Origin of the sequence: Chitinimonas koreensis, assembly GCF_014353015.1 — a bacterium.
Lineage (GTDB): Bacteria > Pseudomonadota > Gammaproteobacteria > Burkholderiales > Chitinimonadaceae > Chitinimonas > Chitinimonas koreensis.
The window spans coordinates 1096240-1325689 of sequence record NZ_CP060704.1; the positions used below are offsets into that span (position 1 = coordinate 1096240).

The 229450-nt window shown below is 69.4% G+C and carries 186 protein-coding genes, 9 tRNA genes and 14 pseudogenes (2 of these 209 running past the window's edge); 123 read left to right on the plus strand and 86 right to left on the minus strand.

Annotated features, from left to right (window positions below; genetic code table 11):
• Window positions 1-1108, plus strand: the 3' portion of a protein-coding gene (locus H9L41_RS04650; protein ID WP_051318858.1) for a tetratricopeptide repeat-containing diguanylate cyclase. It extends 563 nt beyond the left edge of the window; the window shows 1108 of its 1671 coding nt (coding positions 564-1671); the start codon falls outside the window, past its left edge; it ends in the stop codon at window positions 1106-1108.
• Between the two features lie 653 nt (window positions 1109-1761).
• On the opposite strand, the gene H9L41_RS04655 is transcribed toward H9L41_RS04650, so the two are convergent.
• Both H9L41_RS04655 and H9L41_RS04660 read right to left on the minus strand, forming a co-directional pair.
• On the minus strand, window positions 1762-2556 hold the full coding sequence (locus tag H9L41_RS04655) for a type 1 glutamine amidotransferase domain-containing protein (RefSeq protein WP_187523687.1): 795 nt from the start codon (window positions 2554-2556) through the stop codon (window positions 1762-1764).
• Window positions 2557-2584: 28 nt separating this feature from the next.
• Window positions 2585-4087: a bifunctional ADP-dependent NAD(P)H-hydrate dehydratase/NAD(P)H-hydrate epimerase gene (locus H9L41_RS04660; RefSeq protein WP_051318859.1), complete on the minus strand. Its 1503-nt coding sequence runs from the start codon at window positions 4085-4087 to the stop codon at window positions 2585-2587.
• 238 nt (window positions 4088-4325) lie between these two features.
• Here H9L41_RS04660 and H9L41_RS04665 point away from each other — a divergent pair, with 238 nt between their 5' ends.
• The 3 genes from H9L41_RS04665 (at window position 4326) to H9L41_RS04675 (ending at window position 5356) form a co-directional block, all read left to right on the plus strand.
• A complete protein-coding gene (locus tag H9L41_RS04665) occupies window positions 4326-4805 on the plus strand; it encodes an NAD(P)H-dependent oxidoreductase (RefSeq protein WP_157461908.1) in 480 nt (159 codons plus the stop codon).
• Entirely contained in the window at window positions 4792-5061 is a 270-nt protein-coding gene (locus tag H9L41_RS04670; RefSeq protein ID WP_028445521.1) for a GIY-YIG nuclease family protein, read from the plus strand. Before H9L41_RS04665 ends, H9L41_RS04670 begins: the two co-directional genes overlap by 14 nt.
• Window positions 5062-5158: 97 nt before the next feature.
• Entirely contained in the window at window positions 5159-5356 is a 198-nt protein-coding gene (locus tag H9L41_RS04675; RefSeq protein ID WP_028445522.1) for a hypothetical protein, read from the plus strand.
• A 322-nt stretch (window positions 5357-5678) separates the two neighbouring features.
• Here the strand turns inward: H9L41_RS04675 and H9L41_RS04680 are convergent, their stop codons facing one another.
• Window positions 5679-6662, minus strand: a complete 984-nt coding sequence (locus H9L41_RS04680; protein WP_028445523.1) for a Gfo/Idh/MocA family protein — start codon at window positions 6660-6662, stop codon at window positions 5679-5681.
• A gap of 510 nt (window positions 6663-7172) precedes the next feature.
• Between H9L41_RS04680 and H9L41_RS04685 the strand changes: the two genes are divergently transcribed.
• The 10 genes from H9L41_RS04685 to H9L41_RS04730 all read left to right on the plus strand — a co-directional run bounded on the left by H9L41_RS04685 (window position 7173) and on the right by H9L41_RS04730 (window position 13575).
• Window positions 7173-8054: a DUF1444 domain-containing protein gene (locus H9L41_RS04685; protein WP_051318860.1), complete on the plus strand. Its 882-nt coding sequence runs from the start codon at window positions 7173-7175 to the stop codon at window positions 8052-8054.
• A gap of 214 nt (window positions 8055-8268) precedes the next feature.
• The gene (locus H9L41_RS04690) at window positions 8269-8757 is read left to right on the plus strand and encodes a ribosomal maturation YjgA family protein (protein WP_245589180.1); all 489 of its coding nucleotides are present in this window, start codon (window positions 8269-8271) and stop codon (window positions 8755-8757) included.
• A 70-nt stretch (window positions 8758-8827) separates the two neighbouring features.
• Complete coding sequence (locus tag H9L41_RS04695) at window positions 8828-9235, plus strand: VOC family protein (RefSeq protein ID WP_034606470.1); 408 nt, start codon at window positions 8828-8830, stop codon at window positions 9233-9235.
• Between the two features lie 77 nt (window positions 9236-9312).
• Window positions 9313-9717 carry a GFA family protein gene (locus tag H9L41_RS04700; protein ID WP_028445525.1) on the plus strand — a complete coding sequence of 135 codons (405 nt, stop codon included), beginning with the start codon at window positions 9313-9315 and terminating at the stop codon, window positions 9715-9717.
• Window positions 9718-9829: 112 nt separating this feature from the next.
• Window positions 9830-10129: a YkgJ family cysteine cluster protein gene (locus H9L41_RS04705; protein WP_187523688.1), complete on the plus strand. Its 300-nt coding sequence runs from the start codon at window positions 9830-9832 to the stop codon at window positions 10127-10129.
• Between the two features lie 134 nt (window positions 10130-10263).
• Window positions 10264-10776, plus strand: coding sequence for a hypothetical protein (locus H9L41_RS04710; protein WP_157461909.1), 513 nt, complete (start codon window positions 10264-10266; stop codon window positions 10774-10776).
• Window positions 10777-10885: 109 nt separating this feature from the next.
• A complete protein-coding gene (locus H9L41_RS04715; RefSeq protein WP_028445527.1) occupies window positions 10886-11440 on the plus strand; it encodes a GNAT family N-acetyltransferase in 555 nt (184 codons plus the stop codon).
• A 148-nt stretch (window positions 11441-11588) separates the two neighbouring features.
• Window positions 11589-12347, plus strand: coding sequence for a hypothetical protein (locus H9L41_RS04720; protein WP_157461910.1), 759 nt, complete (start codon window positions 11589-11591; stop codon window positions 12345-12347).
• Window positions 12348-12761: 414 nt separating this feature from the next.
• Window positions 12762-13058 (plus strand): hypothetical protein, encoded by a 297-nt coding sequence (locus tag H9L41_RS04725; protein WP_028445528.1) that lies wholly within the window; start codon window positions 12762-12764, stop codon window positions 13056-13058.
• 40 nt (window positions 13059-13098) lie between these two features.
• Window positions 13099-13575, plus strand: coding sequence for a hypothetical protein (locus H9L41_RS04730; protein WP_028445529.1), 477 nt, complete (start codon window positions 13099-13101; stop codon window positions 13573-13575).
• On the opposite strand, the pseudogene selD reads toward H9L41_RS04730, so the two are convergent.
• A pseudogene (selD, locus tag H9L41_RS04735) lies at window positions 13572-14614 on the minus strand (selenide, water dikinase SelD). The gene H9L41_RS04730 and the pseudogene selD overlap by 4 nt on opposite strands.
• A gap of 48 nt (window positions 14615-14662) precedes the next feature.
• Here selD and mnmH point away from each other — a divergent pair.
• The 3 genes from mnmH (at window position 14663) to H9L41_RS04750 (ending at window position 17051) form a co-directional block, all read left to right on the plus strand.
• Window positions 14663-15742, plus strand: coding sequence for a tRNA 2-selenouridine(34) synthase MnmH (mnmH, locus tag H9L41_RS04740; protein WP_028445531.1), 1080 nt, complete (start codon window positions 14663-14665; stop codon window positions 15740-15742).
• A 197-nt stretch (window positions 15743-15939) separates the two neighbouring features.
• Complete coding sequence (locus H9L41_RS04745) at window positions 15940-16377, plus strand: GNAT family N-acetyltransferase (RefSeq protein WP_051318861.1); 438 nt, start codon at window positions 15940-15942, stop codon at window positions 16375-16377.
• Window positions 16378-16622: 245 nt separating this feature from the next.
• Window positions 16623-17051, plus strand: a complete 429-nt coding sequence (locus H9L41_RS04750; RefSeq protein WP_028445532.1) for a hypothetical protein — start codon at window positions 16623-16625, stop codon at window positions 17049-17051.
• A gap of 10 nt (window positions 17052-17061) precedes the next feature.
• Here the strand turns inward: H9L41_RS04750 and H9L41_RS04755 are convergent, their stop codons facing one another.
• On the minus strand, window positions 17062-17775 hold the full coding sequence (locus H9L41_RS04755; protein WP_308419593.1) for a glutathione S-transferase family protein: 714 nt from the start codon (window positions 17773-17775) through the stop codon (window positions 17062-17064).
• A 115-nt stretch (window positions 17776-17890) separates the two neighbouring features.
• Here H9L41_RS04755 and H9L41_RS04760 point away from each other — a divergent pair, with 115 nt between their 5' ends.
• Window positions 17891-18067, plus strand: a complete 177-nt coding sequence (locus H9L41_RS04760; RefSeq protein ID WP_157461911.1) for a hypothetical protein — start codon at window positions 17891-17893, stop codon at window positions 18065-18067.
• Here H9L41_RS04760 and H9L41_RS04765 read toward each other — a convergent pair.
• Window positions 18054-18341 (minus strand): hypothetical protein, encoded by a 288-nt coding sequence (locus tag H9L41_RS04765; protein ID WP_157461912.1) that lies wholly within the window; start codon window positions 18339-18341, stop codon window positions 18054-18056. The two genes, H9L41_RS04760 and H9L41_RS04765, sit on opposite strands and share 14 nt — an antisense overlap.
• Window positions 18342-18720: 379 nt before the next feature.
• Here H9L41_RS04765 and H9L41_RS04770 point away from each other — a divergent pair, with 379 nt between their 5' ends.
• The 9 genes from H9L41_RS04770 (at window position 18721) to sctC (ending at window position 25234) form a co-directional block, all read left to right on the plus strand.
• Window positions 18721-18927, plus strand: a complete 207-nt coding sequence (locus H9L41_RS04770; protein WP_028445534.1) for a hypothetical protein — start codon at window positions 18721-18723, stop codon at window positions 18925-18927.
• 189 nt (window positions 18928-19116) lie between these two features.
• Entirely contained in the window at window positions 19117-19929 is an 813-nt protein-coding gene (locus H9L41_RS04775; RefSeq protein ID WP_028445535.1) for a hypothetical protein, read from the plus strand.
• Window positions 19930-20033: 104 nt separating this feature from the next.
• Entirely contained in the window at window positions 20034-20402 is a 369-nt protein-coding gene (locus H9L41_RS04780) for an EscF/YscF/HrpA family type III secretion system needle major subunit (RefSeq protein WP_028445536.1), read from the plus strand.
• On the plus strand, window positions 20399-21277 hold the full coding sequence (gene sctJ, locus H9L41_RS04785) for a type III secretion system inner membrane ring lipoprotein SctJ (RefSeq protein ID WP_084300044.1): 879 nt from the start codon (window positions 20399-20401) through the stop codon (window positions 21275-21277). The genes H9L41_RS04780 and sctJ overlap by 4 nt, the downstream gene beginning before the upstream one ends.
• Window positions 21274-22008, plus strand: coding sequence for a hypothetical protein (locus tag H9L41_RS04790; protein ID WP_028445537.1), 735 nt, complete (start codon window positions 21274-21276; stop codon window positions 22006-22008). The genes sctJ and H9L41_RS04790 overlap by 4 nt, the downstream gene beginning before the upstream one ends.
• A gap of 64 nt (window positions 22009-22072) precedes the next feature.
• Complete coding sequence (locus H9L41_RS04795; RefSeq protein WP_028445538.1) at window positions 22073-22744, plus strand: FliH/SctL family protein; 672 nt, start codon at window positions 22073-22075, stop codon at window positions 22742-22744.
• Between the two features lie 221 nt (window positions 22745-22965).
• A complete protein-coding gene (locus tag H9L41_RS04800; RefSeq protein ID WP_028445539.1) occupies window positions 22966-23187 on the plus strand; it encodes a hypothetical protein in 222 nt (73 codons plus the stop codon).
• A gap of 7 nt (window positions 23188-23194) precedes the next feature.
• Entirely contained in the window at window positions 23195-23599 is a 405-nt protein-coding gene (locus tag H9L41_RS04805; protein ID WP_028445540.1) for a CesT family type III secretion system chaperone, read from the plus strand.
• A gap of 9 nt (window positions 23600-23608) precedes the next feature.
• Window positions 23609-25234, plus strand: a complete 1626-nt coding sequence (gene sctC, locus H9L41_RS04810) for a type III secretion system outer membrane ring subunit SctC (RefSeq protein ID WP_187523690.1) — start codon at window positions 23609-23611, stop codon at window positions 25232-25234.
• Window positions 25235-25449: 215 nt separating this feature from the next.
• Here the strand turns inward: sctC and H9L41_RS04815 are convergent, their stop codons facing one another.
• On the minus strand, window positions 25450-26043 hold the full coding sequence (locus tag H9L41_RS04815) for an RNA polymerase sigma factor (RefSeq protein WP_187523691.1): 594 nt from the start codon (window positions 26041-26043) through the stop codon (window positions 25450-25452).
• Between the two features lie 396 nt (window positions 26044-26439).
• On the opposite strand from H9L41_RS04815, the gene H9L41_RS04820 reads away from it, so the two are divergent.
• From H9L41_RS04820 to H9L41_RS04870, 11 genes are all read left to right on the plus strand, one after another.
• Entirely contained in the window at window positions 26440-27582 is a 1143-nt protein-coding gene (locus H9L41_RS04820; RefSeq protein ID WP_028445542.1) for a hypothetical protein, read from the plus strand.
• A gap of 13 nt (window positions 27583-27595) precedes the next feature.
• Window positions 27596-27937, plus strand: a complete 342-nt coding sequence (locus H9L41_RS04825) for a hypothetical protein (RefSeq protein WP_028445543.1) — start codon at window positions 27596-27598, stop codon at window positions 27935-27937.
• 404 nt (window positions 27938-28341) lie between these two features.
• Window positions 28342-30390, plus strand: a complete 2049-nt coding sequence (gene sctV / locus H9L41_RS04830; RefSeq protein WP_028445544.1) for a type III secretion system export apparatus subunit SctV — start codon at window positions 28342-28344, stop codon at window positions 30388-30390.
• A 167-nt stretch (window positions 30391-30557) separates the two neighbouring features.
• Entirely contained in the window at window positions 30558-31793 is a 1236-nt protein-coding gene (locus H9L41_RS04835) for an RCC1 domain-containing protein (RefSeq protein ID WP_051318863.1), read from the plus strand.
• A 64-nt stretch (window positions 31794-31857) separates the two neighbouring features.
• Window positions 31858-32385 carry an RCC1 domain-containing protein gene (locus tag H9L41_RS04840; RefSeq protein WP_187523692.1) on the plus strand — a complete coding sequence of 176 codons (528 nt, stop codon included), beginning with the start codon at window positions 31858-31860 and terminating at the stop codon, window positions 32383-32385.
• On the plus strand, window positions 32352-33095 hold the full coding sequence (locus tag H9L41_RS04845; RefSeq protein WP_373282111.1) for an RCC1 domain-containing protein: 744 nt from the start codon (window positions 32352-32354) through the stop codon (window positions 33093-33095). Before H9L41_RS04840 ends, H9L41_RS04845 begins: the two co-directional genes overlap by 34 nt.
• A 163-nt stretch (window positions 33096-33258) precedes the next feature.
• Window positions 33259-33999, plus strand: coding sequence for a substrate-binding periplasmic protein (locus H9L41_RS04850; RefSeq protein WP_028445545.1), 741 nt, complete (start codon window positions 33259-33261; stop codon window positions 33997-33999).
• Between the two features lie 403 nt (window positions 34000-34402).
• A complete protein-coding gene (locus tag H9L41_RS04855; protein WP_028445546.1) occupies window positions 34403-34774 on the plus strand; it encodes a hypothetical protein in 372 nt (123 codons plus the stop codon).
• A gap of 223 nt (window positions 34775-34997) precedes the next feature.
• Window positions 34998-35450 carry a CesT family type III secretion system chaperone gene (locus H9L41_RS04860; protein WP_028445547.1) on the plus strand — a complete coding sequence of 151 codons (453 nt, stop codon included), beginning with the start codon at window positions 34998-35000 and terminating at the stop codon, window positions 35448-35450.
• 9 nt (window positions 35451-35459) lie between these two features.
• Window positions 35460-37190, plus strand: coding sequence for a hypothetical protein (locus H9L41_RS04865; RefSeq protein ID WP_028445548.1), 1731 nt, complete (start codon window positions 35460-35462; stop codon window positions 37188-37190).
• A gap of 191 nt (window positions 37191-37381) precedes the next feature.
• Entirely contained in the window at window positions 37382-44440 is a 7059-nt protein-coding gene (locus H9L41_RS04870; RefSeq protein WP_187523694.1) for an Ig-like domain-containing protein, read from the plus strand.
• Between the two features lie 1191 nt (window positions 44441-45631).
• Here H9L41_RS04870 and H9L41_RS04875 read toward each other — a convergent pair.
• Window positions 45632-46234 (minus strand): annotated as a pseudogene (locus H9L41_RS04875) (IS3 family transposase); the annotation flags it as partial.
• A gap of 142 nt (window positions 46235-46376) precedes the next feature.
• Between H9L41_RS04875 and H9L41_RS04880 the strand changes: the two are divergent.
• Window positions 46377-46829, plus strand: a complete 453-nt coding sequence (locus tag H9L41_RS04880; RefSeq protein WP_028448022.1) for a CesT family type III secretion system chaperone — start codon at window positions 46377-46379, stop codon at window positions 46827-46829.
• A gap of 88 nt (window positions 46830-46917) precedes the next feature.
• Here H9L41_RS04880 and H9L41_RS04885 read toward each other — a convergent pair whose 3' ends face one another.
• Both H9L41_RS04885 and H9L41_RS04890 read right to left on the minus strand, forming a co-directional pair.
• The gene (locus tag H9L41_RS04885) at window positions 46918-47559 is read right to left on the minus strand and encodes a hypothetical protein (protein ID WP_187523695.1); all 642 of its coding nucleotides are present in this window, start codon (window positions 47557-47559) and stop codon (window positions 46918-46920) included.
• A 33-nt stretch (window positions 47560-47592) separates the two neighbouring features.
• A complete protein-coding gene (locus H9L41_RS04890; protein ID WP_187523696.1) occupies window positions 47593-47970 on the minus strand; it encodes a hypothetical protein in 378 nt (125 codons plus the stop codon).
• Between the two features lie 212 nt (window positions 47971-48182).
• On the opposite strand from H9L41_RS04890, the gene H9L41_RS04895 reads away from it, so the two are divergent.
• The 9 genes from H9L41_RS04895 to sctU are packed head-to-tail and all read left to right on the plus strand — an operon-like array spanning window position 48183 to window position 55466.
• Window positions 48183-49142, plus strand: coding sequence for an FHA domain-containing protein (locus H9L41_RS04895; RefSeq protein ID WP_028448020.1), 960 nt, complete (start codon window positions 48183-48185; stop codon window positions 49140-49142).
• Window positions 49139-50515 carry a FliI/YscN family ATPase gene (locus tag H9L41_RS04900; RefSeq protein ID WP_281172526.1) on the plus strand — a complete coding sequence of 459 codons (1377 nt, stop codon included), beginning with the start codon at window positions 49139-49141 and terminating at the stop codon, window positions 50513-50515. The genes H9L41_RS04895 and H9L41_RS04900 overlap by 4 nt, the downstream gene beginning before the upstream one ends.
• The gene (locus H9L41_RS04905; protein ID WP_028448019.1) at window positions 50512-51000 is read left to right on the plus strand and encodes a hypothetical protein; all 489 of its coding nucleotides are present in this window, start codon (window positions 50512-50514) and stop codon (window positions 50998-51000) included. Before H9L41_RS04900 ends, H9L41_RS04905 begins: the two co-directional genes overlap by 4 nt.
• The gene (locus tag H9L41_RS04910) at window positions 50997-51476 is read left to right on the plus strand and encodes a type III secretion system HrpP C-terminal domain-containing protein (protein ID WP_034608113.1); all 480 of its coding nucleotides are present in this window, start codon (window positions 50997-50999) and stop codon (window positions 51474-51476) included. Before H9L41_RS04905 ends, H9L41_RS04910 begins: the two co-directional genes overlap by 4 nt.
• Window positions 51473-52555, plus strand: coding sequence for a type III secretion system cytoplasmic ring protein SctQ (gene sctQ, locus H9L41_RS04915; RefSeq protein WP_034608112.1), 1083 nt, complete (start codon window positions 51473-51475; stop codon window positions 52553-52555). Before H9L41_RS04910 ends, sctQ begins: the two co-directional genes overlap by 4 nt.
• Window positions 52552-53202, plus strand: a complete 651-nt coding sequence (gene sctR, locus H9L41_RS04920; RefSeq protein WP_028448018.1) for a type III secretion system export apparatus subunit SctR — start codon at window positions 52552-52554, stop codon at window positions 53200-53202. The genes sctQ and sctR overlap by 4 nt, the downstream gene beginning before the upstream one ends.
• A 19-nt stretch (window positions 53203-53221) precedes the next feature.
• Window positions 53222-53482: a type III secretion system export apparatus subunit SctS gene (sctS, locus tag H9L41_RS04925; RefSeq protein WP_028448017.1), complete on the plus strand. Its 261-nt coding sequence runs from the start codon at window positions 53222-53224 to the stop codon at window positions 53480-53482.
• The gene (gene sctT, locus H9L41_RS04930; RefSeq protein WP_051319408.1) at window positions 53479-54267 is read left to right on the plus strand and encodes a type III secretion system export apparatus subunit SctT; all 789 of its coding nucleotides are present in this window, start codon (window positions 53479-53481) and stop codon (window positions 54265-54267) included. The genes sctS and sctT overlap by 4 nt, the downstream gene beginning before the upstream one ends.
• Entirely contained in the window at window positions 54264-55466 is a 1203-nt protein-coding gene (sctU, locus tag H9L41_RS04935) for a type III secretion system export apparatus subunit SctU (RefSeq protein WP_169730238.1), read from the plus strand. Before sctT ends, sctU begins: the two co-directional genes overlap by 4 nt.
• Window positions 55467-55721: 255 nt before the next feature.
• Here sctU and H9L41_RS04940 read toward each other — a convergent pair whose 3' ends face one another.
• A complete protein-coding gene (locus tag H9L41_RS04940; RefSeq protein ID WP_157462139.1) occupies window positions 55722-56687 on the minus strand; it encodes a sigma 54-interacting transcriptional regulator in 966 nt (321 codons plus the stop codon).
• Window positions 56688-57182: 495 nt separating this feature from the next.
• Between H9L41_RS04940 and H9L41_RS04945 the strand changes: the two genes are divergently transcribed.
• Window positions 57183-57653 (plus strand): type III secretion system chaperone, encoded by a 471-nt coding sequence (locus H9L41_RS04945; RefSeq protein WP_028448015.1) that lies wholly within the window; start codon window positions 57183-57185, stop codon window positions 57651-57653.
• 17 nt (window positions 57654-57670) lie between these two features.
• On the opposite strand, the gene H9L41_RS24365 is transcribed toward H9L41_RS04945, so the two are convergent.
• The 3 genes from H9L41_RS24365 to H9L41_RS04955 form a co-directional block, all read right to left on the minus strand.
• A complete protein-coding gene (locus tag H9L41_RS24365) occupies window positions 57671-58102 on the minus strand; it encodes an alpha/beta hydrolase (RefSeq protein WP_265583934.1) in 432 nt (143 codons plus the stop codon).
• Entirely contained in the window at window positions 58051-59418 is a 1368-nt protein-coding gene (locus tag H9L41_RS04950; RefSeq protein ID WP_265583935.1) for an alpha/beta fold hydrolase, read from the minus strand. Before H9L41_RS04950 ends, H9L41_RS24365 begins: the two co-directional genes overlap by 52 nt.
• 214 nt (window positions 59419-59632) lie before the next feature.
• Window positions 59633-61393 (minus strand): GMC oxidoreductase, encoded by a 1761-nt coding sequence (locus H9L41_RS04955; protein WP_028448013.1) that lies wholly within the window; start codon window positions 61391-61393, stop codon window positions 59633-59635.
• A 130-nt stretch (window positions 61394-61523) separates the two neighbouring features.
• On the opposite strand from H9L41_RS04955, the gene H9L41_RS04960 reads away from it, so the two are divergent.
• Together H9L41_RS04960 and rsgA are read left to right on the plus strand one after the other, a co-directional pair.
• Window positions 61524-64922 (plus strand): hybrid sensor histidine kinase/response regulator family protein, encoded by a 3399-nt coding sequence (locus H9L41_RS04960; RefSeq protein ID WP_051319406.1) that lies wholly within the window; start codon window positions 61524-61526, stop codon window positions 64920-64922.
• Between the two features lie 363 nt (window positions 64923-65285).
• Window positions 65286-66356 (plus strand): ribosome small subunit-dependent GTPase A, encoded by a 1071-nt coding sequence (gene rsgA, locus H9L41_RS04965; protein ID WP_028448012.1) that lies wholly within the window; start codon window positions 65286-65288, stop codon window positions 66354-66356.
• Between the two features lie 80 nt (window positions 66357-66436).
• Here the strand turns inward: rsgA and H9L41_RS04970 are convergent, their stop codons facing one another.
• Window positions 66437-68410, minus strand: a complete 1974-nt coding sequence (locus tag H9L41_RS04970; protein WP_084300597.1) for a beta strand repeat-containing protein — start codon at window positions 68408-68410, stop codon at window positions 66437-66439.
• Between H9L41_RS04970 and H9L41_RS04975 the strand changes: the two genes are divergently transcribed.
• The gene (locus H9L41_RS04975) at window positions 68392-68742 is read left to right on the plus strand and encodes a hypothetical protein (RefSeq protein WP_157462138.1); all 351 of its coding nucleotides are present in this window, start codon (window positions 68392-68394) and stop codon (window positions 68740-68742) included. The two genes, H9L41_RS04970 and H9L41_RS04975, sit on opposite strands and share 19 nt — an antisense overlap.
• 144 nt (window positions 68743-68886) lie before the next feature.
• Here the strand turns inward: H9L41_RS04975 and H9L41_RS04980 are convergent, their stop codons facing one another.
• Window positions 68887-71376: an esterase-like activity of phytase family protein gene (locus H9L41_RS04980; RefSeq protein WP_084300596.1), complete on the minus strand. Its 2490-nt coding sequence runs from the start codon at window positions 71374-71376 to the stop codon at window positions 68887-68889.
• A gap of 185 nt (window positions 71377-71561) precedes the next feature.
• Here H9L41_RS04980 and H9L41_RS04985 point away from each other — a divergent pair, with 185 nt between their 5' ends.
• Together H9L41_RS04985 and H9L41_RS04990 are read left to right on the plus strand one after the other, a co-directional pair.
• Complete coding sequence (locus H9L41_RS04985) at window positions 71562-73022, plus strand: pyridoxal phosphate-dependent decarboxylase family protein (protein WP_028448010.1); 1461 nt, start codon at window positions 71562-71564, stop codon at window positions 73020-73022.
• Window positions 73023-73110: 88 nt separating this feature from the next.
• The gene (locus tag H9L41_RS04990) at window positions 73111-74028 is read left to right on the plus strand and encodes a transporter substrate-binding domain-containing protein (RefSeq protein ID WP_051319405.1); all 918 of its coding nucleotides are present in this window, start codon (window positions 73111-73113) and stop codon (window positions 74026-74028) included.
• A 33-nt stretch (window positions 74029-74061) separates the two neighbouring features.
• Here the strand turns inward: H9L41_RS04990 and H9L41_RS04995 are convergent, their stop codons facing one another.
• Both H9L41_RS04995 and H9L41_RS05000 read right to left on the minus strand, forming a co-directional pair.
• Complete coding sequence (locus tag H9L41_RS04995) at window positions 74062-74712, minus strand: 2-dehydro-3-deoxy-6-phosphogalactonate aldolase (RefSeq protein ID WP_051319404.1); 651 nt, start codon at window positions 74710-74712, stop codon at window positions 74062-74064.
• Window positions 74696-75580 carry a 2-dehydro-3-deoxygalactonokinase gene (locus H9L41_RS05000; protein ID WP_028448008.1) on the minus strand — a complete coding sequence of 295 codons (885 nt, stop codon included), beginning with the start codon at window positions 75578-75580 and terminating at the stop codon, window positions 74696-74698. Before H9L41_RS05000 ends, H9L41_RS04995 begins: the two co-directional genes overlap by 17 nt.
• A 342-nt stretch (window positions 75581-75922) precedes the next feature.
• On the opposite strand from H9L41_RS05000, the gene araD reads away from it, so the two are divergent.
• The 6 genes from araD (at window position 75923) to H9L41_RS05030 (ending at window position 84262) form a co-directional block, all read left to right on the plus strand.
• Window positions 75923-77650 carry an L-arabinonate dehydratase gene (gene araD, locus H9L41_RS05005; protein ID WP_028448007.1) on the plus strand — a complete coding sequence of 576 codons (1728 nt, stop codon included), beginning with the start codon at window positions 75923-75925 and terminating at the stop codon, window positions 77648-77650.
• A gap of 117 nt (window positions 77651-77767) precedes the next feature.
• A complete protein-coding gene (locus H9L41_RS05010; protein ID WP_051319403.1) occupies window positions 77768-78538 on the plus strand; it encodes an SDR family NAD(P)-dependent oxidoreductase in 771 nt (256 codons plus the stop codon).
• Window positions 78535-79374, plus strand: coding sequence for an SMP-30/gluconolactonase/LRE family protein (locus H9L41_RS05015; RefSeq protein WP_051319402.1), 840 nt, complete (start codon window positions 78535-78537; stop codon window positions 79372-79374). The genes H9L41_RS05010 and H9L41_RS05015 overlap by 4 nt, the downstream gene beginning before the upstream one ends.
• Window positions 79375-79673: 299 nt before the next feature.
• A complete protein-coding gene (locus H9L41_RS05020; protein ID WP_028448005.1) occupies window positions 79674-81659 on the plus strand; it encodes a methyl-accepting chemotaxis protein in 1986 nt (661 codons plus the stop codon).
• 21 nt (window positions 81660-81680) lie between these two features.
• Complete coding sequence (locus H9L41_RS05025; protein WP_051319401.1) at window positions 81681-83507, plus strand: methyl-accepting chemotaxis protein; 1827 nt, start codon at window positions 81681-81683, stop codon at window positions 83505-83507.
• Between the two features lie 425 nt (window positions 83508-83932).
• On the plus strand, window positions 83933-84262 hold the full coding sequence (locus tag H9L41_RS05030; RefSeq protein ID WP_028448004.1) for a cupin domain-containing protein: 330 nt from the start codon (window positions 83933-83935) through the stop codon (window positions 84260-84262).
• A gap of 126 nt (window positions 84263-84388) precedes the next feature.
• On the opposite strand, the pseudogene H9L41_RS26025 reads toward H9L41_RS05030, so the two are convergent.
• The 9 genes and pseudogenes from H9L41_RS26025 to H9L41_RS05075 all read right to left on the minus strand — a co-directional run.
• Window positions 84389-84580 (minus strand): annotated as a pseudogene (locus H9L41_RS26025) (hypothetical protein); the annotation flags it as partial.
• Window positions 84531-85271 carry a 2-dehydro-3-deoxy-D-gluconate 5-dehydrogenase KduD gene (kduD, locus tag H9L41_RS05040; protein WP_187523869.1) on the minus strand — a complete coding sequence of 247 codons (741 nt, stop codon included), beginning with the start codon at window positions 85269-85271 and terminating at the stop codon, window positions 84531-84533. The pseudogene H9L41_RS26025 and the gene kduD, both read right to left, overlap by 50 nt.
• Before the next feature lie 150 nt (window positions 85272-85421).
• Complete coding sequence (gene iolB, locus H9L41_RS05045; protein ID WP_028448002.1) at window positions 85422-86225, minus strand: 5-deoxy-glucuronate isomerase; 804 nt, start codon at window positions 86223-86225, stop codon at window positions 85422-85424.
• A gap of 15 nt (window positions 86226-86240) precedes the next feature.
• Entirely contained in the window at window positions 86241-87419 is a 1179-nt protein-coding gene (locus H9L41_RS05050) for a type 2 periplasmic-binding domain-containing protein (protein ID WP_187523697.1), read from the minus strand.
• On the minus strand, window positions 87335-87946 hold the full coding sequence (locus H9L41_RS05055) for a type 2 periplasmic-binding domain-containing protein (protein WP_187523698.1): 612 nt from the start codon (window positions 87944-87946) through the stop codon (window positions 87335-87337). Before H9L41_RS05055 ends, H9L41_RS05050 begins: the two co-directional genes overlap by 85 nt.
• Window positions 87947-87975: 29 nt before the next feature.
• Window positions 87976-88914 (minus strand): carbohydrate ABC transporter permease, encoded by a 939-nt coding sequence (locus H9L41_RS05060; protein WP_211236938.1) that lies wholly within the window; start codon window positions 88912-88914, stop codon window positions 87976-87978.
• Between the two features lie 126 nt (window positions 88915-89040).
• A complete protein-coding gene (locus H9L41_RS05065; RefSeq protein ID WP_028448000.1) occupies window positions 89041-89976 on the minus strand; it encodes an ABC transporter permease in 936 nt (311 codons plus the stop codon).
• A 5-nt stretch (window positions 89977-89981) separates the two neighbouring features.
• A complete protein-coding gene (locus tag H9L41_RS05070) occupies window positions 89982-91049 on the minus strand; it encodes a LacI family DNA-binding transcriptional regulator (RefSeq protein ID WP_051319399.1) in 1068 nt (355 codons plus the stop codon).
• Window positions 91050-91103: 54 nt separating this feature from the next.
• Window positions 91104-92201: an ABC transporter ATP-binding protein gene (locus H9L41_RS05075; RefSeq protein ID WP_028447999.1), complete on the minus strand. Its 1098-nt coding sequence runs from the start codon at window positions 92199-92201 to the stop codon at window positions 91104-91106.
• 301 nt (window positions 92202-92502) lie between these two features.
• On the opposite strand from H9L41_RS05075, the gene H9L41_RS05080 reads away from it, so the two are divergent.
• Complete coding sequence (locus H9L41_RS05080) at window positions 92503-92979, plus strand: FKBP-type peptidyl-prolyl cis-trans isomerase (RefSeq protein ID WP_028447998.1); 477 nt, start codon at window positions 92503-92505, stop codon at window positions 92977-92979.
• Between the two features lie 94 nt (window positions 92980-93073).
• Here H9L41_RS05080 and H9L41_RS05085 read toward each other — a convergent pair whose 3' ends face one another.
• Window positions 93074-94357: an O-acetylhomoserine aminocarboxypropyltransferase/cysteine synthase family protein gene (locus H9L41_RS05085; RefSeq protein WP_028447997.1), complete on the minus strand. Its 1284-nt coding sequence runs from the start codon at window positions 94355-94357 to the stop codon at window positions 93074-93076.
• Between the two features lie 274 nt (window positions 94358-94631).
• Window positions 94632-95555, minus strand: coding sequence for a LysR family transcriptional regulator BsrA (gene bsrA / locus H9L41_RS05090; RefSeq protein ID WP_028447996.1), 924 nt, complete (start codon window positions 95553-95555; stop codon window positions 94632-94634).
• A gap of 84 nt (window positions 95556-95639) precedes the next feature.
• Here bsrA and H9L41_RS05095 point away from each other — a divergent pair, with 84 nt between their 5' ends.
• Window positions 95640-96821 carry a sterol desaturase/SRPBCC family protein gene (locus tag H9L41_RS05095; protein ID WP_051319398.1) on the plus strand — a complete coding sequence of 394 codons (1182 nt, stop codon included), beginning with the start codon at window positions 95640-95642 and terminating at the stop codon, window positions 96819-96821.
• Between the two features lie 64 nt (window positions 96822-96885).
• Here the strand turns inward: H9L41_RS05095 and H9L41_RS05100 are convergent.
• Window positions 96886-96975 (minus strand) — tRNA-Ser (locus H9L41_RS05100).
• A gap of 170 nt (window positions 96976-97145) precedes the next feature.
• On the opposite strand from H9L41_RS05100, the gene H9L41_RS05105 reads away from it, so the two are divergent.
• The 6 genes from H9L41_RS05105 (at window position 97146) to H9L41_RS05130 (ending at window position 104972) form a co-directional block, all read left to right on the plus strand.
• Window positions 97146-97832: a Bax inhibitor-1/YccA family protein gene (locus tag H9L41_RS05105; RefSeq protein ID WP_028447994.1), complete on the plus strand. Its 687-nt coding sequence runs from the start codon at window positions 97146-97148 to the stop codon at window positions 97830-97832.
• Window positions 97833-97941: 109 nt separating this feature from the next.
• Window positions 97942-99420, plus strand: coding sequence for a polyphosphate:AMP phosphotransferase (gene pap / locus H9L41_RS05110; protein ID WP_028447993.1), 1479 nt, complete (start codon window positions 97942-97944; stop codon window positions 99418-99420).
• A gap of 293 nt (window positions 99421-99713) precedes the next feature.
• Window positions 99714-100304, plus strand: coding sequence for a malonic semialdehyde reductase (locus tag H9L41_RS05115; protein ID WP_028447992.1), 591 nt, complete (start codon window positions 99714-99716; stop codon window positions 100302-100304).
• Window positions 100305-100307: 3 nt separating this feature from the next.
• The gene (locus H9L41_RS05120) at window positions 100308-101408 is read left to right on the plus strand and encodes a hypothetical protein (protein ID WP_028447991.1); all 1101 of its coding nucleotides are present in this window, start codon (window positions 100308-100310) and stop codon (window positions 101406-101408) included.
• Between the two features lie 393 nt (window positions 101409-101801).
• Window positions 101802-103355 carry a ShlB/FhaC/HecB family hemolysin secretion/activation protein gene (locus H9L41_RS05125; protein WP_034608109.1) on the plus strand — a complete coding sequence of 518 codons (1554 nt, stop codon included), beginning with the start codon at window positions 101802-101804 and terminating at the stop codon, window positions 103353-103355.
• A gap of 81 nt (window positions 103356-103436) precedes the next feature.
• Window positions 103437-104972 (plus strand): two-partner secretion domain-containing protein, encoded by a 1536-nt coding sequence (locus H9L41_RS05130; RefSeq protein ID WP_187523699.1) that lies wholly within the window; start codon window positions 103437-103439, stop codon window positions 104970-104972.
• On the opposite strand, the gene H9L41_RS05135 is transcribed toward H9L41_RS05130, so the two are convergent.
• A complete protein-coding gene (locus H9L41_RS05135; RefSeq protein ID WP_187523700.1) occupies window positions 104959-105207 on the minus strand; it encodes a hypothetical protein in 249 nt (82 codons plus the stop codon). The genes H9L41_RS05130 and H9L41_RS05135 overlap by 14 nt on opposite strands.
• Here H9L41_RS05135 and H9L41_RS05140 point away from each other — a divergent pair.
• The 3 genes from H9L41_RS05140 to H9L41_RS05150 are packed head-to-tail and all read left to right on the plus strand — an operon-like array spanning window position 105188 to window position 124921.
• On the plus strand, window positions 105188-106555 hold the full coding sequence (locus H9L41_RS05140; RefSeq protein WP_187523701.1) for a hypothetical protein: 1368 nt from the start codon (window positions 105188-105190) through the stop codon (window positions 106553-106555). The genes H9L41_RS05135 and H9L41_RS05140 overlap by 20 nt on opposite strands.
• Window positions 106489-124185, plus strand: coding sequence for a hypothetical protein (locus H9L41_RS05145; protein ID WP_187523702.1), 17697 nt, complete (start codon window positions 106489-106491; stop codon window positions 124183-124185). The genes H9L41_RS05140 and H9L41_RS05145 overlap by 67 nt, the downstream gene beginning before the upstream one ends.
• Complete coding sequence (locus H9L41_RS05150) at window positions 124154-124921, plus strand: FecR family protein (RefSeq protein WP_028447989.1); 768 nt, start codon at window positions 124154-124156, stop codon at window positions 124919-124921. Before H9L41_RS05145 ends, H9L41_RS05150 begins: the two co-directional genes overlap by 32 nt.
• A gap of 188 nt (window positions 124922-125109) precedes the next feature.
• On the opposite strand, the gene H9L41_RS05155 is transcribed toward H9L41_RS05150, so the two are convergent.
• On the minus strand, window positions 125110-125883 hold the full coding sequence (locus H9L41_RS05155) for a class II glutamine amidotransferase (RefSeq protein ID WP_028447988.1): 774 nt from the start codon (window positions 125881-125883) through the stop codon (window positions 125110-125112).
• Between the two features lie 162 nt (window positions 125884-126045).
• Here H9L41_RS05155 and fliD point away from each other — a divergent pair, with 162 nt between their 5' ends.
• Window positions 126046-127464: a flagellar filament capping protein FliD gene (gene fliD / locus H9L41_RS05160; RefSeq protein ID WP_157462136.1), complete on the plus strand. Its 1419-nt coding sequence runs from the start codon at window positions 126046-126048 to the stop codon at window positions 127462-127464.
• An 88-nt stretch (window positions 127465-127552) separates the two neighbouring features.
• Here fliD and fabI read toward each other — a convergent pair whose 3' ends face one another.
• On the minus strand, window positions 127553-128335 hold the full coding sequence (gene fabI / locus H9L41_RS05165; protein ID WP_028447986.1) for an enoyl-ACP reductase FabI: 783 nt from the start codon (window positions 128333-128335) through the stop codon (window positions 127553-127555).
• Window positions 128336-128537: 202 nt separating this feature from the next.
• Here fabI and H9L41_RS05170 point away from each other — a divergent pair, with 202 nt between their 5' ends.
• Entirely contained in the window at window positions 128538-129332 is a 795-nt protein-coding gene (locus H9L41_RS05170; RefSeq protein ID WP_028447985.1) for an oxygen-binding di-iron domain-containing protein, read from the plus strand.
• Between the two features lie 237 nt (window positions 129333-129569).
• Here the strand turns inward: H9L41_RS05170 and H9L41_RS05175 are convergent, their stop codons facing one another.
• The 3 genes from H9L41_RS05175 to H9L41_RS05185 form a co-directional block, all read right to left on the minus strand.
• Window positions 129570-131354 carry an acyl-CoA dehydrogenase gene (locus H9L41_RS05175; RefSeq protein WP_028447984.1) on the minus strand — a complete coding sequence of 595 codons (1785 nt, stop codon included), beginning with the start codon at window positions 131352-131354 and terminating at the stop codon, window positions 129570-129572.
• Between the two features lie 97 nt (window positions 131355-131451).
• Window positions 131452-132387: an electron transfer flavoprotein subunit alpha/FixB family protein gene (locus H9L41_RS05180; RefSeq protein WP_028447983.1), complete on the minus strand. Its 936-nt coding sequence runs from the start codon at window positions 132385-132387 to the stop codon at window positions 131452-131454.
• A 2-nt stretch (window positions 132388-132389) separates the two neighbouring features.
• Entirely contained in the window at window positions 132390-133139 is a 750-nt protein-coding gene (locus tag H9L41_RS05185) for an electron transfer flavoprotein subunit beta/FixA family protein (protein ID WP_028447982.1), read from the minus strand.
• Between the two features lie 359 nt (window positions 133140-133498).
• Here H9L41_RS05185 and purU point away from each other — a divergent pair, with 359 nt between their 5' ends.
• From purU to gspK, 10 genes are all read left to right on the plus strand, one after another.
• Window positions 133499-134353, plus strand: coding sequence for a formyltetrahydrofolate deformylase (gene purU / locus H9L41_RS05190; protein ID WP_028447981.1), 855 nt, complete (start codon window positions 133499-133501; stop codon window positions 134351-134353).
• 596 nt (window positions 134354-134949) lie between these two features.
• Complete coding sequence (locus H9L41_RS05195; RefSeq protein ID WP_028447980.1) at window positions 134950-135330, plus strand: hypothetical protein; 381 nt, start codon at window positions 134950-134952, stop codon at window positions 135328-135330.
• A 52-nt stretch (window positions 135331-135382) separates the two neighbouring features.
• The gene (locus H9L41_RS05200) at window positions 135383-135964 is read left to right on the plus strand and encodes a hypothetical protein (protein WP_028447979.1); all 582 of its coding nucleotides are present in this window, start codon (window positions 135383-135385) and stop codon (window positions 135962-135964) included.
• Between the two features lie 3 nt (window positions 135965-135967).
• On the plus strand, window positions 135968-137179 hold the full coding sequence (gene gspF / locus H9L41_RS05205; RefSeq protein ID WP_028447978.1) for a type II secretion system inner membrane protein GspF: 1212 nt from the start codon (window positions 135968-135970) through the stop codon (window positions 137177-137179).
• Between the two features lie 29 nt (window positions 137180-137208).
• A complete protein-coding gene (locus H9L41_RS05210; protein ID WP_034608104.1) occupies window positions 137209-137541 on the plus strand; it encodes a nucleotide pyrophosphohydrolase in 333 nt (110 codons plus the stop codon).
• 33 nt (window positions 137542-137574) lie between these two features.
• Window positions 137575-137997, plus strand: a complete 423-nt coding sequence (gspG, locus tag H9L41_RS05215) for a type II secretion system major pseudopilin GspG (protein WP_028447976.1) — start codon at window positions 137575-137577, stop codon at window positions 137995-137997.
• A gap of 481 nt (window positions 137998-138478) precedes the next feature.
• Entirely contained in the window at window positions 138479-139003 is a 525-nt protein-coding gene (locus H9L41_RS05220) for a GspH/FimT family pseudopilin (RefSeq protein WP_051319395.1), read from the plus strand.
• Window positions 139000-139371: a type II secretion system minor pseudopilin GspI gene (gene gspI, locus H9L41_RS05225; protein ID WP_028447975.1), complete on the plus strand. Its 372-nt coding sequence runs from the start codon at window positions 139000-139002 to the stop codon at window positions 139369-139371. Before H9L41_RS05220 ends, gspI begins: the two co-directional genes overlap by 4 nt.
• Before the next feature lie 31 nt (window positions 139372-139402).
• Entirely contained in the window at window positions 139403-140005 is a 603-nt protein-coding gene (gspJ, locus tag H9L41_RS05230; protein ID WP_028447974.1) for a type II secretion system minor pseudopilin GspJ, read from the plus strand.
• Complete coding sequence (gspK, locus tag H9L41_RS05235) at window positions 140002-140952, plus strand: type II secretion system minor pseudopilin GspK (RefSeq protein ID WP_051319394.1); 951 nt, start codon at window positions 140002-140004, stop codon at window positions 140950-140952. The genes gspJ and gspK overlap by 4 nt, the downstream gene beginning before the upstream one ends.
• A gap of 108 nt (window positions 140953-141060) precedes the next feature.
• On the opposite strand, the pseudogene H9L41_RS05240 reads toward gspK, so the two are convergent.
• The 5 genes and pseudogenes from H9L41_RS05240 to dapC all read right to left on the minus strand — a co-directional run bounded on the left by H9L41_RS05240 (window position 141061) and on the right by dapC (window position 146658).
• Window positions 141061-142430 (minus strand): annotated as a pseudogene (locus H9L41_RS05240) (phosphomannomutase/phosphoglucomutase).
• 63 nt (window positions 142431-142493) lie between these two features.
• Complete coding sequence (locus H9L41_RS05245) at window positions 142494-143678, minus strand: GGDEF domain-containing response regulator (protein WP_187523703.1); 1185 nt, start codon at window positions 143676-143678, stop codon at window positions 142494-142496.
• Entirely contained in the window at window positions 143678-144097 is a 420-nt protein-coding gene (locus H9L41_RS05250) for a hypothetical protein (RefSeq protein ID WP_187523704.1), read from the minus strand. Before H9L41_RS05250 ends, H9L41_RS05245 begins: the two co-directional genes overlap by 1 nt.
• A gap of 486 nt (window positions 144098-144583) precedes the next feature.
• The gene (gene dapD / locus H9L41_RS05255; RefSeq protein ID WP_028447971.1) at window positions 144584-145408 is read right to left on the minus strand and encodes a 2,3,4,5-tetrahydropyridine-2,6-dicarboxylate N-succinyltransferase; all 825 of its coding nucleotides are present in this window, start codon (window positions 145406-145408) and stop codon (window positions 144584-144586) included.
• A 44-nt stretch (window positions 145409-145452) separates the two neighbouring features.
• A complete protein-coding gene (gene dapC / locus H9L41_RS05260; protein WP_028447970.1) occupies window positions 145453-146658 on the minus strand; it encodes a succinyldiaminopimelate transaminase in 1206 nt (401 codons plus the stop codon).
• Window positions 146659-147003: 345 nt separating this feature from the next.
• Between dapC and H9L41_RS05265 the strand changes: the two genes are divergently transcribed.
• The 14 genes and pseudogenes from H9L41_RS05265 (at window position 147004) to H9L41_RS05330 (ending at window position 160116) form a co-directional block, all read left to right on the plus strand.
• Entirely contained in the window at window positions 147004-147357 is a 354-nt protein-coding gene (locus tag H9L41_RS05265) for a hypothetical protein (RefSeq protein ID WP_034608100.1), read from the plus strand.
• 98 nt (window positions 147358-147455) lie between these two features.
• Window positions 147456-147650, plus strand: coding sequence for a YjfB family protein (locus H9L41_RS05270; protein ID WP_028447969.1), 195 nt, complete (start codon window positions 147456-147458; stop codon window positions 147648-147650).
• A 150-nt stretch (window positions 147651-147800) separates the two neighbouring features.
• Window positions 147801-150947, plus strand: coding sequence for a DNA repair helicase YoaA (yoaA, locus tag H9L41_RS05275; protein ID WP_187523705.1), 3147 nt, complete (start codon window positions 147801-147803; stop codon window positions 150945-150947).
• Window positions 150947-151572 (plus strand): annotated as a pseudogene (tmk, locus tag H9L41_RS05280) (dTMP kinase). Before yoaA ends, tmk begins: the two are co-directional and overlap by 1 nt.
• Before the next feature lie 2 nt (window positions 151573-151574).
• On the plus strand, window positions 151575-152585 hold the full coding sequence (holB, locus tag H9L41_RS05285) for a DNA polymerase III subunit delta' (protein ID WP_028447966.1): 1011 nt from the start codon (window positions 151575-151577) through the stop codon (window positions 152583-152585).
• A 9-nt stretch (window positions 152586-152594) separates the two neighbouring features.
• Window positions 152595-152972 (plus strand): PilZ domain-containing protein, encoded by a 378-nt coding sequence (locus tag H9L41_RS05290; protein WP_028447965.1) that lies wholly within the window; start codon window positions 152595-152597, stop codon window positions 152970-152972.
• 350 nt (window positions 152973-153322) lie between these two features.
• Complete coding sequence (locus tag H9L41_RS05295; RefSeq protein ID WP_028447964.1) at window positions 153323-154096, plus strand: TatD family hydrolase; 774 nt, start codon at window positions 153323-153325, stop codon at window positions 154094-154096.
• 125 nt (window positions 154097-154221) lie between these two features.
• Window positions 154222-154865, plus strand: a pseudogene (locus H9L41_RS05300) (MBL fold metallo-hydrolase).
• A 281-nt stretch (window positions 154866-155146) separates the two neighbouring features.
• The gene (locus tag H9L41_RS05305) at window positions 155147-156466 is read left to right on the plus strand and encodes an NAD(P)/FAD-dependent oxidoreductase (protein ID WP_028447962.1); all 1320 of its coding nucleotides are present in this window, start codon (window positions 155147-155149) and stop codon (window positions 156464-156466) included.
• 230 nt (window positions 156467-156696) lie between these two features.
• Window positions 156697-157068 carry a 30S ribosomal protein S6 gene (rpsF, locus tag H9L41_RS05310; RefSeq protein WP_028447961.1) on the plus strand — a complete coding sequence of 124 codons (372 nt, stop codon included), beginning with the start codon at window positions 156697-156699 and terminating at the stop codon, window positions 157066-157068.
• A 15-nt stretch (window positions 157069-157083) separates the two neighbouring features.
• Window positions 157084-157386, plus strand: a complete 303-nt coding sequence (gene priB, locus H9L41_RS05315) for a primosomal replication protein N (RefSeq protein WP_028447960.1) — start codon at window positions 157084-157086, stop codon at window positions 157384-157386.
• Between the two features lie 47 nt (window positions 157387-157433).
• Entirely contained in the window at window positions 157434-157661 is a 228-nt protein-coding gene (gene rpsR / locus H9L41_RS05320) for a 30S ribosomal protein S18 (RefSeq protein WP_028447959.1), read from the plus strand.
• 15 nt (window positions 157662-157676) lie between these two features.
• Window positions 157677-158126 carry a 50S ribosomal protein L9 gene (gene rplI, locus H9L41_RS05325; RefSeq protein WP_028447958.1) on the plus strand — a complete coding sequence of 150 codons (450 nt, stop codon included), beginning with the start codon at window positions 157677-157679 and terminating at the stop codon, window positions 158124-158126.
• Window positions 158127-158289: 163 nt separating this feature from the next.
• Window positions 158290-160116 carry a GGDEF domain-containing protein gene (locus H9L41_RS05330; RefSeq protein ID WP_028447957.1) on the plus strand — a complete coding sequence of 609 codons (1827 nt, stop codon included), beginning with the start codon at window positions 158290-158292 and terminating at the stop codon, window positions 160114-160116.
• A gap of 217 nt (window positions 160117-160333) precedes the next feature.
• Here the strand turns inward: H9L41_RS05330 and H9L41_RS05335 are convergent, their stop codons facing one another.
• From H9L41_RS05335 to recQ, 6 genes are all read right to left on the minus strand, one after another.
• Entirely contained in the window at window positions 160334-160801 is a 468-nt protein-coding gene (locus tag H9L41_RS05335; protein ID WP_028447956.1) for a tRNA (cytidine(34)-2'-O)-methyltransferase, read from the minus strand.
• Between the two features lie 76 nt (window positions 160802-160877).
• Window positions 160878-161381: a cupin domain-containing protein gene (locus H9L41_RS05340; protein WP_028447955.1), complete on the minus strand. Its 504-nt coding sequence runs from the start codon at window positions 161379-161381 to the stop codon at window positions 160878-160880.
• Window positions 161378-161737 (minus strand): hypothetical protein, encoded by a 360-nt coding sequence (locus tag H9L41_RS24370; protein WP_265583938.1) that lies wholly within the window; start codon window positions 161735-161737, stop codon window positions 161378-161380. The genes H9L41_RS05340 and H9L41_RS24370 overlap by 4 nt, the downstream gene beginning before the upstream one ends.
• Window positions 161650-162726, minus strand: coding sequence for a GAF domain-containing protein (locus tag H9L41_RS05345; RefSeq protein ID WP_265583939.1), 1077 nt, complete (start codon window positions 162724-162726; stop codon window positions 161650-161652). Before H9L41_RS05345 ends, H9L41_RS24370 begins: the two co-directional genes overlap by 88 nt.
• On the minus strand, window positions 162723-163214 hold the full coding sequence (locus H9L41_RS05350; protein WP_034608098.1) for a hypothetical protein: 492 nt from the start codon (window positions 163212-163214) through the stop codon (window positions 162723-162725). Before H9L41_RS05350 ends, H9L41_RS05345 begins: the two co-directional genes overlap by 4 nt.
• A 245-nt stretch (window positions 163215-163459) precedes the next feature.
• Window positions 163460-165277: a DNA helicase RecQ gene (recQ, locus tag H9L41_RS05355; RefSeq protein WP_028447953.1), complete on the minus strand. Its 1818-nt coding sequence runs from the start codon at window positions 165275-165277 to the stop codon at window positions 163460-163462.
• A 445-nt stretch (window positions 165278-165722) separates the two neighbouring features.
• Between recQ and H9L41_RS05360 the strand changes: the two genes are divergently transcribed.
• Window positions 165723-169229: a transglycosylase domain-containing protein gene (locus H9L41_RS05360; protein WP_265583940.1), complete on the plus strand. Its 3507-nt coding sequence runs from the start codon at window positions 165723-165725 to the stop codon at window positions 169227-169229.
• Window positions 169230-169448: 219 nt separating this feature from the next.
• Window positions 169449-170027, plus strand: a complete 579-nt coding sequence (locus H9L41_RS05365; protein WP_245589266.1) for an NYN domain-containing protein — start codon at window positions 169449-169451, stop codon at window positions 170025-170027.
• 82 nt (window positions 170028-170109) lie between these two features.
• Here H9L41_RS05365 and H9L41_RS05370 read toward each other — a convergent pair whose 3' ends face one another.
• Complete coding sequence (locus tag H9L41_RS05370; protein ID WP_157462135.1) at window positions 170110-170379, minus strand: hypothetical protein; 270 nt, start codon at window positions 170377-170379, stop codon at window positions 170110-170112.
• A gap of 136 nt (window positions 170380-170515) precedes the next feature.
• On the opposite strand from H9L41_RS05370, the gene H9L41_RS05375 reads away from it, so the two are divergent.
• Both H9L41_RS05375 and H9L41_RS05380 read left to right on the plus strand, forming a co-directional pair.
• Complete coding sequence (locus tag H9L41_RS05375; protein ID WP_028447952.1) at window positions 170516-170785, plus strand: helix-turn-helix domain-containing protein; 270 nt, start codon at window positions 170516-170518, stop codon at window positions 170783-170785.
• A gap of 196 nt (window positions 170786-170981) precedes the next feature.
• Window positions 170982-171332: a GFA family protein gene (locus H9L41_RS05380; protein WP_028447951.1), complete on the plus strand. Its 351-nt coding sequence runs from the start codon at window positions 170982-170984 to the stop codon at window positions 171330-171332.
• A 21-nt stretch (window positions 171333-171353) separates the two neighbouring features.
• On the opposite strand, the gene H9L41_RS05385 is transcribed toward H9L41_RS05380, so the two are convergent.
• Together H9L41_RS05385 and H9L41_RS05390 are read right to left on the minus strand one after the other, a co-directional pair.
• Window positions 171354-171740, minus strand: a complete 387-nt coding sequence (locus H9L41_RS05385) for a type II toxin-antitoxin system VapC family toxin (protein WP_028447950.1) — start codon at window positions 171738-171740, stop codon at window positions 171354-171356.
• The gene (locus H9L41_RS05390; protein WP_028447949.1) at window positions 171737-171982 is read right to left on the minus strand and encodes a type II toxin-antitoxin system Phd/YefM family antitoxin; all 246 of its coding nucleotides are present in this window, start codon (window positions 171980-171982) and stop codon (window positions 171737-171739) included. Before H9L41_RS05390 ends, H9L41_RS05385 begins: the two co-directional genes overlap by 4 nt.
• Window positions 171983-172094: 112 nt before the next feature.
• Here H9L41_RS05390 and H9L41_RS05395 point away from each other — a divergent pair, with 112 nt between their 5' ends.
• Window positions 172095-172430 carry a hypothetical protein gene (locus H9L41_RS05395; RefSeq protein WP_028447948.1) on the plus strand — a complete coding sequence of 112 codons (336 nt, stop codon included), beginning with the start codon at window positions 172095-172097 and terminating at the stop codon, window positions 172428-172430.
• A 282-nt stretch (window positions 172431-172712) separates the two neighbouring features.
• Here H9L41_RS05395 and purL read toward each other — a convergent pair whose 3' ends face one another.
• Window positions 172713-176666 (minus strand): phosphoribosylformylglycinamidine synthase, encoded by a 3954-nt coding sequence (gene purL, locus H9L41_RS05400; RefSeq protein ID WP_028447947.1) that lies wholly within the window; start codon window positions 176664-176666, stop codon window positions 172713-172715.
• A 224-nt stretch (window positions 176667-176890) separates the two neighbouring features.
• A complete protein-coding gene (locus tag H9L41_RS05405; RefSeq protein ID WP_028447946.1) occupies window positions 176891-178474 on the minus strand; it encodes a methyl-accepting chemotaxis protein in 1584 nt (527 codons plus the stop codon).
• A 189-nt stretch (window positions 178475-178663) separates the two neighbouring features.
• Between H9L41_RS05405 and H9L41_RS05410 the strand changes: the two genes are divergently transcribed.
• Window positions 178664-179887 (plus strand): MFS transporter, encoded by a 1224-nt coding sequence (locus H9L41_RS05410; protein WP_051319390.1) that lies wholly within the window; start codon window positions 178664-178666, stop codon window positions 179885-179887.
• Between the two features lie 264 nt (window positions 179888-180151).
• Here the strand turns inward: H9L41_RS05410 and H9L41_RS05415 are convergent, their stop codons facing one another.
• Entirely contained in the window at window positions 180152-182401 is a 2250-nt protein-coding gene (locus H9L41_RS05415) for a RelA/SpoT family protein (protein WP_187523706.1), read from the minus strand.
• Window positions 182402-182973: 572 nt separating this feature from the next.
• On the opposite strand from H9L41_RS05415, the pseudogene H9L41_RS25520 reads away from it, so the two are divergent.
• The 4 genes and pseudogenes from H9L41_RS25520 to H9L41_RS05430 all read left to right on the plus strand — a co-directional run.
• Window positions 182974-183195, plus strand: a pseudogene (locus H9L41_RS25520) (TonB-dependent receptor plug domain-containing protein); the annotation flags it as partial.
• Window positions 183196-183275: 80 nt separating this feature from the next.
• Window positions 183276-185156 (plus strand): catecholate siderophore receptor Fiu, encoded by a 1881-nt coding sequence (locus tag H9L41_RS05420; RefSeq protein ID WP_308419594.1) that lies wholly within the window; start codon window positions 183276-183278, stop codon window positions 185154-185156.
• A 77-nt stretch (window positions 185157-185233) separates the two neighbouring features.
• On the plus strand, window positions 185234-185914 hold the full coding sequence (locus H9L41_RS05425) for a Fe2+-dependent dioxygenase (RefSeq protein WP_028447942.1): 681 nt from the start codon (window positions 185234-185236) through the stop codon (window positions 185912-185914).
• Between the two features lie 297 nt (window positions 185915-186211).
• On the plus strand, window positions 186212-188008 hold the full coding sequence (locus H9L41_RS05430; RefSeq protein ID WP_187523707.1) for a sulfite reductase subunit alpha: 1797 nt from the start codon (window positions 186212-186214) through the stop codon (window positions 188006-188008).
• A 340-nt stretch (window positions 188009-188348) separates the two neighbouring features.
• On the opposite strand, the gene H9L41_RS05435 is transcribed toward H9L41_RS05430, so the two are convergent.
• Entirely contained in the window at window positions 188349-188792 is a 444-nt protein-coding gene (locus tag H9L41_RS05435) for a hypothetical protein (protein WP_187523931.1), read from the minus strand.
• A gap of 35 nt (window positions 188793-188827) precedes the next feature.
• On the minus strand, window positions 188828-189049 hold the full coding sequence (locus H9L41_RS24375) for a hypothetical protein (RefSeq protein ID WP_265584086.1): 222 nt from the start codon (window positions 189047-189049) through the stop codon (window positions 188828-188830).
• A gap of 39 nt (window positions 189050-189088) precedes the next feature.
• Between H9L41_RS24375 and H9L41_RS26410 the strand changes: the two are divergent.
• Window positions 189089-190728, plus strand: a pseudogene (locus tag H9L41_RS26410) (GGDEF domain-containing protein).
• 283 nt (window positions 190729-191011) lie between these two features.
• On the opposite strand, the gene H9L41_RS05450 reads toward H9L41_RS26410, so the two are convergent.
• Together H9L41_RS05450 and H9L41_RS05455 are read right to left on the minus strand one after the other, a co-directional pair.
• Window positions 191012-191569, minus strand: coding sequence for a PepSY-associated TM helix domain-containing protein (locus H9L41_RS05450; RefSeq protein WP_187523708.1), 558 nt, complete (start codon window positions 191567-191569; stop codon window positions 191012-191014).
• 223 nt (window positions 191570-191792) lie between these two features.
• Window positions 191793-193376 (minus strand): DUF2271 domain-containing protein, encoded by a 1584-nt coding sequence (locus tag H9L41_RS05455; RefSeq protein WP_028447940.1) that lies wholly within the window; start codon window positions 193374-193376, stop codon window positions 191793-191795.
• Window positions 193377-193511: 135 nt separating this feature from the next.
• Between H9L41_RS05455 and H9L41_RS05460 the strand changes: the two genes are divergently transcribed.
• Window positions 193512-194432 (plus strand): DUF4198 domain-containing protein, encoded by a 921-nt coding sequence (locus H9L41_RS05460; protein WP_084300586.1) that lies wholly within the window; start codon window positions 193512-193514, stop codon window positions 194430-194432.
• Window positions 194433-194531: 99 nt separating this feature from the next.
• Here the strand turns inward: H9L41_RS05460 and H9L41_RS05465 are convergent, their stop codons facing one another.
• Both H9L41_RS05465 and H9L41_RS05470 read right to left on the minus strand, forming a co-directional pair.
• Window positions 194532-195179, minus strand: coding sequence for an NAD(P)-dependent oxidoreductase (locus tag H9L41_RS05465; protein WP_028447939.1), 648 nt, complete (start codon window positions 195177-195179; stop codon window positions 194532-194534).
• Between the two features lie 32 nt (window positions 195180-195211).
• Window positions 195212-195829: a DsbA family protein gene (locus tag H9L41_RS05470; RefSeq protein WP_028447938.1), complete on the minus strand. Its 618-nt coding sequence runs from the start codon at window positions 195827-195829 to the stop codon at window positions 195212-195214.
• Window positions 195830-195941: 112 nt separating this feature from the next.
• On the opposite strand from H9L41_RS05470, the gene H9L41_RS05475 reads away from it, so the two are divergent.
• On the plus strand, window positions 195942-196835 hold the full coding sequence (locus H9L41_RS05475; protein ID WP_034608095.1) for a LysR family transcriptional regulator: 894 nt from the start codon (window positions 195942-195944) through the stop codon (window positions 196833-196835).
• A 645-nt stretch (window positions 196836-197480) separates the two neighbouring features.
• On the plus strand, window positions 197481-198209 hold the full coding sequence (locus tag H9L41_RS05480; protein ID WP_051319386.1) for a hemerythrin domain-containing protein: 729 nt from the start codon (window positions 197481-197483) through the stop codon (window positions 198207-198209).
• 295 nt (window positions 198210-198504) lie between these two features.
• Here the strand turns inward: H9L41_RS05480 and gltX are convergent.
• The 4 genes and pseudogenes from gltX to gspL form a co-directional block, all read right to left on the minus strand.
• Window positions 198505-199901, minus strand: a pseudogene (gene gltX / locus H9L41_RS05485) (glutamate--tRNA ligase).
• Between the two features lie 86 nt (window positions 199902-199987).
• Complete coding sequence (gene gspN, locus H9L41_RS05490) at window positions 199988-200725, minus strand: type II secretion system protein N (RefSeq protein WP_028447935.1); 738 nt, start codon at window positions 200723-200725, stop codon at window positions 199988-199990.
• 307 nt (window positions 200726-201032) lie between these two features.
• A pseudogene (locus H9L41_RS26470) lies at window positions 201033-201125 on the minus strand (hypothetical protein); the annotation flags it as partial.
• A gap of 58 nt (window positions 201126-201183) precedes the next feature.
• On the minus strand, window positions 201184-202344 hold the full coding sequence (gspL, locus tag H9L41_RS05500; RefSeq protein ID WP_028447934.1) for a type II secretion system protein GspL: 1161 nt from the start codon (window positions 202342-202344) through the stop codon (window positions 201184-201186).
• A gap of 232 nt (window positions 202345-202576) precedes the next feature.
• Here gspL and H9L41_RS05505 point away from each other — a divergent pair.
• From H9L41_RS05505 to H9L41_RS05545, 9 genes and pseudogenes are all read left to right on the plus strand, one after another.
• A tRNA-Leu gene (locus H9L41_RS05505) sits at window positions 202577-202660 on the plus strand.
• Window positions 202661-202729: 69 nt separating this feature from the next.
• A pseudogene (tig, locus tag H9L41_RS05510) lies at window positions 202730-204032 on the plus strand (trigger factor).
• 177 nt (window positions 204033-204209) lie between these two features.
• The gene (clpP, locus tag H9L41_RS05515) at window positions 204210-204788 is read left to right on the plus strand and encodes an ATP-dependent Clp endopeptidase proteolytic subunit ClpP (RefSeq protein ID WP_245589268.1); all 579 of its coding nucleotides are present in this window, start codon (window positions 204210-204212) and stop codon (window positions 204786-204788) included.
• A gap of 96 nt (window positions 204789-204884) precedes the next feature.
• Window positions 204885-206152 (plus strand): annotated as a pseudogene (gene clpX / locus H9L41_RS05520) (ATP-dependent Clp protease ATP-binding subunit ClpX).
• A 183-nt stretch (window positions 206153-206335) separates the two neighbouring features.
• A complete protein-coding gene (lon, locus tag H9L41_RS05525; protein WP_028447930.1) occupies window positions 206336-208759 on the plus strand; it encodes an endopeptidase La in 2424 nt (807 codons plus the stop codon).
• A 141-nt stretch (window positions 208760-208900) separates the two neighbouring features.
• The gene (locus H9L41_RS05530; protein WP_028447929.1) at window positions 208901-209173 is read left to right on the plus strand and encodes an HU family DNA-binding protein; all 273 of its coding nucleotides are present in this window, start codon (window positions 208901-208903) and stop codon (window positions 209171-209173) included.
• Window positions 209174-209230: 57 nt separating this feature from the next.
• Window positions 209231-209306, plus strand: a tRNA-Val gene (locus H9L41_RS05535).
• Between the two features lie 52 nt (window positions 209307-209358).
• Window positions 209359-209435: transfer RNA gene (locus H9L41_RS05540), tRNA-Asp, on the plus strand.
• A gap of 82 nt (window positions 209436-209517) precedes the next feature.
• The gene (locus tag H9L41_RS05545; protein WP_028447928.1) at window positions 209518-211314 is read left to right on the plus strand and encodes a peptidylprolyl isomerase; all 1797 of its coding nucleotides are present in this window, start codon (window positions 209518-209520) and stop codon (window positions 211312-211314) included.
• Between the two features lie 145 nt (window positions 211315-211459).
• Here the strand turns inward: H9L41_RS05545 and H9L41_RS05550 are convergent, their stop codons facing one another.
• Together H9L41_RS05550 and H9L41_RS25525 are read right to left on the minus strand one after the other, a co-directional pair.
• Window positions 211460-212113 carry a CheR family methyltransferase gene (locus tag H9L41_RS05550; RefSeq protein ID WP_308419595.1) on the minus strand — a complete coding sequence of 218 codons (654 nt, stop codon included), beginning with the start codon at window positions 212111-212113 and terminating at the stop codon, window positions 211460-211462.
• Window positions 211999-212334, minus strand: a complete 336-nt coding sequence (locus H9L41_RS25525; protein ID WP_308419596.1) for a hypothetical protein — start codon at window positions 212332-212334, stop codon at window positions 211999-212001. The genes H9L41_RS05550 and H9L41_RS25525 overlap by 115 nt, the downstream gene beginning before the upstream one ends.
• A 91-nt stretch (window positions 212335-212425) precedes the next feature.
• Between H9L41_RS25525 and H9L41_RS26045 the strand changes: the two genes are divergently transcribed.
• Entirely contained in the window at window positions 212426-212596 is a 171-nt protein-coding gene (locus H9L41_RS26045; RefSeq protein WP_373282112.1) for a hypothetical protein, read from the plus strand.
• 424 nt (window positions 212597-213020) lie between these two features.
• On the opposite strand, the gene H9L41_RS05560 is transcribed toward H9L41_RS26045, so the two are convergent.
• The 8 genes from H9L41_RS05560 to H9L41_RS05595 all read right to left on the minus strand — a co-directional run bounded on the left by H9L41_RS05560 (window position 213021) and on the right by H9L41_RS05595 (window position 218859).
• A tRNA-Leu gene (locus H9L41_RS05560) sits at window positions 213021-213105 on the minus strand.
• Between the two features lie 188 nt (window positions 213106-213293).
• A complete protein-coding gene (locus H9L41_RS05565; protein WP_028447926.1) occupies window positions 213294-213494 on the minus strand; it encodes a hypothetical protein in 201 nt (66 codons plus the stop codon).
• A 283-nt stretch (window positions 213495-213777) separates the two neighbouring features.
• Complete coding sequence (rtcA, locus tag H9L41_RS05570; protein WP_028447925.1) at window positions 213778-214800, minus strand: RNA 3'-terminal phosphate cyclase; 1023 nt, start codon at window positions 214798-214800, stop codon at window positions 213778-213780.
• 73 nt (window positions 214801-214873) lie between these two features.
• Complete coding sequence (locus H9L41_RS05575; protein WP_028447924.1) at window positions 214874-215668, minus strand: nucleotidyltransferase domain-containing protein; 795 nt, start codon at window positions 215666-215668, stop codon at window positions 214874-214876.
• A 119-nt stretch (window positions 215669-215787) separates the two neighbouring features.
• Entirely contained in the window at window positions 215788-217002 is a 1215-nt protein-coding gene (locus tag H9L41_RS05580; protein ID WP_028447923.1) for an RtcB family protein, read from the minus strand.
• The gene (locus H9L41_RS05585; RefSeq protein WP_034608142.1) at window positions 216999-217358 is read right to left on the minus strand and encodes a zinc-ribbon domain-containing protein; all 360 of its coding nucleotides are present in this window, start codon (window positions 217356-217358) and stop codon (window positions 216999-217001) included. Before H9L41_RS05585 ends, H9L41_RS05580 begins: the two co-directional genes overlap by 4 nt.
• A 44-nt stretch (window positions 217359-217402) precedes the next feature.
• Complete coding sequence (locus H9L41_RS05590; RefSeq protein ID WP_028447922.1) at window positions 217403-218539, minus strand: slipin family protein; 1137 nt, start codon at window positions 218537-218539, stop codon at window positions 217403-217405.
• A 249-nt stretch (window positions 218540-218788) separates the two neighbouring features.
• Window positions 218789-218859 (minus strand) — tRNA-OTHER (locus H9L41_RS05595).
• A 328-nt stretch (window positions 218860-219187) separates the two neighbouring features.
• Between H9L41_RS05595 and rtcR the strand changes: the two are divergent.
• Window positions 219188-220701, plus strand: a pseudogene (rtcR, locus tag H9L41_RS26050) (RNA repair transcriptional activator RtcR); the annotation flags it as partial.
• Between the two features lie 99 nt (window positions 220702-220800).
• Here rtcR and H9L41_RS05605 read toward each other — a convergent pair.
• A complete protein-coding gene (locus H9L41_RS05605; protein ID WP_028447920.1) occupies window positions 220801-221190 on the minus strand; it encodes a GFA family protein in 390 nt (129 codons plus the stop codon).
• A gap of 123 nt (window positions 221191-221313) precedes the next feature.
• Here H9L41_RS05605 and H9L41_RS05610 point away from each other — a divergent pair, with 123 nt between their 5' ends.
• The gene (locus H9L41_RS05610) at window positions 221314-221892 is read left to right on the plus strand and encodes a putative glycolipid-binding domain-containing protein (RefSeq protein ID WP_084300583.1); all 579 of its coding nucleotides are present in this window, start codon (window positions 221314-221316) and stop codon (window positions 221890-221892) included.
• Window positions 221893-222049: 157 nt separating this feature from the next.
• Here H9L41_RS05610 and H9L41_RS25530 read toward each other — a convergent pair whose 3' ends face one another.
• The 12 genes and pseudogenes from H9L41_RS25530 to moaA form a co-directional block, all read right to left on the minus strand.
• Window positions 222050-222214, minus strand: coding sequence for a hypothetical protein (locus H9L41_RS25530; RefSeq protein ID WP_308419597.1), 165 nt, complete (start codon window positions 222212-222214; stop codon window positions 222050-222052).
• Complete coding sequence (locus H9L41_RS05615; protein WP_308419598.1) at window positions 222211-223041, minus strand: alcohol dehydrogenase catalytic domain-containing protein; 831 nt, start codon at window positions 223039-223041, stop codon at window positions 222211-222213. The genes H9L41_RS25530 and H9L41_RS05615 overlap by 4 nt, the downstream gene beginning before the upstream one ends.
• 70 nt (window positions 223042-223111) lie before the next feature.
• Window positions 223112-223354, minus strand: a complete 243-nt coding sequence (locus H9L41_RS05620) for a DUF6868 family protein (RefSeq protein ID WP_028447917.1) — start codon at window positions 223352-223354, stop codon at window positions 223112-223114.
• Window positions 223355-223364: 10 nt separating this feature from the next.
• Entirely contained in the window at window positions 223365-224192 is an 828-nt protein-coding gene (locus tag H9L41_RS05625; protein ID WP_028447916.1) for a universal stress protein, read from the minus strand.
• A 145-nt stretch (window positions 224193-224337) separates the two neighbouring features.
• A complete protein-coding gene (locus H9L41_RS05630) occupies window positions 224338-225144 on the minus strand; it encodes a helix-turn-helix domain-containing protein (protein WP_084300582.1) in 807 nt (268 codons plus the stop codon).
• Window positions 225145-225207: 63 nt separating this feature from the next.
• Entirely contained in the window at window positions 225208-225603 is a 396-nt protein-coding gene (locus tag H9L41_RS05635) for a response regulator (protein WP_034608086.1), read from the minus strand.
• Window positions 225604-225733: 130 nt separating this feature from the next.
• Window positions 225734-226384, minus strand: coding sequence for a response regulator (locus H9L41_RS05640; protein ID WP_028447915.1), 651 nt, complete (start codon window positions 226382-226384; stop codon window positions 225734-225736).
• A gap of 76 nt (window positions 226385-226460) precedes the next feature.
• A pseudogene (locus tag H9L41_RS26055) lies at window positions 226461-227696 on the minus strand (sensor histidine kinase); the annotation flags it as partial.
• 396 nt (window positions 227697-228092) lie between these two features.
• Window positions 228093-228166, minus strand: a tRNA-Cys gene (locus H9L41_RS05650).
• 66 nt (window positions 228167-228232) lie between these two features.
• Window positions 228233-228308 (minus strand) — tRNA-Gly (locus H9L41_RS05655).
• Window positions 228309-228334: 26 nt separating this feature from the next.
• Window positions 228335-228410 (minus strand) — tRNA-Gly (locus tag H9L41_RS05660).
• Window positions 228411-228570: 160 nt separating this feature from the next.
• Window positions 228571-229450 carry the 3' portion of a GTP 3',8-cyclase MoaA gene (gene moaA, locus H9L41_RS05665; protein ID WP_028447913.1) on the minus strand. The gene runs 119 nt beyond the window's last position, so 880 of the gene's 999 nt are visible here — the last part of the coding sequence; the start codon falls outside the window, past its right edge — the gene reads right to left on this strand; the stop codon is at window positions 228571-228573.

A 229450-nucleotide genomic window follows, 5' to 3' on the forward strand; every position in this document is an offset into this window, starting at 1 on the left:
GCTCGACTACGAGCAGGCGCTGCGCTGCTACGCACGCGCCGAGGCGCTGATCCGCCAGAGCGGCGACTGGCCGCTGCTGCTGGCGGTGCTGCGCAGCAACCGCGCCACCCCGCTGCGGGCGCTGGGCCGCGACGACGAGGCGCTGCGCGGCCTGCTCGAATCGCTGCCGGTGCTGATGCTGGCCGGCCAGCGTTCGAGCGAGATCGACACCCGGCTCAAGCTCGGCCGGCTGTATGCCGAGTCCGGCGACGTCGCGGGCGGCGAGCTGCTGCTGCGGCGCGCGCTGGAGCTGGCCGACGAGAGCGGCTTCACGCCGCTGCGGATGGAGATCCACGAAGAACTGGCGCGTTGCGGCAAGCAGCGCGGCGACTACGCCGGCGCGCTCGAGCACACCGAGGCGGCGATCGCGCTGCGCGGCGACATGTCGATCAAGGAGGCGGCCGACCGGCTCGAGCGTGCCTCCACGCTGCGCGAGCTGGAGCGTGCGCTGCAGGCGGTCGACGACGAGCGCAGCCGCCGCATCGAGGCCGAGGCGTCGAACTCGCAGCTCAAGCTCTTGGCCGATGCGCTGGCCGAGTCGTCGCGGCAGCAGAACCGGCTGGTCGAGGCGCTGCGGCGCGAGAGCCAGACCGATGCGCTGACCGGCGTGGCCAACCGCCGCCAGCTCGAGGCGAGGCTGACCGAGGAACATGCGCGCGCGCGCCGCTACGGCCGGCCGCTGTCGCTGCTGTTCATCGACATCGACCATTTCAAGCGTATCAACGACCGCCATTCGCACCTGGTCGGCGACTCCGTACTGCGTGCGCTGGCCGCGCTGGCGGTCGACGTGCTGCGCCAGAACGACCTGATCGGCCGCTATGGCGGCGAGGAATTCGTGGTGCTGCTGCCCGAGACCGCGGCGGCCGGCGCCCGGCTGGTCGGCGACAAGCTGCGGCTGACGGTATCCGGCTACCACTGGGACGCGATCGCGCCGGGGTTGGCAGTGACCATCAGCATCGGCGTGGCCGAGCTGGCGCCGGACGAGGCGATGGAGCCGTGGCTGGGGCGCGGCGATGCGGCCTTGTACCGGGCCAAGCAGGGCGGGCGGAATCGGGTGGAGCTGGCCTGAGGGCTGGTGCTTGCTTCTTGCCGAAAAGCCGACCTCCGGGTCGGCTTTCGTTTTATTCGGAACGCGATTGGATTGCGATTGGGCCGCGGTGGCAGTTCGGGTTGCTGCCATGTCGGGTAATGATCAGACGGTCGAGCCTGACGCGATCCTGCCCCCTCCCCCCGGGAGAGGGCAGGGTGAGGGAGCGACGGTGGGGTACGCACTGCCCGCAGTGATTCGGCTGAACCGTTGCTCCCTCACCCCAACCCCTCTCCCGGAGGGAGAGGGGCTTAACACCGTCAGCTTCGTCACGGGCTGGACTGCAAGCTCAGGCTTACCGGGCTTTCCGATGAACTGACGGAGGGGCGTTGCGCGACCTTACCCTCTCCCTCTGGGAGAGGGCAGGGTGAGGGAGCGACGGTGGAGTAGGCACTGCCCGCAGTGATTCGGCTGAACCGTCGCTTCCTCACCCCCACCCCTCTCCCGGAGGGAGAGGGCTTAACACCGTCAGCTTCGTCACGGGCTGGACTGCAAGCTCAGGCTTACCGGGCTTTCTGATGAACTGACGGAGGGGCGTTGCGCGACCTTACCCTCTCCCTCCGGGAGAGGGCAGGGTGAGGGAGCGACGGTGGAGTACGCACTGCCCGCAGTGATTCGGCTGAACCGTCGCACCCTCACCCAACCCCTCTCCCGGAGGGAGAGGCGCTGAATCCGCCCGGCTCAACCCGCCAGCATCCCCGCGAACTCCTCCGCCAGTCGATGCACATCCCCGGCCAGCGCGCCGACACATAGTTGCCGTCGCGCACCACGAAGCCCAGCTCGAGCCGTTCCGGGCTGTCGCGCCGCAGCGCCGTCGGGCCGCTGACGAAGTCCTCGGGCCGCGCCAGCACCGCCGTCACCTCGTCCTGCACCGTCTGCGGATAGGTGCGGTAGTAATCGCCGAGCCAGGCCCGCGTCAGCCACCAGGCCGCCAGCTCCTGCTGCGCCAACAGGCCGGTGGTGCGGCGGCCGTACAGCACCGAACGCCCGTCGGCGCCGCGTGCGCGCGACACCACCAGCACGCCGTGGCAGACCGCGCCGACCGGCCTGCCGCGGGCGAAGCTGTCGGCTACCGCCGCCTGCAGCAGCGGCGATTCGAGGTAGGGCCGCATGCCCGGCGCGTGGCCGCCGGGCAGCAGCAGGCCGTCGTAGTCGAGCGCGGCGATGTCGGCCCAGGCGATCGGCTGCCTGAAGGCGGCGCTCTCCACCATCGCCGCATGGGCGCGGCGGGCGTTGGCGTCGGCGCGCAGGATGGGCTTCAGCGGGCCGAGGCGATTGCCGTCGAGCATGCGCGGATCGGCCTGGGCCGGGCGGCCGTCGGGCGTGGCGAACAGTACGCGGTGGCCGCGCGCGGCGAGCGTCTGCCAGGGGACCGCGGTCTCGGTCGGGTCGAAGTCGGTGCTCGGCAGCGGGATCAGTACGGTGGCCATCGGATGTCCTCGGAATGAAGCATGCGTGTCAGATGAGTGCGTCGTCGAGCCGGCCGGCCGCCCAGGCGCCGAGCACCCGGCCGGCTTCCTCGGCCACCTCGCCGGCCAGCGTGGCCAGCCGGCCGTCGCGCGCCACCAGGCGGTCGCTGGCCAGGCCGTGCACGCGCACCGCGGCGGCCGCCGCCTGCCAGCCGTCCAGCCCTTGCGCCAGCAAGGCGCCGACGATGCCGCCGAGCACGTCGCCCTGGCCGGCATTGGCCAGCGCCGCGCCGCCGCTGCGGTTGACCGCGCTGCGGCCGGTCGGCGGCCGATCGGTCCCGTCGCCGCCCGCCTCGGCCAGCAGCGTACCGGCGCCCTTGAGCACCACCGTCGCGCCGGTGGTCTCGGCCAGCCGCGCGGCCGCGCCATAGCGGTCGGCCTGCACGGTGGCGGTATTGCAGCACAGCAGCCGTGCCGCCTCGGTGGGGTGCGGTGTCAGTACGGTGGCGGCGTGTCGGCCTTGCAGCGCGCCGAACAGCGCCGGCTCCAGTGCCAAGAGGTTGAGCGCGTCGGCGTCGAGCAGCAGCGGCTTGTCCTGCGCCAGCGTCGCCACCAGCAGGTCCCGCGCGGCCGCTTCGCGGCCCAGGCCGGGGCCGACCACCAGCACGTCGGCGGCGTCGAGCAGCGCCGCGTCGGCCGTGCGCAGCATCAGCTCGGGCCGGCCGAAATCGACCCTTGGCGCGGCCGGGTCGAGCAGGCCGGCGTAGACCTTGCCCGCACCGGCGTGCAGCGCGGCGCGGCCGGCCAGCAACGCCGCGCCGGCCATGCCGGCGGCGCCGCCGAGCACCGCCACGCTGCCGAAGCGGCCCTTGTGCGAATCGCGCGGACGCTCCAGCCGCATGGCCCGCATCAGCTCGGCGGTGTCGCCCACCTCGCCCGGCGGCCGCAGCGCATCGGGCAGGTCGAGCGTGGCCAGATGGATCTCGCCGCAGGCATCGACCGCCGCGCCGGTGACCAGGCCGCGCGCGGTGCCGATGAAGTTCAGCGTCCAGTCGGCGCGGATCGGCTCGCCCAGCGCCGTGCCGCGGTCGGCCGCGATGCCGCTCGGCACGTCGAGCGCCAGGATCGGCGCCCCCTGGGCATTGGCCGCATGGATCAACGCTTGCCAGTGATCGGGCAGCGGCCGGTTCAGCCCCAGGCCGAACAGGCCGTCGACCAGCAGCGCGGCCGGCGCGTCGGGCAGCGTGGCGCGTTCCACGCCGCCGGCCGCGCGCCAGTTGCGGTAGGCTTGCGCCGCATCGGCCGGCAGGCCGTCGGGCCCGGCCGGCATCACCAGCTCGACCGGGTGGCCGTAGCGGCGCAGCGCGGTGGCGGCCACCAGCGCGTCGCCGCCGTTGTTGCCGGGGCCGGCCAGCACGGTGACCGGCGCGGCGGGATCGATGCGGGCGGCGGCGAAATCGGCGGCGGCCTGGCCGGCGCGCTGCATCAGCGGCAGGCCCAGCGCCAGCGCGCGCTGCTCGATGCCGCGCAGTTGGGCGAGGGTGTAGAACATGGCACTGTCCTGGCTATTCGACGATTCAGGCTAAAGATACGGTCAAGATATCTCGCAATCGAGCGAAGCGAGGCTCCCTCTGGACCACCCCACGAAGTCTGCGACTTCGCGGGGCCCCGGTGGCGGCGAGGGCGGGGGAGTAGGAATGAAACTAGGGAAGCCGCTGGTCAAGTATTCACTGTCCGCAAGCACCCGGCTTTGCCGGTGCCTGTGCTGCGAGTGGAGTCCTGGCGAAAGTATGACCATTCAATCTAGGCGACAATTATCGATCATCCACGCGGGACGCACTGCCGGTGGCCGCAGCCTGGCGCTGGCCGAGGCCGCGCTGGCCGGGGCGCGGAGCTGCGCCGACGAAGTGGAGACGCGGCTGCTGGCCGCGCTCGACGCCGACCTGGCCGACCTCTTGGCCGCGCAGGCCGTGCTGTTCGTCACCCCCGAGAAGTTCGGCTACATGGCCGGCACGCTCAAGGATTTCTTCGACCGCACCTTCTACCCGGCGCAGGGCAAGGTGGAGGGGCTGCCCTACGCGATCATGGTCTCGGCCGGCAACGACGGCCGCGGCGCGGTGACCGCGATCGAGCGCATCGCGCGCGGCTATCCGCTCAAGCCGGTGGCCGAGCCGCTGATCGTGCGCGGCGAGCCGAGCGAGGCCGATCTCGCCGCGGCGCGCGAACTGGGCGAAGCGCTCGCCGCCGGAGTCGCGTATGGCGTGTTCTGAAGCGGCCGGCTGGCACGTCTACCTGCTGCGCTGCGGCGACGGCAGCCTGTATTGCGGCGTGACCAACGACCTCGACGCCCGCCTCGCCGCCCACAACGCCGGCCGCGGCGCGCGCTACACCCGCTCGCGCCTGCCGGTGGCGCTGGCCTGGTCCGAGCCCTGCGCGGACCGCTCGGCGGCGCAGAAGCGCGAGGCGGCGATCAAGAAGCTCGACCGGCCGGCCAAGCTGCGGCTGCTGGGCGCGTCCGCGACCTGACCGTTTTCCGGTTCCGACAGAAGCGCGCCCCGACCGCGACCAAGGCGGGTCGCGGCGTCCTGGCCGCGGCGGGTCCGATTCGAGAAAGGAAGAGGGTATGGCAGTCGGAAACTGCAGCACCTGCTCGGGCAGCAGCACGCTCGACAGCATCAAGGCCTATCAGCGCGAACTGCAGGCCGAGCCGGCACGACGGCGCAGCGAACCATCCGAAGCGTCGTCGGCCCGGCCGGCCGAGGGCGTCAATCGGCCGCTGGTGGGCGCGGCAAGCGGCAGCCGCATCAACATCGCGGTCTGATCCGCGGCGGACAGGCGCTCATCCGCCTGTTCGTCGCGATTCGCCCGGATCGCATCGAGCGCTGCGGCAGCCTTGCATGGCGAGTGATGAACCGCTGCATTCGCGGCTGAAGCCGCTCCTGCGGGCGCGACTCAACTAGGTCGGGCTTCAGGCCCGACAGCGATCTGAATTCGCGGCGCTGCCGGGCATGAAGCCCGACCCGGTCGTGGCCGAACACTGTAGGAGCGGCTTCAGCCGCGAATGGTGGAGCGATGAACCGGCGCCTTCGCGGCTGAAGCCGCTCCTGCACGCCGCGTTCCGACTTCAACGCCGACCTGACGCCTTACTCCCCCGGATACCGCACCCCGATCATCGCCCGGATCGCATCGAGCGCCGCCATCGACGCCAGCGTATCGGCCAGCGGCATGCGCGGGCTTTCGGCCAGGCCGGCGCGCAGGCAGCGGTTCACCTCCTCGACCTCGTAGCGGTAGCCGTTGCCCTGGTAGGGCAGGTCGACGGTATGCGGCGGCTGGCCGTGGCGCGCCAGCGTGAGCCGCGCGCAGTTGTAGAACGGCGAATGCAGCCGGATCGAGCCGGCCTCGCCGAACAGCGTCGCCTCCATCGGCGTGGACGCGCGCAGGCTGCAGAAGCCGCTGGCGATGCCGCCGCCGGCATGGCGCAGGGTGAAGCCGGTCTGCTCGTCGACGCCGGTCTGGCCCAGCTCGGCGAAGGCGCTGAGCTCGGCGATCGGGCCGAGGAAGAGCTGGGCCAGCGCCAGCGGGTAGATGCCGACGTCGAGCAGCGCGCCGCCGCCCAGGGCCGGGTCGAACGCCCGGTGGGCCGGATCGAACGGCTGGTGGAAGCCGAAATCGGCCTGCAGCCCATGCAGCCGGCCGATCTCGCCGCGCGCGACCATGGCCTGCGCCTCGGCCACGGCCGGGTTGAAGCGCATCCACATCGCCTCCATCACGAACACCCGCTTCTCGCGCGCCAGCGCCACCGCCTCGGCGGCCTCGCGCAGGTTGAGGGTGAACGGCTTCTCGCACAGCACCGGCTTGCCGGCGGCCAGGCACATCATCAGCGCGGCGTGGTGCTGGGCATGCGGGGTGGCGATGTAGACCGCGTCGACGCGCGGATCGGTGAGCAGGGCGGCATAGCTGCCGTAGTGGGTGGCCGCGCCGAACTCGCGGGCGAAGGCCACGGCGCTGTCGGCCGAGCGCGAGGCGACGGCGTAGAGCTGGGCGTCGTCGAGCTCGCCGAGCGCGCGGGCGAGCTGGCGGGCGATGCCGCCGGTGCCGAGGATGCCCCAGCGGATGGGTGTGGTCATGGACGGGCTCCGGTTCCGATTGGTGGGGGAGGGCGCCGCGTGGCGTTGGCGCGATGCTACCGGGTGGCGGGGCGGGTGGGGAGGTGTCGGTTCGGACACGAGGCGGACCGTATCGTATCCCGCCGATGATAAATTCCCGTCCCGGCGCCGTTTCCTGCGGCGCGTTGTCCGGCGAGCCTGCCGGCCCATATCCATATCGATCGATGAAAAAACCGATGAAACGTAGTGGGTAACGGTTATTACTTTGGCTACCGGCCGGAGACCGAATACCTGCAGCATCAGTCGGCCTTGGGCCTTTCCGGTCAGGTGCCGGCTTTCACGCATCTGCAGGGCTTGTTCGATAATGGCCTTTGCGTGCCCTGATCGGATGTTCCCAAGATTGCCTTGAGCTGGATGTCCGACGGTGTGCTGGTGCGCCCCAGGGCCTTCCGGCGTTGATGCAGAAGGACGGAATGGCATCCATACCCGTGCCTGTATTGATTGACTTTCGATTTGAAATGGATTGATCCGATGAAGCTGGCTCATGCCGCAGCGCTCTTTTTTGCCTCGATCATCACCGGAGCCGCCGGGAATCAGGGTAGCTCCTCGACGCCGCCGCTGGATGAGGAGGGTTTTGCGAAGGCCGCGGCGGCCCGCATACGGCAGGAGGTTCCTGCTTACGACATCAAGCCGACGACCCGCTTGACGCTGGAAGGCACGCGTAGCGACGGCGAATCGACCGGTCAGCTCAATCTCGACCGCATCTATGCCTTCTGCCTGCGGAATCCCGGCAATTGCAGCGCTGCGCTCGACGAGTACGCCAGGGGGATGGGACAGACAATCAAGGAGCGCGACCAGCCGATCGAGCAATCGATGGTGAGGATCGTTGTCCGGCCCGCGGAGTATTTCGACCGCATCAGGCAGCAGGCGGGCTCTGGCCCTAAACCGATCTCCATCTACGGCCGCCCGCTCGGTGCCGGGCTGGTCCTCGTACCGGTCCTGGACTACTCGCGCGCGGTCCGCTTTCTCGGAGAACAGGATTTGGCGAAGCTCAAGCTCACCGAGGGCGAAGCGTTCGGGCTGGGCGAGCGCAATCTTCGGGCGAGCCTCAAACCTCTCGCGGACGTGGCCCCGGTTCCCGGGCCGAACGAGTTCGGCACCATCATGGGTGAGGACTATGCTTCCAGCCGCATCGCGCTCCACGACGACTGGAAGGCGCTCGCCGACCAGTTGGGTGGGAATCTGATCGTCATGCTTCCGGCACCCGATATCCTGCTTTACGGCAATGGCTCGACGCGTGAGGGCGTCGAAGCGTTACGGGCCTACGGCAACGAGATGGCGCAGCGATCGCCCCGTCCCCTCTCCCTGACCGTGCTGCGCTGGACATCTGGCGGCTGGGACGCGCTCAAGTGAACATGCTCCATTGCCGGGAAGTCGAGAACGGTATCTGCGCTGTTGCTCCGGCGGCATCTTGGCCGCGACGCATGCTGCATGCGCCTGGAGCCGACCGTTCGCTCCTCCATACGCTGGACATGCTCCTGCCGATATTGGCGATCCCATGGTTTGTCGGCTGGCTTGCCGCTTGGTTGTGGCCATTCCCCGGTGTACGGGCATCACGCATGACCCCATGGTCGATCAGGCAATCGGAGGGCAGCACTCCTTCGTCTACAGCTCATTCCCAACGCCAGGGTTCACCGAAGCGATGAAGCGGCGAAACCTCGGCATCCACGCCTGCGCATGTCTTGCCGTCATTGCCCTTGGGCTGGCCTCCCGCCGATTCCCCGGGCTGTTTCCCGCTGCACTCGGCAAATACCCGGGCGACGCGCTCTGGGCATTGATGATGTTCTTCTGCTGGGGAATCCTGCTCCCGCGCGCCTCGACGGCCAAAGTGGCGTGCGCAGCGCTGGCCACCGCCTATGCCGTCGAGATCAGCCAGCTGTATCAGGCCCCGTGGATCAACGCCGTCCGAAGCACGACGCTCGGCCACCTGGTACTCGGCTCTGCGTTCCACTGGCTGGATCTGCTGGCATACGCGATCGGCGTATCGGCGGGGGCGTTCGTCGAGCGCCTTTTCGGCCTCGATCCGTCGCCCGGTTCCAATCGGCGAGCCTGGTAGCCGCCGCCACATCATGTGGCCGTGCATATCCCGCATTGGCCCAACGCCGTCATCGAACGGGTCGATCCGCATGAGCAACGAGTCCTACTTCATCCTCTACGTCGCCGATCAAGACCGCAGTACCACCTTCTACCGAGCCGCCTTGGGCTTCGCGCCCCGCCTCCACGTGCCGGGCATGTCCGAATTCGCGCTCCCCGGCGGCGGCGTGCTGGGCCTGATGCCGCAGCAGGGCATTCGCAGGCTGCTCGGCCCGGCGCTGCCCGATCCGGCCCTGGCCGATGGCGTGCCGCGTTGCGAGCTTTACCTCATGGTCGATGAGCCGGCTGCCTGGCACGCCAGGGCGCTGCGGGCCGGTGCGCGGGAATTGAGCCCGCTCTCGCCGCGCAACTGGGGGCACCACGCCGCCTACTCGCTCGATCCGGATGGGCATGTATTGGCTTTTGCTTCGGCCGGCGGCGATTTGCATACTGCGAGCTGACTTTTCGGCCGATCGGCTGCGATCACCGATTTCGATCAACAGCAGGCATCTCAGCCACGGATGCCTGAGGCGCCATCATGCAGATCCACGGCCGCTGCCACTGCGGCAGCATTCGTTACCAGGCAGACGTCGACCCCGAGCGCACGACGATCTGCCACTGCACCGACTGCCAGAAACTCACCGGCAGCGCCTACCGGGTTTCGGTACCGGCCGAAGGCGGCTCGTTCCAGCTGCTGGCCGGCACGCCGACCATTTATGTGAAGCTCGGCGACAGCGGCGCCCGGCGGGCGCAGGCGTTTTGTCCGAATTGCGGCTCGCCGCTCTATACCTACGACGCCGACCAGGAACCCAAGGCCTATGGCCTGCGGGTCGGCTGCATCGAGGAGCGGGTCGCGCTGGTGCCGCGGAAGCAGAAGTGGTGCCGCTCGGCGCTGGGTTGGACCGACAGCCTGGCTGGCATGGAACGGCGAGACGCGGAATGATGCTCGGCCGTGCCGCCCGGCTGCGGCGATAAGCGGCCGGGACGGGCTGCGGACATCCCCGAAACGGAAACGCCGCCCGGCCGGCTTTCCATTCCTTTCCCAAGCAATGGCCATGGATTTCGATTGCCAAACTTGCGGGGCCTGCTGCTCCGCCTTCAGGGTCAGCTTCTATTGGAGCGAGACCGACTTCCATCCCGACGGCACGGTGCCGCAGGAACTCGTGTCTGCCGTCTCGCCCTGGCATGTCGCGATGAAAGGCACGCTGGCGCAGCCGGTGCGCTGCATCGCCCTGGAGGGGGAGGTCGGGCGATCGGTCAGCTGTTCGATCTATGAGAAGCGATCGAGCACCTGCCGCGGGTGCGAGGCGGGATCGGAGAATTGCCTGCGGGCGAGGCAGATGTTCGGTTTGTGATTGCTTGTAGGCTGGGCCGAGCGAGGCGAAGTCCAACGAACGTGCAGTAGATGTTGGGTTTCATCTCATCCGGCCCGGTTTGCGGAATGACAATTATGTGTATTGTTCACCAGCATTGAACTCGAAAGTCTAATATGAATTTACGTGTGCTCATTCACTTGGAATCACCCTATGCGCAGTATATTCCGGTGAATGAATCACCAGAGCATGTTCTTTTGGCGGGGCTTGGTAGTCAGACAGATTACTGGGCGAGCCTCGCGATCAACTGGCTTGAGCAAGGCGCACCTATGTCATACGCCGTCGCGAAGGAATTGAAGGCTCTATCCGCTAGAACTGCCTACGCTCAGAGCCTTAGGCATCGTGCATTTGCTCTTGCCAGAAGGTTCGAGCTCTCGGAGCCGATTCAGGAGCTCAATGTTGTCCGCATTGTTCAGTTGCTTGATTCCAACCGTTCTTATGAGGGGACAGCCGGAATATGTAGGGCGCCTCATGCTGGGGATACGGGCGCTGTAGTCCATGTATATCCGCAGAGCGATGATTCGAGCATCTTTGCAGTCGAGATGGCTGATGAGCATGGCTATACAATTTGGCTTGCCGATTTTGTACGCGAGGAATTGTGCATCGAAAGCAAGCACATATCTTCTTGATTAACTGGAGGCTGAGAAGAACGAAGCCAAGCGTTGTGCTTTAGTTCATTCAGATCAAGTTATAAGCTGGCGACTGTATTCAACTCAACTTGGATAATGCCGACGAGTCATGTTGACACACCCGATTGCAACGATCGAACCGCTTGCCGCGGCCGAGTTCGCCCATTTTCTTGATTACCTCGACGACCATCTGCAAGACAACGGCGCGGACGGCGTCGGCTACTTCCAACCCCAGCCGCGTGGCGCGACGCGGTTTCCGCCGGAACGGGCGGCCGCGTTCCAGGCCGGCCTCGATATTCCGGTCGGCGAGCCCGGCTGGCGGCGCGCATGGGTCGCGCGGAACGCCGAGCGGTGGATCGTCGGGCATGTCGACCTACGCGGGCACCCGGAACGGTTTACCGAGCATCGCTGCCTGCTCGGCATGGGCGTGGCGCGCAATTATCGGAAGGCGGGGCTTGGCTTTGCGCTGCTTGCGTGCGCCGAGCAATGGGCATTGGTCACCGCTGGGCTTGAGTGGATCGATCTGCAGGTGATGAGCGAGAACCTGCCGGCGATACGGCTGTATGGCCGGGCGGGGTTCATGAAGATCGGGGAGATTCCGGAGATGTTTCGGATCGATGGACGGGAGTATTCCTATACTTTCATGAGCAAAAGGCTTGCATAGCAATATTTCTGTAGGTTGGGCTGAGTAAAGCGAAGCCCAACGGGTGTGCGGTAAATGTTGGGCTTCATTTCATCCCGCCTAACTTGCGTGCGAGGTTGGATGTAGATTAATTTGGTGCTAATTGACAAGGGGCGTTGGGGAGGCGGAAATGCATATTGGAAATATTGACAGATTGATAAATATTATCAATTGGGTGAGCTTGTTTCTTGTGGGTTTGTACTTTTTTAGTATGTTTATTTATCCGTGGTTTCATGGGGGGGAGCGTGTTCATGCAGTATGGTTTGATTGGCAATCTCTCAATGTGGGAATCCTCGCATATGCGTCAAGTTTGATTATTTTTGGAATTTCTAGGTATCATGCTAATCAGCAGCGTCGTAGGGAGTTTATCGCTGCGCGCTCATTTTTACCTGCTGCACTAAGTGAGTTGGCTGATTATCTTGAGCAATGTGCAAGCGTACTGGTAAATGCATACGAGGTTGCAACGAATCGAGAGTTAGGGAGTGAAGGCGTTTGGGGTGGTATGTCCGCCCCTGATATAGGTGGGCAATACCGTGAGATTTTTAGTCGCTGCATTTCTCATGCGGACAGTGAGCCGGCGGAGTATTTGTCAAATATACTCGTTCGATTGCAAGTTCATCAGTCGCGTATTGCGAAGCTAGTAAGGGATATTCAGCCTGGAGGGTATACGGTTGTTACGAGTCGACTGATAATGTCTTATATATTTGGTCTTGGGGAGTTGCGGGCGTTGGTGAATGGGACGTTTGAGTATGCTAGGGGTGGAGAGAGATTTCCTGTGCGCTCCTTGGGTTGGGAGGATTATTTAAAGGCTTATTTAAGTTTAGGTGTGCATTTTGAGACCATTGATGGCCTGGAAGAGTTTACAAAGCATAGGAGCGGTGGAGTTTGATTGGTTATTCGGGCCCGGTGGCAAGGTGATCTGCCGATGACATTTATTTATTACGCTTGCGTCATTCCGTACCTCTCCTTATCCTTAACACGTCGCGGTCAATCCCGCGACCAGGCTTGGCAGCCTGGAATCTCACGGCAAACAAGCCGCTTCTGCGGCTGTTTTTGTTTGCCACGACTTGGTGCGTCCTCGATGGGCGGACCGAGTGGGAGGGCTTCGGCCCTGCCGGTTCGTGAGTCCGGTCTGCCAACCTGCTCGGTTCCGTCCACCCTCTTGGCAGGGGGTGACGGGTTGAAACCGTTACTCACGAGGAGGTCATCATGGCAGTCCACTACCAAGGCACGCCTGCACCACCCGTCCCATCGCTTCACCTCTCCCCGCACCACCCGCCGCACCCGCACCCGGAGGCCCGCCATGCCTAGCCTCCCGCTTGCCACCCGCGCCTTGCTCGCCGCCGGCATCCTGCAACCGCAGCTCGCCCGGCTCGGCGATCTCACCCACGTGCTGCGGCTCTACGCCGGCCTGCTCGACGACTGCCAGCAGCGCAGCCAGGCCAGTCCGCGCCGCGCCATCGCCCTGATCGTGCTCGTCCACGCCCAGCTGGAAGCCGTACACGAGGCGCTGCGGGAGCTGCATCACCCCTTGCTCGACCTCGAGCCGCCGCGTTGCGCGTTCTGCGGCGGCGCGGCCGGGCTGCGGCCGCATTCCTAGCCGTTCAGCCCGCCGTTCGGGTTTCGAAGGAGACAACGCGATGCGCACACCGACCCGGCAGCCGGGCCGGCGCGTGGCCGGGGAAGAGGCCTTGCGCGGGCCGGCGCCGCCGGTGGGCTGGCGCGCGCCGGAAGGCGGCCCGCCGACCCTGGACTACGCACGGCAGCCCGCCGGCACCTACGCGACGGAGGCCGCCATGCCCGCCAGCAAGCCCGCCCAGCCGCGGCAATACCCGCCGTCGCCGCACGAGCAGGCGTTCCGCCAGCCGGCCATCCTGCCGGCCGACGAAGCCACCACCTGCTACCAGGCCGCCCGCGGCCTGGTCGGCGTGCTGGCGCTGCTGGCCGCCGACGACGCCGAGCGCGAGGCGGTCGAGTGCCACGAGGAGGGCGGCCAGCCGCTGGCGCCGGATCTGCGCGCCGACCTGCTCTCGGCGGCGATGGCCTTGTCGCAGCAGCTGGCCGCGGCGTTCGACCTGGCCAAGGTGCGCGACCGCTCGGGCCGGCCCGAGCGCTAGGCCCGCACCGCCACTTCCGCCGCCCCCGCCTCCATCCGCCCGATCACCGCCGCCGCCTCGAAGCCCTGGGCGCGGAACAGCGCCAGCACTTCGTCCACCCGGTCCGGCGCCACCGCGGCCAAGAGGCCGCCGCTGGTCTGCGCGTCGGCCAGCAGCTGGCGCTGCCACGGCGCCACCGCTTCGTCGAAACGCACCGCGGCGCCGAAGCTGGCCAGGTTGCGGCCGATGGCGCCGGGGCCGATGCCCTGGCGGGCGAATTCGATCGCGGCCGGCAGCAGCGGCAGCCGGCCGGCCTCGACCACCGCGCCCAGCCCGGCGCCGCGGCACAGTTCCAGCAGGTGGCCGAGCAGGCCGAAGCCGGTCACGTCGGTCAGCGCGTGCACGCCGTCCAGCTCGGCCAGCGCGGTGCCGACGCTGTTGAGGCGGGTGGTGGCGTCGATCAGCTGGCGGTAGCCGTCGGCATCGAGCAGGCCCCTCTTCAGGGCGCTGGCGAGCACGCCGACGCCGAGCGGCTTGCCGAGCACCAGCACGTCGCCGGCCCGCGCGCCGCTGTTGCGCTTGATCCGGTCGGGGTGGACCAGGCCCAGCGCGACCAGGCCGTAGATCGGCTCGGGCGCGTCGATCGAGTGGCCGCCGGCCAGCGGCACGCCGGCCGCGGCGCAGACGCTGGCGCCGCCGGCCAGGATCCGCTGCACGGCCGCCAGCGGCAGCTTGTCGATGGGCATGCCGACGATGGCCAGCGCCAGGATCGGCCGGCCGCCCATGGCATAGACGTCGGACAGCGCATTGGTCGCGGCGATGCGGCCGAAGTCGAACGGGTCGTCGACGATGGGCATGAAGAAGTCGGTGGTGGCCACCAGCGCCTGCTGTTCGTTCAGGCGATAGACCGCGGCGTCGTCGGCGGTCTCGGTGCCGACCAGCAGGTCGGGGAAGCCCTGCATCGGCGGCAGGGCTTTCAGCATCTCGGCCAAGAGGGCCGGGCGATCTTGCAGCCGCAGCCGCCGCCGTGGGAGAGCTGGGTCAGGCGAACGCTGTCCATGGTTGTCCTCGTCTCTACAATGGCGGCATTGTCCCGTCGCCTTTCGCCATGAACAACCAATCCGCCACGCTGGCCGAGCTGGACCGCTTCGATACCCTGGTCGACGTGCGCACGCCGCTCGAATTCGCCGACGACCACCTGCCGGGCGCGATCAACGTGCCGGTGCTCAGCGACGAGGAGCGGGTGGCCGTCGGCACGCTGTACAAGCAGGCGCCGTTCGAGGCCACGCGCTACGGCGCCGCGCTGGTCGCCCGCAATATCGCCCATCACCTCGACACCACCTTCGCCGACCGCCCGCCGCGCTGGAAGCCGCTGATCTACTGCTGGCGCGGCGGCAAGCGCTCGGGCTCGATGACGGCCTGGTTCAACCTGATCGGCTGGAAGGCGCGCCAGCTCGAAGGCGGCTACAAGGCCTATCGCCACGAGGTGCTGGCGCGGCTCGACCGCCTGCCGGGGCGGTTCGACTACCGCGTGCTGGCCGGCCTGACCGGCAGCGGCAAGACGCGCCTGTTGCGCGCGCTGGCCGGCCGCGGCGCCCAGGTGCTGGACCTGGAGCGGCTGGCCTGCCACCGCGGCTCGCTGCTCGGCGCGCTGCCGGGCGAGGCGCAGCCGAGCCAGAAAAGCTTCGAGAGCCGGCTGGCCCAGGCGCTGGCCGGGCTCGATCCGGCGCGGCCGGTGTTCGTCGAGGCCGAGAGCCGCCGCATCGGCAGCCTGCGCCTGCCGCAGGCCTTGATGCAGGCCCTGGCCGGCGCCGCCTGCATCCGCGTCGAGGCGCGGCCGGAGGACCGGGTGGCCTTCCTGTGCCAGGACTACGCCGCGCTGTTCGCCGATCCGGCCGCGTTCAAGCAGCAACTGGCGCGACTGGCGGAGCTGCACGGCCGCCGCACGGTGGCGCACTGGCATGCACTGGTGGATGCGGGGGCGATGGCCGAGCTGTTCGCCGAGCTGATCGAGCGGCACTACGACCCGGCCTATCTGCGCAGCAGCCATGGGCTGTATGCGCGGCTGCCGCAGGCGCTGCCGTTCGCGTTCCGGCCCGACGCGGCGGACCTGGGCCCGGAGGCCGACCGCCTGCTCGCCGGGCTGTCGATGGCGCCGGCCTTGGCCGTGCCGGGCGAGATGGCCTGAAGCGGGCAGGGCCGCGGCCGGCTGGGTTCGATGCCGCCTGAGCAGTGGCGCGCTGCCATGCGGCGCCGTTCCTGCCGGTATCGCCGTGCGGATTGATCGGCTGGATTTCCGGCCTAGGCTGTAAGGGCTTCGACGGGACGCGACTGGCGGCCGCGCCGAGGCGCAGGTCTGCGTACTCTTCTCTTCCTGGAATCGGTATGTCCCAAGCGCTGCAACCCGCCATCACCGTTCACGACGACGTGCCGCCAGCCGAAGGCGACCTGGTCGACGCCGGCCTCGGTGCCGCCAACCAGGCGGCTGCGCCCCTGCACGAGGTGCGGCCCCTGTCCTGCTTCGCGCGCCTGCCTTCGGGCGAGGTGGTGGGCGGGGCGGTCGGGCGCAGCTGGGGCGCGTGCTGCGAACTGCTGCAGCTTTGGGTCGATCCGGCCTGGCGGCGGCGCGGGATCGGGGCGGAACTGGTGCGGGCGTTCGAGGCGAGGGCGGCGGCCCGCGGCTGCCGGACTTTCTACCTGGAGACCTTCAGCTTCCAGGCGCCGCGGCTGTACCGGTCGCTCGGCTATGCGGTGCGGCTGGAGATCGGCGGATTCGCGCCGGGGGTGACGAAGTACTACATGGTGCGGGAGTTGATTCCCTGAACGACGATGCTGGGCGCGATAGCCCCTCTCCTGCGGGCGGGAGAGGCTCCCGTTTCTGCCATGCAGGCATGGGAAGGGGCGCCCGGCGTAGGGTGAGGGCGGGTTCATCAAACCACAGCCCTCATCCGGCCCTCCGGGCCACCTTCTCCCGCGCGCGGGAGAAGGGGTTCGCCTCCTCCACGTCGGGGAGAAGTTGTTAAGGCAAATTCCACTATTCAGGCGTCAGGCATCCAACGGAGAACCCCATGCCCAAACTGCTGCGCAACATCCTGGCCGTCGTCGCCGGCCTCGTCATCGGCGGCTTCGTCAACGGAATGCTGGTCACGATCAGCCCGGCCATCATCCCGCCGCCCGCCGGCGTGGACGTGAACGACGCCGCAAGCCTGGCCCGGGCGATGCCGCTGTTCGAGCCGCGCCATTTCCTCATGCCCTTCCTGGCGCACGCGCTCGGTACGCTGGCCGGCGCGCTGGCGGCTTACCTGATCGCGGCGAGCCACAAGGCGCGGCTGGCCTGGGCGATCGGCGTCGTCTTCCTGTGCGGCGGCGTGGCGGCCTGCTTCATGATCCCGGCGCCGGCCTGGTTCATGGCACTCGACCTGATCGCGGCCTATCTGCCGATGGCCTGGCTCGGCAGCCGGATCGGCGCGCGCCTCCAACCCGGCCGGCCGGGCTGAGCGCGCCGTCTCAATCGCGGTCCGGCGCGCCGAGCGGGAACAGCGGCCGGAACGGCCGCGCTTCCTCCACCGCGCGGGCGAACGAGGGTCGGGCCAGCAGGCGGGCGCGGTAGGCGCGCAGCACCGGGTAGGCGTCCGAGATCCGGTGCGTCCAGTCGGCGTAGAACAGCGAGGGCGCGGCCGCGCAGTCGGCCAGGGTGAAGTCGTCGCCGGCGGCCCAGGTCCGGCCGGCGAGTTCGCCTTCGAGCCAGCCATAGGCGCGTTCGAGCTTTTCCTCGGCCATCGCCTGCCCGTCGCGGCGCTTCACCGGGTCGCCGGTCAGCGCGCCGTCGACCGCGAGCTGCATGGCGTTCATCACGTGCAGGTCGAAGAAGCGGTCGAGGAAGCGCACGTCCAGCGCGGCCATCGGCTCATCGGGCAGCAGCCGCACCGGCCCCGGATGGGCGAGCTGCAGGTACTCGACGATGATGCTGGTCTCGACCAGTTGGCGTTCGCCATCGAGCAGCAGCGGGAACTTGCGCAGCGGCCAGCGGCGCAGCCATTCGCCGGTGTGCTGCGGCGTGTCGGGGCCGATGCAGCGGAATTCGAACGGCGTGGCGTTCTCGTACAGCGCGATGAGGACCTTCTGGGTGTAGGAGGAGAACGGGTGGCCGTAGAGCGCGGGGGCATGGCGGGGAGCTCCGGATTGGCGTTCGGCGATTGTACTTCGCGAGACATCGGCCACGTGGCGGCCGGGTCCGCCGACCTGCTCATGGAACCCGGGTGCCTCTCCTGTCACCCACCCCTGGCACGGCCGCATCCGCGTTCGCCGTGAATCGTTCCATGACCAGGAGAACACCATGATTCCAGCACTGCTAGCCGGCGCCGGCGTCGCCTTCGCCGAGAAGGTGGCCCAGGACGTCGTCGAAAAGGGCAGCGAGAAGATCGCCGATGCCCTGATCGACACCGCAACCCAGGCCATCCGCGACAACCCGGTCGCGAAACTGGCCAATCCGGGCGGTTTCAAGATCCTCTGACCGCAGGGGCAGGGCGGCCGGGGCGATGACAGTCCGGTTGCCCTGCATTGCCGCCCGCTACACCGATTCCTTTTCCGATATCCGCCGCCGCCGATTGTTTATCCGATTGGATTCGATCGATGCAATGAACCGGTGGCTGGATATTCGTCCTTCTCCTTGTCTGCATCGGTTCGTCGATGTTTTCCCGGCCGGATATTTCCAGCGCATGCGATGGAAAATCCGGCCGTTTTTCTTTGGGATTTATCCCTTTAATTCCGTAGCCGCTGAATCGCACGCGATCCTTCTCCCGCGCGCGGGAGAAGGTGGCCCGAAGGGCCGGATGAGGGCTGGTTCGCCAAACCACAGCCCTCACCCTACGCCGGGCGCCCCTCCCCGTTTCTGCACAGCAGAAACGGGTGCCTCTCCCGTGCACGGGAGAGGGGCTTATTCGCGGTGCGTGCATTTAAGGGTGTGCCCCTTTATGTCTGGTCTCCGAGTAATCGCATTCTTCGCGCCGCGATTCGACGCGCATGGGCATTGCGATGGTCGAAACCGCCCCTCGAAAAAAGAATCGACAAAAAAGTTGGAACCCTCGCCGCACCGCTGTCACTCAACGCTCGGATGCACGATGCATCTGACCTTCAAACCTCAATCTGAATGAATGGAGAATCAACATGGCAAGCGGCAACGGTTCGATCTCGAGCAGCGGTATCGACAACTTCAAGAGCCAGATGGACGCGATCAATCGCGACGTCCAGAAGAACACCATCGAAACGATGAAGGCCAATGCCGAAACCCAGAAGGACAAGCAATGGGCCGAAGTGGCGGTGAACCAGCAGAACGCCGCCACCGACGTCGCGACCAAATTGCAGATCAAGTGATCGGTCGGCATTCCTGATCGCAATGGGCAGGGGATGTCGGCGGCCAGGAATCGATTCGGTCCGATCAATCGAATCCAATCGATCCGATTCAATTCGGTCGATTCGAGCGATGCGATTCGATCGAATTCGGTTCCGGCCGCGGGATATCCGCCTGCCGATCCTTCGCAAATTCGGAAAGGATAGACGCGCATGAGCGGCATTCTGAACGGCGGCATCGGCAATCGGCTCGATGGCGCGCTGGCCGTCGAGTACGGCCCCAAGATGGGCAATCACCAATTCAAGAGCGCCCACCTCACCGACAACGCCAAGCAGGACCTCAAGCAGGTCGCGGCGTTCATGGACAAGCACCCGGACGTGTTCGGCAAGCCCGATTCCGGCTCCTGGGCCAAGGAGCTCGACGAGGACAATTTCCTCGACGACAAGGAAACCCACGCCTTCGAGAAGGGCATCTCGATGTTCAAGGACGCCCAGCCCAGCGGCGGCGGCTACGGCATCGGCGACGACGAGGGCGGCGGCGACGACTTCTCTTCGTCCGGCTCGGGCCGCGGCCGCAAGAGCGAATCGCTGACCGGCGACCCGTTCATCGACGAGCTGATCAAGCGCCTGATGGGCAACGACAACGAGAAATCGCACACCTCGCCGTCCAAGGCGCTGGCGGCGGCCGACCGGCTGGACGGCTCGATCACGCCCAAGGACGGCGACGAGAGCGGCGACAAGGGCGGCTACTTCTCGCCCGAATCGGCCAAGGAACTGAAGTCGGTGGCGCGCTACATGGACGCCAACCCGGACAAGTTCGGCGTGCCCGATTCCGGCTCGTGGACCAAGGAGCTGGGCGAGGACAACTTCCTCAACAAGGAAGAGTTCAACAAGTTCAAGACCGCGATCGCCGACGTCAAGGACGGCATCTACGACAACGCCTTCGGCTACGGCGACGGGACGTTCGGCTCGAACGACGACGCCCAGGCCGCCGGCCGCAGCGTGGTGCACCAGTTGTTCGGCTGATCCCGGCCATCGTCCGGCGGGCGGCTGGCCGCCGCCCCGCTGGCTTTTTCCGTAGTGCGTTCTCGCTTGCGGCCCGTGTGCCGGCGGCGAGAGGGAGGTTTCCCATGGGCCTGACCATTTCCACCGTGCCCGGCGTCGGCGAGGCGAGCGCGCCGACCGATGCCTTCGCCCGTCCGCCGGCCCCCGCGCCCGAGGACGTGGCGCTGTTCCAGTCGCTGCGCGCGCCGGCCGACGGCCAGGCCGATACGCTGGGCGCGCGCCTGTTGGGCGGCATCAAGCAGGCGTCCGAGCACCTGCAGCAGCGTTCCAACGAGTTCGAGCGCTCGGTGCGCAGCGCGCAGCGCTCGCTCGATCCGGTCGAGATGCTCAAGACCGCCCACCTGCTCGCCAACTACAACCAGGAGACGATGGTCACCGCCAAGGTGGTGAACAAGGCCACCCAGTCCCTGGACCAGCTCAGCAAGCTGCAATGACGGCCGCCGCCCGTCCGTCCTCGCGCTGGCTGGCGCTCGCGCTGGTGCTCGCCCTGGCCGGCTGCGGCGGCCGGGTCGACCTGCAGAGCGGCCTGTCGGACGAGGAGGCCAACGACATCATCGCGGTGCTGCGCGACGGCGGCATCGACGCCGGCAAGCGCACGCTGAAGGAAGGCTATGCCGTGGCGGTCGAGGAGGCCGAGCTCGGCCGCGCGGTCAACCTCCTGCACGCGCACGGCCTGCCGCGGCGGCGCTACGAGCGCATGGGCGACATCTTCAAGAAGGAAGGGATGATCTCGACCCCGCTCGAGGAGCGCGCGCGCTACCTGTACGCGCTGTCGCAGGAACTCGAACATACCCTGGGCCAGATCGACGGCGTGGTGGTGGCGCGCGTGCACGTGGTGCTGCCCGACCGGGTGGCGCCGGGCGAGCCGCTGCTGCCGTCCTCGGCCGCGGTGTTCATCAAGCACCAGGCCACGCTCGACCCGGACCTGGTGCAGCCGCGCGTGCGCCACCTGGTCACCGCCAGCATCCCGGGCCTGGCGCAGGCCGGCCGCGACAAGGTGTCGGTGGTGTTCATGCCGGTGGCCGAGGTGGCCTCGCCGGTGCGCTGGCGCACGGTCGGGCCGTTCCAGGTGACCGAATCCTCGGCCGCGGCGCTGCAGGCCACGCTGATCGGCGGCGGCCTGCTGGGCCTCGTCGCGGTCGCGCTGGCGCTCGGCTGGCGCCGGCTCGGCCTGGGCCGCTGGCTGCGCGGGCGCAGCGCGGCGGATTCGGGCGAGCGGCCGGCCGATGCGGCCGCCGCGGCGGCTGCGGGCGTCGCCACGCCGGGCGGCGTCGCTCCGGTGGCCGAAGCCCGGGCCGGCTCGTCATGAACGCGGCCGACGACGAGGCCTGGCTGGCGTTCTGGTACGCGCCCTGGCAGTCGGCCGAGCCGGGCTGGCTGGTCGACGACTGGGGCCGGGCCTTCCTGGCCGGCCTGGCGCAGGACGCGCTGGCGCCGCGGCTGGCCTACCCGGCCTGGTGCGCGCGCCACGGCTGGCCGCGGCCGCTGCCGGCCGAGGCCGATCCGCTCTGGCGCGGCTACTGCCTGGCGGCCGAGGCGACGCTGACGGCGGCATTGCGGCTGATCGGCGCGGCGGCGCTGGCCGGCGGGCAGGCGTCGCTGCGCGGCGCCGGCCTGCCGCCGGAATGGACGCCGGCCGAGCGCGAGGCCTGGCGCTGGGGCCGGCGCTACCGGCTGGCGCGGCCGCTCGATTGCGATCCGGCCGGCTGGCCGGCGATCCCGGCGCTGCTCGGCCTGGGCCTGCTGCGCCAGGCCATGGGCGGCGAGGCCGGGCCGCACTGGCCGCGGCTGGCGCTACGGATCGCGCCGCGCCAGGTGCAGGCCCTGCCGGCCGGTTCGCCGGCGCCGCGGCTCGACCAGGCCGGCCTGCGCCGGCTGTGCCGCGCGGCGCTGGCGCAGGCGCGGGCCGAGGCGACCGATGCGGGCATGTCCGATGGGGATGCGGCCGTCACCGAAGCGGCCGGCCATCTTCCAGCCGAACCGGTCGCCGCGAGCGAGCCGGCCGCTCACGTCCAGTCCGAACCCGCGGTCACGGCATGAGCCGCCGCGCCTTCCCCATCGAATTCGACCGGCGGCCGTCCGCGCAGCCGGCAGGAGCACGGCCATGAGCCTCGTCCGCACCCGCTATCGCACCGATCCGCTCGACCGCCCCTGGCAGGCCGAGGCGGTGGTTGGTCACGAATGGCTGGCCAGCCTGCGCAGCGCCGAGGACCTGGTGGCCGCCGGCCAGGCCGCGGCCGACCGGCTGATCGCCGCGGCCCGCGCCGAGGCCGAGGCGCTGCAGGCGCAGGCGCGCAGTGATGCCGCCGAGCGGCTGGCCGCGCTCGAGCGCGAGACCGAGGCGGCCGTCTGGGCCCGCGCCGCCGCGCTGTTCGATGCGCTGCAGGCCGCCCGCGCGGCCACCCTGCAGGCGCTGGAAGGCGAGCTGGTGGCGCTCGGCCAGTCGCTGCTGCAGGCGCTGGCCGGCCAGGTGGCCGAGGCCGACCGCGTGCTGCCGGTGGTGCGCGCGCTGCTGCTGGCCTTCCACGACGAGCGCGACGCGACGCTGTTCCTGCAGCCGGACGACCTGGCGCGCGTCGACGCGGCCGGCGCGGGCATCGGCGCCCAGCCGCCGTGGACGCTGGCGGCCGACCCGGCGCTGGCGCGCGGCCATTGCCGGCTGGAAAGCCCGATGGGGCTGGCCCGGGTGTCGTTCGACGGCCGGGTGGCGGCGCTGGCGGCGGCGCTGGCGCAGGCCGGCTCCGTGCCCGCACCGCCGGGGCGCGAAAGCCCGTAGCAGCGGCTTCAGCCGCGAAAGCGCCGGTTCCGTGCCCGCCCTTCGCGGCTGAAGCCGCGCCTGCGGCGCCGGCTAAGTAGGTCGGGCCGTACGCCCGACAGCGATCCCGATTCATGCCACTGCCGAGCCCAAGTCCGCCGGCGCGATGGAACCGCCGCACCGCCGCCGTCACTCAGCCTGTGCGCCGCAACGCCGGCGCCATCCACCCCGAGGAGCACCCGATGAGCCAGATCGATCCCGCCAGCCAGAGCCTGCAGAACCAGCTCGGCCACCTCAACCAGCAGCTCGCCGAGCAGTTCGCCACCATGGACCCGCTCGACGGCGAGGACCAGGACCAGATGCTGCTGCTGATGCGCCAGGTCGGCGCCACCGTGTGGGCGCACGGCACCCTGTTCAAGACCCGCAACGACATGGTCCAGGCCATCCTGAGCGAGATCCGCTGAGGCCGCCATGATCCAGGACGCCGACGAATTCGAGGCCGCGCTCGACGCGCTGCGCCGCGGCGCGCTGGAGCGCGTCGACTGCACGGTGGACGGCTACGCCATCGCGCTGCTGCGCGACGACGACACGCTGTTCCTGCGCGGCCAGCTGCCGGGCTTCTCGGCCACCGCGCCGGCCGTGCTGCGGCAGGCCTTGCAGCTCGGCCTCGCCAGCGCCTTCCACTACGACGCCGGCCTGGCCTGCGCCAATTTCGACAAGTCGCTGTGGCTCACCCGCAGCCTGCCGGCCGAAGCCGGGCTCGATGCGCTGTCGGCCGAGGTCGAGCTGCTGCTCGAACAGCTCGACGTCTGGCGCGACAGCCTCGGCGTGACCGCCACCATCCCCGTCGCGCAGGCGTTCGAGCGCTATTTCTGAGGTCCGACCATGCCCTTCCCCCGCTCGTTTCCGCGCCTGATCGCCGTGCTGCCGGCCGCCGTCGCGCTGGCGTTGGCGCCACCGGCCGAAGCCGCTGTGCCCGATACGCTGAAGGACGGCAGCTATGCCTACCAGGCCGCCAATGCGCCGCTGGCGCGCGTGCTCGGCGATTTCGCCGACAACTACGGCCTGACGCTGTCGCTGTCGCCGCGGCTCGGCAATCTCACCGTCAAGGGCCGCCAGCACGCCGCCAGCGGGGTCGATTTCCTCGACCGGCTGGCGCTGCAGTACAAGCTGCAATGGTTCATCTATGGCGGCCGGCTGTACGTCAGCCCGCTCGACGATTTCGCCAGCGAGCGGGTCGAAGTCAGCGCCGAGGCCGCGCTGGCGCTCAAGCAGGCGCTGGCCGGCATGGGCGTGCTGGAAAGTAAGTTCGGCTGGGGCGAATTGCCCGACGACGGTGCCGTGCTGATCTCGGGGCCGAAGGAATACGTCAAGGTGATCCGCCAGCTGGTGACCGGCAGCGAGAAGCCCGGCACCGGCGACGCGCTGGTGTTCCGGCTCAAGTACGCCTCGGTCGAGGACCGCGAGATCAGCTACCGCGACCGCCGCATCGTCACGCCCGGCGTCGCCACCCTGCTGCGCACCATCGTCGGCGAGCGCGGCGAGACCGCCGACAAGGCCGGCAGCCCGCCGACCGGGCTGGCCTTCGGCCAGGCCGACATGGCCCAGGGCGCCCAGCAGGCGCGCCAGCGGCTCGGCTCCGCGCCGCGCGCCAGCCGCATCGCCGCCGACGTGCGGCTCAACGCGGTGGTGATCCGCGATTCGCCCGGCCGGCGCGAGTTCTACCGCCGGCTGATCGAAGAGCTCGACGCGCCGCAGCGGCTGGTCGAGATCGAGGCGATGATCGTCGACATCGATCGCGACAAGCTGACCGACATCGGCGCCGAGTTCACCCTCGCCGGCCGCCACGGCCGCTACGAGCTCGGCGACGCCGGCCGGGCGGACACCGTGCTGGGCAGCACGACGCTGCTGCTCAACAACTTCGACCGCTTCTACGTGCGCCTGCGCGCGCTGGAGGAGAACGGCGAGGCCAAGGTGTTGGCGCGGCCGGCCATCATGACCATGGACAACATGAGCGCGGTGCTGGACCTGAGCAAGACCACCTACCTCAAGGTGGTCGGCGAGCGGGTGGCCGACGCCAAGGAGATCACCGCCGGCACCATGCTGCGGGTGACGCCGCGGCTGATCGGCGAGGGCGAGGATGTGCAGGTGCAACTGGTGATCGACATCGAGGACGGCGACATCCAGGACCCGGACGCCAAGCGCGACGTGCCGACGGTGCAGCGCAGCACGGTGAGCACCCAGGCGATCGTCGACGACAACCAGTCGCTGGTGATCGGCGGCTACAACGTCGAGCGCTTCAACCGCAACAACCGCAAGGTGCCGATCCTCGGCGACATCCCCTCTTGGGCCGGCTGTTCCAGAGCGACCAGTCGGGCAACACCCGGCGCGAGCGGCTGTTCATCATCACTCCGCGCACCATCGACGCGACCCAGCCGGGCGCGCTGGCGGCGCGGGCGATGGAGGTGGCGATTCCGCTGGGGAAAGGGAAGGGGAAGAAGTGAGGTGTAGCCTGTGAGGTGTCAGGCGTGAGGGGTGAGGGGTAACCCCATCCCCCACCCAACCTCCCCTTGAAGGGGGAGGAGCAGGGCGTGTCAGGTTCGGTCGCCCGTGATCGTCAGACGTGTCGCAATGCAGCTCCCTCCCCTTCAAGGGGAGGGCCGGGTGGGGATGGGGTCAACACCTCGCCCCTTACCCCAAACACCTCACGCAGCGCTCTGCGCTGCTCAATTCAATACCGCCTCCCGCAACTGCGCCCGCGCCCGCGACAGCCGCGAGCGCACCGTCCCGACCGGCACCTGCAGCAGGTTCGCCGCATCTTCGTAAGACAGATCCTCTTCCAGCACCAGTTCCAGCGTGCTGCGCATATCGCTCGGCAGCGCCGCCAGCGCATGCTCGGCGCGGCGCATCAGCTGCTGGTGCGCCACCTCGTCGGCCGGGTCGCTGCTGTTGCCCACGTGCTCGTCCAGCGCCGTTTCGTCCTCGAACTTGAAGCGCCGTTCCGGCGCCCGCGACAGATGGTGGCGGATCAGGTTCATGGCGATGCCGAACAGCCAGCTCTCCGGCTTGGAGCCGCCGCGGAAGGTGTCCGAGCAGCGCAGCGCCTCGACGTAGGCGGCCTGCATCAGATCCTCGGCCTCGGCCGGGTTGCCCAGGTGCTTGCGGATGAAATGGAACAGCTTGCGGCCATGGCTGCGGGCCAGCGCCTCGACGTCGATGGTGATGGCGTGGGCGGGATCTCGTACTGGGTGGTCATGCGGGCATTCCTCGGGATGGATGACAGGGTTCGCCGCGATGCGACGACCCGCTTCCTTCTGCACGAGCAATGCCTGCTGCCGATTTTGCTTAACTGTATGAATTTGAACGGTTAAAAATAGAACGGCCGTGCGCTTATTTCAGGATTTGTAAATTCCGTGTAAGCGGATTTTAGGATTTTGTTAGGGAATCGGGAGCGTTTTGGCGCATGGCCGGTGTCCGGTCCGGCGGGCTTCGGTGCGTTCACGGCGGAATCCGTACCCGCGGTGCCGGCCATAGGCCGGATTTCGACTCGACCGCATCGCGGAGCGGGATCGTCGCCCGGCCGACGCCCGGCCCGTGACCGTCGCAGCGGACGCCGCGACGAACCGCCCCCCGCGGCGGTTTCGAGCGACGGCGATGGAACTGCGGCGGCCCGGCGGTCACTCAAGCGCCGACATCCACTCCCGAGGCCCACCGCGATGCAATCCACGATCGCCGCCATTCCGCCCAATGCGGCCGCCGCCGCGCTCAACGCCGCGCTGGCGCCGGACCGCGCCGCCGCCTCGCGCGAGAACGGCCCCAGGCCGCTCGACGCCAACACCGGCATGGACCCGCTCGGCGCCGGCGCCGAGGAATCGTCGCGCGCGCTGGAAGAGACCGCCGGCCGCCACAAGGTCCACCTCGAGCGGCGACGCTTCGGCAACAGGCGCGACGCCGAGCCGGTCAAGCGGATCGAGGAATTGCGCGAGATCCAGGCGATGGCCGAGACCGAGGAAGTGCAGATGCGGCTGGCCGACCTGGCGCGCCAGGCGCGCGACCGCGCCGGCCAGGGCGACCTCGGCGCCGACTGGCTGCGCCAGGCCGAGCCGGATCCGGTGGCGCGCGCGGCGGTGCTGGAGATCGCCCAGGCCGGCGCCGAGGCGGCCGGCGAAGGCGAGGCCGCGGCGCGGCTGGAGCAACTGACCGCCGAGCTGTGGCAGGGCGAGGGCGACGCGATCCAGGCCGGCCTGCTCAAGGCCTCGTCGGCGCAGCACAGCGCCAACCAGCGGCTCTACTACGACGACGTGCTCGGCAATACGCGCCAGCCCGAGGAGTTGTTCGACAAGCTGCGCGGCCACTTCGGCGACGGCGGCTTCCGCCGCGGCCTGGCCAGCCTGCGCCGCACCATGGCGGGCGAGCTGGCCGGCACCAATCCGGCGGTGAGCGGCGAGCGCCAGGGCCAGCTGATGATCGACCTGCAGCAGATCGCCACCATCCGCTCGCTGGTGGCGCAGGCCGACGATCTGCGCGGCCAGTTGCGCGAACGCGGCATCGAGACCGGGCCGGACGCGCTCAAGGTGGCCGAGTCGGTGTTCGGCCTGACCAGCGGGCCGCTGTTCGCCAAGACGCTGTTCAAGACGGTGGACGGCCTGCCGCGCGACGGCGCCAAGCAGCCGATCCCGCTCTACGCCGCCTTCCGCCGCTTCCTGTCGCAGACGCCGCTGGCGATCTGGGCCCAGGGCGGCGACGCCAAGCAGAAGGCGCTCGAGCATCTCGACATGCGGCTGGCGGCGCTGGCGCGCGCCGAGGCGGCCCAACTGGCCCAGGCCGCGCAACTGGCGCGCGCCGGCCAGCCGGCCTGAGCGGGAGACGGCCATGTCCACGCTCGACCTCAATGCGCTCGAACGCCTGGTCGACGCCGCGGCCCGGCTGCGCGGCGCCTACCTGCAGGTGGACGGCGTGCGCTCGCTCAAGCTCGCTCCGCACGGCGACGGCTGGCTGTTCGCGCTCGAAGTGGCCAACGGCGCCGCCAATGCCGGCCAGGTGGCCGAGCTGCTGACCCGCCGCTGGCTGATGCCGCGCGAATACGACGCGCTGCTGCTCGGCGCTAGCCCCAATGACGCGCTGATGCTGGTGCAGCGCATGCCGCGCGGCCCGCTCGACGCGGCCGGGCTGGCCGATGCGTATGGGGCGATGACGCGATTGCTGGGCGGTTGAGTGTTTGCCGGCCTGCGGGATTGGGCCTGCGCCCGCTGCATGGGAACGCACATGTCCGGTGGGAGGTGAAGGCAGCTTTCCAATTCGCCAGCCCTCATCCGGCCCTGCGGGCCGCCTTCTTCCAAGGCCGGGCAACTTGGACTCCGCCCGCGCGGCGGGAGAAGGGAAGGGCGGTGGCATCTCGGCGGAATGTTGCCGTCGTCACTGCCGTGGTTTAGCCCCTCTCCCGCGTGCGGGAGAGGGGTTGGGGTGAGGGGGTTCTAGGAAGAGCCGCTCTCATCCGGCCCTGCGGGCCGCCGTCTCCTGCATACGGGAGACGCTAGCTCGACCCGCGGTCATGCCGCCTGGACGGGCATTTCGCTCCAACTTATCAACCCATTGCCTGACCCATCGCAGGAGCCCTCATGAAACCCCTGCTCGACCGATTGACCGCGCTGGCCCGGCTGGCCGCCGAGCGCGCCGAAGTGGCCGCCGTGATCGTGGTGATCGGCATCGTCTTCATGCTGATCCTGCCCCTGCCGATCTGGCTGGTCGACGTGCTGATCGCGCTCAACATCTGCGTCTCCTCGGTGCTGGTGGTGCTGGCGCTCTACCTGCCGAGCCCGCTGGCCTTCTCCACCTTCCCGGCGGTGCTCCTGGTCACCACGCTGTTCCGGCTGGCGCTCGAGGTCTCCACCACCCGGCTGATCCTGCTCGAGGCCGACGCCGGCCACATCGTCGAGGCCTTCGGCCAGTTCGTGGTCGGCGGCAACCTGGTGGTCGGCATGGTGATCTTCCTGATCCTCACCGTGGTGCAATTCCTGGTCATCACCAAGGGCTCGGAGCGCGTCGCCGAGGTGTCGGCGCGCTTCACGCTCGACGCCATGCCGGGCAAGCAGATGTCGATCGACAGCGACCTGCGCGCCGGCCTGATCGAAGCGGCCGAGGCGCGGCGCCGGCGCGACGACCTGGGCAAGGAAAGCCAGCTGTTCGGCGCGATGGACGGCGCCATGAAGTTCGTCAAGGGCGACGCCATCGCCGGCCTGATCGTGGTGGCGGTCAACCTGGTCGGCGGCATCGCCATCGGCGTGCTGCAGCGCGGCCTGCCGGCCGGCGAGGCGATGAAGGTCTACTCGGTGCTGACCATCGGCGACGGCCTGATCGCCCAGATCCCGGCGCTGCTGATCTCGCTGTGCGCCGGCCTGATGATCACCCGCGTGTCGCAGGGCGGGCAGAAGAAGGACAACGTCGGGCAGGAGATCACCGGCCAGGTGCTGGGCGAGCCCCGCGCGCTGGTGATCGCCAGCGGCGTGATGGTGGTGTTCGCCCTGGTGCCCGGCATGCCGACCGTGGTGTTTCTGGTGCTGGCGCTGGTCACCGGCTCGCTCGGCTACTTCATGCTGAAGGCGCCCAAGGGCCCGGTCGAGGTAGTCGCGGCCGGGCCGGGCGGCGCCGTGACGGTCGACGCGCAGATCTTCAAGGCCGCCGTGCCGTTCCAGTTCGCGCTGGCGCCGGCCGATTTCGGCGATCCGCGCCTGGGCGTCCTGGTCGACGGCGCGCGCCGCCGCCGCAACCGGCTGGTCGAGTACTTCGGCATGATCGTGCCGGCCATTGACTTCATCGCCGACCCGTCCATGGCGTCCGGGCGCTACAGCTTCGCGGTCTACGAGGTGCCGATCCTGGCCGGGCCGCTGCGCTGGCAGCAGGTCAGGGCGCAGGCCTCGCTCGAACAGCTGACGGCGCTCGGCCTCGACGGCGAGGAGGACGCGCTGGCGCGGCCCGGCTGCTGGGTGGCGGCGGACGCCGCGGCGCGACTGGACGAGGCCGGCGTCGTTCACCAGCCGTTCCACGAGGTGCTGGCCGCCGCGCTCGAGGACATCCTGCGCCGCAACGCCAGCAAGTTCATCGGCCTGCACGAGGCCCAACTGGTGCTGAACTGGACCGAGAGCAAGATGCCGCTCTTGGCCAAGGAGATCGAGCGGGTGCTGCCGACCGCGCGCATCGCCGAGGTGCTGCAGCGGCTGGTGGCCGAGCAGGTGCCGATCCGCAACCTGCGCCAGATCGTCGAGACGCTGTTCGACTGGGGCCAGCGCGAGCGCGATCCGGGCATGCTGGCCGATTTCGTCCGCATCGCGCTCAAGCGCCAGCTGTGCCACGAATTCGCGCCAGGCAACGTGCTGCGCGCGCTGATGCTGTCGCCGGGCACCGAGGAGATGCTGCGCAACGCCGTGCGGCAGACCGCCCACGGCAGCTTCCTGGCGCTGACCGGCGAGCAGAGCCGCACGCTGCTGGACCGCCTGCGCAGCCAGATGGGCGAGCCGGCCGAGGGCGAGGGGCCGCCGGTGCTGCTGGTGGCGCAGGACCTGCGCCGCTGCGTGCGCAAGCTGGTGGAGGACGAATTGTTCGGGCTGCCGGTGCTGTCGTATGCCGAGCTGGTGTCGGAGATCCAGATCCAGCCGCTGGGGCGGGTGTAGCGCACCGGGCAGCGCCCGGCTGCGATATACGGTACGCCGGCCATGCCAGGCCGGCCGCCTCCGGCATTTATGCCTTTGGTATGGATTGAGTTCGCCTGCTCATGCAGGATTCATCGCCCGCTTCGGCGGGGTAGCGAATAACGGATGAATCCCTTGGAGTGAGCGAAATGAAGATACGTGGGCATATCGGATCGGTCTGCGCGCTATGGCTGGGCGCGCTGCCCGCCGCGGCGGCGCCGACCCTGGCGGTCGGGCTCGACCATGCGCTGGCGATCAAGCACGACGGCGCGGTCGCCGGCTGGGGCATCAACAACTACGGTGCGCTCGGCACCGGCTATCTCAACGATGCCTGGGTGCCGATGCTGGCCTGGCTGGAGCATGACGCCGCCATGGTCTCGGCCGGCAGCGGCTTCTCGCTGGCGCTGCGGCGCGACGGCACGGTGTGGGCCTGGGGCCGCAACGCGCGCGGCCAGCTCGGGCTCGGCCACACCAACCCTAGCTATCGGCCCACCGAGATCGGCAAGCTCGCCGGCGTGACCGCGATCGCCGCCGGCGGCAACCATGCCTTGGCGCTGAAGGCCGACGGCACGGTCTGGGCCTGGGGCAGCAACGGCAACGGCGAGCTCGGCAACGCCAGCGGGCGCGATGCCTGGCTGCCGCTGCAGGTCGCCGGCCTGGCCGGCGTGGCGGCGGTCGCCGCGGCCGACGGCTACAGCCTGGCGCTCAAGGGCGACGGCAGCTTGTGGGCCTGGGGCCTCAACAGCAGCGGCCAGCTCGGCCAGGGCGACAGCAGCGATCGCGCGCGGCCGGTGCAGGTGACCGGCCTGCCCGCGCTGGCGGCGGTCGCGGCCGGCAGCCGTCATGTCGCGGCCCTGAGCCGTGACGGCAGGGTCTACAGCTGGGGCTGGAACGGCGACTGCCAGCTCGGCAACAGCACCGGTCCGGCCGGCAACTGCGTGGCGTCGAGCCGGCCCGGCCTGGTGGCCAGCCTGGCCGGCGCGAAGGCGGTGGCGGTCGGCGATACCCATACGGTGGCCTTGAAGTCGGACGGTTCGGTCTGGAGCTGGGGCAGCAATGCCTACGGCCAGCTCGGCAACGGCAGCGCCACCGGCGCCGGCCAGCGCAGCCTGCAACCGGTGCCGGCCGACCGCATCCGCGGCGCCGAGGAGATCGCCGCCGGCGCCGCCGTCACGCTGGTCCGCCTGTCGGGCGGCGCGGTGCGCGGCATGGGCCGCAATCTCTACGGCCAGCTCGGCAACGGCGAAACCGGCCTCGGTCCCAACCCGGTCAACCTGTTCTCGGCCTTGCCGGCGCCGGTCGCGGGCGTCGGCGGCGACGGCGCGCTGACCCTGGGCGTGGTCTACAGCCCGCAGTGCCAGGACCCCGCCGCCGCGCGGCGTTGAGCCCGGCCCTTAGCCGCGGCCCGCATCGCGGGCCTGCGCATACCGATAGCAGGAGCGAATACAGATGAAGATCCAGATGAATCATGGCCTGGCCCGCGCCGTGCTCGGCGCGCTCGCGCTGGCCGCACTGCCGGCTGCCGCCGCCGCCACCCTCGCGCTCGGCGGCATCCATTCGATGGCGCTGCGTCCCGACGGCGCGGTACTGGTCTGGGGCGGCAATGTCGGCGAGTTCGGCAACGGCTACGACAACGACGCCTACGCCCCCATCCGCTCGCGCATGTCGCGCGACGCCATCGCGGTGGCGGCCGGCAGCGCCCATTCGCTGGCGCTGCGCCGCGACGGCACGGTCTGGGCCTGGGGCAACAACGACAACGGCCAGCTCGGCGTCGGCGACCGCCAGGTCAGGAAGAGCCCGGTGGCCGTCGCCGACCTGGCCGGCGTCGTCGCCATCGCCGGCGGTGGCGGCCACTCGCTGGCGCTGAAGGCCGACGGCACGGTCTGGGCCTGGGCAACAACGGCGCCGGCCAGCTCGGCAACGGCACGACCACGCCCGCCCTGCTGCCGCAGCCGGTGCCCGGCCTCGCCGGCGTGACGGCGATCGCGGCCAGCGCCAGCCAGAGCCTGGCCCTGCGCGCCGACGGCAGCGTGTGGGCCTGGGGCCAGAACAATGCGGGCCAGCTCGGCATCGGCAGCTACACCGATGCCTGGCTGCCGACCCGCGCGGTCGACCTGCCGGCGGTGACGGCCATCGCCGCCGGCCTGCTGCACACGCTGGCGCTGGGCCGCGACGGCAAGGTGTACGCCTGGGGCGACAACGCCTACTGCCAGCTCGGCGTTGCCGACCAATTCGGTATCTGCCACGCCCAGCCGCGGCCGGTACTGGTGCCCGCCATCTCGGGCATCAAGGCGATCGCGGCCGGCAGCGGCCACAGCGCGGTGCTGAAGATGGACGGCACGGCCTGGAGCTGGGGCCACAACCAGTTCGGCCAGCTGGGCAACGACGGGCCGGTCGGGGTGGGGCAGGTCAGCGCGGTTCCGGTCAAGGCGCAGGGCCTCGCCGGCGGGGTCGAGATCGTGGCGCGCGGGGCCACCACGCTGGTGCGCACCGTCGACGGCGCGCTGTACGGCATCGGCTTCAACGGCCAGGGCCAGGTCGGCAACGGCCTGGGCGCGTTCGACGGCAATACCTACCAGATGGCGCGGGTGCCGCAGCGCACGCTGGGCGCCGGCGGCGAAGGCTGGCTCTACCTGGGTTCGGGCGGCGTGCTGGAGCGCTGCAGCCCGCAGACCAGCCTGCGCTGAGGGCGATGCCGCGCGGCGGGCCGGTCCCGTCGCGCGGTTGATACGGTAGGCGGTCCCTCCTTGGCTGGCGCGAGCAATCGCTTGGTCCGTCGGCTAGTCTGGTGGGAAACCGGCGGCCCACCCATTGCCGGCGGGCCGCGTCCGCATCGAGGAGAAGGACCGCATGCGCCGAACATCCCTTGCCGCAGCCGTTGCGCTGGCCCTGCTGGCGAACGCCCGGGCGGAGACCCTCGAGCTGGCCACCGGCGACGGCTACGCGCCGTTCGCCGACAGCCGGCTGCCCGGCGGCGGCCTGGCGACCGAGCTGGTCCGCCGCGCCTTCGCCGAATCGAAGGTGGTGGCGCAGTTCGACTGGGTGCCCTGGGCGCGCGGCTTCGCCGCCACCAAGGCGGGCCGCTACGCCGGTACCTTTCCCTATATCCGCTCGGCCGAGCGCGAGCGCGATTTCCTCTATTCGGCGCCGATCTACGAGATCCACCAGCGCGCCTTCGCCCGCACCGAAAGCGCGCTCGACTTCTCCAACCTGGCCAGCCTGGTCGGCAGCACGATCTGCGTCCCGCTCGGCTGGGAGCCGCCGGCGGCCTTGCTGACGATGATCCGCGACGGCCAGATCCTCAAGAGCGAGCCCAAGGACATCTCGACCTGCGCCCAGATGGTCGCGTCCCGCCGGGCCGACTACTTCGTGACCGGGCAGCACCAGGGCCGGGCCGCGATCGACGGCGCCGGCCTGCCGGCCGGCACGCTCAAGCCGTCGGACGCCGTGCTGGGCAGCAAGACGCTGCACCTGATCGTCGGCCGCAACACGCCGGACGGCAGCCGGGTGATCGCCACCTTCGACAAGGGCCTGGAGGCACTGAAGAAGCGCGGCGATTACGACCGGATCGTGGCCGACTACGCGCGCTGAGGGGCTTGCTCCGACAGGCAAGGGTGGGCGGGATTACGCCGGACGGCTTGCTTGGTGGTTTATGCAAATGGAATTAAGTGAATATCTCCATGATATGGAGAAGAAGCCTCTATGCGTGACCTACACAATCGTACCGGATGGGTTGGGTATCATTGACGCCATTGGTTTTAAAACAAGCGGTAATGAAAATACAGGTCAATGATGTGATCGGCATGATAGTTATGTTATTGAATATAATCGGATGAATTTGTGGTTTACATTGGTTGACGATGTCATTATTTGATGGAATCATGCCGCCGCTTTCAAAAATACACGTGGCGCCATTCGAGGAGGAAAATCGATGGCCGCTCGGTAGAGTATTCGAAAGTTAAATCCTTTTTAATTAGTCGATTGAGTCCAAATCATGAAGAAATTCAGCATCCTTTCCGCACTCCTGCTGGTCGGCCTCGGTGTCCAGGCGATGGCCGGCGAATTCTGCTCGCTGACCGCCAGCACTCCGGTGGTCGACGCCGGCAAGACCGTGACCCTGAGCTGGGTGTACGAGCTGCCGGTCACCGGCCCGGCGCCGCTCTACGAAGTCCGCCTGGTGGGCTTCAACACGCCGGCCGGCAGCGGCGCCCAGCACGCGGTCAACGAGAACGTGACCAGCGTCGGCTACGCCGCCAGCTACACCAACCTGCCGGGTCTGGCCGGTTCCTACTACCGCCAGCTGGTCGTCAGCCGCGGCGGCAAGGAAACCTGCCGCTCCAACCCGGTGATGGTGACCTTCCGCTAAACCGTTTCCGACCGGCCGCGTGATCGCGCGGCCGGGTCGTCATCGCGCCGCATGCTGGCGACACGCTCGATCGGAGCTGTGCCGCTGCATGCGGCGCGATGCATTGGTGTGCCGCTGCGGCATTGCGATGCAGCGATCGCGCAGTGCGTGAACTCCCGCCATGCCGCCGTCACTCAACGCCCGGACCGGCCGCCGCCCGCGCGCCGTACGAGGAGACGAGACGATGAGCGACCCCCGCTATACCCGCGTGATCGAGGATTTCTGCCGGCTGGTCGGCTTCGACGACGTGGCCGGCCTGATCCACCGCGGCCAGCTGCTGCTCGACCAGGTGGTGTTCACGCTGCGTCCCGGCGGCCCCGACGCGCCCGAGGCGGTGCTGGTCTACTGCGATTTCGGCGAGCCGCCGCCGGCGCGCGCGGCCGAGGCCTACCTGGCGCTGCTGGGCAGCAACCTGTTCCTGTTCGCCGGCGGCGAGGCGAGCTTCTGCGCGCTGCCGAGCAATGGCCGGGTGACGCTGGCCAGCCGCATCCCGCTGGCCGAGTTCCGCGCCGAGGCGCTGCTGCAGATGCTGAAGGGCCAGGCCGAGACCGCGCGCGTCTGGCGCGAGCACCACTTCCTGGCCGAACCGGCGGCCGGTAGCGCCCAGCCGTTGGAAACCATGCTGCGCTACGCCTGAGCGGCGGCCATGGTGCAGCCGCTTCCCCCATCCGGCCAGGCCGGGCCGGCGACCCATGCCGGGCCGATCGGCGGCGCGCATCCGCCGGCGCAGCAGGCCGGCCCGGCCGCGCCGCCGGTGCAGGTACAGGCCGCACCGGCCGGCAGCGGCGCCGATCCGGCGCTCGAAGCGGGCCAGGCGGCCCACCTGCCGGCGGCGCGCGCGGCGGTGACCGGCGGCCAACTGGCCAAGGCCTGCGCCTGGACCGCGATCAAGACCTTCATCAACGTCGGCGCCGGCGTGGCCGGCAATGCGCTGACCACCACCGCGGCCAGCCTGGCCATGATCGGCAATGCGGCCGGCGCCGGCCGCATCGTCGGGCCCGACGAGCTGGCCCACGCCAGCTATATGGGCGCCGCCGCCGGCGCGCTGGCGCGCGATTTCACCACCCAGCTGCTGGCCGCCATCGGCGGGCCGCGCATCGATACCGGCGAGCACGCCGACGGCTCGCCGCGCACGGTGCAACATCGCTTCGGCCTGGCGACCGCGCAGCAGGGCGGCGCCCGCAACCTGCTGCGCGGCCTGCACGAGTACGGCGTCAACGGCGGCATCTACACCGGCATGGCCAGCAGCTACGTCAACAGCGCGCTGTCCGGTCTCACCAGCGCGGCGCTGCAACTGTCGGCCGGCGCCTCGCAGGAGGCGGTCGCCCGCAACGGCCTGCTGATCGCCGCCGCCGGCTACGGCATCCAGGCGCCGCTGGAGACGGTGGAGACCCTGGTCAACGAACACATGAAGCGATTGGAGGACGGCGCCACCTACAAGTCGGACTGGAAGTCGCCGAGTCATTTCAACGGTTCCGCCTTCCTCGGCTCCTTCCTGATCCGCGCCGGCAACAACCTGTGGTCGACCGCGGCCACCGCCGGCATCCGCGGCGGGCTGGCCGACCCGAACGCCGACTACGCGGGCGCGCTGACCGGCTTCCACAAGGCCGGCGCCTGGGCGATCCAGCCGGCGGTGGCCAAGCTGCTCGAAGGCGGCATCCAGTCCGGCATCGACAAGCTGCGGCCGGGCCGGGCGGCCGAGCTGGCTCGCGAACAGGCCGCTGCCGCCGCGCGGGAAACGCCAGCGCTGGCTGGATTGCGCGACGGCCTGGCGATGCAGGAACAGGCGGTCGGCCAGGCCCAGTTGCGTGCCTCGGCGCTGCTGAACAGCCTCAACCAGCTACGCAGCGGCTACGCCCAGCTCGACCGGCAGATCGGCCAGGCCCAGGCCGGCTTCGCGCGATTGCAGACGCAGGCCGGCCAGCGACCGCCGGCCGAGCTGGCCGACGCGGCCGCGGCATTGCTGGAAGGGTTGCGCACGCTCGAACCGCACTGGGTCGCGCTGGAACGCGAGACCGGCCGGGCCATCGGCCACGCCGGGCCCGCTCCGGCGCCACCGGGCGATTTCGCCGCGGCCCGGGCGCAGTTGCAGCAGCGCCCGGGCGAATTGCAGGCCCGGCTGGAGACGGCCGCGCCGGAGGAGGCGGAGGCGCTGGAAGCGGAACAGGCCGAGCTGACCGCCGCCATGGCCGGGCTGCCGGTGCTGGAAGGCCAGGCGGACGAGCAGGCCGGCCGCTTCGCCCGCCAGGACGAGCTGGCCAACGATCGGCTGGCCGGCTTGGCGGCGCTGCCCGAGCAGGCGACGGCGCAGCGGCAGGCCGTGGCGGAACTGCGCACGGCGCTGGCTCGGTTCGAGGTCGAGCAGCGGATGGGGTGAGGCAGGGAACTGAGCGTCTTGCTTGTGACCGTTTCGCAGCCTTGCGTGGTGAAGAAACCACGCATTCTGGAAAGCATGCATGTTTCACCCTGTGAGGCTATATTTGCGGCCTGCCACAGCCGGTGTGGCCGAATAAGACTTTAAAATCAGGGATGTATATGCTTAAGTCATACGCTGGTAGCTATGCGCGCATGGTCGTTGCATGGGTGGGTGGGGTGCTGCTGCTGGGGACCGCGTTACCTGCTCAGGCGGGTTGCGACAGCGAGTCCGGGCAATGCGCTGCGCCGTCGGTTTCGATCACTGCGCCGGCCAATGGCAGCAGCATCGCATCCGGTACCGCGGTGGTAGTTTCGGTCACTGCCCGCAACGAAGTGATCTGGGCCGCCATGAGCAAGGTCGAGCTCTACCGGAACAACGTTCTGGTGGCGACCATCAATGGAGCCGGACCTTCCTACACCTTCGATCAAGGTGCACTGGCTGCCGGTACCTACCAGTTCATGGCGAGGGCATACGATCGGCACTACACCACTTCGCCGCTTGGCAGCGAAAAGTCCCCCTACGGTGAATCGACGCCGATCGCGATCACCGTGGTCAAGCCCAATGTGCCGCCATCGGCTCAATTGACCGCTCCGGCCAATGGCGCCAGCGTCAAGTCCCCCTACAACGGCACGGTCGCCGTCGCGGTCACCGGTTCGGCCAGCGACAGCGACGGCAGCATCGCCCGCATCGAAGTGCTGGTCGACGGCAGCGTCGCCGCCAACATCGCTGCCGCCAGCGTCAATACCAGCGTGGCGCTCGCACCCGGTACCCGCCGCATCCGTCTCCGTGGCTACGACAACAGCGGCGCCTCGGCCGACAGTGCCGAAGCGACCGTCAACGTGGCAGGCATCGGCCCGGTCACCGGCAACGTCGAAGGCATCACCAACGATGTGTCGGGCAATCCGCAACTGGTCGGCTGGGCCTGCGACAAGGCTGCCGCTCAATCGATCGCAGTGCATCTCTATGCCGGCGGTGCGGCTGGTGCCGGCGGCACCATGATCGCCAGCGCTACCGCCAGTCTCGCCAGCGAAGCCGCGGTCTCGACGGCCTGTGCCACCAGCGGTGTGGCCCATCGCTGGACCATTCCGCTCGCCGCCTATCGCGATGCGCATGCCGGCAAGTCGCTCTACGTCCACGGCATCTCGACCATCGGCGGCAGCAACCTCGCGCTGCCCCAGTCGGGCAGCTTCACCATGCCGGCACCGCCGCCCGGCCCGGTCTTGGGTACCGTCGAAGGCATCGTCTACGACGCGGCCGGCAATCCCTCGCTCAAGGGCTGGGCCTGCGACAAGCGGGTCAACCAGTCGATCACCGTCCAGCTCTATGCCAACGGCGCGGCCGGGACCGGCACGCTGCTGACCAGTGCGACGGCCAATCTGGCCAGCGAAGCCGCCATATCGACCAGTTGTGCCACCAGTGGTGTCGCCCATCGCTGGTCGATCCCGTTGGCCGCTTATCGGACGACTTACGCCGGTAAGGCGCTGTACGTGCATGGCGTGTCGCAATCGGGCGGCACCAATGTCGCGCTCGGCCAGTCGGGCAGTTTCAGCGTGCCGGCCGCCGATGCGCTGTTGCCGGTCTCGATCCAGCCGCCGCATCTGGCCAACGCCGACGCCGGTACGCTGCCCGGCGAGGTGACGATCGGCAAGGGAACGGCGGCTTATGCAATGCCGCTGGCGGTTCCACCCGGGACTGCGGGCATGATGCCCGAACTCGGCCTGAACTACGGCAGCCAGAGCGGCAATGGCCCGGTCGGGCTCGGCTGGGAGTTGACCGGCCTGTCGCGGATCCATCGCTGTGGGCGGACCATCGCGCAGGGCGAAACGATGGAAGGCGTGCGTTTCAACGCCAACGACCGGCTGTGCCTGGATGGTCAGCGGCTGATCCTGCAGAGCGGAACCGACTACTGGGCGGCCAATGCCGTATACCGCAGCGAACTGGACGGCTTCGGCCGCATCAGCCGCAACGGAACCGGTTTCAAGGTCGAGCAGCGCAACGGCCGCATCGGCTATTACGGCGACACCGCCAGCAGCCTGGCGGAAGCGCAGGGCCGTACGGACGGCCAGGCGCATAGCTGGGCCATCAGCCGCCTGGAGGATCGCAGCGGCAACCGCATCGATTTCGAATACCAGGAAGATGCCACCACCGGCGAACACTTGCCGCTGCGCATCCGCTGGGGTGGCCACGCGAGCGGCCTGGCGCATTACGCCCGGGTCGACTTCGCCTATGAAGCCCGACCGGACGCCGACGTGGCCTTCCTGGTCGGCAGCCATATCGACCGCCGCCTGCGGATCAAGACCCTCAGCACCTATACCGACACCGCGGCCGACGGCAGCGGCGGCACGCTGGTCCGCAGCTATCGCCTGAGTTATCAGCAGAGCCCGACCAGTGGCCGCAGCATGCTGCGCAGCGTGCAGGCCTGCGACGGTACGGGGGCGTGTTTGCCGGCCACCACCTTCGACTGGGGCGAGCCCGATCCGGCTGCCGTGCGCAAGTTCAACAGCATCGGCACCTGGCAAGGGCCGTCGCCTGAGAAGTGGCTGCAGAAGTACATGCTCGATGCCTTCCTCATGGCCGACTTCAACGGAGATGGGCGCAGCGACCTGCTGGAGCGCTATCAGCTCAACGGCGTCATGCCCAAGCTGTATCTATCCAATGGCAGTGGCTTTACCGTCAGTACCCAGTTCCAGGGTGAAACCGGCTTGTTCCGGGTCGCTGAGCTCGGCGATTTCGACGGCGACGGCCAGATGGATGTGCTTGGTGCCGATGGCGAAGACAAGCAATCGGGCTTGCCCGACACGGAGAAATACCGCAACTGGCGCCTGTGCTACAGCCGCCTGCGCGAAGGCCGCAATTTCGAATGCCAGGCGTTGATGCTGCCTGCGGGGCAGCCCACCTCGCTGCGCATGATGCGCGACTTCGACGGTGATGGCCGCACCGATATGTACTGGTCCGGCGGCGGCGTAGTGGACAGCGAGTTCTACCAGTCGGGCACGCAACGCGTCTGCCTGGCGCGCGGCATCGCCAACTTCAATTGCATCGATGTCACTGGTACCAACAAGGTCGTGCCGTTCGGCAACCGGGTGCCGCCATACGACACCCTGCAATTCAGTGCGGAAAACGTCGACCTCGATGCCGATGGCCGCAGCGACGCCATGCTGCTCGAGCAGCCCTATGTGCAAAATGTGGAAGGCATGTCGCTGTGGGGCAATATCCAGGCGGGCGTCAAGAGCCGCTTCTATCCTGATCCGACCCTGCCTGTGACCGAGGTTAGCGGGACGCGGACCAGCCTGCTGTTCAAGTACGACAACGACCGTGGCTGGGTGGTGACCGGCTTCAGTCCCTTCGACTACGGTAGCCTGTCCGGCGACCTGAACGGCGACGGCTACAGCGACGTACTGGTCGGTTTCGGTCCAGTCGGCGTGGCCGGCGACAGTGCCGGGCAGGGGCGCTCGACCGCGCGGCTCTGTTACGGTGCCGCGGGCGGCTGCGGCCGGCGGTTGCCGGTGTCGGGTTATACCTTGCCTGCTTTCACCAACGCTTACGTAGTCGCACCGGGCAACTTGCCGGTCGATAACCCGGTCATGACGGTTGGCGACTTCGACCGCGACGGCAAGCCCGACTTCTTCACCACCCTGACTGGCCAGACGGGACTGTCGGTAGTGGATGCGCAGCGCTATCAGCTGTGCCGGTTGATCTCCGACGGCGACTACAGCCTGGGCCAGAACATGCGCTGCGAGCGCTGGGACATGCCGGACCTGCCGCTGCCCAAGCGTAATTTCCAGAACACGCCCAGCAACAACTGGCCGCGTACCTTCTTTGGCGATTTCGACGGCGACGGCAACCAGGACATCGTGATCTACCGCCTGAACGGGCAATGGGAGATCTATACCGCGCAGCCGCTGGCCAAGTCGGGCCAGGCGCTGGACAAGTTGGTCCGCGTCACCGACGGCCTCGGCCGGATCAGCGAGATCGACTACAGCGCCGGCAACGATCCGGCTGTCTACAGCCGCGTCGCGCTGGACCGCAATGGGACGGCCATTGCCCATGCCTATCCCAAGCAGGGCCAGACCAACGTCGGGCAACTGGTCAAGGCGCTGCGTGTGAGCAATGGCCAGGGCGACTGGCTGGAGACGCGCTACAAGTACGCCGGTGCGGCCATCGACCTGCAGGGCCGCGGCCACCTGGGCTTTGCCCGTATCGACGCAACCCGCATCGATCCGGATACCGGTGCCGTCATCACGACGGCCACTACCTGGAGCAGCCAGGATTGGCCGTACATCGGCATGACGACGGCCAGTCGGACCACTGCGGCCAATGGCGTGAAGCTCAGCGACGCGGCCAATGCGCTGGACAAGCAGAACCCGGCCACCGGCACCGTCTTCCCCTTCGTCAAGCAAAGCACGGTCGTCCGTCTGGATCTCGACGGCAGCGGGCTGGACACCACCACCACGATCAACACCTATGGCGACGGCTGGGGCAACCTGACCCAGCAGGATGTGACGGTAAGCGGCGGCGTCACCGGCGGCAGCAAGACCTACACGGCCAAGACGGTCACCACCTACCTCAATGACGCCACGACCTGGCTGATCGGCCGGCCCGACCGCATGACGGCCAGCAAGACGCGCGATGGCTTGACTGTGCCGCGTGTGGTTGATTACGACTACGACACCCAAGGTTTGCTGAAGACAGAAACGCGTGAACCTGACAAACCGGCGCTTCGGCTGGTGACCAGCTATGACCGTACCGGTAACGTCTTCGGCTTGGTCAGGCAGAAAACGTTGTCTTGGCTCGACCCATCGGCCAACAATGCTGTCCGGACCCGCGTGATCGAGGACGTGGCCTACGACGCCAAGGGCCGCTTCCCGACCACGGTGAAGAACGCGATCGGTCAGGCCGAGACACGCGGCTACGACCCGAAGACCGGCGTGCAGACCAGCCTGACCGGCCCCAATGGCCTGACCACGACCTGGACGGTGAACGGCTTCGGCCGAAAGACCAAGGAAACCCGCGCCGACGGCACCGAAACCCGTTACTACCTCGAGCAGTGCGATGTCAATTGCCCGGTCAACGCCACCCACGTCGAGATCGCCGACCACTTCAAGGGCGCGGACCGCATCGCCGTGCCGAGCCTGGCTTACCGCGACAGCGCCGGCCACGTATTGCGCACGCAGACCTACGGCTACGACGGCCGTGCCATCGTCACCGACCAACGCTACGACAGCCGCGGCCGACCGTGGGAAGCCGACCAGCCGCGCTACAGCGCCGATGCCGCAATCCTGGCCAGCCGCCAGGCCTACGATGCGCTCGACCGGGTGACGGCGGTCACGACCCGTGACGAAGCCGGTACCGAACGCAGTGCCACCACGCAGTACAAGGGCCTGGTCACGATCCAGACCAATGCCAAGAGCCAGAGCAAGACCGACGAGCGCGACGCGCTGGGCCTGCTGGTGCGGAGCACCGACGCCAAGGCCGGCGTGACGCTGTTCGGCCGCGACGCCTGGGGCAACCTGAGCCAGACCACCGATCCGAACGGCAACGTGATCAAGGTCACCTACGATGCGCTGGGCCGCAAGACCGACTTGCAGGACCCTGACCTGGGCCTGATCCACTACGACGTCGACCCACTGGGCCAGGTGTGGCAGCAAATCAGCCCGAAGCAGCGCGCGGCGAGCCAAGTCACCAAGTTCAGCTATGACGATCTGGGCCGGATGACGGCCCGCTACGAGCCGGACCTGGAAAGCCACTGGGTCTACGACCACGCCACCACGCCGGCCAGCTGCGCGAGCACCAAGAGCTGCGGCCAATTGGTGGAAAGCTATACCGGCACCCCCACGGCCAAGGACTATCGCCAGACCCAGAGCTACGACAGCCTGGCCCGGCCGCTGATGGCGACCCGCTATCTCGACGTCAACTATATCGACGTGCTGGCCTACGACGGCTGGGGCCGTCTCGCCAAGCGCAGCCTGCAGCGCGGCAGTGCCTCGGCCAAGGTGTACGACAACCGCTACAACGCGACGGGCTACCTGGCCCGGATCGAGCGGGCCGGCCTTGTGCTGTGGCAGGCCAACGCACAGGACGCGGCGAACCGGGTGCTGCAAGCCAGCCTGGGCAACGGGTTGAGCACCAATACGGTCTACAACCCCAATACCGGCCGCCTGACCAGCGACACGCTCAAGACCGCGGCGGGCGCCGCCCGGCTGCAGGAGGGCTACCAGTACGATGCACTGGGCAACGTAACCCAGCGCAGCCAGTACTGGGACGGCAGCACCGGCTTCATCGAGAGTTTCGACTACGACGAACTGAACCGGCTCAAGCAGAGCCAGGTGACGGGCAAGACACTACAGGCCTTCACTTACGACGCAATCGGCAACTTGCTGAGCAAGACTGGTGTGGGTACGGGTAACTACGTCTACCCGGCGCAAGGTGCGACGGCGATCCGGCCGCACGCCGTGCAGAGCATTCCCGGTATCGGCGCCTTCACCTACGACGACAACGGCAACCAGATCAGCGGCGCGAGCCGTACATTGACCTGGACCAGCTTCGACATGCCCAAGCGGATTACCGAGGGCAGCGTGTGGAGCGAGTTCACCTATGGTCCGGACCATCAACGGACCAAGCAGCTGAAGCAGGACGGCAGCACGGTCTATTACGCGGGCGGCCAGGAAGCGGAAAACAAGGCCGGCATCTGGACGATCAAGACCTACTGGCCTAATGGGCTGGGTGTCGAGATCGATGTGGTGAATGGCAGCACGACGACGACCACGTTGAACTGGACGCATGCCGACCGACTGGGCAGCGTGATTGGGATCACCGACCAGGCGGGAGCATTGAAGGAAAAGCTGGCGTATGACGCCTGGGGCAAGCGGCGGAGCCTGGACGGTGCGACTACGCCGGATACGCTGGACGGCGTGACCGACAACAAGGGCTTCACCGGCCACGAGATGCTGGACGGGCTGGACTTGGTGCATATGAACGGCCGGGTGTACGACCCCTTGGTTGCACGCTTCCTAAGTGCGGATGCGATCATCCAGGAGCCGGAACATAGCCAGAGCTACAACCGGTATACCTATGTGTGGAACAATCCGACGAATTTAACGGATCCGACGGGGTTTGAATCGAAGTGCCCGGAAAGCGGGGGCTCACTTCGATGGGTTGTGGTGAGTGGAAGGAAGTTGGTAGCCAGTACACCAAGGGTGAACAGGCGCTGAAGCAACGTTCGGGGCAGGCGAATGGCCAAGGGCCGAGCCCGCAAGTGCAGGAGCCGACCTCGGGGTCAAAGGAGACTGGAGGGAAGACTCTTGCGAGTACGGTAAAGAATGTTGTTAAAGCAATAACGAGCTTCTTTACTGGTCCTGACTACAGTCAGTTGTCCAATGCGGAGTTGTTCAAGCTAGGGCCGGGAAATATTGCGGCAAACCATGAGTTGATGGGGCGCTGTGCAAAGGCTGGAACTTGTATTTCTATGGGGCAGGTTCTGGCTGATGGGGCGGAGGGTATTGCGTCAACTCTGATTCCCGCTGAAGGCGCTGGGTTAAGGATATTAAATACGGCAGCTAAAGAGCTGGCGGTGGCAAGAGGGGGGATTTTGTCTATCGCGGCTTAGCTAAAGGTGAAGATGCTGTAGATGGGCTCGTGGCTCGAGCTCCTGGCGCTGGCAATAGCGAAATTTCTCATGTTGCCGGCAAGCGTGAGACACAATGGATTTCCACAACTAAGAGCCGTGATACTGCAATTGAAAAATACGGTGAAAATGGTGTTGTACGCATTGATCTGAGAAAGGTTGATTCACACGTTTCCGATGTGTCGAAAGGTTTCCCGCAAGGGGTAGAATGTCGAATTGGGCCATTCGGGACCAGGAGGTTCTGATTAAAGATTCGATTCCCGCTAATGCTATTGAACGAATCAAGTAGGCAAGGAGATTGACAATGGAATTTGTTGGTCAGCTAGATGCTGAGTGGGATGATGGCGGATTTTTGGGGCAACTCCGAAGGGAGTATTCTCTAAAGATGGTGCTGTGAAATTTCTCCAGCTGCTGAAGTCTATTGAAATCCCGGATGAGGCCATGGTTCCAAAGCGTGCTTTGTCACTGCTATGGTATTTGCCAAGCTTTCTCTTGTGGCAACGGGAGCGAGTTATTGAGTTAAGTGGGGATGCTGTAGCTTTTGATCGATTCGTGATAGAGGTCCATAATATTTTAGAAGATGTCCTTGGTGTTCCCTAGAGATACTTCACCTTTGTCCGAGTGAGCTTTTGATTTTTTGGAGTGATGCTTTTTGAAAAGCATCGCTTCAAGAATGGTAAGTAGCGTTGCTTGCCAAACCAGTGTCTACAAGGCAGGTCGTTGATTGTCTAATACTAGCCCGTCAGTGACCGCCTCCCGCTTAACCGAGCGGTCGAAACTAGAAATTCCCAGCTTCAAGGTGGGCGAGTCGGAACTCGCTCGGGGTCAGGTCTCCCAGCGAGCTGTGCGGCCTGAATTCGTTGTAATCCTGTCGCCATCGTTCGATTTTGTCACGTGCATCATCCTGCGACAGAAACCAGTGCACGTTCAGGCATTCGTCTCGCAGACTGCCGTTGAATGACTCGATGAACGCGTTGTCCGTGGGTTTGCCTGGGCGCGAGAAGTCCAGCGTCACCCCATGCTCATACGCCCATTGATCCAGCGCCACAGAAATGAACTCGCTGCCGTTATCCACCCGGATCCGTCGCGGCGTCCCGCGCAGGGCTTGTACATGCTGCATCGTCGCCACCACATCGGCCGCTTTCAGCGCGAAGTCCACCGTGATCGCCAGGCTCTCCCGGCTAAAATTATCGACCACAGTTAACGCCCGGATCTTCTGGCCGTTGAACAGCTGATCGGCGACGAAATCCATGCTCCAGCAGTCGTTCAAACTGGAGATCATCGGCCGTTCCTGCCGATGCGCCGCGGCCACATGACGTCTTGGCCGTTTGCGCCGAAGATTCAGACCTTCCTCGCAGTAAATCCGGTAGGTCTTCTTGTGAGCGCCGCCATCCGATCGAGTTGCTACTTGTTGGGTTGAAAGACGATCGGCTCCTAGCTGCCGGCGCGCGATGAACTCTCCCCTTCGTGCTGTCACTCAACTCCCGAACCCGCCACCCAGGCCGGACCGAGGAGACAAGACGATGAGTGACACCCGCTACGCCGGCGTGATCGAAGCCTTCTGCAAGCTGATCGGCTTCGACGACGCCACCGCCCTGATCCAGCGCGGCCAGCTCGTGCTCGACGAGGTGGTCTTCACCCTGAACTGCGATCCGCTGGTCGCGCCCGAAACCGTCACCGTCTACTGCGACTTCGGCGAGCCCGAGCCCTGGCTCGCGGCGCAGGCCTACCGCGCGGTGCTGGGCAGCAACCTGTTCCTCTACGGCAGCGGCGAGTCGATCTTCTGCGCGCTGCCCAGCAACGGCCACGTCACGCTGGCCAGCCGCATTCCGCTGGCCGAGCTGCAGGCCGAGCCCCTGCTGGTGATGCTGCAGGAGCAGGCCGCGGCGGCCAGGAACTGGCGCAAGCACTACTTCCTGACCGAGGCGGGCCTGCAGGGCGGCTTCGCCGATCTCGCCACCCCCGGCTTCGCCTGAGTCCGGAGGCTGCCATGCACACCAATCAGGCCCTTGTCTCGCCCGGCGCGAGCGCCGCCCAGTTCCACGCGGTGCAGTCGCCGTCCGATCACCCCTCCACCGCCACGGTGCCGCCGCGCGCCAGCACGCCGCCGGCCGGCCACGGCGTCGAGATCGACCTCGAACGCGGCGCCCCGGATGCCCGGCCCGCCGTCACCACCGCCCAGCTGGTCAAGGCCTGCGCCTGGACCGCCGCCAAGACCATCCTCAACAACCTGGCCTCCGGCGCCGGCAGCGCCGCCACCACCGCGCTCTTCAACCACCTGCACATCGCCGCCCACGGCCGCATGCCCAACGCCGACGAGTCGCTGAAGTTCGCCCCGCTGGTCGGCTTCGCCAGCGCGCTGTGCCGCGACCTGATGAGCCAGACGCTCAGCGCGATCGGCGGCCCGCGCATCGATACCTCGCAGGACGCCGAAGGCCACGCGCGCACCGCCTTCGACCGGCTCGGCATCACCGCCGCCGGCCAGGGCCACTTCGGCGAGGCCGCCGGCCAGTACGCCGTCAACGGCGGCATCCTGACCGGCGGCGCGAGCAACCTGCTGCAGGGCGGCGCCAATACCGCGATCACCAACCGGTTCAAGCTGCCGACGGGCAGCGCGCCGCACGACACGATGGCGCGCAATGCCGCCCTCACGCTGGGCACCTCGCTGTCCGGCGGCCTGATCGAGAGCTTCGAGAACGCCGCCAACGACGTGATGAAGTCCTACGAGCCCGGCGCGACCTACAAGAGCGACTGGAAATCGCCGGCCAACTTCAACGGCGTCGCCTTCCTCGCCGCGCTGGTGGTGCGCACCTCCGCCAATATCGCCAACGGCATGATCAACAACCGCATCGGCGCCCAGCTGACCGACCAGCAGAGCCAGGTCGACCCGGCCACCGGCTGGGCCCAGGGCGCGGTGGTCAGCGCCACCTGGACGCTGCGGCCGGCCGCGGTGGCGGGCCTGGAGCACGCGCTCAACCAGCTCAAGGCGCGCGACGAGGCCGGCGAGCCGGCCGGCGGCGAGGGGACCGGCAGCGGCGCACCGTCGATCGTGTCGGGCGGCATCGACGACGGCATCGAACTCGACGTGATCTCCGACCACGGCACGCCGTTCCACACCCCGCTGTCCTCGCCGGCGCCGTCGCGCAGCTCGTCCAGCCTCAGCGTGGCCAGCGGCGAGACCGAATACTACGACGCGCTCGACGGCCTGCCCGAAGGCGCGGCCGAGGCGCCCCACACCCCGCCGTCCCGGCCGCCACCGGCCAGCACGCGCCGGCCACCACCTGATCCCGCGGCCGGCCCCGCCGCCGCTCTGACACGAGAACCCGACCATGCTCGAACTCCGCATCCTCAACGGCCTGCACCGCGGCGCGGCGCTGGCGCTCGACGACGAGGCGCTGCGCATCGGCGCCGACAGCCAGGCCGACGTCATGCTGCTCGACCCCGACATCGCCGATCTGCACGCGGTGGTGACGCGCGGCGAGGCCGGCTGGACGCTGAAGAAGCTCGACGGCGAGGTGCTCGGCCTCGACGGCATGCCGCTGCGCGCGCCGGTGGCGCTGCAGGCCGGCGACCGCTTCCTGCTCGACGGCGTCTGGCTCGGCTTCGACCCGGTCGGCTCGCCCTGGCCGCGCGGCCTGCCGAGCCTGCCGCTGTATGCCTTCCAGCCGGCCGCAGCGGCGCCCGGGCCGGCGCCGGCCGCGCCGCGCCGCAAGGGCCTGGCCACGCGCTGGGTGGCCGGCCTGGGCCTGGTCGGCGTCACGCTCGGCGCCTGGGGCACGGCGGCCAGCTGGGCGCTGCGCCAGCCCGATCCGGTGCGGCCGGCCGCGGCGCGGGCTGCCACCGTGGCCAAGGTCGACGTGAGCGCGCGGCCCGCTGCAGCGGCCGGCCCGGCGGCCGAAGCGCCGTCGCCGGCGAAGCTGGCCGAGCTGTTCCGCGCCGAGCTGAAGGCGCGCGAGCTGATGCAGCGCGTCGATTTCGCCGAGGGGCCGGACGGCTGGACCCTGCGCGGCGACCTCGACGCCGACGAGCAGAGCCGGCTCGAGCGGCTGCTGGTCAAGTTCGAGCAGACCCACAAGCCCGGCTTCGACATCCGCGCCACGGTGATGCCGGCGATCAACCTGCTGCCGTTCCGCATCGTCCAGGTCAGCGGCGGCCGCAACGCCAACATCGTCACCGCCGGCGGCGACCGGCTGTTCCTCGGCGATACGCTGGGCGGCTACAAGCTGGTGGCGGTCAGCGGCAACCGGCTGACCTTCGACGGTCCGCGCAAGCTGGACGTGGTCTGGTGAACGCGCCGGCGACCCACCTGCCGCCGCCGGCCGATGCGGCGCCGCTGCTGGCGCGGCTGGCCGCCCAGCGCGCCGCGGCCGCCGCGCTGCCGCCGCCCGAGTGGCGCGGCCGCGTCAGCCAGGTGCTCGGCACGCTGATCGAGGGCCGGGTACCCGGCGCGCGCATCGGCGAGCTGTGCGAGCTGATCGCGCCGGACGAGGCGGAGGCGCCGATGCTGGCCGAGATCGTCGGCTTCAGCGAGCGCTCGGTGCTGCTGTCGGCGCTGTCGGCGCTCGACGGCGTGTCGCCGCGCACCGAGATCCGCCCGCTGGGCCGCGCCCACGCCATCGCGGTCGGGCCGCACCTGTTCGGCCGGGTGCTCGACGGCTTCGGCCGGCCGCTCGATCTCAAGCCCCTGCCCGATTGCGATGCCCCGGCCGCGGCGGTGATCCGCGACGCGCCGGCGCCGACCGACCGGCCGCGCATCACCGAGCCGATGCCGACCGGCGTGCGCGCCATCGACGGCCTGATCACCCTGGGCCGCGGCCAGCGCGTCGGGGTGTTCGCCGGCCCCGGTTGCGGCAAGACCACGCTGCTGGCCGCCATCGCCCGCGGCGCCGACGCCGACGCCGTGGTGTTCGGCCTGATCGGCGAGCGCGGCCGCGAGCTGCGCGAGTTCCTCGAAAAGGAGCTCGACCCGGGCCTGGTGGCCAAGTCGGTGCTGGTCTGCGCGACCTCGGACCGCACCTCGATGGAACGCGCGCGCGCCGCCTTCACCGCCACCGCCATCGCCGAGGGGCTGCGCGACCGCGGCATGCGGGTGCTGCTGCTGGTCGATTCGCTGACCCGCTTCGCCCGGGCCCAGCGCGAGATCGGCCTGGCCGCCGGCGAGCCGCCGACCCGCGGCGGCTTCCCGCCCTCGGTCTACACCCTGCTGCCGCGGCTGATCGAGCGCGCCGGCAATGCCGGGGCCGGCTCGATCACCGCGCTCTACACCGTGCTGGCCGAGGCCGACGGGCCGTCCGACCCGATCGGCGACGAGGCCAAGTCGCTGCTCGACGGCCATATCGTGCTGTCGCGCCGGCTGGCCGAGCAGGGCCACTACCCGGCCATCGACGTGCTGGCCAGCCTGAGCCGGATCATGGACAGCGTGGCCACCCCGCCGCACACCGCGGCCGCGCGGCGCTGCCGCGAGCTGATGGCGCGCCACAAGGAGCTCGAGCTCCTGATCCGGCTCGGCGAATACCGGCCCGGCAACGATGCCCAGGCCGACCTGGCGGTGAAGCTGCAACCCGGCCTTTTGGCGCTGCTGCGGCAGGACACCCACCACGCCGACGCCTTCGAGGCCACCGTGGCCCAGCTGTGCAAGCTGGCCGAGCAGGCCCATGGATGAAGCCCGTCTCGGCGGCGGCCGCCCGCGTCGCGATGGAGGAGGACGAGCTGGCGCCCGACCCGCTGGCGCGCCAGCTGCGCTCGCTGCAGCAGATCCGCCGCCGCCGCTTGCAGCAGGTCGAGGCCGAACTGCTGCGCGCCAAGCAGGCGCTGCGCGAGCACGGCGCCGATTACCACGCCGCGCGCAGCCGCTGCATCGGCACCCGGATGCTCAATTCGCTGCGCATGGGCCGCATGAACGGGTTGATGAACCGGCGTCTCTTGCAGGTGCGCGAGCTGCAGGCCTGGCGCGACTGGGAGGACAGCATGCAGCAGGGCATGGCCAGCGCGCGCCAGCGCCGCGACGAGGCGGCGCAGCGCTGGCTGGCGGCACGCGCGGCGCTGGACGCGGCCGACCGCGACCGGCGGCAGGCCTTTCTCGGCATGGAAAAGCTGAACTTGCTCGAACAGGAAATCGCCCGGATGGGCGGGGGAGGGAGTGAATGAATCCATCGCGATGCAAGGCGGAGGCGGCGCCGGCCCGGCCGGCGGCCGAACGCCGGCCGACGGCGGCCCAGCCGGCGCCGGCCGAGGTGCTGCAGTTCCAGCACTGGCTGCTGGCGCGGCCCGATACCGCGCGCGGCGGCGAGGACGGCAGCGGCGGCGGCTCCGGCGGCCGCGCGCCGATCGCCGGGCTGTGGGCGCGCAACGATGCGGCCGAACTTGCGCCGGACACGCTGGATCAGCTCGGCGAGGTACTGGCCGACCGGCTCGACCTCGACGGCGCCGAAGCCTTCCAGCTGCAGCTGCCGCGGCTCGGCACGATCGACGTGAGGGCCTGCGAGGCGGCCGGCGGGCTCGAGCTGCAACTGGCCGCCGTCGAACCGGCGACCCGGCAGTGGCTGGCCGGTCGCCGCCAGCAGCTGGCGCGCCGGGTCGGCGAGCGGCTGGGCCGCGGCGTGCGGCTGGAGGTGCAGCCATGAACGCCTCGGTCCGCCTGCGCCGCCTGTCGGGCGCCGAGGCCGCCTTCGCCGCCTGGTTCGGCCGCGGCCGCCTGCTGTCGCTGCAGCATCCGCTCGAGCGGTTGGCGCTGCGGCCGGCGCAGTGGGATCCGGCCGCGCCGGCGCCGGCGGTCTCGCTGCAGCTGCAGACCGGCGCCGGCCCGATTGCGCTGGCCCGTGGCGAGGATTGCCTGCGCCTGTTGGCCGGCATCGACGTCGGCCAGCCGGGCGAGGCGCCGGCCGGCGCGCTCGACTGGCTGCTGGCGCTGGCCGCCGCGCGGTTGCCCGAGCCGCTGCGCGACGGCCTCGGCGTGCGCGGCGCGGCCTGGAGTACGGCACTGCCGGCCGACCCGGTCTGGCTGTCGCTGTCGCTCTACGCGGTCGACGGCGGCCGCCACGATTTCGCGCTGGCGGCGGCGGCGGCCACCTGGCAGGCGCTGCTGGCGCGGCCGGGCTGGCAGCCGCTCGGGCCCGGCCCGGCGCTGGCCGGCGGCGCGCTGCCGCTGCTGTTCCGCTGCACCGTCGGCGCGGCGCGCCTGCCGTTGGCGCGCTGCCGCCAGCTGCGCCGTGGCGACGCGGTGCTGCTGCGGCCGGCGCATTTCGACCTGGACGGCGAAGGATGGATCAAGGCCGGCGGGCGGACCCTGCGGGTGCGCGCGCTGACGACGGGCGCGGTGGCCGCGCTCGAATTCCTGGGATGGGAGGATGCGATGGACGAAGCGGTGATCGAGGCAGTGGATGCGGCCGGCGAGATGGAAGCGGCGCTGCCGCGCGGCGCTGCGGCGGAAGCTGCGGCGGGCGGCTTCGGCCAGGTGCCGCTGCTGCTCGAATTCGACCTCGGCCGGCTCACGCTGACGCTGGCCGAGCTCGACGCGCTGGCGCCGGGCGCGGTGCTGCGGCTCGACGCGGCGGCCAGCCCGCCGTGGGTGAGCATCCGCGCCAACGGCCAGCCGGTCGGCCGCGGCGAGCTGATCGAGGTCGACGGCCGGCTGGCGGTGCAGATCGACACGCTGGCGAACCTGATCGATACGCTGCCGCTGGGCGCGGGCGAGCCGGCATGAGCGCGGCCGGCTTCGATCCCTTCTCGCTGGCGCTGGTACTTGCGCTGCTGGCCGTGCTGCCGCTGCTGCTGATGGTCACCACCTGCTTTCTCAAGGTGGCGGTGGTGCTGATGCTGGTGCGCAATGCGATGGGCGTGCAGCAGGCGCCGCCGAGCATGGCGATCTACGCGATGGCGATGGTGCTGACGCTGTTCGTGATGTCGCCGACGCTGCAGCAGATGGGCGACCGCTTCCGCGGCGAGGAGGCCGGCGCGGTCGCCGGCAGCGTGCTCGACCGGGTCGAGCGCGCCGCCACGCCCTTGCGCGGCTTCATGCTCAAGCACACCAAGCCCGAGCAGTCCGAGCAGTTCCTCGCCACCGCCCGCAAGCTGTGGGGAGCGGAAGCCGGCGCCAAGGCGACGCGCGAGGACCTGCTGATCCTGATCCCGGCCTTCGTGGTGTCCGAATTGCAGACCGGCTTCGAGATCGGCTTCCTGCTCTACATCCCCTTCGTGGTGATCGACCTGGTGGTCTCCAACATCCTGCTGGCGCTGGGCATGCAGATGGTGTCGCCGAGCACGGTGTCGCTGCCGCTCAAGATCCTGCTGTTCGTGATGGTCGACGGCTGGGGCAAGTTGCTGCACGGCCTGGCGCTGTCCTACTTGTGAAGAAAGGGGCTTATCCGAGATGGAAACCCTCGCGTATTTCCAGAAAGGCCTGATGCTGGTGGTGGCGCTGTCGGCGCCGGCGCTGATCGTGGCCACGGTGGTCGGCGTGCTGGTCTCGCTGGTGCAGGCGCTGACCCAGGTCCAGGACCAGACGCTGTCGTTCTCGATCAAGCTGGTCGCGGTCGGCATCAGCCTGGCCGCCACCGGCCGCTGGATCGGCGTCGAGCTGCTGCGGCTGGCGAGCCGGCTCTTGGAGATGATCCCGGACATCGGCCGATGAACGCGCAGGCGATCGAGGCGCTGTACCAGGCGCTGTCGGCGCTGGCGCTGGCCATGCCGCGCCTGCTGGTCTGCCTGATGCTGGTGCCGGCCTTCTTCCCGGCGGTGATCCGCGGCAACCTGCGCAACGCCATCGCGCTGGCGCTGGCGCTGCCGGTGGCCTACCGGCTGCACGGCCAGTGGCCGGCAGGCTCGCTCGGCTACGCGGTGATGGCCGCGCTGGTGCTGAAGGAGACCGCGCTGGGCCTCTTGGTCGGCTTCCTGATGGCGCTGCCGTTCTGGCTGTTCCAGGCGCTCGGCACCTTCCTCGACAACCAGCGCGGCGCCAACGCGATGCAGATCAACAACCCCTCGGTCGGCAGCGACGCCTCGGCGCTCGGCGGGCTCACCGTGCAGGCGGTCACCATCCTGGCGATCCAGACCGGCGCGATGTCGGCCATGCTGGCCTTCGTCTACCAGAGCTACCTGGCCTGGCCGCCGCTCGACGGTCTGCCGCCGCTGACCGCCGACGGCCTGCAACTGTGGATCGACGCCTTCGCCGCGATGATCAAGGCGGCGATCCTGTACTGCGCGCCGCCGATGATCGTGCTGCTGCTGGTCGATTTCGCCTTCGCCATGGTCGGCATGGTGGCGCCGCAGTTGCAGGTCTCCTCGGCCGCCGCGCCGATCAAGAGCCTGGCCGGGCTGTTCGTGCTGGCGATCTACGCCGCCACGCTGTGGGAATTCGCCGGCCGCGAGTTCGCCGGGCTCGGCGATTTCGCCGCCCGGCTGTGGGGGGCGCGGTGAGCGAGAAGACCGAACAGCCTACCCACAAGAAGCTCGAGGATGCGCGCAACAAGGGCCAGGTGGCGCAGAGCAAGGACGTGGTGCGGCTCTTGGCCTGCGCGGCGCTGTTCGAGCTGGCGTTCGGCCTGGCCGAGCTGTGGCGCGGCCGGCTGGCCGGCGCGATCGAGCTGTCGCTGATGCGCATCGGCGGCGACTTCGACGCCGCGCTGGTCGAGATCGTCGGCACCGCGCTGATCGATGCGGTGCTGCTGCTGTTGCCGGTGGCGGCGCTGGCGATCGTGGCGGTGCTGATCGGCACCTGGATGCAGATCGGCCTGCTGTTCGCGCCCGAGGCGCTGACGCCGAAGTTCGACAAGTTCAATCCGGCCGGCAACCTGCAGCAGATGTTCTCCGGCCGCAGCCTGTCGCAGTTCCTGTTCAACCTGGCCAAGTCGGCGCTGGTGGCCTGGCTGGCCTGGCGCATCGCGCTGCGCGAGCTGCCGCGGCTGATGCTGCTGTCGACCGGCACGCTGGCCGACGTCTGGTACGGCACGCTGGTGCTGCTGCAGGCGGTCGAGCGCGCCTGCATCGGGGCGTTCCTGGCGCTGGCCGCGGTCGACTTCGGCCTGCAGAAGTATTTCCACATCCGCTCGCTGCGGATGAGCATGGAAGACATCAAGCAGGAGTACAAGGAATCGGAAGGCGACCCGCACGTGAAGGGCCACCGCCGCCAGCTGGCGCACGAACTGGCCAGCAGCGGGCCGGCGGCCAATACCAAGAAGGCCAACGCGGTGGTGGTCAACCCGACCCATTTCGCGGTGGCGCTGCACTACCTGCCCGAGCAGACGCCGCTGCCGCTGGTGCTGGCGCGCGGCCACGACGCCACGGCGCAGGCGATGATCGAGGTCGCCCGCGCCGAGGGCATCCCGGTGATCCGCTACGTGCCGCTGGCGCGCGCGCTGTACGCCAGCGGCCGCGAAGGGCGCTACGTGCCGTCGGCTCAGCTGGCGGCGGTGGCGCTGCTGTACCGCGCGATCGACGAGCTGCTGCGCGGCGATGCGCCGGCCGACGAGATCCCGGAGATCGATGCGGAGGTGGCGGAGGCTTATCTGGCGGAGCTGGAGCAGGGGAGGGCGGCGGAGAGGTTGCCGGATGAGGCGCTGGAAGATGGCGACGAGCGTTCTGCCGACAGCGATGGTCAAGTGCAGGAGGGGAAATAGATGAGGAGAGCAAGCATCGCTTCGCTCGACGGTCGCTCCCTCACCCGAAGCCGGGCGCTCCCCAGCCAGAGAGGCTATCGCTTTCGCTCATTCGCCAGTGAACATCAGGCCGGTTTGACTGCAGGTATGACCGGGATGCGCCGTGGAACCCTCTCCCCCGGGAGAGGGCAGGGTGAGGGAGCGACGGTCGAGTCGCCTCTGCCGGTCGAGCAGCCCCGGCAGTCAGCCTGTTCCTTCAGCTCGTCCGCCTGCGCGCTAGTTCGCCCACTCGATCCCCAAGGTCCTCAACCGGTAATACAGGGTATGCACCGGCACCTTGAGCTCCTGGCTGGCGCGCTGCACCGAGCCGGCGTGGCGCTCGAGCGCCGAGCGGATCAGCACCCGCTCGATGCAGCGCAGCCGCTCGCGCAGCGTCTGCTCGCAGTCGAGCGGCGAGGCCGCGTGCACCACCGGCAGCCCCAGCACGCAGCGGTCGGCGGCGGCCCGCAGCTCGCGCACGTTGCCGCTCCACGGATGCGTGAGCAGCAGCGTATCGAGCGCCGGATCGTAGCGCGGCACCTTGCGGCCGATGCGCTGCGCCGCCTCGCCGACGAAGCGGCGGAACAGCGGCAGGATGTCGGCCACCCGCTCGCGCAGCGGCGGGATGCGCAGCGAGACCACGTTGAGGCGGTGATACAGATCGGCGCGGAAACGGTCCTGCGCGATCAGCCGCTCGAACGGCAGCTTGGTCGAGGCGATCACCCGCAGGTCGAAGCGGACGAACTTCTGCGAGCCCACCCGCTCGCAGCCGCGTTCCTGCAATACCCGCAGCAGCTTGGCCTGCAGGTTCATCGGCATGCTGTCGATCTCGTCGAGATACAGCGTGCCGCGGTGCGCCGCCTCGATCCGGCCCGGCCGCGAACGGATCGCGCCGGTGTAGGCGCCGGCCTCGGCGCCGAACAGCTCGCTTTCGGCCAGCGTCTCGGGGATCGCCGCGCAGTTGAGGGCGATGAACTGCCCCGGCCGTCCCGACATTTCATGCATTTCCTTGGCCAGCGTGTCCTTGCCCACGCCGGTCTCGCCCTCGATGAGGACGTCGACCGGCAGGGGCGCCAGCTCGCGGGCGGTCTGGTACAGCAGGTGCATCGCGCCGACGGTGTCGACGTGCTCGAGCCCGGCTGCCGCCGCCTCTATTCGGTCGCCTGTCTCCCATTGCAACATGGGGTGTGCAGATCGTCCCATTGCTTCTTCCTCCGGGTGTGCTCAGTTCCAATTGCGATGAATCGCTACCGGCCGTCGGATGGCCGGCTGCGTCCGCCTTGCACTTCCTTTCCTGGGTCCGTTCGACATCGGACCTGTTCTGCTTCCCTGGGCCGCCAACTCGTCGACCGGCTGTCGCGCCGATCTGTACAATCAATCACTTATGCTTTTGTCAAATTCCGAGGCCACTATCTGTTATCGGATTGCATAACCCAATAGGGGATTAACCTAAGGAACCGGTCGGTGCGGCCGGAATGGCGTCCAGACTGCATTGGCGGCCCTTGCGGGTGTGCTTCTCGACATCTTCCCACAGCGCTTTCGCCGCTTGCGCAGCCTATCTTCCGAGCGTGTCATTTTTGCGAAAATGCTATTTGCATTAAATGGATAGCCGCGCTGGCGGCGATGGAACTCCGCCTGCACGGCGTCCACTCAGGCAGGGCGATCGGTTCGCAGCCATCCCTTGAAGAGGAACGCGAGATGAAGAGCATCAGGACGGAAAGCATCATCCAGACGCTGGGGCAGCGCCTGGGCCTGGCCCTCAGCTTCAGGCAGGGGGTGCTGATCCTGCTCGACGAGCAGGAGCGGCAGTGGTGGATCGAGGACGACGAGGCGAGCGGGCGGCTGCTGATCCATACCGCCATCGAGCGCCACGACGAGGACGACGAGGCGGCCGGCGATCCGGCGGCCGGCGAGCGGCTCGCCCACTGGCTGGCGCTCAACGCGCGGCCGGCGCTGCTGCAGGGCGCCTGGATCGGGCTCGACCGCGCCACCGCCACGCTGCGGCTGTATGCCGCGCTGGCCGAGCCGTACGTCGACGCCGCCCGGCTCGACGCGCGGCTGCGCGAACTCGGCCGGCTGCGGCGCGAGCTGCCGTTGCCGCCGCCGCGCACGCGCTTCAGGCCGCAGCTGGTGTTCCCCGAACTGCTGCCGGAATTCCGGCCGGCCTGACGCCGCGCCGGCCGGCTTCAGCCGGGACCGCTGTGGGCGCGCAGGAATTCGAACAGCCGCGGGAAGATGTCCGTCGCCACGTTCTGGCCCATGAAGATGTCCTGGTGGCCGTAGCGCGGGAACACGTGCAGCTGGTGGCGGCCCGGCACCAGCCGCTCGAGCCGCGCATGGCACTGGATGATCGAATCGGCGAACACCCGGTTCTCCTGGCCCTGCACCAGCAGCATCGGCGTCGCGATGCCGGCCGCGCGCTCGAAATAGTTGTCCGGCAGCGCGGCGTAGCGCGGGTCGCCCGGCTGCCATTTCACCGCCTCGTGCTTGCTGTTCACCATCTTCAGCACGTGGCGGTAGTAGTGGGCGCTGATGCCGCCGAACAGGTCGCCGAGCCGGTCGTGCGTCACCCGGGCCATGTTCTCGTGCAGGAACAGCGCCGGCTTGCCGGCCCCCACATGAAGCTGAGCATGTGGCAGGCCGACGAATCGCACTCGTGATGGTAGAGGTCGACCCCCATCGCCAGCAGCTTGCCCGGCGACCAGGCCTGCTGGTGGCGCCAGCGCGGATTGACGTACTCGGCGCCCAGCAGCCAGTCGCAGAACAGCGGCCCGAGCGCGAGCTTGACCCGCGACCAGCCCGGCACGTGTGCGCTCAGCGCGATGCTGTTGAGGATCACGCTGCGGACCGAGCCGACCAGGCCGGCCGCCAGGCTCATGGCGAAGGTCAGCGCGCCGACGCAGTGGGCGATCACGTGGATGCGGCGGTTCGGCCCGACCAGCCGGCGCAGCGTGGCGATGGCGGCCGGATGGTCGTACAGCGCCAGGTCGTCGAGGTTGGCGCGGCTGCGCGACAGGTTGTAGGGAAAGCGGTTGCTGCCGCGGTGGTCGAGCGTGAACACGTCGCCCCAGCCGGCGTCGAGCAGTTCCTGAACCAGGTTGCGGTGCTCGGGCATGATGAACATGTCGGACGAGGTGGTGAGCCCATGCACGATCAGCACCACGTCGTCGCAGTCGGCGCGGCGGAAGCGGGTGAGATCGAGGCCCAGGCCGTCGCCGGTGCTGAACGGATGGTGGCTGATGTCGGCGCCGCGCACGCCCTCGGTGGTGAAGCGGGCGTAGACGCGCGGCGCCTCGCGCGGGCCTGGCGGCAGCGAGGGGCCGTAGACCTCCCACAGCGATCCGGCGAAGAAGCGGCCGAAGGCCGCCAGCCCGGCCGGGCTCGGCCGGCCGGCCGCATCGGTGGCGCGCAGGCTCTGCAGCACCTTCATGAAGTCGACCACGCCGAGGCTGAGGATGCCGGTGGCCAGCAGCTCGGCCTGCGCCTCGTCCTCGCGCGCCAGGTGGCCGGCGTAGAGATTGGTGTACAGCGTGGTGGTGTCGCGCCACAGGTCGAAGCCGAAATGGTGCTGCACCTCCTTCTGGCCGGCGAAGGTGAAGGCGTGGCCGTCGTCGTTGCGGCACAGCACGCGGTAGACCATCACCTTGCGCTCGCGGTCGGCGGTGTCCGGCATCAGCTGGAACAGGCCCGATTCGATCGCGGCGCGGCCGCCGACCAGCGGACCCTCGACATGGCCGACCAGCCGGCCGGCGCGCTCGGGCGAGGCGAGGAAGGCGGCGACGTCGTCGACCTCGACCTCGACGTGCAGCGACAGCGCGAGTCCCGCCGCGCGGCCGGCCTCGAAGCCATCCTCGAAGGTATTGCCGCCGAGGCTGGCGTAGCCGCTCATCACCTCGGCGAAGCGGATGCCGACTCCCTCTAGATCCTGGTTCATTTCACTCTCCGGATTCATCTGTAGTTATGGGCATGACGGCGGCCGCGGCCCGGCTGCGTCGGATGGCAGCAGGGGACCGCCGGGCCCGGCCAACTGCCGGCCGGGCGCATCGGGTCGTCGTCGGAGCGGCTCGGGCCGCGTCTTGTAGGGATTCCGCCGTGGGCCCGCGTCTATGCGCGATGCCGCCTGCGTTGCGAAGCGTGCCGGCCGTGCTTCAGGCCAGCGTGTCGTCGGGCGCCAGCCCGGTCAGGTCGTGCGCGATCCACTCGGCCAGCGCGGTGATGGTGGCGGCCGGGTTGGCGCCGAGCGCGGTCGGCATCAGGCTGCCGTCGGCGACGTAGAGCCCGCGGTAGCCGAACACCTGGCCGCGCTCGCCGGCCCGTGCGCTGACCACGCCGTGCTCGGGCGTATCGGCCAGCGCGCAGCCGCCGAGCGGGTGCACCGTCACGTTGCGGCCGGCCAGCCAGGTCGGCAGCGGCAGGAAGATACGTGCGCCGATGAACTTCGCGAAGCGCCGGTTCAGCGCGAGGATCGCCCGGTACAGCGGCAGGCTGGTCGATTGCGGCCAGTCGAGGTCGAGCCAGCCGGCCGGGTTGAGGCTGAATCGGCCGTCGCCGCGGTCGCGTCCCATGCACAGCAGTACCGCGCTGCGCTGGGTCAGGTCGTTGCCGAGCAGTTCGTTCAGTGCGCCGCCGAGGCGCTGGCTGGCCTGGCCGGCGGCGCGGCCGGTCAGGTAGCGGAAGGCCGAGCGCAGGAACTGCTTGAAGCTGTCCCACGGCTCGATCGCCGGCCGTGCCGCTGCCATGGCCCAGGCCGCGTGGGTCGGGATGCTGGCGTCCTCGAGGATGAAGGCGCGCTCGGGGTCGATGCGCTCGAACAGGTGGTGATCGGTGTACTGGGTGATCACCGGGCCCCGGGTGCTGTCCATCTGCGTCTCGCCGTCGAGCGCGAAGGCCAGGAAGTCGCCGTTGCCGGAAAAACGCCGGCCCAGCGCCGGGCTCAGCGCCGGCAGGCTGCGGTGGACGTCGCGGCAGCGCAGCAGCAGCTCGTTGCTGCCCAGCGTGCCGGCCGACACCACCACCCGCCGGGCGGTGACCGACTGCACGCGGCCGGCGGCCAGGTCGTCGAATTCGACGCGGTAGCCGTGGCTGCCGTCGCCGGCCGGATCGTCGCGGCCGTCGGCGTCGAGCGGCACGATGCGGCCGGCGCGGCACAGCGTGCGCAGCACCAGGCCGTGCTTCTCGCGGGCGACGTGGATGTAGTTGAGGTCGGTGGTGTTCTTGGCGCGCACGTTGCAGCCGAGGTCGCACTCGCCGCAATAGGTGCACGACGTCTGCCGGGCGCCGTAGCGGTTGGTCTCCTGAACGCCCATCTCGGTCGGCGCGGCGGCGCCGTTGTAGCTGTAGCCCTGGCCGAAGAACACCGCGATCTCGGCCGGCCGGCTGACCAGGCCCTGCTCGGCGGCGAAGCGGGCGAACTCGCCGGTGCGGCGGAGGTGGCGGCGGTCCTGTTCGCCGCCGGCCGGCGGCAGCGCGCGCGCGCCGAGCACCGACTGCGCGATGTCGTAATAGGGCGCCAGCGCGGCGCGGTCGAGCCCGGCCGGCCAGCCGGCGGCGAATACCTCGGGCGCCGGCCGCAGGAAGACGTTGGCGTAGATCAGCGAGCCGCCGCCGAGGCCGGCCGCGGTGACCGTGTCCATCCGGCCGAAGCGGCGCACGTCGAACAGGCCGATCAGCCGGCTGCCGGCCAGCCGGCGCCGGTGTACCTGGCGCGGCCGCGCGATCTCATCCTCGGGCGCCCAGAAGTTGTCGGCCAGGTCGGCCGTACTGCGGGCGAAGCCGCCGAGCGGATAGTCGCGGCCGCGCTCGAGCAGCAGGCCGCGGCCGGGCCAGCGCCGGGCCAGCCGGGCGCTCATCGCACCGCCGCCGAAACCGCTCCCGATGATGACGAATTCATAATCAGGTTCTATGGCCATGACGATCTCATAAGTGGGCTTTCAATAAGGGATAATAGAAAAGAAAAGTGATATTCATCTGCTAGGATGAGACGTTCCGATGCGCGGCCTTGTCCGCTTGCCGCCGTCCATGCGTCCTTTCCTCCGATCCATGCCCGTCCGTATCCACGTCCTGTCCACCTGCCTGTGCGCCTTGCTGCTGGCCGCACTGGCGCTGCTGGCGCCGACGGCCGCTGCGGCCGGACCGCTGCGGCTGGACGACGCGCGCAGTGTCCAGTTGACGCCGCACTTCGAGGTGCTCGAGGACCCGACCGGCCAGCTGACGCTGACCCAGCTGCGCCAGCCGGCCTATGCCGCGGCGTTCGGGCCCTCGCCGGCCGCCGGCGATTCGCTGAACTTCGGCCTCACCCGTTCGGCCTGGTGGCTGCGCCTCACCGTGCGCAATCCGACGCCGGCCCCGCTGCGGCGCATGCTCGAGATCGCCTATGCCCATCACGACCGGATCGAATTCTATCGGCCGGCGCCGGACGGCTACACGCTCGAGGTCAGCGGCCGCGAGCTGCCGTATTCGGCGCGCGGCTACGACAACCGCTTCTTCGTCTTCCCGCTGACGGTGCAGGCCGAGGCGACCGAGACCTACTACCTGCGGATCAATTCCGACGCCTCGCTCGACGTGCCGGCGCGGCTGTGGACGCCTGACGCGTTCGAGCGCCACGTGCGCGACGATTACCTGGGCCAGGCCTGGTACTTCGGCCTGGCGGCCGGGATGATCCTGTTCAATCTCTTGCTGTTCTTCGCCCTGCGCGATCTCAACTATCTGTTCTACGTCGGCTTCTCGCTCGGCGCCGCGCTGTCGATCGCCAGCTACAACGGCATCGCCTACGAGTTCCTGTGGCCCGGGTCGCCCTACTGGTCGAAGATCGGCACGATGATCCTGTTCTCGCTGACCAGCACGGCGCTGATCGGCTTCATGCGCAGGGTGCTGGAGACGCCGCGCGAGCTGCCGCGGCTCGACCGGCTGCTGCTGGTCTTCGTCGGCCTGCACGTGCTGGTGATCGCCGGCTTCTTCGCCTCGTTCCGCCACACCATCATGCCGGCCATCGCGCTCGATTGCCTCACCATGCTGCTGGCGCTGGTGGTCAGCTTCACCTCGCTGCGCAACCGCCAGCGCAGCGCGCCGTACTTCGCGCTGGCCTTCACCGCGCTCCTGGTCGCGGCCGGCATGACCGGGCTGCGCAGCTTCGGCCTGATGCCGACCAACTTCTTCACCGTCAACGGCATGCAGATCGGCTCCTCGCTCGAAATGCTGCTGCTGTCGCTGGCGCTGGCGGCGCGCTTCAACGCGATCCGCGCCGAGAAGGAGCGCGCCCAGCAGGAGCTGGTGGAGACGCTGCAGTCGTCCGAACGGGTGCTGGAGGAGCGGGTGCGCCAGCGCACCCACGAACTGAGCGAGGCCAACGACCGCCTGCTCGAGCAGGAAGGCGCGCTGCGCCAGGCCATGCAGGTGGCCGAGAACGCCTCGCGCATGAAGTCCGAATTCCTGGCCAACATGAGCCACGAGATCCGCACGCCGATGAACGCCATCATCGGCCTGGCCTACCTGGCGCTGAAGACCGAGCTCAGCGCCAAGCAGCGCGACTACGTGAACAAGATCCACCGTGCCGGCGAATCGCTGCTGACGGTGATCAACGACGTGCTCGACTTCACCAAGATCGAGGCCGGCCGGCTCGACATGGAGCGGGTCGAGTTCTCGCTCGACGAGGTGCTCGGCAACGTCGCCACCGTGACCGGCCAGCGCGCCCAGGAAAAACAGCTCGAATACCTGTTCCAGGTGCCGCCCGAGGTGCCGCGCCACCTGGTCGGCGACCCGCTGCGGCTGGGCCAGGTGCTGATCAACCTGACCAACAACGCGATCAAGTTCACCGAACGCGGCGACATCCTGCTCAGTTGCCGCCTGCTCGGCGATGTGGCCGGCAGCGGCGTGCGGCTCGAATTCGCGGTGCGCGACAGCGGCATCGGCATGACGCAGGAGCAGACCGGGCGATTGTTCCAGGCATTCAGCCAGGCCGACGGCTCGACCACCCGCAAGTACGGCGGCACCGGCCTGGGCCTCGCCATTTCGCGCCGGCTGGTCGCCATGATGGGCGGCGAGATCGCGGTCGAAAGCGAGCCGGGCCGCGGCTCGACCTTCCGCTTCACCGCGCTGTTCGACCGGCCGGCCCAGCCGCGCTACCTGCAGCGCGCCGGCACCACCCAGCTCGGCGGCCTGCGCGCGCTGGTGGCCGACGACAACCCGGTCGCCTGCGACATCCTGTCCGACGCGCTGCACAGCCTCGGTCTCGAGGTCGACGTGGTGGTCAACGGCGCCGAGGCGCTGCTGGCGGTGCACGACAACGACCGCTCCAGGCCCTACGACCTGGTGTTCTGCGACTGGAAGATGCCCGGCATGGACGGCATCGGCGTGATCGCCGCGTTGCAGCGCGCCAAGCTGCGGCAGCGGCCCAAGTTCGTGCTGGTCACCGCCTTCGGCCGCGAAGAGGCGCGCCAGCACGCCGAGGCGGTGATCATCGACGCGCTGCTGGTCAAGCCGATCAACCAGTCGAGCCTGGTCGACGCGCTGTTGCCGCTGTTCGGCGGCGCGGCCGAGGCGCCGCAGGCCGACGTGCCGGCCGAACTGGCCCAGCGCTGGCACGGCCACCGCATCCTGCTGGCCGAGGACAACGAGATCAACCAGCAGATCGCGGTCGAGCTGCTCGAGAGCGCCGGCTTCGACGTCGAGGTGGCGCACAACGGCCAGCAGGCGGTCGACATGCTGCAGGCGCGCGCCGCCGACTACTACCAGCTGGTGCTGATGGACGTGCAGATGCCCGAGATGGACGGCCACGAAGCCACGCTGAAGATCCGCGCCGACGCGCGCTACAACCTGCTGCCGATCCTGGCGATGACCGCCCACGCGATGGTCGAGGAACGCGAGCGCTGCCTGCGTGAAGGCATGCAGGACACCATCCTCAAGCCGGTCGACCCCGACCGCATGTTCACCACGCTGGCGCAATGGCTGCGGCCCGGCGCGGTGAGCGGCGCGCCCGCGCCGGCGATCGCCGCGGCGGCGCTGATCGAGTCGGCGGCGGCGCGGCCGCCCCAGGCCGAGGCCGCCGGCGACGGCGCCGAGCTGGTGGCGGTCGAACCGCAGCTGGTCCGCCTCGACGGCTTCGACACCGAGACCACGCTGGTGCGCATGGGCGGCCGGGTCGAGTTCTACCACCGCATGCTGGCCAAGGTGCCCAAGGCGCTCGGCGGCTCCCATGCCCAGATCAGCGCGGCGCTGGCGCAGCAGCAGCGCGACACCGCCGAGCGGCTGGCGCACACGGTGTTCGGCGTCGCCGCCAACGTCGGCGCGACCGAGCTGGCCGAGGTCTCGCGCCGGCTCGAGGACGCGATCCGCAACGGCGTCGAGGACGCCGCGCTGCTCGGCGCCTTCGAGGCCAGTCTGGCCGGAGTGCTCGAACGGATCGCGCAGCATTTCCCGGCCGAGGACGGCCGGCCGTCGTAGCGCCTCCGCGGCGGCCTGTTGCGCGATCCGCAACCGCGGTGCCGCCGCGCTTGACCGGCGCCGGCCGCGGCGTGCAGACTGCGCTTCCCTTTCAACCGCCACAGGAGAGCCCCCATGCGTAGAACTGATCTTGCCCTCCTGTCGGCCGCCGCCTGACCGGGCTCTTCTCCGCCCGCGCTCGTTCCACCGGTCCCGTCCCCGTTCCGACGCGACCTTTCCCTTCCGGGATTCCATCGTCCAGGTGTGCCGAATCGCCCGCATCCGCGCGGCCGACTTCCGCTCCGTTCCGCGCCGCGCGCATTTGCCGCGGCTCTGCCTGCCGCTGCTTGCTGCGGGCGAACCGACCCTGGAATCACCGACACCATGTTCGATTTCGACTATGAAGCGCTGCGCGCCATCGGCTTGACGCAGTACCTGATCAACCAACTCCACGCCTTGGCCGAACCGCCGCGCCCGGGCAGCGCGCTGATGCGCATCGTCGAGGTGCAGCGCGACCACCTCACCGTCCACGACGGCCATGGCGAGCGCCAGGCCCGCGCGCTGCCGCGGCTGACCGCGATGCTGCAGGCCCATGCCGATGCGCTCGCGGTCGGCGACTGGGTGGTGGCGGAGACTCATGCCGGCGAGGAATGCTGGATCGCCACCCGGCTGGAACCGCTGACCCAGCTGGCCCGCCGCGCCAACGACGGCCGGCGCCAGATGCTGGCCAGCAACGTCGACACCGCCCTGCTGCTGATGGGACTGGACCTCGACTACAACCCGCGCCGGCTGGAACGCTACCTGGCGCTGACCCAGGCGGCCGGCCTCGAAGCGGTCGCGGTGCTGACCAAGGCCGACGTCGGCGACGCGGTCGAGCAGCGCATGGCGGAGCTGCACGCCCGCCTGCCGCGCCGCATCCCGGTGCTGGCGCTGAACGGCCAGGACGCCTCGGCCCGCGAGGCGCTGGCGCCATGGCTCGGCGCCGGCCAGACGCTGGTGCTGCTGGGCTCCAGCGGCGCCGGCAAGTCCACCCTGAGCAACACGCTGCTGATGGCTGAAGCCCAGCTCACCGGCGGCGTGCGCCGCGGCGACGGCCGCGGCCGCCATACCACCACGGCGCGTTCGTTGCACTGCCTGCCCGGCGGCGCCTGCATCATCGACACGCCGGGCCTGCGCACCTGGCGGCCCGACGCCGACGAGACCGAGGTGGCGGCGAGCTTCGACGATATCGCGGCGCTGGCCGGGCGCTGCCGCTTCCGCGACTGCCGCCACCGCGACGAGCCAGGCTGTGCGGTGCGCGAGACGGTGCCGGCCGACCGGCTGCTCAACTACCACAAGCTCCTGCGCGAGGCGCGCCGCGGCCAGCAGACGGCGCTGGAACGCAAGGCGGAGACGGCCAAGTGGAAGGCGATCGGCAAGGCGGGGCGGGCGCGGGGAGAGGAGAAGCGGCGCTGATCAGTACGATCCAATGAAAACACCCCTCGGGATAACCCGAGGGGTGTTTCGTTTACTGCAGCAATGCTGGGAGTGCCTGCTTATTTCTGGTACGGCGAATTGGAAATATGGCAGGTATTACCGTCGCTACTGGCATCGGATTCCGATGCGGCCAGGCGGAAGGTCACCGATTGCTTGCTTTCGGTACCTTGCACCAGGGTCGAAGCCGTCATTTCGATCACGGTCCAGATCGAGTTGGACTTCAGGTAGGTCAGGTTGAAGGCGGCCGTGCCGTCGTCGGTTGTGGTGACCGAAGTCGGCACCGTACCGGCGTTGGCATTGGTCGGCGTCAACTGGCCATCCTTGGTGCCGATCTGGAGGCCACTGAGCGCGCCGGCCAGATCGTTGCGCACTTGATAGCGGTTGCCGTCTTCGTTGGCGTCGAGGTTGCCGTTACCGTTGCCGGCGCCGCCCAGCGCCACCGTGGCATCTTCCGCCACGAAGGTTTCAAATGGCGAGCAGCCGGTGCCGGTGGAGAAGTAAACCGGACGCACCTTCAGGTTGACCACTGCGCCCTTGACGGCATTGCCGGCCGAATCGGCGACTTGTACCGACATCGGCAGGATGTAGGCGGTATTGGTCAGATCGGCGGAGATCACCGACGACTGGCCGATGGTCACCGAGTTGGCGACGCCACTGATGACTACGTTGCTGACGGTAGAGATGGTCGTGCCGACGATAGTAGCCTTGACGCGAATCGCAGAACCGCCTTGGCCGGACGGTTTGGTGCCCGAAGTGAATGTCGCGACTGCGTCACCGACTCCGCTGCCATCCGAGCCGGCCACTGCGTTGGTGAAGGCCACTGCCGGCGATACGAACTCGCCGCCGCCGACCGTATTTTCAAGCTGGAATTGGACCGGCACGTTGGCTACCGGTTGACCAGCCGCCGTGGTCACGGTCGCACGCAGCGACAGCGAGTTCTTGGTGCTGCCGGTGCTGATCGGGATGGTGCTGGGATTTCCCTGCAGCGAGATATTGGCGGCACTGGAAACCGGCGGGGACACGGCGATCGTCACCGAACCGGTAATCGAAGCATCGTTCGGGTTCGTGACCTGGACGATGGCCATGCCTGCCACGGACGAGTTGAACTTGACCGTCGCAGTGTTACCCACGACTGCGGCATTGATGAAGGAGCCGGTGGCGGCCGAATTGGTGTCGGTCAGCGTTCCCAGCGTTGTGGCGACGCGGACAGTGCTTAGGCCGGGTGCGTTGATGACGATCGACAGATCACTGCCGGTGGTCAGGTTGCTGACTGCAGCTGCGGGGCTGGTGATGCCGAACGCACCGGTCGATCCGCCGGTCACCGTAAAGTTGACGCTGGCCTGGGCGCCGAGCGCGGAGGCCGTTACGGTGGAAACGCCAGTCGCACTGCCGGTGACCGTGACCTGTTCGCCGGTCTGCAGGCTGGAAGCCGACAGCGAGACGGTGCCGGTGCCGGCCGCGGTCAGCTGGATCGGCGTACTCGAGATCGGGTTGTTGCCGGCGTCGACCAGAGTGGCAGTCAGCGGGGTCGAGCCGCTGGGTGCCGTCAGAGCGGTGGAGCCCGCAGTCAGCGTGAGTTGCGTACCGGACACCGTGATCGGCAATTGCGCCGACACACCGTTAGCTGCCGATACTGTGATGGTGTCGGTACGGTTGCTGCGGTCGGAACCCGCGCTATAGGTGGCGACGATCTTGCCGCTGGCATCCGATACCGCGCCGGTGCCCGAGGGAACGACCAGTTGGCCGGACGTCGTCTTGAAGGTCAGCGATGCGCCGGAGATCGCAGTGTTGTTTGCATCCAGCACGGTGGCCGTGATGGTGGCGGAATCCGAGTTGTCGGTTTTGACCGATTTTTGCGACGCACTGAGGAAAACCTTGCCGATGACGGGCGCAGGCGTGGGCGTCGGCGTGGGATTGGTCGTTCCACCGCTATCGCCGCCAGGGCCGCCGCAGGCGACCAGCGTGGAAGTCGCGGCAACCACTGCGAAGCGCCAGACGCTCCCCAGCAAGCCCGATGCAAGTGATATACGCATCACAGTTATTCCTTTTCTCGAGATTTCTAATCATAAGCGGCAAGCAAATAAACGCCACATCGATCCGCAGTGGCGCCATTCAAATGGCATTTAACGTCAAACCGCCAGCGAATGCAACGCTTGACGCGCGCACCGCAGAAGTCCGTAGCGCATGGGGTGGCTTGATTTTCCAGCGTTTTCAATACACTGCATCATTGCTCGCGATGCCTGGTCTGAAGCCGGTGCTTTTGATAATTGCAGAGCTGCCGGGGCCGATGATCTGCTGCCAAACAACAGCGGATGCCATATTGGATCTTGGGCACTATTCTTTACCATATCTTGGTAATGGATGAGATCGACAAAAAGACCGCGCCGGGCGGCCTTTTTGTCGGGATGAGCGGTTGCAATGGAGTCACGCCAGGTGGCACGGTCATTGGCCGATCTGACTCGACGCGCCGATATCCGCTCGATAAGCAGCTCCGGGCAAAGAAGCGCAATCAGCGATCTAGCCGCAACGCCCGCGGCAGCCGAATCGTCACGAACTCGCTGTCGTCCGGCCGCTTGCTGCCGACATGCCGGCCGACCGAAAACGGATAGTTGTTGTCGTCGATCACCAGCAAGGTCTGCGCGTCGAGCACCACCACGTCCTCGATGGTGTTGAACGGCATGGCGAAGGTGCGGCCCAGGCCGACGTCGCCGTTGCCGCCCTGGCCCGACAGGCCGAACGGGTCGCGGATCGCCATCAGGTCGACCAGCTCGGTCTTGCCGACATAGCCGCCGGCCTGGCCCAGCTCGACCTTGAACAGCTTCTTGAAGCCCTTCGGATCGCCCTGGCTGTTGTCGCGCTCGATCACGATGCCCTCGCTCGCGTTGTAGAGCACGAAGTCGCCGATATTGCTGCCGCGCGCGTCGAGCCGGTACTTGAACGACTTGCCGGTGTAGCGCCGGCTGGCCAGGTCGAATTCGTGGATCAGCAGCGTCTTGTCGTCGTGGCCGGCCAGCGTGCCCTCGAGCAGCGGGTAGAGCTTCCTGCCGTCGCTCGACAGCGCCATGCCCTCGAAGCCGCCCGAGCGCTTGGCGCGGAACGGGGTCGTGGCGACGGTGCTGCGGTAGGGCCAGTAGAGGCCGTTGAGCCAGGCGGTGTTGCGGCCGGCCTCGTCCTGCAGGTTGGTGCCGTCGTCGCTGCCGGCGCCGGCGAAGATCGGGAAGTCGCCGAACAGGTAGACGGTGCGGATCGCCGGGAATTTCTCCTGCACGCGGAACAGCGTGCGGAAATCGAAGCTCTGGATGTCGGCGCGCGCCTGCATGCCGTTGGCGACGATCACGCCGGCCAGCGCGTCGGCGATCTGCTCGAAGCCGGCGGTGCGCTCGCGGTAGACCTTGCCGTGGCCGTCGGCATCGCTGCGCGGGTTGAGCTTGGTCTCGATATTGAAGCGCACGCGCCTGGCGTTCCTGGCCCGCAGCGCCGCGGCCGGGTGGCTGCGGCCGGCGCCGTTCTCGTAGTAGTCGACGTAGGCGGCGACCAGGTCGAACAGGTCCTGGGCGGTCGGCAGCACATAGGGGCTGACGTAGCCCTTGCTGGCCGCCAGCGCGGCCGATACCGGCGACAGCGCCGCGTCGTTGCGCTGGCTCGGGCCGCGGAACAGCTTGTCGCAGATATAGCCGGCCTGGATCTGGGCGCGCGTCAGGTCCTTGATCAGCACTTCCTGGGCAGGCTGGTCGTAGGGCTGGCCGTCGGTGCGGCGGCATTTCTGCGTCTCGACGTAGGGGTCGTGCTTGATGATGGAGACGCCGTCGCGGCTCAGGCCGGTGTCGGTCTCGATGGTCGTCATCAGGTTGTCGAGCGCGGCCTCGAAGGCCGGCAGGGTGTTCTCAGGCCGCAGGTCGCGGCTGCCGCGGTGGCCCTGGGCGTCGAATTTGCGGATGTCGATCAGGCCGTCGGCGTCGAGATAGTCGCCGGGCCGGCCGTCGCCGTTGGCGTCGAATTCGCGCACCGCTTCGAGCAGCAGGTCGGAGCGGTCCGAGATCAGCCCGTTCACGCCGGCCTTCATCAGCTCGAGCATCTTGGCCTTGTCGTTGACGGTCCAGGCCACTACCGGGAAGCCGGCGCTCTTGAGCGAGGCGAGGTCGAACACGTCGGAGGCGGCCGGCACCAGGCCGGCCGGCGTGTTGGCGCCGCGCGCGTAATGGGCGTCTGGGCTCGATTTCACGCCGCCCGTGTCGTACTTGAGCATCACCGAGTAAGGCGAGAACACCGGCGTGCGGCCGCCGTGGGCCTGCGCATGGGCGCGCGCGGCATTCATGATGCGCAGCGCGCTGGCTTCCTCGTTGTACGGGTTCTGCGGCGAGCGGATCTCGCGGCCGGGGTTCTCGAAATCGGGCAATGCGATCGGCGCTTCGAGCAGCACGCCTTGCGCATCGGCATGCAGCAGGAAGGGGCCGAACTCGTCGCCGAACCACAGGCTGCCGTCGGGCGCCCGCTGCATCGATTCGATGTCGAAGTCGGCGCCGGTCAGCACGCGGCCGGCGCTGAACTGGTTGACGATGGCGAACGGGATCTTGCGGTCCGGGTCGCGCAGCTCGAAGAAGCCCTCGACCGCCACGCTGCCGTCGCCGCCGCCGTTGGTGACCGGCCGGCTGCGCACGGTGTAGACGCGCAGGTTGAAGTCGGCCGAGTTCTCGATGGCGCCGTAGCCGTTGTCGGCCATCGCCAGGTAGCTGCCGTCGGCGTTGCGCAGCGCGGCCGAGAAGCCCTGCACCGGCTGGCCGGCGAACGGGGGGGCCTGGCCGTTGAGGTCGCCCGCGAGGTATTGGCCGGACGTCGGGCCGGCGGCCAGCGTGTTGGCCGGCAGCACCGCGCGACCGGCCAGGATCGGGCCGTCGCCGAGCGATTCGCCGTCGGCGTTGCAGGCGGTCAGCGCCAGCGCGTGCAGCACGACCAGGGGCAGCAGGGCCAGCCGGGCCGAGGTCTTGGCTGGATGGGACATGGGGAGGCTCCGTGGGGTTCGAAAACCGCCGATGCTAGCCTCCTGTCATTTCAATAAATCGATCGAGCTATTTCATTGTCATGGATGGCGCATGACAGCCGCTGCGGCCGCGCCGCTACGGTAGACTCACGGCCGGCCGCCGCCGCGGCCTTCCTTCTTTATCTTCACTTCACGACGTTCCCGCCATGAGCACGCCCGCCCGTTTCCAGCCCGAAGCCGACAGCCTCGATCCGACCGATTGGCAGGCCTTCCGCGAACTGGGCCACCGCATGGTGGACGACATGGCCGACTTCATGGCCGGCCTGCGCGAGCGGCCGGTATGGCAGCCGATGCCGGCCGAATTGCGAGCCGAGCTGCGCCAGCCGCTGCCGCAGGCGCCGGCCGAGCTGGCCGAGGTCTATGCCGATTTCCAGCGCCTGGTGCAGCCTTACGTGGTCGGCAACGTCCATCCGCGCTTCCTCGGCTGGGTGCAGGGCGCCGGCAACCCGGTCGGGGTGCTGGCCGAGCTGCTGGCCGCGACGATGAACGCCAATCTCGGCGGCCGCGACCATGCGCCGATCGAGGTCGAGCGCCAGGTGATCCGCTGGGCGGCCGAGATGCTCGGCTTTCCGCTCGATGCCAGCGGCGTGCTGGTGACCGGCACCTCGCTGGCCAACCTGATCGCGGTGCTGGTGGCGCGCACCCGCGCGCTCGGCCGCGCGGTGCGGCAGGACGGCCTGGCCGGCCGGCCGCTGGTGGCCTACACCTCGACCGAGGCGCACAACTGCGTGTCGCGCGCGATGGACATGGCCGGTTTCGGCACCGCCGCGCTGCGGCTGATCCCCTGCGACGACGACCACCGCATGCGGCTCGATGCGCTGGCCGAGGCGCTGGCGGCCGACCGCGCCGCCGGGCTGCAGCCCTTCCTGCTGGTCGGCAGCGCCGGTACGGTCGACACCGGTGCGATCGATCCGCTGGCCGGGCTGGCCCGCGTGGCGCGCGAGCAGGGGCTGTGGTTCCACGTCGACGCCGCCTTCGGCGCGCTGGCCATGCTGTCGCCCGAGCAGCGGCCGCTCTTGGCCGGGCTCGATGAGGCCGATTCGGTCGCCTTCGATTTCCACAAATGGGCCCAGGTGCCCTACGACGCCGGCTGCATCGTGGTGCGCGACGCCGCGGCGCACGCCGCCGCCTTCGCCACCGTGCCGGCCTACCTGCGGCGCGAGGCGCGCGGCCTGGCCGCCGGCCAGCCCTGGCCGACCGATTTCGGGCCGGACCTGTCGCGCGGCTTCAGGGCGCTCAAGGTATGGATGACGATCCGGACCTATGGCGCCGACAAGCTCGGCGAGGTGATCGCCCGCAACTGCGCGCTGGCGCGCCGGCTGGCGGCGCGCGTCGATGCCGAGCCGGAGCTGCGCCGCGTCGCGCCGGTCGCGCTCAACGTGGTGTGTTTCCGCTTCGAAGCGGCGGGCGGCGACCTCGACCGGTTCAACGCCGACCTCGTCGCCGACCTGCAGGAGTCCGGCATCGCGGTGCCGTCGACCACCACCATCCGCGGCCAGTTGGCGGTGCGCGTCGCGCTGGTCAACCACCGTACGCGGGCGGAAGACCTCGACCTGCTGGTCGACGCGCTGCTGGCGGCCGGCCGTCGCCGCGCCGGTGCGGCATGACCGGGACGGCCTGTCGCAGGACGGTCGCCCCGGCGGCGGCGGCCGGGCTATGCTGGAGCACGCCCATCCCGTCCGTCCGTGCCCGACCATGCGTCGCTTGATCCTCCGCCTGCTGCTCCTCGTCGCGAGTGCTGCCGGTCTCGCCGGTGCCGAGCCGATGCGCTACGTGCTGCCGGCGCCCGAGGGCGCGGCCGACAAGCGCTACGAGTACTACCAGTCGCTGCTGGCGGCCGCGCTGGAGGCGACCCGCGACAAGTGGGGCGACTACGTGCTGGAGCGGCACGACCTGCCGATGAACGCGGCGCGCGCCACGGCCGAGATGCTGGCCGGCCACGCGCCGACCGTGCTGGTGCGTACCACCAGCGTCGAGCTGGAGAAGACCTTGCGGCCGATCCGCATCCCGCTCGACAAGGGGCTGACCGGCTACCGGCTGTTCCTGATCATGCAGCCGACCCAGGCCCGTCTCGACGGCGTGCACGACCTGGCGGCGCTGCGGCGTTTCAGCATCGGCCAGGAAGTGCGCTGGACCGACGTCGGCATCCTGCGCGCGGCCGGCTTCGAGGTGGTGACCGGCGACGGCTACGCCGGCCTGTTCGGCATGCTGCGCGCCGGCCGCTTCGCGCTGTTCTCGCGCGGCGCCAACGAGATCGCGGCCGAGCTGGCCAGCCATGCGCCGCAGCTGCCGGGCCTGGCGATCGAGCGCCAGCTGCTGCTCTACTACCCCTTGCCGCGCTATTTCTTCGTCGCGCCCGACGAGGCCGGTCGCCGGCTCGGCGAGCGCATCGAGGACGGCCTGCGCCAGTTGATCCGCTCGGGCGAGTTCGACCGCCGCTACCGCGTCTACAAGCGCGACGTGCTCGGCGGCGTCAAGCTGAACGGCCGCCGGCTGTTCCGCATCCCCAATCCCACGCTGCCGGCCGAGACGCCGCTCGACGACCCGGCGCTGTGGGACGACCTGCGCGACGAGATCGGCGGCAACGCCCGCCTCGGCCAAGACGCGCGCTGAGCGCCGCCGCGGCCGCCGATCCGTCCTCCCGCCTCAATCCCGCTTCGCCGCGGCCCAGGCCGCGACGTAGGCGCGCGCCCGTGCGGCCACCGCCGCGGCTGGGTCGCCCGGCTGGTACAGCGCGCCGCCGAGGCCGAAGCCGCTGGCGCCGGCCGCACGGTAGGCCGCCATATTGGCCGGCACGATGCCGCCGACCGGGTAGACCGGCACCGACATCGGCAGCACCGCGCGCCAGGCCTTCAGCACCGCGGGCGCGATCGCCTCGGCCGGGAAGGCCTTGAGCGCGTGGGCACCGGCCTGCAGCGCGGCGAAGGCCTCGGACGGCGTCGCCACGCCGGGCAGCGACCACAGCTGCCGCCCACGCGCGGCGGCGATCACGGCCGGATCGCAGTTGGGCGAGATGACCAGCCGGCCTCCGGCGCCGGCCACCGCCTCGACCTGCTCGGGCTGCAGCACCGTGCCGGCGCCGATCCAGGCGTCGCCGGGCAGGGCGGCGACCAGTGCGGCGACGGCCTCCAGCGCGCCGGGGCGGTTGAGCGGCACTTCGAGCAGGCGGAAGCCCGCCTCGTACAGCGCCAGGCCGATCGCGGCGGCGTCGGGCGGCGGCAGGCCGCGCAGGATGGCGACCAGCGGCGGATGGGCGGCGGCCGGGTCGAACGGCGAGGAATCAGCGGGCGTGGTCATGGGCGAGGGCGGCGAGCGCGTGGCGATAGCAGGAGTCGGGATCGAGCACGACGGTCTCGATGCCGAGCGCGTCGGCGGCGCGGCGGTGGCGCGCGGCCAGCGCCGGCGAACCGACCAGGTGGAGCGGGCCGGCCCCGAGCGCGCCGAGCCGGCGGGCGGCGGCCCATTCGGCGCCGATCAAGAGGCCCGACAGCCGCGAGGCGCCTTCGGCCGCGGGCCAGACGTCGAGCAGCAGGCCGGCGCGGATCGAGAACAGCGCCGACAGGATGGGTTCTTCCATACCCTGCAGCAGGCCGGCATCGAAAGCCGCATCGTGGTCGTCCGGGCCCTGGGCGCAGGCGGCCAGGGCGCCGTGGGCGCGCAACTGGGCGTACAGCTCGCCGGTCATGAAGCTGCGGAAGCGCAGCACGCGGCCGCCTTCGAGCTGCACCCACTTGCTGTGGGTGCCGGGCAGCAGGTACCAGCCGTCGCGCCGGGCCTGCCGCCAGGCGCCGAGCAGCTGGGTCTCCTCGCCGCGCATCACGTCGGCCGGGCCCTGCGGCGGCCGCTGGCAGATGCCGGGCACGATGCGCTGGCCGTCGCCGAGCGGCAGCGCCGCGGCGGCCAGCGCGTCGAGCGCGGCCGGCGCCGGCAGGTAGGGCGCCTCGCGCCAGCCGCTGCGGCTGCCGATCATGCCCGACAGCCAGACCTCGGCCGGGCCGGCCGCCAGCCAGTCGCCGATCCAGCCGTGCAGCGAGGCGGCGAAATCCTGCTGCGCCGCCGTCAGCACGCCCTGGCCGTCCTCGCGCTTCTCGAGCAGCGTGCCGTCGCGCGCCACCCGGTAGGCGCGGCGGTTGCTGCTGCCCCAATCGATCCCGATCACCTGCATCGCATTCTCCCGCTTTCTCGAATTACGCCAGGCCGAGGAATAGGATCTTCCGGCTTGCCCTTTGGCTTCGAATTGAATTATGTTACCGGTATCAGATCGTGGCAAGCCCGCTAGCCGGCAGGCTGCCGCGCAGCGAAATCCGCTGGACGGCGGCACTGCGGACCTGCCGGAGCACCGGCCTGGCGGGCCTGACCCGCGGGCCGGCCCAGCGGGCCGAACCCTCTTCACTCCTCTCTTCATCCGGAGCGTTCGCGGCGGCCCCCGCGGCCTGCCGCCTTTTCATGCCCCGCCCCTCGCAGCCGGCCGCTGCGGCGGGCCCAACCCGACCGAGGTCCGTACCGCATGTCATCCGACTCCAAGAAGCGCCGCTCGCAGCACTGGTTCGGCGGCACCGACAAGGACGCCTTCATCCACCGCTCGTGGATGAAGAACCAGGGCTTCGCGCCCGACAGCTTCGACGGCCGGCCGGTGATCGGCATCTGCAATACCTGGTCCGAGCTGACGCCGTGCAACGCCCATTTCCGCCAACTGGCCGACAAGGTGAAGGCCGGCGTGCTGCAGGCCGGCGGCCTGCCGCTCGAGTTCCCGGCCATGAGCCTCGGCGAGACCAATCTGCGGCCGACCGCGATGCTGTTCCGCAACCTCGCCGCGATGGAGGTCGAGGAGTCGATCCGCGCCAATCCGCTCGACGGCGTGGTGCTGCTGGTCGGCTGCGACAAGACCACGCCCTCGCTGCTGATGGGCGCCGCCAGCGTCGACCTGCCGACCATCGTGCTGTCGGGCGGGCCGATGCTGAACGGCCGCTACCGCGGCGAGACCATCGGCTCGGGCACCCACGTGTGGAAGTTCAGCGAGGCGGTGCGCGCCGGCCAGATGACCGAGCACCAGTTCATGCAGGCCGAGAGCTGCATGTCGCGCAGCGCCGGCCACTGCATGACCATGGGCACCGCCTCGACCATGGCCTGCATGGTCGAGGCGCTCGGCGTCTCGCTGCCCGGCAACGCGGCGATCCCGGCGGTCGACAGCCGCCGCCACGCGCTGGCCCAGTTGACCGGCCGCCGCATCGTCGAGATGGTCGAAAGCGACCTCAGGCTGTCGCAGATCCTGACCCGGCCGGCGTTCGAGAACGCGATCCGTGCCAACGGCGCGATCGGCGGCTCGACCAATGCGGTGGTGCACCTGCTGGCGCTGGCCGGCCGCGTCGGCGTCGAGCTGAGCCTGGCCGACTGGGACCGGCTCGGCCGCGAGGTGCCGACGCTGGTCGACCTGCTGCCGTCGGGGCGTTTCCTGATGGAAGAGTTCTACTACGCCGGCGGCCTGCCGGTGGTGCTGCGGCGGCTGGCCGAGGCCGGCCTGCTGCACCGCGAGGCGCTGACGGTGAACGGCGCGACCCAGGGCGACAACGTGATGGAAGCCGAGTGCTTCGACGACCAGGTGATCCGGCCGCTCGACGATGCGCTGGTGGCCAGCGGCGGCATCGCCGTGCTGCACGGCAACCTGGCGCCGGACGGCGCCATCCTCAAGCCCTCGGCCGCCAGTCCCGACCTGATGCAGCACACCGGCCGCGCGGTGGTGTTCGACAGCATCGAGGACTACAAGGCGCGCATCGACGACCCGCTGCTCGACATCGACGCGAGCTGCGTGATGGTGCTGCAGAACTGCGGCCCCAAGGGTTATCCGGGCATGGCCGAGGTCGGCAACATGGGCCTGCCGCCCAAGTTGCTGGCCCAGGGCGTGACCGACATGGTGCGCATCTCCGACGCGCGCATGAGCGGCACCGCCTACGGCACGGTGATCCTGCACGCCGCGCCCGAGGCCGCCGCCGGCGGGCCGCTGGCGCTGGTGCGCGACGGCGACCTGGTCAGCGTCGACGTGGCCGGCCGCCGGCTGCACCTGCACGTCGACGACGCCGAGCTGGCGCGCCGCCGCGCCGAGTGGCAGGCGCCGACCCCGCCGGCCTCGGGTTACGCCAGACTGTATTTCGACCACGTGCAGCAGGCCGACAAGGGCGCCGACCTCGATTTCCTGGTCGGTTGCCGCGGCAGCGCGGTGCCGCGCGAGTCGCATTGACGTTCTTGCATTGATGTCCTCGTAGGAGCGGCTTCAGCCGCGAATGGCGGGAAGCCACCGGCGCTTTCGCGGCTGAAGCCGCTCCTGCAGGGCTTTTAACCTGACCTGGAAGTTTCCATGAACCCAGACGCCTACGCCCGTTACCCCAGCCTGCGCGACCAGGTGGTGCTGGTCACCGGCGGCAGCTCCGGCATCGGCGCCGACATCGTCGCCGCCTTCGCCCGCCAGGGCGCCCGCGTGGCCTTCGTCGGCCGCAGCGCGGCCTCGGCCGCCAAGGTGGTCGCCAGCGTGCCCGGCACCGCCGTGCCGCCGCACTTCATCGCGGCCGATCTGGCCGACGTCGAGGCGCTGCGCGCCGCGGTGGCCGAGACGGTCGCCCGCTTCGGCGAGATCGGCGTGCTGGTCAACAACGCCGCCAACGACGACCGCCACGATTTCCTCGACGTCACGCCCGAGTATTTCGACCAGCGCGTCGCGATCAACCTCAAGGCGCATTTCTTCGCCGCCCAGGCCGTCATCCCGTCGATGCGCCGGCGCGGCGGCGGCGCCATCGTCAATCTCGGCTCGACCAGCTGGAAGAACAAGGTCGCCGGCTACGCCGCCTACGCCACCTGCAAGTCCGCCACCACCGGCCTGACCCGCAGCCTGGCGCGCGAGTTCGGCGGCGACGGCATCCGCGTCAACACGCTGACGCCGGGCTGGATCATGACCGAGCGGCAACTGGACAACTGGGTCGACGCCGCCGGCGAGCGGGCGATGGACGAGAACCATTGCCTGCCCGGCCGCATCCACGGCGCCGACGTCGCCAACCTGGCGCTGTTCCTGGCGGCGGCCGACAGCCGCATGATCACCGCCCAGGAATTCGTCATCGATGCGGGGTGGACATGAGTACCGTACGTTGCCTGTGGGAGGCCCGGGCGCTGCTCGGCGAGGGGCCGGCCTGGATCGAAGCGCGCCAGCGGCTCTATTTCGTCGACATCAAGGCGCCGGCCGTGCATGCGCTCGACCTCGCCGATGGCACGCGCCACAGCTGGCCGATGCCGGCCGAGATCGGCTGGCTGATCCCGCACCCGGACGGCGGATGCTTCGTCGCCGGCCTGTGCGACGGCTTCGCGCTGCTGTGGCTGGAGCCCGAGGTGCGGATCGAATACCTGGCGCGGCCGCATGCCGATCGGCCCGAGCTGCGGCTCAACGACGCCAAGCTCGACCGCTGGGGCCATATCTGGGCTGGCTCGATGAACGACCCCGATCCAAGCCGGCCCGACGGCCGGCTGTACCGGCTCGATCCGGATGGGCAGTGGATGGTGGCGGACGACGGCTACCACGTCTGCAACGGCCCGACCTTCAGCCCCGACGGCCGGACCCTGTATCACAACGACAGCTGGCTGGGCCGCGTCTACGCCTACGACCTCGACCCTTCCGGCACGCTGGGCAACAGGCGGCTGTGGCGCCAGTTCGGCGAGGGCGAAGGCCTGCCCGACGGCATGACCACCGACCGCGACGGCTGCCTGTGGATCGCCCAGTGGGGCGCCGGCCGGGTCGGCCGCTTCAGCCCGGCCGGCGAGCTGCTGCGCAGCATCGAGCTGCCGGCCTCGCAGATCACCAGCTGCGTGCTCGACGCGGACGAGAAGCGGCTGTTCGTCACCAGTGCGCGCAAATGGCTGAGCGACGCGCAGCTGGCGGCCGAGCCGCTGGCCGGCGCGGTGTTCGAGGTCACGCTGTAGCGGCGCGGCGGCGGCGCGCTTTCCCGCCCGCCGCGGCCCGCCGGATCGGATCCGGCGGGCCGCTCGTCGTTGGCCGTGGCCGGGCCGCGGCGTCCCGATGCTCGGCAGGCTGGCCGTGTCCCGGCGATGACAGCTGGGCGACGCCGGCTGGACGGCCTATATATTTCTAAGCAGCTCCGCCGACCCCGTCGAATGCCCGGATCGAAGAAGGCCGCAATCGTCCCTGGGAGCGATTGCCGAGGGTGACCGGTATCCAAATCGGAACGCCGCGGCGTTCGCGTTCGACTGGAGGAATCCCGATGTCCCTTCTCGCTTCCATCAGCGTGCGGACCAAGCTTGCCCTCGTGGTGGCCGTCCCGCTCGCAGCCCTGCTCGTCGCCGCCGGTTCCATCGTCTGGAAGAACGCCGCCGGCGCCGCCGCGATGGGCGCCACCGTGACGCTGACCCGACTGCTGGGCCATGCCGGCAACCTCGCCCACGCGCTGCAGGGCGAGCGCGGCAATACCGCCGGCTTCCTGGCCGCCGGCGGCGCCGACGGCACGGCGCTGGCCGCCGCGCGCGGCAAGACCGACGCGGCGCGCACCACGCTGCAGCAGTTCGTCGCCGGCGCCGCGCTGCCGGAGCGGGTAGGCGAGGCGCTGGCGGCCTCCGAGCAGGCGCTCGGCGGACTCGCCGCGCTGCGCGGCGAGGTCGACGGCAGGTCGATCGAGCCGGCCAAGGCCTTCGACCGCTACAGCGGCTGGGTCGGCGAGGCGTCGGGCCTGGCCCAGACGGTGGCGCGCGAGACCGCCGACGCCGGCCTGATGCGGCGCGGCATGTCGCTGGTGGCGCTGCTGTGCGTGATGGAACAGTCGGCGCGCGAGCGCGGCCTGCTCAATGGAGTGTTCACCGCCAACCAGTTCGCGCCGGCCGCCCAGGCCCGGCTGACCGCCGCCGTGGCGCGGCAGGAGAGCTGCGAGCAGCAGTTCCTGGCGCTGGCCGAGGCGGCGGTGATCGACGCCTACCGCCAGCGCGGCCAGGAGCCGGCCTTCGCCGAGACGCGCCGGTTGCGCCAGCTGGCGCAGGACAAGGCGGCCGATGGCCAGTTCGGGGTCGATCCCAAACAGTGGTTCGCCACCGCCTCGCAGCGGCTCGACGGCCTCCTGGCGGTGCGCGACGCGCTGCTGGCCGACATCCGCAGCGAGGCCGAGAGCGAGCTGGCCACCGCGCGTACCGTGCTGTGGACCAGCCTGACGGTGGCGCTGGCGGTGCTGGCCTTCACCGTGTTCCTGGCCTGGCGCATCGCTCAGGCGATCGCCGGGCCGGTGGCCCAGGTCGAATCGCTGATGAGCCGGCTGCGCGACTCGCTCGACCTGACCCTGCACGCCCAGGTGCAGGGCAACGACGAGATCGCCCGCATCGCCGGGGCCTTCAATGCGCTGGTCGACACTTTCCAGCGCACTGTGCGCGAGGTCGACCAGTGCGCCGACGCGGTGGCGCGGGCCTCGGGCTCGCTGGCCGACACCACCGACCAGGTCTCGACCGCCACTCACAGCCAGGCCGAATCGGTCAACGGCATCGCCGCCTCGGTCGAGCAGGTCACCGTCAGCATCGCCACCATGGCGGCCTCGAGCCAGGAGAGCGAGGTCAAGGCCCACGACGCGCAGGAATGCTCGGTGCGCGGCCGCGAGGTGGCCGCCGCCGCGGCCGACCAGATGCGCCGCGTCGACAGCGCGGTCAGCGACGCGGCCGGCACCATCGTCCAGCTGTCGCAGCGCTCGAGCCAGATCGACGGCATCGTCGGCACCATCCGCGACATCGCCGACCAGACCAACCTGCTGGCGCTCAACGCCGCCATCGAGGCGGCGCGGGCCGGCGAGCAGGGCCGCGGCTTCGCGGTGGTGGCCGACGAGGTGCGCAAGCTGGCCGAGCGCGCCGCCAACGCGACGCGCGACATCAGCCAGCTGGTGGCGGCGATCCGTTCCGATACCGACTCGGCCGCGCGTGCCATGCGCGAATCGAGCGAGCGCATGGAGCAGGGCGTCGGCCTGGTCGGCGAGGTGTCGGCCGCGCTGGGCCAGATCCACGGCGGCACCGTCGGCACGCTCGACGCCGCGCGCGAGATCGCGGTCGCCATGGGCGAGCAGAAGGTCGCCAGCGAGACGGTGGCGCAGGCGATCGAGCGCATCGCCCAGATGACCGAGGAGAACAGCCGCGCGGTGCAGCAGGCCGCCGAGCTGGCGCACAACCTGAGCCAGCTGTCGGGCCTAATGGCCGGCATCGTCGGCCGCTTCCGGCTCGCCTGACGGCCGGTACGGAGAACCCCGATGGCCAGAATCAGTTTCCGGACCCGGCTGGCGCTGCTGGCCGGCGTGCCGATGGCGGGCTTCGTCGCGATGGCCGCCGCGGTGGTATACGACGCCGCCGGCACCGTCGCGGCGATGCGCGAAACCCGCGACCAGGTGGTGCTGATCCGCCTGAGCAGCCTGGCCGCCCACGCGCTGCAGACCGAGCGCGGCCGCACCGCCGGCAAGCTGGCCGGCGCCGGCGACGCCGGCGGCCTGCTGGCGCAGGCGCGCGGCGCCTCCGACCAGGCGCTGGCCGCGCTGCAGCGCCAGGGCGGCGCGGCGGTGCCGGAGCAACTGGACCAGGCGGTGGCGCGGCTGCGCCAGGCGGCCGACGGCGGCGCGGTCGCGGCCGGCACGGCGGTGGCCAATTTCGACGGCTACAGCGAACAGATCGCCGGCCTGCTCGGCCTGGCTGGCGAGGCGGCCCGGCGCACGCGCGAGCCCGAACTGCTGCGCGACGAGATGGCCCTGCTGGCGCTGCTCTGCCTCAAGGAGGAATCGGCGCGCGAGCGCGGCATGCTCAACGGCGTGCTCAGCGCCGGCCAGTTCGCTGCCGGCGGCCGCGACCGCGTGCTGGCGGCGGCGGCGCGGCAGGATGGCTGCGAGCGCGAATTCCTGCTGTTCGCCGCGCCCGATCTGGCGGCCGACTACCGCCAGCGGCGCGAGGATCGCTCGTTCCGCGAGACTCGCCGGTTGCGCGACCAGGCGCTGGCCGAACCGGCCGGCATCGATCCGGGCCACTGGTTCGGCATCGCCAGCGCGCGCATCGATAGCCTGCATGCGCTGCACGACCGCCTGCTCGGCCGCATCGACCAGCTCGCCGAAAGCAAGCTGGCGACCGCCAGCGCTGCGCTGGCCGGCACCGCGGGCTGCGCCGTGCTGGTTGGCCTGCTGACCGTGCTGCTGCTGTGGTGGATCAGCAGCCGGCTGCTGCGCAGCCTCGGTGGCGAGCCCGACGAGGTGGAGGCGATCGCCCGGCGGGTGGCCGAGGGCGATCTGGACCAGCCGATCGCGCTGCGGCCGGGCGACCGCAGCAGCGTGCTGGCCGCCATGCGCCACATGGTCGAGAGCCTGGCGCGCACCGCCGCCGAGCTGCAGGCCGAGGCGGCGCTGCTGCACGACGCCGCCCGGCAGGTCTGCACCGCATCGGAGGCGGTGGCGCAGGCCACCAGCGAGCAGGCGGCCGGCATCGAGGAGACCGCCGCCACCATGCAGCAGATCGCCGCGGCGGTCAGCGCCAACAGCGAGCACGCGCGCCGGACCGCCGACATCGCCGCGCGGTCGAGCCAGGAGGCGGGCGAGGGCGACTACGCGGTGCGCGCCACGGTGAATGCCATGCGCACGGTGGCCGACCGCATCGGCTACGTCGACGAGATCGCCTACCAGACCAATCTGCTGGCGCTCAACGCCGCCATCGAGGCGGCGCGCGCCGGCCAGCACGGCAAGGGCTTCGCGGTGGTGGCCGGCGAGGTGCGCAAGCTGGCCGAGCGCTCGGGCCAGGCGGCGCGCGAGGTCGGCACCATGGCGACCGACAGCGTGCAGGCCGCCGAGCGCGCCGGCCAGGTGCTGAACCAGTTGCTGCCGTCGATCCACCATACCGCCGAGCTGGTCGATGCGATCTCGCGCAATTCGGCCGAACAGGCCGGCAGCGCGCTACAGATCAACAGCACCATGAGCTACCTGTCGCAGGCGGTGCAGCAGAACGCCGTCACCGCCGAAGAGCTGTCGGCCACCGCCGAGGAGGTGCGCGACCTGGCCGAGGCTTTGCTGCGGCAGTCGGGATTCTTCAAGCTCAGCGCGGCCTAGGGTGTGAGGTGTGAGGTGTGAGGTGTGAGGTGTGAGGTGTGAGGTGTGAGGTGTGAGGTGTGAGGTGTGAGGTGTGAGGTGTGAGGCGGCAGGCGGCAGGCGGCAGGCGGCAGGTGATTTCATCATGCGTCGCGCCCGACCGAGCTGCCTGCTCCCTCTCCCTCCGGGAGAGGGCGGGGGTGAGGGAGCGACCGTAAAGCATTCGCTGACCGGCATTTCATCCTGAACCGCCACTCCCTCACCCTGTCCTCTCCGGGCGGGAGAGGGTAAGCGCAGCGATCGTCATGGCCCGGTGTTGCAGTTCCTTCCCCGCATCCGGGGGGCTAGGGGGCCACCTTTCACCTTTCTCTTCTCACATTTCGCTGTCCTTCCCGCATCTCTCCTGTCAGGTTTCCCCAATCCCTTCCCCCGCCACAGCCTTCGACATGGACAACCTGTTCACCGACCTGCCCGCCGCCGTCCCCGACGAAATCTTCACCACGCTGATGTCGCAAGGCGGCGTGCGCATCGAGCGCATCGTGTCGGACGGACAGGCGACGCCCGCCGGCCGGTGGTACGACCAGGACGACTGGGAATGGGTGCTGCTGCTCGAAGGCGAGGCCGGCCTGCGCTTCGAGGACGAGGCGGCCGACCGCGCGCTGCGCCGCGGCGACTACCTGCCGATCGCGCCGCACCGGCGCCACCGGGTGACCTTCACCGCGCCGCGCACCGTCTGGCTGGCGGTGTGGTGGCCGGCGGAGCCGCTGCCGTCCTGAGTCCGCGCCCGATGGCGGGTCCGACGCGAGGAGGCATGGCCCGGCAGTCCGATCCCATCCCGCCGCCGGTTCAACCCGGCCGCCGCCGGAGGTGCAGCGCTCGAACAGCCTGGCGGGGAATTGCCCGGTCAGCGTTTCCGGCACGCGATAGAGCCCGAGCATGTCGCGGTGCGCCGTCTCGCGCCGGCGTTCGGGCGGCAGCGCGGCCGAGCCGGTCGGCATCGAAGTTGGCCGAGGCTGTTCCCGGCGGCGCCGCCGATCGGCCGCTTCAGCGCGCCATCCAGCCGCCGTCCACCGCCAGCACCTGGCCGTGGACATAGTCGGCCGCGCGCGAAGACAGGAACACCGCGGCGCCGGCCAGGTCGTCCGGCTCGCCCCAGCGGCCGGCCGGGATGCGTTCGAGGATCTGCCGGTTGCGCGTCTCGTCGGCGCGCAGCGCGGCGGTGTTGGCGGTGGCGATGTAGCCGGGCGCGATGGCGTTGACGTTGACGCCGCGCGCGGCCCACTCGTTGGCCAGCGCGCGGGTCAGGCCGAGCACCGCGTGCTTGCTGGCGGCGTAGGCCGGCACCCGGATGCCGCCCTGGAAGCTCAGCAGCGAGGCGATGTTGACGATCTTGCCGCCGCCATGCGCCAGCATGTGGCTGCCGGCCGCCTGCGACAGCCGCCAGACCGCGTCGAGATTGAGATCGAGCACCGCGCGCCAGTCTTCCTCGGCGTATTCGACCGCATCGGCGCGGCGGATGATGCCGGCGTTGTTGACCACGATGTCGAGCCGGCCGAGCGCGGCCACCGTCTCGGCCACCGCGCGCTGGGCCGCCTCGGGCCGGCCGAGGTCGGCGCGGACTTCATGCAGCCTGCGGCCGGCGGCCTCGACGTGACGGCGCGTCGCATCGGCCGGCTGGCTGTTGATGGTGACGGCCACGTCGGCGCCGGCGCGCGCCAGCGCCGCGGCGATGGCCTGGCCGATGCCGCTGGCGCCGCCGGTGACCAGGGCGGCCTGGCCTTGCAGGGAGAAGAGGTCGGGGGCATGCGTGCGTTTCTTTCGATGTCATGCGTCTTACGGCAGCGACGCGCCGTGTAGGAGCGGCTTCAGCCGCGAACGGTCGTGCCGCACCAGCCCGTTCGCGGCTGAAGCCGCTCCTGCCGGGCTCGCTCCGGGTCAAACAATTCCCACCAGCTTCTGCGTCCACGCCAGCGCCGGATCGAGCTTCACGCCCTGGCGTCGGCCGTCGCCGGCCAGGAACCACAGGTAGTAGCTCTGGCTGCCCGGCGCGCCGGCATAGGTGTGATAGCCGTAGGGGATCGACAATAGGGTGTCGTCGCGGGCGATGTGGGTGTCGTCGAAATCGCGCTCGGGGCTGTAGTGGCGGATGAAGCCGAAGCCTTCTGGCGTCGAGGTGCGGAAGTAGTACATCTCCTCGTGGAATGCCTCGCCGCCGTCCTCCGACTCGTGCTTGTGCGGCGGATAGGTGCTCCAGTTGCCCGACGGCGTCAGCGTCTCGCCGACGATCAGGCCGGCGGCCGGGCGGCCGTCGGGCTGGGTCAGGATCTCGCGGAAGTGGCGCGTGTAGTTGAGCGTGCCCCAGCTGCCGGTGCGGACCTGGTCGGGCCGGATCTCGTAGGGCTCGGCGTCGAGCGTCGACGGCGCCGACGGCAGCGCGGCCTCGAGCGCGGTCAGCGCCTCGATGCGGTACTGGCTGCCGCGCGGCAGGTAGACGCTGTGCGGATTGCCGGCGAACACATTGGGCCGGCCGCCGACGCTGGCGAACACCTGGCCGTTGACGGTCACCTTGGCGCGGCCGCTCAGCATCACCAGCAGGATCTCGCGGCCGGCCGGCACCGCGTCCTCGTGGGACTGGCCGGCGGCCAGCGCGAGCTTGGCGAAGTCGAGCAGCCGGCAACTGGCGTCCTCGATGCCGCTGAGGCCGGGCTGCTTGGCGATGGTATGGAAATGCTTGGGCATGGGGGCTCCTCTGGATCACTGGCCCGCGGCGGCGGGTACGGTGGGTGCGGCGGTTGCGACGGGAATCGGTTTGCCGGACGGCAGGCCGGGCAGCGTGGCCTGGATCGGCTTGCGCCGGTACTGGTCGTAGGCGGCCTGCATGTAGCCGATCGCCTCCTGCATGCCGGCGCGGTCGAGCTTGGCGCGGTAGTCGTCGAAGCGGTCGAGCGGCTCGCGGCCGAGGATGAACTTGGTGGTCATCTCGGCGACGTAGGTCTCGATGTCGCTCATCAGGCTGGCGAACTTGCGCGCGTTGCGGCCGCCGGCCTGGAGCGGCGGCAGCAGCAGGTCGGTGTCGCCGTCGGCCCAGGCGGCCAGCGCCTGGCGCTGTTCGGGCAGCGCGTAGAACTGCTCGAGGTAGCGCGGGTCCTGCACCAGCGGGCCGTACTGCGGCCGGGCGTGGCGCAGGATCGCGTCGCTGACCGACAGCGTCGGATGGCGGCGCACCGCGTCGGTGTAGTGCGGTTCGCCGCCGACCAGCGTGTAGCTCACGCCCTGCTTGCCGAAGTTCAGCGTCAGGCTGCCCTCGGCCGAATAGCCGTAATCGAGGAACTTGACGGTCTCGACCACGTTGCGGTCGGCGCGGCTGATGGCGGCGCCGTAGTTGCGGAATATCTGCGCCGCCGGCGGATAGGTGATGTGCCGCCGGCCGTCGGCGGCGCGCGGGTAGGGCACGCCGGCCAGCCTGAAGCCGGGCGTGCCGGCACGGGCCAGCAGGGTGTAGCGGCCCAGCCCGCTGCCGTTGAAGAAGGCATAGGCGCCGATGCGGCCGGCGCTCATCTTGGTGTCGAACGGCTTCTGCTCCTGCGACACGTAGTCCGGGTCGATCAGCCCTTCGCGGTACCAGCGGTGCAGCGTGGCCAGGAAATCCTTGTAGGCCGGCTCGGCCGGGCTGTAGCGGATGCGGCCGCCCGACCGGTAGAACTCGGGCGCGAGGCCGAAGGCGCCGAGGAAGGGCCAGAGCCCCGGCGGCAGGCCGGGCGCGTTGCGGACGCCGGGCACGGTGAAGGTCGAATAGGGAATCTCGTCGGCGCGGCCGTTGCCGTTCGGGTCGCGCGTCTTGAACGCGCTCAGCACCGCGTGCCATTCGGCCAGCGTGGTCGGCTGGCGCAGGCCGAGCTTGTCGAGCCAGTCCTGCCGGATCTGCGGCCCCACACGTTGCGCACGCGCGGGTCGATGTAGAGCATAGGGAAGCAGTAGATCGTGCCGTCGTCGGTGCTGATCTGGCGGCGGATGTCCGGGTTGGCGTCGAGCAGCGCCGACAGGTTGGGCGCATGGTGCGCGATCAGCGCGTTCAGCGGCACGATCATGCCGTCCTTGAGCGCCTTGGCCGGCCCGCCCGGGTAGTCGGCCCAGTCGGCCTCGACCACGTCCGGGTATTTGCCCGACACCACCAGCAGCTTGAAGCGCTCCTTCTCGCCGCCGATCGGCGGATGCTGGAAGGCGACGCGGATGCCGGTGCGCTCGGCCAGCTCGCGGTAGGCGGTCTGCTCGGACAGGTCGTGCAGCGAGGTGGCGGCGCTGGGATGCAGGTTGGCGTACCAGCTCAGCGTGAGCGGCTGGCGCACGATGGGCAGCGCGATCGGCTCGGGCGCGGCCTGGGCGGGCAGCCACAGCGCCAGCATGGCGGCCAGTGCGGTTACCGGTAGCAGACGGGGCGGTCGATGGAAGTGGGCGGGCATGGCTTCGGTCTCGAGACGCGGCGGGCGCGCTATTCCTTGACCCCGCCCAGCATCACGCCCTTGACGAAGAAGCGCTGCAGGAAGGGGTAGATGGCGAGGATGGGCAGGGTGGCGACCACCACGGTGGCGTACTTGATGGTGTTGCCGATCGCCTCGCGGCCGGCAGCGGCGCCGGTCATCATCGAATCGGTGCTGTTGGTGACCAGGATCTCGCGCAGCACCAGCTGGATCGGGAACAGGTCGCGGTCGGTGAAGTAGATCATCGAGTAGAAGTAGCCGTTCCAGTGCGCCACCGCGTAAAAGAGGCCGACCACCGCCAGCGTGGGCAGGCAGAGCGGGATGTAGACCTGGAACAGGATGGTGAAGTCGTTGGCGCCGTCGATGCGGGCGGCGTCCTCGAAATCCTTGGGCACCGCGATGAAGGCCGCGCGCAGGATGATCAGGTTCCAGGCGCTGACGGCGAACGGCAGCACGATGGCCCAGCGGCTGTCCAAGAGACCCAGGTCGCGCACCAGCAGGTAGTTGGGGATCAGCCCGCCGCTGAAGAACATGGTGAACACGATGAACAGCATGGCCGGGGTCTCGAAGGCCAGCCGGCGGCGCGAAAGCGCATAGGCGCCGAAGCAGGTCAGCAGCAGGTTGAGCGAGGTGCCGCCGAGCACGATGACCAGGGTGTTGAAGTAGCCGCTGCGCACCATCGGGTTGTCCCACACCCGCTGGAAGGCCTCGAGCGAGAAGCCCTGCGGCCACAGCAGGAGGCCCTGATGCGCCATCAGCGCCACCGGCTGGCTGAGGCTGGCGACCACCACGTAGTAGAACGGGTAGAAGGTGACGAAGCACAGCGCCAGCAGCACGCCGGCGTTGGCGCAGTCGAACAGGAAGCCGAGCCAGCCCTGGCGCGGCCGCCAGCGGCGCCGGGCGGCCTGCGGGGTTTCGGCTCCGGTCTCGGTAGTGGTCATGGTCGTCATGGTCTCGCACCCGCTACGGTGCCGGCAGTTGTAGGAGCGGCTTCAGCCGCGAAGGCGCCGGCGGGCCGGCGGTGCGTCGGCCGGCTGCAGCGATAAGTCATTGAAGCGATCGTTAACATTTCGGCCTCACCAGATGCTGTTGCCGGTCAGGCGGCGGCTCAGCCGGTTGGACACCACCAGCAGCGTCAGCGCCACGGCCGAGTTGAGCAGGCCGACGGCGGCGGCATAGCTGTAGTTGGCCTCGAGCACGCCGCGGCGGAACACATAGGTCGAGATCACGTCGGCGGTCTCGTAGGTGCTCGGGTTGTACAGCAGGATCACCTTCTCGAAGCCCACGGTCATCATCTGGCCCAGGCGCAGGATCAGGAGCGTCATGATCACCGGCGCGAGGCCCGGCAGCGTGATGTGGATCATCTGCTGCCAGCGGTTGGCGCCGTCGACGCGGGCCGCCTCGTACAGCGAGGGGTTGATGCCGGCCAGCGCGGCCAGGTAGATGATCGAGCCCCAGCCTACGCTCTGCCAGATCTCCGAGCCGACGTAGATGGCGCGGAACCAGTCCGGGTTGTTCAGGTAGGCGTCGGGCGTGCCGCCGAGGCTGGCGACGATCTGGTTGATCACGCCGTCGCGGGCCAGGAAGTCGATCAGCATGCCGGCCACCACCACCACCGAGATGAAGTGCGGCAGGTAGGTGACGGTCTGTACGAAGCGGCGGAAGCGGGAGCTGGTCAGCTCGTTCATCAGCAGCGCCAGCACGATCGGCGCCGGGAAACCGAACAGCAGGTCGTACAGGTTGAGCAGCAGGGTGTTGAACACCAGCCGGTCGAAGAACAGGCCGTGGAAGAACTGGCGGAACCAGTCGAGCCCGACCCAGGGGCTGGCGGCGAAGCCGAGCGCCGGGTCGAAATCCTTGAACGCGATCAGCGTGCCGTACATGGGCACGTAGTGGAACAGCAGGAAGTAGCCGATCACCGGCGCCAGCATGGCGTAGACCCACTTGTTGCGGCGCCAGTCCTGCTTGAGGCGGGCGAGCCGGCCGGCGCGGCGGGGAAGGGGGGCGGACATGGCGGCTATCCTTGCCCGGGCTCGGCCAGGGCGGAGGTGGGATGGTCGGCCGCGGCGGGCGCCGGGCCGGTCGAATCGCGCAGGACCAGCGAGCTGGGGAATTCGATGCGGCTGGCGCCCTGGCGGTCGCCGGCGGCGCGCTGCAGCAGCAGCTTGACCGCGGCCTCGCCGATCGCGTCGAGCGGCTGGCGCACGGTCGTCAGCCGGGGATGGGCGTGGCTGGCCGAGGGAATGTCGTCGAAGCCGACCACCGAGATGTCTTCTGGAATGCGCAGCCCGTGCGCCTTGATCGCATCCATCGCGCCGAAGGCCATTTCGTCGTTGGCGGCGAAGATCGCGGTCGGCCGCTGCGGCCGGGCCAGCAGCGCGCGGGTGGCGGCGAAGCCGGTCGACTGGGCGAAATCGCCCTCGATCAGCAGGGACGGATCGAAGGCCAGCCCGGCGGCGGCCAGCGCGTCCCGGTAGCCGCGCTGGCGTTCCTGGCTCTGGCCCGAGTGCGGCGAGCCGCTGATGAAGGCGATGCGGCGGTGGCCCAGCGCGGCCAGCTGGCTCACCGCGGCGCGCGAGCCCTGGTAGTTGTCGCCGCGCACCACCGGCAGCGCGGTGTCGGTGCGCCAGTAGTTGACCAGCACCACCGGCAGGCTGCCGCGCTCCATGTCGGCCAGCGTCTGCTCGCTGGTGCCGGGCATCACCATCAGGATGCCGTCGCAGATGCCGCCGAGCACGCGCATCACGTCCGGCGCGGTCGGCTGCTCGCCGCCGACCTGGGCGGTGGTGTAGACCAGCAGGTCCTGGCCGGCCTCCTTGGCGGCCCGGCCGATGGCGCCGATGATGGCCGTCATCGCCTGAGCCTGGATGTCGCTGACCAGGAGGCCCAGCACCTTGGTGCGGCTGCCGTTGAGCACCTTGGCCGACAGGTTGGGCGAGTAGCCGAGCTCCTGCGCCGCGGCCTGCACCTTGGCCCGGGTCTTCTCCGCCACGTAGCCGGTGCCGTTGAGCGCGCGCGAGACGGTCATGACCGAGACGCCGGCTTTCTGGGCGATGTCGTAGATGGTGGCGTTCGATTCAGCCATGTCGGTTCCCGATCCGTCGAAGCAAATGCTCCATCCTACCGTTCCCGTGCCGCATCAATGCAGGCCGATGTTCAGTTCGGTGCGCGGATCGAAGATGTGCAGCCGGTCGCCGTCCACCACCAGTTCGATCGCGTCGCCGGCGCGCGGCCGGAGGTGGCCGTCGGTGCGCACCACGATCGGCGCCTCGCCGACCTGCACGGTCAGCAGCGTCTCGGCGCCGAGCGGCTCGACCACCTCGATGCGGGCGCCGACCACGTTGCCGTCCTCGGCGATCGCGCTGTGGCCGCGCACGCCGACCGCCTCGGGCCGCAGTCCCAGGCTGACCGGCTGGGCGCTGCGGGCGGCCAGCGCCTGCGCCAGCCGCGGCGACAGGCGCAGGTCGAAGCCCTGGCCGCGCACCGTGCCCTGGCCCAGGTCGCCACCGAGGAAGCTCATCGCCGGCGAGCCGATGAAACCGCCGACGAACTGGTTGGCCGGCCGCTCGTACAGCGTGATCGGATCGGCGACCTGCTGGATCTCGCCGTCCTTCATCACCACGATGCGGTCGCCCATGGTCATCGCCTCGACCTGGTCGTGGGTCACGTAGACGGTGGTGACGCCGAGCTCGCGGCGCAGCTTGGCGATCGAGGCGCGCATCTCGACCCGCAGCTTGGCGTCGAGGTTGGACAGCGGTTCGTCCATCAGGAAGGCGGCCGGCTTGCGCACGATGGCGCGGCCCAGCGCCACGCGCTGGCGCTGGCCGCCCGACAGTTCCTTGGGCCGGCGGTCGAGCAGCTTGTCGAGCTTGAGCATGGCGGCGGCATCAATGACGCGGCGGTCGATCTCGCCGCGCGCCACGCCGTTGATCTTCAGCGCGAAGCCCATGTTCTGCCGCACCGTCATGTGCGGATAGAGCGCGTAGCTCTGGAACACCATGGCGATGTCGCGTTCCTTGGGCTGCAGGTCGTTGACCCGCCGGCCGCCGATGTGCAGCTCGCCCGCGGAGATGTCCTCCAGCCCGGCGATCATGCGCAGCGTGGTCGATTTGCCGCAGCCCGAGGGGCCGACGAAGATCACGAACTCGCCGTCCGCGATGTGCAGGTTGAAATCCTTCACCGCGTGGAAGCCGTTGTCGTAGTACTTGCGGACGTGCGAAAGCTGGATGTCGGCCATGTCGTTTTCCGGGTGCCGCCGGGTCGTCCGGACGCTTCGGAGCGTCGGCAGCGAGGGGCGCGGCGGGAAGGTTCCAAGCGATAAGTTACCGGTACCATATTATGCGTGGCCGGCATTCGCTGTCCAATCAAATCGGTCCGGCCGGCCGGGCGGGTGTCGCGTCCGGCACAGTCCGGTCGCGAAGAATCCCCGTTCGATCAAGCTCTTGCGGAGAGCGGCGGCAGGCGGGGCGGTCGGGTTGACAGTGCCGCGGAGAATGGCGAACCTCTGTCCCCCGCAAAAGCATGCAATCCCACTACTTATGAAGATCGCCAAAGACACCGCCGTCACCCTGCGCATGAAGGTCACCGACGCCCAGGGCTTCGTGTACGACGAAGGCCGCGAGCCGGTCGCCTACCTGCACGGCGACTACGACAACCTGTTCCCCAAGCTCGAAGCGGCGCTCGAAGGCCAGGAAGCCGGCTTCCAGACCACCGTCGCGCTGGCCGCCGAGGACGCCTTCGGCGAGCGCGACGAGGCGCTGGTCACCACCATGCCCAAGGCCGACTTCCCGCCCGGCATCAAGGTCGGCGGCCAGATCCAGCGGCTCGGCCCGGACGGCGAGCCGCGCTACTACTTCGTCACCAAGATCAAGGGGCCGGTGGTGCTGCTCGACGGCAACCACCCGCTGTGCGGCAAGGCGCTGCGCTTCTCGGTCAAGGTGGTCGACGTGCGCGCGGCCACGGCCGAGGAGATCGCCCACCAGCACGTCCACGGCGAGCACGGCCACCATCACTGAGCGCCGTCGCGCCGATCGTTCCGGTCGCGGCCGGACGGCGTGAATGAAAGAGCCCGGCTCATGGCCGGGCTTTTCATTGCGTGTCGCTGCGCGTTCAGGCCTTCGCCAGTGCCTGGTCCAGGTCGGCGCGCAGATCGTCGATATGCTCGATGCCGATCGACAGCCGCACCGTCTCTTCCGACACGCCGGCGCGCGCCAGCTCGGCCGGCGACAGCTGGCGGTGGGTGGTCGAGGCCGGATGGGTGGCCAGCGAGCGCACGTCGCCGATATTGACCAGGCGCAGGAACAGCTGGAGGCCGTCGAGGAAGCGCTCGCCGGCCTCGCGGCCGCCTTCGATGCCGAAGGTGAGCACGCCCGAGGCCTTGCCGCGCAGGTACTTCCTGGCCAGCGGGTAGTCGGGGTGATCCTCCAGTCCGGCGTAGTTCACCCACTTCACCTTGGGATGGCCGCGCAGGTGCTGGGCGATGGCCAGGGCGTTGCTGTTGATGCGGTCGAGCCGCAGCGCCAGCGTCTCGATGCCCTGCAGGATCAGGAAAGCGTTGAACGGCGAGATGGCCGCGCCGGTATTGCGCAGCGGCACTACCCGGGCGCGGCCGATATAGGCGGCCGGGCCGAGCGCCTCGGTGTAGACCACGCCGTGGTAGCTCACGTCCGGCTCGTTGAGCCGGCGGAAGCGCTGCTTGTGCTCGGCCCAGGGGAACTTGCCCGAGTCGACGATCGCGCCGCCGACGCTGGTGCCGTGGCCGCCCAGGTATTTGGTCAGCGAGTGGACCACGATGTCGGCGCCGTGCTCGATCGGCCGGCTCAGGTAGGGCGAGGGCACGGTGTTGTCGACGATCAGCGGCACGCCGTGGCGATGGGCGATCTCGGCGATGGCGGCGATGTCGGTCACGTTGCCGGCCGGGTTGCCCAGCGATTCGACGAACACCGCCTTGGTCCGCTCGTCGAACAGCGCGTCGAAGCTGGCCGGGTCGCGATGGTCGGCGAAGCGCGTCTCGATGCCGAACTGCGGCAGCGTGTGGGCGAACAGGTTGTAGGTACCGCCGTAGAGGGCCGTGCTGCTGACGATGTTGTCGCCGGCCTCGGCGATGGTCTGGATCGCATAGGTAACGGCCGCCTGGCCCGAGGCCAGCGCCAGCGCGGCGATGCCGCCCTCGAGCGCGGCGAGGCGCTGTTCCAGGATCTCCTGGGTCGGGTTGTTGATGCGGGTGTAGATGTGCCCCGGCACCTTCAGGTCGAACAGGTCGGCGCCGTGCTGCGCGCTGTCGAAGGCATAGGCCACCGTCTGGTAGACGGGCGGCGCGACGGCCCGGGTGGTCGGGTCCGGCGAATAGCCGGCGTGGACGGACAGCGTTTCGAACTTCCATTGCGTGCTCATGGGCCTATCCAATGTCGGGTTGACGGAATGTCGCAGTGGCGGCCTGGGGGAAGCCGGGATGCGCCTGCGCGTGGTCCGGACATTGTTTGGCGGCACGTTTAATAACTTCAAATAATTATGAAGTTTGTTTTTATGAATTATTTGAATTTGTATGAGGTGCGCGGAGCCTTGCGCAGCGCAGCTGTGGGTAGCGCATCACGCTCGGCGGTCGAACCGCGTCGGCCGGCCTGAGCGGGCGGAGCCGGACATGGGCGGTCGCTGGACGGGGCGCGGCTCAGCCTTGCGCGGTCAGCGCGGCGACGGTGTCCGCGATCTGGCGGCGCAGCCATTGCAGGCCGCCGTCGGCATCGCGGCCGTGGTGCCAGATCAGGCTGACCTGCAGCGGCGGCATGGCCAGCGGCAACGGTGCCGACACGATGGGCAGGGCGGCGAACTGCCGAGCCAGGCGCAACGGGACGGTGCCGAGCAGGTCGGAGGTCGCGACCACGGCCGGGATGCACATATAGCTCGGCACGCATAGTCCGCTGCGGCGGCGCAGCTTGGCCGAACCGAGCACGATCTCCAGCGGCGAGCCGCGGCCGGCGCGGTCGGGAAAGGTGACATGCTCGGCGGCGGCGTAGCCGGCCATGCCGAGCCGTCCGTCCGCCATGGCGGGATGGCCGCGCCGGGCGATCACCACCAGTTGCTCTTCCAGCAGCGGCGCGTAGCTGAGCTCGGGGCTGTCGAAGTGGAGGTAGTCGATGGCCAGGTCCAGGCTGCCGGCGGCCAGCTGGGTCGGCAGGTCGTCGGCCGCGTCGGGTCGGATGTGCAGCGTGACGCCCGGCGCCTGGCTGCGCATGCGGGCCAGCAGGCTGGGCAGCAATGCGCACTGGGCGTAGTCGTTCATCGCCACGCTGAAGCGCTGCCCGGCCGAGGCGGGATCGAAGGCCGGCGGCGGCGCCAGCGCATCCTGCAGCAAGCGCAGCGCCGTGCGCACCGGACCATGCAGGGCCTGGGCGGCGGCGGTCGGCGTCAGTCCCCGCGCGGTGCGCACGAACAGCGGTTCGTCCAGTTGCCGGCGCAGCCTGGCCAGCGCATTGCTGACGGCCGGCTGGCTCATGTGCAGGCGTTGGGCGGCGCGGGTCAGGTTGCCTTCCTGCACCAGCGCGTCGAATACGCGCAGCAGGTTCATGTCCAGCTGATGCAATTTCAGGTTCATGAATGATGTATAGGCAGAATATCCATTGGATGGATAATCTGGCCGGCCCTAGGCTAGTTCCCACCGCACTGGATGGAGCTGGACATGGTCTCGCACGCATCGGCCCCTGTGGCCCGCCACGATGTCGCCGGCTTTCGCGCGCGTTATCGCGCCGGGGTGTCGCGCCGCTACAACCCCTGGCTGCACGGCGGTTTCGTGCTGGCCTACGGCCTGGCCTGCATCGCCTGGCTGTGGAGCCAGGCCGGCGCGCCGCTGCGCGGATCCGATCTGCTGGCGCTGCCGGCCGCGCTGGTGCTGGCCAATCTGGGCGAATACCTGGTCCACGCGCGCCTGGGCCATCGCAAGACCCGGCTGGGCAAGCTGTTCTACCAGCGCCATACCGGCGACCACCACAGCTTCTTCGCCGAAGACGCGATGCCGCCGGAAAGCCCGTTCGACTGGCGCGTCATCCTGTTTCCGCCGTGGCTGATCGTGCTCGTCAGCCTGGCCGTCGTCCTGCCGGCCTGGATGGCGCTGCGCCGGTTCGACGCCAATTTCGCCGCGCTGTTCGCCGGCATGCTGATGGCCAGCTACCTGCTCTACGAATTCGTGCATGCCTGCGAGCACCTGCCCGAAGGCCATCCGCTGGCCCGCCTGCCCGGCATCCCGCAGATGCGGCGCCTGCACGCGCTGCATCACCGCCACGGGCTGATGCGCGATCACAACCTCAATATCGTGTTCCCGCTGATGGACTGGCTGTTCGGCACGCTGTACCGGGAGGACGGCGACGGCCAGCCTCGACGGCTGGGCCAGACCCGCATGGAGCACACGATCGAGATCGATGCCTCGAACGATGTCGTGATGGGCTACGCGGCGTCGCCCGAGCATTGGCCGCAATGGCATCCGTCGTCGCTGGCGATCCGGGTCGGCGCGGGGCCGCAGCCGGCCGGGGCGCATTTTTCCGAAGACATCCATGCCGGCGGCCGGCGCGGCCAGCTGAGCTGGCGCGTGCGGGCCTACCGGCCCGGTGAGCACTGGAGCGCCGAGGCGCGCGGCAATCACGGCCTGTCGCTGCTAGTGGATTACGACTGCTGGCCGGCAGGCGATCACCCCGCCCGTACCGTATTCCGCCGCCGGCTCGAATACCGGCTCCCGGGCCTGGGCTGGCGCCTGTACAACGCCCTGGTCGCCAGGCGGCGGGTGGAGCGGGAGTCGCGCCTGTCGCTGCAGCAATTGAAGGCATGCGTCGAGTCGGTGGAGCGTCGGGACGAGGGCGGCCGGGCCTGAAGGACGGTGCTTTCAGCCGCGTGACTTTCGCAGTGCGATCAGGGGCAGGTTTTGACGTGAAGCTTGGCGGAAGCGGTGAGATTCGAACTCACGGTAGGCTCGCACCTACGGCGGTTTTCAAGACCGCTGCCTTAAACCACTCGGCCACGCTTCCGGTTCGGGATGTTCCGCAGGCTGCCGCAAGGTCCGGCCACGGCAGCTCGAAACGGTCGCGGATGCTACCGCAAGCACGCATCTTTGACCATGCCCGGCCCCGTCAGGCTTGAAACTTCGCGCGATTGACGTAATCTCAGCCCTGATCGGATTCACAAGGAGGATCGCGCCATGCAATGGCAAACCCAGACCGCTGACTATTCCTACGGCAAGGACCTTGCCGTCGACCGCAACAAGGTGCTGCGCAACACCTACCTGCTGCTCGCGCTCACCATGATCCCGACCACGATCGGCGCGCTGATCGGTGTGTCGATGCACTTCATGCTGCGCGGCTGGGTCGGCCCGCTGCTGTTCCTCGGCGTCAGCTTCGGCGCCTTCTTCGCCATCGAGAAGACCAAGCAGAGCGCGCTCGGCGTGGTGCTGCTGCTGGCCTACACCGGCTTCATGGGCCTGTGGCTGTCGCAATATCTGCAGGTCGCGCTGCGGTTCGGCAACGGCGGCCAGCTGATCGCCACCGCAGCCGGCGGCACGGCGGCGATCTTCTTCACGCTGGCCGGCATCGCGACGGTGACCAAGAAGGATTTCTCCTTCATGGGCAAGTTCCTGTTCGTCGGCATGGTGATCCTGCTCCTGGCGGCCATCGCCAACATCTTCCTGGCGATCCCGGCGCTCACGCTGACCATCTCGGCCGTCGCCGTGCTGATCTTCTCGGCCTACATCCTCTACGACGTGAGCCAGATCGTGAACGGCGGCCAGACCAACTACGTGTCGGCCACGCTGCAGCTCTACCTCGACATCTACAACGTCTTCGTCAGCCTGCTGAACCTGCTGATGGCCTTCAGCGGCGATCGCGAGTAAGCCCTCCGCGTCGCCCGCCCCAATACGCCCCGGCCCCGGTCGGGGCGTTTGCTTTCGTTCGCTGCCGGCTGCGGCCGGCATGCAGGAATCGAATCGAGAAAGGATCGCGATGTTCGATGCCGCCGAAGCCGGCCACAAGCTGGACCACGACGCCTTCAAGGCCGCCGAGCCCGGCCTGCGCCAGGCGCTGCTCGACCTGCAGTACGAGCTGAAGGAACGCGCCGACTTCCCGGTGATCGTGCTGATCAACGGGCTCGACGGCGCCGGCAAGGGCGAGACGGTGAACCTGCTCAACGAGTGGATGGACCCGCGCCTGATCGCCACCGAAGCCTTCGGCGAACCCGATGCGATCGAGCGCAGCCACCCCGCCATGTGGCGCTACTGGCAGGCGTTGCCGCCGCGCGGCCGCATCGGCATCCTGTTCGGCTCCTGGTACACCGAGCCGATTGGGCGCCGCGTCGACGGCGAGATCCGTCAACCGCGGCTCGACCAGCAGATCGACGAGATCGTGCGCTTCGAGCGCATGCTGCAGCGAGAGGGCGCGCTGCTGGTCAAGTTCTGGTTCCACCTCTCGCGCAGCGCGCAGAAGCGCCGGCTCAACGAGTTGCAGGCGGATCCGCGCACGCGCTGGCGGGTCAGCGCCGCCGACTGGGACAACCTCGAGCGGCACGACCGCATCAAGCGCTTCGCCGAGCACACCCTGCTCAAGACCAGTACCGCCGACGCGCCGTGGTGGGTGGTCGACGGTTCGGATCCCGACTACCGCGCGCTGTTCGTGGCCGAGACGCTCAAGCGCCAGATCGAGCACCGGCTGCACGAGCGGCCGGCAGCGGCCGCCGATGCCGCACCGCTGCAGGCGCCGATCGACGGCCGCTACCTGCTCGACCTGCTGGATCTGTCGCAGTCGATGTCGCGCGAGGACTACGACGCCCAGCTGGAGAAATGGCAGGGCCGGCTGGCCCTGCTGTCGCGCCATCCGCGCCTGCGCAAGCGCAACGTGGTGGTGGTGTTCGAGGGCCACGACGCGGCGGGCAAGGGCGGCGCGATCCGCCGCGTCGCCAGCGCGCTCGACGCGCGTCTCTACCGTATCCACCCGATCGCCGCGCCGGCCGAGGAGGAGCGCGCCCAGCCTTATCTGTGGCGGTTCTGGCGCCGCTTGCCGCGGCGCGGCCACTTCGCCATCTTCGACCGCTCCTGGTACGGCCGGGTGCTGGTCGAGCGGGTCGAGGGCTTCTGCAGCGAAGCTGACTGGATGCGCGCCTACGAAGAGATCAACGACTTCGAGCGCCAGTTGCAGTCGGCCGGCACCATCCTGGTCAAGTTCTGGCTGGCGATCGACCGCGACGAGCAGCTGCGCCGCTTCGAGGAGCGCGAGGAGACCGGCTTCAAGCGCTACAAGATCACCGCCGAGGACTGGCGCAACCGCGACAAGTGGGATCTCTACTCGGCCGCCATCCACGACATGGTCGAGCGCACCAGCAGCAGCGACCGGCCCTGGACCCTGGTCGAGGCCAACGACAAGCGCTTCGCCCGCATCAAGGTGCTGCGTACGCTGTGCCGCGCGATGGAGGCGGCGCTGGAGGAGTGAGCCCGGCCTGCTCATCCTGGCCAGCGCGAGCGCTTTCGTTGTGCTCACTCCCGCTGGTAAGAAGTGCTGACGAGCGTCGGCGAGGCTTCCCGCGGCGGCGGGGACGGGAGGGGGAAGGTGGATCAGGAAGAGCCGCTGTTTCAGTTCTGGCAAATGGTTGGCGCCCGGGTTCCCCGGGTGCCCGAACTGACGCAATCCGTGCTCTGCCGCTCGATCAGTGCCCCAGGCTCGCCTTTGACCGGGCGGGCGGCTATGCTTGGCCCGGTCTAAGTATCTTTCCGCATTGGCCCCCCATGAAGACTCCGCTCGATTCCGCCGCGCTCGACCAGCTGTTCCGCGAAGCCCGTACCTACAACGCCTTTTCCGACCAGCCGGTCAGCGACGAGACGCTGCATGCGCTGTACGACCTGCTCAAGTGGGGTCCGACCAGCGCCAACGCCTCGCCGGCCCGTTTCGTCTTCGTCCGCTCGGACGAGGCCAAGAAGCTGCTGGAGCCGGCGCTGTCCGAAGGCAATCGCGCCAAGACCCTGGCCGCGCCGGTCACCGTCATCGTGGCCCATGACCTGGCCTTCTACGATCGCCTGCCCGAGCTGTTCCCGCACACCGACGCGCGCAGCTGGTTCGCCGGCAACGACGCGGTGATCCAGACCACCGCCTTCCGCAACGGCAGCCTGCAAGGCGCCTACCTGATGCTGGCGGCGCGCGCGCTGGGGCTCGATTGCGGCCCGATGTCGGGCTTCGACAACGCCAAGGTCGACGCCGCCTTCTTCGCCGGCAGTACGATCAAGTCCAATTTCCTCATCAACCTCGGCTACGGCGTGGCGGAAGGCCTGTTCGCGCGCAACCCGCGCCTGGCTTTCGAGGACGCCTGCCGAATCGCCTGACCGATGGTCGCCGACCCGAAGAAACCGCAGCAGTGGGACGTCTGGCGCGAGCTGGACGACCTGCGCCAGCGCTACAAGGAACTGGCGCCGATGTTCGCCCGCATCGGCGTGGCGCCCGATTTCGTGCAGATGGCCAACAACCTGCGGCTCGACCTGCAGCGCCGGCCGCCGGCCGCGCCGCTGAATACCGGCGAGCGCGACCAGGACGCGCAGTTGCAGGAGGAGTACAAGCGCAACTTCGCCTCGCACTACGAGGAGATCTTCTTCAAGGTCGAGAGCTTCCTGCGCATGCCCTGGCCGCCGGAGACGCAGTTCCTGGTGCCCGGCATCCTCGACGAGGTCGAGCAGCTGCGCCGCGCGCTGGTCCGCACGCCGCTGGTGTCGCCGCCGCTGGAGAAGCTCGACGCGCTGATCGACGAATACGTCCATCTCGACCGCATGGACCAGCGGCTCGACCGGCTGGCCATCGAGACCCGCCGCGAGCAGCTGACCGAGGTGCTCGGCTTTCCGCTGGTGGTGCGCCGCCAGCTGGCCCACCCGGAGTGGGAGCTGCTGCCGCCGCTGGCCAGCGAGGCCTACCGCGAACTGCTCAACAACAAGATCGGCAACTACCGCGAGGCCGACTGGCTGCAGTCCAAGCTCTACGACAAGTGGTACGTGGCGCTGGAGTTCGACGCCATCTGGGCGCGGCTCAAGCGCGACGCCAACGACCGCGAGCGCATCATCAGCCAGCTCAAGCTCAACTGGCCCAAGCTCGGCAACTGGGCGCCCGAGTTTCCGCACGCCGACCTGGTGTGGTACCTGCTGATCGTGCTGGTCTGCGTGATCGCGCTGTTCGCCGAATGGTGGTGGACCGCCGGCGGGCTGCTGATCTGGCTGCAGCTGTCGGTCATCATTGAGAAGCACCACGCCGCGCTGGTCAACAAGCGGCGGCAGGCGCTGCTGCTCGAATGCGGCCGCTTCAAGCGCATCCGCGACCAGATCTCGTCGGGCAAGTTCGACGCCAGCCAGATCCTGCGCCAGCTCAAGCAGTTCAATTTCCGCCACTATGTTTCGGAGCAGGGCCTGCAACTGCTCCAGGTCATGTCGATGCACGGGATCTGACGGGCCCTGCCCGTCGGTCCCTGCCGCGCCGATCGTGCCGTTTTCGACACAGCCGCCTCCGCCGTCCCGCCCGCCGTCCGCCGCTTTCGCCTGAGCCATCAAGCGCCTGAAACGTTAGGGAATAATTATCTTCGGGTTGGCCCATATTCACACCGAAGATATGCCATCGGATTGGCCCTAATTGGGTATAAATCGCTTGCCGGTGGGGAACGATATAAACGTCCGTGCAGACGACGTGGCGGTCCCCGCGAACGAATCCATCGACCAGGTCGGATCGAAGTCCGGTCCCAGCCATGGCCGCCGCCCATCGCGGCCGCGCGTTCGTGCTTGCCCGAGCTCGGGGCGGCCGGCTACATAACTATCATCGCCATTGCCATCTCCATTGGGGTCAGGATGAACTTGTACGCCGCCGCCTTCCTCGTCGCGCTCGCGACCACCGCAGCCGCCGCAGAGGAGACGATCCGCTTTCCGATCCAGCGCTTCCAGGTGGACGGGAACACCGTGCTGCCTGGGGATGACATCCAGTCCGCGCTCAAGCCCTACCTCGGCGAGGGCCGCGACTTCGCCGACGTGCAGCGCGCGCTCGAGGCGCTCGAAGCGCTCTACCGCCGCGCCGGCTACGGCGCCATGCAGGTCTACCTGCCCGAGCAGGAGCTCAACCAGGGCGTGGTCACGCTCAAGGTGGTCGAGGCCAAGCTCGGCGAGGTCCATATCGAAGGCAACCAGTACTTCGGCGAGCAGAACATCCGCCGCGCGCTGCCCGCGCTGAAGGAAGGCGCCGTGCCCAATACCGCCAAGGTCGCGCGCGACCTGCGGCTGGCCAACGACAGCCCGTCGCGCCGCATGGTGGTGTCGCTGCAGGGCGGCGATACGCCGCAGCTGGTGGACGTGGCGGTCAAGGTGACCGACGAGAAGCCGTGGCGCGCGTTCGCGCTGGCCGACAACACCGGCGACGACGAGACCGGCCGCAGCCGGCTGTCGTTCGGCTACCAGCACAGCAATCTGTTCGACCGCGACCACGTGCTGACCGCCCAGGCCACCACCTCGCCCGAGAAGCCCAGCAAGGTGAAGATCTTCGGCCTCGGCTACCGGCTGCCGATCTACGGCTGGGGCGACAGCCTGACGCTGTACGGCGGCTATTCCAACGTCGATTCCGGCGCGCTGCAGGGGCTGTTCAATGTCAACGGCAAGGGCAAGGTGGCCGGCGCGCGCTATGCGCTCGACCTGCCGGCGCGCGGCGACTACCAGCACAAGCTGCTGCTCGGCGTCGACTGGCGCCGCTTCGAAACCCAGACCACCTTCGCCAGCGGCACCCAGCTGCCCGACAGCACCTACACGCTGCGGCCGGCCAGCCTGACCTACCAGGCGCAGCGCCAGGGCCCGCGCTGGTCCTACGACTTCAACCTCGGCGCGGCCTACAACATGGGCCAGGATTACGAGCTCGAGCGCGCCACCGGCCGCCAGGGCGCCAGGCTCAACTACGGCATCGCCCGGCTCGGCGGCAATCTCTACTTCAGCCTGCCGGCCGAGTGGACCGTCCACGCCGGCCTCAACGCCCAGTTCAGCGACGACGCGCTGCCGGCCGGCGAGCAGTTCGGCCTCGGCGGCGCCAACAGCGTGCGCGGCTTCGACGAGCGCGCGCTGTCCAACGACAGCGGCCTCAGCGTCAGCTTCGAAGGCTATACGCCCGAGCTGACGCGCGGCCGCCTCGGCGACGGACTCAACCTGCGCGCGCTGGCCTTCGCCGACTGGGGCCGGGTCAGCCGCAACCTGGCGCTGCCCGGCGAGGCGCACGACGACGAGCTGGCCGGCGCCGGCCTCGGCCTGCGGCTGGGCTGGGGCAAGTACGCCTCGCTCAAGGTCGATGTCGCCAGCGCGCTCAAGGACGGCGGCAATCGCCAGCGCGGCGATACCAAGGCCCACGTTTCGGCCGTGGTGTCCTACTGATCCATCCCGTACGACGACAACTCAATGATTTCCAGCCGGCGCCCCGCGCCGGCCGCTTCCCGCAGCGGTAGGAGCACTAGCATGCACGCCCAACGTCATCCCCGATTCGCCCTCAAGACCCTGGCGGCCGCCACCGTGGCCTGCTACGCGCCGCTGGCGCATGCCAACCCGAGCGGGGGGACGGTGGTGGCGGGCAGCGCCACCATGCAGCAGCAGGGCAACAACCTGGTCGTCACCAACACTCCGGGCGCGATCATCAACTGGCAGTCGTTCTCGATCGGCCAGAACGAGCTGACCCGCTTCGTCCAGCAGGGCGCCTCGAGCGCGGTGCTGAACCGCGTCACCGGGCAGGATCCCTCGAAGATCCTTGGCCAGCTGCAATCGAACGGCAAGGTCTTCCTGATCAACCCCAACGGCATCGTGTTCGGCCAGGGCGCCCAGGTCGACGTGGCCGGCCTGGTCGCCTCCACGCTCAACATCAGCGACGAGGACTTCCGCGCCGGCCGCATGCGCTTCGAGGGCGGCCAGACCGGCTCGGTGCGCAACGCCGCCAACATCACCACCGCCAGCGGCGGCTTCGTCTACCTGATCGCGCCCAACGTCGAGAACAACGGCGTGGTGGTCTCGCCCAAGGGCGAGATCCTGCTGGCCGCCGGCAGCAGCGTCGAGCTGGTCGACGGCGTCGACACCAGCCTGCGGGTCCGGATCAAGGCGCCGGCCGGCGAGGCGCTCAACGTCGGCCAGCTGATCGCCGAGCAGGGCCGCATCGGCGTGTTCGCCGCGGCGATCCGCCAGCAGGGCCTGGTCAGCGCCAACCGCGCCGAGATCGGCGAGGGCGGCAAGATCGTGTTCAAGGCCAGTCGCGACGTGACGCTGGCGGCCGGCAGCAAGACCGAGGCGCAGGGCGGCGAGGTGAAGATCGACGCCGCTCAGGCGGCCGCCGTCGACGGCGCGATCGACGTTTCGAACGCGGCCGGCAAGGGCGGCCAGGCGCAGGTGCTCGGCGAGCGCGTGGCGGTCGACGGCCGCATCGACGCCAGCGGCCGCGACGGCGGCGGCACCATCCTGGTCGGCGGCGACTATCAGGGCAGCAACGCCGCGGTGCGCAACGCCGACTACACCCGGCTCGGCACAAATGCCTGGCTCAACGCCGACGCCACGGAAAAGGGCGACGGCGGCAAGATCGTCGCCTGGGCCGACCAGGACACCAGCGCCGCCGGCCGCATCAGCGCGCGCGGCGGCCAGGCCGGCGGCAACGGCGGCTTCGCCGAGGTGTCGGGCAAGCGGAACCTCGACTTCCACACCGTGGTCGACCTGAGCGCCGAGCGCGGCCAGCGCGGCAAGCTGCTGCTCGACCCGACCGACTTCGTGGTCGATTCGAGCAACGTCGGCGTGATCTTCAGCGCCTCGGCCGACGTCATGCTGCAGGCCGACCAGGATGTCATCTTCGACGCCACGGCCGGCAACGCGGCCACCTCGTACAACGTCTCGGTCACCGCCGACCGCGACATCGACATCCGCAGCGGCGCCACCCTCTCCAGCTCCGGCGGCACCGTCACGCTCGGCGCCACCCGCGACATCCTGATCGGCGGGCGGTCAGCGCCTATTCCGACCTGACGCTGACGGCCGGCCGCAACGTCAACATCGGCGCCGACCTGAACACGTCCAGCAATACCGCGCTGCTCAAGGTCGTCGCCGGCAACGACATCAGCCAGACCGGCCTCGTCACCGGCGCCGGCGATGTCGAGCTGCTGGCCAACGATGCGGCGACCTGCGCCACCCACGGCTGCGTCGGCGCGCTGTCGCTCGGCGCCAACGTCACCGGCGACGGCGTGGTGACGCTGCAGGGCAATCAGATTCACCAGACCGCCGGCACGATCAGCCTCAATGCCGGCGGCGAGGGCACGACCCGGATCAAGGCCGGCGCGCTCGGCTTCACCCAGGAAGAGGGCGCCTCGATCTCGGCCGGCCTGCTCGACATCGAGTCGGCCGGCGACGTGACCGTCAACGAGGTGACCAGCAGCTCAGAGACTGTCTCGCTGCAGGCCAGCCTGACCAGCGGCAGCGGCAAGACGCTCGACGTGACCGCCGGCGGCGGAACCGAGCTCTACGTCAGCGGCAGCGGCATCGGCTGGAACGGCGCGGTCAAGCTGGCCACCTCGGGCGCCGGCATCAGCCAGAACACCGACATCCAGTCGTCCATCGTGGCCCAGTCGCTCGATGCGACGGTCGACAGCGGAAGCTCCGGCAATTCGATCAGCCTGACCCGGTCCGACAACCAGATCGGCACGCTGTCGGCGCAGATCAGCTGCAGCGCGTCGAGCGGCTGCTCCACCGGCTACATCGAGGTCAGCAACAGCGGCGCCCTGACTATCGGCGGCAGCGGCGTGAACAACGCCATCGGCGACGTCTCGATCAAGATCGGCGGCGGCAACCTGCTGCTGGACAACGCCGGCGTGGAGTCCAACGCCAGTGGCGGCACCGTCACCCTGGTGGCCCAGAACGCCAACATCTCGGGTAGCGGCGCCGGCGCGGTGGTGCGGGCCGACAACGTCTACCTGCAGGCCGACAGCGACACGGGCTACGGCGGCAGCGTCGGCAGCTCGGACAGTGCGCCGCTGATGGTGGGCAAGCGGACCGGCGGCAGCGCGGTCAGCCTGTACGTCGGCAAGAGCGGCGGCGAAGTCGGCAGTGTCTACGTCGCCAGCGCCGACGACCTGTCGGTGCTGCAGCTCGCCCAGAACGCCAACTCGGCGCTCTACCTCAGCTCGGACCTCGGCCTGTCGACTTCGGCGGTCGGCAACATCGATACCGGCACCGCCGATCTCGGCCTGCATGCGCGCGGCGGCTACCTCAACGTCGGCAGCGCCAACCTCTCGGGCCGCGACATTTCGCTGACCAGCGACAGCGGACTCACGCTGTACAGCAACAGCGTGAACGCCAGCCGCAACCTCGGCATGAGCAGCGCCTCGATGACCTTCAGCGGCAGCGGCACCATCACGGCCGGTACCGAGGCGACGTTCGAGACCGACTCGCTGACCATCATGGGCGGCACCACCATCGCCGCGCCGACGGTGTCGATCGCCACCCGCAGCGCCGGCGTCGGGATCGACCTGGGGGCAGCACCAACGGCATGCTGGCGCTGGACGGCACCAAGCTGGCCGCCATCAACGGCGGCGGCGCCGACGGCCAGTTGCTGAAGCTGCACGGCGCTACCGTGCTGGTCTCCGGCGCCGTCGTGAACGGCGGCGACCTGACGCTGATCGGCGACGAAGGCATCACCGTCAATGCCGGCGTGAGCGCCGACAACCTGAGCCTGTCGGCGGTAGCGGGCGGCGTCGCGGTCGGCGGCGGCACGGCGGCGGGCGGCGCGATCGAATCCGACGGCACCAGCGTGCTCTCCGGCAGCGCCAGCCTGACGCTGGACAGCCATTACGGCATCGGCACCAACGAGACGGTGCTGAACGTGAGCAGCCCGGTCGTCAACGTGAACACCACGGCGGACGGCCAGGGCGCCGTCTACCTCGCCACCGACGCGATCAGCAGCCATTCGATCGACACGGTCAACAGCGACATCTCGCTGAGCTCGTCGGGCAGCGCCACGCTGACGCTGAACGGCATCGGCGCCGGCACCGGCGACGTCGACATCTATTCGGACAACGCCATCGGGCAGGCCGTCTCGACCACGGTCAGCGGCGATTCGGTCCAGCTGACCGCGAAGGGCGCGATCGGCAGCGTCAGCCAGCGTGTCGAAGCGGTGGCCGGCTCGTCGTTCGGCGCTCAGTCGCAGGTCAACGGCGGCGTCTACGTCAAGCAGTCCGGCACCGCCGGCACCATCTCGCTGAGCACCGCCAACGGCGACATCGATGCGGTGCTGGCCGGCGACGTGATCGATCCGACGCTGATGCTGACCAACTCGGGCAGCAACCTGACGCTCGACGTGGCCGGCAAGCTGGCGCTGAACAACGGGATGACGCTGAACGCCGGCGCCATCTCGCTGACCACCGGCGGCGACCTGGTGCAGGCTGCCACGCTCGGCGCCAGCGACGGCGCGACCCTCGACGTCGGCGGCAAGCTGTCCGGCGGCGGCACCCTGGCCGTGACCGGCAACGCCACGATCGACGCCGACGAGATCGGCTCCGACGTCAGCTCGCGCTTCAGGATCAGCCCGACCGGCACGCTGACCGCCAACGTGCTCGGTACCGGCAAGGACATGTACCTGGAAACCGGCGGCGGCAGCGCCACGCTGACCAGCCAGGGCGGCACCATCGACCTGCTGGCCACGGCGACCAGCAACGTCACGGCCACCAGCAACAACGGCAACATCGTGGTCACCACCACCGGCGCCGGTTCCAACCTCACCGCCGCGCTCGCCGCCGGCAGCGGCGACATCACGGCGAATGCGGCCGGCAACCTGGATAGCATCAACACCACCACCGGCGACGGCGTCAGCCTGACCGCCGGCGGCACCATCAGCGGCCTGGCCAATGCCGGCACGCTGACCCTGAACGCCGGCCAGGGCGTCGGCACCAGCAGCGTCAGCTTCGAGAGCTGGGCCGATACCATCGACGCGACCGCCACCGGAGCGGGCGCCGGCGTCTACCTGAACACCAACCGTTCCGGCCAGTACAAGGCCAGCAGCAACGGCGGCACGATCAAACTGACCGGCGGCATGTCGGTCGGCTTCACGCTCGACGACATCGACGCCGGCAGCGGCGCGGTCGACATCCAGGTCGGCGCCGGCATCGCCGGGCTGGCCGGCAAGACGGTGAAGGGCGACACGGTGTCGCTGGTCACCGTCGACGGCACGATCGGCAGCGCCAGCCAGGCGCTCGGCACCGATGCGACCACCAGCCTGTCCGCTCAAACCATCTCTGGCGGCGACATCCATCTTGCTGAAGCAAGCGGCGTCGGCAGCGCCACCTTCTCGGCCTCGAACAGCGCGGTGCATTTCAGCGTCGGCGGCAGCGGCAACACCGTGCTCGACGCCAGCGTGGGCGGCGGCGGCTCGCTGTTCGTCGACGCCACCGGCAGCATCGAGCTGGGCGGCAGCGGCACGCTGTCCCTCAATACCCTCGACGTATCGGCCGCCGGCGGCCTGAACATCGGCCAGGACGTCAGCGCGGTCGGCATCGACCTCGATTCCAGCGCCGGCGGCATCACCGGCAGCGGCCAGCTCAGCGGCAACAACGTGACCTTGAGCGCCGCCAGCATCGGCACCGACGCGGCCAACCGGGTGAACACCCAGGCCGGCGTGTTGGACGCCACGGCGACCGGCAACGGCGGGGTGCTCTACGTCGGCAACAGCGCCTCCGGCGGGACCACGACGCTGACCAGCAACAATGGCGCGATCGACTTCAGCGGCGGCGGGACCACCATCACCGCGACCAGCAACGGCGGCTCGATCACGCTGCAGTCGACCGGCGCGCTGACGCTCGACGGCGTCGACGCCGGAACCGGCGCCGTGCAGGCGACCGCCGACGTGCTGATCGCCGGCGCCGCCGCCACCGCGGTCAAGGGCGACACCATCGCACTGAACGCCGTGAACGGCGTCGGCACCACCCAGGCCATCGCGGTGGATGCCACCACCTCGCTGAGCGCGACCAACAGCGGCAACGCCAATATCTGGCTGGGCGACGCCGACGGCGTCGGCACGCTGGCGATCGACCTGGCCGGCAATGCCGCCGCCTACCTCTCGATCGGCGGCGACACCACCGCCACGCTGGCGCTGCACGGCACCGCCACCGTCGACCTCGACGTGATCGGCGCGCTGACCCTCGGCAGCAATGTCAGCGGCAACACCATCGATCTCAGCAGCAGCGGCAACCTCGACTACGGCGGCCGCAGCATGAGCGCGACCACCCTGCTGAAGCTGACCGCGAGCAGCGGCGCGGTCACCGGCACGGCGCTGCTGAGCGCGCCGGAGGTGAGGCTGACCGGCACCAGCATCGGCACCAGCTCGGGCCGGGTGCTGGCCAGCACCGCGGCGCTGACGGCCGACGCCACCGGCGCAGGCGGCGGGCTCTACATCGGCAACACCGGCGGCACCAGCCACCTGACCAGCAGCGGCGGCACGATCGACTTCCTGGCCAGCGGCTCGGCGACGGTCGACGCTGCCAGCGGCGGCGGCGCGATCACGCTTGCCTCGAGCAACGGCGCCAACCTGACGCTCGACGGCATCCAGGCCGGCGCGGGCGACATCGGCGTGAGCAGCGACGGCAACGTGGTGCTGACCGATACGGTCGGCGGCGACGAAGTCGGCCTGTCGGCCGTCGGCAGCATCGACGGCTCGTCGGCCACCCAGATCAGCGGCAGCAAGATCACGCTCGGCGGCGGCCGGCTCGGCAACGACGGCGCGCTGCTCTACCTGAGCGCCGGCGAGGTCGAGGCGACCGCCACCGGCTCGGGCGAGATCCACCTGCACAGTGCCGGCGGCAGCCACCAGCTGACCAGCGCCGGCGGCGACATCGAGCTGGCCCTGGCCGGCGCCGCCACCATCGGCGGCGACAGCAACGGCGGCAGCATTTCCATCAACAGCCTCGGCGGCGACATGACGCTGTCCGGCCTCGACGCCGGCGGCGGCGCGCTGACCGCCTACAGCGGCGGCGGCCTGGTGCTCTCCGGCGCGGTCGGCGGCGGCGTGGTCGATCTCGGCGCCGAGGACGACATCAGCGGTACCGGCCTGGTCACCGGCAGCACCAGCGTCGTGCTGAACGGCAGCCAGCTCGGCGCCTTCGGCAGCGCGCTCAACGTCGCCACGCCGACCCTGGCCGCCAGTGGCAGCGGCAGCGTCTACCTGCACAACGGCAGCGGCGGCACGGCCAGCTTCAGCGGCAGCAACGGCACGCTCGACTACCTGGCCGACGGCAGCAGCACGGTCGACGTCAGCAACGCCATCGGCTCGGTCAAACTGACGACCAGCGCAGGCAACCTCGGCATCGAGCTGTCCGGCACGGTCAACGACCTGACCGCCGACAGCGCCGGCTACCTGACCCTCGACAGCATGCTGCAGGTCGGCAACACGCTCGATCTCAAGGCAGCCGGCAGCATCACCGGCAGCAATCAGCTCAGCGCCAACACCGTCGTGCTCGAAGGCGCGAGCCTGGGCGACAGCGGCGGCTGGCTGCAGATCGACAGCAACGATCTCAGCGCCACCGCGACCGGCGCGGGCGGCGGCATCTATCTCGATACCACCGGCGGCACGGCCGGCCTCGCCAGCAACGGCGGCGCCATCAACTATTACGCCTCGGGCATCGCCAGCGTCTCGGCCAGCAGCCAGGGCGGCAACATCAGCCTGGCCGGCGGCGCCAACCTCGGCACCGGCGCGCTGGATGCCGGCAGCGGCAGCGTGACGGTCGAGACCGACGGCGACCTGTCGGTGTCGAGCACCGTCAGCGCCGGCGCGATCGACCTGTCGGCCGACGGCCAGGTGGCCTTCGCCGGCGTGCTCGACAGCGGCAGCGGCCTGCTCAAGATCGTGGCCGGCGGCAAGATCGACGGCACGGGCAGCCTCGCGGGCGGCTCGGTCCAGCTGACGGCCGGCAGCGGCATCGGCGCCGGCGGCGCGCTGGCGGTCGACACCGCCATGCTGACCGCGACGGCGCAGGGCAGCGGCGACGTCTTGGCGATCAACACCCAGGGCGGCGCGGCCGACCTGACCAGCAACGGCGGCGCGATCACGCTGACGTCGAACGGCGTGGCGACGGTGACGGCTGCCAGCGCCGGCGGCGCGATCGATCTGAACACCGTGGGCAGCAATGCGCTGACACTGAACGGCGTGAACGCCGGCAGCGGCGTGGTGACGGCGGACTCGGGCGGCGCGCTGACGGTGGCCGCGGCGCTGCAGGCCGGCCTGGCCGACCTGACGGCGATCGGGAACGTCGACGGCGGCGGCCTGATCACGGCGAACACGCTGGAGATCGACGCCGCCCAGATCGGCGCCATCGGCAGTCCGCTGCAGGCCAGCGCGGCCACGCTGACCGCCAACGGCCAGGCGATCCACCTGAGCAATGCGGCGGCCGGCAGCGACAACACGCTGGCCAGCAACAGCGGCGCCATCGTTTTCGCCGCCGCCAACGGCGGCCAGGTCAAGGCCACCAGCCAGGGCGGCGCGATCACGCTGTCGGGCGGCGCGCTGACGCTGAACGGCGTGAACGCCGGTAGCGGCGACATCAACGTCACCGCGGCCAGCCTCGAGGCGATCGCGGCGACGCAGCTGACCGGCAACAACGTCACCCTGACCAGCAGCGGCGCGATCGGCGCCGGGCAGGCGATCGATGTCGACGCCGCCAGCTCGCTGAGCGCGAGCGTCAGCGGCAGCGGCGACATCAAGCTCAACGAAATCAACGGTGTTGCCGCGCTGGCGCTGGACTTGGCGAACGGCACGGCGACGGTCGACGTCGGCGGCGCGACCACGGCACAACTGAACCTGCACGGCACCGGCAGCGCCTACCTCGATGTCGACGGCACGCTCGCCCTGGGCGGTTCGGCGATCAGCGGCCAGGACGTCTACCTCGAAAGCGCGGGCGACCTGGATTTCGGCACGACGGCGATCACGGCCTCGAGCATGCTCGAGCTCGAATCGAGCGGCGGCATGCTGAGCGGCAGCGGCGTGCTGACCGCGCCGGACATCGAGCTGGTCGGCCTGTCCATCGGCAGCAGCGGCAACCGCATCGTGACCGACACCGCCCTGCTGACGGCGACCGCCACCGGCACCGGCGGCGGCCTCTATGTCGGCAACAGCGGCGGCACCAACCATCTGGGCAGCAACGCCGGCACCATCGACTTCCTGGCCAGCGGCGCAGCCGGCGCGGCCACGGTCGATGCGGCCAGCGGCAACGGCGCGATCACCATCAAGTCCAGCGCCTACGACCTGACCGTGACCAGCCTGAACGCCGGCAGCGGTGCGCTGATGCTCGATTCGGCGGCCAATCTCGGCGTGAGCGGTGCCGCGCAGGCCGGCCAGACCAGCCTGACCGCGGCGCAGGACGTGACCGTCGACGCGCTGGTCGACGCCGGCAGCGCCAACCTGACGGTGCAGGCCGATCGCATCCTCGGCAGCGGCGGCTTCAAGGGCGCGGTGGTCACGCTGACCACGGCGCAGGGCATCGGCGGCAGCGGCCAGGCCATCGAGGTGGACGCCAGCACGCTCGACGCCTCGGCCAGCAGCGCCGGCGGCGGCCTCTACCTGGCCGGCCAGGGCGGCACCGTCCACCTGGCCAGCAACAACGGCGCGATCGATTACGTCGCGCAGGCCTCGACCACGCTGGACGCCGTCAGCCAGGGCGGCGCGATCACGCTGAAGACGCTCGGCGGCGACCTGACCACCACCAATGTGCAGGCCGGCCTCGGCGCCTTCACCATCGACGCGGCCGGCAACGTCACGCTCGGCGACAGCCACGGCAACAGCGTCGACGTGCAGGCCGGCGGCCACATCGCCTTCGGCGGCGCGGTCTCGAGCGACACCACTCTGGCGCTCGACGCCGGCGGCAAGATCTACAGCAACGGCGGCAGTCTGGCCGGCGACACGGTCGCGCTGAGCTCGGTGCTCGGCACCGGCTACTTCGGCCCCATGGCGGTCACCGCCAACACGCTGACCGCCTCGGCCACCGGCGCGGGCGCGGTGGTGAACGTGGCGACCCAGGGCGGCAACGCCACGCTGACCAGCAACGGCGGTGCGATCACCTTCGAGGCCAACGGCGCGGCCAGCGTCACGGCCAACAGCGCCGGCGGTGCGGTCGACCTGAAGACGCTGGGCATCAATACGCTGACGCTGGCCGGCGTGAACGCCGGCGGCGGCACCGCGACGGTGAACTCGGGCGGCGACCTGCTGGTCTCCGGCGCGGTGCTGGCCGGCCAGGCCGACCTGACGGCGGTGGGCGACCTGAGCGGCGCGGGCCTGATCACGGCGGCAACGGCCAACCTGGCCGGCCAGCAGATCGGCAGCGGCGGCAACCGGCTGCAACTGGTGGCCGGCAACCTGACCGCCAACGGCGATGCGCTCTACCTTGCCAACAGCCAGGCCGGCAGCGTCAACACGCTGACGGCTTCGATCGGCGACATCGACTTCAGCAGCGCCGGCGCGGCCCAGGTGGCGGCCACCAGCAGCGGCGGCACGATCGCGCTGCAATCGAGCGGCCTGCTCACGCTGAACGGCGTCGACGCCGGCAGCGGCGACGTCCAGGTCAGCGCGGCCGGCATCGACAGCGTGCTTTCCACGCTGGTCAAGGGCAACAACGTCAGCCTGACCTCGTCGCAGGGCATCGGCGGCAGCGCGGCCGTCGAGATCGACGCCGCGACGCTGCTGAGCGCGACCAGCTCCGGCAGCGGTGACATCAAGCTGCACGAGGTGAACGGCGTCGGTACGCTGGCGCTGGACCTGGCCGACGGCACCGCCACCGTGATGGTCGACGGCGACACCGCGGCGCAGCTGAGCCTGCACGACACGGCGAATGCCTACCTCGACGTCGGCGGCGCGCTGACCTTGTCGGGCGCGGCGGTGAGCGGCCACGACGTCTACCTCGAAAGCGCCGGCAACCTCGACTTCGGCAGCACGGCGATCACCGCCTCCGGCATGCTGGAGCTCGAATCGAACGGCGGCACGGTCTCCGGCAGCGGCCTCCTGACCGCACCCGACATCGCGCTGAAGGGCCTCGCCATCGGCAGCAACGGCGGCCGCATCCTGACCGACACGGCGCTGCTGAACGCCGAGACCACCGGCGGCGGCCTCTATGTCGGCAACAGCGGCGGCACCAGCCACCTGAGCAGCAACGGCGGCGCGATCGACTTCCTGGCCAGCGGCGCGGCTGGGGCGGCGACCGTCGATGCGGTCAGCAATGGCGGCGTAATCACGTTGGCGTCTAGCGGCGGTGATCTTTCCTTGGGAGCCGTCCAGGCCGGTTCCGGCGATATCGAGGTAGACAGCGCAGGAAACTTGCTATTGGGCGATATGGTCGGCGGCAACGTAGTCGATCTGTCGGCCGTCGGTGGCCTGACTGGCAACGCGACCGTCAGCGGCAACCAAGTCGTACTTGGCGGGGCCAACATTGGGGCCAGCGGCAACCTGTTACAGGTGAGCGCCGGCCAGATCAATGCGACTGCGACCGGAGCCGGTGGGATCTATCTGAGCACGACCGGGGGTAGTCATCATCTGACCAGCAATGGTGGCGATATCGAATTGTCGCCGGTTGGAGCTGCCAGCATCACCGCCGCGAGCCATGGCGGCGCGATCAAGGTGAATAGCAATGTATTTGATGGTTCCGATACGACGCTGAACGATATCGATGCGGATACCGGTACGGTAGCGGTCAATCTCAACGGTTTTATCGTGCTGAGTGGTGTTGTAAACGGCAGGGACGTTACGATTTCCGGGCTTTCGATCATGGGGACCGGACTGATTTCGGGCGATCGCGTCGAGGTGTCGGCCATTAACTTAGGCCATATACAACCTCTCAATGTGGATACCGGCGATTTGACCGCTTATGGCGGCGGCAATATTCATAACAGCAGCGGCGGGCTGGTCACATGGAACACCGGCGGTAGCTCGATCGAATATTTGGCCGATGGGGGAAGTGCGCTCACGATCAATCAAGCCGATCCTTTCAGTACGATCGTGGCTCGAACCACCAGCGGCGATCTCGGCATCAGTCTGTCTGGACCTGTTGCTAGCGTGCTTGCCGACAGCGCGGCCAACCTCGACCTGGTCGGCGCCATCCAGGCCGGCACGCTCGACCTCGCGGCCGCCGGCAGCCTGGCCGGCACCGGCCTGCTCAGCGCCGACAACGCGGTGCTGCAGGCCGCCAGCATCGGCAGCAGCGGCAATCGCCTGCAACTGGCCGCGACCCACCTCGACGCCAGCGCCACCGGCGCCGGCGGCGGCCTCCATCTCGCCACCACCGGCGGCACGGCGGTGCTCGCCAGCAGCGGCGGCGACATCGACCTGCTGGCCAGCGGCGCCAGCACCGTGTCGTCGGCCAGCAGCCTCGGCGGCGACATCATCCTCAAGACCAGCGCGGGCACGCTGACGACCGGCAGCCTGCAGGCCGGCGCCGGCAGCGTGGCGCTCGATGCGGCCGGCAGCCTGGCCCTGAACGACGCGGTCGCCGGCGGCGCCATCGACCTCAAGGCCGGCAGCCAGGTCAACTTCGTCGGCGCGGTCGACAGCGGCAGCGGCCTGCTCAAGATCTCCGCCGGCGACAGCATCAATGGCAACGGCAGCCTCGCGGGCGGCTCGGTCGAGCTGATCGCCGGCAGCGGCATCGGCGCCGGCGGCGCGCTGGCGGTCGATACCGCCGACCTGACCGCGACGGCGCAGGGCAGCGGCGATGTCTTGGCGATCAACACCCAGGGCGGCACGGCCGACCTGAGCAGCAACGGCGGCGCGATCACCCTGCTGTCGAACGGCGCGGCGACGGTGATGGCCGCCAGCAACGGCGGCGTGATCGACCTGAAGACGCTGGGCAGCAATGCGCTGACGCTGAATGGCGTGAATGCCGGCAGCGGCAAGCTGACCGCGCTGTCGGGCGGCGCGCTGACGGTGGCGGCCGCGCTGCAGGGCGGCCAGACCGAGCTGGCGGCGCAGGGCAACCTGGCCGGCAGCGGCCTGATCAGCGCGACCACGCTGAGCCTGAGCAGTCAGCAGTCGATCGGCGCCAGCGGCAACCGGCTGATGACCGACGCGGCCATGCTGACGGCGGCCGGCCAGTCGGTCTACCTCGACAACGCGGCGACCGGCGGCGCCAATTCGCTGGTCACCGGCGGCGGCATCATCGATTTCGCCTCGGCCCACGACACCACGGTCAACGCCAGCAGCGTGGTCGGCGGCTCGATCATGCTGCAGTCGGGCGGCGTGCTGACGCTGAACGGCGTCGATGCCGGCAGCAACGGCAGCGTGTCGGTCACGGCGGCCGGCATCGAGACGGTCGACGCCATGCTGGTGGTCAAGGGCGGCAGCGTCAGCCTGAACAGCAGCAACGGGATCGGCCTCGGCCGAGCGGTCCTCGTCGATGCGCGCGATTCGCTGAGCGCGAGCGTCAGCGGCAGCGGCGACCTCCATCTCGAAGAAAGCAACGGCGTCGGCACGCTGGCGCTCGACCTGGCGAACGGTACGGCGCACGTCGACGTCGGCGGCGCGACCACCGCGCAGCTGAACCTGCACGGCAGCGGCAGCGCCTACCTCGATGTCGACGGTGCGCTGACCTTGACCGGCGCGGCGATCAGCGGCCAGGACGTCTACCTCGAAAGCGCCGGCGACCTGGACTTCGGCAGCACCGCGATCACCGCCGGCGGCATGCTCGAGCTTGAATCGAGCGGCGGCGCGCTGACCGGCAGCGGCCTGTTGTCTGCGCCGGACATCGCGCTGAGCGGCCTCTCCATCGGCAGCAGCGGCAACCGCATCCAGACCAGCACGGCGCTGCTGACGGCGACTGCCACCGGCACCGGCGGCGGGCTCTACCTCGGCAACAGCGGCGGCACCAACCATCTGAGCAGCGCCGGCGGCGCGATCGACTTCCTGGCCGGCGGCACCGCCACGGTCGATGCGGTCAGCGGCAACGGCGCGATCCTCCTCAAGACCAGCGTCGGCGACCTGACCACCGGCAACCTGAATGCCGGCAGCGGCGCGCTGACGCTCGACTCGGCCGGCCACCTCACGCTGGCCTCGGCGGCCCAGGCCGAGGGGATCGTGCTGAAGTCGGCCGGCGACCTGGTCGCCAACGGCGCGATCGAGGCGGGCAGCGGCGCGCTGACGGCCGATTCGCAGGCCAAGCTGATGCTGAACCAGGCGGTGCACGGCAACGGCATCGCGCTGACTTCGGCCGGCGACCTGAGCGTGGCGGCGCTCGATGCGGGCAGCGGCGCGCTGACGGCCGATTCGCAGGCCAAGCTGACGCTGGGCCAGGCGGCGCACGGCAACGGCATCACGCTGACTTCGGTCGGCGACCTGAGCGCCGCGGCGCTCGATGCGGGCAGCGGCGCGCTGACGGCCGATTCGCAGGCCAAGCTGACGCTGAGCCAGGCGGCGCACGGTAACGGCATCACGCTGACTTCGGTCGGCGACCTGAGTGCCGCGGCGCTCGATGCAGGCAGCGGCGCCCTGGCGGTCGATTCGCAAGCAGGGCTGACGCTGAGCCAGCTGGCGAACGGCAACGGCATCACGCTGACCTCGGCCGGCGACCTGAGCGCTGCGGCGCTCGACGCGGGCGGCGGCCTGCTGACGGCCGATTCGGACGCCGGGCTGACGCTGAACGGCGCGGCCCAGGCCGGCCAGATCCAGTTGACGGCGGCCGGCGACTTGACCGCCAACGGTCAGCTCGACGCCGGCAGCGGCACGCTGGCGGCGACCGGCGACCGGATCCTCGGCAGCGGCGGTTTCAAGGGCGCCACCGTCACGCTGGCGGCGGTGCAGGGGATCGGCGCGAGCGGCCAGGCCATCGCGGTCGACGCGGCCACGCTCGACGCTTCGGCCAGCGGCGCCGGCGCCGGCCTCTACCTGGCAGGCGTGGGCGGCACCGCCCACCTGGCCAGCAACGGCGGCGCCATCGACTACGTCTCGCAGGGCTCGGCCACGATCGATGCGGCCAGCAACGGCGGCGCGATCGCGCTGAAGACGCTGGGCGGCGACCTGTTCATCACCGATGTGCAGGCCGGCCTCGGTGCCTTCAGCATCGATGCGGCCGGCAACGTCACGCTCGGCGACAGCCACGGCAACAGTGTCGACGTGCAGGCCGGCGGCCACATCGCCTTCGGCGGCGCGGTCTCGAGCGACACCACGCTGGCGCTCGACGCCGGCGGCAAGATCTACAGCAACGGCGGCAGCCTGGCCGGCGACACGGTCGCGCTGAGCTCGGTGCTCGGCACCGGCTACTTCGGCCCGCTGGCGATCACTGCCAACACGCTGACCGCCTCGGCCAGCGGCGCGGGCGCGGTGGTGAACGTGGCGACCCAGGGCGGCAGCGCCGCGCTGACCAGCAACGGCGGCACGATCACCTTCGAGGCCAACGGCGCGGCCAGCGTGATGGCCAACAGCGCCGGCGGCGCGGTCGACCTGAAGACGCTGGGCGCCAACGCGCTGACGCTGGCCGGCCTGAACGCCGGCAGCGGCGCCGCGACGGCGAACGCCGGCGGCAATCTGGTCGTCTCCGGCGCGGTGCAGGCCGGCCAGGCCGACCTGACGGCGGCGGGCGGCCTGAGCGGCGCCGGCCTGATCACGGCCGGTACGGTGAACCTGGCGGCCGGGCAGATCGGCAGCGGCAACAACCGCGTCAAGGTCGCCGCGGCCACGCTGACGGCCGATGCCTATGGCGCCGGCGGCCTCTACGTCGGCAACAGCGGCGGCACCAACCACCTGAGCAGCGCCGGCGGCGCGATCGACTTCCTGTCGACCGCCGCGGCGACGGTCGATGCCGCCAGCGGCAACGGCGCGATCACGCTGCAATCGGCTGGCGTGCTGACGCTGGACGGCATCGACGCCGGCAGCGGCAACGTGACCATCGGCGCCGGCAGCCTCGAAGGCACCGGCGGCAAGCTGGTCAAGGGCAGCCAGGTGAGCCTGGCCGCGGCGACCGGCATCGGCGCCGCCCAGGCGATCGAGGTCGACGCGGCCACGCTGCTCAGCGCCAGCAACAGCGGCGCCGGCGACATCAAGCTCAGCGAAGTCGGCGGCGTCGGCACGCTGGCGCTCGACCTGGCCGACGGCACCGCCACGGTCGGCGTCGGCGGCGCGACCAGCGCACAGCTGAACCTGCACGGCACCGGCAACGCCTACCTCGACGTCGCAGGCCCGCTGACGCTGGCTGGCGGCGCGGTCAGCGGCCACGACGTCTATCTCGACAGCGAAGGCGACCTGAACTTCGGCAGCACGCCGATCAGCGCGAGCGGCATGCTCGAACTCGAATCGGACGGCGCGCTGATCGGCAGCGGCCTCTTGAGCGCACCCGACATCGCCCTGAACGGCGCCAGCATCGGCAGCAGCGGCGGCCGCATCCAGGTCGACACCGCCCTGCTGAACGCCAATGCGACCGGCGCCGGCGGCGGGCTCTACGTCGGCAATGTCGGCGGCAAGAACTACCTGAGCAGCAACGGCGGCGCGATCGACTTCGTGGCCACCAGCTCGTCCTGGGCCAACGCGGTCAGCAATGGCGGCGCGATCACGCTGGCGACGCTGTCGGGCGATTTCGGCTCGTGCAACCTGCAGGCCGGCAGCGGCACGCTGACGGTCGATTCGGCCGGCAGCCTGACGCTGGAAGGCGCGGCCCAGGGCAGCGAAATCCACCTGACGGTCGCGACCGACCTGACCAACAATGCCCAGGTCGACGCCGGCAGCGGCACGCTGGCGGTACAGGCGGCACGCATCCTGGCCGGCGCCGGCAGCTTCAAGGGCGGCACGGTCGGCCTCGGTGCGACCGGCGGCATCGGCGATGCCGACCATGCGGTCAGCGTGGCGGCCGGCGTGCTCTACGCCGCGGCCACCGACAGCGGCGCGGGCCTCAACCTGCAGGGCGACGCCGGCACCGCGACCTTCAGCAGCAACGGCGGTGCGATCCGGTTCGCGGCCGACAGCGCCAGCACCATCGCCGGCGCCACCAGCAACGGCGGCGCGATCACGCTGTCGACGGCCGCCGGCGACCTGACGGTGGCCAGCGCCCTGGCCGGTGCCGGCACGCTGACGCTCGACGCGGCCGGCAAGCTGACGGTGGCCGACGCCAGCGGCGGCTCGGCCAGCCTGAAGGCCGGCAGCGACATCGTCTACATCGGCGACCTCGACGTCGGCAGCGGCGCGCTGAGCCTGCACGCGGGCGATCGCATCGTCGGCGCAGGCAGCCTGGCCGGCGGCATCGTCGACCTGAGCGCCGGCGCCGGCATCGGCGAAACCGGCACGCTGCAGATCGACGCCGGCCAGCTGACCGCCACGGCGACCGGCGCGGGCGCGGTGGTGAACGTCGCGACCCAGGGCGGCAGCGCCTCGCTGCACAGCAACGGCGGCGCGGTCACGCTGGTCTCGAACGGCGCGGCCAGCGTGACGGCCGACAGCATGGGCGGCACGATCAGCCTGTCGACCCTGGGCGGCGGCAACGGCCTGACGGTGCTCGGCGTGGATGCCGGCGCCGGCCTGGCGACGCTGGCCTCGGCCGGCGACCTTGCGCTGGCCGGCCCGGTGCTGGCCGGCCAGGCCAGCCTGCAGGCTGCCGGCAATATCGGCGGCGCCGGCCTGGTCACGGCGGGTTCGGTGCAACTGGCCGGCCTGCAGATCGGCGGCGGCAGCGATGCGCGCCTGCACGTCAGCAGCGCCAGCCTGGTGGCCGGCGGCAGCGCGCTCTACCTCGACAACGCGGCTACGGGCAGCAACACGCTGGTCAGCGACGGCGGCGCGATCGACCTGGTCGCCGCCGGCGGCAGCCTGGTGACGGCCCACAGCGACGGCGGCGCGATCAGCCTGCAATCGACCGGTGCACTGCAACTGGCCAGCGTCGACGCCGGCAGCGGCAGCGTGCTGGTGAGCGCGGCCGGCATCGCCGGCCTGCCGGGCGGCCAGGATCAGGACCAGCTGACCTTGCTGACGGCACAGGTCGAGCCGGCCACGGTCAAGGGCGGCGAGGTGGTGCTGGCCTCCAGCAAGGGCATCGGCGGCGGCGCGGCGCTGACGGTCGAAGCCGACCGCCTGCACGCGAGCAACAGCGATACCAGCGGCGGCAGCGATATCCGCCTCCACGCGCTCAAGGATCTCGAGAGCCTGGTGCTCGACGCGGCCGGCGGCACCATCTACACCACGGTGGACGGCAGCGCCGCGGCCCAGGCCGATCTGCACGGCGTGGCCAGCCTCTACCTCGATGCCAGCGACAGCCTGACGCTGACCGGCAACGCGATCAGCGGCCGCGACGTCTACGTCGAGAGCGGCGGCGACCTGCGCTTCACCACCGACGTCGCCGCCAGCAGCATGCTCGAGCTCGAATCGAGCGGCGGCGCGGTCAGCGGCAGCGGCCTGCTGTCGGGTGCGGACATCGCGCTCGAGGGCCAGTCCATCGGCAGCGCCGCCGAACGCATCCGCGTCGACACCGCGCTGCTAACGGCCGAAGCCGGCAGCGGCGGCCTCTACGTCGGCAACACCGGCGGCGTGAACCACCTGGGCAGCGCCGGCGGCGCGATCGACTTCCTGGCCGGCGGCACCGCCACGGTCGACGCGGCCAGCCAGGATGGCGCGATCACGCTGCGCAGCACGGCCGGCGACCTGGTCACCACCGGCATCGCGGCCGGCAGCGGCCAGATCGTGGCCGATTCGGCCGGCAAGCTGCAGCTCGGCGGCTCGACGCTCGGCGGCGGCATCTACCTCAACGCGGCCGGCGACCTGGCCAACGGCGGCACGGTCTCGGCCGGCGACGGCAGCCTGCTGGTGCACGCCGACCGCATCCTGGCCGGCGGCAGCTACCAGGCCGGCAGCGCCACGCTGGTGGCCGAATCGGCCTTCAGCGAAAGCGGCCAGGCCATCGACGTCGACGCGGCCACGGTCAACGCCGCGGTCAACGGCCAGGGCGCCAGCCTGCACCTGAAGACCCAAGGCGGCAGCGCCAACCTGACCAGCAACGGCGGCCTGATCGACTTCGACTCGGCGGCCACCGCCACCGTCAGCGCCTTCAGCCGCGGCGGCGACATCGCGCTGCGTACCGACACGGGCGACCTGAACCTGGTCGCGGTCAGCACCAGCCTGCAGCAGCCGGGCCAGGACGCGGTCAGCGCGCTGGTGGCCGGTGGCGGCAATATCACGCTGAAGGCGGCCGGCACGCTCAACAGCAGCTCGGCCATCGTCAGCCAGGGCGAGCTCAAGGCCGAGGCCAAGCAGTTCGGCACGCTGGCCCTGCTGGGCGGCCGCACGGTGACGCTGCTCAGCGAGCAGGCCATCGGCACGCCGGACGACCTGGTGGAGGTCGACGCGATCGACAGCCTGAGCGCCACCACCACCGGCGCCGGCGCCGGCGTCCACCTCAGCGACGCGAACGGCGTTGGCAGCGCCAACCTGACGACGGCCGACGGCGAGATCGAATTCGCCACCGCCGGCACGGTCGAGGTGATGGCCAGCAGCGGCGGCAGCGACCGCCTGGTCCGGCTGGCTACCCGCGGCGGCGACCTGGTGGTCAAGTCGCTGGCCGCTTCCGGCACCGCCGAGCTCGAAGCCGTGGACGGCACGCTGCGCGGCGCCGGCAGCGCGCTGACGGCCAAGGCCTTCGAAGTGGCGGCCGGCCGGGTCGAGCTCAACAGCGACCTCAAGGCCGGCGGTGCGATCCGCATCGACAGCGCCAGCAGCATCGACGGCCTGGGCGGCACGCTGGAAGGGGCCGACGTCCAGCTGCGCGCGGCCGGCGATATCGGCGGCGGGCAGGCGGTGCACGTCAAGGCCGCCTCGCTCGAGGCCGAATCGACCGCTGCGGCCGGTACGCTCGACCTCGACGGGGCGGTGGCGTCCGCCACCCTGCGCAGCGCCGGCGGCAGCATCGCCTACGCCGGCCAGGGCGACAGCCTGCTCACGGTCGATGCCGGCAGCGGCGCGATCGATGCGAGCAGCACCGGCGCGCTCGGCGGCAGCTTCCGCGGCGGCGCGGTCAAGCTGGTCGCGGCCGGCGCAATCGGCAGCGCGGCGGCCCGGACCACCCTCGCAGCGGCGCAGGCCGACCTGCAGGCCGGCGGCGCGGTCTACGCCGACGGCAGCGCGGCGCTGAGCCAGCTCAAGCTCGTCGGCGGCGGCGCGGTCGACTTCAACGGTGCCGGCAGCTACAGCGCCACCGTCGATGCGCCGACCAGCGCGGTGCTGCTGCGCAGCGCGGCCGACATCAACCTGGCCGGCGTCATGGCCTCGACCGCCACGATCGCGGCCGGCGGCGCCATCCGCGGCTCGGGCAGCGGCCGGCACCTGCTGGCCTCGGTCGCCACGCTGACGGCCGGCGGCGACATCGCCGCGCTCGACAGCGAGGTCGCCACCATGACGCTGAGCAGCGGCGGCGCGATCGACGTGGTCAACCACCGGGCGCTCCTGCTGGCCGGCGCGGTCGCAGCCGGCGACCTGACGGTCGAGAGCTTCGGCGGCCTGACCACCGCCGGCCTGGTGAAGTCCGGCGGCGAGACGACGCTGATCACCCACAGCCCGCTGGTCGTCGGCAGCGCCGGCATCCAGGCCGGCCAGGGCATCCAGCTGATTTCCAATGCCAGCAGCAGCGGCAACGACGGCATCGTGATCGACGGCGACCTGACGGCGGTCGGCGACTGCAAGGTGCAGTCGGGCGGCGGCATCCAGCAGAACGGCGACATCGTCACCCAGGGCGGCAGCATTGCCCTCGACGCGGCCGGCGGCGATCTGGTGATGGCCGCCGGCGCCAGCAGCAGCTCGGGCGGCGGCGCGATCCGCTACGCTTCGCTGGGCGGCATGATGCTGTCGCTGCTCGATGCCGGCACCGGCGCGGTCAGCCTGAAGTCGACCCAGGGCAGCATCGGCTCGGTGTCGGCCGGCGGGCTCAACGTCCGCGGCGGTTCGCTCGAGGCCAGCGCGGGCGGCGGCATCCTGCTGCGCGCCTCGGTGCCGGCCGACAAGCTCACCCTCAACAGCGGCAGCGGCATCATCAGCGTGCTCGATCCGTCGGGCGCGCCGTACGCCGGCTCGACCACCGGCGTGCTGGTCGACCAGTCGCAGAGCAACACCATCAAGGGCGTCAACGCGGTGACGGAAATCACCTCCACCGCACAGCCGAAATCGAGCATCGACGAGCAGGCCGCGCGCGCCACCCAGGCCGGCCAGGCACAGCAGCAGGGACAGGAAAATGACAAGCGTAAGAAAGCCAAGAAGTGCTGAGTGGCAGCGGCCGCTGCTGCTGATCGCCGTCTGCGGCGCCTTGAGCGCGCCGGTGCTCGCCGAGAGCGCCGGCACGGTGACCAACCTGGCCGGCGTGCTGTCGGCGCGCAAGGCCGACGGGGCGGTCAAGGTGCTCGGGCCGAAGTCCGAGGTCGACCGCGGCGACCTGTTGTCGACCGGGGCGGGTACCTATGCACGGGTCAAGTTCACCGACGGCGGCGAGCTGACCCTGCGGCCCAACACCCAGATCAAGATCGACGACTACCGCTTCGAACAGGCCAGGCCGGAGGAGGACAACGCCTTCTTCCGCCTGATCAAGGGCGGCCTGCGCGCGGTCACCGGCCTGGTCGGCAAGCGCAACGGCGTCAACGCCTACCGCATGAACACGCCGACCGCCACCATCGGGATCCGCGGCACCAATTATGGCGTGCTGTATTGCGAGCCCGACGCCAAGGACGACAGCTGTGCTGACTACCGTGACCAGTCGGGACAGTCGATCCAGCCCGGCCTGCACCTGGACGTGGCGGAAGGCCGCATCGTGGTCGACAACGAAGGCGGCCAGCAGGAATACAAGGCGGGCGAGTTCGGTTTCGTCAGCAGCAAGTCGTCGGCGCCGATGAGCGTGGCGCCGGGCAAGGGCGTGCCGATCGCCACCGACCTCGGCACCAACCAGCCGCCGGAGTCGGTGCTCGGCAATCCGCTCGATCCGCAGGATTTCGCCTGCACGATCAACTGACGCGGATGGTTGCGGGGGCGGGCCCGCGCAATGCAGGCCGGAGGGCTTCCTTCGGCTGGCTGCAGCTTGATGTAGGTCGGGCTTTATGCCCGACAGCTTCGCCGGATCGGCATCGCTGTCGGGCATAAAGCCCGACCTACGTGCGCCCGGCGATCTCCGGCCATTCTTCGCAAGCGATGGCCGCTCGTTCAGCGGCGGGGGCCGATCGGCTGGCCGTCCTGGAATACCACCAGCTCGCCCGGTTCCATCGCGGTCCACTGTTCGTTGTCGGTCAGCGGCAGCGTGGCGATCACCGCGACCCGGTCGTTCGGGGTGGTCAGCGCGTCGAAGTCGACGCTGACGTCCTGGTCGACCAGGTGGGCGCGGCCGAACGGCGCTTGCCTCACGATGTAGTGCAGCCGGGTGGCGCAGTGCGCGGCCAGCCATTCGCCGTTCGACAGCAGGAAGTTCAGCGTGCCGTGGCCGGCCAGTTCGGCCGCGAGCTCGGCCAGCGTGGCGTGGACCGCTTCGGCGGCGGCGCCCTTCGGATGGCGCTGGTGCAGCCGCTCGAGCAGCCAGCAGAAGGCGTGCTCGCTGTCGGTGTCGCCGACCGGCAGGAAGCGGTCCCCCGACAGTCCGGGCAGGGTCTTGAGGTCGCCGTTGTGGGCGAACAGCCATTGCCGGCCCCACATCTCGCGCATGAAGGGGTGGGTGTTGGCCAGGGTGATGCGGCCGACGGTGGCCTTGCGGATGTGCGCGATCACATTGGTCGAATGGATCGGGTAGTTGCGCACCAGCTCGGCCACCGGCGAGCTGATCGAGGATTTCCAGTCGAGGAACAGCCGGCAGCCGCGGCCCTCGAAGAATCCGATGCCCCAGCCGTCGGCATGGTGGTCGGTCTCGCCGCCGCGGCGGCGGAAGCCTTCGAAGGAAAAGCAGATATCGGTGGGCACATTGCAGTTCATGCCCAGCAATTGGCACATGGGATGGATCCTTCCGAGCCCGCCCGGATTCGGCCGGGCGGCGCTGATCGCCTGATGGATTCGAGCGTATAGTTTACCGATAACCGGAGGGCGGGAAAGGCGCGCGAGCGCGGCCCGTCCGGCGGTTTCCCGGCCGATCGGCCGGACAGGCCATGCTCTGGCGTGCAGCGCACGCCGATGGGGGCGACGATGAACCTCTACTCGATCACCGACACCATGAGCCGGGCCTATGGTGCTCTCGGCGCGCCGGACGGCGTCCGGCAGAGCTACGGCCTCGGCAACATCTCCTCCATCAGGCAGGACGGCAGCGACAATCGCCTGCGCCTGCCGTCCTCGACCACCGTCAGGCTATCCGACTACGGCAAGCTGCAATCGGGCCTGGCCGAGCTCAGGCGCGCGGTCGGCGCGCTCGACAGCGACGACGAAGTGGCCGCCGTCACGGCCCGTTCCGACAGCGATGCGGTCAGCGCCGCGATCACCGCGGCGGAGGCGCTGCCGGCTTCGGCCGAGGTCGAAGTGCTGCAGCGCGCCCGCTCGCAGCAGGTCGAAAGCGGTTTGTTCGCCGACCGCGACGAGACCATCGTCGGCACCGGCGTCCTGACCATCGACACCGGCCGCTTCAATGCCTCGGCCGCCAGCTTCGGCGCCAACGACGCCAGCGCGCGCAGCGTGCGCATCAACATCACCGACGGCACGCTCGGCGGCATCGCCAACGCGATCAACCGCGCCGGCGCGGGCGTTACGGCCAGCGTGAAGCAGGATGGCGACCAGTACCGGCTCGAACTGACCGGCAAGGCGACCGGCGCCAACCAGGCCTTCCGGGTCCGCGTCGACGACGACGAGGGCAACGACACCGACAATGCGCAGGGCCTGTCCCGGCTCGCCTTCGATCCGACGCTGCCGGCCGGCGGCGGGCAGAACCTGGTGCAGATCCGCCGTGCCGAGGATGCCGAGCTCAAGGTCGACGGCCGCGCGGTCAGCAGCGGCAGCAACACGGTGACCGACGCGATCGGCGGCGCCTCGCTGCAACTGGCGTCGAACGGCCGCGCGCGGCTCGATTTCGGCCGCGACGAGGGCCAGGCGACTCGCAGCGCCAAGTCGCTGGTCGATGCGGTGAACCGCTTCCGCGACCAGGCCGGCAATCTGCAGGCCGACGGCTTGAGCCGGCGCATCGGCACCGATCTGGACCTGGCGCTGAGCGGTGCCCAGAGCGGCAGCGGCCTGAACGGCCTGGCGCTGGCCGACGTCGGCATCACGCGCGCGAGCAACGGCACGCTGCGCTTCGACGAGGCCCGCTTCAAGCAGGCCTTCGCGCAGAACGGCGAGGGCGTGGGCGACTTGCTGGCCAACGCGGCCGAGCGCATCGGCACGGCCAGCGACAAGGCGATCAACGGGCCGCTGCGCGAAGCGACCGGCGGGATCCGGGTCGCCGGCCAGAACGGCGACAACCCCTACGTCGCCCAGGCGCGGCAACTGCAGTTGCAGAACCTGTTCGGCAACCAGCCGACGCTGCTGCCCTACTCGCCGACCACCCGCAATCTGTACGGCCTGGCGCAATACCTGGCGGTGGCGGGTCTCTGAACGGCGCGCCGGCTTACCGGTCGCAGTAAAGCAAAACGCCCGGTTCGAACCGGGCGTTTCGTTTATGGCGACGATGCGGCGAGGCGGCTTATTCGCCCATGCCGGCCGCGACGGTGCTGTAGCCGCCGTCGACGTGCATGATCTCGCCGGTGATCGCCGAGGACAGGTCGGACAGCAGGAAGGCCGCCACGTTGCCGACTTCGTCGATGGTCACGTTGCGCTTGAGCGGTGCGCTTTCCTCGACGTGCTTGAGGATCTTGGAGAAGCCCGAGATGCCGGCCGCGGCCAGCGTCTTGATCGGGCCGGCCGAGATGCCGTTGGCGCGGATGCCCTGGCCGCCGAGCGCGACGGCGGTGTAGCGCACGCTCGCCTCGAGGCTGGCCTTGGCCATGCCCATCAGGTTGTAGTTCGGTACCGCGCGTTCGGCGCCGAGGTAGCTCAGGGTGATCAGGCTGGCGCTCGGGCTCAGCATCGGGCGGAAGGCCTTGGCCAGCGCCGGGAAGCTGTAGGCGCTGATGTCGTGGGCGACGGCGAACGCATCGCGGCTCAGGCCGTCGAGGAAGTCGCCCTTGAGCGCCTCGCCCGGGGCGAAGGCGATCGAGTGCACCAGGCCGTCGAGCTGGCCCCAGTGCTGGCCGAGCTCGGCCACCAGCGCGGCGATCTCTTCGTCGGAGGTGACGTCGCAGCGCAGCACCAGCTCGCTGCCGGCCTCCTTGGCCAGGTCGACGACGCGGTCCTTGAGCTTTTCGTTCACATAGGTGAAGGCCAGTTCGGCGCCTTCGCGCTGGCAGGCGCGGGCGATGCCGAAGGCGATGGAACGGTTGGACAGCAGGCCCGTGATCAGAATCTTCTTGCCGGCGAGAAAGCCCATGTTGAATGTCTTCCAGTGCTTGGGGAAGCCGCGATTATAGCGGCCCGTCCCGGCGCGGCCAGCGAAAGCCGTCGGTCAAACGCTTGATTCGGCAGCGCCGCGGCCGGCTTGCACATCGCCGCCTGCGTTGTCCTTGCGCTGGATCAAGATGTCGGCGCGCCATCGACGCCATGCTGTCAGTCTTCGAATCCGATGGTCCACCATGGCAATTTCACTCTACGACGACGGCCAGCACCGCTGCCTGATGTTCGCCGACCTGGTCGACGACGACGACGACCACGCGGTGCAGGCCAACCAGTTCCTGCTGGTGTCCGGCCGCGAGGGCGCGCTGATCGACCCGGCCGGCAACATGACCTACAACGCGCTGATCATGGCGATGGCGCAGTATTTCCCGGCCCGCCAGCTCAAGTACCTGCTCGCGTCGCACGCCGACCCCGACATCGTCGCCTCGCTCAACAAATGGCTGGTGACCACCGACTGCAAGCTGGTGGTGTCCAAGCTGTGGGCGCGCTTCGTGCCGCATTTCTGCTCGGCCGGCAATACCGCCGGCCGTATCGTGGGCGTGCCCGACGAGGGCGGCTGGGTCGAGCTCGGCGGCGAGCGCATCGCGCTGGTGCCGGCGCACTTCCTGCACGCCGAGGGCAATTTCCACTTCTTCGATCCGCGCTCGCGCATCCTGTTCACCGGCGACATGGGCGCCTCGATGGTGGCGCACGGCGAGATCGAGGAGCCGATCTCGACGGTGACCGAGCTGATCCGCCATATCGTGATGATGGAAGGCTTCCACCGCCGCTACATGGTGTCGAACAAGGCCTGCCGGCTGTGGGCGCAGATGGTGCGGCCCAGGGTGCAGAACCGCGAGATCGCGATGATGGTGCCGCAGCACGGCCGCTTCTTCGTCGGCCAGGCGGTGCTGCTGGCCTTCCTCGAATGGATCGAGTCGCTCAGCTGCGGCATCGATCGGTTCGATGAGGGGCATTACCGGATGCCGGCGTGACGGCCGTGAAGCGTGAAAGGTGAAACCTGGGGCGCTGACCGGCGGGCAGCGACTCGCGCCGATGTTGCACGATCCCCGTAGGAGCGGCTTCAGCCGCGAATGGCCGTGCATGCCACGACGCCGATTCGCGGCTGAAGCCGCTCCTGCGGGCTGCGGCCCTGCGTTTGCTGTCGGCACAATGAAAATGGCCACCCGAGGGTGGCCACTTTCTTTACCGGGGCACGATGCCGCGGCCGATCAGAACGCCTCGTCCGGCAGCGCCAGCACGCTTTCGGCGCCGTGCAGCACCACTTCGGCCAGGCTCGCCGTCTGCGGCAGCAGGTAGGCGGCGAAGAAGCGCGCGGTGGTCAGCTTGGCTTCGAAGAAGGCCTTGTCGCCGTCGTGCTCGGCCAGCTTGCGCTGGGCCACCAGCGCGGCGCGGCCCATCTGCCAGCCGCCCAGCGTCAGGCCCATCAGCTCGAGGTAGGGCACCGAGCCGGCTGCCACTTCGCGCGGCTTGCCTTCGAACTGCTCGACCACGTAGGCGGTGGTGGCGCGCGCCTGGGCCAGCGCCTTGTTCAGCGCGGCGGCGATGTCGGCGAGGCCGGCGGCCTCGAGCTGGCCGATGGTGGTCTCGACCTCGCCCAGCAGCGCCTGCGCGGTCAGGCCCTTCTCGGCGGCGGTCTTGCGGCCGACCAGGTCCATCGCCTGGATGCCGGTGGTGCCCTCGTAGATCGCGCTGATGCGCGCATCGCGCAGGTACTGGGCGGCGCCGGTCTCTTCGATGAAGCCCATGCCGCCGTGCACCTGCACGCCGAGGCTGGCGATGCGGCTGGCGTTCTCGGTGTTCCAGGCCTTGACGATCGGGGTCAGGAAGCCGACCACGGCGTTCCATTTCTGCGCTTCGCGGCCGTCCGGGTGGCGCGTCGCCTTGTCCAGCGAGGCGCAGGCGAAGTAGGTGAGGGCGCGTTCGGCCTCGACCAGCGCGCGCATGGTCATCAGCATGCGGCGCACGTCGGCGTGGCGGATGATGGCGGCCGGCGCCGGGTCGGCCGAGCCGAGCTCGCGGCTCTGCACGCGTTCGCGCGCATAGCTCACCGCCTTCTGGTAGGCCGCTTCGGCCAGGCCCATGCCTTCGACGCCGACGCCCAGGCGGGCCGCGTTCATCATGGTGAACATGTAGCCGAGGCCGCGGTTGGCCTCGCCCACCAGCCAGCCGATGGCGCCGCCGTTGTCGCCGTAGCTCATCACGCAGGTCGGCGAGCCGTGGATGCCCATCTTGTGCTCGATCGACACGCACTTGACGTCGTTGCGCGCGCCGAGCGAGCCGTCGGCGTTGACCAGGAACTTCGGCACCACGAACAGCGAGATGCCCTTCACCCCGGCCGGCGCGTCCGGCAGGCGTGCCAGCACCAGGTGGATGATGTTCTCGGCCATGTCGTGCTCGCCGTAGGTGATGAAGATCTTCTGGCCGCTGATGCGGTAGGTGCCGTCGTCGGCCGGCACCGCCTTGCTGCGCACCTGGGCCAGGTCCGAGCCGGCCTGCGGTTCGGTCAGGTTCATCGTGCCGGTCCAGCTGCCTTCGGCCATCTTCGGCAGATAGGTCGCCTTCAGCTCCTCGCTGGCGTGGTGCTCGATCGCTTCCATGGCGCCCAGCGTCAGCAGCGGGCACAGCGAGAAGGCCATGTTCGAGCCCTTCCACATCTCCTCGACCGCGGTGGCGATCAGCGCCGGCATGTTCTGACCGCCCAGGTCGGTCGAGATGCGCAGGCCGTTCCAGCCGTTCTCGCGGTACTGGGTGTAGGCGTCCTTGAAGCCCGGCGCGGTGGTGACCACGCCGTCGGCCAGCTTGTTGCCGTGCAGGTCGCCGACGCGGTTGAGCGGGGCCAGCACGTTCTCGGCCAGCTTGGCAGCTTCTTCGAGGATGGCGTCGGCCAGCTCGGGATTGACGTCCTCGAAGCCGGGCAGGGCGGCGACTTCGGTCAGTCCGGCCAGCTCGTTCAGCACGAAGCGCATGTCGGCGAGGGGGGCGTGGTAGCTCATGGCGGTCTCCAGTCGGGTTCGGTGGCGCTCATCAATTCGAGCGCTTGCTTGGTATTCGGTGCCTAAAAAACGGCCACCGCGGTGGCCGTCTCGGGTCTTACTTGTTCAGCTCGGCGATCAGTTCCGGCACGGCCTGGAACAGGTCGGCCACCAGGCCGTAGTCGGCGACCTGGAAGATCGGCGCCTCCTCGTCCTTGTTGATGGCGACGATGACCTTGGAGTCCTTCATGCCGGCCAGGTGCTGGATCGCACCGGAGATGCCGACCGCCAGGTAGAGCTGCGGCGCGACGATCTTGCCGGTCTGGCCGACCTGGTAGTCGTTCGGCGCGTAGCCGGCGTCGACCGCGGCGCGGCTGGCGCCGATGGCGGCGCCGAGCTTGTCGGCCAGGGGCTCGAGCACGCCGTGGAACTGCTCGCTGGAACCGAGCGCGCGGCCGCCGGAGACGATGACCTTGGCGGCGCCGAGCTCGGGCCGGCTCGACTTGGTCAGTTCCTGCGAGACGAAGGCCGACTTGGCGGCGTCGCTGCCGCTGCCGACGTGCTCGATCGCGGCCGAACCGCCGGTGGCGGCGGCGTCGAAGGCGGTGGTGCGCACGGTCAGGACCTTGATCGGGTCGCTCGACTGCACGGTGGCGATCACGTTGCCGGCATAGATCGGGCGCACGAAGGTGTCGGCCGACTCGATGGCGATCACGTCGGAGACCTGGGCGACGTCGAGCAGCGCGGCCACGCGCGGCAGGTAGTTCTTGCCGGCGGTGGTGGCCGGCGCCAGCACGTGGCTGTAGCCGCGGGCCAGTTCGACCACCACCGGCGCGACGTTCTCGGCCAGCTGGTGGGCGAGGTGGGCGGCGTCGGCCAGCAGCACCTTGGCGACGCCGGCCACCTTGGCGGCGGCTTCGGCGGCGGCGCCGGCGTTGTGGCCGGCGATGAGGACGTGGATGTCGCTGCCGAGCTTCTGCGCGGCGGTGACGGTGTTGAGGGTGCTCGACTTGAGCGTGGCGTTGTCGTGTTCGGCGACGACGAGGATGGCCATGATCAGATCACCTTCGCTTCGTTCTTGAGTTTGCTGACCAGCTCGGCGACCGAGCCCACCTTGATGCCGGCCTTGCGCACCGGCGGATCGGACACCTTGAGCGTCTTGAGCCGCGGCGCCGGGTCGACGCCGAGGTCGGCCGGCGTGAGCTTGTCGAGCGGCTTCTTCTTGGCGGCCATGATGTTGGGCAGCTTGACGTAGCGCGGCTCGTTCAGGCGCAGGTCGGTGGTGACGATGGCGGGCAGCGACAGCGCGACGGTCTCGAGGCCGCCGTCGATCTCGCGGGTGACGTTGACCTTGTCGCTGGCCAGTTCCACCTTGGAGGCGAAGGTGCCCTGCGGCACGTTCAAGAGCGCGGCCAGCATCTGGCCGGTCTGGTTGGCGTCGTCGTCGATCGCCTGCTTGCCGAGGATGACGAGCTGCGGCTGTTCGCGCTCGGCGACGGCCTTCAGCAGCTTGGCCACGGCCAGCGGCTGCAGCTGGGCGTCGGTCTCGACGTGGACGGCGCGGTCGGCGCCCATCGCCAGCGCGGTACGCAGGGTTTCCTCGCACTGCTTGACGCCGAGCGAGACCACCACGATCTCGGTCGCCTTGCCGGCTTCCTTGAGGCGCACGGCTTCTTCCACGGCGATCTCGTCGAACGGGTTCATCGACATCTTCACGTTGGCGATATCGACATCGCTGCCGTCCGCCTTGCAACGCACCTTCACGTTGTAATCGACAACGCGCTTCACTGCGACCAGGACTTTCACGCTTCCTCCGCTGGGGTCGGATGGGACAAGACAGGGCGCGCCGGTTCGGTTGGAATCACGCAGCCGGCGCGCGGGAAAAGGCTTGAAGGATAGCATCCGCGGCAAGGCGGCGTCATCGCGCCGTAGTGGGCGGGACTGGACTACGAAGCCGCCGTGGCGCGATCCGTCGAGGGCAAGTTAGCACCGATGCGGTAATTCAAACAAGCGTATGACTTGTTGCTGTGGCGGACGAGCGACGAACGGCAGCGTTGCGTCGATGCCACGGGCTTGCCAGAATCGTCGGCCCACCCGACCGGGCGCCGCGAGCGGACACCGATCGCGCCGTCGACAGGGCCCGCCACCTCCCTCGCCGCCGACGCATGAAAAACACCGCCACCCTGCTGATCTCCTGCCCCGACCGCAAAGGCCTGGTCGCGGCCATTGCCAACTTCCTCTACACCTACAACGCCAACATCCTGCACGCCGACCAGCACCAGGACGATGACGCCGGCCTGTTCCTGATGCGCATCGAGTGGGATCTGGACGGTTTCGCGCTCGACATGGCGGCCTTCGACGCCGCCTTCGCGCCGATCGCCGAGCGCTTCGGCATGGATTGGCGGCTCAAGCTGTCGGCCAGGAAGCCGCGCATGGCGATCTTCGTGTCGAAGTACGACCACTGCCTGGTCGACCTGCTGCATCGCTGGCAGACCGGCGAGCTGGCCTGCGAGATCCCGCTGATCGTCTCCAACCACGACGATTGCCGCCGCGTCGCCGAGTTCTACGGCATTCCTTACCACGTGGTCGCGGTCGGCAAGGACAACAAGGCCGCGGCCGAAGCCGAGCAGCGCGCGCTGCTGGAGGCGAACGGCGTCGACCTGATCGTGCTGGCGCGCTACATGCAGGTGCTGTCGCACGATTTCACCGGCGCCTGGCCGCAGCGGGTGATCAATATCCACCACAGCTTCCTGCCGGCCTTCGACGGCGCCAAGCCCTACCACCGCGCGCATGCGCGCGGTGTGAAGCTGATCGGCGCGACCAGCCACTACGTGACCGAAGTGCTCGACGACGGTCCGATCATCGAGCAGGACGTGACCCGCATCTCGCACCGCGACACGGTCGACGACCTGATCCAGAAGGGCCGCGACCTCGAGCGCATCGTGCTGAGCCGCGCGGTGCGCTGGCATCTCGATCACCGCGTGCTGGTGTATGGCAACAAGACCGTGGTCTTCGATTGAGCCGCTTGGCGCTCTCGCGTTCGTGACGAGCGAGCCGGCTGTGCAGGCCTCGGCAGAGCCGAGGCTGCTGGTTCGCATGTGTTCGACCTCGGCTCAATCCCTGATTCAACCCGACTCCCCCCGCCCTCGCCGCCCCGGGGCCCCCGCGAAGTCGCAGACTTCGTGGGGTGGTCCAGAGGGAGCCTCGCGTTGCTCGCAATGCGGTATTTCGGCCGGATGCGTATCGCCAGGCGACGAAATTTCCATTGAGCCGGTTGGCGCTCGTCCACCCGTGACGAGCGAGCCGGCTGTGCAGGCCTCGGCATAGCCGAGGCTTTTGGTTCGCACTTACTCGACCACGGCTCAATCCCTGATTCATCCCTACTCCTCCCGCCCTCGCCGCGCCGGGGTCCCGCGAAGTCGCAGACTTCGTGGGGTGGTCCAGAGGGGGCCTCGCTGGCGCTCGTTCGCGGTTTGATTGGGCTGTAATGCTTAGCCGCGTGTTGCCCGTGAATGCGTTGCGAGCGGTTTGATCGGTAAACGACTGTTGCAGCCGGCCGGCCCACCGCCCTGGCCGATCGATAATCGGGACGTGATCCACGCGCAAGGAGAGCGACATGGCCAGGACGATCGTCATCGCCGCGCTGTGCGCCGCCGGCCTCGCCGGCTGCGGCACGGTGCAGAACACCAGCCTGTTGGACGGTTCGCACCGGTTCGGCCGGGCCGAGCTCAATACCTACCCGGTCCGGGTGCTCGCGATCGACGGCGACTACCCGGTCGACATCGATCCGGTCCGGGTCGAACCGGGCCAACGCATCCTGCGCGTCAGCGCGCCGCCGCCGTCGGGATTCCACTGGCCCGAAACCCGGGACGTGGCGTTTACCGTCGAGCCGTGCAAGCGCTACTATCTGGCCGCCAAGCGGGACAACCCCTTGCGGCGCGATTTCTCGCTGATCGTCCAGGATGTCGAGGACCGCAGCGACTGCCGCAGCGAATGATCCCGCACTCCCTCCAACCGATCCGGGCCGCCCGCCGAGGCGGCCCTGCCGTATGCACCCATTCCTCCTCGACGCCCTCGATCTCGCCCGTTTCCGCGTTCGTCCGCTGAGCCACTACGGCTACGCCTGGTGGCTGCCGCTGGCCTGGCTCACGCTGCTGAGCGTGCTGCAGGCGCTGTTCGGCTCCGAGCTGAAAGCCAGCCTGCCGGTGCGGCTGGTGTTCGTGGTGGGCTTCGCCTGGGTGCAGGCGCTGCTGCTGGCACTGTTCTTCGGCTGGTGGCTCAAGCTCGGCAAGCGGTGGTCGGGCGAGGGCAGCCTGTTCCCCTTGGTGGTGCTGTGCAGCAGCGCGCAGTTGTTCGAGCCGGCGATCGGGCTCCTGTCCGAGGCGATGCAACTGCCGGTGATCGTGCTGCTGGCCTTCTACCAACTGGCGGTCTGGGTGGTGGCCTGTTCGCGCGCCACCGGCGTGACGGTCGGCTATGTGATCGGCGGCCTGTTCGCCTACCTGCCCACCGCGCTGATCCTGGCGCTGCTCAGCCTGAGCATCGCCTCTTCGGCGGGCTGGCTGCCCGATCCTCCGTCCCAACAACCCGGGTTCGGCCAGCCGCCGGCCCCTCTTGCCGGGAGCAACTGAGCCATGGCGGGCTTCCGTTACCAGGCCGTCGACGCATCCGGCCGCAGCATCGAAGGCGTGGTCGAGGCCGACAACGCGCGCCAGGCGCGCGCCAGCCTGCGCGAGCAGGGCCTGTGGGTGGCCGACATGAAGGAGCTGGCCGGCGACAAGGAGGCCGGCGCGCGGCAGAAGCGCGGCGGTGGCGTCTCGACCGCCGAGCTCGCGCTGATCACCCGCCAGTTCGCCACCCTGCTCGACGCCGGCCTGACCATCGAACGCGCGCTCACCGTGCTGATCGAGCAGGCCGAGAACCCGCGCGCGCGCGACGTGCTGGCCAGCGTGCGCAGCGAGGTGCTGGCCGGCGCGCCGATGAGCCTGGCGCTGAGCCGCCATCCGCGCGTGTTTCCGGAGCTCTACCGCACCATCGTGCGGGCCGGCGAGGAGTCGGGCAAGGCGGCCGGCGTGATGGCGCGGCTGGCCGACTACATCGAGGCGCGCCAGGCGCTCGGCGCCAAGGTGGCGCTGGCCTTCGTCTACCCGGCGGTGGTGATGTCGGTGTCGCTGCTGGTGATCGTCGGCATGCTGTGGTGGGTGGTGCCGCAGATGGTGTCGGTGTTCCAGTCGACCAAGCAGCAGCTGCCGTGGCTCACGCGCGCGCTGCTGTGGATCTCGGCCAATGTGCGCGAATACGGCATCTTCGTCGCGATCGCGCTCGGCGCGGCCGGCTTCGGTTTCGCCCGCTCGCTGCGCAACGACGCCTTCCGCCTGCGCTTCGACGGTTTTCTCTTGCGGCTGCCGCTGTTCGGCCGGCTCAACCGCGCCGCCAACACCGCCCGGCTGGCCAGCACGCTGTCGATCCTGGTCGGCAGCGGCGTGCCCCTGCTGCGCGCGATGGACGCGGCGGCCGGCGTGGTCGAGAACCGGGTGCTGCGCGCCGCGGTGATCGACGCTTCGCGCGACGTGCGCGAGGGCGCCCAGCTGTCCAAGGCGCTCGACCGCCAGAAGCTGTTCCCGCCGGTGCTGATCCACCTGATCGCCAGCGGCGAGGCCAGCGGCCGGCTCGAGGGCATGCTGGACAAGGCCGCGCAGCAGCAGGCCGGCGAGCTCGAGCAGCGGGTCGGCACCTTCACCAGCCTGCTCGGTCCGATGATGGTCCTGGTGATGGGCGTGGTGGTGCTGCTGATCGTGCTGGCGATCCTGCTGCCGGTGTTCGAGATGAACCAGATGATCAAGTAGGGACCGGCGTGACGGACCATGACAAAGACATGATTCGCGACGATACTGCGACGCTTGCCGAGCTCAAGGCCCGCGTCGAGGCTTTCGTCCAGGCGCGCGACTGGGAGCGTTTCCACCAGCCCAAGAACCTGGCCATGAGCATCGCGATCGAGGCGGCCGAGCTGATGGAGCATTTCCAGTGGTCGCCGCAGCGCGACGACGCGCTCGACCGCGCCGAGGTGGCGGACGAGCTGGCCGACGTGCTGATCTACGCGCTGGCCTTCGCCAACCGGCAGGACATCGACGTGGCGGCGGCCATCGCGAGCAAGCTGGCGCGCAACGAACTGCGCTTCCCGGTCCCGGCTGGGGCGGGCGACGACTGAGACAACAAAGCGACAACCCATAAGGAGCACACGATGCAAGTACGCCGTTCGGGCGGTTTCACGCTGATCGAAATTCTGGTCGTGGTCGCCATCCTGGCGATCCTCGGTACCCTGGTGGTGCCCAAGATCATGGGCCGCCCCGACGAGGCGCGCGTGGTCAAGGCGCGCAGCGACGTGCAGGCCATCGTGCAGGCGCTCAAGCTGTACAAGCTCGACAACGGCGCCTATCCCAGCACCGAGCAGGGCCTCAAGGCGCTGGTCGAGAAGCCCGCCAGCGGCCAGATCCCGGCCAACTGGAAGGCCTACCTGGACAAGGCCCCGAAGGATCCGTGGGACCACGACTACGTCTACCTGAACCCCGGCGTGCGCGGCGAGATCGACGTGATGAGCTACGGCGCCGACGGTCAGGCCGGCGGCGACGGCAACAATGCCGATGTCGGCTCCTGGATGCTGTGAGTGATCAGTGATCCTTTTGGGGCTCTCGTGCGTTAGTGGGTGAATGGCGGACGTGCGAGCGCCCGGGAAACCCGGGCGTTCGAGGGCGGTGAGGGCTCCGGCAACGGATCACCCTGATCCAACCCGACTCCCCCGCCCTCGCCGCCCCGGGGCCCCGCGAAGTCGCAGACTTCGTGGGGTGGTCCAGAGGGAGCCTCGCTGGCGCTCGTCAGTGGGACGATGAGCCCGCAGTTGGGTATTTCGCTGCGCTGCTACCGATTACGGCGCTTTGCCGCTGGTTGCGGGGCGCGATGTAGGAGCGGCTTTAGCCGCGAATGGTGGTATTTCATCCATTGCCATTCGCGGCTAAAGCCGCTCCTACGCTGGATGCGATTTTGTCGGTCGGGCTGAGCGTGGTGAAGCCCGGATGCATAGTTTGAATGCCCAGGCTCGGCCTCGGCCGAGCAGAAAGTCGAGACTCGATTTGTTCCGCGCTTCTCAAGTGCGTCGCACCGCCGGTTTCACGCTGCTGGAGATCCTGGTGGTGCTGGTGATCATCGCCATCATCGTCACGCTCGCGGCGGTGCGGTTCGGACCGTCCGACGGCGATCTGCTGCAGCGCGAGAGCGAGCGGCTGTCCTTGTTGCTGGAGAGCGCGCGCGACGAGGCGATCGCCGGCGGGGCGATGCTGGCCTTCGGCCTCGACGGCCAGGGTTACCGCTTCTGGAGCCAGGATGCGCAGGGGCAGTGGCAGGTGATCGAGAACAACGACGCGCTGCGGCCGCGGGCGCTGCCCGAGCAGGTGCAGGTCGAGACCATGCAGGTCAACCTGCAGCCGCTGGCGCGGGACGGCCGCATCCTGTTCGCGCCGACCGGCGTCAATGCGCCGTTCGAGCTGCTGCTGCGCGCCGGCGACATGCGCCGCGCGCTGCGCGCCGATGCGCTCGGCCGCATCGACCTGGTCGATCCGGCCCTGCCGGCCACGGCGCAGGGCCGGCCCGGCCAGCCGCAGGCGGCCCAGCCATGAGGCGCGCGGCCGGTTTCACGCTGATCGAGGTGCTGGTGGCGCTGGCGGTGCTCGGTATCGCGCTGGCCGCCGCGGTGCACGCCACCATCGCCGTCACCGACGGCTCGCTGTCGCTGCGCCGCCACCTGGCCGGCGGCTGGGTCGCGCAGAACCGCCTGAACGGCTATATCGCGCGCGGCGACTTCCCCGATCCGGGCACCAGCGACGGCGCCGAGACCCAGGCCGGCATGCAGTTCGCCTGGCGCGAGACGGTGTCGGAGACGCCCAACAAGTCCTTCCGCCGCGTCGAGGTCCGGGTCCATCCGCCCGGCAACGACGCCCATGCCGACGCCATCGTGGTGGGATTCATCGCCAATGTGCCGCGCTGACCGCCCTCTGCCGCGCCGCGGCGCACCGCACATGCATGCTCAGCGCTCCCGCGCGACCCTGCGTGGGCCCGCGGGATTCACCCTGATCGAGATCCTGATCGCGCTGGCGGTGTTCAGCGTGCTGGCGGTGATCGCCTACCAGGGCGTGGCCCGCATGGCCACCACCAAGCAGGTGATGGACGCCGACAACCGCAAGTGGCGCGAGCTGACCGTGGCGCTGGCGCGCTTCGACGAGGATTTCACCCAGGTCGCCAACCGGCCCTGGCGCGACGAGGGCGGTACCACCCAGGCGCCGGTGCGCGGCGCGGCCGGCGCGATCGATGCCAACGGCGCCCAGCTCGAGCTGGTGCGCTACGACGGCGGCCGGCTGACCCATATCGGCTACCGGCTGCGCGAAGGCCGGCTCGAACTCCTGCTGTGGAACGGGCTCGACCTGGCGCCGCGCAGCCAACCGACCGCGCTGGCGCTGCTCGACCATGTCGCCAAGCTCGACCTGCGCTTCCTCGACGCGGCCGGCCAGTGGCAGCTGTCGTGGCCGCAGGGGCCCGAGGCCGGCAAGCCGCCGCGCGGCGTCGAGCTGGTGCTGACGCTGCAGAGCGGCGAGACCGTCACCCGGCTGTACGCGCTGCCATGAACCATCGTTCGCTGCGCCGCCAGGGCGGCATCGCCATCATCACCGCGGTCGCGGTCGCCGCGCTGGTCGCCGCGCTGGCGGCCGCGCTGGCCTTCCGCCACAACATCTGGCTGCGCCAGGTGGAGAACCAGCAGGACATCGCCCAGGCGCGCGGCGTGGCGCGCTCGGCCATCGACCTGAGCCGGCTGACGCTGCAGGGCGACCGGCGGCAGAACACCTACGACCACGCGCGCGAACCGTGGGCGATCCCGATCCCCGACCTGCCGGTCGAGCGCGGCCATGCCGGTGGCCGCCTGCGCGACGCCCAGGGCGGCTTCAACCTGAACAACCTGATCAACGACAGCGGCGTGGTCAGCAGCGGCGACCTTGCAGCCTTCCAACGCCTCCTGACCGAGCTGAACCTGTCGCCCGACCTCGCCAACGCGCTGCTCGACTGGCAGGACGCAGATTCGGAGACGCGCTACCCCGGCGGCGCCGAGGACCGCGAATACCTGGCCCGGACCCCGGCGTGGCGCGCGGCCAACCGGCGCCTGTTCGACCTGGACGAGCTGCGGCAGGTGCAGGGTTTCGACGACGAGGTGATGAAGAAGCTCGAACCGTTCGTGACGGTGCTGCCGACGCAGACCGCGGTGAACGCCAATTTCGCCTCGACCGAGGTGCTGCTGGCCGTGCTGCCGGGGCTCGACCGCGGTACCGCTCAGGGCTTGGCCCAGCGGGTCAAGACCAAGCCGTTCGAGAGCTTCGAGGAGATGAAGGGGCAACTGCCCGATGCGGCGATCGGCCAGGCCGAGGGCGACCGCCCGCTGATGAACCGGATCAGCGTCGAGACCAACTATTTCTATTCCGACGTCGACGCCCGCTTCGGCCGCGTCAGCATCGCCTACCGCGCGCTGCTCGAGCGCAGCAGCGACCAGGTTCCGCGCGTGGTGTGGATGAGGCGGCGTTGAGGAGCGGCCTTGCCGCTCCGTGAAATGTGAAACGTGAAATGTGAAACGTGAAAGGTGAAACGTGGGTGCAGCGCGGCGTAGCCGCGCACCTTTCACGTTTCACCGCCGTCAAAACGGCAGATCGCCGCCGATCTCCTTGGCCAGCAACTGGCGGAACGTCGCCTGGATGCGCTTGAGCGCCTTGCTGTCGTCGCCCTCGAAGCGCAGCACCAGCACCGGCGTGGTATTGGAGGCGCGCAGCAGGCCGAAGCCGTCGGCGTATTCGACCCGCAGGCCGTCGAGCGTGACCAGCTCGGCATCGGGAAAGCGGGCCGAGGCGCGCAGCCGGTCGATCAGCGCGTGCGGCTCGCCTTCCTTCATCGGGATCTGGATCTCCGGCGTCGACATGCCCTGCGGCAGGTTGTGCAGCACCGCGCTCGGGTCGTCGAACTGCGACAGGATCTCCAGCAGCCGCGCGCCGGCATAGACGCCGTCGTCGAAGCCGTACCAGCGCTCGGCGAAGAACAGGTGGCCGCTCAGCTCGCCGCCGACCAGCGCGCCGGTCTCCTTCATCTTGGCTTTCATGTAGCTGTGGCCGGTCCGCGCCATCACCGCGCGGCCCTTGTGCTTCTTCACCCACGGCGCCACCAGCCGGCTCGACTTGACGTCGTAGACGATCTTGCCGCCGCTCTGGCGGCTCAGCGCATCGGCCGCGTACAGCATCAGCAGCCGGTCCGGATAGATCACCATGCCGTCCTTGGTCACCACGCCGAGGCGGTCGCCGTCGCCGTCGAAGGCCAGGCCGAGCTCGGCGTCGGTCACCGCCAGCGCATGCGCCAGGTCGGCCAGGTTGTCCGGCTTGGCCGGATCGGGATGGTGGTGCGGGAAGTCGCCGTCGACCTCGCAGAACAGCTCGCGGATGCGGCAGCCCAGCCGGCGGTACAGCACCGGCGCGACGGCGCCGGCCACGCCGTTGCCGGCATCGACCACCACGTTCATGCGCCGGTTCAGCCGCAGGTCGCCGCAGATGCGGTCGTAATAGGCTTCGCGCACGTCTTCCTTGCGGTAGCCGCCGGCGCCTTCGTCGAACTCGGCCGCCTCGATGCGGGCGCGCAGTTTCTGGATCGCCTCGCCGGCCAGCGTCTCGCCGCCGAGCATGATCTTGGCGCCGTTGTACTCGGGCGGATTGTGGCTGCCGGTCACCATCACGCCGACAGCGTTTCCAGGTGATGGGCGGCGAACCACACCAGCGGCGTGGTCACCTCGCCGATGTCGATCACCTCGACGCCGCTGGCGCGCAGGCCGTCGATCAGCGCCTCGGCGAGGCCGGCGCTCGAATGGCGGCCGTCGCGGCCGACCACCACGGCGGTCTGCCGCCGCGCCAGCGCCTCGCTGCCGACGGCGCGGCCGATCAGGCCGAACACGCCGGCGTCCAGCGTCTTGCCCACGATCCCGCGGATGTCGTAGGCCTTGAAAATCTGTGGCGCGATACGCGTCATGTCCTGCTCCCTTTTATTGTCTGCTGCCGGTCCGCGCATCGGCGGCCGGCACCCGCGGGGCGCCTAGCCGTGGGCGACGACGCGGTCCCGGCCGGCGCGCTTCGCTTCGTAGAGCGCTTCGTCGGCCTCTTTCACCAGCGCCTCGCCGTTGCCCACCGCCGGAAAGCTGGCGATGCCGCTGGAGAAGGTGGTGTTGAACCAGGTTTCGTTGAATGGATGCTTGATGCGGGCGAAGTCGCGGCGGATCCGGTCGAGCACCTGGAAGGCATGCGCGCTGCCGGTGCCGGGCAGCCCGACCAGGAATTCCTCGCCGCCGTAGCGGCCGACGATGTCGGTCTTGCGCAGCCGCTGCTTCAGCAGCCAGGCCAGGCTGCGGATGATCTGGTCCCCCATCGGATGGCCGTAGGTGTCGTTGACCTTCTTGAAGTGGTCGATGTCGATCATCGCCACCGCCAGCGGCTCGTGCTCGGCCGCGGCGGCGTTGAGCGCGGCATCGAGCCGCTGCTTGGAACTGGTGTGGTTGAGCAGGCCGGTCAGGCTGTCGTGCAGCATCGAGCGGCGCAGCGCGCGGTAGCGCTCGATCTTGCTCTTGACGATGGCGTTGAGGATGACCGGGTTGAACGGCTTGGTCAGGAAGTGGTCGCCGCCGAGCCGCAGCGCGTCGATCTGCAGCGCCACGTCGGTCTCGCCCGACAGGTAGACGATCGGGGTGGAGAGGAATTCGGCGTGCTGGCGGATCACCCGCGCCGCCTCCACGCCGGTGCAGTCCGGCATGTACATGTCCATCAGGATCAGGTCGGGCTGGTAGCGCTTGAGCGCGGTCAGCACGTCGCGCGGCTGGGCGATGGCGAAGCTCTCGATGCCGTTTTCCTGCAGGGTGCGCTGGATCAGCCGGGTGGCGGTCAGCGAATCCTCGACCACCAGCACGCGGTAGGGTTCTTCTTCCTCGTTGGCGTTGAGCTCGAGGATCTTGGCCACCACCGCCGCGGCGGGCGTGCCGCGCGGGAAGCAGCAGTCGCAGCCGGCCGCCAGCGCGGCCTGCAGGCTGGCGAAATCGGCGTCGACGGCAAGGCCGATCAGGTTGCTGGCGGCCGAGCGCAGGCGCAGCGACTGCAGCGCCGAGGTCCATTCGTCCCGGCTGCAGCCGGTGATGTCGAACAGCAGGGTGGTCGGCTCGTCGAGGTCGGCCGGCACCGTCTCGGGCGTCCAGCATTCGACGCCGATGCCGAAGTAGCCGAGCTGGGCCATCAGCTCGCGCCAGGGCTCGAGCTGCTTGCCGATGAACCAGATGCGCCGGCCCGGCGACAGGTCGGCGGCCGAGGCGTGCTCGTGGCCGAAGCGGCGGTCTTCGATCGGCCTGCTGCTGGTGTCGATGTAGTTGCCGACCCGGGCGGCCAGGCCGTCGACGCGGGCGCCGAGGTCGTCGAAGGCCTGCGCGGGGATCGGGTGGGCGTGCTCGTCGCCGAACAGCCCAGCGCCTGCTGCTCGAGGTCGCGCGCGATCAGGTGCAGGCCGGACAGGCCCTTGGCATGCAGGAACTCGGCGAAGCTCGACAGCGTGACCGCGAACTCGACGAACTGCTCGAAGCCGGGCGCAGCGCGATAGGCCTGCCAGGTGGCCAGCAGGCTGTCGCACTTTCTTTGCAGTTCGGCGGGTGAGCAGGGCATGGGCCTTTTTGAACCGTGGTTACCTTTGGTGCGGATCGAGCGTTGGTGCAGGCCCCCGGCGGAGCCGGGCGCTCACGGTCGGTGCGTACTCGACCACGGCCCATCCCTGATTGATTCCTGCTCCCCCGCCCTCGCCGCTCCGGGGGCCCCGCGAAGTCGCAGACTTCGTGGGGTGGGTAGAGGGGCCTCGCTGCGCTCGTTCGCGGTTCTTTCCAACTGACGGGGTACTCCACCCAGGTGGCAATCCACCGAAGCGGTACTTCAATGAAGTGGTCACTCCGTCGAAGTGCGAGTGTCGTCGTAGGTCGGGATTTATTCCCGACGGTACCTGGGTTTGATATCGCTGCCGGGAATAAATCCCGGCCTGCGCAATCCGGCAGGGCGGTTAGGCGCCGTCGCGCAATCCCGTACCAGCCGGCCCGCAGTATAGGCCGACGGCCGGATGCAGGCACATCCGGCGTCCGGCCGGCCGGGCGCGCGAGGGCCTTATACGCCGCGCAGCAGTTCGTTGATGCCGACCTTGGCGCGGGTCTTGGCGTCGACCTTCTTCACGATCACGGCGCAGTACAGGCTGTACTTGCCGTCGGCCGAGGGCAGGTTGCCGCTGACCACCACCGAGCCGGCCGGCACGCGGCCGTAGCTCACTTCGCCGGTCTCGCGGTCGTAGATGCGGGTCGACTGGCCGATGTAGACGCCCATCGAGATCACCGAGCCCTCCTCGACGATCACGCCCTCGACGATCTCGGAGCGCGCGCCGATGAAGCAGTTGTCCTCGATGATGGTCGGCGCGGCCTGCAGGGGTTCGAGCACGCCGCCGATGCCGACGCCGCCCGACAGGTGGACGTGGCGGCCGATCTGGGCGCAGGAGCCGACGGTGGCCCAGGTGTCGACCATGGTGCCCTCGCCGATGTGGGCGCCGATGTTGACGAAGCTCGGCATCGCCACCACGTTGCGGCCGATGTGGCTGCCGCGGCGGACCACCGCCGACGGCACGATGCGGATGCCGGCCTCGCGGAACTGGGCCTCGCTCCAGCCGGCGAACTTGCTCTCGACCTTGTCGAAGAAGCGCAATTCGCCGGCATCCATCACCCGGTTGTCCTCGGCGCGGAACGACAGCAGCACGGCCTTCTTGATCCATTCGTTGACGACCCACTGGCCGTCGATCTTCTCGGCGACGCGCAATTCGCCCCGGTCCAGGCCGAGCACGACGGTATCGATCGCCTCGCGCAGCTCGGGCCGGATGGTCTGCGGCGTGATGTCGGCGCGCTGTTCGAACGCCGTTTCGATGACGGACTGAAGCGGATGGGTCATGGCTTGGGTTTCCTGATCGTTTGGATTCGTTTGGGTATGCGCGGCTAGCCGCAGAACGCCGCGATGCGGCGCGCGCCCTCGACGCAGTCGGCCAGCGGCGCGACCAGCGCGATGCGGATGCGGCCGGCGCCGGGATTGGCGCCGTGGGCGTCGCGGGCCAGGTAGCTGCCGGGCAGCACGGTGACGTTGCAGTGCCGGTAGACGTCGCGGGCGAAGGCCGCGTCGTCGCCGCCGAAGCGCGCCGGCACCTGCGCCCACAGGTAGAAGGCCGCGTCGGGCAGCGCGGCGCCGAGCGGGCCGGCCAGGAGCGGCACCACCGCTTCGAACTTGGCGCGGTACTGGGCGCGGTTGGCCTCGACGTGGGCCTCGTCGCGCCAGGCGGCGGCGCTGGCGGCCTGCACCATGGCCGACATGGCCGAGCCGTGATAGGTGCGGTAGAGCAGGAAGCCGGCCAGCACGGCCGGGTCGCCGGCGACGAAGCCCGAGCGCAGGCCGGGCGCGTTGGAGCGCTTGGACAGGCTGGAGAACACCACCAGCCGGCGCTGATCGCGGCCGAGCCGGTGGGCGGCTTCGAGCCCGCCGAGCGGCGGCGCGTCGAACCAGATCTCGGAATAGCACTCGTCGCTGGCGATGACGAAGCCGTAGCGGTCCGACAATTCGAACAGCTCGCGCCAGTCGTCGAGCGACATCACCGCGCCGGTCGGGTTGCCCGGCGAGCAGACGAACACCAGCTGGGTGCGGCGCCAGACCGCTTCGGGCACCGCCTGCCAGTCGGGCTGGTAGCGGCGTCCGGCCAGGCAGTTGACGTAGTAGGGCTCGGCGCCGGCCAGCAACGCGGCGCCTTCGTAGATCTGGTAGAACGGGTTGGGCGAGATCACCACCGGCGCCGCGCCGTCGAGCGCGGCCGCGTCGCGGTCGATCACGGCCTGGACGAAGCTGAACAGCGCCTCGCGGCTGCCGAGCACCGGCAGCACGCCGGTGGCCGGATCGGGCCGCGGGATGCCGTAGCGCTGCGCCAGCCAGTCGGCGATGGCGCCGCGCAGCTCGGCCGAACCGAGCGTGGCCGGGTACTGGGCTAGGCCGCCGAAATGGGCCGTCAGCGCATCGAGGATCAGCGGCGGGGTCGGGTGCTTCGGCTCGCCGATCGACAGGTCGACATGGCGCAGCGCGGCGTCCGGCTGCGCATCGGCGAGCAGCGCCTTGAGGCGCTGGAACGGGTAGGGCTGCAGGCGGTCGAGCAGGGGATTCACGGCGGGGGGGCGGTCGGTCGGCGAAATCGTTCGATTATGCGGGAGGTTGGCCGCGTCGCAAAACGCGGGCCCAGGCTGCGCCGGGCGGCCGCGCTGCGGCGCTCCGGATCGGCCTGCGGGTTCGCCCGGATGCCGGTAACTATTTGTAAATCAGGTGTTTGTCGATGATCCGGCATGGCCGGCCGGCGGGGCCGGGAGCGCCGCCGGGCCGCGTCATTGCTCGCAAATTGAATTTGCTTAGCGTTTTCCGGTCAGTCGCGGCGGCCGGTCGCGAGGCGACCGGCGGCGGTCGAGCGGCTAAACTAGCGGCCTTTCCGCCCACTCGCATCCATCCTGGAGTCGTGCATGCCTCGTTTCACCCACCTGTTCCGCCCGCTGCTGGCCGGCGCCGTCGCCCTGCTGCTTGCCGCGCCCGTGCAGGCCGAGGGCAATCCGCCGCTGTCGGAACAGCCCAGTCCCGCCGCGCCGCCGCGCGTCGACAATCCGCTGCCCGGCGACGATCCGGCCGCGGCCGAGCCGGTCGGCTCGCCCAAGCGCCGCGCCAGCGCGCCGCTCAGCAAACGCGAGCGCGCCGCCGCGGCGCGGGCCGCCAAGGGCAAGAAATCGGCCAAGGCCGCCACGGGCAAGAGCCGCGCCAAGGCGGCCAAGCCGGCGGCGCGCGGCAAATCGACCAAGCCGCTCAAGAAACGCCGCAAGTAGCCGATGACACGGCGTGCGCCTGCCCGAGTTCGTTTGGGCGCACGGCACGGGCCGGCGGATCGTTTCGCCGCCGGCCGGTCAAACTGGAAAGGAGGAACATGGACATCTCCAGCCTAGCCAATGCCGCGTCCAATATGGCCGCGGCCAATACTGCCTCGGCGGCGTCGATGCTGACGCTGCGCAAGGCGCTCGACCTGCAGGCGCAGAACGCCGCGACCTTGCTGCAGGCCTTGCCGCAGCCCGCGTCGAGCAATCCGCCCAACCTGGGCAACCTGATCGACGTGCGGGCCTGACCCGGCCGGGCTCGCGCCCGCACACGTCTTTCGCATTGAACGCCGCCCCCGGGCGGCGTTTTTGCTGGCCCCGGCGCGCCGAGGCCATGCCGGCCGCATGGTAGAATCGGCCGGCTTTTCGACACCCACCCCTGCCGGTTTCCCGATTCCGTGACCACCCTCGACGACGTCTTCAGCGAAGGCGGCCTGTTCGCCCAGGCCCTGCCCGGCTACCGCCCGCGCGCGCAGCAGGTGGAGATGGCGCGCGCGGTCGAACAGGCCATCCGCAGCAAGAAGCCGCTGATCGCCGAGGCCGGCACCGGTACCGGCAAGACCTACGCCTACCTGGTGCCGGCGCTGCTGTCGGGCGGCAAGGTGATCGTCTCGACCGGGACCAAGACGCTGCAGGACCAGCTGTTCCACCGCGACCTGCCCAAGGTGCGCGCGGCGCTCAAAGTGCCGGTCACCATCGCGCTGCTCAAGGGCCGCGCCAACTACGTCTGCCGCTACCACCTCGAGCGCGCGGTGGCCGACGGCCGCTTCGGCAGCAAGGAGCAGGTCGCCCAGCTGCACGACATCGTGCGCTTCGCCGCGGTCAGCGCCGACGGCGACAAGTCGGCCTGCAGCAAGGTGCCCGAGTCGTCGCCGGTGTGGCAGCACGCGGTGTCGACGCGCGACAACTGCCTCGGCACCGACTGTCCCAACTACCAGGACTGCTTCGTCATGCAGGCGCGCCGCCAGGCGCTCGATGCCGACGTGGTGGTGGTCAACCATCACCTGTTCTTCGCCGACGTCTGGCTCAAGGACGAAGGCGCCGGCGAGCTGCTGCCGCGCTGCAACACGGTGATCTTCGACGAGGCCCACCAGTTGCCCGAGGTCGCCAGCCTGTTCTTCGGCGAGACCGTGGCCTCGGGCGCGCTGCTCGAGCTGGCGCGCGACAGCCGCGCCGAAGCGCTGTCCGCCGCCAAGGATTTCGTCCACCTGCCGGCCGCCGCGCTGGCGCTGGACAAGGCGGTGCGCGACCTGCGGCTGGTGTTCGGCCAGGAGCCGCTGCGGCTGCCGCAGCATGCGCTGGCCGGCCGGCTCGACTTCATCGAGGCGCTGGCCGAGCTGGAGACCGCGCTCGACGAGCTGGCCGACCGGCTGGCCGACCAGTCCGAGCGCTCCGAAGGCCTCGATGCCTGCCGCCGCCGCGCCCAGGAACAGCTCGGCGTGTTGCGCCGCTGGCGCGAGGGCCTGAGCGCGCCGCCGGTGACCGCGCCCAATGCGCCTGCGGCCAAGCCGGCCGGGACGGCCGACTTGCTGTCCGCGGCCAGCAAGCCGGCAGGGTCCGCGGCCAACAAGTTGGCTGCGTCCACTGCCAACAAGTTGGCAGTGGACAGCAAGGATGGCGAGGGTGCCGACAAGAAGCCGCAGCCGATCGACGCGGTCTACTGGCTCGAAGTCGGCCCGATGGGCTTCCAGCTCAACGCCACGCCGCTCGACATCGCCCGCCTGTTCGCCCGCCAGATGAACCAGGAGCGCGCCTGGATCTTCACCAGCGCCACCCTGGCGATGAACGGCAACTTCAAGCACTACGCCCACGAGATGGGGCTGTGGGACGCCGAGCAGAGCGCCTGGGAGTCGCCGTTCGCCTACAAGAAGCAGGCGGTGCTCTACGTGCCGCAGGGCCTGCCCGATCCGAACAGCCGCGACTACACGCCGGCGGTGGTCGAGGCCGCGCTGCCGCTGCTCGAGCTCAGCGAGGGCCGCGCCTTCCTGCTGTTCACCAGCCTGCGCGCGATGCGCGAGGCCTACGACATCCTGCAGGCGCGGCTGCCGGCCATGGGCCTCAAGTACCCGCTGCTGCTGCAGGGCGAGGGCACCCGCACCGAGCTCCTGGAGCGCTTCCGTACCCTGCCCAACGCCATCCTGGTGGCCAGCCAGACCTTCTGGGAAGGCATCGACGTCAAGGGCGAGCAGCTGCAGCTGGTGGTCATCGACAAGCTGCCGTTCGCGCCGCCGGACGACCCGGTGCTGTCGGCCCGCGTCGACAAGATCAACAAGGCCGGCCGCAATGCCTTCATCGAATACCAGTTGCCGCGCGCGGCGATCACGCTCAAGCAGGGCGCCGGCCGGCTGATCCGCGACGAGCAGGACCGCGGCGTGCTGATGATCGCCGACCCGCGCCTGGTCGAAAAACCCTACGGCAAGCAGATCTGGCAGGCCTTGCCGCCGATGACGCGCACGCGCGAGCTGTCCGTCGTTCAACGCTTCTTCGCCCATATCCGCAATGGCCAAACGCCGATCCCGCCCAAGAAGGCTAAGCGCAGCGGCGCCTTCGGCCGCTTCCTGACCACCTTGTTCCTGCTCGGCTGCCTTGCCGTGGCCGGCGCCGGCGCCTACGTCTGGCGCTACCTCGATACGCCTTACCCGCTGGACGGCGCGCCGCGCGCCTTCGTGCTCGAGCGCGGCATCACCATGAAGATGGCGGCCAACCAGCTGGCCGGCGAAGGCCTGGTGACCGAGCCGTGGCTGCTGGCGCTGGTGGCGCGCGTCAACGGCGCCGCGCCGCGCATCAAGGCCGGCAGCTACGAGCTGAGCCAGCCGGTCAAGCCGCTGCAACTGCTGGCCAAGCTCACCGACGGCGACGTCTCCAGCGCCACGCTGACGGTGGTCGAAGGCTGGAACTGGCGCCAGCTGCGCGCCGCGCTCAATCGCCACCCCGACCTGCGCCACGACAGCGCGGCGATGGACGATGCAGCTTTGCTGGCCGCGGTCGGCGCCCGCGAGCCGCATCCCGAGGGCCTGTTCTTCCCCGACACCTACCACTTCGCCAAGCAGAGTTCGGACATCCATGTGCTCAAGCGCGCCTACAAGGCGATGCAGGCCAAGCTCGACGCCGCCTGGCAGGCGCGCGCGGCCGACCTGCCGCTGGCCTCGCCCTACGAGGCGCTGACGCTGGCCTCGATCGTCGAGAAGGAAACCGGCGCGCCGCGCGACCGCGCGATGATCGCCGCGGTGTTCGAGAACCGCCTGCGCATCGGCATGCGGCTGCAGACCGACCCGACCGTGATCTACGGCCTGGGCGAAGCCTTCGACGGCAACCTCAAGCGCATCCACCTCGAGACCGACACGCCGTACAACAGCTATACCCGCGGCGGCCTGCCGCCGTCGCCGATCTCGATGCCGGGCGAGGCGGCGCTGCTGGCCGCCACCAACCCGGCGCAATCGAAGGCGCTGTATTTCGTCGCCCGCGGCGACGGCACCTCGTATTTCTCCGCGACCCTGGCCGAGCACAACCAGGCGGTGCGGCGCTACCAACTCGGAGCCAAGTGATGTCCCGTGGCCGCTTCATCTCCCTGGAAGGCCTCGACGGCGCCGGCAAGAGCACCCACCTGGCCTGGCTCACCGCCCACCTGGCCGATCGCGGCATCGACCACCGGGTCACCCGCGAGCCCGGCGGCACGCCGCTCGGCGAGCAGTTGCGCGCGCTGCTGCTGGAGCAGTCCATGCACCTCGACACCGAGGCGTTGCTGATGTTCGCCGCGCGGCGCGAGCACCTGGCCCAGGTGATCGAGCCGGCGCTGGCGGCCGGCCGCTGGGTGGTGTGCGATCGCTTCACCGACGCGACCTATGCCTACCAGGTCGGCGGCCGCGGCCTGCCGCTGGCGACCTTCGAAGCGCTCGAACGCGCGGTGCAGGGCCGGCCCGGGGGCTGGTCGAGCCCGAGCTGACGCTGTTGTTCGACGTGCCGCTGGCGGTGAGCCGCGCGCGACTGGCCAACGGCCGCGAACTCGACCGCTTCGAGCGCGAGGCCGACGACTTCTTCGAACGCGTGCGCGCTGCCTACCTGGCCCGCGCCGCCGCCGCGCCGCAGCGCATCCGGGTGGTCGACGCCAGCCGGCCGCTCGACGCGATCCAGGCCGAGCTGGCCGCCATCCTGGCCGGCTTCGGGGGCTGACGATGCTCTATCCCTGGCAACACGCGGCCTGGCAGGCGTTGCTCGAACAGCGCGAGCGGCTGCCGCACGCGCTGCTGCTCACCGGCGAGCCCGGCATCGGCAAGCTGGCCTTCGGCCGCCACCTGGCGCAATCGCTGCTGTGCGAGGCGGCCTCGGCGACCAAGCCCTGCGGCGAGTGCGACGCCTGCCGCTGGTTCCTGGCCGGCAACCATCCCGATTTCCGCGAGCTGGCGCCGGCCAGCGAGGACGAGGGCGAGGAGGAAGAATCGAGGGCCAAGAAGAAGCCGTCGGCCTGGATCACCATCGACCAGGTGCGCGAGCTCAACGATTTCGTCCACCTGACCGCCCACCGCGCCGGCCGCCGCGTCACGCTGGTGCAGCCGGCCGAGACGCTCAACCTGGCCTCGGCCAACGCGCTGCTCAAGACGCTGGAAGAGCCGCCCGAAGGCGCGCTGTTCATCCTGGTCAGCCACCAGTGGCGGCGCCTGCTGCCGACCATCCGCAGCCGCTGCCGCCGGCTCGCGCTGCCGCTGCCCGAGCGCGCCGCCGCGCTCGAGTGGCTGGCGCAGCAGGGCCTGGCCGATGCGGAAGCGCACCTGGCCGAGGCCGGCGGCGCGCCGCTGGCGGCGTTGGAGCGCGCCGACGCGGCCGTGCTGGCGGCGCGGCGCGCCTTCCTGGCCGAGCTGGCCGAACCGCGCCGGCTCGATCCGCTGGCGCTGGCCGAGCGGCTGGACAAGCAGAAAATCGAAGTCGCCCGCGTCACCGACTGGCTGGCGCGCTGGCTGCACGACCTGGCGCGCTTGGGCCTGGCCGACTCCGTCCGCTATTATCCGGACCAAACGGATAGGCTGGCCGCGCTGGCGCGCGCGCTCGACCCGGTCCGGCTGATGCGTTACCACGACGCGGTGATCGAGGCGAAGAAGTTCGCCGGCCATCCGCTCAACGCACGGCTCGTCTACGAGCAATTGCTGTTCGGTTACCAGCAGGCCCTGCGGCCTGTACAAAAAGGATAAGCACGCAACATGTCCGAAGCGCCCAAACCCGCCGCACCGGCCGCCCCGCGCGCTGGCGGCGTGCTTTCGCTCAGCATCAAGGAAAAGGCCGGCCTGTTCGCCGCCTACATGCCCTTCGTCACCGGCGGCGGCATCTTCATCCCGACCGCCAAGGCCTACAGCGTCGGCGACGAGGTGTTCATGCTGCTGCAACTGATGGACGACCCGGCCCGTATCGCGGTGTCGGGCAAGGTGGTCTGGATCACCCCCAACGGCGCCCACGGCAACCGCACCCAGGGCATCGGCGTGCAGTTCTCGGCCAACGAGGCCGGCCAGCAGGCGCGCGCCAAGATCGAGGGCATCCTCGGCGGCGCGCTGCAGTCGAGCCGCACCACCCACACCATGTAGCGCCCGGCCGCCGCCGGAGCGGCTAGAATCGACGGGCGCCGCGGCGCCCGTTGTTCATTCGTCCGCATGCGATTGAAAAAGCTGCGCCCGAGCGTAGCGAGGCTCCCTCTGGCCTACCCCACGAAGTCTTCGACTTCGCGGGGACCCCGGTGGCGGCGAGGCGGGGGAGCGGGAATGGATCAGAAGGGTGCCGGCCGTTCAGCGTCTATCGCGTTTAAGCGCGCGGCTGCGCGGAGTTGTTGCCCGTCCTGGCGGGCTTGCAACGCCGGCCTCCCCTTGCGGGGATTGCCGAGTGCCTGCGCTGCAGGTGGTCCTCGAAATACAGGTAATTCATAGCAAGCGCCCACCCCATGTTCATTGATTCGCACTGCCACATCGATTTTCCCGAGCTCGCCGAGCGCGGCGACGAGCTGATCGCCGCCATGGCCGCCAACCGCGTCAGCCACGCGCTGTGCGTGTCGGTGAACCTGCCGCACTGGCCCAACGTGATCGCCATGGCAGAGCGCTATCCCAACGTCTACGCCTCGGTCGGCGTGCATCCGGACTACGAGGACGAGACCGAGCCGACCGTCGAGCAGCTGGTCGAGCTGGCCCGGCACCCGCGGGTGGTGGCGATCGGCGAGACCGGGCTCGACTACTACCGGCTCGAGGGCGACCTCGAATGGCAGCGCGAGCGCTTCCGCGTGCACATCCGCGCCGCCCGCGCCGCCAACAAGCCGCTGATCGTGCATACCCGTTCGGCTTCGGACGACACGCTGCGCATCATGGCGGAGGAAGGCGCCGCCGAGGCCGGCGGCGTGATGCACTGCTTCACCGAGACCCAGGCGGTGGCCGACGCGGCCATCGCGCAGAACTTCTACATCTCGTTCTCCGGCATCGTCACGTTCAAGAAGGCCGAGGAGCTGAAGGAAGTGGCGCGCACCATCCCGCTCGAACGCATGCTGATCGAGACCGACTCGCCCTATCTCGCGCCGGTGCCGTTCCGCGGCAAGCAGAACCAGCCGGCCTACGTGCGCCACGTCGCCGAGCACATCGCCGACCTGCGCGGCATCGCGGTGGAGGAGGTGGCGGCCGCCACCAGCGCCAACTTCGCCCGGCTGTTCCAGCTCGAGGGGCGGCTGTGAACGGCGGCGCGGACGGCGTCCTGATCCTCGGCTGCGGCTCGAGCGCCGGCACTCCGGCGATCGGCTGCCGCTGCGCCACCTGCACGTCGAGCGATCCGCGCAACCGCCGCACCCGCGCCTCCAGCGTGATCCGCGCCGGCGGCCTGAACTTCCTGATCGACACCGGCCCCGACCTGCGCACCCAGGCGCTGCGCGAAGGCCTGAGCCAGGTCGACGCAGTGCTCTACACCCACCAGCACGCCGACCACCTCAACGGCATCGACGACCTGCGCGCCTTCTGCTGCGTCAACAAGGCGCCGATGCCGGTGTTCGGCAGCGATTTCATGATGCGCGACATCGAGGCGCGCTTTCACTACTGCACGCTGCCGCCGACGCCGTGGTGGGAGACGCCGTCGCTGCAGCTCACCCGCGTCGAAGGTCCGTTCTGCCACCGCGGCGTCGAGATCGTGCCGGTGCCGCTCTTGCACGGCCGCTGGCCGATCCTCGGCTGGCGCATCGGCGGCGCGGCCTATCTGACCGACGTATCCGAGATCCCTGAAGCGAGCTTCGCGCTGCTGCGGGGCTGGACCTGCTGCTGCTCGACTGCCTGCGCGAGCAGCCGCACCGCACCCACTTCGGCTTCGAGCAATCGCTGGCCGCAGCGGCCCGCATCGGCGCGCGCCGTACGGTGCTGATCCACATGACCCACGAGATGGAATACCACGCCTTGTCGGCCCGGCTGCCGGCCGGGGTCGAGGCGGGGTATGACGGGATGTGGTGCGAGGTGTAGCGGGTGAGGCGTGACCCCATCCCCACCCCCGCCCTCCCCTTGAAGGGAGGGAGTGTGTCGCACAAGCCTGAACGATCGCAGGCAATGGAGCCATCGCTGCACGGCTCCTCCCCCTTCAAGGGGAGGCTGGGTGGGGGATGGGTCACACCTCACCCCTAACCCCTCACGCCTCACATCGAGGCGTCCCATCCCCATACGAGAACGTCGCCTCTCGCGCCCAAGTCGCACCTCACATCCCGGCTAGAATGCCCGGGACCCTTATAAAAGTGACGAGGTGGTGCATGAACGAAGGCAAGCACGTCCCCCGTATCGTGATCGTCGGCGGCGGGGCCGGCGGACTGGAGCTGGCGACCCGGCTCGGCGACCGGCTCGGCCGGAAGAAGCGCGCCGAGGTGGTGCTGGTCGACAGCCAGCGCACCCACATCTGGAAGCCGCTGCTGCACCAGCTGGCGGCCGGCAGCTACGACAGCCACGCCGAGGAGATCGAATACCTGGCCCAGGCGCGCTGGCACCACTTCCAGTTCCGCCAGGGCCGGCTGGCCGGCATCGACCGCGACAGCCGCGAGATCCTGCTGGCGCCGCTGACCAACCGCGACGGCGGCGAAGTCCTGCCGGCGCGGCGGCTGGCCTACGACTACCTGGTGATCGCCATCGGCAGCCATACCAACGACTTCGGCACGCCCGGCGTAGCCGAGCACGCGATCTGCCTCGACAGCCCGGCCGCCGCGCGCGAATTCCACGAACGCCTGATCGACGCCTGCCTGCGCGCCCAGACCGAGCAGGTCCAGGCCGGCGACGGCCGGCTGACGGTGGCCATCATCGGCGCCGGCGCCACCGGGGTGGAGCTGGCGGCCGAGCTGCACGCCGCGGCCCAGGTGCTCGGCAGCTTCGGGCTCGAGCATATCGACCCGGACAGCGACCTGAAGATCGTGCTGGTCGAGGCCAGCCCGCGCATCCTGGCGGCGCTGCCCGAGCGGCTGTCGGTGGCGGCGGCGGCCGAGCTGCGCAAGCTGTCGGTCGAGATCCACAGCAACGAGCGGGTGGTGGAAGTGAGCGAGGCCGGCGTGCGCATGCGCAGCGGCAAGTTCATCCCGAGCACGCTCACCGTCTGGGCGGCCGGCATCAAGGCGGCCGACTTCCTCAAGGATTTCGGTGGCCTCGAGACCAACCGCATCAACCAGCTGGTGGTCGACACCACGCTGCGCACCACGCGCGACGAGCGCATCTTCGCCTTCGGCGACTGCGCCGCCTGCCCGACCGACAGCGGCAGCCAGGTGCCGGCCCGCGCGCAGGCGGCGCACCAGCAAGCGCCGCTGCTGGCCGGCAACATCGAGCGCGCGATCGCCGGCAAGCCGCTCAAGCCGTTCCGCTTCCAGGACTACGGCTCGCTGGTGTCGCTGGCCAGCTATTCCTCGGTCGGCTCGCTGATGGGCAGCCTGTCCAAGGGCAGCCTGTTCGTCGAGGGCCAGATCGCCAAGCTGATGTACTGGGGCCTGCACAAGCAGCACCAGATGGCGATGTCGGGGCTATTCCGCACCATCCTGATCACCTGGTCGGAATGGCTGGACCGGGTGCATCGGCCGAAGATCAAGCTGCATTGAACGGCCGTGAAAGGTGAAACGTGAAAGGTGCGCGGCTTCGCCGCGCTGCTCCACGTTTCACCTTTCACCGATGCCGCGCCGGCGGCGAATCACGTTTCACACCCTTGATCGGCGCAAACCGCTGATTATCTTGCCGCCCGGGCCGGATGCCGGCTAGAATGCCGGGCTCTTCACCCCTTGCCTGACCGTTACCGCATGACGGCAGGCTGTTCAATCCGCAAGGAGATCGCATGCGACACTACGAAATCGTGTTCATCGTGCATCCCGATCAAAGCGAGCAAGTGCCCGCCATGATCGAGCGCTACAAGACGATGATTACCAACGACGGCGGCAAGATCCACCGCCTGGAAGACTGGGGCCGTCGCCAGATGGCTTACCCGATCCAGAAGATGCACAAGGCACACTACGTGCTGATGAACATCGAGATCGGCCAAGCCACCCTGGACGAGCTCGAACACGCCTTCAAGTTCAACGACGCCGTGCTGCGCCACCTGACCCTCAAGGTCGAGCGCGTCATCACCGAGCCGTCGCCGATGATGAAGGAAGAGAAGTCCAAGTCGCTGACCCCGGCCCCCGAGGCCAAGGAAGCGGCGGCCGCCTAAGCCAATAGGCTCCGCTTGAGCGCGCGCAACCAGGTCGTCGCCCACGGCAAGCTGTTCGAAGTCGGCGCCCTGCGCTACACCCCGGCCGGTATCCCGGCGGTCGAATTCAGGCTGATGCACGAATCGACCCAGCTGGAAGCCGGCGTGGAGCGCAAGGTGCAGTGCGAAATGCCCTGCATCTGCCTGGGCAAGCAGGCCGAGACGCTGGCGCGGCTCGCGGCGGATGCGGAAATCGTGGTCAAAGGTTTCCTCGCCGCACGCAGCCAGCGCTACCGCCACAGCCTGGTGCTTCACGTCACCGACTGGAAGCGCGCCTAGACCCGCTCGAGCTACCCAACCAGTTTTCAGAATTCAACGAGGTCATCATGTCCCGTAACCTGTTCAAGCGCCGGAAGTTCTGCCGCTTCACCGCCGAAGGCATCAAGGAAGTCGATTACAAGGATGTCAACCTGCTGAAGGATTTCATCAGCGAGAACGGCAAGATCATCCCGGCCCGCATCACCGGCACCAAGGCCCGCTACCAGCGTCAGCTGTCGGACGCCATCAAGCGCGCCCGTTTCCTGGCCCTGATGCCTTACACCGACAAGCACTAAGCCGGAGCCGCCAACATGCAAATCATTCTGCTCGAAAAAGTGGCCAACCTCGGCAGCCTGGGCGATATCGTCAAGGTCAAGGACGGCTACGCCCGTAACTTCCTGATCCCGCAAGGCAAGGCCAAGCGCGCCACCGACGCCAACCTGAAGCAATTCGAAGTCCGCCGCGCCGAGCTCGAGAAGCAGCAGGCCGATATCCTGGCCGAGGCGCAAGCCCGTGCCGAGAAGCTGACCGACTACGCCGCGACCGTCGCCCAGAAGGCCGGCGTCGATGGCCGCCTGTTCGGCTCGGTCACCAACCACGACATCGCCGAAGCCGTCACCAAGGCTTCGGGCGTGCCCGTCACCAAGATGGAAGTGCGTCTGCCGGACGGCCCGCTCAAGGCCATCGGCGAGTACGAAGTCGCGCTGGCGCTGCACCACGACGTGGTCGTGAACGTGAAGATCACCGTCGTCGGCGAATAAGCCCAGCGACAGCGGTCCGCAAAACGGGGATTCGAGCGATCGGATCCCCGTTTTTCTTTGTCCGCCGCCAAGAAGGTCCGCAGTACGGCAAGGGCGGCAGTGATAGCATGCGCGGACAATTTATAATTCGCCGTGCAGTCCGTCGCTGCCCCGCTCCCGCGCCATGAATCCCAAGCTCCTCAATCCGACCGACATCGCCCGCGAGACGCTGCGCCAGCTCGCCGCGCGCCGCATCGCGCCCACGCCCGAACGCTACGAGGAGCTGTACCACGAGATCGCCGGCGAGGGCTCCCAGCCCAATCCGCAGGCGACGCTGGCCGGCGAGCTGGTCCGCGCGCTCAAGGCGCTGCCGCGCCAGAACGGCGACCTGCTGCGGCTGACCAGCCAGGCCGAGCGGCTGAGCCAGGCCAAGGAATGGGCGCAGCTGGTGCCGGTGGTGGTGCAGGCGATCGAGACCCAGGACGGCCAGGCCAGCCTGGCGCGCAACTGGTCGGAGCTGATCCACGAGCTGATCAACCAGTGGGAGTTGCGCAGCCCGCACTTCACCTCGGCGCGCAAGCGCGAGTCGCTGGCCAAGGTGCTGCTCAACTTCGGCAATTACCCGAACCTGCTCAACGAAAAGCTCGACGCGCTGGTGCGCAGCTGGAGCGAAGGCGCCAGCGGCGGCAGCCAGATCGACGTGGCTGGGATCGACGCCAGCGGCGAAGCGCGGGCGCCGGGCGCCGTCGACGCCGCCGGTCCCGCCCTGGCCGCGGTGCCGGCCAGCGGCCTCGACTGGCAGCGCTGGCGCGAACTGCTGGTGCAGACGCTGCGCCACGGCCTGGCCGACCGGCTGCAGGGCATGCCGGACCTGGCCGAGGAAGCGATCAGCCTGGCCCTGGCGGCCGAGACCGCGGCCAGCGAACAGGCGCTCGACCTCTTGGTGCAGCGCCTGCGCAAGTTCTGGATCCAGCTCGAGCTGCGCAGCGAGCGCGACAACCGCATCACCAGCGGCCTGGTGAACCTGCTGGTGCTGCTCAGCGACAATATGGCGGCGCTGTCGGGCGACGATGAATGGGTCAGCGGCCAGCTGGCGGTGGTGCGCGACATCCTGTCGCGGCCGCTCAGCGTGACCCGGCTCTACGAGGTCGAGGCCGGCTTCAAGGAGGTGGTGTTCAAGCAGGGCCAGCTGCGCCACAGCCTCGACGATGCGCAGGAACGCATCAAGCACATGCTGTCGCTGTTCATCGACCGGCTCGGCAGCATGGCCGACACCACCGGCGGCTACCACGACCGCATCGAGGCCTACGCCAGCCGCATCGCTTCGGCCCAGCACATCACCGACCTGCAGCAGCTGCTCGACGAGCTGATGCAGGACACCCGCGTGATGCAGCTCGACATGGCGCGCTCGCGCGAGGAACTGCTGGCCGCGCGCCACGACGCCGAGGCGGCCAGCCAGCGGGTGGCCGAGCTCGAGCAGGAATTGCGCGCGATCAGCGAGAAGGTGCGCGAGGACCAGCTGACCGGCGCGCTGAACCGGCGCGGCTTCGAGGAAGCCTTCGCCACCGAGATCGCCCGCGCCGAGCGCAGCAGCAAGTCGCTGTGCCTGGCGCTGCTCGACATCGACAATTTCAAGAAGCTCAACGACCAGCGCGGCCACCAGGCCGGCGACGATGCGCTGGTGCACCTGGTGGCGGTGATCCGCGACGTGCTGCGGCCGACCGACGTGATCGCGCGCTACGGCGGCGAGGAATTCGTGGTGCTGCTGCCCGAGACGGCGCTGTCCGAGGCGGCCAACACCATGCGCCGGGTGCAGCGCGAGCTGACCAAGCGTTTCTTCCTGCACAACAACGAGCGCGTGCTGATCACCTTCTCGGCCGGCGTGACGCGCTTCGTCGCCGACGAGCACCCCGAGGCGACGCTAGAGCGCGCCGACCAGGCGATGTACGAGGCCAAGAAGTCGGGCAAGAACCAGGTGATCGTGGCCGAGGCGGGCAAAGCCGCAGGCTGACGGTTCTCGCCGTGTCCCGATGCTCGGGAGCCTGTAGGAGCGGCTTCAGCCGCGAATTTCCGCTCGGTTCACTTTCCGCCATTCGCGGCTGAAGCCGCGCCTACAAAACCCCGGGCTTGGCTGCGGCGGGCGATGCGCCCGTAGCTCGGGCTTTACGCCCGACTGCGCCGCTCATCGAGGTCGCGCCGCCCCGCCGAACCGATCCCTCACCCGCCGCTCACTCCGCCGCGCCGGCGAACCCCTGCTGCCGCCAGGCCTCGAACACCGTCACCGCCACCGCGTTGGACAGGTTGAGACTGCGGTTGTCCGGCCGCATCGGCAGCCGGATGCGGCGCTCGGGCGGAAAGCCGTCGCGCAGCTCGGCCGGCAGGCCGGCCGATTCGCGGCCGAACAGGAACACGTCGCCGGGCTGGAAGGCGATGCGGTCGTGGCGGGTCGAGCCGCGGGTGGTCAGCGCGAAGATGCGGCGGCCGGCAAGCGCGGCCTGGCAGGCGGCCCAGTCCTCGTGCACCCGCATCTCGGCGTACTCGTGGTAGTCGAGCCCGGCGCGGCGCATCCTGGCGTCGTCGAGCGGGAAGCCGAGCGGCTTGACCAGGTGCAGCTCGCAGCCGGTATTGGCGCACAGGCGGATGACGTTGCCGGTGTTGGGCGGGATTTCGGGCTGGAACAGGACGACGGCGAACATGCGGGGCGATCTGGCTAATGAATTCGGCGGGTGGGACAAGCGCCCCTACAGGCGCGAACAGCGCGGACTGGTGATATCAGGGCGTCTCGCGCTGCGCATCGGGCAGCCCGTCGTGGCCGCCGTCGGGCCGTGCCGGCGCGTCGGACCAGTGCAGCGCGCCGATCTCGGCATTGCGGGCCGGGTGGCGCGGGTAGTGCACCCGGTTGTCGGCGCGCTTGCACTCGCCGACCACCAGCAGCCGCACCGGCTGCGCGGTGTTGTTGATGAAGGTGTGCGCCAGGCCGTCGCCGGGCGGGAAGCCGACGCCGTCGCCCGGCCGCAGCTGGTGCAGCGTGCCGTCGAGCCAGACCTCGGGCTCGCCCTCGATCACGTAGACGAACTCCTCCTCGGTGCTTTCCGCGTGCGGCCAGGAGGTGCGTCGGCCGGGCGGCAGCAGCTCGTGATGGATGCCGATGCGCTGCAGGCCGAACACCCGGCCGAACGGCGAGCCGACGCTCAGCAGTTCGGTGCTGCCGGGGTAGTGGCTGTCGTCGGCTTCCTGGATCTCGCTGTAGTGCTTGATGCAATCGGGGCGATTCATGCTTGTTGCTCCTCCACGTCGACCAGGCTGACCGGCCGGTCGAGCCGCAGCGCGAAGCGGCCGCGGCCGAGCTTCTCGATGCGCAGCCAGTCGCAGCGCTCGCCCAGGCGGCGCTGCAGCAGGATCAGCCGGGTTTCCAAATTGTCGTCCAGATCGGGCAGCCGCAGCCGCGGATCGAGCCGCAGCGCACGGTTGCTCGACTCGGCCCGGCCTTCGCGCACCAGGTCGTTGATCAGCAGCCACAGCACCGCGCCGGCCACGCCCTTGATCAGGTAGTCGTCGTCGAGGAACACGCTCTGGGTGGTGGCGAAATAACGCACCGCGACCGGGCGGCCGGCCGGTGCGATGGCGTCCATCGGGGCGGCGGCAGCGGTTCGGGGATCTCGACCGGCCGGATCAGGCAGCGCATCACCACGCCGAGCTGCTGGGCGATGGTGACCAGCGCATCCTCGTCCTGGTGGTCGAAGCGGCCTTCCTCGGCGCTCTCGACGTAGAGCACGCCGGCCAGCCAGTCGCCGGCCTCGATCGGCGCGGCCAGCTGGCTCTGCGGATCGATCAGGCCGGGGAAGCTGATCTCGGTATCGAGCGGGATCAGGCCGTCGCGCGCGGCGGCGGCGCGTACCGCGCGGCCGTAGGCGTATTCGGCCGCCGGCCAGTTGAGCCGGATCGGGGTGCGCTGCTGCGCCGCCACGCCGATCACGCCCTCGCCGAGCGCGACCTCGGAGCCGACGCCGGACTGGGCATAGCCATGGCTGGCCACGGTGTAGAGCCACTGGCCCGATTCGTCGCTGCACAGCACCAGCGCATGCTGCATGCCGAACAGCTCGGCCAGCCCCTCGAGCACCAGGTCCAGCGCCGTCTCGAGCTCGTCGGCGGCCGCCAGCCGGCGCGACAGCGTGCGCAATGCGGCCAGCCGGTCGCGCCGCCGCTCGGGCTGCGGCCGGCAGGGGCCGGGCACGGCCTCGATCGCCGCCACCTTGTAGACGTCGGCGCCCAGCAGGCGGAACACGCCGGCCATGCCGGTATGCGAGGCGATGCTGGCCAGCCGCGCACGCATGCATTCGAACAGCGGGCCTTCCGATTCGGTGCGCGCGTATTCGATCGCCAGCCGGTAGCGCGCGCCGCTGCACGGGTCGAGCAGCAGCAGCGAGCCGGCCGGGTTGGCCAGGATGTTCTCGCGCGTCTTGTTGAGGAACTGGAAGCTCAGCGCGACATGCTCGTCGTCGACGAAATGGACCTGCGAGACGCAGGTGACGTTAGGCGTGCCGTCGGTGGAGCAGGTGGCCAGCAGCGCCGGCGCGGCGCCCTCGAAACAGCGCCGCAGCTGGTCCAGCCGCGGCGTCATGGGCGTCGCTCCAGCGGCGCGCCGGCGCGCGGGCCGGGCGTCTGGCTGTAGGCCTCGGCCGGGGTGAAGCGGATCGCCGCCAGGTCGTCGGCGGCGCAGGCGTAGCAACTGCGCAGCGTCGCTTCGTCGAAGTCCAGCCCGACCAGCTCGGCGATCAGCCGGTCGAGCTGCCCGCTGGCGGCGGCCTGGTCGTCGTCGTCCGCGGCGATCTCGTGCGCGTCGTGGCCCTTGAGCTGGATGGTGCGGTGGCTGCTCGGCTCGGAGAACACCGCCGCCAGCTGGCCGTTGTCGGCCAGGTGCTCGAACAGCGGCAGCGCCTGGCTGCGCGGTAGCAGCACGACGAGGCTGCGCCGGTCGGCCGCCACCCGGCAGGCGACGGCGCGGGCGACGAAGGGGTGCAGCAGCACGTCGCGGCTGGCGAGCGTGATGCTGCGGCCGCCTTCGAGAAACGCGGCCAGCGCGTCGTCGAGGGGAAGAATGCCTGTCATGGACGAAATTGGACCCAGTGGGTCGATCCGCAGTATGGGCGGCGCAGGGCGCCGCACCGGTTGTTGTTGTTTCCCGCCTCCGGGGGCGGCACGGCGGCGCCGGCCGTCGAGGGCCGCTGGGCCGGTCTGCGCCGGCCTCGGCGCTGGGCCGTGCGAGCCGCGATTGTATGTGAGTTACCTGTCCGGGTCGCCCTACCCGGATGTCATGGCTGGCCAGTGTTACGCGATTGCGACGCTGGCCGCGCTCAATCGGCGCCGTGCAGCACGTCGAGGAAGGCCAGCCCGTAGCGGTCGAGCTTCTGCGCGCCGACGCCGGAGATGTGGGCCATGTCGCTCAGCGTGGCCGGCCGCGCGTCGAGCATCGCCTTGAGCGTGGCGTCGGAGAAGATCAGGTAGGCCGGCACGCTCTGCGCGTCGGCGAGCTCGCGCCGCTTCTGCCGCAGCCGCTGCCACAGCGGCTCGTCGGCGGGCGCGATGTCGAGGCTGGCGGCCGAGCGCTTCTTGTCGCGCTCGCTCTTGTCGCGCTTGCGCTTCTCCGGCAGGCCGCGCAGGTGCAACTCCAGCTCGCCGCGCAGCAGGGGCCGCGCCGCGTCGGTCAGGTGCAGGGTGCCGTAGCCCTCGCTGTCGGTGGCCAGGTAGCCGCCGGCCAGCAACTGGCGGAACACCGAGCGCCAGGCCGCCTCGGGCAGCTCGCGGCCGATGCCGAAGGTGGTGACGCGGTCGTGGAAGTGCTGCTTGACCTTCTCGGTCTCGCGGCCCAGCAGCACGTCGATGATGTGGCCGGCGCCGAAGCGCTGGCCGGTGCGGAAGGTGCAGCTCAGCGCCTTGCGGGCGGCGTCGGTGGCGTCCCAGGTGGTCGGCGGCTTGATGCAGTTGTCGCAGTTGCCGCACGGCGCGCTCTGCTCGCCGAAATAGCCGAGGATCACCTGGCGGCGGCACTGGGTGGTCTCGGCCAGGCCCAGCATGGCGTTGAGCTTCTGCCGTTCGATCTGCTTCTGGGCCTCGGGCGCCTGGCCGCTCTCGATCATGTCCTTGAGCTGCATCACGTCGTTGAGGCCATAGGCCAGCCAGGCGTTGGACGGCAGGCCGTCGCGGCCGGCGCGGCCGGTCTCCTGGTAGTAGCCCTCCAGGCTCTTGGGCAGGTCGATATGGGCGACGAAGCGCACGTCGGGCTTGTCGATGCCCATGCCGAAGGCGATGGTGGCCGCCATCACGATGCCGTCCTCGCGCAGGAAGCGGGTCTGGTTGCGCGCGCGCGTCTCGGCGTCGAGGCCGGCGTGGTAGGGCAGGGCGGTGATGCCGTGCTCGTTGAGGAAGGCCGCGGTCTCCTCCACCCGCTTGCGGCTCAGGCAATAGACGATGCCGGTGTCGCCCTCGTGCTCGCGCTCGATGAATTCGAGCAGCTGGCGGCGGGCGTTGTCCTTCTCGACGATGGCGTAGCGGATATTGGGCCGGTCGAAGCTCGACACGAACTCGGCCGCGTCCTCCAGCGCCAGCCGCTGCACGATCTCGCGCCGGGTGGCGGCGTCGGCGGTGGCGGTCAGCGCGATGCGCGGCACCTCGGGGAAGCGCTCGTGCAGCGTCGACAGGCCGATGTATTCGGGCCGGAAATCGTGGCCCCACTGGCTCACGCAGTGCGCCTCGTCGATGGCGAACAGCGCCACCGGCGCGCTCTCCAGCAGGCCCAGGCAGCGCGGCGTCAGCAGCCGCTCGGGCGCGACGTAGAGCAATTTGAGCTGGCCCGACAGGAACTTGCGCTCGACTTCGCGGGCCTCTTCCAGCGACAGCGTGGAATTGAGGAAGGCCGCCTCGATACCGAGCTGGTGCAGGCCCTCGACCTGGTCCTGCATCAGCGCGATCAGCGGCGATACCACCACCGCGCAGCCTTGCCGCAGCAGCGCCGGGATCTGGTAGCACAGCGACTTGCCGCCGCCGGTGGGCATCAGCACCAGCGCGTCGCCGCCGTTGGCCACGTGCTCGACGATCTCGCCCTGGCGGCCGCGGAAGGCCTCGTAGCCGAACACGGTTTGCAGCAGGTCGAGGGCGGAGCGGGCGGGGGACACGGCGGGTCTGGGGCGGGGTGGGGGTGTGGAAGCCGCGCATTATACCCGCCGCCCCCGCCTGCGCGCCGGGCGCTTGCTGCGTTGCGGCTGGACGGGAGCGTGTTTGCTGCATCGCGGCAACGGGCGGGCGGGGTGGGTGAGCGGCTGCTTGCGTGGGGGTTGGCTTGGCAGCCATAACGAATGAGAAGGGCGCAGGTCGTAGTAAGCCCCTCTCCCGCCGGGAGAGGGGTTGGGGAGCCCGGCACAGGGTGAGGGAGCGGCGGTTCGGGTATTCACTGTCTGTACCTGCGAGAACCGTAACGGTGGGATGACATGGCGCAGCGACAACCTGAACGGACGCTCCCTCATCCCCGGCCCTTCTCCCGGTGGGAGAAGGGAGCAAGACGGGTCTGCAACGGGTATGCGGACGACGTGATTCCATAAAGCAAACAAGAGGGGGAACTGCATGGCCAAGGAGGGCAAGGCCCATGGCGAGAGGCGCAAGCGCGGCGATCAGCGGCGGCGGCCCGATGCATTCCTGCGGCGCCGCGAGGATGCCCCGACGGCGCCCAGGCCGGCCGCCGCACGGCTGCACTACCGCCCCAGCCCGCATGCCGCGGCGCGGGCGCCCGGCGCCTTCTGGACCGCCTTCCTAGCCGGCAACGGCCAGCGCCTGCTGAAGCGCGGCCGGAAGCCGCAGCGGACGGCGGCACCCGAAGCCGGGCCCATCGCTCCTTCGCTCGCGCCCGCAGCGGCGACCGAACCCGGCGCCGAATCCCTGCCCGAGACTGTTGCGGTGCCCATGGGCGAGCCTGCCGCAACGCCGGCCGGCGAGCCTGTCGGCGAGCCCGTCGGCGAGCCGCTGCCCGCCCTGTTGGCGCCGCCGCTCGATCAGGACGCGCCTGCGCCGACCATCGAACCCGGCTTCGCATCTGTCGACGAGCCTGCCGGCGCACCCACCGCCACCACCCCAGCCGATCCTGCCGGAACACCCGCCGAGCCCGTCACCGAGCCCACCGCCGAACCGCTGCCCGCCCTGCTTGCCCCGCCGGCCGCCGCCGCGCCCAAGCCACGCCATCGCCGCCGCTGGCGCCTGGCGATCGGCCTGCTGCTGATCGCCGCGCTGCTCACCGCCGCCATCGTCGCCGCCCGCCGCGAGATGAACGAATCGCCGCTGCAGGCGCGCTGGCTGGCCGGCATCGGCCGCCACATTGCCTTCGCCCCGGCGCCCGGTGCCAACCCGGACATCCGTTACCCCGGCGACGGCCCCTACGACCAGCGGCTCGGCTACAGCCAGCTGCCGGGCTACCTGAAGCGGCTGCAAGGCCAGGACTATGCGGTGACGACGCAGGCGCGCAGTTCGGCGCAACTGGTCGAAGCGATCGACCACGGCCTGTTCACGCCCTACCGGGAGAAATCGCAGGCCGGCCTGACGATCCTGGAGCGCTACGGCCGGCCGCTGTTCGCCGCACGCTACCCCGAGCGCGTCTACACCCGCATGGAAGACGTGCCGCCCATCCTGGTGCAGGCGTTGCTGTTCACCGAGAACCGCGAGCTGCTCACCCCGCAGGCGCCGACCAGCAACCCGGCAGTCGAATGGGACCGGCTGGCCTGGGCGGTGGCCGCCCGGATCGGCCGGGTGATCGACTCCGACCTCGACGCCCCCGGCGGCAGCACGCTGGCCACCCAGATCGAGAAATACCGTCACTCGCCCGGCGGCCGCACCGACAGCGCCGGCGAGAAGCTGCGGCAGATGGCCTCGGCCTCGCTGCGCGTCTACCTCGACGGCGAGGACACCCGGCCGGCGCGGCGCCGCATCGTGGTCGACTACCTCAACACCGTGCCCTTGAGCGCCAAGCCCGGCTACGGCGAGGTGAACGGCCTCGGCGACGGGCTGTGGGCCTGGTACGGCCGCGACTTCGCCGAGGTGAACCGGCTGCTGGCCGGCCGCGGCCACGAGCCGGCCCGCGCGCTGGCCTTCAAGCAGGCGCTGAGCCTGATCATCTCGCAGCGGCGGCCGTCCTATTACCTCGGCAACGCGGCCAGCCGGCTCGAATCGCTGACCGACAGCTACCTGCGCATCCTGGCCGCCCAGGGCGTCATCGCCCCGGCGCTGCGCGACGCCGCGCTGGCGCAGCGGCTGGTGCCGGGCCGCTTGCCGCCGCCGCCGCCAGCTGCCTTCGTCGAGCACAAGGCCGCCAACGCCATCCGCATCGACCTGGCCGGCCGGCTCGGCATCGACAAGCTGTACGAACTCGACCGGCTCGACCTGACCGCGCACAGCACGCTCGACGGCAAGCTGCAGCAGGCCGTCACCGAAGTGCTGCGCGGCCTGCGCGACCCGGCCACCGCGCGCGCTGCCGGCCTGGTCGGCCCGCGCCTCCTGGAGCGCGGCGACCCGGCCAAGGTGATCTACAGCTTCGTGCTGTTCGAACGCGGCCGCGATTTCAACCGCGTGCGGGTGCAGACCGACAACTACGACCAGCCGCTCGACATCAACGAAGGCACCAAGCTCGACCTCGGCTCGACCGCCAAGCTGCGCACCCTGGTCAGCTACCTCGACGCGGTGGCCGAGCTGCACGCGCGCTGGTCGGTGCTGCCGGCAGCCGAACTGGCCAAGGCCGGCGGCGACGAGCCCGACATGATCAGCCGCTGGGCGCGCGACTGGCTGGCCCGCGCGCCGGACCGCAGCCTGCCGGCGATGCTGGACGGCGCGCTCGAGCGCAACTACTCGGCCAGCCCCGCCGAGCGCTTCTTCACCGGCGGCGGCATGCACACCTTCGAGAACTTCAAGCACGAGGACGACGGCCGGGTGATGAGCGTGCGCGAGGCGCTGCGCAACTCGGTGAACCTGGTGTTCATCCGGCTGATGCGCGACGTGGTGCGCTACCACATGCAGCAGCTGACCGGCTCGACCGCGACGATGCTGGCCGACGTGCGCGACCCGCGCCGGCAGGCCTACCTGGCCCGTTTCGCCGACCGCGAGGGGCTGGTGTTCCTGCAGCGCTACCAGGACAAGTACCGCGGCCTCAAGCCCGACCAGGTCGACGCCATGCTGGTGAAGAGCGCGCGCCAGACGCCGCGCGCGCTGGCGACCATCTTCCGCACGCTCTACCCCGAAGCCGACCAGGCCGCCATGGCCGCCTTCCTGGCCCGCTACGGCGCTGCCGCCAGCCCGCAGCAGCTGGCGCGGCTGTACGAGGAGCAGGCGCCGGGCAAGTTCGACCTCGGCGACCGCGGCTACCTGGCCCGGCTGCATCCGCTCGAACTGTGGCTGGCGGCCTACCTCAAGGCGCATCCGCAGGCGCGCTGGGCCGAGCTGGTCAAGGCCAGCGCCGCCGAGCGCCAGGATGCCTATAGCTGGCTGTTCAAGCCGCGGCAGAAGCGCGCCCAGGACAGCCGCATCCGCCAGATGCTGGAAGCCGACGGCTTCGCCCGGCTGCTCAAGCAATGGCAGCGGGTCGGCTACCCGTTCGACGCGCTGGTGCCGTCCTACGCCACCGCGCTCGGCGCCTCGGCCGACCGGCCGGCGGCGCTGTCGGAGCTGATGGGCATCCTGCTCAACGACGGCTTGCGGCTGCCGTCCACCCGGATCGAACGGCTGCATTTCGCCGCCGCCACGCCTTACGAGACGGCGCTGGCGCGGCAGCCGGCCTTGCCGCAGCGGGTGCTGCCGGCCGAGGTGGCGCGTGCGGCTCGGGAGGCGCTAAGAGCGGTGGTGGAGAGCGGGACGGCGAGCCGGCTGAACGGGGTGTTCAAGGATGCCAATGGGCAGCCGCTGGCGGTGGGCGGGAAGACGGGGACCGGGGATCACCGCTACGACACTTATGGGAAGGGCGGGGTGTTGCTGTCTTCGCGGGTGGTGAGTCGGTCGGGGACGTTTGTGTTCTATATTGGGGATCGGTATTTCGGGACGTTGACGGCGCATGTGCGGGGCCGGAGGCGGCGGGGTATAGCTTTACCAGTGCGTTGACTACGCAGATTTTGAAGGTGTTGGCGCCGAGTTTGCAGAGACAGCGGTGAAAATGCGATGACCTGCGTCGGACCAGCCTGTTACCTATCCGTAGTAGAAAGAAAGGCTCGAAGGACTTTCCATTTCTTTTTAAGCGTCTAGTATCTCAAAGGCAAGGCTCAATGCTATTAACGCAGCGTGGTTACGGTGTGGATTATATGTCCAATGGGGGAGGCAATTGTGGCTAAGTCAAAAAGAAAGACTGTCGAAGTTGGCGTGCGGCCTGGCTCTGCGGTGTTACATGCAGAGTTGAAAAACAATTTTGTTCATGTTTTTGTTGATGATCAAAATTTGTTCTGGGGCATTCAGAACTCTGGGCAGGGTCGGGACTATAGGATTGATTTTGGTCGTTTGCTAGAGGCTGCAATGAAAGATGGTGATGGAAATCATCGATTTGTAAAGAGTGCATATATAGCCGGGGTGATCCCTGATGATGATTATTTTTGGGAGGTTGCTCGGAATCAGGGGTTTACAGTCAAGAGGGGCTATCTTAGTTCAAGTGGTGGAGTTACTCGTTCAAAACAAGATGATGCATTCTTGATAACTGAAATTGCTTGTGTGCTTTATGAGCATGAGGGACCATCTACTATTGTACTTGTGGCTGGGGATGCTGACTACGTGCCGCCACTAATTAAGGCTAATGAAAAGAAGTGGCGTGTTGAGGTTGCATTTATTGATCGGGGATTGTCTTCGGCATTGGATCCCGTGGCACATCAGTTCAGAAGTATTAACGCTTCAAGTATCAAACATATTAAGTGAATTTGTTATATTCTGTCTGGTAGATTGGGCTAAATGAAATGAAGCCCAACGTTTACCCCATGTTCGTTGGGCTTCGCTACGCTCAGCCCAACCTACCAGAGTGCTCGAACGCTGTTTCGATTATTTTCTGTGCCAGTTTCAAATTCCCTCTGATGTCGTCCACCACGTAGCTCAGTGTTTCACCGCCGAGGTGATCCACGCTGCCACCATCGTATTGCTGCGATAGTAGGAGAAGCACGGCTTGCGCCCTAGCCAGCGCACACTCCAGCGCGTCGATATGCAGGCCAGGTGGCGCATCCGGCGACGGGACGAATAAAGACTCTGGTGTATAGAAAGATTGTTCGACTGTCATATCGTTCTTCCCCTTCTGTATTTCGTATATACGCACATGACAAAGCCGAATCAGGCGGAGCGATCCGATGATTCTGTCAATAATTATGGGATGTATATTCAGTGGATGCAAGTGCCTCATAACGTGACGATGCCGTATGGCCGCGCCACTCAGAGGACCCAAACCCACCGACAACCCCACGACCTTGCGTGAGGTGCTGGCCTACAACGTCCGGTCGGTGCGTGTCTCCAAGCAGTTATCCCAAGAGCAGTTGAGCTTCGTTGCAGGGCTGGACCGTTCCTTCATCAGCCAGATCGAACGCGCGATGAATAACGTGTCGATCGACAACGTCGAGAAGATCGCGGCGGCCTTGGCGGTCGAACCTTATGTCTTGCTGATCAAACCCGATCGATCCAAGCCGGATTGATCGAACGGCATCTCACGCTGGACGCCGACGAAACCCACGTCTGGTCGCAGCAACGTCTCCAAGCCATCCCTACGCCCTCCATCGTTTACCTGCTCTGGTGCGTCGCCACACCGATGCAGTATTTGCCGCGTCCGCCAGGCATCGCTACGCTCAGCATCAGCGACAGAATCGATCGCACCCAACCGAGGAGACCAGCATGACGACCTACCGTGGAAGCTGCCATTGCGGCCGCATCGCCTTCGAAGTGGACGGGACGCTGGACGGCGCCATGTCCTGCAACTGCTCGATCTGCCAGCGCAAGGGCGCGCTGATGTGGTTCGTGCCGCGCGACGCGCTGCGCCTCTCCACGCCGGAGGCGGACGCCAGCACCTACACCTTCAACAAGCACGTGATCCAGCACCGCTTCTGCCCGACCTGCGGCATCCATCCCTACGGCGAAGGCGTCGATCCGAAGGGCAATCGCATGGCGGCGGTCAATATCCGCTGCCTGGAAGACATCGACCTGGCGGCCGTGCCGGTCAGCCATTTCGATGGGCGGTCGCACTGAGGCTATGCGGGCTCGCGGCAATCAGACCAGCTGGATCGGCCCGGGGTATTGGCCGATCTGGCGATCGGCGGTCAGCAGGATGATGCCTTCGACCGTGGCCTGGGCTACCAGGATGCGGTCGAATGGGTCCTTGTGTAGTGGCGGCAGGCTTTCCACATGAACGGTATGGTCGCTGGTGATCGGCAATTCCAGGTAGCCGTTGTCGAGCAGGCCACGCCGCAGCAGGCGCGGGTCGACCTGAAAGTCGCTACGTCCAAGGCCGCGCTTGATGGCGATTTCCCACAGGCTGGCCGGACTGAACAGCAACGTATGCTCGGAATCTTCGAGTAGCACGCGGGCCGCGGCCGGCAGTCGATCGGGCTGGCCGGCCGCCCACAGCAGCAGATGGGTATCCAGCAGCAGCTTCACGTCTCGTCCCCGAACATCCGGCCGATTTCATCTGCGCCCATCTGGTCGAAATCATCGGGTACTTCGACACGGCCGGCCAGAAATCCCAGGCGCCGTTGTTGCTGCGGTTCCGGGGTATCCAGCGCGACAACCTTGACCAATGGCTTGCCGGCCTTTGCGATGATGAACGGTTCTCCCTGCGCGGCTTGTTCCAGCAGGCGGGAAAGATGAGTCTTGGCCTCGTGGATGTTGACGGTCTGCATGTTTTGCTCCGGTGGACTAAGCTTGGTTAGTCTAGTCCGGTCCGGAATCGAGTCAAGGCGCCAGACATCTTGAGTGCTGGCCTCATCCGCGGCCGCAGGGGGAGAGGATTCAATGGATATTGCAGGTCAACTTCAGTTCCAGGTTTTCAGAACGGCTTCGGCGTTGAGCTGGCTGTTCGTGTTCGGCATCGCCGTCAAGGTTGCGACAACCGTGGCGGGCCTGCTGAATCGATCCAGCCCCTTCCTTTCCACACGGCTCAAGCGTTGGAATTGGTGGGGCAGCAAGCTGTCTGCACTGCTCGTCTGTGCTTCGGCGCTGCTGCTGTGCTGGCGCGCAGGCGACGTTGCCGGCACGGCGGTATTCGGCGTCTTGCTTTTGTTGGCGCTGCAGACCGTCGTTGTGTTGGCTGCGCGTCGCGCACGAACGTTACCAAGTCGGGCGGGCTGAAGCCTGGGTTGCGACAAGTCATTGTAGGAGCGGCTTCAGCCGCGAATCGCGGAATGGCGCGCAAATGGTAGCGGGCGCGCCGACGCAAGTGCTGAAGACAACCATTCGCGGCTGAAGCCGCTCCTACGGGGCTTGGTCGTACGCCACACGGCTGCGTGTTCGCTAGTCCAGCTGCCTGACCATCGTAAGAACTAGCCGCCGCGGTTCGCCGCCGGCATGAAAATGGCCCGCCTAGGCGGGCCATTCCATTTGCAATAGAGGCTGGCGATCAAGCGATCCCGCTCACCCCAGCCACTTGCGCGCATTGCGGAACATCCGCATCCAGCCGCTATCCTCGCCCCAGCTTTCCGGATGCCAGCTCATGGTGGCCGCGCGGAAGGTGCGTTCCGGGTGCGGCATCATGATGCTGAAGCGGCCGTCCGGCGTGGTCACGCCGGCCACGCCGTCGGGCGAGCCGTTCGGGTTGAGCGGGTAGACCTCGGTCGGCTGGCCGCGGTCGTCGACGTAGCGCATGGCGGTGTGCACGGCCTTGCGGTCGGCCGCCTGGGCGAACACCGCGCGGCCTTCGCCGTGCGACACCACCACCGGCAGCTTGCTGCCCGCCATGCCGGCAAAGAACAGCGAGGGGCTGTCCGGCACTTCGGCCATCACCAGCCGGGCCTCGAACTGCTCGGAGGCGTTGCGGCGGAACTTGGGCCAGTGCTGCGCGCCGGGGATGATCTCGGCCAGGTTGGACATCATCTGGCAGCCGTTGCAGACGCCCAGCGCCAGCGTGTCGGCGCGGCCGAAGAACGCTTCGAACTCGTCGCGCGCCAGGCTGTTGAACAGGATCGACTTGGCCCAGCCCTCGCCGGCGCCGAGCACGTCGCCGTAGCTGAAGCCGCCGCAGGCGGCGAAGGCCTGGAAATCCTTGAGCGACACGCGGCCGGACAGGATGTCGGACATGTGCACGTCGCGCGCGGCGAAGCCGGCGCGGTCGAAGGCGGCCGCCATCTCGACGTGGCCGTTGACGCCTTGCTCGCGCAGGATGGCGATCTGCGGCCGTTCGCCGCGGGCGATGTAGGGCGCGGCGATGTCCTCGCCCGGGTCGTAGTTCAGCTCGACGTAGAGGCCGCGCTGCTTCTGGCCGATCAGCGCGTACTCGCTGTCGGCGCTGGCCGGGTTGTCGCGCAGGCGCTGCATCTGCCAGCTGGTCTCGGACCAGGCCTTGTTGAGGTCGGTGCGGCTCTCGTTGAACACCAGCCGGTTGCGCTTCTTGATCTTGAGCCGGTCGTCGTCGTTGAGCGTGCCGATCACGTGCAGCTGGCTGCGGATGCCGGCGGCGAAGAAGGCCGCCATCACCGCGTGGGTGTCGGCGCGGCGCACCTGCAGCACGGCGCCGAGCTCTTCGTTGAACAGCACGCCCATCAGCCGGCCGTTCTCGGCGCGGGCGACCGATTCGGGATTGATCTCGCCGTATTCGCGCTCGTTGCGGCGGCGCTCGATGCACAGCTCGTCCACGTCCAGCGTCACGCCGACGCGGCCGGCGAACATCATCTCGGCCAGCGTGGCAAAGAGGCCGCCGTCCGAGCGGTCGTGGTAGGCCAGCAGCTTGCCGTCGGCGTTCAGCTGCTGCACCACGGCGAAGAAGGCGGCCAGCGCTTCGGGGTTCTCCAGGTCGGGCGCATGGTTGCCGACCTGCTTGTAGACCTGGGCCAGCGCCGAGCCGGACAGCCGGCACTTGCCGTTGCCGAGGTCGATCAGCAGGAGGTCGGTGTCGCCCTGGTCGGTGCGCAGCTGCGGGGTCAGCGTGCGGCGCACGTCGACCACCGGGGCGAAGCCGGAGACGATCAGCGACAGCGGGGCGACCACGGCGCGGTCCTGGCCCTCGTCCTGCCACACCGTCTTCATCGACAGGCTGTCCTTGCCGACCGGGATGCTGATGCCGAGCGCGATGCTGAGGTCGCGCACCGCCTGCACCGTGTCGTACAGGTTGGCGTCCTCGCCCGGGTGGCCGGCGGCGGCCATCCAGTTGGCCGACAGCTTGACGTCGCCGAGCTTGTCGACGCGCGCGGCGGCCAGGTTGGTGATGGCTTCGCCGACCGCCATGCGGCCCGAGGCCGGCGCCGAGATCAGCGCCAGCGGCGTGCGCTCGCCCATCGCCATCGCTTCGCCGAGGTAGGTCTCGTAGCCCATGGTGGTGACCGCGACGTCGGCCACCGGCACCTGCCAGGGACCGACCATCTGGTCGCGCGCGGTCATGCCGCCGACCGAACGGTCGCCGATGGTGATCAGGAAGCGCTTGTCGGCCACTGCCGGCAATCGCAGCACGCGGTAGGCGGCGTCATGCAGATCCAAGGGCGAGGAGTCGAACATCGGCAGCTCGCGGGCGAGGCGGCGCACGTCGCGCGTCATCTTCGGCGGCTTGCCGAGCAGCACGTCCATCGGCATGTCGACCGGGTTGTTGCCGAAGTGGGCGTCGGCGACTTCGAGCCGCGTCTCCAGCGTGGCGGTGCCGGCCACCGAGAACGGGCAGCGCTCGCGCTCGGCGATGGCGCGGAAGGCGTCCAGGTCGTCGGCGGCGATCGCGAGCACGTAGCGCTCCTGCGATTCGTTGCACCAGATCTGCAGCGGCGACATGCCCTTTTCTTCAATGTGGATGTCGCGCAGCTTGAACTGCGCGCCGCGGCCGGCGCCGTGCACCAGCTCGGGCAGGGCGTTCGACAGGCCGCCGGCGCCGACGTCGTGGATGCTGAGGATCGGGTTCTTGTCGCCGAGCTGCCAGCAGCGGTCGATCACTTCCTGGGCGCGCCGCTCGATCTCGGGGTTGCCGCGCTGCACCGAGTCGAAGTCGAGATCGGCGGCGTTGGCGCCGGTGTCCATCGACGAGGCGGCGCCGCCGCCCAGCCCGATCAGCATGCCGGGGCCGCCGAGCACGATGATCAGCGCGCCGGGCGGGATGTCGTGCTTGCCGATGTGGTCGGCGTCGATGTTGCCCAGGCCGCCGGCGATCATGATCGGCTTGTGGTAGCCGCGCATTTCGCCGTCGTGCTGCTCTTCGTAGGTGCGGAAGTAGCCGGTCAGGTTGGGCCGGCCGAATTCGTTGTTGAAGGCGGCGCCGCCGATCGGGCCGTCGAGCATGATCTGCAGTGCGGAGACGATGCGGCCGGGCTTGCCGTACTCGAGCCGGGTGTCGGAGTGGACTTCCCACGGCTGCTTGAAGCCGGGGATGTTGAGGTTGGACACGGTGAAGCCGACCAGGCCGGCCTTGGGCTTGGAGCCGCGGCCGGTGGCGCCTTCGTCGCGGATCTCGCCGCCGGAGCCGGTCGAGGCGCCGGGGAAGGGCGAGATGGCGGTCGGGTGGTTGTGGGTCTCGACCTTCATCAGGATGTGGGTCGGCCGCGCGTGGTACTGGTACTGCGCGCTGCCCGGCTGCGGGTAGAAGCGCAGGATGGGCGCGCCCTCGATCACCGAAGCGTTGTCGTTGTAGGCGACCACGGTGCCCTGCGGGTGGGCCTTGTGGGTGTCGCGGATCATGCCGAACAGCGACTTCTCCTGCGCCTGGCCGTCGATCACGAAGTCGGCGTTGAAGATCTTGTGGCGGCAGTGCTCGGAGTTGGCCTGGGCGAACATCATCAGTTCGATGTCGTTCGGGTTGCGGCCGAGCTTGGCGAAGTTCTCGACCAGGTAGTCAATCTCGTCGGCCGACAGCGCGAGGCCCATCTCGCGGTTGGCCGCCTCGAGCGCCGGGCGGCCGCCGGCGAGGGTGTCGACGCTGGCCAGCGGCGCCGGCTCGGCGTGGCTGAACAGCGCTTCGAGGCCGTCGAAGCCGGGCCAGACCGCTTCGATCATGCGGTCGTGGGCGGCGGCGGCGAGGCTGGCGCGCTCGGCGTCGTCGAGGTCGCGACCGGCATGGAGCGCCATGCCGCGCTCGATGCGGACGATCTTGTCGAGGCCGCACAGCTTGAGGATGTCGGTGGCCTTGGAAGACCACGGCGAGATGGTGCCGACGCGCGGGGTGACCAGCACCATGGTGCCGGCGGCGCGGGCCGGGTCGGCCGGCGTGTCGCTGGCCAGGATGCGCTCAAGCCTGGCCTGCTCGTCGGCGGTGAGGCTGCCGTCCACTTCCACGAAATGCCAGAACTCGGCATAGGGCGCGAGGCCGCCGACGCCGGCCGCCTTCAGGCCGTTGACCAGTTTTTCGAGGCGGAAGGCGGAGAGCGCGACACCGCCGCGCAGCTTGAGAAGGGTGGGCATGGGAGCTTGGGCTTCGAGCGGGTGAAGAGGGCCGAGATTTTACCGGAAAAGGGCTGGCCCATGGAGCGCAGCTCGGGCTGGCCCATGGAGCGGAGCGCGGGCTGGCCCATGGAGCGCAGCTCGGGCCGGGGATGGCAGAGCGGCCCGGTAGATGAGGCGTAGTTCGGGCTGAACCATCGATCGGCAAACGCTCGCCCGGCTTCCGCGTGCCGCGCCGACCCCGCCTAAGCCAACCTGAACCGCTGCGTCGCCGCCGCCAGCCGTTCCGCGCCCTCGGCCAGCAGCGCCGCGTCGGCCTCGGTGTCGGCCATCGCGCTCGCGGTCTCCTGCGCCAAGCGGTTGATCTCGGCCACGTCGCCGGCGATCGCGGTGCCGGCGCGCGACTGCTCGACCGTCGCGTCGGCGATGCTGCGCATCATCCCGCGCACCCGGTCGACCGTGGTCTCCACCTCGTTCATCAAGGCCGCGATGGTCTCGGCCTGGGCCACCTCGGCCTCGGCGCGGTCGTGCGCGTCGTGCATCGCGGCGCGCGCGGTCGCCATGCTGTCCGACAGTCCGGCCAGGATGCGGCCGATCTCGCCGGTGGCGCCGGCGGTGCGCTCCGACAGCTTGCGCACCTCGTCGGCCACCACTGCGAAGCCGCGGCCGGCCTCGCCGGCGCGGGCCGCCTCGATGGCGGCGTTGAGCGCCAGCAGGTTGGTCTGGCTGGCGATCTCCTGGATCAGCGCGCTGACCGCGGTGACCCGGCCGGTCGCCTCGTCCAGCCGCAGCAGCGTCGCGGCGGCGCTGTCGACGCTGGTCTGCAGCGCGCGCATGTCGGCGAGCGAGACGGCGGTCTTCTCCTCGGCGCTGCGGGTCAGCTGGCTGGCGTCCTGCGCCGCCGCGGCGGCATCGCGGGCGAAGCCGGCCACGCTGTCGACCGAGACGCTCAGTTCCTCGACCGCGGCGCCGATATGGCCGACGTCCTCGCTCTGCTGCGCGGTATGGCCGCCGACTCGGCCGGCGCGCTCGCCCAGCCGCAGCGTCTCGGCGCGGGTCCGCACCACCTCGTGGCCGACTTCGGCCAGCAGCCGGTTCAGCTCGGCCACGAAGCCGTTGAAGGCGGCGGCCAGCCGGCCCAGCTCGTCGCCCGATTCGGGCAGCCGGCGCGTCAGGTCGCCGGTCTTGAGGATGTCGGCCTCGGCCGCCATGGTCTCCAGCCGGCGCTTGAGCCGGCGGCCGAAGAAGGCCTGGAACACGATCACCACCACGGCGGCCAGGATCAGCGGGATCAGCACCGCGCGCAACACGCCCTCGATGCGATTGCCGATCGCCTCTCGCAGCGCGGCGGCGTTCGCCTTCTCGGCCGCCACCTGGCGGTCGAGCGATTCGATCATCGGCGCCAGCTGCAGCCCGTAGATCTGCTCGGGGATCGACATTGCATCCTGCGGGCTCGATTCGGCGATCTTGACCGCGCTCTGGAACTGCTTGAGGTATTCGCGCCAGTGGCCGGCCAGTTCGCCGTCGAGCTCGGCGGCCCGCTGCGGGCCTAGCAGCGGGCGCAGCGCGGCGGCGGCGGCCTGGATGTCGCGGTCGGCGGCGGCGAGCCGGCCGGCGGTCTCGGCCAGGATCGGATCGGCGCGCGACACCGACAGCGCGGTGGCCTTGACGTCGAGCAGCAGGTTGACGCTGCGCTGGCCGGCATCGTACTGGCCGAAGGTGGCGCGCACGCCGCCGAGCAGGTGGGCGGTGAGCAGCACCACCAGGCCGAGCGCGCCGGCGGTGAACAGGGTGAGCAGCAGCAGTTGTCGCGAGAGGGTGAGGCGCATGGCGGTTCCGGAGGCAAAATCAGCCAACGATGATATGAAATCCCGATGACGCGGCCGTGACAGCGGCCCGGAGCGCTATCCGAATCAAGGGCTTGCGGCTGTGCCGGTCGACTGCGCGGCCCGCTGTATCTGCCGCGGCCGCGGCTTCGGCGGCATGCTGCCGGCACTTCCCGCCCGCTCCGCCGATCCATGACCGCCGCCCTGTCGCTCCGCTCGTTCCCGCTGGTCGCCCGCCTGTTCACGCTGCCGTCGATGGCCTGGATCCTGGCCGCCACCGCCTTCATCAACCGCATGGGGGTGATGGCAAAGCTGTTCATGGCCATCTACCTGCGCGAGGCGCTGCACCTGCCGGTCGAGACCGTCGGCGTGCTGCTGGCGCTGTACGGCGCCGGCACGCTGACCGGCGCCTACGGCATGGGCGTGGCCAGCGACCACGTTCCGCCGCGCCGGCTGGCGGTCGGCGGCCTCGTCGCCTCGGGCCTGGGGCTGGTGCTGCTAGGCCAGGTCGAATCGCCGTGGCTGCTCGGCCTGCTGCTGTTCGCCAGCGGCGCGGCCGATGCCGGCTACCGGCCGGTGGTGCAGCGGCTGATCATGGAAGCCTGCACGCCCGAGGAGCGGCCGCGCGCGCAGTCGCTGCACCGGGTGGCGATCAACCTCGGCTTCTCGGTCGGCGGCTTCGCCGGCGGCATGCTGGCCGGCTTCGACTACCGCTACGTATTCTGGCTCGATGCCGCCTCCTCGTTCGCCGCCGCCGGCTGGCTGTCCTATGCGCTGGCGCAGCTGGCCCCGCCGGCCACGCCGCGATCGGCCGCCGCGGCCGGGGCGGCGGCGGCCGGCGGGCTGGCCTCGCCCTACGGCGACCGCGCCTTCCTGCTGCTGCTGGCCGCCGCGCTGCCGCTGGGCATGATGTACGACCAGGTCAACGGCATGTACGGCCCCTACCTGCGCGAGCACCTGGCGCTGACGCCGGCCCAGGTCGGCTGGCAGCACGGCCTCAACGGCCTGATGGTCGGCCTGCTCCAGCTGCCACTGACGGCCTGGAGCCAGCGCTTCGGCCTTGGCCGGCAGATGCTGTGGGGCTGTGCGCTGATGGTGGCCGGCCTCGGCTGCCTGCCGCTGGCCGGCGGGGTGGCCGGCGTGATCCTGTCGACCGCGGTGTGGACGCTGGGCGAGATGCTGTGGATGCCGAGCGTGGGCGTGCTGGTGATGCAGCGCGCCGAGGGCCGCCGCAGCGGCCACTACTTCGGCCTGTATTCGGCGATGTGGAGCCTGTCGACCTTGTGCTCGCCGCTGGTGGCCAGCCAGATCTACGCGCGCCACGGCGGCGACGCGGTGTGGTGGACGGTGCTGGCGGCCGGCCTGCCGGCGATGCTGCTGCTGCAGCGGGCGGTGGGGCAGATGCTGCGCGACTAGCGCCGCGGACGATGGGATCGGCAGGAGCGGCTTCGGCCGCGAATGGTCGTTGCGTCCACGACGGCTGTTCGCGGCTGAAGCCGCTCCTACATGGATGGATGAGGCCGTAGGTCGGGCTTCACGCCCGACTGCGCGTTGAATCGACGGCGCTGTCGGGCGTGAAGCCCGGCCGACCAGAGGCCGACCTGCCGAGGATTCGTGGCGGGAATCGACGCGCCGATATCGGTAATCGCGCCGGCCAGCCCTACCGCCGGGTGATGCTGATCACCCCGGCACCTGTCGCACGTGCTCCATCACCCGCCGCAGCCCCTGCGCATCGCGGATCTCGAGCGTGAAGCGCATGCGGGCGATCTGGTGGCGCGTCATGGTGTGGGCCGCCGTCACGTTGATCTTGTCGCGCGAGAACAGGTCGGAGATGTCGCGCAAGAGGCTCGGCCGGTCGTGCGCCTCGATCTCGACGTCGGCGGCGAACACCTGGCCGTGGCCGCCGAGCGTGAACTTCTGCCCCCAGTCGGCGGTGATCAGCCGCTCCGGCGCGTTCTTCGACAGCCGCGCCAGCGTGGCGCAGTCGCGCCGGTGGATGCTGATGCCGCGGCCCTTGGTGACGAAGCCGATCACCGGATCGGGCGGCACCGGCTTGCAGCAGCGCGCCAGCAGCGTCATCAGCTTGTCGACGCCCTCGATCAGGATGCCTTCGCCGCGCGTGTCGGCGCGCGCCTGCTTGACGATGTCGCCGGCCTCGACCGGCTGCTCGACCGGCGGCGGCGCCAGGGCCAGCGCCAGGTCGCGCGAGGTGACCTCGTTCTGGCCGATGGCGGCCAGCAGGTCGTCCAGCCGCTTGAAGTGCAGCTTCTCGGCCAGCTCGTCGAGGTTCGGGTGGGTGCCCGAGCGCGCGATCTCCTTGTCGAGGATCGCGCGGCCGGTCTCGATCGCGATGTCGAGGTTCTGCTGGCGCAGCCAGTGGCGCACCTTCTGGATCGCGCGGTGGCTCTTCAGATAGCCCTGGTGCAGCCAGTCGATGCTCGGCCCGCCTTCCTTGGCGGCCAGGATCTCGACGCGCTGGCCGGTCTCCAGCGGCGTGTCGAGCGTGACGATATGGCCGTCGACCTTGGCGCCGCGGCAGCGGTGGCCGAGGTCGGTATGCAGGTGGTAGGCGAAGTCGACCGGGGTGGCGCCCTTGGGCAGCGCGATCACCCGGCCGGCCGGCGTCAGCGCGTAGATGCTGTCGTCGAACAGCTCGGCCTTGAACGCCTCGGCCACCGCGGTCTGCTGGCTCATGTCCTCGCGCCAGTCGAGCAGCTGGCGCAGCCAGGCGATCTTCTCCTCGTAGCGCGCGTCGCCGGCGCCGCCCTCCTTGTAGCGCCAGTGCGCCGCCACGCCGTACTCGGCGTGCTCGTGCATCTCGAAGGTGCGGATCTGCACCTCGAGCGCCTTGTCGTTCGGGCCGACCACCACGGTATGCAGGCTGCGGTAGAAATTGCCCTTGGGATGGCTGATGTAGTCGTCGAACTCGCCCGGGATCGGCTGCCAGATGTGGTGCACCACGCCGAGCGCGGTGTAGCAGGCCGGGATGCTGTCGACCAGCACGCGGATCGCGCGGATGTCGTACAGCTCGGCGAAGTCGAGCTTCTTCTGCTGCATCTTCTTGTAGATGCTGAAGATGTGCTTGGGCCGGCCCATCAGGTCGGCCTTGATGCCCTGCGCCAGCAGCGCCTCGCGCAGCGTGGCGATCGATTCGGCGATGAAGTTCTCGCGGTCGACCCGCTTCTCGTCGAGCAGGCCGGCGATCTTCTTGTAGAGGGCCGGCTCGAGGAAGCGGAAGCCGAGGTCTTCCAGTTCCCACTTGATCTGCCAGACGCCGAGCCGGTTGGCCAGCGGGGCGAACAGGTCGAGCGTCTCGCGCGCGATCGGCCGCCGCACCGATTCCTCGCACTTGGCCAGGTAGTGCATGGTCTGGGTGCGCCAGGCCAGCTTGATCAGCACCACCCGGATGTCCTCGACCATCGCCAGCAACATCTTGCGCACGGTCTCGATCTGCTGCTGCGCGTCTTCCTTGCGGCCGGTCTCGACGTGGGCCAGCGCCGACATCTTGCGCACCTTGCTGACGCCGTCGACCAGCTTGGCCACCGTCTCGCCGAAGCGCGCGGCGATCTGGGCGTGGGCGTCGGGCAGGTAGTCGGGCGCGCAGAACAGCAGCGTGGCCACCACCGCCTCGGCCGACAGGCGCAGGTCGGCGACGATGCTGGCGGCCGCCACCGCGTGCGGATAGATCGGCGCATGGATCGGCGGGTAGGTCTTGCCGGCGTACAGCGCGGCCGACCATTCCATGGCCGAGGCGAGCAGGCGCAGCTCGTCGGGGTTGAAGCGGTCGGCCAGCCGGGCCAGCCAGCCCTTGGGGTCGGCAGCTTCGGCGACGGAGACGGCGAGGGGCGGGTGGGAGCGACCATGGCCGCGATTATGCCACGCGGCCGTGCACGGGCCGGCCGGCGGCTGCGGGCTCGATGGCGCGGCCATACAGATACAAATAAAAATAGTTCTCAAATAAGTTTGCAAATGAGAATTCTTATCGTTAATATTCGTTGCATCTGCTGCAAGGGTCTCGGCGGTTGCGATCGGGAAGCGAATTGTTGGGATTGCGCAGTGGAGCAGGGCGGCCTGTGGTTCCTCGACCATGCGGCGCGCTGCGGGGATCGCTTCGATCCCCTGTGTCACCACCCAGTACGGTTTACCGGCCCCCCACGGGGCCGGCCTTTTTTTGCCTGCGCCGCGCGCGGGCGCACGAAGACAGAGATCGCGCCGCCCTGCGCGCGCGACGAGCGGACGAAGGCGCCGATCCCTCGGCGAGCCTTCGCGGTGGAGGAGCCGCCCGGCGGGCGGCGACCAGGACATGGAACGGCAGCTGCCCCGCGGCGCATTCGCACGGCGAGCGCGCAGGGCAAGGCCGGCAGATTCGCAACACCGACATACCAACCTCAGGGAGTGTTATCCAGATGGCTTACATCACCAGCAAGAAACACGGCGACAGCACGCGGCTGAAGTCCTCCGCGCTCGCCTCGGCGCTGCTCCTGGCCCTGCCGGCCGGCGCGATGGCCGCCGAGTCCGAGACCGTGCTTCCGACGGTCGACGTCAAGGCGCAGGCCGAACAGCCGGCCTACAAGGCCGAGCGCGTCAGCTCGCCCAAGCAGACCCAGCCGCTGGTCGATACCCCCCAGACCTTCACCGTGGTGAAGAAGGAAATCCTGCAGGAACAGGCCGCCGCCACGCTGTCCGAAGCGCTGCGCAACACCCCCGGCATCACCATGCTGCTGGGCGAGAACGGCAACACCGCCACCGGCGACTCGATCTTCATGCGCGGCTTCGACACCCAGGCAGCATCTTCGTCGACGGCGTGCGCGACCTCGGCTCGATCAGCCGCGACACCTTCAACACCGAACAGGTCGAGATCGCCAAGGGCCCGGCCGGCGCCGACTACGGCCGCGGCGCGGCCTCGGGCTACGTCAACCTGGTGTCCAAGAACGCCCAGGCCGACGACTTCACCGGCGGTGCCGCCGGCTTCGGCAGCGGCGACTACAAGCGCGTGACCGCCGACATCAACCGCAAGCTGGGCTTCGAAGGCGCGGCCTTCCGCCTGAACCTGATGAAGCAGGACGCCGGCGTGGCCGGCCGCGACGAGGTGAAGAACGACCGCTGGGGCGTCGCGCCCTCGCTGGCCTTCGGCCTCGACGGCCCGACCCGCGCCTACTTCAACCTGCTGCACATCAAGCAGGACAACCGTCCGGACGGCGGCGTGCCGACCGTGGGCCTCGACGGCTTCTACAACGCCGCCTTCGACACCGGCGGCGCGCAGGCGGGCAAGGTGCCGGCCAAGGTCGACAGCAGCAACTTCTACGGCTCGCTCGGCGATTTCGATACCGTCACCGCCGACATGTTCACCGCCCGCTTCGAGCACGACTTCGCCCAGGGCATCACGCTGCGCAACACCTCGCGCTACGGCAAGTCGAGCCAGCAATACGTGCTGACCGGCGTCAACGCGCCGAACTTCACCAATGCCAACCCGGCCCTGTGGACCGTGGCGCGCACCCGCCAGGGCAAGGACCAGGACAACACCGTCCTGACCAACCAGACCAACCTGACGGCCGAATTCGCCACCGGCGCCGTCAAGCACTCGGTCAGCGCCGGCATCGAGTTCATCTACGAGAAGCAGGCCGCCTACACCCAGGCCGGCGTCGGCACCCAGGCCGCCGCCAACCTGTACAACCCGAGCGTGAACGACACCTTCATCCCGGTGCGGCCGACCGGCGCCATGAGCAAGGGCGACACCGCCACCGCCGGCATCTACGTGTTCGACACGCTGAAGTTCGGCGACCGCTTCCAGCTCAACGGCGGCCTGCGCGTCGACCACTACAAGACCGAGAGCGAGTCGGTGTCGCTGTCGACCGCGGCCAACAATCCGACCCTGCCGGTCGGCACCCTGGTCGGCTCCGCGCTGTCCGGCTCGGACAACCTGGTCAGCTGGAAGATCGGCGCGCTGTACAAGCCGGCCGCCAACGGCAGCGTCTACGCCTCCTACGCCACCTCGCAGCAGCCCCCGGGCGGCGCCAACTTCGCGCTGAACGCCAGCGCCAACAACATCAACAACCCGAACGTCGATCCGCAGGAAGGCAGCAACATCGAGCTCGGCACCAAGTGGGACCTGCTGGGCAACAAGCTGGCGGTGACCGCGGCGCTGTTCCGCAGCGAGAACAAGAACGAGATCGTCACCAACGCCTCGACCAACGAGACCACCCAGGTCGGCAAGCGCCGCGTCGAAGGCGTCGAGCTCGGCGTGGCCGGCATCGTCACCCAGAACTGGCAGATCAGCGCCGGCCTCGCCTACATGGACCCGAAGATCAGCAAGGGTTCGACCGGCGGCAACAGCCCGACCGACGGCGGCGTGATCCAGTGGTCGCCCAAGCTGACCTTCACCAGCTGGACCACCTACAAGCTGCCGTTCGGCCTGACCATCGGCGGCGGCGCCCGCTACGTCGACTCGGTGACGCGTTCGAGCAGCACGATCGCCAATCCGGCCAAGACCAACATGCTGAACGGCCCGGACTACTGGGTGTTCGACGCGATGGCGGCCTACGAGATCAACAAGAACGTCAACCTGCAGCTCAACGTGTACAACCTCGCCGACAAGGAATACATCGGCAGCCTGAACAACAGCGGTGCCCGCTACAGCCCCGGCACGCCGCGTTCGGCCCGCCTGACCGCCAACTTCCTGTACTGATCTCGCGATCCGTCCGGGAACGCCCAGGCAACCCCTCCCGCCCGGGAGGGGTTTTTCCGTTCGCGAGGACATCCATCATGATGCTGCACATCCCCGAGGTCCTGAGCCGCGCCCAGGTGGCCGAATTCCGCCGGCTGCTGGCCGAGGCCGACTGGCAGGACGGCCGCGCCACGGTCGGCGAGCAGGGCGCGCGCGTGAAGCGCAACCGCCAGCTGCCGGTCGACACGCCGCTGGCGCGCCAGCTCGGCGAGACCATCCTCAAGGCGCTGTACGCCAACCCGACCTTCGTCTCGGCCACGCTGCCGCTGCGCACCGTGCCGCCGCTGTTCAACTGCTACGAGGGCGGCGAGCACTACGGCCTGCACGTCGACGGCGCGGTGCGCGCGGTACCGGGCACGACCCAGAGCCTGCGCACCGACGTCTCCTCGACGCTGTTCCTGTGCGACCCCGACGAGTACGACGGCGGCGAGCTGGTGGTGGTCGACACCTACGGCAGCCACGAGGTCAAGCTGCCGGCCGGCGACCTGATCGTCTACCCGTCGACCAGCCTGCACCGGGTCGAGCCGGTCACCCGCGGCGCGCGCATCTGCTCGTTCTTCTGGACCCAGAGCATGGTGCGCGACGATGCCCGCCGCGCCATGCTGTTCGAGCTGGACCAGACCATCCAGTCGCTGCGCGGCCGCCATGGCGACGGCGAGGAGACGGTGGCGCTGACCGGGCACTATCACAATCTGGTGCGGATGTGGGCGGAGATGTGAAGGGGTGAGAGGGGTGAGGCATGAGGGGTGAGGTGTAACCCCATCCCCTCCCAACCTCCCCCTTTGAAGGGGGAGGAGCAGGGCGCGCCGAATTCAATCGTCGGTGAACGTCAGACCTGTCGCCATGCGGCTCCCTCCCTTCAAGGGAGGGCTGGGGTGGGGATGGGTTACACCTCACCCCTCACGCCTCACCCCTCACACGACCTACCCTCTTCACCCGCCGTCCGCTCACTGCCGCTCGTCGACCGCCATGCACTCCACCCCCTCTACCGCCTGCTCGCCTGCACCGCGCTCGCCTTGGCCGCCGCGCCCAGCGCCCTGCGGCTCGGTCAGCCCGTGCTGCAGCGCCTGCTCGATCCGGCTGCCACCACCGTGGCCGTGCGCGAGGATGCGCCGCTGGCCGTCGCCGAGCTGTCGGCGCGCGCCGCCGCAGCCTTCCCCGGCCGGCCCTTGCGGGCCGTCGCCGCGCCGGACCGTCCCGGCCTGGCCGCCCGCGTCGAGCTGGCAACGGCCGGGGGCGGCGTCGATACCCGCTACCTCGATCCCTACGACGGCAAGCCGCTGGCGCGGCCGGCCGGCCGCCGCTTCTTCGCCGCGCTGGCGCAGCGCCATGCCCGGCTCGGCGGCCATCCGGCCAGCCTGCTGCTGGGCGCGGCGGCGCTGGCCGCGCTGTGGCGGCTGCGCCGGACGGCGCCGGCGGCCGGCGCGCGCCGCGCCGCACTGCTGGTGGCTCACGCCAGCCAGACCGGCCATGCGGAGGCGCTGGCCGGCCAGACCGCCGCGGCGCTGGCCGCCGCCGGCCTGGAGGTCGAGCTCCGGCCGCTCGGCGAATTGCGCCCGGCCGACCTCGCGCGCCACGCGCGCGCACTGCTGCTGGTCAGCACCTTCGGCGACGGCGAGTCGCCCGACAGCGCCCACGCCTTCGCCCGCCAGCTGCGCGGCGGCGCGGCGCTGGCCGGGCTCGAATACGGCCTGCTGGCGCTGGGCGACCGCAGCTACCCGGCGTTCTGCGGCTTCGGCCGCCAGCTCGACGGCTGGCTGCGCGAGCACGGCGCGCGGCCGTGGTTCGACCGCATCGAGGTCGACCGCAGCGATCCGGCCGCCATCGCCGCCTGGCGCCGCGCGATCGAAGCCCATTGCGCGCTGCCCGGCGGCGCGGCGCTGCCGGCCTGGCAGGAGGCGGCGTTCGAGCCGTGGCCGCTGACCGGCCGCGCGCTGCTCAATCCGGGCAGCCTCGGCGGCGCCACGGTGCAGGTGACGCTGCAGCCGCCGTCCGGCGCGGCCGGCTGGGATTCGGGCGACGTGGTCGAAATCCTGCCGCGCCAGGCGCCCGCGCGGGTGGCCGGCTGGCTGGCCGAACGCGGGCTGGACGGCGCCGCGCCGGTCCGCTTCGGCGGCCGCGACGCCACGCTGGCCCAAGCGTTGGCCGCCAGCGAGGCGCCGCCGGCCGGGCCGGCCGCCTCGGCGCAGGCGCTGGCCGACGCGCTGCAGCCCTTGCGGCCGCGCGAATACTCGATCGCCTCGCTGGCGAGCGAAGGCCGGCTCGAGCTGATGGTGCGGCAGATCGCCCTGGCCGACGGCCTCGGCATCGGCTCCGGCTGGCTCACCGAATACGCCGAGCCCGGCGGCCCGGTGCTGGCGCGGCTGCGCGCCAACCCGTCCTTCCACCTGCCGGCCGAGCCGCGGCCGCTGGTGCTGGTCGGCAACGGCACCGGCCTGGCTAGCCTGCGCGCCCATCTCAAGGCCTGCGCCGCGGCCGGCCACGGCGGCCACTGGCTGATCTTCGGCGAGCGCAGCGCGGCGCACGACTTCTACCATCGCGGCGAACTCGAGGCCTGGCTGGCCGACGGCACGCTGGCGCGGCTCGACACCGCCTTCTCGCGCGACCAGGCCGAGCGCATCTACGTGCAGGACCTGCTGCGCGCGGCGGCCGACGAGCTGCAGGCCTGGCTGGCGCGCGGCGCCGCGATCTACGTCTGCGGCAGCGCGGCCGGCATGGCGCCGGCGGTGCACGCGGTGCTGCTGGAGCGGCTCGGCGAGGCCGGGCTCGATGCGCTGATCGCGGCCGGCCGCTACCGGCGCGACGTGTACTAGGGCTGCGTCGTCCACATCCGATGGCCGGGGCTGCAGGAGCGGCTTCAGCCGCGAATGCGTGGGGGCGCCGTCTGCCATTCGCGGCTGAAGCCGCTCCTACGCGGGGGCCTGGCAGGTCGGGCTTCATGCCCGACGGCGCCGCCGGCCGAGGCCGCTGTCGGGCGTAAAGCCCGACCTGCTTCGCTCGCGCAACGACGCCGTTGCCGGGAACGACGGCATGACGGCGCGCCGGCCGCTCGGCGCCTCGCCGGCCACCGTCCCGAATTCGTCGGCCGGCCGGCGGTCAGCTCAGGCAGGAGCCCGTCGCGCACGCTCTCCTCTCGTCCGCGCCCGACTCGGACTAAGCTTTAGCCAGCCGCGACGCGGCCGGCGAGGTTCCGGCCGGGCCGGATGCCGTGGGGGCATCGATCGCCGCGGCGCCGAGAGAGGACGCATGGACCACACCCTGGAGCGCATCGGCCGCGTGATACGCCGCCATCCGCGCCGCGCCATCGCGCTGTTCGCCCGTGCCGAGGAGAGCGCGCGCGAGGCCGGCGCGCTCGCCTGCCAGCTCGATGCGCTGTACCAGCGCTATTTCACGCTCGAATACCTGGGCGAGGAGGGCGGCATCGCCGACGCGCTCTACCACGGCCTGCAACTGGCCGAGCAGCACGGCATGGCGCGCCAGGCCGGCCGCATGCTGGAGGCGATCGGGCGGCTGCGCTATGCCCGCGGCGAGTACCGCGAGGCGGCCCAGTTCTGGGCGCGCTGCCTCGATACCTGCGCGCTGTCGGGCGATCTGCACGCCGGCATCGAGGCGCGCATCGGCCTCGGCCAGATCTACGACGCGATGGCGACAGCGCCACCGCGGCGCGCTTCCATCGCGATGCCGGCGAGCTGGCCGACCGGCTCGACGAGCCCTACCTGGCCAGCAAGGTCGCCATCAACCGCGGCTACAACCTGCGCAGCATCGGCGAGGCCGGCCAGGCCGCCGAGCAGTTCCGCCTGGCGCTGGCGGCAGCCCGCCGCGGCGGCATCAAGGAATACGTGGCCGAGAGCCATTGGCACCTGGGCGCGCTGGCGCTGGACCAGGGCGATCTGGTGCAGGCCGAGCAGGAGACGCGCACCGCGCTGGCGCTGGCCGAGGCCTCCGGCTACGGCTGGCTGCGCGGCGGCGCCTTCCGCACGCTGGCCGACATCCTGCTCAAGCAGCGCCGCTTCGACGACGCCAGCGAGGTCTACCGCCGCGCGCTCGAGCATGCGCGCCAGGTCGGCTCGCGCCGCCAGCAGGCCGATTGCCACGAGGCGTTGTCGGCGCTGGCCGAGGGGCGCGGCGACTACCGCGAGGCGCTCGGCCATGCGCGCCAGCACGCCGCGCTGCAGGCGGTGCTGCTCGAGCAGCTGGTGGTGGCCGAGCGGCTGCCGGAGCTGCAGCAGTACGACCTGTCGCAGAAGCCGCCGATCGAACAGCTGCTCGACCTGTCGACCGATGCGCTGCCGCTGGACGCGTCGGCCGCCGGCGCCGCGCTGGAGCCGGCGCTGGAACGCGTGGTGCGCGCCTCGCTGGGCATCCTGCGCATCGAATTCGTCGCCATCTGGCTGCGCGAGCGGGCCGGCGCCGATGTGGTCTGCTGCAGCGTGGCCGGCCCGCCCGGCTTGCCGCTGGCGCCGGGGCGGGTGCTGGCGGCGGCCGAGCTGCCGCTGTACCACCGGCTGCATGCCCAGGTCAGCGATCCGCTGGTGGTGCACGACGCCCGGCTGCACCCGGCGGCGGCCGAGCTGCCGGCGCTGTTCGGCCCGGCCGGAGTGCGCTCGCTGCTGGAAGTGCCGCTGCGGGTGCGCGGCGACGATCTGGGCTTCGTCAGCTTCGGCCAGCTCGGCGGCCAGCGGAACTGGACCCGCGACGACGTGCTGTTCGGCACCCACCTGGCCAGCCTGGTCGAGCGCATCCTCGGCCAGCTCGAGCACGTCGCGATCCAGCAGGCGCTGGAGCGCAGCAACGAGGCGCTGGAACTGAGGGTGGCGCAGCGCACCCGCGAACTCGAGCTGGCCAACCTGGCGCTGGAAGAGGCCAGCCTGACCGACCCGCTGACCGGCCTGCGCAACCGCCGCTTCCTGCTGCGCTACCTCGACGCCGACGTGGCGCTGAGCGTGCGCCGCCACGAGGACCGGGCGACCCGCCTGGTCGACGCCGACCTGCTGTTCTTCCTGGTCGACATCGATCATTTCAAGGCGGTGAACGACCACTGGGCCATGCCGCCGGCGACCAGGTGCTGGTGCAGCTGTGCGAGCGGCTGCGCCTGGTGGTGCGCGAGGCCGACTACCTGGTGCGCTGGGGCGGCGAGGAATTCCTGGTGGTGGCGCGCGAATCGAACCGCGACAAGGCGGCGGTGCTGGCCGAGCGGATCCGCCTGGCGGTGGCCGAGCGCGCCTTCAAGCTGGAGGACGGCACCTCGCTGGCGATGAGCTGCTCGATCGGCTTCGCCTGCTTCCCGTTCGCGCCGACCCGGCCGGCGCAGGCGAGCTGGCCCCAGGTGGTGGACCTGGCCGACCAGGCGCTCTACCTGGCCAAGCACGGCGGCCGCAACGCCTGGTTCGGCCTGGTCGGCGCGCGTCCGGCCCGGCCCGCGCTGCCCGACGGCCAGGGCGCGCTGCGTGCGGCGGTGCTGCGCGGCGACCTGAACGTGGCGACCAGCCTGGCGCCGGCCGCGGTCGAGGCGGCCTGGGCGGCGCTGGGCTGAGGCGGGTACTTCGCCGGTACGGTTGTCGCCGTCAAGCACCGATCGCGCGCATGGTAGGCCGGGCTTTATGCCCGACGGCGATCTTTATCGGCGTGGCTGTCGGCATAAAGCCCGACCTGCGAAAGTCCCGCCGCAGGAGCGGCTTCGGCCGCGATGCGTGGGGCGCGTACTGCCGGCAAATCCTTCACCGCCGAGGACCCGGAGCGGGAACGGCAGCGCGGAAACGCATGGATCTTCGAAGCCTCGGCTTTTCCTCGGCGTCCTCCGCGGTGAATCTGTTTTATCAGGGCACGAAGACGAAGAAGATCACCGCCAGCACCGCCAGGCTCACGCCGGTCAGCTGCAGGCTGGTGGCCAGCCGGAAGCGCAGGCTGAAGAACAGCACATAGCCCAGCAGCGAGAACGCCAGCGTCAGCACCGCGGTCAGGTCGATCACCCAGCTCCAGGCTGCGCCGCTGTTCTTGCCGCGGTGCAGGTCGTGCAGCATGGTGGTCACCGTGGCCGGCTCGACCGTGGCCTCGACCTGGCCGCTGGCCAGGTCGATCAGCAGGTCCGACTTGCCGCTGACGCCTTCGAAGCGGATCTGCGCCTCGCCGTCGATCACCTCGCCGCTCTTGTAGCCGCCCTTGAGCGCAATGCGCTCGGCCACGATGGCCGCCAGCGCGCGCGCCGGATCGGCCGAGCCAGCCGCCTCGCGCAGCTCGGCCGCGTCGAGCCTGAGCGTGTGGTCGACCGCCGGATTGCGGCCCTTGAACCAGTCCGGGTGGTTGAGCAGCAGGCCGGACAGCGAGAACAGCATCAGTGCGATGAAGGCGAAGGCCGACAGGTAGGCATGCAGCATGCGCGACTGGCGGTAGAGCCAGCTCTTGTCGAAGCGGGGCGGGGAGCGGTCATGGGGGTGGGCAACTAAAGCGGGGGCGACTGGCAGGCAGGGGGCCGACCTCGACGGACTCCATTGACCGCAGAGGACGCCGAGGACATGGAGCTAGGCCGCACGCATTCCTGCCTTCGGCCTTTCCTCCGCGTCCTCGGCGTCCTCCGCGGTGCAATGCTTTTCGCTGCGCTCAGGCGGCTTTGCCGAAGCGCAGCACGATGGCGCCGAGCTCGTCCTTGGCCGGCGCCGGCTGGCTCAGCGGCTTGGCGCCGAGCTCGACCTCGAAGGTCTGGTAGGTATGGCCGCCGTGCTCGCGCGAGGCTTCGACGTGCACCAGGTACTTGCCTTGGCCGACCTTGCGGCCGCTCTCGTCGCTGCCGTCCCAGCCGATCGAATACTTGCCCGGCATGCGGGTGGGCTTGGTCACCGCGTCGAGCTGCTCGATCTTGCGGCCGTAGCGGCGCCACCAGACGTAGTTCGAATCGATCCACTTCTCCTTGTTGCCGAGGTGGGTCAGGTTGCGCACCAGCTTGCGCTCGGTGTCGGTGATCCAGATCGCCAGGTAGGGCGCCTTGTATTCGCCGGTGTCGATCTTGGGCACTTCGTAGTCGATGCTCAGCGCGAAGCTGGCCGGCCACGGCGCGGCGGCGGCCGCATCGGCCGTGCGCAGGAAACGCGGTTCGGCGGCGGCCTGTTCGCGCCGGGCGGCCAGCGCCGGCCAGCCGGCCGAATGCAGCTGGCGGCCGTCGGCGGTGAACAGCAGCGCCTCGACGCCGGGCAGGCTGTCGGCCAGCGCCAGGCTCTGCGCCGGCGGCATCACCGCGAAGGCGGTCGCCAGCGCGTCGGCGTCGGCGGCGCGGGCGGCCACTACGGTGGCGCGCTCGACCAGCGTCACCGCCTGGCCGGTGCGCGGCGACACGATATGGGCGTGGCGCTCGCCGGCCACCGTCAGGTCGCGCTGGCCGCGGCCGCTGGTGGCGACCGCCTGGTCGCCGACCAGCAGCACCGCCGCCACCGGCGCGTTGTCGTGGGTCTGTTCCGGCTGGGCGACGCCGACGCGCCAGCCCTCGAGCTGCGGCGCGCGGCCCCAGCTGCGCAGGTCGCCGCCGAGGTCGACCAGCAGGCCGTCGAGGCCTTCGACCTGGTCGCGTGCCGCCTCGAGCGCGCGGTCGATGATGTAGCCCTTGGCCAGCGCGTCCATCGCCAGCTTCAGGCCGGCCGGCTTGGTCACCGTGCGGCCGGCCGGGTCGAGCGTCAGCGTGGCGGATTCGGCCTGTGCCACGGCCTGCTGCAGCGCGGCCGCATCCAGCGTCCCGCCGGCCGCGGCGGCCTGCCACTGCGCCAGCGCGGCGCCGAGCCGGCCGCTGAAGGCGCCGCCGGTGGCCGTGCGCCATCGCTCGCAGGCGGCGATCACGGCGTAGAGGTCGTCCGATACCGCCATGCCGTCGCAGGCGTTCAGCGCGGCCAGTTCGCTGTCGGGCCGGTAATTGCTCAGCACGCGGTCGAGCCGGTCGATCTCGGCGCGCACCACCGCCAGCGCCTCGCGCGCGGTCGCCTCGTCGCGGCTCACCGCCACCACGTCGAGCGAGGTGCCCAGCACGTGATCGGCATGGAAGCTCCAGCTCGGCGCGGCGGCTGGCCGGGTCGCCGGCGCGTCGGGCCGGGCGGCCGGGGCGGGCAGTTCGGCCTGCGCCGCGAGCGGGGCCAGCAGGCCGGCCGCGGCGAGCAGCCGGGTGCCGATGGAAAGGCGGTGAGGCCAGGAAAGTTGCCGCATTTTTTAGTTCTCCCGCGCGCGAGGGGCGCCGCTGATCGAGTGGTTCGGACAGACCGCGATTGTCTTGAAAATGAGAGTTATTTTCAATAAGATTCCCGGCTCATCCTCGAATGTAATCAGCACACGGAGACGGCAATGAAGCGGACGGGCGGGCAACTCAGAACAACCGTGACCTTGCTGGGCCTGGCGGCCGCATTGCTGGCCCCGGCGGCATCGGCCCACGGCGGCCCCTACCTGTTGCCGACCAGCTTCGCGGTGACGCGCGACTACGTGAGCGTGCAGGGCGCGATGGGCAACGAGGTGTTCTTCATCCCGACCGGCCCGATCCGCAACGCGGTCTACTACGCGGTGAGCCCGGCCGGCACGCGGCAGAAGCTCGACGGCGTGACCGCGCTGAAGGACTACAGCGTGATCGAGGCGCCGACCACCGAGAAGGGCACCTACCGGCTGACCACCGGCGACGAGATCGCGCGCACCAGCCGCGTGGCGCTGATCGAAGGCACCTGGCGCATGGTGCGGCCGGCCAACCCGAACCAGGGCAACCAGGCCGGCGGCCAGCGTCCGCAAGGCGAAGGCCGCCCTGCCGCGCCCGCCAACCCGGCCCAGCCGCCGCGGCCGCCGCGTTTCATCGAGGAATCGGCCTTGCCGGCCGACGCCAAGGTGATCGAAGTGCGCAGCCTGGCGCGCGCCGAGACCTACGTCACCCGCGGCAAGCCGACCGACGGCGCGCTCAAGCCGAGCGGCCAGGGCTTCGAGCTCAAGCCGATCACCCATCCGAACGACATCTACGTCGACCAGGGCTTCGAATTCGAGCTGCTCGAAGACGGCAAGCCCTTGCCCGGCGTGGCGGTCGAGATCGCCCGCGCCGGCAACTTCTACGACGAGAAGAAGGAATACGCCGAGCTCAAGACCGACGCCAACGGCCGCGGCAAGGTCAAGTTCGACCAGCCGGGCGCCTACATCCTGCTGACCAGCTACCCGGCCCCGCGCGAGCGCACCGAGCAGCCGGCGGCGCGCAGCTACAGCTACACGCTGACCTTCGAAGTGATGCGCTGAACGCGATCGTCGAACTGAAAAAAGCCCCGCCATGGCGGGGCTTTTCGTTTGGGCCGCGGTGCTGCGACGGCCTTGATCCGTCCGGCCGAACCGCTCCGCTCAAGCCGCGCTGGCGGCGGTGAAGCGACGGCGCGAATGCTTCGGCGCCTCGATCTCGTCGAGCACCGCCACCGCCAGGTCGGCGCTGCTGATGCCGGCCGGCTTGTCGCCGTCGAACAGCACCTCGTCGCCGCCGGTGCGGTAACGGCCGCTGCGCGCGCCCGGGGCCAGGAAGACCGGCGGCGAGACGAAGGTCCAGTCCAGCCCGGCCTCGCCCTGCAGCCGGCGCAGCGCGTCGCGCGCGCCCTCGGCGCCTTCCTTCCATTCGGCCGGGAAGTCCGGCGTATCGAGCAGCTGCACGCCCGGCGCCACGTAGAGGCTGCCGGCGCCGCCGATCTCGACCAGGCGCGCCACGCCGGCCGCCTTGCTGCCGGCGACGATGGCGTCGTGGCCCTGCACGAACAGCGCGCGGATGTCGGCCTTGCCCCAGCCGGGGTTGAAGGCGCTCAGCACGACGTCGGCGCCGGCCACCGCCGCGGCCACCTGGGCCGGGTCGTAGACGTCGGCGATCGCCGGCTGCAGCTTGGGATGGGCGTGCAGCTTCGAGGCGTCGCGGGTCAGCGCGATCACGTCGTGGCCGCGTTCGAGCGCTTCGGCCAGCAGGGCGCTGCCGACGAAGCCGGTGGCACCGATCAGGGCGATTTTCATGGGTCGTTCTCCTTGGCTTGGATGAGTGGGTTTCAGGCGACGAGCGTCGCGATGTGGTCGATCAGCGTTTGCGGCTGGTACAGATACTGGCCCGGCACCACCCGCTCGCCGGCCAGCAGCGCCGGCACGCCTTGCAGCCGGTGGCGCTGCATCAGGTCGCGGGCGGCGTCGAGCCGGGCCTGCGCGCCGGCAGGCCAGCCCGCGGCCAGGCGCTGGCGGAAATCCGCCGCGTCGAGGCCGAACTCGGCTGCCGCCTCGGCCAGCGTGGCCGGCGTATGCGGCAGGCCGTCGAGGTAGCGCAGTGCCTGGATGCGGTGCAGCGCGGCCAGCGCGGCGTCGGGCCGGGCGGCCTCGATCAGCAGCCAGGCCTGGGTCGCCAGGGTGGAATCGAACGGCGTCTCCAGGTCGGCCAGCACGCGTTCGCGGTAGGCGGCGCTGAACGGTTGGCCGGTCATCTCGGCGATGCGGCGGTCGTTGCGCCAGAAGTAGTCGGCGCGCTCGGCGCTCATCGCTTGCGGCCGGGCGAACAGGCCGGTCGGCAGCAGCGTCCAGTCGGGCGACAGCGCCGCGTCGAGCGCGGCCAGCGCCGGCTGGGCGCCGTAGCACCAGCCGCACAGCGGGTCGAACAGCAGGGTGAGCTTGGCTTGCATGACGGGGATTCCGGCTTGGTTTGCGATGGCGCCATCATGCCCGCGTCGATTGATCGGATAAACATTGCAAAGCAGAATTCATCGTTCCTGAATTGAGAACGATGAGACGGCCATGCAGATCGATCTGAACCGGCTGACGGTGTTTGCGGCGGTGGTGGAAGCCGGCGGCTTCACCGCCGCGGCCGAGCGGCTGGGCCTGGCCAAGTCGCAGGTGAGCCAGCAGGTGGCGCGGCTCGAGGCCGAGCTCGGCGTGGCGCTGTTCACCCGCAGCACCCGCCGGGTGGCGGTGACCGAGGCCGGCGAGACGCTGTACGCCGACAGCATGCCGCTGCTGGGCGGCCTGCAGGATGCGCTGGCGCGCGTCAGCGGCGGCCGGCTCGAAGGGCGGCTGCGCATCACTGCCGGCCAGGCCTATAGCGATGCGCTGCTCGGCGGCCTGCTGGCCCAGTTCGCCGCGCTGCATCCGGGGCTCGAGCTCGAGCTGATCGCCAGCGACAGCTCGCTCGACCTGCTGGCCGAGGGCATCGACCTGGCCATCCGCGGCGGCATGCTGCGCGATTCCAGCCTCAAGGCGGTGCGGCTGGACAGCTTCGCCCAGCTCGCGGTGGCCGCGCCGGCCTTGCTCGAGCGCATCGGCACGCCGGCCGAACCGGCCGCGCTCGACGGCCAGCCCTGGGTCGCGCTGACGGTGCTGGCCAGCCCGCTGAGCTGGACCTTCAGCCACCGCGACGGCCGCCGCGTCGCCATCCGCGGCCGCGCCGCCATGCGGGTGAACAGCGCCTCGGTGGCGCGCGAATGCGCCCGCGCCGCGATCGGCTGCGCCGTGCTGCCCGACTTCATGGCGCGCGACGACCTGGCCGGCGGCCGGCTGGTCCGCTTGCTGCCGGAGTGGGAACTGCCGCTGGCCGGCACCCACGCGGTCTGGCCGGCCGCGCGCTACCTGCCGACCAAGGTGCGCGTGCTGATCGAATTCCTGCGCCAGCGGCTGGCGCCCGCACCGGAGTAGGCATTGGCCGACGCAATCCAGAGGGCTGCTGTTGCGAAGAGCGGCACATGGTCGAAAAGGTCACGAACGAGCGCAGCGAGGCTCCCTCGCGGCGGCGAGGGCGGGGGAGTCGGGGTGAAACAGGGGAGCGCCGTTGGTTGAGGACTCTTTGACTGCAAGCGCCCGGCTTTGCCGGGTGCCTGAGCGGCTGATTGACTTCAAGCAACCCGTTCTACGAAGTAAGCGACTGCTCCCTCGCGGCGGCGAGAGCGGGGGAGTCGGAGTGAAACAGGGGAGCGCCGTCGGTTGAGGACTCTTTGACTGCAAGCGCCCGGCTTTGCCGGGTGCCTGAGCGGCTGATTGACTTCAAGCAGCCCGTTCTACGAAGTAAGCGACCGCTCCCTCGCGGCGGCGAGGGCGGGGGAGTCGGGGTGAATCAGGGAAGCGCCTGTCGCCGAGTTTCGCCAATCGCAAACGCCCGACTTTGCCGGGCGCTGCGTCTACTGCTCAGTCAACGCCACGGCCAGTCCAAAGCCCTAGGCTCTTAGGGGAATCTTAGGGATTGTTTAGCCTCGATTTAGCAAACGCTTAACCGAGTCGGCCGTAGTCTTCACTCCGTGCTCCAGGCCCGATCCGCGGCGGAGCAAATCCGCAGGAGTGCAGACCATGGCCAGTCCCCGTCGTTTCGATCTCTACGCCTACATCCACAAGGCTTTGCGCGCCCAGATGAGCCACGTGCTGGTCGAGATCGGCCGCACCGACTGGGACGACGGCGCCGAGCGCGACGCCGGCCTCGCCGCGGTGCGCGACCTGCTTGGCCTGTGCCACGGCCACCTCGAGCAGGAGAACACCTACATCCATCCGGTGCTCGAGCTGATCCGGCCGCGTTCCAGCCTGCTGGCCGACAGCGACCACAAGATGCAGGCGGCCGAGATCGAAGCGCTGTTCGACCTGTGCAACGCCATCGACGGCGGCCGCCCGAGCAGCCGCGCCGAAGCCGGCGAGAAGCTCTATCGCGCGCTGTCGGTCTTCATCGCCGACAACTTCGAGCACATGGCCTACGAGGAGCGCGAGCACAACCGCCTGCTGTGGGCGGCCTACGGCGACGACGAGATCCGCGCGATCCACCATGTCATGGTCGCCAGCATCCCGCTCGAACAGTCGATGCGCACGCTGCGCTGGATGGTGCCCAACCTGACGCCGCAGGAGCGTACCGAGCTGCTGCTCGGCCTGCGCCGCACCGCGCCGCTGGACATGTTCAACGCCGTGATGGGCATGCTGCGCGGCCTGCTCAAGGCCGGCGACTGGAGCAAGCTGACGCTGGCGCTGAGCGGCCTCGGCCCGGCGCCTGCGGCCAACGATCCCGGCCCCGACACCCGCGCGGTGCACGCCTGAGGCGTCGTGCCGCCGCCCTACCGATTTTCTCCTCGCTTCTTATCTCAGTTCTCCGGGCCTCGCGCCCGGACTTTTTTTGCCTGTCGGAAACGACCGGGCGGCAGGGCAGCTCGGCACGCCCAGGAGCGGAAAGCACGCAGGAGCGGCTTCGGCGGCGAATCGGCCGGTTCGACTGCCCGGCCATTCGCGGCTGAAGCCGCTCCTGCGGATCGCCTGGCGGATCGGCGCCGGGAGGGCGCCCAGGCCGGGCTTTGCACCCGGCCGCACCGCCCTCGAGGTCGCGGGGACGCCCGGCCTAACCGGCCAGCGTGGCCGTCAGCCGTGCCAGCACCGTCTCGCGGCCTAGCAGCGCCAGCACCTTGTCGATCGACGGCGTCTGGGTGGTGCCGCAGACCGCCGCGCGCAAGGGCATGCCCACCAGCGGCATCTTCACGCCTTCGGCGGCGACGAAGGCCTTGATGGCGGCGGACAGCGCCTCGGGGTTCCACTCGGCGGCGGCCAGCACGTCCTTGAAGCGGCCGAGCCGCGCGCGCGATTCCTCGCCCAGGTGCTGGGCGGCCAGCTCGGCCGGCGCGGCGTCGTGGCGGTAGAAGTAGGTGGCCTGCGCCGCCAGGTCGACCAGGTTGGTCACGCGCTCCTTGAGCAGCGCGATCACCTCGGCCAGCGCCGGGCCCTGGCCGGCATCGCAGCCGAGGCGGGCCAGGAAGGGCAGGGTCAGCGCCGCCAGCCGCGCATCGTCGGCCGCCTTCATGTGCTGCTGGTTGATCCACAGCATCTTGTCGCGGTCGAAGCGCGACGGGCTCGGGCTGACCTGCTCGAGGTCGAACCAGTCGACGAACTGGCCGAGCGTGAAGAACTCGTCGTCGCCGTGGCCCCAGCCCAGCCGCGCCAGGTAGTTGAGCAGCGCCTCGGGCAGGATGCCCTGCTCGCTGTAGTCGACCACGCTGACGGCATCGCGCCGCTTGCTCATCTTCTGGCCGTCGGCGTTGAGGATCATCGGCAGGTGGCCGTAGACCGGCAGCGGCGCGCCGAGCGCGGCCAGGATGTTGATCTGGCGCGGCGTGTTGTTGACGTGGTCGTCGCCGCGGATCACGTGGGTGATCGCCATGTCCCAGTCGTCCACCACCACGCAGAAGTTGTAGGTCGGCGTGCCGTCGGGACGGGCGATGATCAGGTCGTCGAGTTCTTCGTTGGCGATCTCGATGCGGCCCTTGACCGCGTCGTCCCAGGCCACCGCGCCATCGAGCGGGTTGCGGAAGCGCACCACCGGATCGACGCCGGCCGGCGGTTGCGGCAGCGTCTTGCCGCGCTCGGGCCGCCAGCGCCGGTCGTAGCGCGGCTTCTCGCCGCGCGCTTCGGCCTCGGCGCGCATCGCGTCGAGCTCTTCCCGGCTGCAATAGCAGTGGTAGGCGGTGCCGTCGGCCAGCATGCGCTGGATCACCTCCTTGTACCGGTCCATCCGCTGCATCTGGTAGAACGGGCCCTCGTCGTAGTCGAGACCGACCCAGTGCATGCCGTCGAGGATGGCCTGCACCGATTCGGGCGTCGAACGCTCGAGGTCGGTGTCCTCGATGCGCAGCACGAACACGCCTTGGCGCTTGCGGGCATAGGCCCAGGAGAACAGCGCGGTGCGCACGCCGCCGATGTGCAGGAGGCCGGTGGGGGAGGGGCGAAACGGGTACGGACGGTCATGATGGGCCGGGTCGGGAATGGGCGGAAACGCGCATTTTACCCGGCCGCAGCCCGGCGGGCGATCCGGCCGGACCGCCCTGGACGGCTCAGAGGCTGAAGCGCAGCCGCCGTTCGGCGGCCGGGTCGCCCTGGCCGACCTGGTTCAGGAACGGCGCCAGCGCGGCCTCGGCGCCGGCCGCGGCGCGCAGGCCGACTTCCATGCTCAGGCCCTGGCCGGCGCGCAATTCGCCGCCGCCGTTGAGCTGCAGCTGGCCGCCCAGCGTGGCGAGCTGGACGCGCCAGGCGTCGCCGGCCGGCACCAGGGTGAGCCGGTAGTCGCCGAGCGGGCTGACCGAGGGCGCCAGCGACGAGGCGGCGCCGCGCCAGTCGAGGTTGAGCTGGCCCTCGCCCTTGCCGCCGCGCCAGTTGAATTCGGCGGTCGACAGCCGCAGCTGGCCCGACAGCCCGTAGTTGCGGGTCCGCTCGTCGAGCAGGAACAGCGGCGTGGCGGCGAGGCCGAGGTCGGCCTCGGTCAGGCGGATACCGCCGATGCCGACGCCGAGCAGCGCCCGGCCGTCATCCAGCGTCAGCGCGTAGCCGAGCTGGCCCTTCAGCAGAGCCTTGGGCTGCCAGCTCCAGCTCAGCCGTTCGGCCAGTGCCGCGCCGTCGAGCACCGGCTGGGCCGAACCGTTCCACAAGGTGCCCTCGGCCGCGGCGAAGGTCAGCTTGCCGCCGCTCTGCGACGACACGATGGCGCCGACGACGCCGGCCGGCAGCCGCACCAGCAGGAAGGCCACGGTCAACAGGCCCAGCGCCAGCCAATATCCCCAGTGCAGCCGCTTCATCGCGTCCACTCCGCGTCGACGTCGACCGTCGCGCCGCCGTCGGCGTGCGGGTCGACAGCTTTTCCAGTTTCCAGCCCTGCGTCTCGGCCTCGCCCAGGAGCCGCGTCACCGCCTGCCAGTTGACGCCCTGGGCGTGCAGGCTGCTGCGCTTGTCGTTCTTCTCGATGCGCGCCAGTTCGGCCGGCAGGCCGGCGGCCTGGGCCAGCCCGGCCAGGTCGGGCGCATTGGCCGCCGCGGTGCTGCGGCCCTTGAACTGGGCCAGGTCGCGGGCGAAGCGGGCCACGTCGGCGCGCAGCGTCGGCAGCGATTGCTCGAGCCGCTTGCGCTCGCGCAGCACCGGGTCGATCGCCAGCGCGTAGATCAGCGACAGCGCCAGCACCGCGCCGGCCGCGGCGAGCAGGCTGCGCTCGCGCGCGTCGCGCTGCTTCCAGAATTCGGCAAGGGGGCGAGGGCGGGGATCATGGCTTGAGGGTCAGGTTGATGCGCATCTGGTCGGGCGCGGTCTGGCTGGTCTCGACCTGGCCGAGCGCGGCCAGCGACTTGCTGAAGCCGAGCAGCTCGGCCGGCTGGCCGCGGTATTCGGCGCTGACGCGGCCGGCCGCGTATTCGAACGACAGCAGCTTGATCTGGCCGCCGACCGCCAGGTGGGTGGCGGCCTTCAGCACCGGCGCCAGCGTGCCGGCATCGACCGCGCCGGTACTGGCGGCATTGCGCAGCTTGCCTTGCAGCTGCAGTTGCGGTTCGACCACCGGTTCGCCCGGGAAGGCGGCGGCGTAGGCGGCGTTGATCGACTGCTTGAGCCGCGCCTCTTCGCCGCGCCAGCTCAGCCACTGGCCGAACCAGCCGACGGCTGCCAGCGCCAGCGCGGCGGCGGCCAGCGCCAGGCTCGGCTTGATCCGGTCCCAGTCGAAATCGAATTGCGGGCCGGCGGCGAACTCGCCCTGCATCAGGTCGATCGCATCGGCGGCGACCGGCGCGGCGAGCGGGTCGCCCACCGCCACTTCGACCGGGCAGCCGAGCACCGCCTGCCAGCGCTCGAGCGCCACCGCGTCGGCGTCCACGCCGGCCAGCAGCAGCGATTCGCATTCGCCCAGCGCGGCGACCAGCAGCGCCGGCGGTTCGGCCGGCGAGGCGGCGTCGAACCATTGCGCCGCCGCCTCGCTGCGGCGCGCCCAGCCGTGGCCGCACCACAGCAGCGTGCGGCCGTCGGCGGCGACCAGCGCGTCGGCGGTCCAGGCCGCGCGCGGCCGGCGGCCGGCTTGGCTCAGCCGCTGGATGGTCTCGGCGAACGCGGCGCGGTCGACCGCGGCGACGCGGCATTGCTCGCCGACCATGCGATGGGCGAGGTGCTGCTCGCCCGGTTCGGCCAGCAGGACCTGGTCGAGCGCAAACGGGATCAGCTTGCGCGCCTGCTTGCGCGCGCCCGGCGGCAGCGGCGCGACCGCGCGCAGCACGCGGGCCGGCGGCAGGAACAGCTCGACCCGCGCGGCGGCCGGCAGCTGGGCCAGCGGCGAGCGGCCCCGGCTGACGCGCAGTCCGTCGAGCAGGCGCCATTCGACGGCCTGGTCGCCGGCGAGCGGGAGATCGGATTCGGCGGGGAAGATGCGCAGCGTGCTCACGATGGACGGCGGCCGGAAGGAGGGTGGGTCGAAAAATGCGCGCCAGTATGACACAGCGCTAGGCCGCCGCTGCAAGCGGCCGCCACGACCCTGATCGCGGCGTTGCTAAGGTGCTGGCCGGGTTTGTTTTTTGCGGTGGGCCTCGCCTATAATCGGCGATTCTTCACGCGCCGGGTCCGGGTTTTGAGCTTATCTATATAAGTTCGGCCGATCGGGGCCGCGGCAGGCGTGGGCGAGAGTGGCGAAATTGGTAGACGCACTGGATTTAGGTTCCAGCGCCGCAAGGTGTGGGGGTTCGAGTCCCCCTCTCGCACCAGGGTTTCGCTGTCGCCGGCAACGGCCGGCGCCAAACAAGAGATAACGCAGCAATACAGGATCGATCGACATGCAAGCACAACTGGAAACGCTGGGCCAACTGGAGCGCCGCCTCGACTTCGCGATCCCGGCCGCCGACATCGAAAGCGCCGTGGATGCCCGCCTCAAGCGCGTGGCCCGTACCGCGCGCATCCAGGGCTTCCGCCCGGGCAAGGCACCGATGAAGATCGTGGCCGCCAACTACGGCCTGCAGGTCCGTGAAGAAGTGCTCGGCGAGCAGGTGCAGAACGCCTTCGCCAGCGCCGTCGAAGCGCAGAAGCTGCGCGTGGCCGGCTACCCGCGCTTCGAAGGCAAGCCCGCCAGCGAAGAAGCGTTCCAGTTCAGCGCCACCTTCGAGGTCTATCCCGAAGTGGTGGTCGGCGACCTGGCCGCCAAGGAAGTCGAGCGCCCGGTGCTCGAAGTGAGCGAAGCCGAAGTCGACAAGACCATCGACATCCTGCGCAAGCAGCGCACCAAGTTCGAGCGCGTCGAGCGCGCCGCCGAGAAGGGCGACCGCGTGATCGTCGACTTCAAGGGCACCATCGACGGCGTCGCCTTCGCCGGCGGCTCCAGCGAAAACTACGCCTTCCAGGCCGGCGAAGGCCAGATGCTGCCCGAGTTCGACGCCGCCGTGATCGGCATGAAGGAAGGCGACAGCAAGACCTTCGACTTGGCCTTCCCGGCCGATTACCACGGCAAGGACGTGGCCGGCAAGACCGCCCAGTTCGAAGTGACGGTCAAGAACGTGGCCGCCGCCCAGTTGCCCGAAGTCGACGGCGAATTCGCCAAGCTGCTCGGCATCGAGGACGGCGACATCGCCAAGCTGCGCGCCGAGATCCGCAAGAACGTCGAGCGCGAAGTGAAGCGCCGCCTGAGCGCCCGTGCCAAGGAAGGCGTGATGCAGGCGCTGCTGGACGTGACGCCGGTCGAGCTGCCGCGCGCGCTGGTGCAGGTCGAGATCGGCCGCCTGATCGAGAACGCCCGCAACGAGATGAAGCAGCGCGGCTTCGATCCGCAGAACATGCCCTTCCCGCCGGAACTGTTCGAAGAGCAGGCCAAGCGCCGCGTCGCGCTCGGCCTGATCCTGGCCGAAGTGGTGCGCGCCAACGGCCTGCAAGCCAAGCCCGAGCAGATCAAGGCCATCGTCGGCGAATTCGCCGAGAGCTACGAGCACCCGGAAGAAGTGGTGCAGTGGTACTACGCCAGCCCGAGCGCCTCGAAGGCCCGAGTCGCTGGCGCTCGAGGACAACGTGGTCGAATTCGTCCACGCCAAGGCCAAGACCGTCGACAAGCAGCTGTCGTTCGACGAGCTGATGGGCCAGCAGCAAGCCTAAATTGCGTCGGTACCATTGAAAAGCGGGCTCGCCCGCTCCATCTTGACTGGAGCAGCCGAGCCCGTTTTTTTCGGCCACTCCATTCAACTCGAGATACGACAGGACACCATGAGCAACTGGAACCCCGCCGACTGGACCCGCCGCCAACCCGATCCGCAGGCGCTCGGCCTCGTGCCGATGGTGGTCGAACAGAGCGGTCGTGGCGAACGCGCCTACGACATCTACTCGCGCCTGCTCAAGGAACGCGTGATCTTCATGGTCGGCCCGGTGGACGACAACACCGCCAACCTGGTGGTCGCGCAGCTCTTGTTCCTCGAGTCCGAGAACCCGGACAAGGACATCTCGCTGTACATCAACAGCCCGGGCGGCTCGATCTCGGCCGGCATGTCGATCTACGACACCATGCAGTTCATCAAGCCGCAGGTCTCGACGCTGTGCGTGGGCATGGCCGCCAGCATGGGCGCCTTCCTGCTGCAGGCCGGCGCCAAGGGCAAGCGCTTCGCGCTGCCCAATTCGACGGTGATGATCCACCAGCCGCTCGGCGGCTATCAGGGCCAGGCCACCGACATCGAGATCCACGCCAAGTACATCCTGAGCCTGCGCGAGCGGCTCAACCGCCTGATGGCCGAGCACACCGGCCGCAGCGTCGAGGAAGTGACGCGCGACAGCGAACGCGACAACTTCATGACCGCGCAGCAGGCCAAGGATTACGGCCTGATCGACGAAGTGCTGACGGCACGGCAGTCGGTCGAATAAAATAGCCAGCATCGCCGGGCCGGTTCCGACCGGCCCGTTTCATTTTTCAGCCCATTCCCGCCCGGCCGTCAGGCCGAGTCAGATGGCGAGGTTGCCATGTCCGACAAGGAAAAACTGCTCTACTGCTCGTTCTGCGGCAAGAGCCAGCACGAAGTGCGCAAACTGATCGCCGGTCCGCAGGTCTTCATCTGCGACGAGTGCATCGAGCTGTGCAACGACATCATCCGCGAGGAGCTGCAATCGGGCGGCACCGGCAACGCCCCGGCCAAGACGCCCGGCGGCGGCAAGCTGCCGACCCCGGCCGAGATCCGCGACACGCTCGACCAGTACGTGATCGGCCAGGAAAAGGCCAAGAAGTCGCTCGCGGTGGCGGTCTACAACCACTACAAGCGGCTGGCCCATCCGGCCGCCAAGGCCGGCGACGTCGAGCTGTCCAAGTCCAACATCCTGCTGGTCGGCCCGACCGGTTCGGGCAAGACGCTGCTGGCGCAGACGCTGGCGCGGCTCCTGGACGTGCCCTTCGTGATGGCCGACGCCACCACGCTGACCGAGGCCGGCTACGTCGGCGAGGATGTCGAGAACATCATCGCCAAGCTCCTGCAGAAGTGCGACTGGGACATCGAGAAGGCGCAGCGCGGCATCGTCTACATCGACGAGATCGACAAGATCTCGCGCAAGTCGGACAACCCCTCGATCACCCGCGACGTCTCGGGCGAAGGCGTGCAGCAGGCGCTGCTCAAGCTGATCGAGGGCACCGTCGCCTCGATCCCGCCGTCGGGCGGCCGCAAGCACCCGAACCAGGAGTTCCTGCAGGTCGACACCACCAACATCCTGTTCATCTGCGGCGGCGCCTTCGACGGCCTGGCGGCGGTGATCCGCCAGCGCGCGCAGAAGGGCGGCATCGGTTTCGGCGCCTCGGTGCATTCCAAGGACGACAGCAAGGACATCGGCAAGGTGCTGCGCGAGGCCGAGCCGGAGGATCTGATCAAGTTCGGCCTGATCCCCGAATTCGTCGGCCGGCTGCCGGTGGTGGCGACGCTCGATCAGCTCGACGAGGCGGCCCTGGTCACCATCCTGACCGAGCCGAAGAACTCGCTGGTCAAGCAGTACCAGAAGCTGTTCGAACTCGAAGGCGCCGAACTCGAAGTCCGGCCGAGGCGCTCGGCGCCATCGCCCGCAAGGCGCTGGCGCGCAAGACCGGCGCCCGCGGCCTGCGTTCGATCCTCGAGGGCGCGCTGCTCGAGACCATGTACGAGCTGCCGTCGCAGCACGACGTGAAGAAGGTCGTGATCGACGAGAACGTGATCGAGCAGGGCGGCCAGCCCCTGCTGGTGCACGAGGACAGCAAGCAGGCCGCGGCCTGATCCGCGTCTCTGCAGCACGTCGTCAGGAAGCCGCCCTCCGGGCGGTTTCTTTTTTTGGCCGGTTGCGGAGCGCCCCGCATATCGTTCAATATGGTCCGGCGCTCCGAATCGGTCCCCGGCCGATTGAAATTCGCGTCCGGCGCCCCATCTTCCAGCTACTGACTCCTCGCACTGGATGCCTCCATGTCCCAGCACACCGAACTTCCCGCCCACCCGATCGACCTGCCGCTGTTGCCGCTGCGCGACGTGGTGGTGTTCCCCTTCATGGTCATCCCGCTGTTCGTCGGCCGTCCCAAGTCGATCAAGGCGCTCGAGGCCGCCATGGAGGACGGCAAGCAGATCCTGCTGCTGGCCCAGAAGAACGCCGCCAAGGACGAGCCTGCCGCCGGCGACATGTACGACGTCGGCACCGTCGCCACCATCCTGCAGATGCTGAAGCTGCCCGACGGCACCGTGAAGGTGCTGGTCGAGGGCAGCCAGCGCGCGCTGGTCGAGGACATCCACGAGCACGAGGGCCACTTCACCGTCACCGCCCGGCCGGTGCCGATGGACGCGGCCGAGGACACCGAGACCGAGGCGATGCGGCGTGCGCTGCTCACCCAGTTCGACCAGTTCGTCAAACTGAACAAGAAGATCCCGCCCGAGGTGCTGACCTCGCTGACCGGCATCGAGCGCGCCGGCCGGCTGGCCGACACCATCGCCGCCCACCTGCCGCTCAAGCTCGAGCAGAAGCAGGACATCCTCGAGATGTTCAACGTCGGCGAGCGGCTCGAGCACCTCCTGAAGCAGCTCGAGGCCGAGATCGACATCCTCCAGGTCGAGAAGCGCATCCGCGGCCGCGTGAAGCGGCAGATGGAGAAGAGCCAGCGCGAGTACTACCTGAACGAGCAGGTCAAGGCGATCCAGAAGGAACTCGGCGAGATGGAAGAGGGCGCCGAGCTCGACGAGCTGGAGAAGCGCATCAAGGCGGCCGGCCTGTCGAAGGAAGCCAAGGCCAAGGCCGACGCCGAGCTCAAGAAGCTCAAGATGATGTCGCCGATGTCGGCCGAGGCGACCGTGGTGCGCAACTACATCGATACGCTGATCGGCCTGCCCTGGAAGAAGAAGACCAAGATCAGCAAGGACCTGGCCGCCGCCGAGACGGTGCTCGACACCGATCACTATGGCCTGGACAAGGTCAAGGAACGCATCGTCGAGTACCTCGCCGTGCAGCAGCGCGTCGAGAAGCTCAAGGCGCCGATCCTGTGCCTGGTCGGCCCGCCCGGCGTCGGCAAGACCAGCCTGGGCGAGAGCATCGCCCGCGCCACCAACCGCAAGTTCGTGCGCATGGCGCTCGGCGGCGTGCGCGACGAGGCCGAGATCCGCGGCCACCGCCGCACCTATATCGGCTCGATGCCGGGCAAGATCCTGCAGTCGATGAGCAAGGCCGGCGTGAAGAACCCGCTGTTCCTGCTCGACGAGGTCGACAAGATGGGCGCCGATTTCCGCGGCGATCCGTCGTCGGCGCTGCTCGAGGTGCTCGATCCGGCGCAGAACCATGCCTTCAGCGACCATTACCTCGAGGTCGACTACGACCTGTCGGACGTGATGTTCGTGGCGACCGCCAACTCGCTCAACATCCCGGCGCCGCTGCTGGACCGGATGGAGATCATCCGGCTGGCCGGCTACACCGAGGACGAGAAGGTCAACATCGCCCAGAAATACCTGGTGCCCAAGCAGACCAAGGCCAACGGCCTCAAGGACAACGAACTGGTGATCCAGGAGTCCGCGCTGCGCGACATCGTGCGCTACTACACCCGCGAGGCCGGCGTGCGCAGCCTCGACCGCGAGGTCGCGCGCATCTGCCGCAAGGTGGTCAAGGCGCTGCTGCTCAAGCCGTCCGACCGCAAGGTCACGGTCGGCGCCAAGAACCTCGACAAGTATCTCGGCGTGCGCAAGTACACCTATGGCCTGGCGGAAGAGAGCAACCAGGTCGGCCAGGTCACCGGCCTCGCCTGGACCGAGGTCGGCGGCGAGCTCCTGACCATCGAGGCGGTGTCGCTGCCCGGCAAGGGCAAGATGATCACCACCGGCAAGCTCGGCGACGTGATGCAGGAGTCGATCCAGGCCGCGCTGTCGGTGGTGCGCAGCCGCGCCCAGAGCCTCGGCGTGGAGCCCGACTTCTACCAGAAGCACGACATCCACATCCACTTGCCCGAAGGCGCCACGCCGAAGGACGGCCCGTCGGCCGGCATCGCGATCACCACCGCGATGGTGTCGATCCTGACCGGCATCCCGGTCCGCGCCGACGTGGCGATGACCGGCGAGATCACGCTGCGCGGCGAAGTGCTGCCGATCGGCGGGCTCAAGGAAAAACTGCTGGCGGCGCACCGCGGCGGCATCAAGCATGTGCTGATCCCGGACGGCAACACCAAGGACCTGGTCGAAATTCCCGACAACATCAAGCATCAGCTCGAAATCCACCCGGTCAAATGGATCGATCAAGTGCTGACCCACGCGCTCGAGCGGCAGCCCATGCCAAAGGAAAGTCCGGCCGAGCCGGCTGCTGCACCGGATAATGCCGTTGGCGTAACTCCGGCCGGCGGCAGTGCTCCGGTGACCCACTGAACCGTGCCGAAAATGCCGTGTCGAATCCCCGCAAAGCGAGATTTGACGCGGCTTTGCGCTTGACACCCGAAAAATGCGCTTGCTATAAAGCTCGTGCGATTGACCTCGTTTGACCCATCTACCAATCGAAAGGGGACATAAGTGAACAAGTCGGAACTGATTGACGCCATCGCCGCCGAAGCCGAGATTTCCAAGGCGGCTGCCGGCAAGGCGCTGGATGCCACCATCGCCGCAGTGACTCAGGCCCTCAAGGGCGGTGATCTGGTCACGCTGGTGGGCTTCGGCACCTTCTACGTCGGTGAGCGCAGCGCGCGCAGTGGCCGCAATCCACGCACCGGCGCCACCATCAAGATCAAGGCAGCAAAGCAGCCGAAATTCCGCGCTGGCAAGTCGCTCAAGGATGCCGTACAATAGCTGGCTTCCCTGTTCCCGAAGCTAAGCGCCCCGGGACGGGCCCGCAGCAGCGGGTAGGGGTGGTTAGCTCAGTTGGTAGAGCGTCTGCCTTACAAGCAGAATGTCGGCGGTTCGATCCCGTCACCACCCACCAGTAGGATCGACGATCGAGCTGATTTGCAGCCTCACTCGGTTGCACGGAATTCGGAGCGGTAGTTCAGTTGGTTAGAATACCGGCCTGTCACGCCGGGGGTCGCGGGTTCGAGTCCCGTCCGCTCCGCCAAACAAAAGGGTGAACGTCATGTTCACCCTTTTTTATTGTCTCGTTCGAACCAGGCGCCCGCGGGCGTGGAGATGCGTTCCCCATGTTTGAATTCGTCCATAACAATCGCCGCCTGGTCGGTGTCGCGCTGGGCCTGGTGGTCCTCGGCCTGATGGTCGGCGGCGGCGTCGCCGGCTACAGCGCCGTCGGCGGCGAGGTCTTCCTGGCCAAGGTCGACGGCGTCAAGATCACCGAGCGCGACCTGGCCGATGCGGCCGGTGGCCAGGCGGTGCCCGACGCGATGAAGCCGCAACTGGTGCAGCAACTGGTGCAGCGCCAACTGCTGCTGGGCGAGTCGGCCAAGCGCCACGTGCTGGCCGACGATGCGCGGCTGCGCGAGCAGATCCTGCAGATCGACGCGTTCAAGGACAACGGCAAGTTCAGCAAGGAGCAATACGAGCGCCTGCTGGCGGCCCGCCAGATGACGGTCGACCAGTTCGAGAAGAAGCTGCGCGAGGACCTGGCGGTGCAGCTCCTGGCCGGTTCGCTCGGCGACAGCGCCTTCGGCTCGCGCCTTGCCGCCGCCAGGCTGTCGAGCGCGCTGGTCGAGCCGCGCACGGTCGAGAGCCATGCCTACACTGCGGAGGGCTTCATGGCCCAGGCCGCCGTGGGCGAAGACAAGGTCAAGCAGTATTACGATGCCCACCTGTCCGACTATCGTCAGCCCGAGCGCGTGAAGCTCGCCTACGTGGTGCTGTCCAAGGAAGAGCTGGCGCAGAAGGTGACGATCGAGCCGGCCAAGCTGCAGCGCTACTTCGACGAGCACAAGAACGAGCTGGCGCCGGAAGAGCGCCAGGTGCGCCATATCCTGATCCAGGCCGACAAGTCGGCCACGGCCGAGCAGAAGGCTGCCGCACGCAAGAAGGCCGAAGGCATCCTGGCCGAGCTCAAGCAGAACCCGGCCAAGTTCGCCGAGCTGGCCAAGCAGCATTCGCAGGATCCGGGCTCGGCCGCGCAGGGCGGCGACCTCGGCTTCTTCGGCCGCGGCGCCATGGTCAAGCCGTTCGAGGACGTGGCCTTCAAGCTGGCCAAGGGCGAGCTGAGCGATGTGGTCGAGACCGACTTCGGCTACCACGTGCTGCAGCTCGAGGCGATCAAGACCAAGACCTTCGACGAACTGAAGCCGGTGATCGAGCAGCGCCTCAAGCAGGAGGAGGCGCAGAAGCGCTTCCAGGCCGAGATCGAGAAGTTCTCCGACCTCGCCTACCAGCAGGCCGACAGCCTGCAGCCGCTGGTCGACGCCTACGGCCTGACGCTGCGCAACAGCGACTGGATGACGCGCGAAGCCTCGCCGGACCCGCAGCTCAACACGCCCAAGCTGCGCGAGGCGGTGTTCGCCGAGGACGTGCTGAAGAACAAGCACAACAGCGAGGCGGTCGAGGTCGCCCCGGGTACGCTGCTGGTGGCCCGCGTGGCGCAGCACGAGCCGGCCAAGCAGCAGGCACTGGCCGAAGTGGCGCCGGCGATCACCGACAAGCTCAAGCGCGAGGCGGCGGAGAAGCTGGCCCGCGACGCCGGCCAGAAGACGCTGGCCGCGCTGCGCAAGGGCGAGACGGTGGCGGTCGAGTGGACGCCGGCGGTCACCGCTTCGCGCATCCAGCCGCAGGGCCTGGCCAAGACGGCGGTCGACGCCGTCTTCGCCGTGGCGACCCCCGGTTATGCCGGCGTGGAAGTGCCGGGCGGCTACACCGTCTACCGCGTCGCCAAGGCCGCGGCGCCGGCGCAGGACCAGGCCGCGCTGGCCGGCCTGCAGGCTTCGCTGGGCCGGGTCGGCTCGGAGCAGGCGCTGGCCGCCTACCTGGCCGGCCTGCGGACCCGTGCGAAGGTGGAGACCCGCTGAGCACCGTGATGCGCCGCTAGCTCGAAGGCCGGAGCCCGACCCGTTTCTTCGGGAATTCCGGCTCGGCGCTTCGGCGCTCTCTGCCAAAACAAAAACGCCCCATCCGGGGCGTTTTTGTCTTTCCGGGCCGAACGGCGCGAGCGGATCAGCGGCCGCGCCCGGGCGCCGCGCCGGCGGCCTTGGCCTCGGGTGAATTGAGCTCGTACACGGTCTTGCCGCGCAGGCGGAACAAGTGGGCGGCGTGGTAGAGGTTTTCCGAGTGGCCGACGAACAGCAGGCCGTTCGACCGCAGCAGCGGGGCGAAGCGTTCGAGGATGCGTAACTGGGTCGACCGGTCGAAATAGATCATCACGTTGCGGCAGAAGATCGCGTCGAACGGCCCGCGCACCGACCAGACCGGATCGATCAGGTTCTGCCGGCGGAAGGTCATCATCTCGCGCAGTTCGGGCCGGATCTCGTACTGGCCGTCGGCGCGCTTGCTGAAGAAGCGGCTCAGCTGCAGCGGCGTCAGCTTGTCGACCTTGTCGGCGCTGTAGACGCCGGCCTGGGCGGTCTTGAGCACGCTGGTGTCGAGGTCGGTCGAGATGATCTTGACCGGCGGCTTGAGGCTGTCGAAGGCCTCGGCCGCGGTGATGGCGATCGACCACGGCTCCTCGCCGGTCGAGGCGGCCGAGCACCAGATGTTCAGCGTGCCCTGCGCCTTGTTGGCGCGCAGATGCTCGAGCAGGGCGGGAAGTGGTGCTGTTCGCGGAAGAACGAGGTCAGGTTGGTGGTCAGCGAGTTGATGAACGCTTCCCACTCGGCCTCGTTGCCGCGCTCCAGCAGCACCAGGTATTCCTGGAAGGTGGCGAAGCCGTGCGCCCTGAGCCGCTTGGCCAGCCGGCCGTAGACCATGTCGTGCTTGCTGTCGTTGAGCGCGATGCCGGCGTAGTCGTAGATCAGCTTCTTCACGCGCTCGAAATCCTGCTGCGTGAACTTGAACTCGCGGTGGGCGGGCGGTACCGCTGCGCTGCTGGGCAAGGGCGGCAGGATCGGGCGGGCGGGGGCGGCGTATCTCTCATCGTGACCTCATCTTAGCAGCCCGCCGGAACAAGCCAATCGGTGTCTGCATATATGGAGCCATAGCCAGAGCAAGCTTGTCGCCGTCAGTGAATGCACGCCCGCGCGCGGCAAGACGGGCGGCCGAGCCGGCGCCCAGGCTGCATCCGACGCCACCGAACTGCCCGCTGGGGCCAGGTCACTGCCGGTAGCGCCAGCATCAGCAGCACGGTCGATACGCTGAAGGTGCAGCAGGCCAGCCAGCGCGCCGCCATCAACTGGCAGACTTTCTCGATCGGCAGCAATGCCACCATCGCCAGCGCCAGCGGAGGCGGCGACATCTGCGTCAACGACGCGATCGGCTGGGCGACCGGCAATGCCCTGACGTTGAACGCCTCCATGCGGCCGGCCACGACAACGTCGGCGGCCTGGCCGGCGGGAACTCGGGTGGCGCCGTCGGCAATACCGCGGTGACGCGTGGCACCGTCACCGGCCAAGCGTACGGCCGGACAAGGAAGAACCACTCAGCGAACCGGCGCCGCGCAACCGCGGATTGGCGCAGGCGGGCTGGGTGTTCTGACGGCCGGCCCGGACGAAGAAAAGCCCGCATCGCTGCAACGATGCGGGCTTTGCGTATCTTGGGGCCTGGCGCCAAGGACGAGGCGGTCTGGTGCCCGGAGCCGGGGTCGAACCGGCACGGCTTGCGCCGAGGGATTTTAAGTCCCTTGTGTCTACCAGTTTCACCATCCGGGCGGAGGCGTAGGAAGGCTGGCTGCCGCGCGGGTGCTGCCCTTGCCCGGTGGCTCGGCAGGCCTTGGGCCGCGCGCTCCGTTCCTACGCTGGAGAGCGGCGGATTGTAGCCCTACCGTGCTGTTTTCGCCACATGCGGCCGGTGCTGCGCCGGGTCCGGCGCGGCCTGCCGCGGTACGGCGCGGCGACGCTCAGGCGGCGAGCGGGTAGGCCATGGCGAACGGTTCGGGCTGCGGCAGCGCGTCGGCCAGGCCGAGCGCCAGCGCGCGTTCGGTCACGGCGATCTCGCGCCGGCCGAGCCGCGACGCGATGTCGCGCAGCGGTCGTTTTTCTCGCAGGCCCGTCAGCAGGATTTCGTCTTCGAAACTGCTCCAGCGCGTTGCCTTGCTCATGCCTTGCTCCCGGGATCTGAGGCGTTTGGTTGGACTGGAGATTACGTCGTGCCGGGGCGGACGGGGTGTGAGAAGTGCCGGGGAGGCTGCGTAAAGATTCCCATGCATCGGAACTTGGCTTTTTTCGCCGTTATGCAGGGAGATTTGCACAATCGCCATCGCCGAGGATGTGCGTTTCCGCCCTGGCGCCGCGCGACCCAACCGGCCGCTCGAGCCAAGGTCCGCCTCGTTCCGGAGCCCGGCATCCGCGTCGGCCATGGCGCTTGCGACACGGCTGCAAGGCCTAGCCGATCTCGACCAGCCACCTGCCGTCGGCCTGCGCGCTGGCCGCGATCTCCACCGGCAGGAATTTCTCGATGACCGCGATATTGGTCAGCAGATGCGAAGACGCCGACACCGTGGTGAAGGCGCCGCCTCCCGCCAGGGCCAGCGGCAGCAGCAACTGGTCGGCCAGGTACTCGCCGACGGCCGCGCCGCTCTCGAGATAGAGCCGGGCCTGCCGCGCCGCATGGTCGGCCACGGCCTCGGCCGATACGCCGCGTTCGCCGAAGCTGGTGAACAGCTCGGTCACCTGCGCATGCGCCACTTCGATCAGCAGGGCGTTGCCCGGCCCCTCGCCGGCCGGCAGCTCGCGCACCCGGCCGCCCAGGCAGGCCAGTTGCGCGCCGGCGCGTTCCAGCTCGCGCCGGGCCACGCTGCCGGGGACGGCGGCGACCAGGGCCTCGGCCTTGAGCGCCTGCCGCTCGCCGCGGTCGATCAGCGTGATCGCCTGCAAGCCGCAGGGCTCGGTCGACGCGACGACCTCGCCGCCGCCGGCCGGGTAGAAGCCGTGCCGGCGCAGGGTGATATCGAGCTTGGCGCCCATGCGCCGGACCAGCGGCTGCCAGGCCCGGATCAGGAAATCGGCCGGCGGCGCCGCCTTGTTGTGGGTGCCGCCGCTCACCGTCACGGTGCTCGGCGCGTCGGCGAACCACAGCGCCGGCAGCACGGTCTGCAGCACCAGCGTGCAGCTGCCGGCCGTGCCGATGGCGAGACGGTAGTCGCCGCCGCGGATCGGTCCCGGCGCGAAGCGCAGGGTCTGCGAGCCGACCGCGGCGCCGTCCACCTGGGCTGACGAGACGGCCGCAGCGGCCTGTACCGCCGTCAGGTGCTGGCGCAGCAGGCCGGGCTTGCTGCGCTTGGCGCGGATATGTTCGATGCGGAACGGCCGGCCGGTGATCATGGCCAGCGTCAGCGCCGTGCGCAGCACCTGACCGCCGCCTTCGCCCTGTGAGCCGTCGAGTTCGATGATGTCTTGTTCTTTCATGGTTTTTCTTGTGGATTGAAGTCGTCCGACGCGCTCGCTCCGGACGGATTGTCAACAGCGTGAAGGTTCTTCTTTAGCAATCACGGATCGCGTTGAACAGCAGTGCATCGAGCGCCGATTCCTCGCCCCCGGGCCGCTTGAAATCCGCCGGCGGCTTGTCGGCAGCCAGTTCGTGTTCGATGAAGGCGTGGATGCGCGGGAAACGCGCACCGTATTCGGCTTCGCCGGCCGCCATCTTGATCGCCAGCAGCTGGTTGATTTCCTCGCGCAAGGCCGGATCGGTCACCATCGTGCCGGCCAGTTCGGCGAAGCGCATCGGCGGCATGCCGCGGCCGGTGTCGATCCACTGCGCGGCCAGCAATGGGCGCAGCACGTAGAGATACTTCTTGAGCCGTACCGTCTCGCCTTGCAGATAGCCGCGGAAATTCTTCTTCGCCATCGCCAGGTAATGCCAGCGCCCCTTGCGTTCGGAAAAGAATGCCGGTGCCAGGCTCTGCAACTGGCCGGCCACCTGTGCGTCTTCGCGGTAGACGACGGGCGAGTCGAGCCATTCGAACAGCGTCGGATTGGACCGCCGTATCAGTTGCAGCGCCTTGCGCAGCTCCCAGCCGCACACGTCGAGCTCGTCGCTGATCGGCACTTCGATGACGTCGCGCTGCGGCTCGACGCGCAGGTACCAGTCGAGCTCGTGCACGTAGAGAAAGCGTACGTCGTAGTCGCTGTCGGGCGAGGCGAAGCCCCAGCCGCGGCTGCCGGATTCGCAGGCGAACAGCACGCGCACGGCGTGGCGCTGCTCGATCGCCGCCAGTTCGGCCTCAATGCGCTGCCGTATTGCCTCATCGATCGGATGAGCGCTCAGAATGGTCATGGAAATTCCCCGTCTTTCAAATCCCGGCGGTCCAGCTTGTATTCCGGCATCTTGCCGCCGGTCGTCACCCGCCCCGGCATTCTGCCAGCCGCAGCCCGGCCATCGCCGGGCTGCCGGGCTCAACCCTTCACGCAGACCACCTGCCGCAAGGTATGCACGATCTCCACCAATTCCGACTGCGCCGCCATCACCTTGTCGATGTCCTTGTAGGCCATCGGGATCTCGTCGATCACGTCTTCGTCCTTGCGGCACTCGACGTGGGCCGTCGCCTTGATCTGGTCTGCCACGGTGAACAGCTTCCTGGCCTTGGTGCGGCTCATGGTGCGGCCCGCGCCATGGCTGCACGAGCAGAACGCTTCCTCGTTGCCGAGTCCGCGCACGATGAAGCTCCTGGCGCCCATCGAGCCGGGGATGATGCCGAGCTGGCCCTTCCGGGCCGACACGGCACCCTTGCGCGTCACCAGCACTTCGCGGCCGAAGTGGGTCTCCTTCTGCACGTAGTTGTGGTGGCAGTTCACCGCTTCCACGTCGGCGGCGAAGGGCTTGGCGATCACCTTGCGGGCGGCGGCGACGACGTTCTGCATCATCACCGCGCGGTTCCGCCGGGCGAAGTCCTGCGCCCAGCCGACTGCTTCGACATAGTCGTCGAAGTGCCGGCTGCCTTCCTCGAAGTAGGCCAGGTCGCGATGCGGCAGGTTGGCGATGTGCTGGCGCATGTCCGCCTGCGCCAGTTCGATGAACAGGTTGCCGATGGCGTTGCCCACGCCGCGCGAACCCGAGTGCAGCATGAACCAGACGCGGTTTTCCTCGTCGAGGCAGACCTCGATGAAGTGGTTGCCGGTTCCCAGCGTTCCCAGGTGCTTGTGGTTGTTGGTGCGCTCCAGCTGCGGATGCTTTTCGGTGATCCGCTTGAAGCCCTGGTGCAGCTCGCCCCACATGGCGTCGACCGTCGCCGGCGGGACCTCCCAGGCGCCCTTGTCGCGCTTGCCCATCGTCTTGCCGTGCGGGACCGCGGCTTCGATGGCCGAACGCAGGCCGGCCAGGTCGTCGGGCAGGTCCGCGGCGGTCAGTGTGGTGCGGGCGGCCATCATGCCGCAGCCGATATCCACCCCGACCGCGGCCGGGATGATGGCACCGAGCGTCGGGATCACGCTGCCGATGGTCGAACCCTTGCCCAGGTGCACGTCCGGCATCACCGCCAGGTGCTTGTAGATGAAGGGCATCCTGGCCGTGTTCATCAGCTGGGCGCGCGCTTCTTCTTCGACCGGCACGCCTTGGGTCCACATCTTGATCGGGGCGCCGTGGGGCACGGCGAGAGTGTCGTACTTGTTCATTGCCTGTTTTCCTTGATCGTTCCCGCCATTTTCCGGCGCCGTGCCTGGCGGCAGGCGAGGCAGCGGACGGCGGTCGTATACACATCGCCCTGGGCGGTTTCGTACCACCATTGCTGCTGTTCTGCTGTCCATACCTGGTGCGCGCCGCAATCGCGGCAGGTGAAGGCCAGGTCCTCGTAGTAACCGCGCCCGACGAATGCGGGCGCCCAGTCGCTGCAGTGGGGCGCCAGGAGTGCCAGATTGACCTGCCTGGCTCTCTTGGGTCGGACCGCTGCGGGGGCGATCGGCGTCGCTGCTTCCCGCCGCGCCTGGCGTCGCGCCATGATGGCGGCCCGTTTCTGTTTTCCGCTTCGCATCATGCATTTCCTTGCCGCCCGGCGGACTCGTCCGCCGGGCGTATCTAGGCTTTCAGTTTCACCAGTCCGTTCAGCAACTGGTCGAGGCCGCCGAATACCGAGATCTTGTCGATCCGCTCGGCCAGCCGTTCCAGCGTTTCCAGCTCCTTGAGCCGCAGGGCCGTCGGGTTGTCTTCCATCACCTTGGCGGTGTTCAGCAAGGAGCGGGTCGCCCCGGTTTCCTCGCGCCGGCGGATCACGTTGGCCTGGGCCGCCTTCTCGGCCTCGACCACCTGGGCCAGCAGCGCCTTCATCTCGCCGGGCAGCACGATGTCCTTCACGCCCAGGCTGGTCACCTTCACGCCGAAGCCCTGCAGCTTGGCGTCCAGGTGGCGGCTCACCACCTCGTCCACCAGCTGCTTGTTCTCCAGCAGCTCGTCGAGCGTACGGGTGCCGACGGCGGCGCGCAGGCCGAACTGCAGCTCGCGGTAGATGTGCTCGGCCGGCTTGGGCAGGCAGGAATACGCCAGCTCGACGTCGTCGAAGTACCAGGTGGCCGCCAGGTTGATGCGCAGGCTCACCTTGTCGCGGGTCAGGATTTCCTGGCCGCCGACTTCCAGCGCCTGCAGGCGGGTATCCACCAGCTCGACCGCGATGTCGCGGTTGAAGCGCCAGTAGCCGTAGCGCCCCGGCTGCAGCAGCCGGGCCAGCTTGCCGTCCACCCGCAGCAGGCCGAGATGGAACGCCGGCACCTGCACGTTCAGCACCGCGCCGAGGCCGGCGATGGAACGGCCGCGCAGGCCGGGCTGGGCCATGCGCGCCAGCAGCTCGGCCGGGACTTCGCAGCCCTCGTTCAGCGCCACGCGCTCCAGGCGTTGCGGCGCGGCGGATTTCCAGTACAGCTTGCGCGAGCCCGGCGGCAGGATTTCCGCCAGCGCCTCGTTTTCGAAGCGCAGCCCCGCTTCCTCGTCGCCGAGGTCGAACACCTGGAACTGGTCGGCGATCAGGGCCGGCTCGTTGCGCCGCAGGTAGTCGGCCAGCGGGTGTTCGAACAGCGCCGTTTCCAGCGGGAAGGCGCAGACGCTGTAGCGCTTGTTCGGATCGAACAGCCGGATTTCGCCCGGCGCCAGCAGGCGCTGGAAATCGCCGTCGCGCAGCAGGAGTGCGCGTTCGTTCTTACGGATGAGGAAGCGTTGCCACATATTGTTTTTCTCCTGTTTTCGAATGAGCCGGCGGTCGCCGATCCGGCCGGGAGGCGGAATGGCCGGCAAGGGTGCGGACGGGCTTCGTGCTGGTCTGTCACGCGACACCTGGCCTGCCAGTGTCGATCGCTCAGTCACAGCGTCGTGCCTGTCTCTGCCTTGCGGCGATTCCCGTCCCGGGCCGGATCGGCGGCGACGTCGCCGTCGCACCGGGTACTGCCTGTTGCTGCTTCAAGTCACCTTGTCAGGTGGTTTCGAGCGGGAGTCGAACCCGCGACACGCTGATCGGAACCAGCTGCTCTACCCATTGAGCTATCGAATGGCGGCGATTCCGGGAATCGAACCCGGAGCGAGCTGCCCGCATCGCCGATGACCGTCTCCTCGTCGCCGCGGCATGTACGTCCACGACTGGACTGGTGGCGTACACCGGAGCGGCATCGGAACCGCTGCCCGTCGGCGTGCGCCGATTCGGCGGTCGAGGCTTCCATTGCGAGATGCGTGCCAGCTGGGTCCGGCGCATCGGGCAAGGTGGGTAAGTATCTGTATGGAAATGAATATCGCGTAGCGAGGCCGCCCAGTCCGTTCCGCGTGTCCCGGTTATTTGCAATACAATGAGATAGCTATTTATCCAAAAAGATAAGGTCGACCATGAAGAAGAACGTCGTATTCGGATTCGTCGGCACCGTGCTGGACTACGTCGGCCGCGGCAGGGATCGCTGGAAGAAATGGCGGCCGACCATCGGCCTGTGCCAGCAGGAGGATTTGCTGGTCGACCGGCTGGAGCTGCTGCACGACAGCCGGAGCCGCAGCCTGTACGAGCGGCTCAAGGCCGATATCGCCGCGGTGTCGCCGGAGACCGAGGTGGTGAGCGTCGAAGTCGATCTGCGCGACCCGTGGGATTTCGAGGAGGTCTACGGCCTGCTGCACGACCTGGCGCGCGGCTACGACTTCGATACCGAGGCCGAGAACTACCTGGTCCACATCACCACCGGCACCCACGTGGCGCAGATCTGCTGGTTCCTGCTGGCCGAGGCGCGCTACCTGCCGGCCAGGCTGGTGCAGACCTCGCCGCCGCGCAACAAGGAGCAGGGCGACAGCGCCGGCAGCCATGCGGTGATCGATCTCGACCTGTCGCGCTATGACCGGATCGCGACCCGCTTCGCCCGCGAGCAGGCCGAGACGGTGTCCTTCCTGAAGTCCGGCATCGCCACCCGCAATGCCGGCTTCAACCGCATGATCGAGCAGATCGAGCGGGTGGCGGTGCGCTCGAAGGCGCCGATGCTGTTCTGCGGTCCGACCGGGGCAGGCAAGTCCTTCCTGGCGCGGCGGGTATACGAGATGAAGAAGGTCCGGCACCGGTTGGCCGGCCGCTTCGTCGAGGTCAATTGCGCCACTTTGCGCGGGGACAGCGCCATGTCGGCCCTGTTCGGCCATGTGAAAGGCGCCTTCACCGGCGCCCAGTCCGAGCGTGCCGGCCTGCTGCGCAGCGCCGACGGCGGCCTGCTGTTCCTGGACGAGATCGGCGAACTGGGCCTGGACGAGCAGGCCATGCTGCTCAAGGCCATCGAGGAGAAGCGTTTCTTCCCCTCGGCGGCGACCGCGAGGTGGGCAGCGATTTCCAGCTGATCGCCGGCACGGTGCGCGATCTCAGGCAGTGGGTGGCCGAGGGCCGGTTCCGCGAGGATCTGTACGCCCGGATCAACCTGTGGACCTATGAATTGCCCGGCCTGGCCGATCGCGCCGAGGACATCGAGCCCAACCTGGAGTTCGAGCTGGCGCGCTTTGCCGGCGAGCACGGCGAGCAGGTGCGGTTCAATGCCGAGGCCAAGCGCGCCTACCTGAAGTTCGCCGGATCGGCCGAGGCCAGGTGGTCGGGCAATTTCCGCGAGCTGTCCGCCTCGGTCACCCGCATGGCCACCCTGGCCGAGGCGGGGCGCATCACCGAGACCTGCGTGCAGGAGGAGATCGGACGCCTGCGCCACGCCTGGGGCGGCGCCGAGCGGAGCGCGCTGGAGAGCGTGCTGGGCGAACGGCTGCAGGCGCTCGACCTGTTCGACCGGCTGCAGCTGGAAAGCGTGGTCGACGTCTGCCGCCGGTCGAGCTCGCTGTCGGATGCCGGCCGGCGCCTGTTCGGCATATCGCGGCAGGAGAAGGCCAAGGCCAACGATGCGGACCGGTTGCGCAAATACCTGGCCCGCTTCGATCTGAGCTGGGCGGCCGTGCGCGGGTAGCGGGCCGGCCTGGATGCGCGCCGGCGGCGGTCAGAACCAGTAGTCGGCCACGCACTTGCCGTCGCGCGGCAGATCGTCGAAGGTGTCCAGGCCGTCGAAGTGATCGATCGGGATCTGCGCCACGGCGCCGGGCTCGGCCAGGCGCAGGTTGACGGCGATCCGGCGGCGGCCGTCCTGGCTAGGCCGTTGCGATCGCCAGAAGGCGACGCAGCCGCAGGTCGGGCAGAAGTGGAACTCGATGGCCTTGCCGCGGATGTAGGTGCGGGTTTCGCCCGAGACCCGGATGCCCTCGTCCTGGTAGTCGTAGGCCCAGAGCACGCCGTAGCGCCGGCAGACCGTGCAGTTGCAGGCCGTGGCGCCATCGGGCAGGCCGTCGAACTGCCATCGAACCGCGCCGCAGTGGCAAGTACCTTCGATCATCGCCGTGTCGCTCCTTCCGTGCCGGCCGCTGCCCGGCGTGAATTCGATCGCGCCTGCCCGGTCGGATCGGCGAGGCGCGCGCTCGAACCATTCTAGTTGCCGCATTTGAAAGAGAGACTCGCGATGACCGCTACGCCATGCCGCACGATCTGCTGGTCGCCCATCTGGAACCGGGATCGTGAAGGGATCGGGCTGGAGCATCTGGTGCTGGCCGATCGCATCGCCGACGGCGTCGTCCTGGCGATCGACGACGACGGCACGGCCTTCCGGCTCGCCTATCACCTCGCCTGGGACGAGTCGTGGCGGCTGCGGGAGGCCGATCTCGCGGTGTTCGCCGCCGGATCCCGCCGCACGCTCGGCCTGCGGGCGGACGGCGAGGGCTGCTGGCGGCAGGCCGACGGCCGGCACCTGCCCGGGCTCGACGGCTGCATCGATATCGACATCTGGCCCACGCCGTTCACCAACAGCTTTCCGATCTGGCGTTCGGCGCTGGCCATCGGCCAGCGGCGGGAATTCCGCATGGCCTGGATCTCGGCGCCGGCGCTGACCGTGGCGGCGAGACCGCAGGCGTATACGCGGCTGGCAGAACGCCGCTACCTGTTCGAAAGCCTGGACGGCGATGGCTTCCGGGCCGAGTTGCCGGTGGACGAGGCAGGCGTGGTGCTGGACTACCCGGGCCTGTTCCGGCGGGTGGAGGTCTGATGCGGGAACGCGCTCGGGCCGGCCTTGCGGCGGGCCTGGACGTTCTGCCCGATCTGGCGGCGGGCGCCGGAATCCGACCGATGTGGACGGGTTTGCGATCCGCGGCACGGAAGGGGACGATCCGTCGCCGCCGATCGCCGTCCGGCTGGTCGCGGCTTCAGCGCATCGTCAGCACGGCGGCGCCGTTGAAACGGCCGGCGCGGAGGTCGTCGAGCGCCTGGTTGGCGTCGTCCAGCGCGTAGGGCGTCGCCTGGATGCGCAGCGGCAGTTCGGCGGCGAGCGCCATGAATTCCAGGCCGTCGGCCCGGGTCAGGTTGGTCACCGAGCGCAGCACCCGTTCGCCCAGAGCAGGGCGTAGGGGAACTGCGGGATGTCGCTCATGTGGATGCCCGCGCAGACCACGGTGCCGCCTTTGCGCACGCGGGACAGCGCCAGCGGCACCAGCTCGCCTGCCGGGGCGAACAGGATCGCCGCGTCGAGGCGCTGCGGCGGCGCGGCCGTGCTGTCGCCCGCCCAGCTCGCGCCGAGCTCCCGCGCGAAGCGCTGCGCGGCGAGATCGCCCGGCCGGGTGAAGGCGTGGACCTCGATGCCCCGGTGGCGCGCGACCTGGGCAACGATGTGCGCCGCGGCGCCGAAGCCGTACAGGCCGAGGCGCCGCGCGGCCGCGACCAGGCGGAAGGCGCGGTAGCCGATCAGCCCGGCGCAGAGCAGCGGCGCCGCCTCGATGTCGCTGTATGCGGCGGGCAGGTGGAAGCAGAAGGCGGCATCCGCCACGACCCGGTCGGCGAATCCGCCTTGCAGGGTGTAGCCGTGGAAGCGCGCCTCGGCGCACAGGTTCTCCTGCCCGGCGCGGCAGTATTCGCACTGGCCGCAGACCTGGCCGAGCCAGGGCACGCCGACGCGATCCCCCGGGCGGAAGCCCGCCACCCCGTCGCCGATCGATTCGACCACGCCGACGATCTCGTGGCCCGGCACGACCGGCAGCGCGAGGCCGGGCAGTTCCCCGTCCACCACGTGCAGGTCGGTGCGGCACACGCCGCAGGCGTGGATCCGGATGGACAGCTGTCCGGCGGCCGGCGCCGGCGTCTCGATCTCCCGGCCGGCGAGCGGAGCGCCGACGGCGACGCAGCACATGGCTCTGCTTTTCAAGGTCTTTCTCCGTGCCTGGAGGCGGCGGCCGGTCCGGTCTGGAACGCTTTGTCCATGACCGCTCCAGCGCTCAGGCCGTCAGCCGCAGCGCCAGCCAGGGCACCAGGTTGAACAGCAGGATGGCGAGCTTGTAGCCGGCCATCGCGCCGTAGTGGATGGCATCGAAGCGCACCGCCGGCAGGGCGAACCAGCGGCCGTGCAGGCGCCGCAGCCGGTCGTGGCCGAGCGCGAACACGGCGAACCAGCACAGCAGCACGCCGTAGTTGAGCAGGGTGCAGGCCAGCAGCCAGGCCTCGAGATCGTGACGGTCCATGTCCGGCTCCTCAGTGCGACATCAGCACCGGCATCTTCATCGTCGCCAGCACGGTGCGGCTGACGCCGCCCAGCATCCGTTCGCGCAGGCGGCCGTGGCCGTACAGCCCCATCACCAGCAGGTCGGCCAGTTGCTCGGTCGCCAGCGACAGCAGCATTTCGCCGGTGTCTCGCCCCGGCCCGGCCACGCGCTTGATGATCGGGTGGATGCCGCGGCGGGAGAGGAAGTCGGCCGCATCGTCGCCGGGCGCCATGTCCGCCGTCCACTCGCTGCGGTCGGGATCGATGCACAGCAGCGTGACGCGCGGCGACTCGCGCAACAGCGGCAGGGCGTCGGTCATCGCGCGCACCGCCTCGCGGCTGCCGTCCCAGGCCACCAGCGCATGCGTCAGCTGTTCGGGCCAGTCTCCGCCGCAGGGCAGCACCAGCGCCGGGCGGCCGCAGCGCAGCACGGTCGATTCGACAAAATCGGCCGGCAGGGCGGGCCTGGGTCCGTCGCCGTCGTGTTGGCCCAGTATCAGCAGATCGTGCCGGCGCGCTTCGCGGCAAGCGGCTGCGACCGGATCGCCGTCCACCTGCCGCCAGTCGGCCTCCTTGCCGACGTGCTGCTCGAACACCGTGCGGACCAGGCCGGCGCGGCGTTCGGCCTCCGCGGCCAGGCGGGACTGCAGTTCGCCGACCGGGTGGGGGCCGAGCGCGGGCGAAGGCGTCGTTACGGCCAGGAACAGCCCGGTCAGGCGGGCATGCCTGTAGCGTTCGGCCAGCCGGGCCGCGTAGCGGACCCGTTCAGCCGCATCCGCGCCGTCGGGCACATGGACCAGGATGCTGCGGTAGGACATGGTGGGGTTCTCCTCTTCGACGCCGCCTGCGTGGTGGCTGACCGGATATGTACCCCCGCCGACGCGGCGGCGACTTGACCGCAATCAACAGCCTGCGCGGAACGCTGGAGGCGCGACGCCGCGCAAGGACGGCGAGACGGCGAAGCTAGGCCGCCAGCCGGATCGGCACGATCGAGCGGACGATGCCCATCCGGTCGGCCGAGGCCCGCCGCGCATGCGGCGGCGCATTGCCGGCGCCTGCGCTCAGCCCTGCCCGGTCGAGCAGGCGGACGTGCTTGTTCTGCACGCCGATCCAGCCCATCTCCTGGAACTTGGAAAAGGCGCGGCTCACGGTTTCCAGCTTCAGGCCGAGGTAGCTGCCGATCTCTTCGCGCGTCATGCGCAGGTGGAACTCGGCCGGCGAATAGCCGCGTTCGGCCAGCCGGTGCGACAGGTCAAGCAGGAAGGCCGCCACGCGTTCCTCGGCACGCATGTTGCCCAGCAGCAGCGAGACGCCATAGCTGCGTGCGATCTCGCTGCTCATCGCGCCCAGCAGCCGCTGCTGCAGGCCGGGCAGCTCGCGGCAGGCCTGCTGCAGCCTGGCGAAGGGCAGGGCGCAGACCTGGCTGTCCTCCAGCGCGATGGCGGTGGTGCCGTGCCAGCCGGTCTGGATCGCGTCCAGGCCGATCAGGTCGCCGGCCATGTAGAAGGCGGTGACCTGCTCGCGACCGTCCTCGCTCACGATGCAGGTCTTGAAGCAGCCGCTGCGGATGGCGTACAGCTCCTTGAACGCATCGCCGGCCAGGCAGAGCGTCTTGCCGCGGCGGATCGTCAGGCTGCTCGACATCAGCGCGCCGGACACCTCCCGCGACCCGCCGGCCAGGCAGCCGTCGTGCCGCCGGCAGTCGGAGCAGGGGTGCCGGCCTCCGCCGCAGTCCGTCGCCGGGCCGAGCCGGCCCGGGCCCTGGGTCATGCCGATTTCACCTGTCGTTTCCATGGCGTACATCTCCTCCGGTCGTCGGTGCTGCGCTGCGCATCAGATTCCGGGCCTGCCGCCGCCGATCATGCGGACGACGTCCCGGATGCGTTGGAATTCGCTGCTCTTGTCGAAGAAGTACTGCGCTCCGGCCGCCAGACAGGCATCGCGATAGCGCTTGTCGGCATGGTTGGTCAGCACTGCGAACACGCTGGCGGGCACCTGCGCCTGCACGGCGCGCAATACCGTCAGGCCGTTGCCGCCGCGCAGCTGCAGGTCGAGCACCACGCAATCGGGCCGTTCGCGCAGGATGCCGACGATGGCGTCCTCCACCGTGGCCGCCTGGCCGACCAGCTCGACGCCGGACAGCGGGCCGAGCAGTTCCACCAGCCGGACGCGGATGGCGGTGGAGTCGTCGGCCAGGAAGACCCGGACCGGTTTCGTTGCGATTTCCATGGCAGCCAGTATGGGCGGCGGCCATGGGCCGGCCTATCGGCCCCGGCTGAAGCGGGTGGTCGGCGGAATCCGCTATGCGGGGTAGGCGGAAAGGGGAGGCGTGTAGGCGGCCGCCTACACGGGCGGAGGGCTAGAGCGGCTTGCCGGCTTCGTCGATCAGCCGCTGGGCGATGGCGTAGCGCACCAGCTCGGCCGGATTGCTCATGCCCATCTTCTGCAGCAGGCGGGCCTTGTGGGTGCTGACCGTCTTGACCGACAGATGCAGCCGCTCGGCGATGTCGGTGACGGCCACGCCGGCCACCAGCAGCTGGAAGACTTCGTATTCGCGGTCGGACAGGGTGGTGTGCGGCAGGCCGTGAGCCTGCGGCATGGCGTCGAGCGCGAGCTGCTCGGCCACCTCGGCGCTGATGTAGGCGCCGCCGCCGGCCACCTTGCGGATGGCCGACACCAACTGGGCCGAGGCGCTGTCCTTGGTGAGATAGCCCGAGGCGCCGGCGCGGATGGCGCGGATGGCGTACTGGCGCTCCTCGTGCATGCTCAGCACCAGGATCCGCAGCCGCGGCTTCTCGCCCTTGATCTGCTTGATCAGTTCGATCCCGCTGCGGCCCGGCATCGACATGTCGAGCAGCAGCAGCTCGAACTCCTGCTCGCGCACGCGTTGCAGGGCCTGGTGGCCGTCCTGCGCCTCGCCCACCACGGCCAGGTCGGGCGCCGCCTGCAACAGCTGCTTGAGTCCTTCGCGGACCAGCGTGTGGTCGTCGGCCAGCACGATGCGGATCATGTCGTCTCCTGTTCGGGGGCAGCGGCAGGCGCACCTCCACGCGGGTGCCGCCGCCGGGCCGGCTGTCGATCGTCGCCTCGCCGCCGAGCAGGAAGGCCCGCTCGCGCAGGCCGAGCAGGCCTAAGGAGCCCGGCCGCCGCGCCGCGTCGGGCACGAAGCCGCGACCGTCGTCGAGCACCCGGATCCGCACTTCGCCGGCGGCCTGGTCGAGGTCGATCTCGGCCCGGCTGGCTTCGGCGTGGCGCGCCACATTGGTCAGCGCCTCCTGGACGATGCGGAAGATGGCCGTCGCCATCGGGTCCCGCCAGGCCAGCGCGGGATTGCCGACCCGGAATACGCAGGGGATGCCGGTGCGTTCGCTGAAGTTGTCGGCCAGCCATTCGATGCCGGCGACCACGCCCAGGTCGTCGAGGATCAGGGGCCGCAGCTCGGTGGCCAGGCGGCGGGTGGCCTTCACGGTATCGTCGAGCAGCGCCTCCATGCCGGCCAGCTTGCCCTGCACCGCCGCTTCGGCCGGCAGGCGCTCTCTGAGCCAGCCGACGTCCATCTTGAGCGCGGTCAGCGCCTGGCCCAGCTCGTCGTGCAGCTCGCGCGCGATGCGGCTCTGTTCCTGCTCGCGCATGGTATGGGCCGCCGCCGCCATCGCCTGCACCTCCTCCTTGGAGTGGCGCAGCGCCTCCTCGGTGCGGACCCGCTCGGTGACGTCGCGCAGGATCACGGTGTAGAAGCGTGCGCCGTGCTCCTCGACCTGGGAGATCGAGGCGTCGATCGGGAATTCCTCGCCGTTGCGGCGCAGCCCGGTGATGATGCGGGCCGCGCCCATCCGGCGCGAGCTGACGCCGGTGGCGCCGAACTGGCGGATGTGCTCCCGGTGAACGGCGCGATAGCGGTCGGGCAGGAACCAGTCGAGCGGCGCGCCGATCGCGCTGTCGCGCGGGCAGCCGAACATCGCTTCGGCGGCGGCGTTGAACAGCACCACGCGCTGCGATTGGTCGATGGTGATGATGGCATCCATGGCCGATTCGACGATGCCGCCGATGCGCGCCTCGACATCGCGCAAGGCCGCGTGGGCCGCGCGGTCGGCGACGGTCTGTCGATGCAGCCACCACAGGTCCAGGGCGGCCAGCGCCAGGCCCAGCAGGGCGGCGAGCGCGAGCGGTAGGGGAGAGGGCCAGCGCAGCAGGCCCGCGATCAGTACGGCTGCGATCAGCAGCAGGCCGGCCAGCTGCATGTGCACGAACCGGCCGGCCGGACCGGTTCGTCGTGCAGCCGACCGCTCGAATGGCGACGTACGCACGGCGTCCTCCTTCATGACACGCGCCGTCGGCGCGCACCGAATTGAAATGGTTGGCCGAATCTAAGCCGGTTTCGCCACGCCGCTCAAGCTGCGTCGACTGCGGCCTCGGGCGTTGTCTTTTTTCGGTGCAGCGCCGGCGGCCCGGACTGGTCCTGGAGCCAGGCGGCACAAGGGCTTGGCCGTCTTTCGCCCGGCCCGGTCCGGTGAGCGTACGCCAGCGGCTTTGCAGCCCCGAGGCCGGTGCACCCGCTTTTTGGCAACCTTCCCGCTCGCCTTTCCGGTTTGGAAGATGGCGCAGGCGCTGGCCTGTCGACGGACGTCTTGTCCGTCAAGCGAGTGGCGTGGGGTGGTTTCAGGCGGCTAAAAGCATTCAGGCCCACCTGGCGGCGGGCCTGAGCGTTCTGCTTGATCTGGAGGCGGGTACCGGAATCGAACCGATGTGGACGGATTTGCAATCCGCTGCATAACCACTTTGCTAACCCGCCATCGACACCCGGGCGGGCGCCGAGACGAAAAAGGGAAAGTAGACACTTTCCCTTTTTTCTAGAAGCTGGAGCGGGAGAAGAGTCTCGAACTCTCGACCTCAACCTTGGCAAGGTTGCGCTCTACCAACTGAGCTACTCCCGCATGGCAATCACACATTCGAAGCAGTTTGGAGCGGGAGAAGAGTCTCGAACTCTCGACCTCAACCTTGGCAAGGTTGCGCTCTACCAACTGAGCTACTCCCGCTTCGCTTTCGCTTGTGTGTTGCGAAGAGCCGCCATTATAGGGAGGCGAAAAATCGTGTCAAGCATCGAGCAGCGTTTATTTGCATTCTTCTGCATCAATCATACTAAGTCATTGTTCTGAAATGCGGCCGCTTCCGGCAGCGATTCGCTCCGCCGCCGCCTCAGCCGCCGGTGGCCGACATGAAGCGCACGATCTTGCCCGGCTTTTCGCGGAATTCGTGGCGTTCGGGCTTGCGCTCGATGGCCTGGCGCAGCGCGGCCTCGAGGCCGGCGTCGTCGATGCCGCCGCGCAAGAGCGGCCGCAGCTCGAGCTTGTCGTCCTGGCCCAGGCACAGGTAGAGCGTGCCGTCGACCGACAGCCGCACGCGGTTGCAGGTGGCGCAGAAGTGCTGCGAGATCGGCGTGATGGCGCCGAGCGTGAAGCCGCCGTCGCGGCTTTGCCAGTAGCGCGCCGGGCCGCCGCCGAGCTCGCGTGCGCTCGGAGCCAGGTCGAAGCGCTGCGCCAGCGCGGCGATCACCTGCTGCAGGTCGACGTGTCGCGAGGCGCGGCCGCTGTCGCCGACCGGCATGGTCTCGATCAGCCGCAGGATGAAGCCGCGTTCGATGCAGAAGGCGACCATGGCCTCGATCTCGTCGTCGTTCACGCCGGCCTGCACCACCATGTTGAGCTTGATCGGGGCGAAGCCCTGCGCGCACGCGGCGTCGAGCCCGGCCAGCACCTCGCCGAGCACGTCGCGGCCGGCGATCGCGGCGATCCGTTCGGCCTGCAGCGAATCGAGGCTGACGTTGATCCGGCGCACGCCGGCGGCGCGCAGCGCGGCGGCATGGCGGTCGAGCCGGGTGGCGTTGGTGGACAGCGACAGGTCGTCGACGCCGGGCAGGGCGCCGAGCCGGGCCGCCAGCAGCGGCAGGTCGCGCCGCAGCAGCGGTTCGCCGCCGGTCAGCCGCAGGCGGCGCACGCCGAGCCGGGCGAAGGCGGCGACCACCCGCTCGATCTCGTCGAACGTCAGCCAGTTGGCCGGTTCCTCGAATCCCTTGAAA

Excerpts from the sequence above, each read along its gene's own strand:
- H9L41_RS04655 (WP_187523687.1), bottom strand. The coding sequence starts at position 2,556 with ATGGCCACCGTACTGATCCCGCTGCCGAGCACCGACTTCGACCCGACC.
- H9L41_RS04660 (WP_051318859.1), bottom strand. The coding sequence starts at position 4,087 with ATGTTCTACACCCTCGCCCAACTGCGCGGCATCGAGCAGCGCGCGCTG.
- H9L41_RS04665 (WP_157461908.1), top strand. The coding sequence starts at position 4,326 with ATGACCATTCAATCTAGGCGACAATTATCGATCATCCACGCGGGACGC.
- H9L41_RS04670 (WP_028445521.1), top strand. The coding sequence starts at position 4,792 with ATGGCGTGTTCTGAAGCGGCCGGCTGGCACGTCTACCTGCTGCGCTGC.
- H9L41_RS04675 (WP_028445522.1), top strand. The coding sequence starts at position 5,159 with ATGGCAGTCGGAAACTGCAGCACCTGCTCGGGCAGCAGCACGCTCGAC.
- H9L41_RS04680 (WP_028445523.1), bottom strand. The coding sequence starts at position 6,662 with ATGACCACACCCATCCGCTGGGGCATCCTCGGCACCGGCGGCATCGCC.
- H9L41_RS04685 (WP_051318860.1), top strand. The coding sequence starts at position 7,173 with ATGAAGCTGGCTCATGCCGCAGCGCTCTTTTTTGCCTCGATCATCACC.
- H9L41_RS04690 (WP_245589180.1), top strand. The coding sequence starts at position 8,269 with ATGGTCGATCAGGCAATCGGAGGGCAGCACTCCTTCGTCTACAGCTCA.
- H9L41_RS04695 (WP_034606470.1), top strand. The coding sequence starts at position 8,828 with ATGAGCAACGAGTCCTACTTCATCCTCTACGTCGCCGATCAAGACCGC.
- H9L41_RS04700 (WP_028445525.1), top strand. The coding sequence starts at position 9,313 with ATGCAGATCCACGGCCGCTGCCACTGCGGCAGCATTCGTTACCAGGCA.
- H9L41_RS04705 (WP_187523688.1), top strand. The coding sequence starts at position 9,830 with ATGGATTTCGATTGCCAAACTTGCGGGGCCTGCTGCTCCGCCTTCAGG.
- H9L41_RS04710 (WP_157461909.1), top strand. The coding sequence starts at position 10,264 with ATGAATTTACGTGTGCTCATTCACTTGGAATCACCCTATGCGCAGTAT.
- H9L41_RS04715 (WP_028445527.1), top strand. The coding sequence starts at position 10,886 with ATGTTGACACACCCGATTGCAACGATCGAACCGCTTGCCGCGGCCGAG.
- H9L41_RS04720 (WP_157461910.1), top strand. The coding sequence starts at position 11,589 with ATGCATATTGGAAATATTGACAGATTGATAAATATTATCAATTGGGTG.
- H9L41_RS04725 (WP_028445528.1), top strand. The coding sequence starts at position 12,762 with ATGCCTAGCCTCCCGCTTGCCACCCGCGCCTTGCTCGCCGCCGGCATC.
- H9L41_RS04730 (WP_028445529.1), top strand. The coding sequence starts at position 13,099 with ATGCGCACACCGACCCGGCAGCCGGGCCGGCGCGTGGCCGGGGAAGAG.
- mnmH (WP_028445531.1), top strand. The coding sequence starts at position 14,663 with ATGAACAACCAATCCGCCACGCTGGCCGAGCTGGACCGCTTCGATACC.
- H9L41_RS04745 (WP_051318861.1), top strand. The coding sequence starts at position 15,940 with ATGTCCCAAGCGCTGCAACCCGCCATCACCGTTCACGACGACGTGCCG.
- H9L41_RS04750 (WP_028445532.1), top strand. The coding sequence starts at position 16,623 with ATGCCCAAACTGCTGCGCAACATCCTGGCCGTCGTCGCCGGCCTCGTC.
- H9L41_RS04760 (WP_157461911.1), top strand. The coding sequence starts at position 17,891 with ATGATTCCAGCACTGCTAGCCGGCGCCGGCGTCGCCTTCGCCGAGAAG.
- H9L41_RS04770 (WP_028445534.1), top strand. The coding sequence starts at position 18,721 with ATGGCAAGCGGCAACGGTTCGATCTCGAGCAGCGGTATCGACAACTTC.
- H9L41_RS04775 (WP_028445535.1), top strand. The coding sequence starts at position 19,117 with ATGAGCGGCATTCTGAACGGCGGCATCGGCAATCGGCTCGATGGCGCG.
- H9L41_RS04780 (WP_028445536.1), top strand. The coding sequence starts at position 20,034 with ATGGGCCTGACCATTTCCACCGTGCCCGGCGTCGGCGAGGCGAGCGCG.
- sctJ (WP_084300044.1), top strand. The coding sequence starts at position 20,399 with ATGACGGCCGCCGCCCGTCCGTCCTCGCGCTGGCTGGCGCTCGCGCTG.
- H9L41_RS04790 (WP_028445537.1), top strand. The coding sequence starts at position 21,274 with ATGAACGCGGCCGACGACGAGGCCTGGCTGGCGTTCTGGTACGCGCCC.
- H9L41_RS04795 (WP_028445538.1), top strand. The coding sequence starts at position 22,073 with ATGAGCCTCGTCCGCACCCGCTATCGCACCGATCCGCTCGACCGCCCC.
- H9L41_RS04800 (WP_028445539.1), top strand. The coding sequence starts at position 22,966 with ATGAGCCAGATCGATCCCGCCAGCCAGAGCCTGCAGAACCAGCTCGGC.
- H9L41_RS04805 (WP_028445540.1), top strand. The coding sequence starts at position 23,195 with ATGATCCAGGACGCCGACGAATTCGAGGCCGCGCTCGACGCGCTGCGC.
- sctC (WP_187523690.1), top strand. The coding sequence starts at position 23,609 with ATGCCCTTCCCCCGCTCGTTTCCGCGCCTGATCGCCGTGCTGCCGGCC.
- H9L41_RS04820 (WP_028445542.1), top strand. The coding sequence starts at position 26,440 with ATGCAATCCACGATCGCCGCCATTCCGCCCAATGCGGCCGCCGCCGCG.
- H9L41_RS04825 (WP_028445543.1), top strand. The coding sequence starts at position 27,596 with ATGTCCACGCTCGACCTCAATGCGCTCGAACGCCTGGTCGACGCCGCG.
- sctV (WP_028445544.1), top strand. The coding sequence starts at position 28,342 with ATGAAACCCCTGCTCGACCGATTGACCGCGCTGGCCCGGCTGGCCGCC.
- H9L41_RS04835 (WP_051318863.1), top strand. The coding sequence starts at position 30,558 with ATGAAGATACGTGGGCATATCGGATCGGTCTGCGCGCTATGGCTGGGC.
- H9L41_RS04840 (WP_187523692.1), top strand. The coding sequence starts at position 31,858 with ATGAAGATCCAGATGAATCATGGCCTGGCCCGCGCCGTGCTCGGCGCG.
- H9L41_RS04850 (WP_028445545.1), top strand. The coding sequence starts at position 33,259 with ATGCGCCGAACATCCCTTGCCGCAGCCGTTGCGCTGGCCCTGCTGGCG.
- H9L41_RS04855 (WP_028445546.1), top strand. The coding sequence starts at position 34,403 with ATGAAGAAATTCAGCATCCTTTCCGCACTCCTGCTGGTCGGCCTCGGT.
- H9L41_RS04860 (WP_028445547.1), top strand. The coding sequence starts at position 34,998 with ATGAGCGACCCCCGCTATACCCGCGTGATCGAGGATTTCTGCCGGCTG.
- H9L41_RS04865 (WP_028445548.1), top strand. The coding sequence starts at position 35,460 with ATGGTGCAGCCGCTTCCCCCATCCGGCCAGGCCGGGCCGGCGACCCAT.
- H9L41_RS04870 (WP_187523694.1), top strand. The coding sequence starts at position 37,382 with ATGGTCGTTGCATGGGTGGGTGGGGTGCTGCTGCTGGGGACCGCGTTA.
- H9L41_RS04880 (WP_028448022.1), top strand. The coding sequence starts at position 46,377 with ATGAGTGACACCCGCTACGCCGGCGTGATCGAAGCCTTCTGCAAGCTG.
- H9L41_RS04895 (WP_028448020.1), top strand. The coding sequence starts at position 48,183 with ATGCTCGAACTCCGCATCCTCAACGGCCTGCACCGCGGCGCGGCGCTG.
- H9L41_RS04905 (WP_028448019.1), top strand. The coding sequence starts at position 50,512 with ATGAAGCCCGTCTCGGCGGCGGCCGCCCGCGTCGCGATGGAGGAGGAC.
- H9L41_RS04910 (WP_034608113.1), top strand. The coding sequence starts at position 50,997 with ATGAATCCATCGCGATGCAAGGCGGAGGCGGCGCCGGCCCGGCCGGCG.
- sctQ (WP_034608112.1), top strand. The coding sequence starts at position 51,473 with ATGAACGCCTCGGTCCGCCTGCGCCGCCTGTCGGGCGCCGAGGCCGCC.
- sctR (WP_028448018.1), top strand. The coding sequence starts at position 52,552 with ATGAGCGCGGCCGGCTTCGATCCCTTCTCGCTGGCGCTGGTACTTGCG.
- sctS (WP_028448017.1), top strand. The coding sequence starts at position 53,222 with ATGGAAACCCTCGCGTATTTCCAGAAAGGCCTGATGCTGGTGGTGGCG.
- sctT (WP_051319408.1), top strand. The coding sequence starts at position 53,479 with ATGAACGCGCAGGCGATCGAGGCGCTGTACCAGGCGCTGTCGGCGCTG.
- H9L41_RS04940 (WP_157462139.1), bottom strand. The coding sequence starts at position 56,687 with ATGGGACGATCTGCACACCCCATGTTGCAATGGGAGACAGGCGACCGA.
- H9L41_RS04945 (WP_028448015.1), top strand. The coding sequence starts at position 57,183 with ATGAAGAGCATCAGGACGGAAAGCATCATCCAGACGCTGGGGCAGCGC.
- H9L41_RS04950 (WP_265583935.1), bottom strand. The coding sequence starts at position 59,418 with ATGAACCAGGATCTAGAGGGAGTCGGCATCCGCTTCGCCGAGGTGATG.
- H9L41_RS04955 (WP_028448013.1), bottom strand. The coding sequence starts at position 61,393 with ATGGCCATAGAACCTGATTATGAATTCGTCATCATCGGGAGCGGTTTC.
- H9L41_RS04960 (WP_051319406.1), top strand. The coding sequence starts at position 61,524 with ATGCCCGTCCGTATCCACGTCCTGTCCACCTGCCTGTGCGCCTTGCTG.
- rsgA (WP_028448012.1), top strand. The coding sequence starts at position 65,286 with ATGTTCGATTTCGACTATGAAGCGCTGCGCGCCATCGGCTTGACGCAG.
- H9L41_RS04975 (WP_157462138.1), top strand. The coding sequence starts at position 68,392 with ATGCAAGTGATATACGCATCACAGTTATTCCTTTTCTCGAGATTTCTA.
- H9L41_RS04970 (WP_084300597.1), bottom strand. The coding sequence starts at position 68,410 with ATGCGTATATCACTTGCATCGGGCTTGCTGGGGAGCGTCTGGCGCTTC.
- H9L41_RS04980 (WP_084300596.1), bottom strand. The coding sequence starts at position 71,376 with ATGTCCCATCCAGCCAAGACCTCGGCCCGGCTGGCCCTGCTGCCCCTG.
- H9L41_RS04985 (WP_028448010.1), top strand. The coding sequence starts at position 71,562 with ATGAGCACGCCCGCCCGTTTCCAGCCCGAAGCCGACAGCCTCGATCCG.
- H9L41_RS04990 (WP_051319405.1), top strand. The coding sequence starts at position 73,111 with ATGCGTCGCTTGATCCTCCGCCTGCTGCTCCTCGTCGCGAGTGCTGCC.
- H9L41_RS04995 (WP_051319404.1), bottom strand. The coding sequence starts at position 74,712 with ATGACCACGCCCGCTGATTCCTCGCCGTTCGACCCGGCCGCCGCCCAT.
- H9L41_RS05000 (WP_028448008.1), bottom strand. The coding sequence starts at position 75,580 with ATGCAGGTGATCGGGATCGATTGGGGCAGCAGCAACCGCCGCGCCTAC.
- araD (WP_028448007.1), top strand. The coding sequence starts at position 75,923 with ATGTCATCCGACTCCAAGAAGCGCCGCTCGCAGCACTGGTTCGGCGGC.
- H9L41_RS05010 (WP_051319403.1), top strand. The coding sequence starts at position 77,768 with ATGAACCCAGACGCCTACGCCCGTTACCCCAGCCTGCGCGACCAGGTG.
- H9L41_RS05015 (WP_051319402.1), top strand. The coding sequence starts at position 78,535 with ATGAGTACCGTACGTTGCCTGTGGGAGGCCCGGGCGCTGCTCGGCGAG.
- H9L41_RS05020 (WP_028448005.1), top strand. The coding sequence starts at position 79,674 with ATGTCCCTTCTCGCTTCCATCAGCGTGCGGACCAAGCTTGCCCTCGTG.
- H9L41_RS05025 (WP_051319401.1), top strand. The coding sequence starts at position 81,681 with ATGGCCAGAATCAGTTTCCGGACCCGGCTGGCGCTGCTGGCCGGCGTG.
- H9L41_RS05030 (WP_028448004.1), top strand. The coding sequence starts at position 83,933 with ATGGACAACCTGTTCACCGACCTGCCCGCCGCCGTCCCCGACGAAATC.
- iolB (WP_028448002.1), bottom strand. The coding sequence starts at position 86,225 with ATGCCCAAGCATTTCCATACCATCGCCAAGCAGCCCGGCCTCAGCGGC.
- H9L41_RS05055 (WP_187523698.1), bottom strand. The coding sequence starts at position 87,946 with ATGCCCGCCCACTTCCATCGACCGCCCCGTCTGCTACCGGTAACCGCA.
- H9L41_RS05060 (WP_211236938.1), bottom strand. The coding sequence starts at position 88,914 with ATGACGACCATGACCACTACCGAGACCGGAGCCGAAACCCCGCAGGCC.
- H9L41_RS05065 (WP_028448000.1), bottom strand. The coding sequence starts at position 89,976 with ATGTCCGCCCCCCTTCCCCGCCGCGCCGGCCGGCTCGCCCGCCTCAAG.
- H9L41_RS05070 (WP_051319399.1), bottom strand. The coding sequence starts at position 91,049 with ATGGCTGAATCGAACGCCACCATCTACGACATCGCCCAGAAAGCCGGC.
- H9L41_RS05075 (WP_028447999.1), bottom strand. The coding sequence starts at position 92,201 with ATGGCCGACATCCAGCTTTCGCACGTCCGCAAGTACTACGACAACGGC.
- H9L41_RS05080 (WP_028447998.1), top strand. The coding sequence starts at position 92,503 with ATGAAGATCGCCAAAGACACCGCCGTCACCCTGCGCATGAAGGTCACC.
- H9L41_RS05085 (WP_028447997.1), bottom strand. The coding sequence starts at position 94,357 with ATGAGCACGCAATGGAAGTTCGAAACGCTGTCCGTCCACGCCGGCTAT.
- bsrA (WP_028447996.1), bottom strand. The coding sequence starts at position 95,555 with ATGAACCTGAAATTGCATCAGCTGGACATGAACCTGCTGCGCGTATTC.
- H9L41_RS05095 (WP_051319398.1), top strand. The coding sequence starts at position 95,640 with ATGGTCTCGCACGCATCGGCCCCTGTGGCCCGCCACGATGTCGCCGGC.
- H9L41_RS05105 (WP_028447994.1), top strand. The coding sequence starts at position 97,146 with ATGCAATGGCAAACCCAGACCGCTGACTATTCCTACGGCAAGGACCTT.
- pap (WP_028447993.1), top strand. The coding sequence starts at position 97,942 with ATGTTCGATGCCGCCGAAGCCGGCCACAAGCTGGACCACGACGCCTTC.
- H9L41_RS05115 (WP_028447992.1), top strand. The coding sequence starts at position 99,714 with ATGAAGACTCCGCTCGATTCCGCCGCGCTCGACCAGCTGTTCCGCGAA.
- H9L41_RS05120 (WP_028447991.1), top strand. The coding sequence starts at position 100,308 with ATGGTCGCCGACCCGAAGAAACCGCAGCAGTGGGACGTCTGGCGCGAG.
- H9L41_RS05125 (WP_034608109.1), top strand. The coding sequence starts at position 101,802 with ATGAACTTGTACGCCGCCGCCTTCCTCGTCGCGCTCGCGACCACCGCA.
- H9L41_RS05130 (WP_187523699.1), top strand. The coding sequence starts at position 103,437 with ATGCACGCCCAACGTCATCCCCGATTCGCCCTCAAGACCCTGGCGGCC.
- H9L41_RS05145 (WP_187523702.1), top strand. The coding sequence starts at position 106,489 with ATGCTGGCGCTGGACGGCACCAAGCTGGCCGCCATCAACGGCGGCGGC.
- H9L41_RS05150 (WP_028447989.1), top strand. The coding sequence starts at position 124,154 with ATGACAAGCGTAAGAAAGCCAAGAAGTGCTGAGTGGCAGCGGCCGCTG.
- H9L41_RS05155 (WP_028447988.1), bottom strand. The coding sequence starts at position 125,883 with ATGTGCCAATTGCTGGGCATGAACTGCAATGTGCCCACCGATATCTGC.
- fabI (WP_028447986.1), bottom strand. The coding sequence starts at position 128,335 with ATGGGCTTTCTCGCCGGCAAGAAGATTCTGATCACGGGCCTGCTGTCC.
- H9L41_RS05170 (WP_028447985.1), top strand. The coding sequence starts at position 128,538 with ATGGCAATTTCACTCTACGACGACGGCCAGCACCGCTGCCTGATGTTC.
- H9L41_RS05175 (WP_028447984.1), bottom strand. The coding sequence starts at position 131,354 with ATGAGCTACCACGCCCCCCTCGCCGACATGCGCTTCGTGCTGAACGAG.
- H9L41_RS05180 (WP_028447983.1), bottom strand. The coding sequence starts at position 132,387 with ATGGCCATCCTCGTCGTCGCCGAACACGACAACGCCACGCTCAAGTCG.
- purU (WP_028447981.1), top strand. The coding sequence starts at position 133,499 with ATGAAAAACACCGCCACCCTGCTGATCTCCTGCCCCGACCGCAAAGGC.
- H9L41_RS05195 (WP_028447980.1), top strand. The coding sequence starts at position 134,950 with ATGGCCAGGACGATCGTCATCGCCGCGCTGTGCGCCGCCGGCCTCGCC.
- H9L41_RS05200 (WP_028447979.1), top strand. The coding sequence starts at position 135,383 with ATGCACCCATTCCTCCTCGACGCCCTCGATCTCGCCCGTTTCCGCGTT.
- gspF (WP_028447978.1), top strand. The coding sequence starts at position 135,968 with ATGGCGGGCTTCCGTTACCAGGCCGTCGACGCATCCGGCCGCAGCATC.
- H9L41_RS05210 (WP_034608104.1), top strand. The coding sequence starts at position 137,209 with ATGATTCGCGACGATACTGCGACGCTTGCCGAGCTCAAGGCCCGCGTC.
- gspG (WP_028447976.1), top strand. The coding sequence starts at position 137,575 with ATGCAAGTACGCCGTTCGGGCGGTTTCACGCTGATCGAAATTCTGGTC.
- gspI (WP_028447975.1), top strand. The coding sequence starts at position 139,000 with ATGAGGCGCGCGGCCGGTTTCACGCTGATCGAGGTGCTGGTGGCGCTG.
- gspJ (WP_028447974.1), top strand. The coding sequence starts at position 139,403 with ATGCATGCTCAGCGCTCCCGCGCGACCCTGCGTGGGCCCGCGGGATTC.
- gspK (WP_051319394.1), top strand. The coding sequence starts at position 140,002 with ATGAACCATCGTTCGCTGCGCCGCCAGGGCGGCATCGCCATCATCACC.
- H9L41_RS05245 (WP_187523703.1), bottom strand. The coding sequence starts at position 143,678 with ATGGCCCAGCTCGGCTACTTCGGCATCGGCGTCGAATGCTGGACGCCC.
- H9L41_RS05250 (WP_187523704.1), bottom strand. The coding sequence starts at position 144,097 with ATGCCCTGCTCACCCGCCGAACTGCAAAGAAAGTGCGACAGCCTGCTG.
- dapD (WP_028447971.1), bottom strand. The coding sequence starts at position 145,408 with ATGACCCATCCGCTTCAGTCCGTCATCGAAACGGCGTTCGAACAGCGC.
- H9L41_RS05265 (WP_034608100.1), top strand. The coding sequence starts at position 147,004 with ATGCCTCGTTTCACCCACCTGTTCCGCCCGCTGCTGGCCGGCGCCGTC.
- H9L41_RS05270 (WP_028447969.1), top strand. The coding sequence starts at position 147,456 with ATGGACATCTCCAGCCTAGCCAATGCCGCGTCCAATATGGCCGCGGCC.
- holB (WP_028447966.1), top strand. The coding sequence starts at position 151,575 with ATGCTCTATCCCTGGCAACACGCGGCCTGGCAGGCGTTGCTCGAACAG.
- H9L41_RS05290 (WP_028447965.1), top strand. The coding sequence starts at position 152,595 with ATGTCCGAAGCGCCCAAACCCGCCGCACCGGCCGCCCCGCGCGCTGGC.
- H9L41_RS05295 (WP_028447964.1), top strand. The coding sequence starts at position 153,323 with ATGTTCATTGATTCGCACTGCCACATCGATTTTCCCGAGCTCGCCGAG.
- H9L41_RS05305 (WP_028447962.1), top strand. The coding sequence starts at position 155,147 with ATGAACGAAGGCAAGCACGTCCCCCGTATCGTGATCGTCGGCGGCGGG.
- rpsF (WP_028447961.1), top strand. The coding sequence starts at position 156,697 with ATGCGACACTACGAAATCGTGTTCATCGTGCATCCCGATCAAAGCGAG.
- rpsR (WP_028447959.1), top strand. The coding sequence starts at position 157,434 with ATGTCCCGTAACCTGTTCAAGCGCCGGAAGTTCTGCCGCTTCACCGCC.
- rplI (WP_028447958.1), top strand. The coding sequence starts at position 157,677 with ATGCAAATCATTCTGCTCGAAAAAGTGGCCAACCTCGGCAGCCTGGGC.
- H9L41_RS05330 (WP_028447957.1), top strand. The coding sequence starts at position 158,290 with ATGAATCCCAAGCTCCTCAATCCGACCGACATCGCCCGCGAGACGCTG.
- H9L41_RS05335 (WP_028447956.1), bottom strand. The coding sequence starts at position 160,801 with ATGTTCGCCGTCGTCCTGTTCCAGCCCGAAATCCCGCCCAACACCGGC.
- H9L41_RS05340 (WP_028447955.1), bottom strand. The coding sequence starts at position 161,381 with ATGAATCGCCCCGATTGCATCAAGCACTACAGCGAGATCCAGGAAGCC.
- H9L41_RS24370 (WP_265583938.1), bottom strand. The coding sequence starts at position 161,737 with ATGGACGCCATCGCACCGGCCGGCCGCCCGGTCGCGGTGCGTTATTTC.
- H9L41_RS05345 (WP_265583939.1), bottom strand. The coding sequence starts at position 162,726 with ATGACGCCGCGGCTGGACCAGCTGCGGCGCTGTTTCGAGGGCGCCGCG.
- H9L41_RS05350 (WP_034608098.1), bottom strand. The coding sequence starts at position 163,214 with ATGACAGGCATTCTTCCCCTCGACGACGCGCTGGCCGCGTTTCTCGAA.
- H9L41_RS05360 (WP_265583940.1), top strand. The coding sequence starts at position 165,723 with ATGGCCAAGGAGGGCAAGGCCCATGGCGAGAGGCGCAAGCGCGGCGAT.
- H9L41_RS05370 (WP_157462135.1), bottom strand. The coding sequence starts at position 170,379 with ATGACAGTCGAACAATCTTTCTATACACCAGAGTCTTTATTCGTCCCG.
- H9L41_RS05375 (WP_028447952.1), top strand. The coding sequence starts at position 170,516 with ATGGCCGCGCCACTCAGAGGACCCAAACCCACCGACAACCCCACGACC.
- H9L41_RS05380 (WP_028447951.1), top strand. The coding sequence starts at position 170,982 with ATGACGACCTACCGTGGAAGCTGCCATTGCGGCCGCATCGCCTTCGAA.
- H9L41_RS05390 (WP_028447949.1), bottom strand. The coding sequence starts at position 171,982 with ATGCAGACCGTCAACATCCACGAGGCCAAGACTCATCTTTCCCGCCTG.
- H9L41_RS05395 (WP_028447948.1), top strand. The coding sequence starts at position 172,095 with ATGGATATTGCAGGTCAACTTCAGTTCCAGGTTTTCAGAACGGCTTCG.
- purL (WP_028447947.1), bottom strand. The coding sequence starts at position 176,666 with ATGCCCACCCTTCTCAAGCTGCGCGGCGGTGTCGCGCTCTCCGCCTTC.
- H9L41_RS05405 (WP_028447946.1), bottom strand. The coding sequence starts at position 178,474 with ATGCGCCTCACCCTCTCGCGACAACTGCTGCTGCTCACCCTGTTCACC.
- H9L41_RS05410 (WP_051319390.1), top strand. The coding sequence starts at position 178,664 with ATGACCGCCGCCCTGTCGCTCCGCTCGTTCCCGCTGGTCGCCCGCCTG.
- H9L41_RS05415 (WP_187523706.1), bottom strand. The coding sequence starts at position 182,401 with ATGGCCGCGCCATCGAGCCCGCAGCCGCCGGCCGGCCCGTGCACGGCC.
- H9L41_RS05425 (WP_028447942.1), top strand. The coding sequence starts at position 185,234 with ATGATGCTGCACATCCCCGAGGTCCTGAGCCGCGCCCAGGTGGCCGAA.
- H9L41_RS24375 (WP_265584086.1), bottom strand. The coding sequence starts at position 189,049 with ATGGCTCTCGGCCACGTATTCCTTGATGCCGCCGCGGCGGGCTGCCGC.
- H9L41_RS05450 (WP_187523708.1), bottom strand. The coding sequence starts at position 191,569 with ATGCTGCATGCCTACCTGTCGGCCTTCGCCTTCATCGCACTGATGCTG.
- H9L41_RS05455 (WP_028447940.1), bottom strand. The coding sequence starts at position 193,376 with ATGCGGCAACTTTCCTGGCCTCACCGCCTTTCCATCGGCACCCGGCTG.
- H9L41_RS05460 (WP_084300586.1), top strand. The coding sequence starts at position 193,512 with ATGAAGCGGACGGGCGGGCAACTCAGAACAACCGTGACCTTGCTGGGC.
- H9L41_RS05465 (WP_028447939.1), bottom strand. The coding sequence starts at position 195,179 with ATGAAAATCGCCCTGATCGGTGCCACCGGCTTCGTCGGCAGCGCCCTG.
- H9L41_RS05470 (WP_028447938.1), bottom strand. The coding sequence starts at position 195,829 with ATGCAAGCCAAGCTCACCCTGCTGTTCGACCCGCTGTGCGGCTGGTGC.
- H9L41_RS05475 (WP_034608095.1), top strand. The coding sequence starts at position 195,942 with ATGCAGATCGATCTGAACCGGCTGACGGTGTTTGCGGCGGTGGTGGAA.
- H9L41_RS05480 (WP_051319386.1), top strand. The coding sequence starts at position 197,481 with ATGGCCAGTCCCCGTCGTTTCGATCTCTACGCCTACATCCACAAGGCT.
- gspN (WP_028447935.1), bottom strand. The coding sequence starts at position 200,725 with ATGAAGCGGCTGCACTGGGGATATTGGCTGGCGCTGGGCCTGTTGACC.
- clpP (WP_245589268.1), top strand. The coding sequence starts at position 204,210 with ATGGTGGTCGAACAGAGCGGTCGTGGCGAACGCGCCTACGACATCTAC.
- lon (WP_028447930.1), top strand. The coding sequence starts at position 206,336 with ATGTCCCAGCACACCGAACTTCCCGCCCACCCGATCGACCTGCCGCTG.
- H9L41_RS05545 (WP_028447928.1), top strand. The coding sequence starts at position 209,518 with ATGTTTGAATTCGTCCATAACAATCGCCGCCTGGTCGGTGTCGCGCTG.
- H9L41_RS05565 (WP_028447926.1), bottom strand. The coding sequence starts at position 213,494 with ATGAGCAAGGCAACGCGCTGGAGCAGTTTCGAAGACGAAATCCTGCTG.
- rtcA (WP_028447925.1), bottom strand. The coding sequence starts at position 214,800 with ATGAAAGAACAAGACATCATCGAACTCGACGGCTCACAGGGCGAAGGC.
- H9L41_RS05575 (WP_028447924.1), bottom strand. The coding sequence starts at position 215,668 with ATGACCATTCTGAGCGCTCATCCGATCGATGAGGCAATACGGCAGCGC.
- H9L41_RS05580 (WP_028447923.1), bottom strand. The coding sequence starts at position 217,002 with ATGAACAAGTACGACACTCTCGCCGTGCCCCACGGCGCCCCGATCAAG.
- H9L41_RS05585 (WP_034608142.1), bottom strand. The coding sequence starts at position 217,358 with ATGCGAAGCGGAAAACAGAAACGGGCCGCCATCATGGCGCGACGCCAG.
- H9L41_RS05590 (WP_028447922.1), bottom strand. The coding sequence starts at position 218,539 with ATGTGGCAACGCTTCCTCATCCGTAAGAACGAACGCGCACTCCTGCTG.
- H9L41_RS05605 (WP_028447920.1), bottom strand. The coding sequence starts at position 221,190 with ATGATCGAAGGTACTTGCCACTGCGGCGCGGTTCGATGGCAGTTCGAC.
- H9L41_RS05610 (WP_084300583.1), top strand. The coding sequence starts at position 221,314 with ATGACCGCTACGCCATGCCGCACGATCTGCTGGTCGCCCATCTGGAAC.
- H9L41_RS05620 (WP_028447917.1), bottom strand. The coding sequence starts at position 223,354 with ATGGACCGTCACGATCTCGAGGCCTGGCTGCTGGCCTGCACCCTGCTC.
- H9L41_RS05625 (WP_028447916.1), bottom strand. The coding sequence starts at position 224,192 with ATGTCCTACCGCAGCATCCTGGTCCATGTGCCCGACGGCGCGGATGCG.
- H9L41_RS05630 (WP_084300582.1), bottom strand. The coding sequence starts at position 225,144 with ATGACCCAGGGCCCGGGCCGGCTCGGCCCGGCGACGGACTGCGGCGGA.
- H9L41_RS05635 (WP_034608086.1), bottom strand. The coding sequence starts at position 225,603 with ATGGAAATCGCAACGAAACCGGTCCGGGTCTTCCTGGCCGACGACTCC.
- H9L41_RS05640 (WP_028447915.1), bottom strand. The coding sequence starts at position 226,384 with ATGATCCGCATCGTGCTGGCCGACGACCACACGCTGGTCCGCGAAGGA.